General features: G+C 63.4%; 186 protein-coding genes, 2 tRNA genes, 3 rRNA genes, 2 pseudogenes and 2 riboswitches (2 of these 195 only partly in view). Of the genes and pseudogenes, 74 read left to right on the top strand and 119 right to left on the bottom strand.

Annotation, left to right across the window (positions count from 1 at the left end):
- The 6 genes from BXE_RS29565 to BXE_RS29540 all read left to right on the top strand — a co-directional run.
- Positions 1 to 1,152, top strand: the 3' portion of a protein-coding gene (locus BXE_RS29565) for an NAD(P)/FAD-dependent oxidoreductase (protein WP_011491789.1). 18 nt of this gene lie to the left of the window's left edge; only the last 1,152 of its 1,170 coding nucleotides appear in the window; its start codon lies off the left edge, out of view; the stop codon is at positions 1,150 to 1,152.
- Positions 1,149 to 1,496, top strand: a complete 348-nt coding sequence (locus tag BXE_RS29560; protein ID WP_011491788.1) for a helix-turn-helix domain-containing protein — start codon at positions 1,149 to 1,151, stop codon at positions 1,494 to 1,496. Before BXE_RS29565 ends, BXE_RS29560 begins: the two co-directional genes overlap by 4 nt.
- Before the next feature lie 165 nt (positions 1,497 to 1,661).
- Positions 1,662 to 2,720 carry an ABC transporter substrate-binding protein gene (locus BXE_RS29555; protein WP_011491787.1) on the top strand — a complete coding sequence of 353 codons (1,059 nt, stop codon included), beginning with the start codon at positions 1,662 to 1,664 and terminating at the stop codon, positions 2,718 to 2,720.
- Positions 2,721 to 2,859: 139 nt separating this feature from the next.
- Positions 2,860 to 4,557: a GMC family oxidoreductase gene (locus tag BXE_RS29550; RefSeq protein WP_040125354.1), complete on the top strand. Its 1,698-nt coding sequence runs from the start codon at positions 2,860 to 2,862 to the stop codon at positions 4,555 to 4,557.
- 131 nt (positions 4,558 to 4,688) lie between these two features.
- A complete protein-coding gene (locus tag BXE_RS29545; RefSeq protein ID WP_011491785.1) occupies positions 4,689 to 4,952 on the top strand; it encodes a helix-turn-helix domain-containing protein in 264 nt (87 codons plus the stop codon).
- A gap of 2 nt (positions 4,953 to 4,954) precedes the next feature.
- Positions 4,955 to 6,304 (top strand): type II toxin-antitoxin system HipA family toxin, encoded by a 1,350-nt coding sequence (locus tag BXE_RS29540; protein WP_011491784.1) that lies wholly within the window; start codon positions 4,955 to 4,957, stop codon positions 6,302 to 6,304.
- 38 nt (positions 6,305 to 6,342) lie between these two features.
- On the opposite strand, the gene BXE_RS29535 is transcribed toward BXE_RS29540, so the two are convergent.
- The 5 genes from BXE_RS29535 to BXE_RS29515 all read right to left on the bottom strand — a co-directional run bounded on the left by BXE_RS29535 (position 6,343) and on the right by BXE_RS29515 (position 11,254).
- Entirely contained in the window at positions 6,343 to 7,137 is a 795-nt protein-coding gene (locus tag BXE_RS29535) for an ABC transporter permease (protein WP_011491783.1), read from the bottom strand.
- Positions 7,134 to 8,000, bottom strand: a complete 867-nt coding sequence (locus BXE_RS29530; protein ID WP_233518957.1) for an ABC transporter permease — start codon at positions 7,998 to 8,000, stop codon at positions 7,134 to 7,136. The genes BXE_RS29535 and BXE_RS29530 overlap by 4 nt, the downstream gene beginning before the upstream one ends.
- 38 nt (positions 8,001 to 8,038) lie before the next feature.
- Complete coding sequence (locus tag BXE_RS29525; RefSeq protein WP_011491781.1) at positions 8,039 to 9,376, bottom strand: NAD(P)/FAD-dependent oxidoreductase; 1,338 nt, start codon at positions 9,374 to 9,376, stop codon at positions 8,039 to 8,041.
- Between the two features lie 4 nt (positions 9,377 to 9,380).
- Positions 9,381 to 10,094 carry an HAD-IA family hydrolase gene (locus tag BXE_RS29520; protein WP_011491780.1) on the bottom strand — a complete coding sequence of 238 codons (714 nt, stop codon included), beginning with the start codon at positions 10,092 to 10,094 and terminating at the stop codon, positions 9,381 to 9,383.
- 83 nt (positions 10,095 to 10,177) lie between these two features.
- On the bottom strand, positions 10,178 to 11,254 hold the full coding sequence (locus BXE_RS29515; protein WP_011491779.1) for an ABC transporter ATP-binding protein: 1,077 nt from the start codon (positions 11,252 to 11,254) through the stop codon (positions 10,178 to 10,180).
- 101 nt (positions 11,255 to 11,355) lie between these two features.
- Here BXE_RS29515 and BXE_RS29510 point away from each other — a divergent pair, with 101 nt between their 5' ends.
- Positions 11,356 to 12,387 carry a LysR substrate-binding domain-containing protein gene (locus BXE_RS29510; protein WP_011491778.1) on the top strand — a complete coding sequence of 344 codons (1,032 nt, stop codon included), beginning with the start codon at positions 11,356 to 11,358 and terminating at the stop codon, positions 12,385 to 12,387.
- A 214-nt stretch (positions 12,388 to 12,601) separates the two neighbouring features.
- Here BXE_RS29510 and BXE_RS29505 read toward each other — a convergent pair whose 3' ends face one another.
- Positions 12,602 to 15,280, bottom strand: coding sequence for a bifunctional acetate--CoA ligase family protein/GNAT family N-acetyltransferase (locus BXE_RS29505; RefSeq protein ID WP_011491777.1), 2,679 nt, complete (start codon positions 15,278 to 15,280; stop codon positions 12,602 to 12,604).
- A gap of 9 nt (positions 15,281 to 15,289) precedes the next feature.
- Positions 15,290 to 16,219 (bottom strand): histone deacetylase family protein, encoded by a 930-nt coding sequence (locus BXE_RS29500; protein WP_040124728.1) that lies wholly within the window; start codon positions 16,217 to 16,219, stop codon positions 15,290 to 15,292.
- A 461-nt stretch (positions 16,220 to 16,680) separates the two neighbouring features.
- On the opposite strand from BXE_RS29500, the gene BXE_RS29495 reads away from it, so the two are divergent.
- Entirely contained in the window at positions 16,681 to 19,032 is a 2,352-nt protein-coding gene (locus tag BXE_RS29495) for an HAD-IC family P-type ATPase (protein WP_040125357.1), read from the top strand.
- A gap of 81 nt (positions 19,033 to 19,113) precedes the next feature.
- Here the strand turns inward: BXE_RS29495 and BXE_RS29490 are convergent, their stop codons facing one another.
- The 5 genes from BXE_RS29490 to BXE_RS29475 all read right to left on the bottom strand — a co-directional run bounded on the left by BXE_RS29490 (position 19,114) and on the right by BXE_RS29475 (position 32,794).
- A complete protein-coding gene (locus tag BXE_RS29490; RefSeq protein WP_011491774.1) occupies positions 19,114 to 20,847 on the bottom strand; it encodes a Na+/H+ antiporter in 1,734 nt (577 codons plus the stop codon).
- Between the two features lie 187 nt (positions 20,848 to 21,034).
- Positions 21,035 to 29,740, bottom strand: a complete 8,706-nt coding sequence (locus BXE_RS29485) for a GH36-type glycosyl hydrolase domain-containing protein (protein ID WP_011491773.1) — start codon at positions 29,738 to 29,740, stop codon at positions 21,035 to 21,037.
- Between the two features lie 70 nt (positions 29,741 to 29,810).
- A complete protein-coding gene (locus BXE_RS46690; RefSeq protein WP_158340991.1) occupies positions 29,811 to 29,966 on the bottom strand; it encodes a hypothetical protein in 156 nt (51 codons plus the stop codon).
- Between the two features lie 228 nt (positions 29,967 to 30,194).
- Positions 30,195 to 31,853 carry a phosphoglucomutase (alpha-D-glucose-1,6-bisphosphate-dependent) gene (gene pgm, locus BXE_RS29480; RefSeq protein WP_011491772.1) on the bottom strand — a complete coding sequence of 553 codons (1,659 nt, stop codon included), beginning with the start codon at positions 31,851 to 31,853 and terminating at the stop codon, positions 30,195 to 30,197.
- Positions 31,854 to 32,074: 221 nt separating this feature from the next.
- Positions 32,075 to 32,794 (bottom strand): Crp/Fnr family transcriptional regulator, encoded by a 720-nt coding sequence (locus tag BXE_RS29475; protein ID WP_011491771.1) that lies wholly within the window; start codon positions 32,792 to 32,794, stop codon positions 32,075 to 32,077.
- A 261-nt stretch (positions 32,795 to 33,055) separates the two neighbouring features.
- On the opposite strand from BXE_RS29475, the gene BXE_RS29470 reads away from it, so the two are divergent.
- Complete coding sequence (locus tag BXE_RS29470; RefSeq protein WP_040124731.1) at positions 33,056 to 37,090, top strand: chemotaxis protein CheB; 4,035 nt, start codon at positions 33,056 to 33,058, stop codon at positions 37,088 to 37,090.
- Between the two features lie 365 nt (positions 37,091 to 37,455).
- The gene (locus BXE_RS29465; RefSeq protein ID WP_011491769.1) at positions 37,456 to 38,595 is read left to right on the top strand and encodes a sensor histidine kinase; all 1,140 of its coding nucleotides are present in this window, start codon (positions 37,456 to 37,458) and stop codon (positions 38,593 to 38,595) included.
- A gap of 35 nt (positions 38,596 to 38,630) precedes the next feature.
- On the opposite strand, the gene BXE_RS29460 is transcribed toward BXE_RS29465, so the two are convergent.
- The 5 genes from BXE_RS29460 to BXE_RS29440 form a co-directional block, all read right to left on the bottom strand.
- Entirely contained in the window at positions 38,631 to 39,947 is a 1,317-nt protein-coding gene (locus BXE_RS29460; protein ID WP_011491768.1) for an MFS transporter, read from the bottom strand.
- Between the two features lie 90 nt (positions 39,948 to 40,037).
- Complete coding sequence (locus tag BXE_RS29455; RefSeq protein WP_011491767.1) at positions 40,038 to 40,931, bottom strand: NAD(P)-dependent oxidoreductase; 894 nt, start codon at positions 40,929 to 40,931, stop codon at positions 40,038 to 40,040.
- A complete protein-coding gene (ilvD, locus tag BXE_RS29450; protein WP_011491766.1) occupies positions 40,928 to 42,694 on the bottom strand; it encodes a dihydroxy-acid dehydratase in 1,767 nt (588 codons plus the stop codon). The genes BXE_RS29455 and ilvD overlap by 4 nt, the downstream gene beginning before the upstream one ends.
- A 102-nt stretch (positions 42,695 to 42,796) precedes the next feature.
- Positions 42,797 to 43,597 (bottom strand): SDR family NAD(P)-dependent oxidoreductase, encoded by an 801-nt coding sequence (locus BXE_RS29445; RefSeq protein WP_011491765.1) that lies wholly within the window; start codon positions 43,595 to 43,597, stop codon positions 42,797 to 42,799.
- 2 nt (positions 43,598 to 43,599) lie between these two features.
- Positions 43,600 to 44,970 (bottom strand): MFS transporter, encoded by a 1,371-nt coding sequence (locus BXE_RS29440; RefSeq protein ID WP_011491764.1) that lies wholly within the window; start codon positions 44,968 to 44,970, stop codon positions 43,600 to 43,602.
- 189 nt (positions 44,971 to 45,159) lie between these two features.
- On the opposite strand from BXE_RS29440, the gene BXE_RS29435 reads away from it, so the two are divergent.
- The 3 genes from BXE_RS29435 to BXE_RS29425 all read left to right on the top strand — a co-directional run bounded on the left by BXE_RS29435 (position 45,160) and on the right by BXE_RS29425 (position 47,613).
- Positions 45,160 to 46,140 (top strand): LysR family transcriptional regulator, encoded by a 981-nt coding sequence (locus BXE_RS29435; protein WP_011491763.1) that lies wholly within the window; start codon positions 45,160 to 45,162, stop codon positions 46,138 to 46,140.
- 428 nt (positions 46,141 to 46,568) lie between these two features.
- Positions 46,569 to 47,153 carry a hypothetical protein gene (locus tag BXE_RS47385; RefSeq protein WP_233518958.1) on the top strand — a complete coding sequence of 195 codons (585 nt, stop codon included), beginning with the start codon at positions 46,569 to 46,571 and terminating at the stop codon, positions 47,151 to 47,153.
- Between the two features lie 64 nt (positions 47,154 to 47,217).
- Entirely contained in the window at positions 47,218 to 47,613 is a 396-nt protein-coding gene (locus BXE_RS29425; RefSeq protein WP_011491761.1) for an RcnB family protein, read from the top strand.
- Between the two features lie 661 nt (positions 47,614 to 48,274).
- Here the strand turns inward: BXE_RS29425 and BXE_RS29420 are convergent.
- Positions 48,275 to 48,724 (bottom strand): ribonuclease, encoded by a 450-nt coding sequence (locus BXE_RS29420; RefSeq protein ID WP_011491759.1) that lies wholly within the window; start codon positions 48,722 to 48,724, stop codon positions 48,275 to 48,277.
- A 259-nt stretch (positions 48,725 to 48,983) separates the two neighbouring features.
- Between BXE_RS29420 and acnB the strand changes: the two genes are divergently transcribed.
- Positions 48,984 to 51,569 carry a bifunctional aconitate hydratase 2/2-methylisocitrate dehydratase gene (gene acnB / locus BXE_RS29415; RefSeq protein ID WP_011491758.1) on the top strand — a complete coding sequence of 862 codons (2,586 nt, stop codon included), beginning with the start codon at positions 48,984 to 48,986 and terminating at the stop codon, positions 51,567 to 51,569.
- A 209-nt stretch (positions 51,570 to 51,778) separates the two neighbouring features.
- Here the strand turns inward: acnB and BXE_RS29410 are convergent, their stop codons facing one another.
- Complete coding sequence (locus BXE_RS29410; RefSeq protein WP_233518959.1) at positions 51,779 to 52,174, bottom strand: c-type cytochrome; 396 nt, start codon at positions 52,172 to 52,174, stop codon at positions 51,779 to 51,781.
- Positions 52,175 to 52,202: 28 nt separating this feature from the next.
- On the bottom strand, positions 52,203 to 53,795 hold the full coding sequence (locus tag BXE_RS29405) for a flavin monoamine oxidase family protein (protein WP_011491756.1): 1,593 nt from the start codon (positions 53,793 to 53,795) through the stop codon (positions 52,203 to 52,205).
- Positions 53,796 to 54,169: 374 nt separating this feature from the next.
- On the opposite strand from BXE_RS29405, the gene BXE_RS29400 reads away from it, so the two are divergent.
- From BXE_RS29400 to BXE_RS29375, 6 genes are all read left to right on the top strand, one after another.
- Positions 54,170 to 55,249 (top strand): AraC family transcriptional regulator, encoded by a 1,080-nt coding sequence (locus BXE_RS29400; protein ID WP_011491755.1) that lies wholly within the window; start codon positions 54,170 to 54,172, stop codon positions 55,247 to 55,249.
- Between the two features lie 125 nt (positions 55,250 to 55,374).
- Positions 55,375 to 55,944: a carboxymuconolactone decarboxylase family protein gene (locus tag BXE_RS29395; RefSeq protein ID WP_011491754.1), complete on the top strand. Its 570-nt coding sequence runs from the start codon at positions 55,375 to 55,377 to the stop codon at positions 55,942 to 55,944.
- Positions 55,941 to 57,044, top strand: a complete 1,104-nt coding sequence (locus BXE_RS29390; RefSeq protein WP_011491753.1) for an acyl-CoA dehydrogenase family protein — start codon at positions 55,941 to 55,943, stop codon at positions 57,042 to 57,044. The genes BXE_RS29395 and BXE_RS29390 overlap by 4 nt, the downstream gene beginning before the upstream one ends.
- Positions 57,041 to 57,835 (top strand): ABC transporter ATP-binding protein, encoded by a 795-nt coding sequence (locus BXE_RS29385; RefSeq protein ID WP_011491752.1) that lies wholly within the window; start codon positions 57,041 to 57,043, stop codon positions 57,833 to 57,835. The genes BXE_RS29390 and BXE_RS29385 overlap by 4 nt, the downstream gene beginning before the upstream one ends.
- Before the next feature lie 17 nt (positions 57,836 to 57,852).
- The gene (locus BXE_RS29380; protein WP_011491751.1) at positions 57,853 to 59,043 is read left to right on the top strand and encodes an ABC transporter substrate-binding protein; all 1,191 of its coding nucleotides are present in this window, start codon (positions 57,853 to 57,855) and stop codon (positions 59,041 to 59,043) included.
- Positions 59,036 to 59,881, top strand: a complete 846-nt coding sequence (locus BXE_RS29375; protein ID WP_011491750.1) for an ABC transporter permease — start codon at positions 59,036 to 59,038, stop codon at positions 59,879 to 59,881. The genes BXE_RS29380 and BXE_RS29375 overlap by 8 nt, the downstream gene beginning before the upstream one ends.
- A gap of 93 nt (positions 59,882 to 59,974) precedes the next feature.
- On the opposite strand, the gene ssuD is transcribed toward BXE_RS29375, so the two are convergent.
- The 8 genes from ssuD to BXE_RS29335 all read right to left on the bottom strand — a co-directional run bounded on the left by ssuD (position 59,975) and on the right by BXE_RS29335 (position 68,143).
- Positions 59,975 to 61,138, bottom strand: a complete 1,164-nt coding sequence (gene ssuD / locus BXE_RS29370) for an FMNH2-dependent alkanesulfonate monooxygenase (RefSeq protein WP_011491749.1) — start codon at positions 61,136 to 61,138, stop codon at positions 59,975 to 59,977.
- Between the two features lie 49 nt (positions 61,139 to 61,187).
- Positions 61,188 to 62,558 (bottom strand): LLM class flavin-dependent oxidoreductase, encoded by a 1,371-nt coding sequence (locus BXE_RS29365; RefSeq protein WP_011491748.1) that lies wholly within the window; start codon positions 62,556 to 62,558, stop codon positions 61,188 to 61,190.
- Positions 62,558 to 63,820, bottom strand: a complete 1,263-nt coding sequence (locus tag BXE_RS29360; RefSeq protein WP_011491747.1) for an SfnB family sulfur acquisition oxidoreductase — start codon at positions 63,818 to 63,820, stop codon at positions 62,558 to 62,560. Before BXE_RS29360 ends, BXE_RS29365 begins: the two co-directional genes overlap by 1 nt.
- A gap of 3 nt (positions 63,821 to 63,823) precedes the next feature.
- A complete protein-coding gene (locus tag BXE_RS29355) occupies positions 63,824 to 65,074 on the bottom strand; it encodes an SfnB family sulfur acquisition oxidoreductase (protein ID WP_011491746.1) in 1,251 nt (416 codons plus the stop codon).
- Between the two features lie 205 nt (positions 65,075 to 65,279).
- Positions 65,280 to 66,023, bottom strand: a complete 744-nt coding sequence (locus BXE_RS29350; protein WP_011491745.1) for an amino acid ABC transporter permease — start codon at positions 66,021 to 66,023, stop codon at positions 65,280 to 65,282.
- Positions 66,020 to 66,760 (bottom strand): amino acid ABC transporter permease, encoded by a 741-nt coding sequence (locus BXE_RS29345; protein ID WP_011491744.1) that lies wholly within the window; start codon positions 66,758 to 66,760, stop codon positions 66,020 to 66,022. The genes BXE_RS29350 and BXE_RS29345 overlap by 4 nt, the downstream gene beginning before the upstream one ends.
- Positions 66,761 to 66,854: 94 nt before the next feature.
- Positions 66,855 to 67,673: an ABC transporter substrate-binding protein gene (locus BXE_RS29340; RefSeq protein ID WP_011491743.1), complete on the bottom strand. Its 819-nt coding sequence runs from the start codon at positions 67,671 to 67,673 to the stop codon at positions 66,855 to 66,857.
- A gap of 158 nt (positions 67,674 to 67,831) precedes the next feature.
- Positions 67,832 to 68,143 carry a hypothetical protein gene (locus BXE_RS29335; RefSeq protein WP_233518960.1) on the bottom strand — a complete coding sequence of 104 codons (312 nt, stop codon included), beginning with the start codon at positions 68,141 to 68,143 and terminating at the stop codon, positions 67,832 to 67,834.
- Positions 68,144 to 68,495: 352 nt separating this feature from the next.
- Here BXE_RS29335 and BXE_RS29330 point away from each other — a divergent pair, with 352 nt between their 5' ends.
- Positions 68,496 to 69,851 (top strand): LLM class flavin-dependent oxidoreductase, encoded by a 1,356-nt coding sequence (locus tag BXE_RS29330; protein WP_011491741.1) that lies wholly within the window; start codon positions 68,496 to 68,498, stop codon positions 69,849 to 69,851.
- A gap of 170 nt (positions 69,852 to 70,021) precedes the next feature.
- Here the strand turns inward: BXE_RS29330 and BXE_RS29325 are convergent, their stop codons facing one another.
- The 9 genes and pseudogenes from BXE_RS29325 to BXE_RS46045 form a co-directional block, all read right to left on the bottom strand.
- Positions 70,022 to 70,846, bottom strand: a complete 825-nt coding sequence (locus BXE_RS29325) for a MetQ/NlpA family ABC transporter substrate-binding protein (protein WP_011491740.1) — start codon at positions 70,844 to 70,846, stop codon at positions 70,022 to 70,024.
- 215 nt (positions 70,847 to 71,061) lie between these two features.
- Complete coding sequence (locus BXE_RS29320; RefSeq protein ID WP_040124736.1) at positions 71,062 to 73,140, bottom strand: family 2A encapsulin nanocompartment cargo protein cysteine desulfurase; 2,079 nt, start codon at positions 73,138 to 73,140, stop codon at positions 71,062 to 71,064.
- Positions 73,115 to 74,047 carry a family 2A encapsulin nanocompartment shell protein gene (locus tag BXE_RS29315; protein WP_007177136.1) on the bottom strand — a complete coding sequence of 311 codons (933 nt, stop codon included), beginning with the start codon at positions 74,045 to 74,047 and terminating at the stop codon, positions 73,115 to 73,117. Before BXE_RS29315 ends, BXE_RS29320 begins: the two co-directional genes overlap by 26 nt.
- Before the next feature lie 107 nt (positions 74,048 to 74,154).
- Positions 74,155 to 74,430: a helix-turn-helix domain-containing protein gene (locus tag BXE_RS29310; protein WP_011491738.1), complete on the bottom strand. Its 276-nt coding sequence runs from the start codon at positions 74,428 to 74,430 to the stop codon at positions 74,155 to 74,157.
- Positions 74,427 to 75,404, bottom strand: coding sequence for a serine O-acetyltransferase EpsC (epsC, locus tag BXE_RS29305; protein WP_011491737.1), 978 nt, complete (start codon positions 75,402 to 75,404; stop codon positions 74,427 to 74,429). The genes BXE_RS29310 and epsC overlap by 4 nt, the downstream gene beginning before the upstream one ends.
- 42 nt (positions 75,405 to 75,446) lie before the next feature.
- Complete coding sequence (locus BXE_RS29300; RefSeq protein WP_011491736.1) at positions 75,447 to 75,914, bottom strand: rhodanese-like domain-containing protein; 468 nt, start codon at positions 75,912 to 75,914, stop codon at positions 75,447 to 75,449.
- A gap of 231 nt (positions 75,915 to 76,145) precedes the next feature.
- Positions 76,146 to 76,394 carry a hypothetical protein gene (locus BXE_RS29295; protein ID WP_011491735.1) on the bottom strand — a complete coding sequence of 83 codons (249 nt, stop codon included), beginning with the start codon at positions 76,392 to 76,394 and terminating at the stop codon, positions 76,146 to 76,148.
- Positions 76,395 to 76,777: 383 nt separating this feature from the next.
- Positions 76,778 to 76,903: pseudogene (locus tag BXE_RS47375) on the bottom strand (ABC transporter ATP-binding protein); the annotation flags it as partial.
- A 347-nt stretch (positions 76,904 to 77,250) separates the two neighbouring features.
- On the bottom strand, positions 77,251 to 77,430 hold the full coding sequence (locus BXE_RS46045; protein WP_148223025.1) for a hypothetical protein: 180 nt from the start codon (positions 77,428 to 77,430) through the stop codon (positions 77,251 to 77,253).
- 373 nt (positions 77,431 to 77,803) lie between these two features.
- On the opposite strand from BXE_RS46045, the gene BXE_RS29290 reads away from it, so the two are divergent.
- The gene (locus BXE_RS29290; RefSeq protein ID WP_011491731.1) at positions 77,804 to 78,679 is read left to right on the top strand and encodes a MetQ/NlpA family ABC transporter substrate-binding protein; all 876 of its coding nucleotides are present in this window, start codon (positions 77,804 to 77,806) and stop codon (positions 78,677 to 78,679) included.
- Between the two features lie 51 nt (positions 78,680 to 78,730).
- On the opposite strand, the gene BXE_RS29285 is transcribed toward BXE_RS29290, so the two are convergent.
- The 5 genes from BXE_RS29285 to BXE_RS29265 all read right to left on the bottom strand — a co-directional run bounded on the left by BXE_RS29285 (position 78,731) and on the right by BXE_RS29265 (position 85,688).
- Positions 78,731 to 80,446, bottom strand: a complete 1,716-nt coding sequence (locus BXE_RS29285; protein WP_011491730.1) for an ABC transporter ATP-binding protein — start codon at positions 80,444 to 80,446, stop codon at positions 78,731 to 78,733.
- A gap of 60 nt (positions 80,447 to 80,506) precedes the next feature.
- Entirely contained in the window at positions 80,507 to 81,478 is a 972-nt protein-coding gene (locus BXE_RS29280; RefSeq protein WP_011491729.1) for an ABC transporter permease, read from the bottom strand.
- A 41-nt stretch (positions 81,479 to 81,519) separates the two neighbouring features.
- Positions 81,520 to 82,500 carry an ABC transporter permease gene (locus BXE_RS29275; protein ID WP_011491728.1) on the bottom strand — a complete coding sequence of 327 codons (981 nt, stop codon included), beginning with the start codon at positions 82,498 to 82,500 and terminating at the stop codon, positions 81,520 to 81,522.
- A 13-nt stretch (positions 82,501 to 82,513) separates the two neighbouring features.
- Complete coding sequence (locus BXE_RS29270) at positions 82,514 to 84,118, bottom strand: ABC transporter substrate-binding protein (protein WP_011491727.1); 1,605 nt, start codon at positions 84,116 to 84,118, stop codon at positions 82,514 to 82,516.
- A gap of 352 nt (positions 84,119 to 84,470) precedes the next feature.
- Positions 84,471 to 85,688 (bottom strand): acyl-CoA dehydrogenase family protein, encoded by a 1,218-nt coding sequence (locus BXE_RS29265; protein WP_011491725.1) that lies wholly within the window; start codon positions 85,686 to 85,688, stop codon positions 84,471 to 84,473.
- A 290-nt stretch (positions 85,689 to 85,978) separates the two neighbouring features.
- Between BXE_RS29265 and BXE_RS29260 the strand changes: the two genes are divergently transcribed.
- The 3 genes from BXE_RS29260 to BXE_RS29250 all read left to right on the top strand — a co-directional run bounded on the left by BXE_RS29260 (position 85,979) and on the right by BXE_RS29250 (position 88,426).
- The gene (locus tag BXE_RS29260) at positions 85,979 to 86,269 is read left to right on the top strand and encodes a co-chaperone GroES (RefSeq protein WP_011491724.1); all 291 of its coding nucleotides are present in this window, start codon (positions 85,979 to 85,981) and stop codon (positions 86,267 to 86,269) included.
- A gap of 18 nt (positions 86,270 to 86,287) precedes the next feature.
- A complete protein-coding gene (gene groL / locus BXE_RS29255; RefSeq protein ID WP_011491723.1) occupies positions 86,288 to 87,928 on the top strand; it encodes a chaperonin GroEL in 1,641 nt (546 codons plus the stop codon).
- Between the two features lie 261 nt (positions 87,929 to 88,189).
- Entirely contained in the window at positions 88,190 to 88,426 is a 237-nt protein-coding gene (locus BXE_RS29250; RefSeq protein WP_040124737.1) for a hypothetical protein, read from the top strand.
- Between the two features lie 121 nt (positions 88,427 to 88,547).
- On the opposite strand, the gene BXE_RS29245 is transcribed toward BXE_RS29250, so the two are convergent.
- The 3 genes from BXE_RS29245 to betC all read right to left on the bottom strand — a co-directional run bounded on the left by BXE_RS29245 (position 88,548) and on the right by betC (position 92,513).
- Positions 88,548 to 89,696, bottom strand: a complete 1,149-nt coding sequence (locus BXE_RS29245; RefSeq protein ID WP_011491721.1) for a porin — start codon at positions 89,694 to 89,696, stop codon at positions 88,548 to 88,550.
- A 267-nt stretch (positions 89,697 to 89,963) separates the two neighbouring features.
- Positions 89,964 to 90,914, bottom strand: a complete 951-nt coding sequence (locus tag BXE_RS29240) for a choline ABC transporter substrate-binding protein (protein ID WP_011491720.1) — start codon at positions 90,912 to 90,914, stop codon at positions 89,964 to 89,966.
- Between the two features lie 51 nt (positions 90,915 to 90,965).
- The gene (gene betC / locus BXE_RS29235) at positions 90,966 to 92,513 is read right to left on the bottom strand and encodes a choline-sulfatase (protein WP_011491719.1); all 1,548 of its coding nucleotides are present in this window, start codon (positions 92,511 to 92,513) and stop codon (positions 90,966 to 90,968) included.
- A gap of 171 nt (positions 92,514 to 92,684) precedes the next feature.
- Here betC and BXE_RS29230 point away from each other — a divergent pair, with 171 nt between their 5' ends.
- Positions 92,685 to 93,599, top strand: coding sequence for a choline sulfate utilization transcriptional regulator (locus BXE_RS29230; protein WP_011491718.1), 915 nt, complete (start codon positions 92,685 to 92,687; stop codon positions 93,597 to 93,599).
- 138 nt (positions 93,600 to 93,737) lie between these two features.
- Positions 93,738 to 94,613, top strand: coding sequence for a formyltetrahydrofolate deformylase (purU, locus tag BXE_RS29225; RefSeq protein WP_011491717.1), 876 nt, complete (start codon positions 93,738 to 93,740; stop codon positions 94,611 to 94,613).
- Positions 94,614 to 94,696: 83 nt separating this feature from the next.
- On the opposite strand, the gene BXE_RS29220 is transcribed toward purU, so the two are convergent.
- The 10 genes from BXE_RS29220 to BXE_RS29175 form a co-directional block, all read right to left on the bottom strand.
- Positions 94,697 to 95,554 carry a glycine betaine ABC transporter substrate-binding protein gene (locus BXE_RS29220; RefSeq protein WP_011491716.1) on the bottom strand — a complete coding sequence of 286 codons (858 nt, stop codon included), beginning with the start codon at positions 95,552 to 95,554 and terminating at the stop codon, positions 94,697 to 94,699.
- 135 nt (positions 95,555 to 95,689) lie between these two features.
- Positions 95,690 to 96,949: a 2Fe-2S iron-sulfur cluster-binding protein gene (locus BXE_RS29215; protein ID WP_040124738.1), complete on the bottom strand. Its 1,260-nt coding sequence runs from the start codon at positions 96,947 to 96,949 to the stop codon at positions 95,690 to 95,692.
- A gap of 33 nt (positions 96,950 to 96,982) precedes the next feature.
- Positions 96,983 to 98,296 carry an aromatic ring-hydroxylating oxygenase subunit alpha gene (locus BXE_RS29210; protein ID WP_011491714.1) on the bottom strand — a complete coding sequence of 438 codons (1,314 nt, stop codon included), beginning with the start codon at positions 98,294 to 98,296 and terminating at the stop codon, positions 96,983 to 96,985.
- A 73-nt stretch (positions 98,297 to 98,369) separates the two neighbouring features.
- A complete protein-coding gene (locus tag BXE_RS29205; protein ID WP_011491713.1) occupies positions 98,370 to 99,146 on the bottom strand; it encodes a drug:proton antiporter in 777 nt (258 codons plus the stop codon).
- Complete coding sequence (locus tag BXE_RS29200) at positions 99,143 to 100,315, bottom strand: electron transfer flavoprotein subunit alpha/FixB family protein (RefSeq protein ID WP_011491712.1); 1,173 nt, start codon at positions 100,313 to 100,315, stop codon at positions 99,143 to 99,145. Before BXE_RS29200 ends, BXE_RS29205 begins: the two co-directional genes overlap by 4 nt.
- A gap of 4 nt (positions 100,316 to 100,319) precedes the next feature.
- Positions 100,320 to 102,233 (bottom strand): (Fe-S)-binding protein, encoded by a 1,914-nt coding sequence (locus BXE_RS29195; RefSeq protein WP_011491711.1) that lies wholly within the window; start codon positions 102,231 to 102,233, stop codon positions 100,320 to 100,322.
- Positions 102,234 to 102,235: 2 nt separating this feature from the next.
- Positions 102,236 to 104,299 carry an NADH:flavin oxidoreductase gene (locus BXE_RS29190; RefSeq protein WP_011491710.1) on the bottom strand — a complete coding sequence of 688 codons (2,064 nt, stop codon included), beginning with the start codon at positions 104,297 to 104,299 and terminating at the stop codon, positions 102,236 to 102,238.
- A 74-nt stretch (positions 104,300 to 104,373) separates the two neighbouring features.
- Positions 104,374 to 104,910 carry a DUF5943 domain-containing protein gene (locus tag BXE_RS29185; RefSeq protein WP_011491709.1) on the bottom strand — a complete coding sequence of 179 codons (537 nt, stop codon included), beginning with the start codon at positions 104,908 to 104,910 and terminating at the stop codon, positions 104,374 to 104,376.
- Between the two features lie 50 nt (positions 104,911 to 104,960).
- Complete coding sequence (locus tag BXE_RS29180) at positions 104,961 to 105,932, bottom strand: dipeptidase (protein WP_011491708.1); 972 nt, start codon at positions 105,930 to 105,932, stop codon at positions 104,961 to 104,963.
- A gap of 18 nt (positions 105,933 to 105,950) precedes the next feature.
- A complete protein-coding gene (locus BXE_RS29175) occupies positions 105,951 to 107,225 on the bottom strand; it encodes a serine hydroxymethyltransferase (protein ID WP_011491707.1) in 1,275 nt (424 codons plus the stop codon).
- Positions 107,226 to 107,668: 443 nt separating this feature from the next.
- On the opposite strand from BXE_RS29175, the gene BXE_RS29170 reads away from it, so the two are divergent.
- Entirely contained in the window at positions 107,669 to 108,670 is a 1,002-nt protein-coding gene (locus BXE_RS29170) for a GlxA family transcriptional regulator (RefSeq protein ID WP_011491706.1), read from the top strand.
- 98 nt (positions 108,671 to 108,768) lie between these two features.
- Here the strand turns inward: BXE_RS29170 and BXE_RS29165 are convergent, their stop codons facing one another.
- From BXE_RS29165 to fdhA, 3 genes are all read right to left on the bottom strand, one after another.
- On the bottom strand, positions 108,769 to 110,184 hold the full coding sequence (locus tag BXE_RS29165; RefSeq protein ID WP_011491705.1) for a tetratricopeptide repeat protein: 1,416 nt from the start codon (positions 110,182 to 110,184) through the stop codon (positions 108,769 to 108,771).
- Positions 110,181 to 110,894 (bottom strand): DUF5672 family protein, encoded by a 714-nt coding sequence (locus BXE_RS29160; protein WP_148223024.1) that lies wholly within the window; start codon positions 110,892 to 110,894, stop codon positions 110,181 to 110,183. Before BXE_RS29160 ends, BXE_RS29165 begins: the two co-directional genes overlap by 4 nt.
- A gap of 520 nt (positions 110,895 to 111,414) precedes the next feature.
- On the bottom strand, positions 111,415 to 112,614 hold the full coding sequence (gene fdhA / locus BXE_RS29155; protein WP_011491703.1) for a formaldehyde dehydrogenase, glutathione-independent: 1,200 nt from the start codon (positions 112,612 to 112,614) through the stop codon (positions 111,415 to 111,417).
- Between the two features lie 290 nt (positions 112,615 to 112,904).
- Between fdhA and betI the strand changes: the two genes are divergently transcribed.
- The 5 genes from betI to BXE_RS46685 all read left to right on the top strand — a co-directional run bounded on the left by betI (position 112,905) and on the right by BXE_RS46685 (position 118,355).
- Positions 112,905 to 113,492, top strand: coding sequence for a transcriptional regulator BetI (gene betI / locus BXE_RS29150; protein ID WP_011491702.1), 588 nt, complete (start codon positions 112,905 to 112,907; stop codon positions 113,490 to 113,492).
- 63 nt (positions 113,493 to 113,555) lie between these two features.
- The gene (gene betB / locus BXE_RS29145) at positions 113,556 to 115,025 is read left to right on the top strand and encodes a betaine-aldehyde dehydrogenase (protein WP_011491701.1); all 1,470 of its coding nucleotides are present in this window, start codon (positions 113,556 to 113,558) and stop codon (positions 115,023 to 115,025) included.
- A gap of 12 nt (positions 115,026 to 115,037) precedes the next feature.
- Positions 115,038 to 116,723 carry a choline dehydrogenase gene (gene betA / locus BXE_RS29140; protein WP_011491700.1) on the top strand — a complete coding sequence of 562 codons (1,686 nt, stop codon included), beginning with the start codon at positions 115,038 to 115,040 and terminating at the stop codon, positions 116,721 to 116,723.
- Positions 116,724 to 116,844: 121 nt separating this feature from the next.
- A complete protein-coding gene (gene ampC, locus BXE_RS29135; protein WP_011491699.1) occupies positions 116,845 to 118,020 on the top strand; it encodes a class C beta-lactamase in 1,176 nt (391 codons plus the stop codon).
- Positions 118,021 to 118,178: 158 nt separating this feature from the next.
- A complete protein-coding gene (locus tag BXE_RS46685; protein WP_158340992.1) occupies positions 118,179 to 118,355 on the top strand; it encodes a hypothetical protein in 177 nt (58 codons plus the stop codon).
- A 4-nt stretch (positions 118,356 to 118,359) separates the two neighbouring features.
- On the opposite strand, the gene BXE_RS29130 is transcribed toward BXE_RS46685, so the two are convergent.
- The 7 genes from BXE_RS29130 to BXE_RS29100 form a co-directional block, all read right to left on the bottom strand.
- On the bottom strand, positions 118,360 to 119,778 hold the full coding sequence (locus BXE_RS29130; protein ID WP_011491697.1) for an MFS transporter: 1,419 nt from the start codon (positions 119,776 to 119,778) through the stop codon (positions 118,360 to 118,362).
- Between the two features lie 142 nt (positions 119,779 to 119,920).
- A complete protein-coding gene (locus tag BXE_RS29125; protein ID WP_035516607.1) occupies positions 119,921 to 120,184 on the bottom strand; it encodes a hypothetical protein in 264 nt (87 codons plus the stop codon).
- A 61-nt stretch (positions 120,185 to 120,245) separates the two neighbouring features.
- Complete coding sequence (locus BXE_RS29120) at positions 120,246 to 120,902, bottom strand: sarcosine oxidase subunit gamma (protein WP_011491696.1); 657 nt, start codon at positions 120,900 to 120,902, stop codon at positions 120,246 to 120,248.
- Positions 120,892 to 123,894, bottom strand: a complete 3,003-nt coding sequence (locus BXE_RS29115; RefSeq protein ID WP_011491695.1) for a sarcosine oxidase subunit alpha family protein — start codon at positions 123,892 to 123,894, stop codon at positions 120,892 to 120,894. Before BXE_RS29115 ends, BXE_RS29120 begins: the two co-directional genes overlap by 11 nt.
- Complete coding sequence (locus tag BXE_RS29110) at positions 123,891 to 124,253, bottom strand: sarcosine oxidase subunit delta (protein WP_011491694.1); 363 nt, start codon at positions 124,251 to 124,253, stop codon at positions 123,891 to 123,893. The genes BXE_RS29115 and BXE_RS29110 overlap by 4 nt, the downstream gene beginning before the upstream one ends.
- Before the next feature lie 21 nt (positions 124,254 to 124,274).
- Complete coding sequence (locus tag BXE_RS29105; protein ID WP_007177093.1) at positions 124,275 to 125,519, bottom strand: sarcosine oxidase subunit beta family protein; 1,245 nt, start codon at positions 125,517 to 125,519, stop codon at positions 124,275 to 124,277.
- A gap of 43 nt (positions 125,520 to 125,562) precedes the next feature.
- The gene (locus BXE_RS29100) at positions 125,563 to 126,957 is read right to left on the bottom strand and encodes an L-serine ammonia-lyase (protein WP_011491693.1); all 1,395 of its coding nucleotides are present in this window, start codon (positions 126,955 to 126,957) and stop codon (positions 125,563 to 125,565) included.
- Positions 126,958 to 127,249: 292 nt separating this feature from the next.
- Here BXE_RS29100 and BXE_RS29095 point away from each other — a divergent pair, with 292 nt between their 5' ends.
- Together BXE_RS29095 and BXE_RS29090 are read left to right on the top strand one after the other, a co-directional pair.
- Positions 127,250 to 128,332, top strand: a complete 1,083-nt coding sequence (locus tag BXE_RS29095; protein ID WP_011491692.1) for a GlxA family transcriptional regulator — start codon at positions 127,250 to 127,252, stop codon at positions 128,330 to 128,332.
- A gap of 42 nt (positions 128,333 to 128,374) precedes the next feature.
- A complete protein-coding gene (locus tag BXE_RS29090) occupies positions 128,375 to 129,163 on the top strand; it encodes a DUF6402 family protein (RefSeq protein WP_011491691.1) in 789 nt (262 codons plus the stop codon).
- A gap of 81 nt (positions 129,164 to 129,244) precedes the next feature.
- On the opposite strand, the gene cadR is transcribed toward BXE_RS29090, so the two are convergent.
- Entirely contained in the window at positions 129,245 to 129,652 is a 408-nt protein-coding gene (cadR, locus tag BXE_RS29085) for a Cd(II)/Pb(II)-responsive transcriptional regulator (protein WP_011487781.1), read from the bottom strand.
- 95 nt (positions 129,653 to 129,747) lie between these two features.
- Between cadR and BXE_RS29080 the strand changes: the two genes are divergently transcribed.
- From BXE_RS29080 to BXE_RS44625, 5 genes are read left to right on the top strand one after another with little or no spacing between them, the layout of a single operon-like run.
- The gene (locus BXE_RS29080; RefSeq protein WP_004574643.1) at positions 129,748 to 130,644 is read left to right on the top strand and encodes a cation transporter; all 897 of its coding nucleotides are present in this window, start codon (positions 129,748 to 129,750) and stop codon (positions 130,642 to 130,644) included.
- A 3-nt stretch (positions 130,645 to 130,647) separates the two neighbouring features.
- The gene (lspA, locus tag BXE_RS29075) at positions 130,648 to 131,160 is read left to right on the top strand and encodes a signal peptidase II (protein ID WP_004863699.1); all 513 of its coding nucleotides are present in this window, start codon (positions 130,648 to 130,650) and stop codon (positions 131,158 to 131,160) included.
- Between the two features lie 21 nt (positions 131,161 to 131,181).
- A complete protein-coding gene (locus tag BXE_RS29070; RefSeq protein WP_004574636.1) occupies positions 131,182 to 132,471 on the top strand; it encodes an ISL3-like element ISPpu12 family transposase in 1,290 nt (429 codons plus the stop codon).
- A gap of 21 nt (positions 132,472 to 132,492) precedes the next feature.
- Positions 132,493 to 132,951 (top strand): DUF6402 family protein, encoded by a 459-nt coding sequence (locus tag BXE_RS29065; protein WP_193352973.1) that lies wholly within the window; start codon positions 132,493 to 132,495, stop codon positions 132,949 to 132,951.
- A complete protein-coding gene (locus tag BXE_RS44625; protein ID WP_011491689.1) occupies positions 132,948 to 133,478 on the top strand; it encodes a hypothetical protein in 531 nt (176 codons plus the stop codon). The genes BXE_RS29065 and BXE_RS44625 overlap by 4 nt, the downstream gene beginning before the upstream one ends.
- Positions 133,479 to 133,531: 53 nt before the next feature.
- On the opposite strand, the gene BXE_RS29060 is transcribed toward BXE_RS44625, so the two are convergent.
- From BXE_RS29060 to BXE_RS29005, 11 genes are all read right to left on the bottom strand, one after another.
- A complete protein-coding gene (locus BXE_RS29060; RefSeq protein WP_233518961.1) occupies positions 133,532 to 133,978 on the bottom strand; it encodes a hypothetical protein in 447 nt (148 codons plus the stop codon).
- Positions 133,979 to 134,336: 358 nt separating this feature from the next.
- Positions 134,337 to 134,852 carry a hypothetical protein gene (locus BXE_RS29055; RefSeq protein WP_011491687.1) on the bottom strand — a complete coding sequence of 172 codons (516 nt, stop codon included), beginning with the start codon at positions 134,850 to 134,852 and terminating at the stop codon, positions 134,337 to 134,339.
- 635 nt (positions 134,853 to 135,487) lie between these two features.
- Positions 135,488 to 136,423, bottom strand: coding sequence for a choline ABC transporter substrate-binding protein (locus tag BXE_RS29045; protein ID WP_011491685.1), 936 nt, complete (start codon positions 136,421 to 136,423; stop codon positions 135,488 to 135,490).
- A 103-nt stretch (positions 136,424 to 136,526) separates the two neighbouring features.
- Complete coding sequence (locus tag BXE_RS29040; protein WP_011491684.1) at positions 136,527 to 137,525, bottom strand: GlxA family transcriptional regulator; 999 nt, start codon at positions 137,523 to 137,525, stop codon at positions 136,527 to 136,529.
- Between the two features lie 7 nt (positions 137,526 to 137,532).
- On the bottom strand, positions 137,533 to 138,435 hold the full coding sequence (gene choW / locus BXE_RS29035; protein WP_007177083.1) for a choline ABC transporter permease subunit: 903 nt from the start codon (positions 138,433 to 138,435) through the stop codon (positions 137,533 to 137,535).
- Complete coding sequence (locus BXE_RS29030; protein WP_007177082.1) at positions 138,428 to 139,606, bottom strand: quaternary amine ABC transporter ATP-binding protein; 1,179 nt, start codon at positions 139,604 to 139,606, stop codon at positions 138,428 to 138,430. The genes choW and BXE_RS29030 overlap by 8 nt, the downstream gene beginning before the upstream one ends.
- Positions 139,607 to 140,203: 597 nt before the next feature.
- A complete protein-coding gene (locus tag BXE_RS29025; RefSeq protein WP_040124741.1) occupies positions 140,204 to 140,407 on the bottom strand; it encodes a hypothetical protein in 204 nt (67 codons plus the stop codon).
- A 136-nt stretch (positions 140,408 to 140,543) separates the two neighbouring features.
- Positions 140,544 to 141,638 (bottom strand): benzoate/H(+) symporter BenE family transporter, encoded by a 1,095-nt coding sequence (locus BXE_RS29020; protein WP_148223023.1) that lies wholly within the window; start codon positions 141,636 to 141,638, stop codon positions 140,544 to 140,546.
- 332 nt (positions 141,639 to 141,970) lie between these two features.
- Positions 141,971 to 143,101, bottom strand: coding sequence for a VIT1/CCC1 transporter family protein (locus tag BXE_RS29015; RefSeq protein ID WP_011491682.1), 1,131 nt, complete (start codon positions 143,099 to 143,101; stop codon positions 141,971 to 141,973).
- A 142-nt stretch (positions 143,102 to 143,243) separates the two neighbouring features.
- On the bottom strand, positions 143,244 to 144,539 hold the full coding sequence (locus BXE_RS29010) for an MFS transporter (protein WP_011491681.1): 1,296 nt from the start codon (positions 144,537 to 144,539) through the stop codon (positions 143,244 to 143,246).
- A gap of 98 nt (positions 144,540 to 144,637) precedes the next feature.
- Positions 144,638 to 145,744 (bottom strand): tartrate dehydrogenase, encoded by a 1,107-nt coding sequence (locus BXE_RS29005; protein WP_011491680.1) that lies wholly within the window; start codon positions 145,742 to 145,744, stop codon positions 144,638 to 144,640.
- 115 nt (positions 145,745 to 145,859) lie between these two features.
- Between BXE_RS29005 and BXE_RS29000 the strand changes: the two genes are divergently transcribed.
- Positions 145,860 to 146,771: a LysR substrate-binding domain-containing protein gene (locus tag BXE_RS29000; protein ID WP_011491679.1), complete on the top strand. Its 912-nt coding sequence runs from the start codon at positions 145,860 to 145,862 to the stop codon at positions 146,769 to 146,771.
- A 112-nt stretch (positions 146,772 to 146,883) separates the two neighbouring features.
- On the opposite strand, the gene BXE_RS28995 is transcribed toward BXE_RS29000, so the two are convergent.
- A complete protein-coding gene (locus BXE_RS28995; RefSeq protein ID WP_011491678.1) occupies positions 146,884 to 147,195 on the bottom strand; it encodes a hypothetical protein in 312 nt (103 codons plus the stop codon).
- Positions 147,196 to 147,303: 108 nt separating this feature from the next.
- Positions 147,304 to 147,525 (bottom strand): AMP-binding enzyme, encoded by a 222-nt coding sequence (locus BXE_RS28990; RefSeq protein ID WP_322787395.1) that lies wholly within the window; start codon positions 147,523 to 147,525, stop codon positions 147,304 to 147,306.
- Positions 147,526 to 147,786: 261 nt separating this feature from the next.
- Between BXE_RS28990 and BXE_RS28985 the strand changes: the two genes are divergently transcribed.
- Positions 147,787 to 148,146 (top strand): BON domain-containing protein, encoded by a 360-nt coding sequence (locus BXE_RS28985; RefSeq protein WP_011491677.1) that lies wholly within the window; start codon positions 147,787 to 147,789, stop codon positions 148,144 to 148,146.
- A 202-nt stretch (positions 148,147 to 148,348) separates the two neighbouring features.
- Here the strand turns inward: BXE_RS28985 and BXE_RS28980 are convergent, their stop codons facing one another.
- The 6 genes from BXE_RS28980 to BXE_RS28950 all read right to left on the bottom strand — a co-directional run bounded on the left by BXE_RS28980 (position 148,349) and on the right by BXE_RS28950 (position 153,279).
- Positions 148,349 to 149,497 carry a DUF1501 domain-containing protein gene (locus BXE_RS28980; protein ID WP_011491676.1) on the bottom strand — a complete coding sequence of 383 codons (1,149 nt, stop codon included), beginning with the start codon at positions 149,495 to 149,497 and terminating at the stop codon, positions 148,349 to 148,351.
- A gap of 5 nt (positions 149,498 to 149,502) precedes the next feature.
- The gene (locus BXE_RS28975) at positions 149,503 to 151,026 is read right to left on the bottom strand and encodes a DUF1800 domain-containing protein (protein WP_011491675.1); all 1,524 of its coding nucleotides are present in this window, start codon (positions 151,024 to 151,026) and stop codon (positions 149,503 to 149,505) included.
- 82 nt (positions 151,027 to 151,108) lie between these two features.
- Positions 151,109 to 151,627, bottom strand: a complete 519-nt coding sequence (locus BXE_RS28970; protein ID WP_011491674.1) for a periplasmic heavy metal sensor — start codon at positions 151,625 to 151,627, stop codon at positions 151,109 to 151,111.
- Positions 151,624 to 152,049 carry a hypothetical protein gene (locus BXE_RS28965; protein WP_011491673.1) on the bottom strand — a complete coding sequence of 142 codons (426 nt, stop codon included), beginning with the start codon at positions 152,047 to 152,049 and terminating at the stop codon, positions 151,624 to 151,626. The genes BXE_RS28970 and BXE_RS28965 overlap by 4 nt, the downstream gene beginning before the upstream one ends.
- Positions 152,046 to 152,606: an RNA polymerase sigma factor gene (locus BXE_RS28960; RefSeq protein WP_011491672.1), complete on the bottom strand. Its 561-nt coding sequence runs from the start codon at positions 152,604 to 152,606 to the stop codon at positions 152,046 to 152,048. Before BXE_RS28960 ends, BXE_RS28965 begins: the two co-directional genes overlap by 4 nt.
- A gap of 352 nt (positions 152,607 to 152,958) precedes the next feature.
- Positions 152,959 to 153,279, bottom strand: coding sequence for a YXWGXW repeat-containing protein (locus BXE_RS28950; protein ID WP_040125374.1), 321 nt, complete (start codon positions 153,277 to 153,279; stop codon positions 152,959 to 152,961).
- Here BXE_RS28950 and BXE_RS46035 point away from each other — a divergent pair.
- Positions 153,278 to 153,487, top strand: a complete 210-nt coding sequence (locus tag BXE_RS46035) for a hypothetical protein (RefSeq protein ID WP_148223022.1) — start codon at positions 153,278 to 153,280, stop codon at positions 153,485 to 153,487. The genes BXE_RS28950 and BXE_RS46035 overlap by 2 nt on opposite strands.
- A gap of 108 nt (positions 153,488 to 153,595) precedes the next feature.
- Positions 153,596 to 154,288, top strand: a complete 693-nt coding sequence (locus BXE_RS28945; protein ID WP_011491670.1) for an HAD family hydrolase — start codon at positions 153,596 to 153,598, stop codon at positions 154,286 to 154,288.
- Between the two features lie 89 nt (positions 154,289 to 154,377).
- Here BXE_RS28945 and BXE_RS28940 read toward each other — a convergent pair whose 3' ends face one another.
- Positions 154,378 to 154,770, bottom strand: coding sequence for a carboxymuconolactone decarboxylase family protein (locus BXE_RS28940; protein ID WP_011491669.1), 393 nt, complete (start codon positions 154,768 to 154,770; stop codon positions 154,378 to 154,380).
- Positions 154,771 to 155,069: 299 nt separating this feature from the next.
- On the opposite strand from BXE_RS28940, the gene BXE_RS28935 reads away from it, so the two are divergent.
- Positions 155,070 to 155,318, top strand: a complete 249-nt coding sequence (locus tag BXE_RS28935; RefSeq protein ID WP_040124753.1) for a hypothetical protein — start codon at positions 155,070 to 155,072, stop codon at positions 155,316 to 155,318.
- 110 nt (positions 155,319 to 155,428) lie between these two features.
- On the opposite strand, the gene cyoD is transcribed toward BXE_RS28935, so the two are convergent.
- The 5 genes from cyoD to BXE_RS28910 all read right to left on the bottom strand — a co-directional run bounded on the left by cyoD (position 155,429) and on the right by BXE_RS28910 (position 161,179).
- Positions 155,429 to 155,761 carry a cytochrome o ubiquinol oxidase subunit IV gene (gene cyoD, locus BXE_RS28930; protein WP_011491667.1) on the bottom strand — a complete coding sequence of 111 codons (333 nt, stop codon included), beginning with the start codon at positions 155,759 to 155,761 and terminating at the stop codon, positions 155,429 to 155,431.
- Positions 155,762 to 156,367, bottom strand: coding sequence for a cytochrome o ubiquinol oxidase subunit III (gene cyoC / locus BXE_RS28925; RefSeq protein ID WP_011491666.1), 606 nt, complete (start codon positions 156,365 to 156,367; stop codon positions 155,762 to 155,764).
- Positions 156,367 to 158,355, bottom strand: a complete 1,989-nt coding sequence (gene cyoB / locus BXE_RS28920; protein ID WP_007177066.1) for a cytochrome o ubiquinol oxidase subunit I — start codon at positions 158,353 to 158,355, stop codon at positions 156,367 to 156,369. Before cyoB ends, cyoC begins: the two co-directional genes overlap by 1 nt.
- A gap of 3 nt (positions 158,356 to 158,358) precedes the next feature.
- Entirely contained in the window at positions 158,359 to 159,252 is an 894-nt protein-coding gene (cyoA, locus tag BXE_RS28915; protein ID WP_011491665.1) for a ubiquinol oxidase subunit II, read from the bottom strand.
- Between the two features lie 370 nt (positions 159,253 to 159,622).
- Positions 159,623 to 161,179 carry an NADH-quinone oxidoreductase subunit M gene (locus tag BXE_RS28910; RefSeq protein ID WP_011491664.1) on the bottom strand — a complete coding sequence of 519 codons (1,557 nt, stop codon included), beginning with the start codon at positions 161,177 to 161,179 and terminating at the stop codon, positions 159,623 to 159,625.
- Between the two features lie 687 nt (positions 161,180 to 161,866).
- Between BXE_RS28910 and BXE_RS28900 the strand changes: the two genes are divergently transcribed.
- From BXE_RS28900 to BXE_RS28890, 3 genes are all read left to right on the top strand, one after another.
- Complete coding sequence (locus tag BXE_RS28900) at positions 161,867 to 162,604, top strand: ABC transporter ATP-binding protein (RefSeq protein ID WP_011491662.1); 738 nt, start codon at positions 161,867 to 161,869, stop codon at positions 162,602 to 162,604.
- Positions 162,594 to 165,164, top strand: a complete 2,571-nt coding sequence (locus BXE_RS28895; RefSeq protein WP_040124757.1) for an FtsX-like permease family protein — start codon at positions 162,594 to 162,596, stop codon at positions 165,162 to 165,164. Before BXE_RS28900 ends, BXE_RS28895 begins: the two co-directional genes overlap by 11 nt.
- Before the next feature lie 167 nt (positions 165,165 to 165,331).
- Positions 165,332 to 166,501, top strand: a complete 1,170-nt coding sequence (locus BXE_RS28890; RefSeq protein ID WP_011491660.1) for a lipocalin-like domain-containing protein — start codon at positions 165,332 to 165,334, stop codon at positions 166,499 to 166,501.
- A gap of 123 nt (positions 166,502 to 166,624) precedes the next feature.
- Here BXE_RS28890 and rrf read toward each other — a convergent pair.
- The 5 genes from rrf to BXE_RS28865 form a co-directional block, all read right to left on the bottom strand.
- Positions 166,625 to 166,738: ribosomal RNA gene (gene rrf, locus BXE_RS28885) — 5S ribosomal RNA — on the bottom strand.
- A 175-nt stretch (positions 166,739 to 166,913) separates the two neighbouring features.
- Positions 166,914 to 169,795, bottom strand: a 23S ribosomal RNA gene (locus tag BXE_RS28880).
- Positions 169,796 to 170,089: 294 nt separating this feature from the next.
- A tRNA-Ala gene (locus BXE_RS28875) sits at positions 170,090 to 170,165 on the bottom strand.
- 81 nt (positions 170,166 to 170,246) lie between these two features.
- Positions 170,247 to 170,323, bottom strand: a tRNA-Ile gene (locus BXE_RS28870).
- Between the two features lie 78 nt (positions 170,324 to 170,401).
- Positions 170,402 to 171,932 (bottom strand): 16S ribosomal RNA (locus BXE_RS28865).
- The 16S, 23S and 5S rRNA genes sit together here with 2 tRNA genes alongside, the layout of an rRNA operon.
- Positions 171,933 to 172,491: 559 nt before the next feature.
- Between BXE_RS28865 and BXE_RS28860 the strand changes: the two genes are divergently transcribed.
- Positions 172,492 to 173,424, top strand: coding sequence for a flagellar brake protein (locus tag BXE_RS28860; protein WP_011491659.1), 933 nt, complete (start codon positions 172,492 to 172,494; stop codon positions 173,422 to 173,424).
- 39 nt (positions 173,425 to 173,463) lie between these two features.
- On the opposite strand, the gene BXE_RS28855 is transcribed toward BXE_RS28860, so the two are convergent.
- The 4 genes from BXE_RS28855 to cobW all read right to left on the bottom strand — a co-directional run bounded on the left by BXE_RS28855 (position 173,464) and on the right by cobW (position 180,100).
- Complete coding sequence (locus BXE_RS28855; RefSeq protein ID WP_049782281.1) at positions 173,464 to 174,003, bottom strand: vWA domain-containing protein; 540 nt, start codon at positions 174,001 to 174,003, stop codon at positions 173,464 to 173,466.
- A gap of 125 nt (positions 174,004 to 174,128) precedes the next feature.
- Positions 174,129 to 175,202, bottom strand: a complete 1,074-nt coding sequence (locus tag BXE_RS28850; protein ID WP_011491657.1) for an ATP-binding protein — start codon at positions 175,200 to 175,202, stop codon at positions 174,129 to 174,131.
- Entirely contained in the window at positions 175,199 to 179,002 is a 3,804-nt protein-coding gene (gene cobN, locus BXE_RS28845) for a cobaltochelatase subunit CobN (RefSeq protein WP_011491656.1), read from the bottom strand. Before cobN ends, BXE_RS28850 begins: the two co-directional genes overlap by 4 nt.
- A 6-nt stretch (positions 179,003 to 179,008) precedes the next feature.
- Entirely contained in the window at positions 179,009 to 180,100 is a 1,092-nt protein-coding gene (cobW, locus tag BXE_RS28840; protein ID WP_272942397.1) for a cobalamin biosynthesis protein CobW, read from the bottom strand.
- A gap of 193 nt (positions 180,101 to 180,293) precedes the next feature.
- A riboswitch (cobalamin riboswitch) is annotated at positions 180,294 to 180,575 on the bottom strand.
- A gap of 67 nt (positions 180,576 to 180,642) precedes the next feature.
- Positions 180,643 to 180,895, top strand: a riboswitch (cobalamin riboswitch).
- A gap of 235 nt (positions 180,896 to 181,130) precedes the next feature.
- Between cobW and cobA the strand changes: the two genes are divergently transcribed.
- Both cobA and BXE_RS28830 read left to right on the top strand, forming a co-directional pair.
- Positions 181,131 to 181,901 (top strand): uroporphyrinogen-III C-methyltransferase, encoded by a 771-nt coding sequence (gene cobA / locus BXE_RS28835; protein ID WP_040125379.1) that lies wholly within the window; start codon positions 181,131 to 181,133, stop codon positions 181,899 to 181,901.
- A complete protein-coding gene (locus BXE_RS28830) occupies positions 181,898 to 182,344 on the top strand; it encodes a cobalamin biosynthesis protein (RefSeq protein WP_040124761.1) in 447 nt (148 codons plus the stop codon). Before cobA ends, BXE_RS28830 begins: the two co-directional genes overlap by 4 nt.
- Before the next feature lie 229 nt (positions 182,345 to 182,573).
- On the opposite strand, the gene BXE_RS28825 is transcribed toward BXE_RS28830, so the two are convergent.
- Entirely contained in the window at positions 182,574 to 183,380 is an 807-nt protein-coding gene (locus BXE_RS28825) for a 2OG-Fe(II) oxygenase (RefSeq protein WP_011491652.1), read from the bottom strand.
- 549 nt (positions 183,381 to 183,929) lie between these two features.
- Between BXE_RS28825 and BXE_RS28820 the strand changes: the two genes are divergently transcribed.
- The 6 genes from BXE_RS28820 to bluB all read left to right on the top strand — a co-directional run bounded on the left by BXE_RS28820 (position 183,930) and on the right by bluB (position 191,023).
- Positions 183,930 to 185,465, top strand: a complete 1,536-nt coding sequence (locus BXE_RS28820; protein WP_011491651.1) for an O-antigen polymerase — start codon at positions 183,930 to 183,932, stop codon at positions 185,463 to 185,465.
- A 30-nt stretch (positions 185,466 to 185,495) separates the two neighbouring features.
- Entirely contained in the window at positions 185,496 to 186,584 is a 1,089-nt protein-coding gene (locus BXE_RS28815; protein WP_148311806.1) for an acyltransferase family protein, read from the top strand.
- Between the two features lie 120 nt (positions 186,585 to 186,704).
- On the top strand, positions 186,705 to 188,075 hold the full coding sequence (locus BXE_RS28810) for an SGNH/GDSL hydrolase family protein (RefSeq protein ID WP_011491649.1): 1,371 nt from the start codon (positions 186,705 to 186,707) through the stop codon (positions 188,073 to 188,075).
- Between the two features lie 385 nt (positions 188,076 to 188,460).
- On the top strand, positions 188,461 to 189,066 hold the full coding sequence (cobO, locus tag BXE_RS28805; RefSeq protein ID WP_011491648.1) for a cob(I)yrinic acid a,c-diamide adenosyltransferase: 606 nt from the start codon (positions 188,461 to 188,463) through the stop codon (positions 189,064 to 189,066).
- Between the two features lie 3 nt (positions 189,067 to 189,069).
- Entirely contained in the window at positions 189,070 to 190,368 is a 1,299-nt protein-coding gene (locus BXE_RS28800; protein ID WP_011491647.1) for a cobyrinate a,c-diamide synthase, read from the top strand.
- Positions 190,352 to 191,023 (top strand): 5,6-dimethylbenzimidazole synthase, encoded by a 672-nt coding sequence (gene bluB / locus BXE_RS28795; RefSeq protein ID WP_011491646.1) that lies wholly within the window; start codon positions 190,352 to 190,354, stop codon positions 191,021 to 191,023. Before BXE_RS28800 ends, bluB begins: the two co-directional genes overlap by 17 nt.
- 10 nt (positions 191,024 to 191,033) lie before the next feature.
- Here bluB and BXE_RS28790 read toward each other — a convergent pair whose 3' ends face one another.
- The 7 genes from BXE_RS28790 to BXE_RS28760 all read right to left on the bottom strand — a co-directional run bounded on the left by BXE_RS28790 (position 191,034) and on the right by BXE_RS28760 (position 202,872).
- Positions 191,034 to 191,678 (bottom strand): DUF4136 domain-containing protein, encoded by a 645-nt coding sequence (locus tag BXE_RS28790; RefSeq protein ID WP_011491645.1) that lies wholly within the window; start codon positions 191,676 to 191,678, stop codon positions 191,034 to 191,036.
- Positions 191,675 to 194,161 (bottom strand): CHASE2 domain-containing protein, encoded by a 2,487-nt coding sequence (locus tag BXE_RS28785; protein ID WP_011491644.1) that lies wholly within the window; start codon positions 194,159 to 194,161, stop codon positions 191,675 to 191,677. The genes BXE_RS28790 and BXE_RS28785 overlap by 4 nt, the downstream gene beginning before the upstream one ends.
- Positions 194,162 to 194,227: 66 nt before the next feature.
- A complete protein-coding gene (locus BXE_RS28780; protein WP_011491643.1) occupies positions 194,228 to 195,682 on the bottom strand; it encodes a FecR domain-containing protein in 1,455 nt (484 codons plus the stop codon).
- A complete protein-coding gene (locus BXE_RS28775) occupies positions 195,679 to 196,416 on the bottom strand; it encodes a response regulator transcription factor (RefSeq protein WP_011491642.1) in 738 nt (245 codons plus the stop codon). The genes BXE_RS28780 and BXE_RS28775 overlap by 4 nt, the downstream gene beginning before the upstream one ends.
- Before the next feature lie 958 nt (positions 196,417 to 197,374).
- Positions 197,375 to 198,163, bottom strand: coding sequence for a peptidoglycan DD-metalloendopeptidase family protein (locus tag BXE_RS28770; protein ID WP_011491640.1), 789 nt, complete (start codon positions 198,161 to 198,163; stop codon positions 197,375 to 197,377).
- Positions 198,164 to 198,510: 347 nt separating this feature from the next.
- Positions 198,511 to 201,963, bottom strand: a complete 3,453-nt coding sequence (locus tag BXE_RS28765) for a DEAD/DEAH box helicase (RefSeq protein ID WP_011491639.1) — start codon at positions 201,961 to 201,963, stop codon at positions 198,511 to 198,513.
- Between the two features lie 126 nt (positions 201,964 to 202,089).
- Positions 202,090 to 202,872 carry a DeoR/GlpR family DNA-binding transcription regulator gene (locus tag BXE_RS28760; protein WP_011491638.1) on the bottom strand — a complete coding sequence of 261 codons (783 nt, stop codon included), beginning with the start codon at positions 202,870 to 202,872 and terminating at the stop codon, positions 202,090 to 202,092.
- 282 nt (positions 202,873 to 203,154) lie between these two features.
- Between BXE_RS28760 and BXE_RS28755 the strand changes: the two genes are divergently transcribed.
- The gene (locus BXE_RS28755) at positions 203,155 to 205,650 is read left to right on the top strand and encodes a GcvT family protein (RefSeq protein ID WP_011491637.1); all 2,496 of its coding nucleotides are present in this window, start codon (positions 203,155 to 203,157) and stop codon (positions 205,648 to 205,650) included.
- Positions 205,651 to 205,709: 59 nt separating this feature from the next.
- Here the strand turns inward: BXE_RS28755 and BXE_RS28750 are convergent, their stop codons facing one another.
- From BXE_RS28750 to BXE_RS28740, 3 genes are all read right to left on the bottom strand, one after another.
- On the bottom strand, positions 205,710 to 206,249 hold the full coding sequence (locus tag BXE_RS28750; protein ID WP_011491636.1) for a cytochrome b: 540 nt from the start codon (positions 206,247 to 206,249) through the stop codon (positions 205,710 to 205,712).
- Positions 206,246 to 207,337, bottom strand: coding sequence for a catalase family peroxidase (locus BXE_RS28745; RefSeq protein WP_011491635.1), 1,092 nt, complete (start codon positions 207,335 to 207,337; stop codon positions 206,246 to 206,248). The genes BXE_RS28750 and BXE_RS28745 overlap by 4 nt, the downstream gene beginning before the upstream one ends.
- Before the next feature lie 120 nt (positions 207,338 to 207,457).
- A complete protein-coding gene (locus BXE_RS28740) occupies positions 207,458 to 207,727 on the bottom strand; it encodes a DUF4148 domain-containing protein (RefSeq protein ID WP_011491634.1) in 270 nt (89 codons plus the stop codon).
- A 278-nt stretch (positions 207,728 to 208,005) separates the two neighbouring features.
- Between BXE_RS28740 and BXE_RS28735 the strand changes: the two genes are divergently transcribed.
- The 3 genes from BXE_RS28735 (at position 208,006) to BXE_RS28725 (ending at position 210,231) form a co-directional block, all read left to right on the top strand.
- Positions 208,006 to 208,728: an anti-sigma factor family protein gene (locus tag BXE_RS28735; RefSeq protein WP_011491633.1), complete on the top strand. Its 723-nt coding sequence runs from the start codon at positions 208,006 to 208,008 to the stop codon at positions 208,726 to 208,728.
- A 160-nt stretch (positions 208,729 to 208,888) separates the two neighbouring features.
- A complete protein-coding gene (locus tag BXE_RS28730) occupies positions 208,889 to 209,407 on the top strand; it encodes a sigma-70 family RNA polymerase sigma factor (protein WP_007177038.1) in 519 nt (172 codons plus the stop codon).
- Complete coding sequence (locus BXE_RS28725; protein ID WP_011491632.1) at positions 209,404 to 210,231, top strand: anti-sigma factor family protein; 828 nt, start codon at positions 209,404 to 209,406, stop codon at positions 210,229 to 210,231. The genes BXE_RS28730 and BXE_RS28725 overlap by 4 nt, the downstream gene beginning before the upstream one ends.
- A 19-nt stretch (positions 210,232 to 210,250) precedes the next feature.
- Here BXE_RS28725 and BXE_RS28720 read toward each other — a convergent pair whose 3' ends face one another.
- A complete protein-coding gene (locus BXE_RS28720) occupies positions 210,251 to 211,195 on the bottom strand; it encodes a helix-turn-helix domain-containing protein (protein WP_011491631.1) in 945 nt (314 codons plus the stop codon).
- A gap of 206 nt (positions 211,196 to 211,401) precedes the next feature.
- Between BXE_RS28720 and BXE_RS28715 the strand changes: the two genes are divergently transcribed.
- Together BXE_RS28715 and BXE_RS47365 are read left to right on the top strand one after the other, a co-directional pair.
- A complete protein-coding gene (locus BXE_RS28715; RefSeq protein ID WP_011491630.1) occupies positions 211,402 to 212,301 on the top strand; it encodes an NAD(P)H-binding protein in 900 nt (299 codons plus the stop codon).
- 107 nt (positions 212,302 to 212,408) lie between these two features.
- On the top strand, positions 212,409 to 212,552 hold the full coding sequence (locus BXE_RS47365) for a hypothetical protein (protein WP_233518964.1): 144 nt from the start codon (positions 212,409 to 212,411) through the stop codon (positions 212,550 to 212,552).
- Between the two features lie 169 nt (positions 212,553 to 212,721).
- Here the strand turns inward: BXE_RS47365 and ribA are convergent, their stop codons facing one another.
- The gene (gene ribA / locus BXE_RS28705; protein WP_035516591.1) at positions 212,722 to 213,372 is read right to left on the bottom strand and encodes a GTP cyclohydrolase II; all 651 of its coding nucleotides are present in this window, start codon (positions 213,370 to 213,372) and stop codon (positions 212,722 to 212,724) included.
- A 271-nt stretch (positions 213,373 to 213,643) separates the two neighbouring features.
- Between ribA and BXE_RS28700 the strand changes: the two genes are divergently transcribed.
- On the top strand, positions 213,644 to 214,087 hold the full coding sequence (locus tag BXE_RS28700; RefSeq protein ID WP_007177032.1) for a CBS domain-containing protein: 444 nt from the start codon (positions 213,644 to 213,646) through the stop codon (positions 214,085 to 214,087).
- A 400-nt stretch (positions 214,088 to 214,487) separates the two neighbouring features.
- Here BXE_RS28700 and BXE_RS28695 read toward each other — a convergent pair whose 3' ends face one another.
- Positions 214,488 to 214,832 (bottom strand): DUF4148 domain-containing protein, encoded by a 345-nt coding sequence (locus BXE_RS28695; protein WP_011491628.1) that lies wholly within the window; start codon positions 214,830 to 214,832, stop codon positions 214,488 to 214,490.
- Between the two features lie 281 nt (positions 214,833 to 215,113).
- The gene (locus BXE_RS28690) at positions 215,114 to 215,755 is read right to left on the bottom strand and encodes a DNA-3-methyladenine glycosylase (protein ID WP_011491627.1); all 642 of its coding nucleotides are present in this window, start codon (positions 215,753 to 215,755) and stop codon (positions 215,114 to 215,116) included.
- A gap of 416 nt (positions 215,756 to 216,171) precedes the next feature.
- Here BXE_RS28690 and BXE_RS28685 point away from each other — a divergent pair, with 416 nt between their 5' ends.
- Both BXE_RS28685 and BXE_RS28680 read left to right on the top strand, forming a co-directional pair.
- Positions 216,172 to 216,528, top strand: a complete 357-nt coding sequence (locus BXE_RS28685; RefSeq protein ID WP_011491626.1) for a BON domain-containing protein — start codon at positions 216,172 to 216,174, stop codon at positions 216,526 to 216,528.
- 471 nt (positions 216,529 to 216,999) lie between these two features.
- Positions 217,000 to 218,082, top strand: coding sequence for a calcium:proton antiporter (locus tag BXE_RS28680; RefSeq protein WP_011491625.1), 1,083 nt, complete (start codon positions 217,000 to 217,002; stop codon positions 218,080 to 218,082).
- A 9-nt stretch (positions 218,083 to 218,091) separates the two neighbouring features.
- Here the strand turns inward: BXE_RS28680 and BXE_RS28675 are convergent, their stop codons facing one another.
- Positions 218,092 to 218,985, bottom strand: coding sequence for a LysR substrate-binding domain-containing protein (locus tag BXE_RS28675; protein WP_011491624.1), 894 nt, complete (start codon positions 218,983 to 218,985; stop codon positions 218,092 to 218,094).
- Positions 218,986 to 219,510: 525 nt separating this feature from the next.
- Between BXE_RS28675 and BXE_RS28670 the strand changes: the two genes are divergently transcribed.
- The 7 genes from BXE_RS28670 to BXE_RS28640 all read left to right on the top strand — a co-directional run bounded on the left by BXE_RS28670 (position 219,511) and on the right by BXE_RS28640 (position 225,976).
- Entirely contained in the window at positions 219,511 to 220,605 is a 1,095-nt protein-coding gene (locus BXE_RS28670) for an ABC transporter substrate-binding protein (RefSeq protein ID WP_011491623.1), read from the top strand.
- The gene (locus BXE_RS28665; protein WP_011491622.1) at positions 220,602 to 221,573 is read left to right on the top strand and encodes an ABC transporter permease; all 972 of its coding nucleotides are present in this window, start codon (positions 220,602 to 220,604) and stop codon (positions 221,571 to 221,573) included. Before BXE_RS28670 ends, BXE_RS28665 begins: the two co-directional genes overlap by 4 nt.
- A complete protein-coding gene (locus BXE_RS28660; RefSeq protein WP_011491621.1) occupies positions 221,570 to 222,472 on the top strand; it encodes an ABC transporter permease in 903 nt (300 codons plus the stop codon). Before BXE_RS28665 ends, BXE_RS28660 begins: the two co-directional genes overlap by 4 nt.
- Positions 222,473 to 222,527: 55 nt before the next feature.
- Positions 222,528 to 223,601: an ABC transporter ATP-binding protein gene (locus BXE_RS28655; RefSeq protein ID WP_011491620.1), complete on the top strand. Its 1,074-nt coding sequence runs from the start codon at positions 222,528 to 222,530 to the stop codon at positions 223,599 to 223,601.
- A 76-nt stretch (positions 223,602 to 223,677) separates the two neighbouring features.
- Positions 223,678 to 224,502, top strand: a complete 825-nt coding sequence (locus tag BXE_RS28650; RefSeq protein WP_011491619.1) for a transporter substrate-binding domain-containing protein — start codon at positions 223,678 to 223,680, stop codon at positions 224,500 to 224,502.
- Between the two features lie 68 nt (positions 224,503 to 224,570).
- Positions 224,571 to 225,317: an amino acid ABC transporter permease gene (locus BXE_RS28645; protein ID WP_011491618.1), complete on the top strand. Its 747-nt coding sequence runs from the start codon at positions 224,571 to 224,573 to the stop codon at positions 225,315 to 225,317.
- A 2-nt stretch (positions 225,318 to 225,319) separates the two neighbouring features.
- A complete protein-coding gene (locus tag BXE_RS28640; protein WP_007177020.1) occupies positions 225,320 to 225,976 on the top strand; it encodes an amino acid ABC transporter permease in 657 nt (218 codons plus the stop codon).
- Positions 225,977 to 226,075: 99 nt separating this feature from the next.
- Here the strand turns inward: BXE_RS28640 and BXE_RS28635 are convergent, their stop codons facing one another.
- The 3 genes from BXE_RS28635 to BXE_RS28625 are packed head-to-tail and all read right to left on the bottom strand — an operon-like array spanning position 226,076 to position 230,089.
- The gene (locus BXE_RS28635; protein ID WP_011491617.1) at positions 226,076 to 227,368 is read right to left on the bottom strand and encodes a c-type cytochrome; all 1,293 of its coding nucleotides are present in this window, start codon (positions 227,366 to 227,368) and stop codon (positions 226,076 to 226,078) included.
- An 11-nt stretch (positions 227,369 to 227,379) separates the two neighbouring features.
- Positions 227,380 to 229,632, bottom strand: a complete 2,253-nt coding sequence (locus tag BXE_RS28630; protein ID WP_011491616.1) for a xanthine dehydrogenase family protein molybdopterin-binding subunit — start codon at positions 229,630 to 229,632, stop codon at positions 227,380 to 227,382.
- A 1-nt stretch (position 229,633) separates the two neighbouring features.
- Positions 229,634 to 230,089 (bottom strand): (2Fe-2S)-binding protein, encoded by a 456-nt coding sequence (locus tag BXE_RS28625; RefSeq protein WP_011491615.1) that lies wholly within the window; start codon positions 230,087 to 230,089, stop codon positions 229,634 to 229,636.
- Positions 230,090 to 230,493: 404 nt separating this feature from the next.
- Between BXE_RS28625 and BXE_RS28620 the strand changes: the two are divergent.
- Positions 230,494 to 230,686 (top strand): annotated as a pseudogene (locus BXE_RS28620) (hypothetical protein); it runs 207 nt beyond the window's last position.

Here is a 230,686-nt window from a genome sequence, read left to right as displayed (position 1 = left end):
AACGAAGCCGATGTGATCGTGATCGGCGGCGGCATCATGGGAACGACCACGGCGTTCTTTCTGCGTCAGCGCAACCGCTCGGTGATTCTGCTCGAACGCGGACTCACGGGCCAGCAGGCAAGCGGCGTGAACTTCGGCGGCATTCGCCGGCAAGGCCGCGCGCTGCCGCAACTGGCGCTGGCCAACCGAGCGCTGCGCACGTGGCAACGCTCGGCGGAACTGCTCGGCGAGGACGTCGAGTTTCTGCCGTCGGGCCATACGCGCGTGTGCTACCACCCGCAGGACGTCGAGAATTTCGATCAGTACGCGATCGACGCACGCGCTTACGGCCTCGAACTCGAAGTGCTGCACGGTGGCGCGATGTTCTCGCGCTTTCCGTTTCTCGGCCGCGAGGTGCTGGCCGCCTCGATCTCGCCGCTCGACGGCCACGCCAACCCGCGCCTCGCCGCGCCCGCGTTCGGTCGCGCGGCGGCGCGGCTCGGCGCACAGGTGATCGAGAACACCGAGATTGCTCGCGTCGAAAAAGAAGGTGGGCGGTTTCGCGTGGAAAGCGCGCGCGGCGACGTGTATTGGGCGGCGCAACTCGTGATCTGCGCGGGCGCCTGGGCGAGCCGGCTGACCGAACAGTTCGGCGAGACGGCGCCCATCACCGCACGCGGGCCGCAAATGTGCGTGACCGAACCCGTGCCCTACGTGTTCAAAGCGTCGATGGGCGTGTTCACGTCGATCAAGGAAGAGAGCATTTATTTTCGGCAGATTCCGCGCGGCAACATTATCGTGGGCGGCGGTCCCGCGGGTCCCGCCGACACCGTGACGAGCCGCGCCTCGGTGTTGCCGGCCAATACCGTGCGGCAACTGGCGCAGATGCGCCGGCTCGTGCCCGCGTTCGCGCCGCTGCATGTGATTCGCGTGTGGAGCGGCGTGGAAAGCTATCTGCCCGACAGCGAACCGGTGATCGGTCCGAGCGGCCAGGTGGACGGTCTCTTCTACGCGTTCGGCTTCAGCGGCTCGGGTTTTCAGATCGGCCCCGGCGTTGGCGAGACGCTGGCGGAACTCGTCGATACGGGCAGCACGGCCATTCCTCTCGACCCGTTTTCCATCCGGCGTTTCGCGAAACAACCGGCGGCCCGCTCGAGCATCGTGACGTCATGAAACAGTCCATCAGTCTCAATGCCGCGAGAGCCTTCATTGAAGCCCATTTCGACGAACCCGTGACGCTCGCGCAACTCGCCGAGCTATCCGCGCTCAGCGTGTCGCGTTTCGCCACGGTGTTCCGGCAGCAATATGGATCGTCGCCATACCGCTATCTGTGCGGCCTGCGGATTCAGCGCGCGCAGACGCTGCTGCTCGAAGGCGTGCCGGGATCGGTGGTGGCGACCGAGGTGGGTTTCTTCGATCAAAGCCATTTTGGCCGGCATTTCAAGAAGTGCTGCGGGATGACGCCCAGCATGTTCATACAACGCGCGGCGGCGAATGCAGGGCATGCGGCCGAGTAGGGGCGTGGCGCGCTCCCGGCATACCACGCTACACGTTTGCCATAACGTGATGTCATGGACCCCACAACAATTGCGGCGTTGTCGCCAATAAACAGATTCACTATATTGGGCTCACGCGCATGACATCCACGATATTTTTCGCTTAACCGTTTCGAGGACATATTCGTGATCAAGAAGCCAACGTTGCGCCCGCTTGCCGCTGTTCTGATTCTTGGCGTCGCGGGTCTCGTGCCCGCGTGTCTGACGCCTGCATTTGCCGCCGGGAAGATTACCTTTGTCTCTCAAGGCGGCACGTATCAGGAAGCACAGACCAAAGCCATCCTCGATCCGGCTGCGAAGCTGCTGAACATCACCGTGAATCAGGACAGTATTCCGGACGCGTGGCCGCAGATCAAGGCGCAGGCCGCAACCGGCAAGCCGATCTGGGACGTGGTCGATACGCCCACCTCCAACTGCTTGCGCGGCGGCCATGAAGGCCTGCTGGAAAAACTCGATTTTTCCAGAATGCCCAATGCGGCTGCGATGCCCGAGAAATACCGCACGCCGTATTCGGTTGCCTATGAGTTCTATTCGACGGTGATCGGCTACAACAAGAAGACGTTGAAGAAGGTGCCGCAGAGCTGGGCCGATTTCTGGAACGTCAAGGCGTTCCCGGGCACGCGCGCGCTGCGCAACGACCCGCAGACCGTGCTCGAAGCCGCGCTGCTCGCCGACGGTGTGCCGCGCGACAAGCTCTATCCGCTCGACGTCGATCGTGCATTCAGGAAGCTGCAGCAGATCAAGCCGGACGTGACCGTCTGGTGGACTTCGGGCGGCCAGTCTGCGCAACTGCTGCACGACGGCGAAGTCGACATGACGATGATCTGGAACGGCCGCGCGAGCGCCGTGCGCAAGGACAATCCCGATGTCGACTTCACGTTCAACGACGGCATTCTGCAGAACACGCAGCTCTGCGTGCTGAAGAACGCGCCGAACCTGGCCGATGCGATCAGATTCGTCAACGCGGCTGTCTCGCCCGACCTGCAGGCCAACCTGCCGCTTTATATCGACTACGGCCCGGGCAATCCGGCCGCCTTCAAGACCGGCAAGATCGACGCCAAACGAGCGAGCGAGCTGCCGAGCTCGCCGGAGAATGCGTCGAAGCAGGTGCTGATGTCGGAGGAATGGTGGGCCTCGGACGCCGGCGTTCAGGCCAAGGCGCGCTGGCTCAAGTTCATGCAGTAAGCAGCAGCCGTTTCGTTTTTTCCACGCACTCTTCACGCTCTGCACGCGGGTTTCCGGGTAGTTGAACGCGAAACCCGCGCGCGAATCCCAGCGCTTTTTGCGCGTCCCGCGCGGCGCATCGTCTACGCATTCATCGAACGTGATCGACTATCTGATTCTCGGCGGCGGCTCGGCCGGCTGCGTGCTGGCCGCGCGCCTGTCCGAAGACGAAGGCAGCACCGTCTGCCTCGTCGAGGCCGGCCGCAACATCTCGCGAACGGACATGCCCGCTGCGGTGCGCAGCCGCTATCCCGGCCGCGCCTATCTCGACACCGCGAACATCTGGCAGCATCTGAAGGCACGCATGAACACTTCGGCCGCGACACGCCGTTACGAGCAGGCGCGCCTGCTTGGCGGCGGTTCGGCGATCAATGCGCTGATGGCGAACCGCGGCGCGCCGGCCGACTACGACGAATGGCACGCGCGCGGCGCACACGGCTGGAACTGGGCCGCCTGCCTGCCGTACTTCCGCAAGCTCGAAACCGATTGCGACTTCGGCGGCGCGCTGCATGGCGCGAGCGGACCGGTGCGCATCCAGCGCACGCCGTGGGCGCGCATCTCGCCATTCGTACGCGCGGTGCTCGCCACGCTCGACGCGCGCGGCCACACGCGGCGTGACGACCAGAACGGCGAATGGCAGGACGGCACGTTCATCGGCTCGATCGCGGTGAGCGAAGCGGGCGAGCGCATCCCGACCTCGGTCTGCTATCTCGACGACACCGTGCGGGCCCGGCCGAATCTGACCATCCGCACGCAAACGCTCGTCGAACACGTGCTGTTCGACGGCGGGCGCGCGATCGGCGCGCGGGTTGTCGGCGAAAACGGTGCGAGCGAAACATTGCACGCCAGACAGGTGATCGTTTGCGCGGGCGCGATTCACAGCCCGGCGCTTCTGATGCGAAGCGGCATCGGACCGGCGTCCGAACTGGCCGCGCTCGGTATCGAGGTGGTGGCCGATCGCGGCGGCGTGGGCGGCAATCTGATGGAGCATCCGTCGATTGCCGTGTCCGCGGTTCTGCCGCGCGCGGCCCGCGCGTTATATCCCGACGAGCATCACGAACAGGCGATCGTGCGTTTTTCGTCGGGCGTGAGCGGAGCGGTACCTGGCGACATGCACGGCGCGATCCTGTCGCGATCGGGTTGGCATTCGGTGGGCTACCGGCTCGGCACGCTGTTTTTCTGGGTCAACAAGTCGTACTCGCGCGGCCGCGTGAGTCTCACGTCGGCCAGTCCGCACGACGAACCCGCCGTCGACTTCAACATGCTGTCCGACGCGCGCGATCTCGAACGGCTGAAACTCGCGCTGCGCTTCGGCGCCCGAACGCTGGCCGATCCGATGATGGCGCAGCACCGCACCACGCTGCTGCCTTCGAGCTATTCGCCGCGCGTCGCGAGCGTGGCCGTGCCGGGCGTGTGGAACGCGTTGCAGCGCGGCCTGCTGAGCGCGCTGCTCGACATTGCCGGGCCGTTGCGCGGGTGGCTCGTGCGCCGCGTGGTCACGCAAGGCGTGACGCTCGACGAACTGCTCGCCGACGATCACGCGCTGACGCGTTTCGTGACGCGCTCGGCGGGCGGCACCTGGCATCCGTGCGGAACCTGCTGCATGGGTGCCGCCGACGATCCGCTCGCCGTCTGCGACGCGCGCGGCGCGGTCTATGGCGTCAGCGGACTTTATGTAGGCGATGCGTCGTTGATGCCGTCGATCCCTTGCGCGAACACGAATGTGCCGACCATCATGATCGCGGAGCGGATTGCGGATATGTTGCGAGGACGGGCGGACGCTGCGGCGGCTCCTTGAACAAACGCGGACAGGCGCTGCCGTCGTCAAAAGCCGTATAGCGGATAAATAAAAAATATCCGTATATCAGCTAAATTGACTTTATCCGAATAGCGGCTAAAATGGATATAGCCGAATAACGGATATTTCTTATGCCCGCCGCTCTCCCGTCTCAACCGCTCGTGACCGCGCCCCAGCTCGGCCAGTTGCTCGTTGCATCCCGCAAGCGGCGCAAGCTCACGCAGGCGGAAGTGGCGCGGCGCGTCGGCTTGAGTCAGAACCGCATCTCGTACCTGGAAAAGAATCCGGATGAGCTCAGCTTCAAGCAGTTGCTCAGCTGGTGCTCGGCCATCGGGCTTGAGCTGCGCCTGGGCGAGCGGGACGCGGCCGGGCCGAAAAACGTCTCCGAGTGGTAAGCATGGGCCGCCGCTCGCACAGCCAAACCCTTTCCCTTTGGGCCAACGGCGACTTCGTCGGGCGTTGGACCATCAATGCCAATGGGGAATCCGAGCTGCAGTACGACAGGGCCTGGCGCGAATCGGCGCGTGGCCGCCCGATATCCCTGTCGCTGCCATTCAATCTCCACAACGAACCGCTGAAGGGAGACAGTGTCGCCCACTACTTCGAAGGCCTGCTGCCGGATAGCGAGACGATTCGAAAGCGGGTGGCGGCGCGCTTCAGGACGGGCTCCATCGGCGCATTCGACCTGCTGGCCGCGATTGGCCGCGACTGCGTGGGAGCCTTGCAGCTCCTGCCGGACGAGGCTGTGCCGGAGGGGCTGGACAAGGTCGAGGGTATCGTCGTCGACGAAGAGGCCATCGAGCGACATCTGCTGGAAGTCGTCAGTCCGGACCGTTTCGCCGCGGCGAGGGACCCCGACGACGACTTCCGCATCTCGCTGGCCGGCGCGCAGGAGAAAGACGCCTTTCTGAGGTGGAACGGGCAATGGATGAAGCCGCGCGGCACCACGCCGACAACGCACATATTCAAGCTGCCTATCGGCATGGTGGGCGGGCGCAAGGCCGACTTCACCACCTCGGTGGACAACGAGTGGCTGTGCCTGCGGCTGTGCAAGGAATACGGGCTGCCCACGGCAGAGGCGCGCATCGAGACGTTTGGCTCGCAACGGGTGCTCGTCGTCGAGCGTTTCGACCGGGTGCTCTCGCGCAGTGGAAAGCAGCTGTTCCGGCTTATCCAGGAGGATTTCTGCCAGGCAACCGGCACATCGCCGCTAGTCAAATACGAGAACGAGGGGGGGCCGGGCCTTCAGCAGATGTTCACGCTTTTGCAGCAGTCGCAGCAGGCGGTAGAAGACATGCACACGCTCATGGCCTCGCAAATCATTTTCTGGATGATGCGCGCGCCGGACGGTCATGCGAAGAACTTCAGCATCCAGCTGCTTGCAGGCGGCGCGGGACGCTTCAGGCTGAGTCCAATCTACGATGTGATGTCCGCCTATCCGGTCATCGGCGACGGGCCGAGTCAGTGGGCGGACCAGGAAATCAAACTGGCAATGGCCCTGCTCGGCAGGAATAAGCACTACCAGGTGCATAAAATCGAGCGGCGGCACTTCAACAGCACGGCCAGGAAGGTCGGCTATGGCGACAACGCGGAGCCGCTCGTGCAGGAGATTATCGCCCGCACGCCCGAGGTCGTAGAGAAAGTCCGCGGCGAACTGCCCGCGGGGTTCTCCGGGCAGGTGGCGGACAAGGTTCTGGGTGGCATGCTGGCGGCGGCGCGCGTGCTGGAGAACATGCCTCCAGACTGATCATGCATCGAATCCGGAGAAGGGCAATCTGTCAGGTATCAGGCGCGCGCCGCACCGGAACGGCGGCTCACCACGACGATCATCACGAGGCAGAGCGTGAGCGCGGTCAGCATGGTGCTGATCGCCGCGATGGTCGGGTCGATCTCGTCGCGCAGCGTGACGAACATGCGGCGTGTGAGCGTCTGGTTCGAGCCGCCCGACACGAACAGCGCGACCACCGTTTCGTCCAGAGCCTGAATGAACACGAATACCGCGCCGGAGATCACGCTCGCCTTGATCTGCGGCAGCGTCACGGCCATGAAACTGCGAAAGCGATTCATGCCGAGGCTGCGCGCGACCATCTCCTGGGTGCGGTCGAAGGTCCGCAGATCGGCGCCGACCGAGATCAGCACATAGGGCAGGCCGAGCATCGTGTCGGCGAGAATCAGGCCGCCGAGCGTGTTCACGTAGCCGGCCTGCGAGTACACGAAAAACACCCCCACCGCAACGATGATGATCGGCACCATCAGCGGCAACATCAGCAGTGTGCGCAGATAGCGCATGATCCAGTGCGTGCCGTTCTGGATCGCGTAGGCGGCGGCCACGCCGAGCGGCGTGGCGATCAGCGCGGCGCTGATCGAAGCGGTCAGCGTCGTGCGCGCGGCGTCGATCCATGCGGGGTTGTCGAAGAACGAGTGATACCAGCGCAGCGAGTAGGCCGGCGGCGGGAAGGTCATGAAGCGCGTATCGGAGAACGACAGCGGCACGACGATCAGCACCAGCACCATCAGGAACAGCAGGATCAGCACGACGACCGCGCCGAGGACGATCCGTCCGAACGGGAGTTTGCTCATTTCGCGCCCAGGGTCTTTTCGAGTGGCACCACGCGGCTCGCGGCATAGAAGATCGCGAACACGCAGATCAGCAGCACGACGCTCACCGCGCTCGCCGCGCCCCAGCTGTTGTAGATCTCGATGTTGCGGCTCACCACCATCGACACCATGATCGACTTGCCGCCGCCCATCAGTTCGGGCGTGATGTAAAAGCCGAGGCACAGCACGAACACGAGTGTCACGCCGGCGAATACACCGCTCATCGAGAGCGGCAGGAACACGCGAAGAAATACGTGCAGCGGCGAGCCGCCCAGACTCGCGCCGGCTTGCGAAAGATTCGACGGGATTTTCTGCATTGCCGAATAGAGCGGCAGCACCATGAACGGCAGCAGGATGTGAACCATCGCGATCACCGTGCCGAACTGGTTATAGGCGAGTTGTACCGGCCGCTCGATCAGGCCCGAAGCGATCAGCGCCTTGTTGACCAGGCCCGTGCGCTGTAGCAGCACGAGCCACGCGTAGGTGCGCACCAGCACGCTGGTCCAGAACGGCAGAATCACCATGCCGAGCACGAGCGCGCTCAGCCTGGGCGGCAGCGAGGCGGCGAAGTAGGCCACCGGATAGCCGAGCAGCAGCGTGACGACGGTCACAATGATGCTCAGCCTGAACGTCAGCAGAAACGTTTCGAGGTACGCGCCCGTGAACATGCGGCGGTAGTTTTCGAACGTGAAGCCGTCGTGATAGATGGACTGCCACGACAGCCACGCGAGCGGCACGACCAGCAGCACGACGATCACGAGGAGCGCCGGCGTCATCAGCAGAAGCATCGTGCGATCCTCGCGGCGCTGATAGCGTGCGGCGGGATCGGACCCGGTGGCTTGCATCAAGGTGGTTCCCTGGAGCATCCGTTTGGCGGTTGTCATCATGCACCTACGGCGTCGAGAAACTGATACCACGCCGCAACGAGTCTCACACCCGGCGCGCGCAGCGAATGAAAGGGCACGGGCCGCAAGCCGGGTGCGCCGAGCAGCGAAAGCTCGGGTGTTTCGCCGAGCGCGAGCGCGGCGGCATGCTGGCCGAGCAGGCTCGCCATCGCAACGCCTGCTCCGTTATACCCCAGACAAAAGGTCGTGGCGTCATCGCTGCGGCCAACGTGCGGCAACGAGTTGAACGTCATGCCGACATAGCCCGACCAGCGATATTCCACGCGCACGCCCGCGAGATCCGGAAAGAGCGCGACCATCGCGCGCTGCAACGCGTCGAAGCCGCTGGTTTGCCCTTCCTTGCCGAACGCGTCGCGTCCGCCGAACAGCATGCGGCCGTCCACCTTGCGGAACCACTTCATCATGCGCCGCGTTTCGGTGTAGCTGCGGCGCTCGACCATCAGGCGCGCATCGAGTTCGGCGGGAAGGCGTTCGGTGGCGATCATCGCGCTGCGAAACGGCACGAGTTCGCGCTGATACGGCGCGGTTGCCGGCGTGAGACCGGAATACGCATTGGTCGCGACGACGACCTGCTTCGCGCGTACCGTGCCGCCGGGCGTGCGCAGCGTCACGCGCGTCTCGCCGGGTGCGCGATGCATCTGCTGCACCGGCGTCGATTCGTAGATCGGCACGCCGCGCAGCGTAAGGCCGCGCGCGAGTCCGCGCACGTATTCGAGCGGCAGAATGGTGCCGGCGTCCGCGCTCAGCACGCCGCCGACAAAACCCTTCGAACCGGTCTCGTGTTCGACCTCGGCGCGCGATTGCACGGTCATCGTGGTATCGCCCAGCTTCGTGCGAACCCAGTCGGCCTCCGCGCGAATCGCGGCAAACGCGGCTTCCGTGTGCGCGCAGCGCAGGCTGCCGGTCGGTTCGAAGCGGGCGCGCGTGAGCTGGAATTCGTCGACCAGCGTTTCGACCACGCGCACGCCTTCGTGCGCGAGGCGGTGCATGCGTTTCGCGGTATCGAGGCCATGCAGCCTGTCGATGGTGGGAAACGACAGTCTGAACTTGGACGACACCACGCCGCCGTTGCGCCCGCTCGCGCCCCAGCCCACCGGATTGGCATCGAGCACCACGCAGTCCACGCCGCGCTTTTGCAGCGCATACGCGGCGGCGAGGCCCGAGTAGCCCGCGCCGATCACGGCGACCTCGACCTCGAGATCGCGCGCGAGCGGCACGCCGGCGCTGAGCGTCGCACCGGCGCCGGGCGAGGCGGCGAGGAGCGCCCGCCAGAGCGAATCGGGCGGGGGCGTGTGGGGTGTCGGCGGCGCGAGCATCGGCTCAGGCGGCGAGGCGTGCTTCGGCTTCGACGGCGTCCGCGAGCGCGCCGAGCGTCGCAAACCTGAAGGTCGGCGTGGTGACGGCTTCCGGCACGGGAGTACCGCCGAAGCCTTTCACGCCCTGGCGCCGTTCGATCCAGCAGGTCGCATAGCCAAGCCGGGTGGCGACGCCGATGTCGTGATACTGGCTCTGCGCGGTGTGCAGGATTTCGCCGAACTTGTAGCCGAACGCCGCCTGACGGCCGCGGTTGTACGCGAAGAATTGCGGATCGGGCTTGGCGACGCCGGTTTCGTCGCAGCAGACGGTGTCGTCGAACGGGTCGCCGAGCGTGTGCGCGTAGGCCGACAGCGCCACGCGGTCCGCATTGGTCATGGCAACCAGGCGGAAGTGTTTGCGCAGACGCTTGAGCGCCGCGACCGAATCGGCGAACGCCGGCCATTCGAGCACGTCGCGCTGGAAGGCGGCAGCCGATTGCGGGTCGTCGGGCAGACCGAGTTCCTTCGCCAGCGACAGGTAGACGTTCGCCATTTCATGGCTCGAACGGCCGGGGTAGGCCGCACGGCCGCGCAGGTACGGCTCGAAGATCTGGTCGTCGGTCAGGTCTTTCGCGGCCGGGCCGCCCAGGCGGCGCACGGAGCCGAGTACGCCGCGCTCGAAGTCGATGAGCGTGCCGACGACGTCGAACGTCAGGACCTTGAAATCGGTGAGCTTCATGAAATCATCCTTTTGCAGTGGGCTGTGAACAGTGAATAGGGAGAGGGTTTGCCCGGACGTGGGCGGGGACTATCGCAGCGGAATCAGGCGGGCACGACGATCGTGTCCTGCGGATCGAGTACGACGTTCATCGGCGCGCCGGGCTCGGGAATGCGCCGGCGCGCGTCGTGCCCGCCAGGCTGTCTGAGGCTGATGGCGGTGCCGTCGGCGAGGGTCGCGAACACGCGCAGGCTTTCGCCCTGATACAGCACCTCGGTGACCCGGCACGACAGACGGTTCACGCCCGCGCGCGGCTCGCCGCTATCGATCACGAGCTTCTCGGTCTGCACCGCGAGCAGCAGCCTGTCGCCGTGCGGCAGCGGGTGTGCGGTGCGCAGCACCGTATCGCCGAGACGCACCGCGTCGTCGCCGGCGCGCGTCACGGCGAGCAGGGTCGCTTCGCCGATGAAGCTCGCCACGAACGCGTCGCAGGGGCGGTCGTAGAGCCGCTCAGGCGTATCGATCTGCACGAGGCGGCCGTTCTTCAGCACGGCCACGCGGTCGCTCATGGTGAGCGCCTCGCGCTGGTCGTGCGTCACGTAGACGATCGTCGCGCCGAGCCTGCGATGCAGCCGCCGCAGCTCGATCTGCATGGTTTCGCGCAACTGCTTGTCGAGCGCGGAGAGCGGCTCGTCCATCAGGATCAGTTGCGGCTCGAACACCATCGCGCGGGCGAGCGCCACGCGCTGGCGCTGGCCGCCCGACAGCTGGCCGATGCCGCGATTCTCGTAGCCGGGGAGTTCGACCATCGCGAGCGCGTCGGCAACCTTCTTTGCCCACGTCGCTTTCGGCTGACGCCGCGCGCGCAGCGGAAACGCTACGTTCTCGCCCACGTTCATATGCGGAAACAGCGCGTAGTTCTGAAACACGATGCCGATGTCGCGTTTGTGCGGCGGCGCAAATGTAATGTCGCGCTCGCCGACCCACACCGCCCCCGAACTGGGCTGCACGAAACCGCCGAGAATGCCGAGCAGGGTGGTCTTGCCCGATCCCGAAGGGCCGAGCAGCGAGACGAATTCGCCGGGGGCGATGTCGAGCGAAACGTCGTCGAGTGCCACCACGTGGCCATAACGTTTCGCTGCCGATCGGATTGAAACACCTGTTTTCGCTCGTGCGTCCATTGCGTCCTGTCTCGCTGTAGAAGCCTGCGTCAGGGAAAATATAGGCCGAGCCATTTTTGGCGGCAATTCCCAAATTGTTGGATAGGGCATAACATCAGATCATGCCCAACCTTCGCAAAAAACTGCCGAGCGCCAACGCGCTGTTCGTCTTCGAAGCGGCCGCGCGCTGCGGCAATTTCACGCGCGCGGCGCAGGAGTTATATGTCAGCCAGCCCGCGGTGAGCCGCATGCTCTCGCGTATGGAAGACCATCTCGGCGTGCGCCTGTTCGAGCGCGTGCGAGGCGGAATCGAGTTGACCGAGAACGGCAGGATCCTCTACCGGAAAATATCCGAAGGCTTCAACGGCATAGAAAGCGCGATACGCGAGATCGAGGCGCGCGCAACCGGTGTCGAGTCGGTCACGCTGTCGGTGTCCACCGCGTTCACCACGCACTGGCTGATGCCGCGCATGAGCCGTCTGAACCAGGCGTTTCCGAACGTCGACTTGCGGTTTCAGCTGATCTCGGGGCGAATAGGCGGCCCGCTCGTCGACGTGGATCTCGGCATGCGCTTTCTGCGCGAGGACGAGATCGGCGAGAACAGCGTGCTCGTGATGCCGGAGACGCTGCTGCCGGTGTGCAACCGCCGCTATCACGAGGCAGCCGCAACCGAGGCGGGCCGCAAGCACGGCGACACGGTGATCGTGATGGACGACGGCGAGCGCGGCTGGCATGACCGGTTCGCCGCGTTCGCGGCACAGGGGCGGCATGCCGCGAGCATGCTGAATTTCAACGACTACGCCATCGTCGTGCAGGCGGCGTTGCTTGGGCAGGGTGTCGCGCTTGGCTGGCTCAACGTGGTGTCGCATTGGCTTCTCGAGGGCGCGCTACTGCCGGCCGAAGAGGAGCTGATCGTGACGAACCGGCGCTGCTGCCTGGTGTGGCCGGAGAATCGGCCGTTGCGGCCGGTGGCCGCCGACGTGCGCGACTGGATTCTCGACGAGACGCGCGCCGACGTGCGCGCGGTAGACCGGCAATATCCGAAGCTGGGGCTGCGGCGCGTGCTGGCGCAGACGGGCCTCGCGATCGGTCCGGCCCGGGATGAAGCGCGAAGCGATGCGGCGGCCCGCCCGGTCACGCCGCCGGGCGCGTGAACCCAAGCCAAGCCAACCCAAGCCAACCCAAGCCAACCCAAGCCAACCCAAGCCAACCCAAGCCAACCCAAGCCAAGCCAAGCCAACCCAAGCCAAGCCAACCCAAGCCAAGCCAAGCCAAGCCAACCCAAGCCAAGCCAAGCCAACCCAAGCCAAGCCAACCGCTGCGGACGAGTACCGGCCAACCGGCCACGAAGGCCCACGCACGGGTTCACTACAACGTCTTGCTGCAGAGTTTGAAATCAGGATCTTCGGCGTACGTCTGCACCTGGAAGCCGAGGTTTTTCATCAGTTTCAGCATGTTGGCATTCTTGACCAGCACCAGGCCGTCTATTTCACTCAGGCCTTTGTGGCGCGCAACCTCCATGATCGACAGCATCAGACGCGAGCCGAGCCCCTGGCCACTGAAGTCGTCATCCACGACTAGCGAAAACTCGCAACTCGTGAGGTCGGGGTTGGCGATGTAGCGTGAAACGCCGATCATGCGCTCGGTTTCGGTGAACTCGCCGTCGCCGGTTGCGGTACGCTCCTTGTAGACCGCCACGAGCGCCATTTCACGGTCGTAGTCGATCAGCGTGTAACGCGCCAGCATGGGTACCGACAGTTCGCGCAGCGACGACACGAAGCGGTAATAGCGCGACCGGTCCGACAGCCTGCGCACGAAGGCTTGCAGCATTTCGGCGTCGTCCGGCTGGATCGGGCGCAACGTGTATTGGCCGCCGCCACGCATGGGCCACTCCTGCGTGTAGCTGGAAGGGTACGGCAGGATCGACAGATGGTCGTAGCTGTGCAGCAGCGGTTGCGCGTTGTCGATCACCACGCGTGCATCGACCGCCAGCGCGCCGGTTTCGTCCACGATCAACGGATTGATGTCCATCTCGCGCAATTGCGGCAGCGCGCACACCATTTCCGATACGCGCAACAGCACGTGCTCGATCGCCTCGCTGCGAACGGCCGGCGCGCCGCGCCATTCACCCAGCGTTTCTGCCGAACGCACCCGCTGGATCAGGCGTTGCGACAGGAACTGGTTGAGCGGCGGCAATTCGACCGCGCGGTCGTTGATCAGCTCGATCATGGTGCCGCCCGCGCCGAATGTGATAACCGGGCCGAACGGCTGATCCGTGACCACTCCGATATACAGTTCGCGCCCGTGCTTCTTGCCCGACATCTTCTGAATGGTCACGCCGTTGATCCTTGCGTCCGGCCTGAGCCGGCGCACGGTCGCGATCATGTCGTTGTAGATATCGCGCACGCTGGTGGCGTTGAGCACGTTGAGGACGACGCCCTGAACATCGGATTTGTGCGCAATGTCGGGCGAGTCGATTTTCAGCGCGACCGGATAGCCGATCTGGCTGGCGATCAGCATCGCTTCGTTGGCGTTGTGGGCGAGGATGGTTTGCGTGATCGGAATATGGAAAGCCGCCAGCAGCGCTTTCGATTCCATTTCCGTCAGCACTTTGCGCCGTTCGGCCAGCACGCTTTCGATCAGGATGTGTGCGCCCGCCAGATCCGGCTTGGCGAGTTGCGACAGCGGAGGGGGAGTCTGCTGCAGCAGTTGCTGGTTCTGATAGAAGGAGGCGATATTGCTGAAGGCATCGACGGCCGCTTCAGGTGAACGGAAAGTGGCGATACCGGCGCCGTTGATGATTTCGCGCGCCTCGGCGACCTTCTGGTCGCCCATCCAGCAGGTCAGCAGCGGCTTGCCGATGTTGGCGCTCGCGAGCACCAGTTCCTGTGCCACCGCAGTCGGATCGACGCCCAGCTTGGGCGAATAGATAACCAGAATTCCATCCACCTCGCTATCCGCGGCGCAGGCCGCGGCGGCGGCCCGGTAGTGTTGCGGCCCGGCCTCTTCCGACAGATCGAGCAGGTTGGCAATGGTCGCGAGCCGCGGCAATTGCGGCGCGAGTGCCGCGCTCGTGTCGGGCGAGAGCCGCGCGAGAACGAGGCCCAGCTCGGTGAGCCAGTCTACGGCCAGCACGCCGGGGCCGCCGCCATTGGTCACGATCGCCAGCCGCGAACCCACCGGACGATAGCGCGACGCGAGACACTTGGCCGCGGAAAACAACTGCGCGAACGATTTCACGCGCACCGCGCCGGCGCGCCGCAAAGCCGCATCGAAGACCTCGTCGCTGCCGATGATGTTACCTGAATGGGTGAGCGCGGCTTGCGATGCAGCGCTCTTGCGGCCGGCCTTGAGCACCACCACGGGCTTGGTAATGGCCGCCGCGCGCAGGGCGCTGAGAAACCGGCGCGCGTTCGTGATGCCCTCCATGTAGATCACGATGCTGTGGGTGGCCGGGTCGGTTGCGAGGAAATCGAGGGTTTGCGCGAGATCGACGGCGGTATTCGGCCCGAGCGATACCACGGTCGAGAAGCCGACCGCGTTCTTGTCGGCCCAGTCGAGTATCGAAGCGGTCAGCGCGCCCGATTGCGAAACGAGGGCGAGCGGTCCCTGCTGCGCCAGCGGTCCTACGACGCTGACGTTGATGTTCAGCCGTGGGCGCTGATAGCCAAGACAGTTCGGCCCGAGCAGTTGAATACCGTGTTTGCGCGCAATGGCGTGCAGCTCTTTGGCATGCGCCTGATCGACACCCGTCGAAATGATCAGCGCCGCCTGGCATTGAATCCGCCCGGCGACTTCCAGAGCGGACGGCAACTCGTCGTCCGGCAGGGCGATGACCGCCAGATCGGCGCGCGAATGGGCCAGTTCGCCTAGCGTGCCGGTCATGCCCACGTCGAGAAACGTCACGGGTCCGGCGAAGCCGCTCTCCCGTATCAGGGCGCTCACAGCCCGGCCGTAATGGGTTTGACTGTCCGGTTCGTCGGCCTTGCCGACGAACACCACAATCGAGTTGGGGGAGAACAGCGGCGTCAGGTAATGTTTGTCCATGAGATGCAGTCAGCAATCCATACCAATGAGTTCTCTCACATGCGCGGCCACGCCGCGTGCGAGCGACGACAGTTCGTAGCCGCCTTCGAGGCAGGACACGATACGGCCCCCGCTGTGACGCCTGGCGATGTCGACAAGGCGCCCGGTGACCCACGCATAATCCGCTTCGACGAGGCCGAGGTTGCCCATGTCGTCTTCACGGTGACCGTCGAAGCCGGCTGAGATGAAGATCATCTCCGGCCTGAACGCTTCGAGCGCCGGCAGCCATTTCTCCGTAACAGCCGCGCGGAACACGTCGCCGTACGAGCGCGTGGGCAGCGGCACGTTCACCATATTGCTGCCGCGAGGCTCGTTACCGCAGAAAGGGTATAGCTTGTCTTCGAAGATCGAGCACATCAGGACCCGCGCATCGGCATGGAGAATGTCCTCGCTGCCATCGCCGTGATGAACGTCGAAATCGATCAGCGCCACGCGCGTGAGTCCATGCACGTTCAGCGCGTGCCGGATGCCGACCGCGACATTGTTGAAAAAGCAGAACCCGCCCGCCGCCGCGTATTTCGCGTGGTGTCCCGGCGGCCGTATGTTGCAAAAGGCGCAACAGGCTTCGCCGGCAAGCACCAGATCGGTCGCCAGCACGGCTGCACCGGCCGCACGCAAGGCCGCCTGGTATGTATAAGGGTTCATGCTGGTGTCGGGATCGACACGCACGTAGCCCTCCAGTGGAGCCATGCCGGCAATGGAGCGGATATACGGCAGGGAATGCGCCTGCGCGAGCTGCTCTTCCGTTGCCAGTGGCGCCTCGTACGTTTGCATGCAGTCGAGCAGGCCCTTGATCAGCAACATGTCGTGAATCGCGCCGATGCGATCGGGCGACTCGGGATGCATGGGTCCCATTTCGTGTTTGACGCAGTCGCGATGCGATATATAGGCGGGCAGCATTCTGGTTCGACCGTGGTGACACTGGCTGCTGCCAACCGGCACCTGCACAGGCGGCCAGCAGCGTTCTTTCCGCATACTCGCGTCACGCTACTGTAAGGCACCGTCGTGCGAGGGAATAGCTCTATCAGGCGCCGCACATCGCAGTGACGGATTGATGCAAATCAACGAACAAAGGGACCCGACGACGTTGGTTGCAGGCTGGCGCGGTCGTGGATCGCATTTCGCCACGTACGCCGCGTGCCGCGCATGATGAAGCCGATCCGGTGAGCACGCCTGAAAATATTCGCCAGAAGGGACGCGTTGCGGACTGACCTGTATCAACAGGACGCGCCCACGACCTCTTACGATTGTTCTGTCTTTTGGCGCTGAACGGCGCGATGCGGCGCGGTCCGGTACGCAAGCTTCGTTGGCTGGAGGCGAGGGCGGCGGCCTCCTTTTCTACCAACCTCAACTGGTTTGCGATGAGCTCCCTACCCGAAACTTCTGAACACAGTGTCGAAGACCGTCAATCCGGCGGTTTGACAAGCGACGAAGCGCAGCGCCGGCTGCAAGTTTTCGGCCCGAATGGTGTGCCCGACACGGCCACATCGCCGTGGAGCCGCGCGTTGGGCAAGCTGTGGGCGCCGGTGCCGTGGATGCTGGAAGCCGCAATCGTGCTGCAACTCGTGCTGGGCGAGTACGTCGAAGCCGGCGTGATCGCCGCGCTGCTGATCTTCAACGCGGCGTTGGGCTTCTTCCAGGAGAGCCGGGCGCAGGCAACACTCGACGCGCTCAAGTCGCGCCTCGCTCTGATCACGCCGGTCCGGCGCGACGGCGCGTGGAAGACGGTGCCGGTTGGGCAACTGGTGCCGGGCGACATCGTGAAGCTTTCGCTCGGCTGCATTGTGGGCGCCGATGTCCGCCTGATCGAAGGCGAGGTGCTGCTCGATCAATCGACTCTCACGGGCGAGTCTCTGCCTATCGAAGGCGGTCCGGGGTTGCAGACCTACGCCGGTGCGCTCGTGCGGCGCGGCGAAGCGGTTGCGGAAGTCACCGCAACGGGCGCCCACACGAAGTTCGGCCAAACCGCCGAGCTGGTTCGTATCGCCCGCGTCCCCAGTTCGCAGCAGCAGGCCGTGATGCGCGTGGTGCGAAATCTTGCCATGTTCAATGGCGTGATCGTTCTCGTGCAGATCGGCTATGCGTCCTCGCTGCGGATGCCGCTGGTCGAGATCGTGCCGCTCGCACTCACGGCTATCCTGGCGGCGATTCCCGTGGCATTGCCGGCCACCTTCACGCTCGCGACCGCTTTGGGCGCCAGGGTGCTCGCGAAGCTGGGCGTTCTTCCCACCCGCTTGTCCGCGATCGATGAAGCGGCCTCGATGGACGTTCTCTGCGCCGACAAGACGGGCACGCTGACGCGCAACGAACTGGCGGTGACCGCGGTGCACGCAATGCCGGGTTTCGATGAGCCGCATGTGCTCGCGCTTGCCGCGCTGGCCAGCTCCGAGGGCGGCCAGGACCCGGTCGACGCGGCGATCCGCAACGCGTCCCGGCCCGCTTGCGTGGCGGATTTGCCCAGGCTTGTCAGGTTCGTGCCATTTGACCCGGCAGAAAAGATGTCCGAGGCGCTCGCAACGGATAAGGACGATCGCACGGTTCGCATTGTCAAAGGCGCGTTCGCGCGGGTGAGTGCCCTGACGCAATCGTCGCCGGAAGCGGCGGTCGCTGAGCAGGCTCTCGAAGCCAAAGGATTTCGCGTATTGGCGGTTGGCGCCGGCGTTCCGGGTAAGCTCCAGGTGGCCGGCCTGATCGCGTTGAGCGATCCGCCCAGAGACGATTCCGCGAGGCTGATCGCCGACCTGCTCGGAATGGGCGTGCACACCGTGATGGTGACCGGCGACGCCGTGGCGACCGCCGGCGTAGTGGCCCATACGGTCGGGCTCGATGGCGCGGTCTGTCCGCCGGGGCCGCTCCCCGGGCAATTGCGTCCGGAAGAGTTTGCCGTTTTCGCGGGCGTGTTCCCCGACGACAAGTTCCACATCGTCAAGGCGTTCCAGAGCGGTGGCCATATTGTCGGCATGTGCGGCGACGGCGCGAACGATGCCCCGGCGCTGCGTCAGGCGCAAATGGGAATTGCCGTCTCGACCGCCACCGATGTCGCCAAGTCGGCGGCAGGGATCGTGCTGACCGAGCCGGGCCTGGGCGGTGTCGTTGCCGCGGTGCGCGAGGGGCGCGTCACTTTCCAGCGCATCCTCACCTACACGTTGCGATCGGTGACGCGCAAAATCGATCAGATGCTGTTCCTGACGGTCGGCCTGATCATGACCGGCCATGCGGTCCTGACTCCGATGCTGATGGTCGTGCTCATGACAACCGGCGATTTCCTCGCCATGTCGTCGACGACAGACAACGTGCGGCCGTCGACGAGGCCCAATGCCTGGCGGATCAATAACCTGACGATCGCGGGCATTGTGCTGGCGTCCTGCAATCTGCTGTTTTGCAGCTCGATTCTCGCCCTCGGCAAGTTCTGGCTGCACCTGGGCACCGGCCAGTTGCAAACGCTCGCGGCGGTCATTCTGGTGTTCAGCGGCCAGGCGGTCCTGTACGTGGTACGTGAACGCCGGCGGTTGTGGAGTTCCCGGCCGGGACGGTGGCTGATCGTGTCGTCGATCGCGGACGTGTCGATCATCGCAACTCTGGCAACACGGGGAATACTGATGTCGCCGTTGCCGCTGCAGTGGATCGGCGCCATGCTGGGCGCGGCGATCGTCTTCGCGTTCGTCCTGGATTTCGTGAAGGTGGCCGCGTTTGCCCGTCTGAAGATGGTATAGGCCGCGCGATCGCGTTTGCGATGTAGGGCGGCCTCGAGAGTCGACTTCATTCATTGCGCCGGCATCGAAGCGTCGCAGCCCTCACGTGTCCTGCTTAACGGAATCGTGTGCGCCCGTCAGGCCAGCCGCCCGGCGAGCCACATCGAGCCGTTTGCGCAGCGAGGCTTCGGCGAGGTCGAGTTCCGCGACCAGGCTGCGCAGCGATTCGTCGTTGATGCGCTGTTCATGCCTTTCCGCGTAAAGCGCATTACGCTCGACGTGCAGCGACTTCAGGCGCAATTCGAGCTCCACCACATAGCGATGACGGCGCTGGCGAACCACGTCGGGGGCTTCCGCGAGCGCCTCGGGTGTGGCGGGCGGCGCGGGGTCCTCCAGCAGATCGATGCGCTTGCGATACTCCTGGGTCAGGCGCCCAGCCGATTCCTGATACTGCGCGAGCCATTGCGGATCGACGGATTCCGCCTGTTCCTTGCCGAGCACCATGCTGGCGATCGCGGCTTTGCAGGCGGCGACCCGCGCGCGCCGTTCCTCCCGTGCCGACGCCGGCTCGCCACCCGGCGGCATGCGCTTGAGAACCAGCGGCAGACCGATGGTCCCGATCACCAGCGTGAAGAGGATCGTGCCCGTCGCGAGGAAAATCAGCAGGTCGCGGGCCGGAAAAGGTGCGCCGTCGTTGAGCAGCAGTGGCAGCGAGAGAGCGCCGGCGAGCGTCACCGCGCCGCGGATGCCGGCCAGCGTGCTTGCAAGCGTCAGCAGGTACGAGGGCTTCTCGACCAGTTTCCCTTCCGCATGGGCGCGCCACAGGCTGCCCTGCACGCCGAGCGTCAGCCAGATCCAGCGCAGCAACAATAGCGCCGACGAGATGGCGAGCGCGTAACCCGCGAGAATCCACCATTGATGGCCGGCTTCCCGCAACGGTGTCCCGATGATGGACGGTAACTGCAGGCCGAGGAGCAGGAAGATCGCGCCGTTGAAGGCGGATTCGACCATGGTCCACGTGCCTTCCGTCTGCATGCGTTCCGCCACGAACTCGCTGCGATCGAGATCGGCGAAATTCGTCATGACGCCGGCGGCCACGGCCGCCAGAATGCCCGAGACGCCGAGCCGATCGCCCACGATATAGGCTGCGAAAGGCAGCAATACCAGCAATAGCGCCATCTGGGTGGCGGCCACGTCGCCCAGGCGCCGGGTCACCGCGTCGCGTGCCACGGAGAAGCCCCAGCCGATGAGCGCGCCCGCCCCGATTCCGCCGAAGGCGATCCAGATGAAGTCCCGCGCGACATGGGTCCACGAGAACAGGCCGGTGAGCGTGGCCGCAATGGCGAACTTCAAAGCCACGAGGCCCGATGCGTCGTTCAATAGCGACTCGCCTTCCAGCACGCGCATGGTTTGCGAGGGCATGCCGAGATTGCGCGTGATCGCCGAAACGGCCACCGCGTCGGTGGGCGATACCACTGCGGCGAGCGCGAATGCAACTGTCAGCGGCATCTCCGGAATCAGCCAGTGGATGAGATAGCCCAGACCGACCACGGTGAACAGCACGAGGCCGAACGCGAGCTTTAATATGGGCCGGTAAAGCGCGAAAAATTCGCGCTTTGGAATACGCCAGCCATCGGCGAATAGCAGGGGCGGGATGAACAGGAGCAGGAACAGATCCGGGTCGAATACGATGTGCAGACCCTGGCGAGGCCAGGACAGCGCGGCCCCGAGAAGAATCTGGATCAACGGCAGGGGAATGGTGCGGATGTAGCGGGAGGCCACGCCGGTAAGCGCCCCTAACATCAATACCAGGAGTACGGTTTCAACGGTGTGCATCGGCAGACTTTAGCAAGAATGGACTTCGTCTGTTTTCTGGACGCCTTCACTGAGGGTCTTCACTGCGCACCGGGACGTGCTAACGCAATGGGTCAGTCATGATACGGTGAAAACCACTGCGATCCCGATTCGCCGGCTGCTCGCGAGCCTCGTCGAGCATCCGGCGACATCAAATTTGCGGGCCTTGTCAGACCTTGAAAACCGACCCCGTGCGGCCGAGGGTGATGGTGACGGTATGCGCTGCACCGTCGTCGATAAGCCGCACGTCGAAAGTACCAGGTTGCAGCGGAGTGCCGTCCACCTGCACATCAATCACGCCGCGGCTCACCCCGTGCGGGTTTCGCACGGCAATGTCATAGCGGCTCGCGCCGTAATGCAGAACGGCGGTGAAGCCGGGCCATGCTCCCGGCACACACGGCTGGATCGACAATACGTCGCCATGCCTGCGGATTCCCAGAATGCCCTCCATACCCGCGCGATACATCCAGCCGGCCGATCCCGTGTACCAGGTCCATCCGCCGCGTCCCACGTGCGGCGCGACTGAATACACGTCGGCGGCGACCACGTAAGGTTCGACCTTGTAGCGGTTCACGGCACTCCGGGTGCGACCGCGATTGACCGGATTCAGCAGCGCGAATAGCTCCGCCGCCCGGTCGCCGTCGCCCATCTGCGCGAACGCCAGCACCGACCACGTTGCAGCATGAGTATATTGGCCGCCATTCTCACGCACGCCCGGCGGATAACCTTTGATATAGCCGGGGTCCAGCACCGTGCGGTCGAAGGGCGGCGTGAACAGCAGCGCGAGCCCATCGTCGCGGCGGATCAGGCGGCGGTCGAGTTCCGCCATCGCCTGTTCGGCCCGCCCGGGACCGGCCGCGCCCGACAGGACGCTCCACGATTGCGCGATGGCGTCGATCGAGCATTCGTCGTTGCCGCTCGACCCGAGCGGCGTGCCGTCGTCGAAATAGCCGCGCCGATACCACGCGCCGTCCCAGCCCGCGTTTTCCAGCGCGATCTTCAGTTCGGCCGCGCGCCCGGTCCAGCGATCCGCCCGCGCGTCGTCGTTTCGCGCGCGCGCCAGTGGCGCGAAATTCGTCAACGCGGCGATCAGAAACCAGCCGAGCCAGACACTTTCGCCGCGTCCCGCTTCGCCCACGCGGTTCATGCCGTCGTTCCAGTCGCCAGTGCCCATCAACGGCAGGCCGTGGGCGCCGAACAGTTCGAGACTCTGGTCAAGCGCCAGCGCACAGTGCTCGAACAGCGTCGCGCCGAGGTCCGACACCGTCGGCACGAAGTAGGCATCGTATTCGTCCTGACCGAGTGCGCGTCCTTCGAGGAAGGGCACGTCGACATCGAGAATCGCGCGGTCCCCGCTCACGTCCACGTATTGCGCCACCGAGTAGGCCAGCCACGCGCGGTCGTCGGAAATGTGCGTGCGCACGCCGTCGCCGCCCTGCGGCAGCCACCAGTGCTGCACGTCGCCTTCGCGGAATTGCCGTCCCGCCGCTCGCAGCAGATGCTCGCGAGTCAGTTCGGGACGGACGGCGGCGAGCGCCATGCCGTCCTGCAACTGATCGCGAAAGCCATAAGCGCCGCTTGCCTGATAAAAGCCCGCGCGCGCCCAGATGCGACAGGCGAGTGTCTGATACAGCAGCCAGCGGTTGAGCATCAGATCCATTTCGCGGTCGGGTGTTTTCACCTGCACGGTGCCGAGCGTGTCGTTCCAGAATGCCGTTACGGTGGCGAGCACGGCGTCCACATCCGCAGCGCGATAGCGCTCGATCAACTGGCGCGCGGCCTCGGCCGAGTCCGATTCGCCTAGCAGAAACACCACCGACACGGCCTCGCCGGGTTCGAGTTCGATCGTGGTGAGCAGTGCCGCGCAAGGATCGAGGCCCGCGCCGATCCTGCCCGACAGCGTCACATGGCCCGCGCTGCCGGAAAGGGCGGCGGGCTCGCTCAGGTTGCCATTGCGGCCGACGAATTCACGCCGGTCCGCGCTCCACGATGTCTGCACGCCGTTCATATCGGCGAAGGCCACGCGGCCGCGCCAGGTTTGGGACCAGTCGTTGCGCGCGAACAGCGCGCCGGTGGCCGCGTCGATTTCGCTGACGGTATGCGGCGCGGCGATGCTGCGCGACGCCCCCAGCGCCCATTCCACATAGGCCGTCACCGAAAGCCGCCGGGTCCTGCCGGATAGATTGCGCAAGGTCAGCCGGGAGATTTTCAGCGGGTCATCGAGCGGCACGAATTGCAGCAGTTCGAGTGCGATATCGTGAGCGCTGTGCGTGAAGCGGCTATAGCCCTGACCGTGACGGGCGATATACGGCGCCGCGGCGGGCGAGTTGTCGCGCAAAGGGTTCGCAAGCGGGCCGAATAGCGCGCCCGTGTCGTCGTCGCGAACATAGAAGGCTTCCGAAGCCGGGTCGCTGACCGGGTCGTTCGACCACGCCGTCAACTGGTGCTCGCGGCTGTTCGACGCCCATGTATAGCCGCCGCCTTCCGCCGACACAAGAAAGCCGCAGTGAGGATTGGCGATGACGTTGACCCACGGCATTGGCGTGCACTGGCCAGGTCCCAGCACGACGACGTACTCGCGGCCGTCGTCGGCAAAACCGCCCAGACCGTTGAAATAGTCGAGCCCGGCTTCTACGCGAACGGTTTTTTCCGGAATCTGCGTGAGCGTCGGCTCAGGCATGCGTTTCGGTCGCGGCAACGCGCTTACGGGCGGCCTCGCGACACGCTTGAGCTGATCCGCCAGACGGCCGTTGCGCGCCGCCAGCACCGCGCGGGCGACAACCGGAAACAGCGCGCGGGAGTCGGCCGACATCAGGTCTGCGCGCAGTACGAAGATTTCACCGCGCGCGGTGCCGTCGGGTGCGGACCGCAGCCCCGAACGCACCAGCGTTTCCAGGGCGATCTGCAAATCCTGCACGTATGAGGCGGCGCGCTCGTTGATGATGACGAGATCGACCGCGAGCCGTTTCATGCGCCAGTAGGCATGCGCATGCACCAGTTGCTGCACCAGCGCCATGTGCTCGATATCGTCGATACGCACCAGCAGGATCGGCAGATCGCCCGATATGCCATGCTTCCACAGCGGGACGGCGCCCGTACCACCCGCCGCCGACACCTGCGCCGCGCCGCGCAGCAACGCGGCCGAGGCCGGTCGCATCGACGGGTCGCTGTATAGCAGATAGCTGGCCATGCGCTGGAACTGTACGGCCTCGTCCGCCGTCACGCCGTTATGGCGCAGTTGCACCTGCGCCTGAGTCCACGCCAGCATGGTCGCCCGCGCATACGACGCGTCGTCGCGATGCTTGTCGACCAGGTCCAGCAAACGGGCGCGGGAGTCGGCCACGATAGTCCAGAACGCGACACTCGCGGTGGCGCCCGGCGCGATGCTCAGCCGCCGGCGTATCGTGAACGCGGCATCGAGCACGACGCCCGCCGAATTGCTCAATGGCCGGCCTTCCACCATGCCGCGCGGCGAACGAACCTGCCGGCCGCGGCCGACGAAGCGCGCGCGATCGGTCTCGATCTCGACGGCGCCGAGCGCATGCCCGTCGATCACCGCGAGATGAGCGGCCCACACCTCCGGCTCGTCCGGCGCGCGGCGGCGCCGGGTCGCGAGAATGACATTGAGCTCGGGCAGATACTCGGTTTCGACGAACAGTTTGCTGAACGCCGGGTGAGCCTGGTCGGCGGCCTGGGTCGCCAGCACGAGTTCCGCGAACGACGTGAATTCGATCGTGCGCGCATGCACGCCGCCGTTGGCTACCGACACACGGCGCACCTCGGCGTCGTCTTCGGCGGAGACCATCACGTCGAGCGAGGTGGTCAGCGTGCCGTCGAGCCGGACGAACTCGGCGCGGTCTTCGGTGAAGGTCACGTCGTAGCTGTCCGGGCTCATGCCGGCGGGTTGCCATGTGGCCGACCAGAATTTGCCGCTGTCGGTATCACGCAAATAGACGTAGCTGCCCCAGTCGTCGCGGGTGGCGTCTTCGCGCCAGCGCGTGATTGCCAGCTCGCCCCAGCGGCTGTAACCGGATCCGGCGGCGGTCAGCATGACCGCATAGCGGCCGTTGCTCAACAGATGGGTCGCCGGCGTGGGCGTGTCCGCGGATTGCAGATGCCGCGCCACCGCCGGTTCGACGCCGCGCAGACGGCCGGCGCCGTGCTCCTCGTCGACACGCGAATGGGCCACCGCGACCCGGCCCGGCATGCGCTCCTGCAACAGCAGTTCGGTCGCCTGAATGGCCGGTTCGGCATGGAAAAACTGGCGGATGCGGCCCGCCAGCAGCGCATTGGCGATCGACACGATCGACATGCCCTGATGGTGCGCCATGAAAGCGCGCACGATGGCCACCGGCTGTCCTTCCGGTACACGGGCGGGCGTATAGTCCAGTGCCTCGTAAAAGCCGTAGCGGCCGTTCGCGCCCGCGGCGCCCAGCCGCTCGAAATTGCGGGCGGCGGCCGCCGGCGAAACCATCGCGGCCAACGCGGTCGCATACGGCGCGATCACGGCATTGTTGCCGAGACCGCGCTTGAGCCCGAGGTCCGGAATGCCGAAGCTGGAATACTGGTAAGTGAATTCGAGGTCGCGCGCGTTGTACGCCGATTCGGAGATGCCCCACGGCGAGCCCAGCGTCGAGCCATAGGCGATCTGCCGCCGCACCACCAGCGCGTTGGTCCGCGCGATCAGGCTGCTGGCCGGCGCGCACATGACGAGCGACGGCATCAGGTATTCGAACATGGAGCCGGACCACGACACCAGCGCCGCGCCGCCGGCAACCGGCGTGGCCACACGTCCGAGCCGGAACCAGTGGCGCGCGGGAATGTCGCCTTTCGCAATTGCGACGAAGCTCGCGAGCCGCGCCTCCGACGCCAGCAAGTCGTAGCTGCTCGGATCGAGCTTGCCGTCGGCGACCGCGTAACCGATCGACAGCAAATTGCGCAAGGGGTCGAGCAGAAAGCCGAACTCCATTGCGTAGGCCATCTGCAACGTGGCGTCGATCAGTCGCGCGAAGCGCTCGCGCAATGCAAGCGCTCCTTCGGCCGCGCATGCGAGGTCCCGGCAATGACCGCGAAGCGTGCGCTCCAGGGCGTCGGACCAGAACAGCGTGTCCTGGTCGTGGCCGCCCTGGCTGGGTTGACCGGAAACGGCCGGCTGGATCCCGACGAGCGCGCGCGCGGCGTTCGTCACCGTGGCGGCGAGTAGTAGTACGGTCGGCCACGCCGGCTCGGCGCCCAATGTGCCGTTGGCGGGCGCCGCGGTTTTCACGCCGTCGAGTGTCGTTCGCAGCGCTGCCGCCGCCTGCTCGAACTCGCGAAGCGCCGCGGCGCGCTGCGGCCCGGCGCGTTCGCCGCCTACGCTTTCGCTCAGTAGCGCAAGGCAGTCGTCGATGCCGGTGAACGCAACGGCGCTCTGTGCATCCACGGGCTGGGCCGACCACGCACGGCATGCATTGCCCAGTGCGATCAGATGGCCGGCCAGGTTGCCGCTGTCGACGGAGGAAACGTACTTCGGGTCGAGTGGCCGCAAATCCTGGGTGTCGTACCAGTTGTAGAAATGCCCGCGATAACGCGGCATACGCTCCATCGTGGCAAGCGTCGCCTCGAGGCGTTCGACGGCGTCGAGCGTGCCGATCCAGCCGAACTCGCGGGCGCTCACCGTCGCGAGCAGATAGAGCCCGAGGTTGGTGGGCGAGGTTCGATGCGCGATGACCGGTCGCGGGTCTTCCTGGAAATTGTCCGGCGGCAGCATCTGGTCGGCGGCCGTGACGAAGGTTTCGAAATAGCGCCACGTACGGCGGGCATGGCGGCGCAGTTGTTGCGCGTCCGCGGCGCCGACGTCGAGGTCGCTGGCCGGGTGCGGCGCGAGACTCGACCAGTAGGCCAGCAACGGCGAGGCGAGCCACGACAGGACGAAAGGCAGGCCGACCCATGCGCCGAAGTTTCCGCTGTGCCTTGCCGCGAGCAGGATGGCCAGACTGGCCGCGAGGGCGAGCGCAAGCCCGCCGGACATTCGCGCATAGGTACTGGCCGGCGTCAGACGCCCGCGCGCGCTGGCCTCGGCGGCCGTGGTCCATTCCAGCAGATGGCGGCGCGTAACCAGCAGGCGGAACAGCGTGCGGCCGATCGCGTCGCTCATGGACCAGGTTTGCTGCGCGATAAAAGCGATCGACATGGCGCAACGCGCCAATGCAAGCCGCAGGTCCGCCAGCCATACGCCGAGCAGGCTGCGCGCGGTCATTTTCACGTGCGCCCGCTGCCAGCGCGGCACCAGCGCGCTCAGCGTGGGCAGTAGCACGGGCACGGCAATGGTTGCGAGCACGAAGCACGTCCAGCGCAGCGCGTCGGGCAACGGCAGGGTCCAGCCGGCGAGTAAGGCCATGAAGGCCGCCGGCGCTACCAGCGTTCGGCGCAGATTGTCCAGCATCTTCCAGCGGCCGGTCGCCGGCAACGCCCGCGCGGGGCGCCGCCGCACACCGACGAGCCACGGCAGCAACTGCCAGTCGCCGCGCGCCCAGCGATGCTGCCGCGCTTCGGAGACGTCGTAGCGCGCGGGGAATTCTTCCACCACTTCGATATCCGAAGCGAGTCCCGCCCGTGCAAAGATGCCTTCGAACAGATCATGGCTGAGCATGGTGTTCTCCGGCACGCGGCCCGCGAGCGAGAGCTCGAAGGCGTCGATATCGTAGATGCCCTTGCCTGCGTACGACCCTTCGTCGAACAGATCCTGATAGACGTCCGACACTGCCGCGACGTACGGATCGATTCCGCTCGGACTCGACGACACCCGCTGGAACAGCGAGCCTTCCGCGCCGACCGGCAGCGAAGGCGTCACGCGCGGCTGCAGCACGCCATAGCCTTCGACGATGCGCTGACCCGCGGGATCGAATACAGGCCGATTGAGCGGATGAGCCATCTTGCCGATCAGGCGGCGCACCGTGTCGCGCGGCAGGCGCGTGTCGGCATCGAGCGTGATGACATAGCGCACGTTCGGCGGCGTCGCGAGCGTCTGTCCGGGCGGCGCGATGAACGACGTGTCGGGCGCGCCGCGCAGCAGCCGGTTCAACTCGTGCAGCTTGCCGCGTTTGCGCTCCCAACCCATCCACCGGTCCTCTTCGGCGTTCCATAGCCGACGCCGGTGCAGCAGCATGAAACGCTCGTGTCCGCCGGTGCCGGGATGCCGGCGATTAAGCCCGGCGATGCCCGCGGCGGCGGCCGCCAGCAGTGCGTCGTCGCCTTCGGTTTGCGCGTGCGGCGCGTCGGTCCAGTCGGAAAGAAGCACGTAATAAAGCTCGCCGCCCGCGCTTGCCAGGTGATGAATCTCGAGCCGCTCGATCTGCGTCGCCAACGCGTCGGGCGTGGTCAGCAAGGTCGGCACGGCCACCACGGTGCGCAGGCTTGCCGGAATACCTTCGCGCAGCGCGAGCCCCGGCAGGACGATCGCGCCGACATTGCGCATCACGCTGCGATTGACGATTGCCACCGCGAGATCGACGGCGGGCAGCAGGCCGGCGAGCGGGAGCCAGATCCATAGGCCGGGATAGCGCATCGGGCCGTCGAGCCACGTGACCATGCCGGCCAGCAATAGCGCGGCCAGCAACAGGATGCGGCCGAGATAGCCGGCCAGTCCGGCGCGGCGGGTGAAGCGGTGCAGCCACACGGACACGGGCGGCCGGTAGCCGATCGACGCTTCGAGCGCGTCACGTCCGCCCGCCAGCAGGTGGTAGCCCGGATCGGCCTCACGAGGTGGCGCCTCGCTCGCGAGACCAGCCGCATTGCGTGCGGCGCGATCAGCCGCGATCTGGGCGGCCGCAACGGCGCGCCGCGCGATGTCGAGTTCGGTGAAACGCGAGCCGCGCGCCAGCACTTCGATCGACCCGCGATAGAGGTTGCGCGTCGCGAAGTCCATCTGCACGAAGACGGGATGCGTGCGCAATACCTCGTCGACGGGACTGATCCGTTCGAACAGTTCGGTCCAGTCGACATCCGAGATCAGGCGCATGCTCGTGATCACGTTGCGTACGGTCACGCTGGCCGCGCCCTGTTGCTGATGCACGTCGGCCACGATCCGGTCGGGCGTGGTGTGCTGCCCGGCAAGGCGTTCATGCAGCCACACGACGGCCGGCGTCACGTCGGGGTCGTGATCGTGCAGACGCTGGATCAATTGCACCGCAAAGTTATCGCTCAGCGCCGAGCCGCCGAATTGCGCGAACAGTGCCGTCGCCGGGTCCGGCGCACGTCCGCCCACGCCGAGCAGACGATCGGCCATTGCATCGGCATCGAGACGCGCCGTGCGGCCGTGATCGATCTGGTCCGCGAGGCGCCGAAGGTTTTCGATCAGCACGATGCGCAATGTGATCGCCACCGCCCACAGTTCGCCGATCGTCAACGGCTGAACCGTCTGATAGGCGTGCACGAAGCGGCACAACTGGTCGGGATCGAAGCGGCTGTCGGTGTGGGCGACGAACGCCCACGCGAGGCCGAATACGCGCGGGTAGCCCGCGAACGGCCCGCCGCTGAGCTTGGGCAATTGCCGGTAATAGCTCGGCGGCAGATCGTCGCGGATTTTGCCGATCTGTTCGTCGACCAGGTAGTAATTATCGATCAGCCATTCCGCCGCCGGCGTGATGGCTTCGTCGTTGGCCGCGGCGGCGAGCGTCGCCTTGTACGCCTGCATCAGGTAGTGGGCGTTGTCCTTCAGGCGGCTGGTCAGCGAACGGCCGCGCGGTGCGCCCGGCGAAATATTCTGTGCGTCGGCGAGGCTGCGCGCATGTTGGGCGAGCCGTTCCTCGCCGAATAGTTCTTCACGGATCGGTTCGTGACTGTCCCACGGGGAAGGCAGGTCGCGATTCCCTGGGCGGCGTGAAAAAACAGACATCGGGAAGCCTTATTTTGAGCGTGCGGATACGATCGGACCATCGCGTGCCGCTCATCGGACTGCCTTCGGCCTATAAACCGTAGCGCTTGCGCAAGCGGTCCTGTGTCTGCTGCCGGATCGGGCCGCGAGGATGCGCGGCAGGCTGGCGCTGATGAGTGGACCGATAGAACGCAATGCCGAACATCAGCGCCATTGCGATCACGATGCCCCAGATTGCATTTGTCATGGTTCTCTCCCCGTCGAAGTCGGCCGCGACACGCGTGTCACCCGAAGTGTCGTCCGAAGCTCGATGCGAGGTTTCGGCGACGATGCGACGTGAGTGGGGGCGTACGCGGATAGTGCGGTCAAATAGAGGCGGGCGTCTGTACGCTGTCGTACCGCATTCCGGCGCGCCTGCGCTTACCCTCGCAAACGGCGCTGCTGCGGGCCGTGCGAAAAGGCGCTGATCGCCCTGTCAGGCATCGCCGCCGGACGCCGCCAGCGCGTTGTCGACCATGCTCTGCGCTTCGCCGACAATGCGCGCCAGGTGGTCGTCGCCGAGAAAACTCTCGGCATAAATCTTGTAGATATTCTCGGTACCCGAGGGTCGCGCGGCGAACCAGCCGCTCTTCGTACTCACCTTGATGCCGCCCAGCGGCGCCTGATTGGCCGGCGCGCGGTCGAGCACGGAATCGATTTTTTCGCCGGCAAGCTCGGTGTGAGCGAACTGCGCCGGCGACAGTCGCCCGAGCAGCGCGCGTTGGGACGCACTCGCCGCCGCCTGCACGCGACGCTCGCGCGGCTCGCCGAGGCGTTCGGTGAGGGCGCGGTAATGCTCCGCGACATCGCGGCCGGTGCGCGTCGCGATCTCCGCCGACAGCAGCGCGGGCACCATGCCGTCCTTGTCGGTCGTCCACGCGCGGCCGTCGAGCCTCAGACAGGTCGCGCCCGCGCTTTCCTCGCCGGCAAAACCAAGTGACCCGTCGAGCAGGCCGCCCACGAACCATTTGAAGCCCACCGGCACTTCGTAGAGCGCGCGGCCATGCTTTGCCGCCACATGGTCGATCAGCCGGCTGCTGACCATCGTCTTGCCGATCGCGGCATGCGCGGGCCAATCCGGACGATGCGCGCACAGATAGTCGATCATGACGGCGAGGTAGTGATTCGGCGGCAATAGCCCGGCTGTGGGCGTGACGATGCCATGCCGGTCGTGATCGGTATCGCATGCAAACGCGGTATCGAAGCGGTCGGCCTTGCCGATCAACGTCTGCATCGCATACGGCGACGACGGGTCCATGCGTATCTGCCCGTCCCAATCCGCGCTCATGAAGCGGAAAGTCGGATCGACGTCTTCGTCTGTCACCGTGAGGTTCAGCCGATAGCGTTCCGCGATCGCGGCCCAATAGTGCACGCCCGCGCCGCCGAGCGGATCGACGCCAAGGCGGATCGGCGCACCGCGCAGCACGCTCATGTCGATGACGCTGTCGAGATCGGCGACGTAGATTCTGAGGAAGTCGTGATAGTGCGTGGTCGAGGCACGCAGCGCGTTGGCGAGCGGCATGCGCATGACACCGTCGAGCCGGTTCTCGAGCAGGCTGTTCGCCGCGACTTCGATCCAGCCCGTCACCGTTTCGTCCGCGGGTCCGCCGCTGGGCGGGTTGTATTTGAAGCCGCCGTCACCCGGCGGATTGTGCGAAGGCGTGATGACGATGCCGTCCGCGAGGCCCGACGAACGGCCGCGGTTATAGGTGAGGATGGCGTGCGATATGGCCGGGGTGGGCGTGTATTCGCCATCCGGCGCGATCATGACCTCCACGCCATTGGCCGCCAGCACTTCGAGCGCACTGGCCGAGGCCGGCTCCGACAGCGCATGCGTGTCGATGCCGAGAAACAGCGGTCCATCGATTCCCTGTAATTTCCGGTATCGGCAGATAGCCTGCGTGATTGCGAGCACATGCCACTCGTTGAAGCTGCGCTGCAACGAAGATCCGCGATGTCCCGAAGTACCGAATTTGACGCGCTCGGCGGCGAGCGACGGGTCGGGCGTCCCGGTGTAGTAGCTCGCGACGAGGCGCGGCACGTTGACCAGCAGTGCCGGCGGAAGCGGCTTGCCGGCAAGAGAACTGATATTCATCGCGGTGTCACCCTGATCGGCAAGGTCGAGACGTTTCGGAAAAGTTCGGTCCCGCGAAATTGGCGCAATCTGTCGGCGAAGAGCCAGAAAAGTTCGCATGGACAGAACCATCGCATATGCATGACACGTTGCGCGCGGCCGGTACGGAAGTCGGTACGGTGGCGTACCGCGGACGGTCCGCTCCCAGGGGCAGGGCGCTCGCCCACCAGCCTGCGATTCTCCTAGGATGCGGGCATGTCGGGTAACAGCCGGTCGCACTCACGCTTCACGACGCCGTAGCATTCGCACACGCGCTTTTCGAGTCCGGCCCGATCCAGCACCTCGATATGTCCATAGCTGTAGCGGATCAGCCCCGCGTCCTGCAGCTTGACCGCCGCTTCCGTGACGCCGGCCCGGCGTACGCCCAGCATGTTGGCGATCAGTTCCTGCGTCATGTTCAACTCGTTCGACGGCAGACGGTCGAGGCTGAGCAGCAGCCACCGGCACAACTGCTGGTCGATCGAGTGATGCCGGTTGCACACCACGGTCTGCGCCATCTGCGTGATCAATGCCTGGGTGTAGCGCAGCAGCAGTCGCTGCACGGGGCCGGCGCGATGGAATTCCTCTTTCAGGAAGCGGGCCTCCAGCCGGTATGCGCGCCCCGCGCTTTGTACGACCGCCCGGTTCGGCATGGTTTCGCCGCCCATGAAAAGCGCAATGCCGATCAGTCCTTCGTTGCCCACCATCGCAATCTCCGCGGACGCGCCGTCCTTCATCACATAAAGCAGCGAGACGATAGCCGTCGACGGAAAATAAACGTGGTCGAGCCGGTCGCCCGATTCATATACGACCTGCCCCAACGCCAGATCGACCGGCACCAGGTGAGGGGCGAGGCGCGTCCACTCCGCCTGGGGCAATACCGCGAGAAGGCGATTGCCGCTCCGATGGTCTTCCTTCAACATTAAGGCATCCCTTGCGCAGGGCCTCGCGGCCACATCGCTATTTCCGACCCGTTCATGCCGGTAGCCACGGCACAAAGCAGCCGAAGCAAGCAACATGGTGCGTGGCGGAAATGGTGGCGGGCTTGACTTGCGTCAAGCCCGCTTTTTTCATGCGCCGGCCTTGTAAAACCATCCTGGCGCGCCGCCCGCGTGCATGACTTTCTGCCAGCCGTCAGCCGTAACCGGCTACACTGACGCTTCAGCAGTCTAAAGCGACGTGTCATGAATGATGCCAATAATATTTCTCCGACACTTGGAGCTGCTACTGTTCCCCGCATCGTCGCCATCGGTGCATCTGCCGGTGCTCTTCATGCGCTGAGCCTGTTTTTTCGTGCGGCGTCCACCATGCCGCACGATATCGCCTTCGCCATCGTGGTCCACCTGGCGCCCGGCGCCGAAAGCCATCTTCCGGAACTGCTGGCCAAAGACACCTCTCTAGCCGTATCGGCCATCGAGGACGGCGCGACGCTGTGCGCGGGCCACGTCTATGTCATCCCGCCGAAAGTATCCGTCGTGATCGAGCAGGGCGTGTTCAGGCTGCGGCCCGCGGTCGAGCGGCCCACCATTCCGATGCCGATCGACGAGTTCTTCACTTCGCTGGCCGCGGACCAGCACGACCGTGCGATCGGGATCGTGCTCACGGGCGCGAACGCGGACGGTTCAGCAGGCCTGAGAGCCATCAAGGCCGCGGGCGGAATGGTGATGGCGCAGTCGCCCGCCACGGCTGAACACGATTCGATGCCGGCGCATGCGGTCGCGACGGGACTGGTCGACTACGTGCTGCCGATCGAGAAAATGCCCGCCGTGCTGTTCGATTACATTGCGCGCTCCGGCGAGGCAATGTTGCCGGTGTCCGGCAAATCCGGCGCAATGGTGGACCTGGAGCCGGTGCTCCGGGCGCTGGCCGCGGCCGGCTCCGATTTCAGGGGCTACAAACGGGGCACGCTCGAACGCCGGATTGCCCGGCGCATGACGGTCAATCAGGTGGACAGCCTCGACGCGTATTGCGCCGTATTGAGAACCTCCGTCGAGGAAGCCCAGGCGCTGAGTCTCGACATGATGATCGGCGTGACCGAATTCTTTCGCGATCCGGAGGCGTGGCGCGCTCTCGCTGAACGCGTCCTCGGCCCGCTTCTCGACGAGCCGGGCGGCGACCAGCCCCTGCGGGTCTGGGTGCCCGGATGCGCGACGGGGGAGGAGGCCTATTCGATGGCCATGCTGCTCACGGAGGAGATCGGGAAACGCAAGCTCACGCGGTCATTCATGATTCTCGCCTCCGACGTGAACCGGGTCGCCCTCACGCGTGCCCGCCAGGGCATCTATTCACCGGGGGTCGCATTGCCTGTCGGTGAAGAACGGCTCGAGCGCTTTTTCCGCCCGCACGGCAACGATTATCAGATCGACCAGGCGCTGCGCGAAACGATCCTGTTCACACCGCAGAACCTGATTGCCGACCCACCGTTTTCGCGGGTCGATCTGATCAGTTGCCGCAACCTGCTGATCTATCTCGAACCCGAAGCGCAGCAGCGCGTGTTCGAGGTGTTTCATTTCGCGCTCAATCCGAAGCGCTATCTGTTTCTGGGCCGATCGGAAAGTACCGATCCGGACTCCGGCCCGTTTCAGGAAGTCTCCAGGGCCTGGCGCATCTACCAGCGCAGTCCGGTCACCGCCGCGGTCGTGTCCGGCTACCGGTTCTCCGCGCCTGGGGGAAGGCGCGACGAGTTTCCCTCCGCGAGTCGCGGCAGCAACCGCAGCAAGGGCTACGCGGAACTGGTCAACAGCACGCTGCTCGAAGAGCACCACGCGGCGTCGGTGCTGATCAATGCCGCGCACCAGGTGCTCTATACGAGCGGTTCGACCGACGAGTACCTCAGGCAACCCACCGGCGAGCCGACAGGCAACATTCTCGACATGGCGCGCGAAGGGCTGCGTCTGAAGCTGAGGATCGTGTTGCGCCGCGCGAGCCAGGACGAGGCCGCCGGGCCGGTCAGTGAAGTCGTATCGGACGGCGGCGCGCCTGCGGTGAAGATCACGGTGACCCGGCCATTCGACACGGCGCACACGGGCAAGGCCTTGCTCGTCATCTTTGCGCGGGTTCCGGTGGCCGAGCGGCCTGGCTCGCTCGCGCCCACAGGCGTGGACTCCGATCTCTGGCACCTGGAGAGCGAACTTCGCACCACGCAGGTCGAGCTTGGCAGCACGATCGAGGAACTGGAAGAAAGCAATAGCGAATTGCGGGTGTCGAACGAAGAAATCCTTTCAATGAACGAGGAACTGCGTTCGGCCAACGAGGAGCTCGAGACATCGAAAGAAGAATTGCAGGCGCTCAACGAGCAGTTGAATCTGGTCAATTCCCAACTCGGGCAGAAGGTTCACCAGCTTGAGGTGCTCAGCGAAGACGTGGCGAACCTGCTGGCCAGCACCGAAATCGCCACGTTGCTGCTCGACCGGCACGCGGTGATCAAGCGTTTTACTCCGAGTGCGGCGCGCATCTTTGGTCTGGCGTTAGCCGACATTGACCGCCCGATCACGAATGTTCTCGGCAATCCGCTGGGCGACACGCTGCTGGAGGATGTCCAGCGGGTCATGTCGGCGCAGACCGGCCAGGCGGAAAAGGAAATCCAGACGTTGACGGGAGAGTGGTACGTTCGGCGTATCACGCCGTATATCGCGGTTCAGGGGACACCGCCCGCGGGGGTGGTGGTGACGTGGAACGACATTACCCACGTGAAGGCCTCCGACGAACGGTCCCGGCGCCTCGCCGCGGTCGTCCAGGATTCGAACGACGCCATGACGGTGTTCGATCTGAACGGCCGCCTGATTGCCTGGAACCGCGCCGCAACCGCGATTTACGGCTATACGGAGGCCGAAGCTCTATGCATGACGGTGTCCGATATGCTGCCGTCGGGCGCCAGACAGGATCACCTCGATTTCATCCGTTACGCCGAGCACAACGAGGCGCTGCATTCCTATGAAACCCAGCGGGTCACCAAAAGCGGCCGCGTGCTCGACATCTGGATCACCCTGTCGATTCTCTCGGACAATCAGGGGCACGCCGTGGCTGTCGCCACGACCGAGCGCGAACTCACCGATCGCAGTCTGAGTAACACCCAGCTTCGGGAGCGCGCTGAACGTCTGGCGCAGGCCGACCGGCGCAAGAACGAATTCCTGGCCATGCTTGGTCATGAACTGCGCAATCCGCTTGCCGCGCTGTGCTCAGCCGGCGACCTGCTCGCCTCGGAATCCGTCGATGCGCGCCAGAAGGTCTGGGCCGTCGGCGTCATACAGCGGCAAGGCCAGGCAATGACCCAGCTGGTCAACGAGATGCTGGATCTCACGCGTATTGCGAGCGGCAGCATCAAGCTGAATCGTCAGGCGGTGACGCTGGAAACGGTCGTTCAGAGCGCGCTCGAGGTGTGCCGGCCGATTGTCGAAGAACGGCATCACACCTTGTCGGTTGCGCTGCCGGAAGAACCGGTGCTGATGTTTGTCGACCCCACGAGGCTATCGCAGGTCATCGAGAACATCGTGATCAACGCGGCCAAATACACGGAGCCCGGCGGCAAAATCGATCTCAGCGCGACGAGAACCGGCCGCCGGCTTTCGCTTCGAGTCAGGGATAACGGTGCGGGAATCGCCCCTTCGATGCTCAACACGCTTTTCGACATGTTCGTCCAGGGTCCGTTGCCCCACGGTCAGCTTCATAACGGGCTCGGAGTAGGCCTGTCCGTGGTCCGGCGGCTGGTCGAGTTGCATGGCGGAACGGTCGAGGCCGTCAGCGACGGCAAGACAGGCAGCGAGTTCATCGTCGATCTGCCGTTGGGCCTGATCCCGGCCAGCCCGGATCAGGCCGGTTCACCGCAGAACCCGGGCAAGGCGCCCCCCCGCAGGGTCCTCATCATCGACGACAACGCCGACGCCAGCGAGGCGCTGGCGATGATTCTGGCAAGCGAAGGGCATGTGGTGGCGACGCGGCTGGATGGCCAGCAGGGGCTCGAAGCTTCCACGACTTTCAGGCCGGATGTCGTGCTCCTCGATATCGGACTGCCCGGAATGGACGGCTACGAGGTGGCGCAGAAATTACGCGGGTCTGCCGCGACCCGAGACACGCTGCTGGTAGCCGTCACCGGCTACGGGCAGCCGGGCGACCAGCTCAGATCCGCGGCGGCGGGATTCGACCACCACCTGGTCAAGCCGGTGGATATCGAGGCGTTGAAGGGTCTGTTCGCCGCGAAAATGAAACCCCGTGATGCGTAAATAAAGACGGCTCACGCAGCACCTCGCGTTGCGTGCCCTTGCGTGCCCCCTGGTGCGGAAAGTCCGGCTGCCAGCGCCGGAATCGGCGCCCCCGCGCGAAGAAGAGCAGAAGAACGGCCAATCCCGATCATTCCCTTTACCGTACAGACACGGGCATGTCTCCCATGCGACCGTGGCGCTTCAAGCCGTGTGTATGGAAAGCCTGCGCTTACCCATCGCGCACGACGATTCGAAACACGCGTCGCCACGGACCGGTGCTGGGCGTGGCCTCGCCTGCCTGAAGGCGTGCGGGACAGCAGATGAATATCGCGCCCTGAACGAATGGCGGTCGCGACAGTCGCGGGCAAAGAAAGAGGGGTTGGACGATGATGCACGATTTTCTGGCGGGCAACCGTGAAGAACTGATCGAACGCTGCAGGGCAAAGGTGGCGCGCAGACCCGCGCGCGCAGCGACCGCGGCGCAACTTCAGAGCGGGGTGCCGCTGTTCCTTGACCAACTGATCAGGACGCTGCAGATCGAGCAGACGTCGGAGCCACTGGAAAGCCGCAGGATATCCGGTCCGTCGGGCGGCGGCGCACCGTCTCTCTCCGAGATCGGCGAATCGGCTGCCCAGCATGGCCGGGAGTTGCTGGAGCTCGGCTTTACCGTCGACCAGGTCGTTCACGACTATGGCGATCTGTGTCAGGCCATTACGGATCTGGCCTACGAGCGCAACACGCCGTTCGAAATCGACGAGTTCCGCACCCTCAACCGCTGCCTGGACAATGCGATCGCGGACGCTGTCACCGAATTCAGTTATCAGCGCGATTCCCTACTGGCAGGCAAACAGACTGCGGAGATGAACGAACGGCTTGGATTTTTTGCCCATGAACTGCGCAATCTGCTGGGCGCGGCAACGCTCGCGTTCACCGCCGTGAAAGCCGGAAATCTGGGCCTCTCCGGTGCGACAGGATCGGTGCTGGAACGCAGTCTGGTAGGGCTGCGCAGTCTCATCGACCGTTCTCTGGCAGAGGTCCGCATTACCGCCGGCAATCCTGTGCGCCGCCAGATTTTTTCGGTCTCCGGCTTCATTGCCGAGGTCAGACACGCGGCGAACCTCGAGGCTCGGGCGCGTGGCTGCACACTGACGGTTTCCGACGTCGATCCGCGGCTTGCCGTCAATGCAGACCGCGACCTGCTGCTTTCGGCGGTCGGAAACCTGATGCAGAACGCGTTCAAGTTCACGCGTCTTCACACGGAGGTGACGCTGAATGCCTATGCGGTCGCGGATCGCATCCTGATCGACGTGAAGGACAATTGCGGCGGCCTTGCGCCGGGCGACGCACAAAAGATGTTTCTGCCTTTTACCCAGACCGGCGAAGACCGGACCGGCCTGGGGCTGGGGCTTTCAATCGCGAAGCAGAGTGTCGAGTCGAACCACGGCGTTCTCAGTGTCCGCGATGTGCGCGGCACCGGTTGCGTCTTCACTATCAATTTGCCTCGCCATTCCATGACCGACGCGTGAGAGCGCGAACTGCTGCCGGTGTTTGCCCTCAAAGCTCACGCCGCGACTGGCGGTGCCGCAATTTTTCCGCTCAGCGCCTTCAGGCCGAAGGTTGCAACGAACGTCAGCACCGCGCACGCGACCATGAAATAGCCTGGCGCGGCGAGATCCCCCGTGCGTCCAATCAACCATGTGCCGATCAGCGGCGCGGTGCCGCTGAAAATCGTAAAGCTCAGGTTGAACGCGAGCGCGACGCCGCTAAAGCGCACGCGCGTGGGAAACATATCCGCGATGATGCACGCAAAGGTGCCGTTGATCAGCGCCGCGCCCAGTCCGCCGAGCAGCATCAGCACGATCAGATCCATCCGGTGGCTGACCGCGGCGTGATAGAACGGCATTGTCAGCACGATCAGCAGCAGCGAGCCCGCGCGCATCAGATGGCGGCGCGGCATGCTGTCGCCGATCCGCCCGATGATCAGGATACCGATCGATGCGGTGGCGAGCGCGACGTTCTGCCCGAGCGCGACCTCGTGCGGATCGTAGTGCAGCACCTTGTCCAGATACGCCGGCATATGCGCGAACAGCAGACCGTTATAACCGGCTGTCGCGGCTGTCGTCAGAATGCCGAGCAGGACCGGCCGCCAATGCTCCTGCATCAGCTCGGTGAAGGGATGCTTTGACGCGAGATGCTTCATATGCGCGAATTCCGGCGTTTCTTCGAGCTTGCGACGCAGCCAGAAACCGAGCAGCCCGATCACGCCGCCGAAGATAAACGCGAAGCGCCAGCCGTAAGCAGCGACATCGTCCGGTGTCAGCGCGGCGTGCACGCCGAGGTTGACCGCCGCGGCGAGCAGCACGCCCGAGTTCACGCAGAAGAACACGATCCCGCAGACGAACCCCGCGCGACGCGGCACGGTTTCGACCACATAGGTGATCGAGCCGGGCAACTCGCCGCCCAGGCAGAAGCCTTGCACCAGCCGCAGCAGGATCATCGTGAAGGTCGCGGCGAGGCCCCAGCTGGCGTAGGTCGGCACGAGCCCCATGCCGATCGTCGATAGCGATACGACGATCACCGAGACGATGAACACGCGGCGCCGCCCATAGCGATCGCCGAACCAGCTGAGCACCGCGCCGCCGAGCGGCCGGGACAGATAGCCGATTGCAAACACCGCGAACGACAGCACCAGCGACATGATCGGATCGAGCATCGAAAAAAACGCGCGGCCGATGAATTGCGCGAACACGCCGTAGACAACGAAGTCGTAAAACTCCAGCGCACCGCCGAGACTCGCCAGAATGATCAGCCGCCACTGGCTGGGCGTCAGGCTGTCGAACGACGCGTCGCGCGCGTTCGCCGATTCGAGGTTGTGCATCATGTCTCCTGGGGCATGGCTTATCTGTCGATCCGGCGCGTCCGCCATGCAGCGACGGCCGGTGTCCTTGCAAAACGGGGCTACGTCAGGTCATTCGACATTGGCCGTGTGCATTTCGACCGTCACGATCTGCGAGATATCGGCGTCGCCGAGACCCTGCGCGACGGCCTCGCTCAACCAGCGCCGCACCAGCGCCGCGACCGGCATCGCCGCGCCGCTTTCTCGCGCGAGCGACTCGACCGCATCGAGGTCTTTGAGCATCGTGCGAATCGTGCCGGACGCGTGCGCGGGTGGCGCGATCATGCGCGGCGTCAGCGTTTGTAGCAGCACGGAATCCGCCCAGCCGCCTTCGAGCGCCGCGGGAATCCGCGTCGCATCGATCCCCGCGTGGCGCGCCAGCCGCGTCGCTTCGGCGAGCGCGGCAATGGTCGTCATCACGATGGTCTGGTTGGCGAGTTTGGTGGACTGCCCCGCGCCGCTGTCGCCCATGCGCGTGACGCGGGCGGCGTATGCGCGAAGGACCGGCGTCAGCGTGTCGATCAGCGCCGCGTCGCCGCCCGCCATGATCGCCAGCGTGCCCGCCGCCGCGCCCGCCGTGCCGCCCGACACCGGCGCGTCGATCCATCTGCCGCCAGTTCGTTCGTGCCAGCGTTGTGCGAACACCCGGGTTTGCGACGGCGCGAGGGTCGAATGATCGACCAGCGTGGTGCCTGGGCGCGCGAGGCGCGTGAGGCCGTCGGCGCCGAACGCGACTGCTTCGACCGCCGCCGCATCCGCGAGACAGAGCATGATGATTTCGGCGCCGGCAGCGAGGTTCGCCGGCGAATCGCACGCAATGCAATTTTCCGCCGACGCCTGCAGCGCCGTGGCCTTGTCGCCGGAACGATTCCACACCCGCAGCGGATGACCGGCATTGGCGAGACGTTGCGCCATCGGCTCGCCCATCTTGCCGAGTCCGCAAAAGCCGAGAAGGGCGCGCGTCATTCGGCGGCTCCGTCGTCGCCGGGCGTCGGCGCATCGTACGGCCATTCGACGTTGCCCGAGTGCGTGACCGCGCCGAGATGCGCGGGCCGCACCAGCGCCTCGTATTTTTCGAGCACGCCGGCGAGTCGGCGCGGCGGGCGCGCGGGCGCGCTGGCGCGGCGCCGGGCGAGTTCGTCGTCGGACAGATCGACGCGCAGAATGCCTTCGCGCGCGTCGATATGCACGCGGTCGCCGTTGCGCAGCAGGCCGATCGGTCCGCCGGCCGCCGCTTCCGGCCCCACGTAGCCGATGCACATGCCGCGTGTCGCGCCGGAGAAACGGCCATCGGTCAACAGCGCCACTTTTTCGCCCATGCCCTGGCCGTAGATTGCCGCCGTGACGCTCAACATTTCGCGCATGCCGGGACCGCCTTTCGGGCCTTCGTTGCGGATCACCAATACATCGCCTTCGCGATAATCGCGCGCGGCGACCACCGCCATGCAGTCCTCTTCGCACTCGAAAATTCGTACCGCGCCCGTGAACGTCAGCGACTTCAGCCCGGCGATCTTCAGGCATGCGCCGTCCGGTGCGAGATTGCCGCGCAGGATCACGAGGCCGCCGTTCTCGCCGAGCGGTTCGCTGCACGGGCGCACCACCGTGCCGTCCGGTCCGTCGTACGCATTCAGTGCGTCGGCGAGCGTGCCGCCGCCGAGCGCCGGTGCGTCGCCATGCAGAAAGCCGCCTTCCAGCAGCGCATTCAGCACGGCCGGCACGCCGCCGGCATGATGCAGATCCTGGGCGAGATAGCGGCCGCCCGGTTGCAGATCGCCGATCAGCGGAATCTTCGCGAACACGCGCTGCACGTCGTCCAGCGTGAAGCGGATGCCGGCTTCGTTGGCGATTGCCGGAATATGCAGCGCTGCGTTGGTCGAGCCGCCGGTTGCCGCGACCGCCGCGCAGGCGTTTTCGAGGCTTTCCAGCGTGACGAGGTCGCGCGGCAACGGGCCACCCTGTTTGAGGATGCGCATCACCGTTTCGCCCGCGCGGCGCGCAATCGCAATCCGTTCGCTGTAGACGGCCGGCACCATCGCGGAACCGAGCGGCGCGAGGCCCAGCGTTTCCGCGACCATCGCCATCGTATTCGCGGTGAACTGGCCGGGACACGAGCCGGCGGTCGGCGTGCATTGCTTTTCGATGGCGTCGAGTTGCGCGCGGCTGATGTCGCCGCGCTGCGCGGTGCCGACTGCTTCGATCGTGCTGAGAATCGTGGCCTGGCGGCGCAGGCCGTGGCCCGCTCCGCCAGGCAACTGGCCGGGCGCGACGCCGGGCAGCATCGCGCCGCCGAACAGGAACACGCCGGGCACGTTGACGCGCACCATGCCCATCAGGATGCCGGGCAAGGTCTTGTCGCAACCGGCGACGCCGATCAACGCATCGTAGTTGTGCGCGCGCACGAACAGCTCGACGCTATCGGCCACCACTTCGCGCGACACGAGGCTCATCCTCATGCCGGAGTGATTCATCGACGTGCCGTCCGACACCGAGATCGCCGAACCGCGGATCGGCACGCCGCCGCCCGCGGCAATGCCGAGCCGCGCGTTGTCGGAGACCTGGTTGAGCGACATCGAACACGGCGTGTTCTCGCCGAACGTATCGACGATCGCGACGAACGGCTTTTGCATCGATTCGTCGTCGAGACCGGTGGCGCGCAGGAACGCGCGATGCGGCGCCCGCGTGACGCCGTCGGTCACCCTGCGCGAGCGATGTTTGTGCAGATTGGTCATGTGGGAAAGTCCGTTTTCTTTTGAAACTCATGCGGTGCTGCGGGGATGGTTTGGTCCGCCGCGCGCGCCGTTGACTGCCGCTCAACCGCCGCTCGATGTGGCTCAGCCGCCGTTCAGCAGCAAGCCGTTTTCCGTGGCGATCACCTGGCCGGTGATTGCCGGCGCCTGCGTCGCGAGAAACCACGCGAGGTCCGCAATTTCCGCCGGCATCGACACCCGTTTGAGCGGCGCCTGTTCGGTCATTCTGGCGAGCACGCCGTCATAGGCTTGCGGGTCGAGCACGTGCAGCAACAGCCCGTCGTCGACCATGCCCGGCGCGATCGCATTGACGCGCACATACGGCGCGAGACTGCGCGCAAGCGAGAGCGTCAGCGTATTCACCGCGCCTTTCGACGCCGCATACGCAATCGACGACCCGGTACCGTTCAGGCCCGCCAGCGACGAAATATTGACCACGCTGGTGCTGCGTTTCACCGCCGACAGACCGGCCGATTCGCGCAGCAACGGCACGGCTGCGCGCGTCATCTGATACAGACCGATCAGGTTCACGCGGTACACGCGCTCGAATTCGACCGCGTCGATCTCGTCGAAGGCGTTATGCGCAATCACGCGCGTCGTGCCCGCGCAATTGATCAGCGCGTCGGCACGTTGCCAGCGGCTCGCCACGGTATCCATCGCGCGGCGGCAGTGCGCGTCGTTGCCGACATCCGCGTCGAATACCAGCGTGGACGCGCCGGCGTCCCGGCAGGCCGCTTCGACCGCCAGCGCCGCTTCGCGCGTGCTGTCGTCGAAGTTGCCTATCGCCACCGACCAGCCTGCCTGCGCGAAGCGCAGCGCGGTCGCCGCGCCGATACCCGAAGCCGAGCCCGTCACCACGCAGACGGGGCTGCTCGATTGCGTCATGTTCAAGTCCTCTGTGGAATGCTGGAATCAGGCGCGCTCGCCGCAGAAGCGGAAGCGCGCCTGAGCGGCATGCGCAGCACGATCGCCGCGCCGATCAACAGCGCCACGGCGATGGCGAACATTCCCGGCAACAGCTTGCCGCCGCTCAGATCGGACAGCCGCCCGACGATGAACGGACTCACGAAGCCGGCCAGATTGCCGGTGCAGTTGATCACGGCGATGCCCGCCGCCGCGCCCGCGCCGCCGAGCAGGGCGGTCGGAATGCCCCAGAACACCGGCGCGATCGAATTGATGCCGATCGCCGCGACGATCAGCGCCGCGATCGATACCGCGACATTCGACGCAAACAGCACCGACGCCAGCAAACCGAGCGCGCCGATCGCACAGCAGACCGCGACATGCACGCGGCGTTCGTCGTGACGGTCCGCGTGACGCGCGATCAGCACCATCGCGACTGCGCTGATCAGCGACGGCACCGCCGACAGCCAGCCGATGTTGCCCACGCTGGCAACGCCGCTTGCCTTGATGATGGTCGGCACCCAGAACGCGAGACCGTAATTGCCCATTGCGATGCAGAAGTACAGCAGCCCGAGCAGCCACACGCGCTTGCTGGCGAATGCGCCGCGCGCCGAGGTTTCGGTGCGCGTGATCGCGTCGCGGGCGAGATCGGCGGCAAGGCGCGATTTTTCGTCGGCGTTCAGCCAGCGCACATTGTCGATCCTGTCGTGCAGGACGAAGAACGCCGCGATGCCGACCGCCAGCGAGCCGATCCCTTCGACCAGAAACAGCCAGCGCCATCCGGCGAGACCGTAGGTGCCCGCGAAATGCGCCATCAGCCAGCCCGACAACGGGCCGCCGATCGCGCCGGACACCGGAATCGCGGTCATGAAAAGCGCGATGATCTGCGAGCGCCGCGTCGACGGAAACCAGTTGGACAGATACAGCAGAATGCCGGGGAAAAATCCCGCTTCGGCGACGCCGAGCAGAAAGCGCATGATATAGAACGATGTCGGGCCGCTGACGAACATCGTCAAGCCCGACACGATCGCCCACGTGACCATGATCCGCGCGATCCAGCGGCGCGCGCCGACCCGGTTCAGGATCAGGTTGCTCGGCACTTCAAAGAAAAAATAGCCGACGAAGAAAATCCCCGCGCCGGCCCCATACACGGTTTCGCTCAGCGACAGGTCGCTGAGCATCTGCAGTTTTGCGAAGCTGACGTTCACGCGGTCGATATACGCGACGACGAATGCGAGAAACAGAAACGGCACGATGCGCCGCGTGAGCTTGGCGTAGAGCGCGGCGTTGTGAGGATCGGCCGCGCTGCCGGCGGCGGCGGGTCCGGATTCGGGTCCGTATGAAGGGACGCTCATGGTCTGTCTCCAGTGCGCGCCGTCGGCGCGCTGTCTCGTCGTTGGTGTTTGCCCGTGCTGCGGACCGCTGCCTTCTGGCGGCAGTGTCGGAAGGTTAGCCGTGTCGCGGGCGTTGCCGCAAATCACGATTTCGGCGAAAGTTATAACTGAACAGTTATGCCGATCCGTGTTTCCGGGAAAACCCTTGCCATGCAGAACAATGATCCGATTGAGCGTTTTTTTCGCAGCGGCCTCAAGCTGCCGCATCTGCGCATCCTCGTAAGCCTTGCTGAGCTTGGTCAGGTCACGCGCGTCGCGGCTGCGTTCCATGTCACGCAGCCGGCCATTTCGAAACAGATCGCGGAGATCGAAGACGCGCTCGGCGTGCCGGTGGTGAACCGGGTCGGTAATGCGCTGGAGTTGACGGGGATCGGCCAGGTGATCGTTGCATGCGGGCGCGAAGTGTTGCGCCAGATCGAACTCGCGCGGCGTGACGTCAGCGCGCTCGCGTCCGGCACCGGCGGTCACGTGCGGGTCGGCGCGGTGGTGACGATTCCCGAACCGTTGGTCGCGAATTCGGTGCAACTGTTCATACGCCGCGCGCCGTCGGCTTCGCTGTCGTTTGCGGAAGCGACGCTCGACCGCCTGATCAAGATGCTCGATGACGGCGACCTCGATCTCGCCCTTGGCCGCAACCGCATTCCCGCGACGCAGACGACGCTACGGCAGGAGATCGTCCATCGCGAGCCTTTCGTGTTCGTGGTCGGCGCGCATCACCCGCTCGGCGATCCCGACCGCCAGGTGACGTGGGCCGATCTGCGCGCGTCCCGCTGGATCACGCCGATGCATGGCTCCCCCGCGTACGCGACGCTGATCGAGACGCTCGGCGCGAACGATATTGCGGTGGGCGGCGGGGCGGTCGAATCGAGTGCACTGGCGTTGAATATCGCGCTGATACGCAGCGGCGATTTCGTGTCGATCCTGCCGATGTCGATTGCGCGGCCTCACGTGATGCGCGGCGGCATGTGCGTGCTGCCGCTGCCGCCGCTGGAACCGCTGGGCGAGATCGTTGCGTATTGGCGCGGTGATTCGAGTTTGCCTGCCGCGCAGCTGTTCTATGCGTGTTTGCGCGAGGTGGCGGGGGAGTTGATGCATGATCAGACGGGGGCGGCGGGGCTGGATGGCTCCTAGACCTCCGTTAGCCGGCGAGCCAGCGGCGGACCGGCCGGTGCGTGGTGCGTACCGAGGCGGGCATCGCTACCCCGGAAAAGCTTGCGAAACAGAATCCTCGCGCTGTGGTTTGCTCATTGTCTAAAGGCCGCGACTGAGTTGCGCTATCTCCATCGACAAGGGCCAGCCAGTGTTGGTGCTGTGGCTGGTCCACGGAGGGTGTTCCGCCTGGTTACCCCATGCATTCAGGCTCCCGAGCCAATTCCACATGCCGGGAAATTGCTCATATCCGGCTGATGGTGTGCTTTCATCGACCGGACAGCCGAAAGTGTCCTTCAGGATTGCGTGAAGCACATCCGAAGAGCCGCTGCCGTGTCTGAATGTTTGCGACATCTTTCGTCGATGCAGACCTGTTCCGACTGCCGCTGCGCGTCTCGCAATGCCGCTGATTGAGCATTGGCGAGCGGGATAGGGAATATCCGCCATTGGTGACGCTGCGCACGCCGCAACTCGTGGAATGCATAGCGATGCCGCACGTTTACGGCTGTCAGGGCGCTCGATGCATACGCTCGATTGGCGTAATTGAATTTTATCGTTTCTCTCCGATCTGCCCTGCGGATCGAACCATTATTCCAGGAAAGAAACGCGTCGTTTTTATGACCACTGACGCACAAACATTATTTAACACACACCGCCATCGTATTTTGATAGTCTTTGCCGTGGCAGAGGAAGAGCATCCAACGAGAGGGGGGAACTTCGCTATGCTGAGATGGATCGCGAACTGGGCCGTGCACAACGCGCTCACTCCGGAGAAACAGGCCGAAAAAGCACTGCGTGAACTTCGTCTGGCGCTTTTCCAGGCGGAGCAACGAATCCTCGACGCGCAAATGCATGCGGATTACTACCGTGCACGTCTGGCCTTTTGCGAGGAGGTCATAAAAAACGGCATCGAACAGGTAGCGGACCAGCGCAAGGGTCAACAGGAAACGTCACAAGGGTCGCGGCCGGGACTCAAGCTCACGGCCACGCAATAGCAAGCCGGTCAGAAGTACTGCAGGCCGCCAACCAATATCCCGCCGTTCTCTCTGGAATATAGACATGAAGTCGAGAGTCATCGTACCGTTTTTGATCGTTTCACTCTTTGGCACGTCGGCTGCCACTTTCGCACAATCACACCATGACGACCACGGCGGCCAGCCTTCGCACAACAGGCCGAACCCCGGCCACGGGGCGCCGCATGGAAATGGTCACGGGCCGGCTTTCCACGACGCGTCGCGCGGAGGTCCGGGCGGCCCCATTCCTCATAACGACTGGCACAAGGGCGAGCGGCTTCCGGCGGAGTACCGCGATCGTAACTACGTCGTCGACGACTGGCACGGGCATGGACTGCAAGCGCCGCCGCGCGGATATCAGTGGGTGGGCGTGAACGGGGACTATGTACTCGCTGCCATCGCGACGGGCGTTATCGCGAACGTACTGCTTTCCGGGCATTAACTGGCGCGCGGCCGACGGGCATAAGGGAAGGGGAAAGGGAAGGGCCTTCTGATCGTCGGCCTGTGCTTGGGCGGTGATTCGTTTAGCGGGCGTTGTGCGCCGCTTCGCCGCCAACCAACGTGGAGTTCAGGCGATTCAGGCGAATATCCACTTCGGCTTCCGATTGCCCACGGGGCCGGGACTATTTGATTGCCTTACGCCAGAAGAGCAAGTATGCGGATGCGCCGGAAACGGCGAGCAGGATTGCCCACATCGGAGCCAGACTGATCAGGACTGCGCTAACGGGTAACATTTGGATTCCTAACGGTGTGAATAACGGTTTCGAATACACATCCGCTTTACCCGGAATGGACGATCTGACCAGACAGTGCGGTTCCGAGCAACGATGGATTAATGCTACATCGCAACTTCGCGCAAATCTGTGGCGTCCTGTCGCACCCCCGTTGACGCATGTCAAGAATGTGCTAATGCTGAACCGTACCGTGTCGGTCGCTTTCGGACCTGGTTCGGCCAGGTTGCGCCTTTCGGCAAGTTAGATAGTCATTCGACCGGCAGTCCAATAGGCAAAGCGGTCATTGCCAGTAGTGGACACCCGGTGCCTGACTGTGGGAGCACAGCGTATCAACGCAAAGAAGGCCGGGGCGTTTTTTAGCCGCCTCAGTTATTCCGCAATGCGTTTGAAACTGGCGTAGTAATCGTCGGTGTAATAGCAGTTGCCGGTCTGCCTGCGCGGTCCACCACATACGATGCGGCGCTGCCCGCGATCCGCGGAGCCAGGCGTGCGAACTGTATAGGCGTGGTAATAGCCGCGCGGATGCTGCGGCAGCAATGCCGCGCTGTTGCGGAATAGAACACCGTCCTCGCTAAAAGGGAAAGGGCCGCCCGCCTTGATCAGACGCAATGTTTCGGCAGCTTCCGCCGGTAACTGCGCCGTGGTGACGGTGGCCTGCACGCCCGATGCGGCGGGTGTCTCGCTCGCGGCCGGCGCAAGCTGCGCCTGACTCGCGGATGCGCCCGAGTCCTGAGCGGCATTTTGCGATCCGTTCTTGCCGCATCCGCCGAGGATCGCGCTGATGGCGACGATGCAGGAGAAAGCCCACGCTCGCTTCACGAAACGGTTGCCTCCGGGTTGACCAGCATTCGACGATCACAACCGGTTCAAGGGTAGCGCTAATGACAGAGCGAATCAATGTTCGGCCACGTTCAGAGCGGCCATCGACGCTGTTCGTCTTTCGACGACTCTTATATAAGACATAAGACATTTGACCTACGTAGGGTATTGCATCTAAAATCGGGATGAGAGCAGTGCGCGGCACAGTCCTGGCGTGCCTTGCAAGCTGTCCCTGAAACGCAAATATCAGCAGGTCCCCATGCTTGAAAACTATCGTGTTCACGCGGCCGAGCGCGCCGCACTCGGCATTCCTCCCCTGCCGCTGACGGCTCAGCAGACCGCCGAACTGGTGGAGCTCCTGACAAATCCGCCGGCCGGCGAAGAGCAGACCCTGCTCGACCTGATCACCAATCGCGTGCCCGCGGGCGTGGACGAAGCGGCCCGCGTGAAGGCAGGCTTCCTGGCCGCCGTGGCCAAAGGTCAGACCGCCTGCGCGCTGATCTCGCGCGCCCGTGCCACCGAACTGCTCGGCACCATGCTGGGCGGCTACAACATCCATCCGCTGATCGAACTGCTGTCCGACGCCGAAGTGGCCACCGTCGCCGCCGACGCGCTGAAGAAAACCCTGCTGATGTTCGACCAGTTCCACGACGTCAAGGACCTGGCCGACAAGGGCAACGCCAACGCCCGCGCCGTGCTGCAAAGCTGGGCCGACGCCGAATGGTTCACCAGCCGTCCGGAAGTGCCGCAAAGCCTGACCATTACCGTCTTCAAGGTGACGGGCGAAACCAACACCGACGACCTGTCGCCGGCCCCGGATGCCACCACCCGGCCGGACATTCCGCTGCACGCGCTGGCAATGCTGAAAAACGCCCGTCCCGGCATCACGCCGGAAGAGGACGGCAAGCGTGGTCCGGTCAGGTTCATCGAGTCGCTGCGGGAAAAGGGCCACCTGGTCGCGTATGTGGGCGACGTGGTCGGCACCGGCTCCTCGCGCAAGTCGGCCACCAACTCGGTGCTGTGGTTCACGGGTGAAGACATTCCCTTCATTCCGAACAAGCGCTTTGGCGGTGTGTGCCTCGGCGGCAAGATCGCCCCGATCTTCTACAACACGATGGAAGACGCCGGCGCCCTGCCGATCGAACTCGACGTGTCGAAGATGGAAATGGGCGACGTGGTCGAACTGCGCCCATACGAAGGCAAGGCGCTGAAGAACGGCGAAGTGATCGCCGAATTTCAGGTCAAGTCCGACGTGCTGTTCGATGAAGTGCGCGCCGGCGGCCGCATTCCGCTGATCATCGGCCGCGGATTGACTGCCAAGGCACGTGAAGCGCTGGGCCTCGCGCCGTCGACCCTGTTCCGCATGCCTCAGCAGCCGGCCAGCAGCGGCAAAGGTTTTTCGCTCGCCCAGAAGATGGTCGGCCGCGCCTGCGGTCTGCCGGAAGGTCAGGGCGTCCGTCCGGGCGCGTATTGCGAACCGAAAATGACCTCGGTCGGCTCGCAGGACACTACCGGCCCCATGACCCGCGACGAACTCAAGGACCTGGCGTGCCTGGGCTTTTCGGCCGACCTCGTCATGCAGTCGTTCTGCCACACCGCCGCCTATCCGAAGCCGGTCGACGTCAAGACTCACCACACGCTACCGAACTTCATCAGCACCCGTGGCGGCATCGCGCTGCGCCCGGGCGACGGCGTGATCCACTCGTGGCTGAACCGAATGCTGTTGCCCGACACCGTCGGCACGGGCGGCGACTCGCACACGCGCTTCCCGATCGGCATCAGCTTCCCGGCTGGTTCGGGCCTCGTCGCCTTTGCGGCCGCCACCGGCACGATGCCGCTGGACATGCCGGAATCGGTGCTGGTCCGCTTCAAGGGCAAGATGCAGCCCGGCGTGACCCTGCGCGACCTGGTCAACGCGATTCCGCTGTACGCCATCAAGCAAGGCATGCTGACGGTGGCCAAGCAAGGCAAGAAGAACATTTTCTCGGGCCGCATTCTCGAAATCGAAGGCCTGCCCGAACTGAAGGTCGAGCAAGCGTTCGAACTGTCGGATGCTTCCGCCGAGCGCTCGGCCGCCGGTTGCACGGTTCACCTCAACAAGGAGCCGATCATTGAATACCTCAACAGCAACATCACGCTGCTGAAGTGGATGATCGCCGAGGGCTACCAGGACCCGCGCAGCCTGCAGCGCCGCATCAAGGCAATGGAGCAGTGGCTGGCCGACCCGCAACTGCTGTCGCCGGATGCCGACGCCGAGTACGCAGCCGTCATCGAAATCGACCTCGCCGACATCCATGAGCCGATCGTGGCCTGCCCGAATGACCCGGACGACGTGAAGACGCTGTCGGACGTGGCCGGTGCAAAGATCGACGAGGTGTTCATCGGCTCATGCATGACCAACATCGGCCACTTCCGTGCCGCGTCGAAGCTGCTGGAAGGCAAGCGCGACATCCCGGTCAAGCTGTGGGTGGCGCCGCCGACCAAGATGGACCAGAAGCAGTTGACCGAGGAGGGCCACTACGGCGTGTTCGGCACAGCCGGCGCCCGTACCGAAATGCCGGGCTGCTCGCTGTGCATGGGCAACCAGGCACAGGTGCGCGAAGGCGCGACGGTCATGTCGACCTCGACGCGTAACTTCCCGAACCGTCTGGGCAAGAACACGAACGTGTATCTCGGCTCGGCGGAACTGGCCGCAATCTGCTCGCGTCTGGGCAAGATTCCGAGCAAGGAAGAGTACATGGCAGATATGGGCGTGCTTACCGCCAACAGCGACAAGATCTACCAATACATGAACTTCGATCAGATCGAAGACTTCAAGGAAGTGGCGGACACCGTGGAGATGTAAGTCTGTTGTCGGGCTACGGCGTGTCGATCTGGTCGTAGCCGCTACAGAATGGCGCCGCTGGCTGAATGCCGGCGGCGCCATTTTTTTCGACGCCGGAATGGGACCATTGACAGCCTTTCGGAAAGGCACGGGTCAAGACGTAAGCCTCGTGAAGCGATGGAGGAGGGCGCGGAAAAGAGGCCTCGCATGGATAGCCATGCCTCGCGAACTCAGCGCAAACTTCTAACCTGGCTCGGCGTGACACTTCCGGCAAATCGATTGCCGAAATGCGTTCTCGTGTAGTTGACGACGGCTGCGACCTGATCGTCGTTCATCGCGTCGCCAAACGATGGCATCGCCTTTCGGCCGTGCAGTATGTTGACGATGACGTAGGGTGCTGCTTCGACTGCCGGATTGTCAGCGAGCGGCGGGTAGTGACCCGCGCCCTGGGCGCCTTTTCCATCCGGCATATGGCATCCCGCGCAGCTAGCGTTGTAAAGCGCTTCGCCGCTTTGTTCGGTGAAGCGGTAGCCCGGCGAAATCGTGAAGGTGAGTGGTGGGTCCTGTGCCACAGGCTGAGCCGACACCGTCGCGGCTTCCATCAGCAAGGCCAGCAGCAAGGTCATCAGCATCGCGCTCAGAATCAGCGGCGGCCTATCCATTGACGATTCTCCGATGCAACCGCGTGATCGCATCCAGCGACGACAGCACGGCGCCTTCCTGCCATGCCGGAATATGGGACGCGTGCTCGCCGGCCAGGACGATCCGTCCGTCGATCTGACAGAGATCCGTGTAATGCGCTTTTCTCAACGCATCCGTCCATGCGGCGAAGCAGCCGTTCGTGAACGGCGATCGGCTCCAGCTCATCGCGAAGCCGTTCTGGTACTCGCTCGCGTATTGCGGATGAATCTGGCTGCCTTGGCTCAATGCCTCCGCGATCCGTTCGGCAGGGGGCAACGCACCCATCTCATAGCTGGCGGGTCCCCACATGTAGGCGCCTAGCAGCACCGCTGGACCGGTTGCTCCATAACCCGTTGCCGGGTAGCCGATCGTCGAGATCGGCAGGTCGGTATGCGTGATGCCGCCGTAGATCTGCTCGTCTTCTTCCCAGAATCGCCGGCCGAATTGCAACCCGATTTTCACCGATGTCTCGTAGGGCACCGCATCGATCGCGGCGCGCATGGCCGGGCCGACCGCAATGTCGATCTGACTCAGAATCGAGAGCGGGATGGTGCACACCAGCCAATCCGCGTGCGCGGTCCGTTCGGTCCGGGTGGTCGTATCGGTGTAGCGTACGCTGACGCCTTGCTCGTCCTGAGAGATGGCCGTGACCCGTGCGTTGAAAACTACCGCGCTCGCGACCTGCGAATAAATGGCATGGGCAATCCTGTCCATGCCGCCGACGGGCTGAAAAATGGCGCTCTGGAAATCCTGCTCGTTTCCGGACGAGAGCCATTGCCACAAACGCGATGCCAGCAAAGGGTCGCGCGGGAGCAGATTCGACGGCACGGCCCTGGGCATCAGGCCGCCGCCATGCGCGATTGCGAACCCGCGGCGTTCACTGCTTCGCGGTCCCGCCTGATAGCGACCATCCCGACCGAGCGCACCCCATTGGCGCAGGGATTCGAGTAGCAGATGCGCATCTTCGGCTGACAACGCATCGTCGAGCGCGTCCTTGCGGACGGCCTTGGAAAGCAGTTCGGCGATGTAGCCTTGATAGTCGGTCTGCACCGCGCGGAATCGTTGCGGCTTGCCATCGAAGGCTTCCGGCGAATGCAGGTATGCGTTGTAGTTGACCTGGACGAACGGCTCGAGCGACACCTTCAGGCGTTTTGCATAGTCGAGTACGCCCCGGTGGTGATACGGAATGCGCCACGGCCCTGGGTTCAGATAAAGCCCGTCGGCGAAATCGCAGTACTGGGTGGCACCGCCGAGTTCTGTATAACGATCACCGCCCCTGACAGTCCAGGCCCGGCCACCCGCGCGGTCGTTGTATTCGAGCACCTGTACGTGGTAGCCCGCGTTCCTCAACTCAAAGGCCGCGACAAGGCCAGCCATGCCGGCGCCGAGCACCAGAATTCGCGTTGCTTTGGGCGCTCCATCCAGTTTGATCGGTCCGGCGTAGGTCGAGGTAGCGGCGAACCCCAGCGTGCCCATGCCTTGCATCATGGCGGCCGCGCCGAGGTTCTTGCCGATCAGCGTCAGCAGGTGCCGGCGGCTCATCGCATGTGTGGTCATTCTCGACATAGGGACATGGTGGCCCGGCTGGAGAAAACAATGATGAACGGAATCGGATGGCGTCCCGGGTTGCGAAGGCTCGGGTCATCGATCGGGATTTTGTGTGATTGGGGATTGCGTTGGGGCGTATTGCAACGGACTGGGGTTATTTTATGCGATCGCTTGTGGCGTGTCGTGAACCGGGTATCGGAAACACTGGGGGGTGGCGACGATGCGCCATAGCAGGCAGCCCGGAGCAGGAAACCGGACATTTCTAAAAAGGCCTAACAACCAATATGTTGATAATTTATCTTATGTCAAGTCAACCACACATCAGCCCAACCGCCACCCCATAAGCTAAGAACAAAATATTGGTTGCCCTCACGCGCGAGTCGGCTAACGTAATGAGCCATGATGCATCGCCACGCATCCGCCATTACCCTTTGGACGTCATGCTGCAAAACCCCGACAAGCTAGCCGACTGGCTGCTCTCCAGCCTCGAACTGAAGAGCACGGTTTTTCACGTCGGCCAGTATTGCGGAACGTGGCAGGCGTCCACCGCGGGACGTCGGCGCGCGAGCTTCCACGTCGTGCTGCACGGTGAATGTTGGCTTCATCTTCCCGCGAGCGCGGAGCGTGAAGCGCACAGCCTGCGCCTATCCAGCGGCGACGCCGTATTCCTGCTGCGCGACATGCCGCATTGTCTTTCCCCCGACTTCCGTCCACCCGCGAGCGGCCACGAGAGCGCGCGTTTCGGCACCATGTCGCCGCTGACTCCGCCGCCCGCTGCGCCAACAACTTCGCCAACCGCGCCAGCTACCGCGACCACCAGCGTCGGCATCGCATGCGGATTCTTCGAGTTCAACTCGGCGCTCGACGACATGCTGCTCAGCCTGCTGCCCGACCATATCGTCGCGCGTCGCAACAACCCGTCGCTCGACGGCGCGCGCGCCATTTTCGATCTGATCCGCGTCGAAGCGCTGCGCGATGCGCAAACGCCCTCGCCGCTCATCGCGCGTCTCACCGATCTGCTGTTCGTCTACGCACTGCGGGCGTTGGGCGCCGAGGACGAAATCGTCCCGTGTTTCTGGTCGCTGATGCGCCGGGCGGAATTCGCGCCGCTCGTAACCGCGATCATCGAATCACCGGGCGAACGCTGGACGACCGGGACAATGGCGCACTTCGTCCACATGTCGCGGGCGCGTTTCTGCAAGCAGTTCGTCGACATTGCCGGGCAACCGCCCGCGCAATTCGTCACGCTGATCCGGATGAAGCTGGCCGCGGCGATGCTCAGAAGTGGCGCGCGTACGCCGGACGCGGCCGAGCGGGTCGGCTACCAGTCCGAGTCTGCCTTCTCGCAGGCATTCAAGCGCGTGACAGGCGTTCAACCCGGCGCATGGCGGCGTGCCTGCACCACGCACGATTCCATCGAGACGCACGTCTCAGCCGAACCAGCCGGATCCGCCGCGCTACAGCTACATTAAGCGCGACACTCTGCCGCAATCCGTACGTCGGCTAGACAAACTCGCAGAAATCGCAGACAGCGCCGCATTGTTCTGACACAGTTGCGCGGCCACAATAAAGGCCTATCTGTGAGGAATCAATCGACATGAGCCGTCTACCGCTGCACACCCTCGAAAGCGCGCCTGAAGCGAGCCGCCCTTACCTCGAACGCGCACAGGCGGCCAACGGCTTCCTGCCGAATCTCGTCGCCTCGCTGGCGAATGCGCCGACCGCGCTCGAAACATACCTGACCGTCGCCGAAATCAATGGCCGCAGCGGCCTTACGCTCGCTGAACGCGAGACAGTGCAGATCACGGCGGCCGGCATACACGGCTGTGGCTTCTGTGTCGCGGGGCACACGGCTGTCGCATTGAAAAAGGCTCAACTCGATCCGCAACTGGTCGAAGCGATCCGCGAGCAGCAACAACCGCTGCCCGACCCTCGTCTCGATGCAGTCGCAATCTTCACGCGCGCGGTGATCGCCACACGCGGCGCCGTGCCCGACGACGCACTCGCCGCGTTCCGCGCAGCGGGATTCAGCGACGCTAACGCACTCGAAGTCGTGCTCGGCGTGAGTCTTGCCACGCTATGCAATTTCGCCAACAATCTCGCGCAGAACGAACTCAATCCGCAACTGGCCGCTTATCGCTGGGAAGCGGGCGCACACGCCGCATGAAACCACAGCCGCTGACTACCACCGCACCGGAGCTCGCCACATGGCTCGACGCTAACGCCGAGGCTATCGACACAGCGCAAGACCTCGCGCGCGAGATCCTGCCGCGGCTCGGGCGCGCGGATCTTTTCCAGATCGGCGTGCCGGCGCATGAAGGCGGTCTGGACGGCACGGCGGTCGATGCGATCGAAGCCATCGCCGGCGTTGCCGCCCATTCGCTGACGGCGGCATTCGTGTTCTGGGGGCAGCGCACGTTCATCGAATATCTGCTGCAAAGCCCGAACGAGGCGCTGCGGGCACGCTGGCTGCCCGCGCTGTTGCGCGGCGAACTGGCCGGCGCAACGGGCCTCTCGAACGCGATGAAGTATCTGTCGAACATCGAGCCTCTGCAGATGAATGCGACGCCCCGCCTCATCGACGGAGCCGGCGCGGGCTGGACGCTCAACGGCAAGCTGCCGTGGATCACGAACCTGCGCCGCGAGGGTTTTCTTGCCGCCGCCGCGTTCGATCACAGCGACGGCGCGCCGCCTTCGATCTTCGCGATTCCTCACGACGCAGCGGGTGTCGTGCGCAGCGACGATCTCGATCTGATTGCGCTGCGTTCGAGCAACACGGCGGCCCTCACGGTGGAGCGCACCGCGCTCGACGCAAGCTGGCAAATTACCGCCGACGCGCCCGCCTTCCTTGCGCGCGTGCGCCCGGCGTTTCTCGGTTTTCAATGCGGATTGTCGATCGGCCTCGCCCGCCGCGCGCTTGCCGCAATCGATGAAAGCAGCGCACCCGCCCGCGCGGCCGTAGCGGACGAAGTCGCCCCGCTCGCACATGAACTCGACGCGCTGACAAAACGGCTATTCGACGGCGTTCAACACGGTACCTTCGTTTCGGCGCCTGCCGCGCTGTTCGAAGTGCGGATCGGCCTCGCGGCCGCGGTCGATCGCGCCGTGCGCCTCGAAGTCGTGACCGCGGGCGGACGCGGTTATCTGCGCGAAAAGGGCGGCACCGCACGGCGCACGCGTGAAGCGGCCTTCGTGCCGATCGTCACGCCGAGCATCGTGCAGCTGAAAAACCAGCTGGCACAGCATCAACGGACCAGGGCCGCATGAGCGACGCCATCAGCACGAGCGCGGCGCGCGTGGAGGTGCGCGAAGTCGGACTCAGCTACGCAGGGCGCCGCGTGCTGGACGGTATCGATCTCAGCGTGCGCGCCGGAGAACTCGTTTCCGTGCTGGGACCGAGCGGCTGCGGAAAGTCGACGTTGCTGCGTATCGTCGCCGGACTGCAGCAAGCCGAATCCGGCCATGTCGCAGTGGACGGCGTCGCCCTGCGCGGTCCGCGGCCCGACGTCGCGCTCGCGTTTCAGGATCCGTGTCTGCTGCCGTGGCTGTCGGTCGAAAAGAACGTCGCGTTCGGGCTCGGATTTTCACGTCAGCCGGAATTGTCGCGCGGCACGCGGCGCGAGCGCGTCACCACGGCTTTGAATCAGGTCGGGCTTGCCCATGCCCGTCATTACGCGCCGCGCCAGTTGTCGGGTGGCATGGCACAGCGCGCGGCGCTCGCCCGCTGCCTGGCCCGCAAACCGCGCACGCTGCTGCTGGACGAACCATTCGGCGCGCTCGACGAAGTCACGCGTGCCGAGATGCAACAGCTACTCGTCGGCGTGGTACGCGAGACGGATGCCGCGACCCTCCTCGTCACGCACGATATCGACGAGGCGTTGCTCGTTTCCAATCGCATCGTGGTGCTGGGCAATCGGGGCAAGCTGATCCTGCAACTGACAGTAGATGTCCCGTCGCCGCGCGAGATGCACCTCGAAGCGCTCGGCGCGTTGCGCATCCAGATTCTTCAGGCGCTGCGTGATTCGATGTCGCGCGCGGCCCTCACCGCCCCCATATAGAAAGAAGGCAAAAACGCATGTGCCAGCTTCCGATGTCCCGCCGCGAGTGGCTCAAGCTCGCTTCGATGTTCACCGTCGCCGGCGCCGGGCCGTTGCTTGGCGCGCTCAACGCGCGAGCCGCCACGGACCCGAACGCGCCCGTGCGCATCGGCTATCTGCCAATCACCGACGCCACGCCTTTGCTGGTCGCCCATAACAACGGCTATTTCGAAGCGGCGGGCCTCGCCGTCGAGAAACCGACGCTGCTGCGCAGTTGGGCGCAACTGGTCGAAGCGTTTCTGTCGGGTCAGGTCAACGTGGTACACCTGCTCGCGCCGATGACGATCTGGGCACGCTACGGCAGCCAGGCCCCGGCGAAGGTAGTCGCCTGGAATCACGTCAATGGCTCGGCGCTGACCGTGTCGCCCGACATCGGCAAGGTCGCGGACCTCGGCGGAAAAACGGTGGCGGTGCCGTTCTGGTACTCGATCCATAACGTCGTCGTGCAGGACATGTTGCGCACGCAAGGACTCGTGCCGGTTCTGAAGAAAGACGGCGAGCTCAAGCCGAACGAAGTCAGACTCATCGTCATGGCGCCGTCGGACATGCCGCCGGCGCTGGCGTCGAGACAGATCGCCGGGTTCATCGTCGCCGAGCCGTTCAATGCGGCGGCCGAAGGGCTGAAAATCGGCAAGGTGCTGCGCTTTACCGGCGATGTCTGGAAGAACCATGCATGCTGCGTCGTGTTCATGCACGAGCGGGATCTGACCGAACGCGCCGCGTGGTCGCAGAAGGTGGTCGATTCGGTGGTGAAGGCGCAGTTGTGGACGCGCGCTCATCCGCAAGAGGCCGCGCAGCTATTGTCGAAAACCGGCCAGAACCATTACACGCCGCACACAGCCGCCGTATTGACCGAGGTGCTGGCCCCTGCCCCCGGCGATCAGGGCCGCTATCTGGCCGATCGCGCGATCATCCATGCGGACTGGCACGCAAAGCGGATCGATTTCCAGCCTTATCCCTATCCCGCCTATACGGAAGAACTGGTTCGCCGCCTGAAAACGACTCAGCTCGAAGGCAATGCGCCGTTCCTGGGCCAACTCGATCCGGCATTCGTCGCGCGCGACCTGGTGGACGACCGTTTCGTGAAAAACAGCATCAAGTCGGCTGGCGGGATGCAGGCATTTGGCTTGCCGGAAGGTTTTTCGCGCACGGAGACGATCGTTGTCTAGCCTGTCGACGCGCCCTGCTCCCGCGCCTGCCGTCAACCCAGCCGCGCGCGCGAACGGCGCCGCATCGTCGGGCTGGCTGGGTCGCGCCGCACTCGGGCTGGGAGGCCTCGTGGGCATCGTCGCGATATGGTGGCTGGCGGTCGCCGTTTTCGCCGCGCCGGGTACGCTCGCCGCGCAGTTTTCGCCGGCCCGCGCGATCGAAACGCTGCCGGCGCTGATCACCGACGATCGTCTCGCCGTCCACATCGTCACGAGCCTGCGGCGCATCGCGATTGGTCTGCTGTGGGCGCTGGTGGTCGGCGTGCCGCTCGGTTTTCTGATCGGCCGCGTGAAAGCGCTCGATACGGCGTTGTCGCCCACGCTTCAGTTTTTACGCATGATCTCGCCGCTGTCGTGGATGCCGATCGCCGTGATGTCGCTCGGCGTCGGCGACCGCGCGGTGTATTTCCTGCTGGCGTTCGCCGCCGTGTGGCCGCTGATGATGAGCACCGCCGCCGGTGTCGCGCACATCGACAAGCGCTGGTTGCAGCTCGGCGAAAGTCTTGCGGCCACGCGCGGCGAAATGCTCTGGTATGTGTACGTGCCCGGCATCGCCGCGCATGTGCTGACCGGCGTGCGGCTTGCCATCGGCATTCTGTGGATCGTGCTGGTGCCGGCGGAGATGCTCGGCGTGAGCTCAGGCCTCGGCTATCTGATTCTCGATACCCGCGACCGCCTCGCGTATTCCGAGCTGACTGCGGTGATTCTGGTTATCGGTGCGCTCGGGTTTCTGCTCGACTTCGCCGCGCGCTTGGCTTATCGCCGTTTCGGCCTTGGCCGGGTCGAGCAGGAGCGATAGCGCGGGTGCTTCATGCGACCGCTATATGCGGTTGCCGGAATCCCACGCCTTCGCGGGATTCCGGTGAGCTAGCTGGCGCCCTTGCCGGTTGCGTTACACCTGCGCCTTCGACCGGGCTCCGCTCTCGCTACTCGCGCCAGCGTTTGCCCGCACATCGAAGGCGCCGCCCGTCAGGACCTGATCGCGCAACGTGACCGGCTTCTTGCCGGGCAACAGCGGGAACACGAGTTCTGCAAAGCGGATCGACTCCTCGAGATGCGGATAGCCGGACAGCACGAAGCTATCCGCGCCCGCGTCGACGTATTCCTGCAGCCGCGCGGCGACCGTCTGTGCGTCGCCGACCAGAGCCGTGCCCGCCCCGCCGCGCACCAGACCAACGCCGGCCCACAAGTTCGGGCTGATCTCCAGCCTGTCGCGGCGCCCGCCGTGCAATTCCGCCATACGGCGCTGTCCGACCGAATCCATGCGCGCATAGTTCTCCTGCGCACGGCGGATGTCATCGTCGTCGAGCTTGCTGATGAGGCGGTCGGCTTCGGCCCATGCCTCTTCATTGGTCTCGCGCACGATCACATGCAGACGCACGCCGAGTCGCAGCTTGCGGCCGTGGGCGGCCGCGCGCCGCTGCACATCGGCGAATTTTTCGGCTACGGCGGCGGGCGGTTCACCCCACGTCAGATAGGCGTCCACATGCTTGGCCGCCAGCTCATGCGCGGCCGGCGACGACCCGCCGAAATACAGCGCCGGCGCCGGCTGCTGCACAGGCGGATGAAAGTTGCGCGCCTGCTCCACGTGAACGTATTTGCCCTTGAAGTCCACCGTCTCGCCGGCGAGCAGATCGCGCCAGACGGTGAGGAACTCATCGGCCGCCGCATAGCGCTCGTCGTGCGGCAGAAATACGCCGTCGGCGGCAAGTTCGGTGGCGTCGCCGCCGGGCACTACGTTGAGCAGCAGGCGTCCATGCAACGCCTGGTCGAGCGTCGCGGCCTGGCGGGCGGCGGCGGTCGGGCCGCTGACCGAAGTGCGCAACGCGACCAGAAGTTTGATGCGCTGTGTCACCGGCACGAGGCTGGCGGCGGTCACCCACGGATCCTGGCAACTGCTGCCGGTCGGAATCAGCAAACCGTCGTAGCCCAGATTCTCGGCCGTGACCGCGATCTGACGCATATATTCGTTGGTGGGCGGCCGGCCGAAATCGGACTTGCCGAGATAGCGCGTATCGCCCGAGGTCGGCAAAAACCAGAAGATATCGAGACTCATACGTGCTGCTCCTGTGACGAACGTCGGGCCATGCTGATGGTGTGTGTGTTCATACCGCCTCCGCGGTGTGCTGTCTGAAGCTTGCCGCCGCGTGCCGTGCCGGTAACTGATCGCCCTGTCCAAACAGCTTGTGGCGCAGCGTGCCGTCGGCATAAGCGGTCTTGTACAGGCCGCGATTCTGCAATTCCGGCACGACCAGATGGATGAAATCCTCGTAGCTTTCCGGGACCACCGTGCGGCTCAGATTGAAGCCGTCGACGCCCGTTTCGTCGATCCATGCCTGCAGTTCGTCGGCCACCTGAGCCGCGCTGCCGACAATGGCCGGATAGCGGCCGCCGAGTTCGAACATCTCCAGCAGCTTGCGGCGTGTCCAGCCGTGCTGTCTGGCCGTGCGCGTGGCCGATTCGATTGCGTTGCCGGGCGCGTAGTCCACGGGTGCATCGAGATCGTATTGGGAGTAGTCGATGCCCGTGCTGGCCGCGAAGTGCGCGAGGCCCGCTTCACGGCTCGCGTATTGCAGATAGTCCGCGTATTTCTCGCGGGCCTGCTGTTCGGTTGCGCCCGCAACCACCGCTGCGCCGACGAATACCTTGACGTCGTCGGGCCGGCGGCCGGCCTGCACCAGTTGCTCGCGCAACGTGCGCACGGTCTCGCGCGCGACCTGCCGGTTCGGCGGCGAGATAAACACGCACTCGGCGTGACGCGCCCCGAAACGCTGGCCGCGCCCGGAACTGCCGGCCTGGAACAGCACCGGCGTGCGTTGCGGCGACGGCTCGGCGAGGTGATAGCCTTCGACGTTGTAGTACCGGCCCGCGTGCCGCACCTGATGAACCTTAGCCGGGTCCGCATACACGCGCCCCGCCTTGTCGCGCAGCACCGCGCCCTGCTCCCAGCTGCCTTCCCACAGCTTGTAGAGAACCTCCAGGTATTCGTCCGCGCGGTCGTATCGTTCGTCGTGCGGGAGTTGCTCGCTGAGCCCCATTGCGCGTGCCGCGCTGTCGAGGTATCCCGTGACGATGTTCCAGCCCACACGGCCTTGCGTCAGATGATCCAGCGTCGAAAAGCGGCGCGCGAGAAGATATGGCTGCTCGTAGGTGAGATTGACCGTCACGCCGAAACCGAGGTGCCCGGTCACGGCGGCCATTGCCGACACCAGCAGCGTGGGATCGTTGACGGGTAACTGGATCGATTCGCGCAACGTCACATCCACGTTGTGCTGATAGACGTCGTACACGCCGACGATATCGGCGAGAAAAAGCCCGTCGAACAGTCCGCGCTCCAGCGTGCGCGCGAGGTTGGTCCAGTACGGCAGCAGCCGATAGTCGCTCGAACGGTCGCGCGGATGCGTCCACAAGCCGTGGTTGATGTGGCCCACGCAGTTCATGTTGAACGCGTTGAGGAGGATCTGTTTTTTCGCCATCACAAGGCTCCATGCCGCGGCGGCAGCTTGTCGTTGAGGTAGAAGTTGCCCACGGCGTGATACTTCCAGCGCACCGGGTCGTGCAACGTATGAGTGCGGGCGTTGCGCCAGAAGCGGTCGAGGCCGAGACCGTCGAGCGTGGCGGCGGTGCCGGCGAGTTCGAACAGACGCGAGCCGGCATCCAGCGATGCGGTGGTGGTGAGCGCGCGCGCCTCGGCCACGGCAATCGATGCCTGCGCCACCGACTGCTCTGTGAGCTGCGCCTGCGCCGCGTCGACGAAGCGGCCCGCGCGGCGCAGCAACGCTTCCGCCGCACGCAGCCGCACCGAGATGTCGCCGAACTGCGCAAGGGTCAGCGGATCGTCGGCGGCACGTTCCACCTTCGCGTCGATCCACGGGCGCGAGCGTTCCCGCACGAACTTCAGGCCGGCTTCGAACGCGCCACGCGCCTGACCCAGATCGATCGCCGCGTGAATGATCTGCGCAAGCGGTCCGATCGTTGTGGGGCGCTCGAACGACGCCTGAAACGGCACGACCCATTCGGGCTCGACGCGCACGTAATCGAACTGCACCGACCCGCTGCCGGTGACGCGCTGGCCGAAGCCATCCCAGTCGTCCGTTACGGTAACGCCTGGTGTGTCGCGCGGCACGAACGCCAGATAGGTGACGTCGCGGCCCTGCTCTTCGGCCACGACTAGCGTGGGAATCCAGTGGGCGTATAGCGCGCCCGTGCAATAGAACTTGCGGCCGTCGATATGCCAGCCGGCCGCCTCGCGCGTGAGCCGTGTGCGGCGTTTGAAATCCTTGTGGCCGATTTCGGCGAGCGCGTTGCCGAAACGCTCGCCGGCGAGTACGCGTCCGTAGAAAAAGCGCTGCTGTTCGACGCTGCCGCCGACGCGCAACACCTCCAGTGCATAGAAATGGTTTTGCGGGATCTGGCCGAGCGAGCCGTCGGCCGCCGCGATCGTCGCGGTGACTTCCGCGAGCGTGCCGTTGCTCACACCCGCGCCGCCGAATTCGCGCGGCACGGTGATGCCCCACAGGCCGCTCGCCACGAACGCGTCGAGCTCGGCCCACGGAAGCCGCCGTTCGCGATCGCGCAGCGCAGCGTCCGGTGCGAACGCCTCGGCGAGACGCCGTGCGGCGAGAAGCGCCTGCGCGTCGTCTGCGATCAGCTCGGGTGTGGGTAGCGAACGCAGTTCGCGGGGCAGGACGGCCGGCGCGGCGCTGCCGCTAGCCGCGGGAGAAAGATCGATGGTCATGTTTCAGTTCCACGAATGCCGCGCGGGAAGCACCTGATTCAGGTGATAGTTGCCGAGCAGATGCAGTTTCCAGCGCACCGGGTCATGCAGCGTATGGGTGCGGGCGTTGCGCCAATGGCGGTCGAGATTGTGGACGGCGCGAGTCGACGCGGAACCGGCCAGTTCGAACAGCTTTTCGCTTGCATCGAGCGCGATGCGCGTGGTCAGCACCTTCGCCTCGGCAACGGCGACGGAAGCTCGCGCGCTGGCTTCGGCATCGATCGGCTGCGCCGCGATGGCATCCAGCGTGCGGCCGGTTTCCAGCAGCACTTCATGCGCCGCATGCAGATCGATTTCCAGACGGCCGACATCGGCGATGATGTACGGGTCGTCGGTTGCGTGTTCGAGGCCCGAATCGACCCACGGCCGCGCGCGTTCGCGCACGAAGGCAAGCGCGTCGGCGACGGCGGCCTGCGCAATACCCTGATCGATCGCAGCCTGGAGCAGTTGCGAGACCGGGCCGAACAGACCGGGACGCTCGGCCAGTTGCCAGATCGGCAGCACGTCCTGCGGATCGACCGGCACGTTCTCGAAGGTCACGGTGCCGCTCGCCGTGGTGCGCTGGCCGAAAGAGCTCCAGTCGTCGACCACGGTGAGGCCCGGCGCGTCGCGCGGCACCCAGACCTGCACGGCGCGTCCTTCGTCGTCGGTTGCGCGCGTCGGGACGCGGTGCGCGAACAGTGCGCCGGTCGAGTAGAAGCGCTTGCCGTCCAGACGCAAGCCGTCCGGCGTGGTGCGCAGACGTGTCGAACCTTGCAGGATCGTCGCGGCCGCGGCCGAGCGACGTTCCGGGCCGGCATTGCCAAGCCGGTGGCCCGCCAGCACTTCGCCGTACAGGCGCTCTTTCTGCGCCGGGGTGCCGACTTCGCGCAGCACGCCCAGCACGCCGAAATGGTTCTGCGGAATCTGCCCCAGCGCCGGATCGGCCGCGCAGAGGTTCACGAAGACTTCGGCGAGCGTCGCGAACGACACGCCGGCGCCGCCGTATTCACGCGGCACGGTAATCGCGCCGAGACCGCTTTGCGACCATAGATCGAGTTCGGTCCACGGCAATACGCGATGGCGGTCGCGTTCGGCTGCGCCCGACGCGAACACGCCGGCAAGTGTGCGGGAGGCGGCGAGCGCCTGTGCGTCATCGGCGATCCGCGTGACGCGTGCAGGATCGGGACGTGTCGGCAGACGCGACAAGGCGGGGTTGGATGTGGGGCTGGACATGATGGTTCATACAGACAGTGGAGACCCGTCCACTCGCGGCATGTCGGCCTGTTGCCAGGGAGCAGCAGCATGGACCCGACTTGCCACGGAAGGGCTAGTCATCTATTGGACCAGTACCCGCGCGCCACGCCTACTATCGAATTGGAACTTGCTTATGACGCGTTCCGATTTGCCGATCTTGTCCGCCGGATTGCCACGCGGCTTTTCAATCGCTGAATCCGCCGAGCGGCAGTGGTGTCACCTGTTTATCATCCCGTGGCGTCTTCGCGCGAGTGGATGGTGCGCGCAGCAGGACGCGATAAGCGAACCATTGCAACGCCGAACACAAAAGCAGATAGACGATGCCGACGAATACGAAAATCTGCGCGGGGTAAATCATCAGGCGGCTGTTGACCTGATTGGCGAGAAACGTGAATTCCGGCACGCCGACGATATACGCGAGCGACGTATCCTTGACCAGCGACACCCATTGATTGACGAACGACGGCATCATGATGCGCACCGCTTGCGGCAGCACCACATAACGCAACGCCTGCCAGCGCGTCAGCCCGAGCGACAGCGCAGCCTGCTGCTGGCCCGCGCCGACCGAGACGATGCCCGCATGCACGGCATGCGACAGATACGCGCCGCCGATCAGCGACAGCGCGCACACCACCGCCGCCAGACCGGGCACGTCGACATGCAGCAGGATCGGCATCAGGAAGAACGTCCAGAAGATCAGCATCAGCACCGGAATCGCCCTGAAAAACGCGACGATTCCGATCAGCAGCAGACGCGCGCCGCCGCGTGTCAGCGAGAGCGCCACGCCGCCCGCCAGACCCACGGCCGCCGACAGCAACGCCGACACCACCGACAGCACGACAGTCAGCGCCGCGCCGCCCAGCGGTCCATTGGGGAATGCACCGAGCAGCAGATAGCGCAATGTCGGCAACCACTCGGGCACGGTCATGCCTGCCCCCGCTGCAACGCGCGCACACCGGTGTTCTGCCAGATCACCTGCGCGATTTCGATCAACGCGATGGTGCCGATATAAAGCACGGTAGCCGTGCCGAACGCCTGAAAGGTCCGGAAGCTTTCCGTATCGACCTGGCGCGACATATAGGACAGTTCGGCCACGCCGATCGCCATCGTCAGCGACGAATTCTTCACGATATTCATGTATTGCCCGGCAAGCGGCGGCGTGGCGATACGCACCGCTTGCGGCAGGATGACGTGCCGCAAGGTGGTGTAACGCGTCATCCCCAATGCGGCGCCCGCCTGATATTGCGCGATGCCCACACCGCGGATTCCGGCGCGGAACTCTTCCGCGATAAAAGCCGTGCTGTAGCAGGTCAGGCCAAGCCAGCCGGCGAACAGTTCGAAGCTCGGCCAGTGCAGCGCAAAGGGCGCGGCGCCGAGGACATGCGGCGTGTTTAGCCATGTCATCCACGGCTGCGGCAGCAGCGTCGCCGCGCCGAAGTACCAGAACAGCAATTGCACCAGCAGCGGAGAATTGCGGAACACGAGGACATAGAGTCTTGCCGCCGCAGCAACGCTGCGCTGCTGGGCGATCTGGGCCATTGCCAGCCCGAATCCGAGCAGCGTCGCGCATACGCTCACGCACGCCGAAAGGACCAGCGTGATGAGAAAGCCGTGCGCGAGCCAGCCGAGATATCGAGGGTCCAGCCAGAAGTTCACGAGATGCATTCGAAAAAACGCGGTCCTGTATCAGCAGGAAGGCCCGGTCACTCGTTTCGAGCCATGACCGGGCCATATCGAGGCGGCGGTGAAGCGACGCGCGTCAGCTCTTCTGCGGGTCGCCGATCTTGAACAGACGCGGCAGCGGCGCGGCGCTCTTCGGACCGAACCACGTGTCGTAGATCTGGCCTGCGGTGCCTTTGGCTTCAAGATCTTTCAACGTATCGTTGACGACGTTGAGCAGACGCGTTTCGCCCTTCGGCACGCCCACGCCTTCGTAGTCGTTGGAGATCGTGAACGGCGGGATCTCGTAGTTTGCCTTGTCCGGCACTTTCGCCAGCAACGCGACGAGCTTCGGCCCGTCCTGCGTGATCGCCTGCACGTTGCCCGTGCGCAGCGCGGCGAATGCGAACGGCGTGTCGTCGTATGCAATGATCGTGGCGCCCGGGAATTGCGCACGCACCTGCTGCTCGTTGGTCGTGCCTTTGTCCGCGCCGATCCGCAAGCTGTTCAATTGCTGCGGCGAGGTGAGCGTGCCCTTCTTCGCGATGAATTGCGTGCCCGACGCAAAATAAGGAATGCTGAAATCCACTTCCTTCTTGCGATCGTCGGTAATCGTGAAGTTGGCGAACACCAGATCCACCTTGCCCGACTTCAGGAAAGCAATGCGGTTGGCCGGATTGGTCGGCTGGACCTCGAGTTTGACGCCAAGGCGGTTTGCGACCGCGCGCGCATAATCGATGTCGAGCCCGACAATCTGGTTGCTCTTCGGATCGACAAAGCCGAACGGCGGATTGCTGTCGAATGCGGCCACCCGCAGCACGCCTGCTTTCTTGATGTCGTCGAGACGATCCGCATGCGCGGCAGCGGACATGACAAGCAGACTGCCGGCAATCACGGCGCCGAGTACTCTGAGATTCATAGCGGTGGTTCCTGTTGTTTTGATGGGCTGCGCACGTCGTTGAGCGGCGCTTGCCCTGAGCGTGAACCGCCGACTCTACCAACGCTCGCTCACGCCGCAAACCAAGCAATTCTCAGGTGCTAAGCTGCCTTGCTGATAATGCCCGGCGCTGCGAAACGTCAGCGGCGCACCAGCATGGCGAGCGAGCGATGTGCGTCGAGCTGCCTGTCGTAGCCCGCCAGCGCGCCATCCACGCGGCGCGTCAAGGGCGGCGTGGCAACGGTGGTGGCATCCGCCAGCAGCGGCGCAGCGGAGACCGGCGTGGCGCCGGATAAGCAGTAGCCGACATCGCGCCGGGCGTTGATACACGTGCGCACCTTGCCGCTTGCGATCAGCGTGGCGAGCGCGGCTTCGACGGCCTTCTCCGATACGCCGAACAGACGGGCGAAAGTCACAGCCGTGTAGACGCGGTTGTGCCTCATTTTCAGCATCAGACTCTCGATCAGCGGATCCATACTCGATAAAGGTTGGTCACTACGGTGATGAAATTAAACGCCGCGCGGCGAACTCGCGCACGGCCTGAGTGAAAGCATGGCAGCGTTCGCAGAAATTTGGAAAGACCGTGTTCCGATATGGTTATGAATGGCACGGCGCATCCCGAACGGTGGCCACTGTCGGCCAACCTTAGTCTTTGCCGACATATCGATGCCAGAATTCATTAGTGGTCTGGAACGGCCGGTCAATCGACAATTGAAGCGCCGGCCAGATGCTTTTGCCTCTTCGCTTTTGCCCCTTCGTTGCCGGCCCCTCCTGCATTCGAAACTCCTGCATCCGGACAGACCCATGAGAACCGACCCGCCGCGCCAGCTCCATCTGAACGTCAATATCCTTCACTCGGGCTTTGTCCCATCCGCATGGCGCACCGAGGACGCGGATCCCCGCGCTTTCGTCGATATCGCCCACTACGTGCGCGTCGCGAAGATCGCCGAGGCGGCGAAGTTCGACGCGGTGTTTCTCGCCGACAATGCGTCGATCGCCGATCAGATCGACTTCCGGCCGATCACGGCGCTGGAGCCGACCGTGCTGCTCGCGGGCATTGCGTCGGCCACCACGCATATCGGCGTGATCGGCACGGCATCGACGAGTTATAACGAGCCGTATAACATCGCGCGGCGCTTTGCCACGCTCGATCACCTCAGTGCGGGCCGCGCGGGCTGGAACATCGTGACGACCGCCGATCTCGGCTCGGCGCGCAATTTTGGCCGCGAGGCGGTGCCCAATCATGCCGAGCGCTATGAGCGCGCCGCCGAATTCACGGAGGTCGTGAAGGCGCTGTGGGATAGCTGGGAAGACGACGCTTTTATCGGCGACAAGGCGGGCGGGCGTTTCGTCGATCCGGCCAAGGTGCATCGCATCGACCATCGCGGCAAATACTTCAACGTGGACGGCCCGTTCAATCTGCCGCGCAGTGCTCAGGGTCAGCCGGTACTGGTTCAGGCCGGCGGCTCGGCGGACGGGCGCGAACTCGCGTCACGCCACGCGGAAGCGGTATTCTCCGCGTCCCAGTCGTTCGACGAAGCGGCCTCTTATGCTCGCGAACTCAAGTCGCGCGCCGCGGCGTTGGGACGTGGCGACGACGCGATCCGCGTGCTGCCCGGTCTGACTACCATCATCGGTGCAACGGAGGCACAAGCCCTGCGCCGTCGAGATGAACTGGTCGATCTGATTCCGTGGAGTTACAGCCTCACCCGGCTGGCCGGCATATTGGGCGTGAGCGTCGACCGGCTGAAACTCGACGGGCGCTTGCCGGAAGATCTCTCATTGCCCGGCGGCGGCAACGGCAATCACACGTTTTTCCATGCCACACTGGCGCAAGCGCGCACCAATGGATATACGGCGCGGCAGTTGATCCGGGCGCTCGCCGGCGGTGGCGGACACCGGGTGATCGTCGGCACGCCGGAGCAGATCGCGGACGATATCGAACACTGGTTCAAAGGCGGCGCGGCCGATGGTTTCAACCTCATGCCGGATGTGCTGCCGGGCGGCTTGCAGGACTTCGCGGACGGCGTGGTGCCGCTTCTGCAAAAGCGCGGCATTTTCCGCACCGACTACGAAGGTCGCACGCTGCGGGAGCATTTCGGGCTGCAACGGCCGGTGAGCCGCCACCTCGAAACGCGCGAGGCGGCAGCGGCCGTATGAGTGCTCGACTCAACCACCCGTCAGACAGCGCGACGATCCTGCCTGTCTTCACGAAACGAAACGCGGACAAGCAGGCCGATTCGCCATCGACTCGCCTGCCGCTAGGCGAGTCGCGTCGAGTCGATACCCGTGCCCGTGCGCCTCGGAATCACTGAGGCGCACCACCGCATTCAATGCCAGTCCGCCGGTTTGGAGAACCCGGGAAAGCGCTCGTCGATCACACGCCTGAACTCGGCCGACCGATACGCATTGGCAATATCGATCACATACGGCTTGTGCAGATCCGCCGTACGCACCGCGACCAGGTTCAGGTAATAAGGCGGAATCTTTTCCAGCAGCAGTGCGTCGGTCAGCTTAAGCCCCGCAGCCAGCGCAAAGTTGCCGTTGACGAACGCATAGTCGACATCATCCAGCGAGCGCGGCAATTGTGCGGCTTCGAGCGGCAGCAGTTTAAGTTTGTGCGGATTGCCGGCAATATCGCGCTCCGACGATTTCACCGGGTCCACGCCCGGCTTGAGCGTCACCCAGCCGAGTTGCTGCAACAGGATGATCGCGCGGGCCTGATTGGTTGCGTCGTTCGGCAAGGAAACGGTTGCGCCGTCCTTCACTTCGTCGAGGCTCTTGTGCTTGCGGCTGTAAATGCCGATCGGCGCGGTCGGCACCTTGACCAGTTCGGATAGTTTGAGGTTGCGGTCTTCGGCGAATTTGTGCAGATAGACCTCGTGCTGGAAGGCATTCGCGTCGAGCACGCCGTCCGCCAGCGCAAGATTCGGTTGCACATAGTCGGTGAATTCGACAATCGTCACTTTATAGCCCTGCTTTTCCAGCACGGGTTTGATGCCATAGCGGATCTGATCGGAATAAGGACCCGCGGTCGCACCGAAGCGGATTTCCTGTTTATCCGGATCGGCGGCATGAGCCGTTACGCTCGCCGCAAGCAGCGCGCCCAAAGTAACGGCAGCCAACGTGGACCACGCACGGCGGAAAGTTTTCATCTGGTTCTCCTCATCGCCGTTGCCCGTTCTGGTATGGCGGCGGTTTATCGGTTGTAGGCATGGGAGCTTACAAAAACGACAGCGCAAGCCAAACCAAGAAATCAATCTTTGGTTTCTCGGCGGGAGCGAATGCAGGCGGAGGTTGGCCGTGAAGTGGCGTGGAGCGCGTGGCGTAGGTAAAAAGGCGGCGGCCGGTGACCGGCCACCGCCTGTCTTCAGCGGCGTGAAGACAATCGTCGCACTACGGACACCAGCGCGTCGACTTCATCGCAGGTGTTATAGAACGCGAGCGACGGCCTCACGGTCGCTTCGAGACCAAAGCGCCGCAAGATCGGCTGCGCACAGTGATGCCCCGAGCGCACGGCAATGCCCTCTTCGTTGAGCGCCTGACCCACTTCCTCGGTCTCGTAGCCCTCCAGCACGAAGGACAGGACGCTCGCCTTGTCGCGTGCCGTGCCGATCAGACGTACACCGGGCACCGGTTGCAGCACGCTCGTCGCATACGCGAGCAGATCGTGCTCGTAGCGCGCGATATTCTCGATGCCGACGCGTTGGACGTAATCGATGGCCGCGCCAAGACCTACTGCATCGGCGATATTGCCGGTACCGGCTTCGAAACGACTCGGCGGCGGCTGGAAAAGCGTGCGCTCGAAAGTGACGTCCGCGATCATGTTGCCCCCACCCTGCCACGGCGGCATGTCCTCCAGAATCGCGCGCTTGCCGTAGACCACGCCGATGCCGGTTGGACCGAACACCTTGTGACCCGAGAACACGAAGAAGTCCGCGTCGAGCGCTTGAACATCCACCCGCATGTGCGACACCGACTGCGCCCCGTCGACCAGCGCCTTTGCACCCGCGCGATGCGCCAGTTCGACGATCTCCTTGACCGGCACCACCGTCCCGAGCGCGTTCGACACCTGCGTGACGGAGACTATCTTCGTGCGGTCGTTCAGAAGCTTCCGGTATTCGTCGAGCAGCACCTGGCCGCTGTCGTCGACCGGAATCACGCGCAGCTTCGCGCCGGTTTGCGCGGCAAGCTGCTGCCACGGCACGATGTTGGCATGATGTTCGAGGTGCGAGACGATGATCTCGTCGCCCTCGCCCACATGCTTCACGCCCCACGTCTTCGCGATCAGGTTGATCGCTTCGGTGGTGCCGCGCACGAAGATGATTTCCTCCGGCGAGCCCGCGCCGATGAACCGCTGCACTTTGCTGCGCGCGGCTTCGTACGCGTCGGTGGCGCGGCCGGCCAGCGCATGAGCCGCCCGATGGATGTTCGAGTTTTCATGCGCGTAGAAATACGCCAGCCGGTCGATCACCGCCTGCGGTTTCTGCGTGGTCGCGGCATTGTCGAACCACACCAGCTGGCGGCCGTTGACACGCTCCTGCAGAATCGGGAAGTCGCGGCGAATCGCATTCACATCGAACGGCGGATGCGCGGACGGGCCGGCATGCGGCACGCCGTGCGCGTGGCCTGGGGAACGTGACGGCTCGCCCAGATTCAGGAAATAGTGCGAGCCGCCCGTGTGTTCCGCGGGCTTCGACGGCGCCGCCGCATGCGGGGCAGCAGGACGGTCATAGGGGAAACGTTGTTCGGCAAGAGGCTGATCGACACCCGGCAGACCGAACGATTGCGCACTCACCTCGCTCCAGACCGGCACGACGATATCCGGTGACGCGGTTGTCGCGGAGTGAGGCTGGCCCGATTCGCCCAGGAAATAGAACGGCGATGTGGATGCCGATGAGACCGGCGCAGCGGGCGCAAGCGGCGCAGCACCACCGGCGGACGGACGCTGCGCGCCGTGTGCCTCCGGCACACCCAACGCGGCTCCGCCAAAGCGCGGATCGAGTGCGGGCGCGATGGTCACGACGCTATCGGGCAAGCCGTTCTGCGCTGTTGCATGCGGCGCGAGCGCAGGCGCGCGGTTGCCCAGCGCGAGAACATGCATCGGCGACGAAGGCAGCAGGTTGGCACCGGGCACATGCCCTTGCGGCAACGCCGCGCCGGGCACGCCCGTACCCGTGCCGCCAGGGCCCGCGAGCGGCGAACCCGCCGGCGCCGGATTGCTGATCTCGCTGGTCGCCGGCGCCGTGAACGGCAGCGTGCCGGCCAGCCCGGGCGTCGCGCCTGACTGCGGCGCATTGCCCGGCAATGCCGAGAAGAACGCATTCGCCAGCGAAGTTAGCGTTGCGGGATCAGGCAATCCCGCAGGCACGCCGCCAGGCGGAGCGGTCGGCACATCGTGCGGCAGCACGCTTTCCACGGGCTTACTTGTAGGTGTCTGCGTAGTCATGGTACTTGCCGATCTCCACGTCATCGAGGACCGCCAGCGCGTCCGGCGAATGCACGGCGAGCGAGCAATAGAGCGAGATCAGATACGACGCGATCGCATGATTGTTGATGCCCATGAAGCGAACCGACAGCCCCGGGCCCTGCTCGCCGGCCACGCCCGGCTGGAAAAGGCCGACCACGCCCTGGCGCTTGTCGCCCACGCGCAGCAGCAGAATCTTGGTCTTGCCGTCGGCAACCGGCACCTTGTCCGACGGAATCAGCGGAATGCCGCGCCACGTGATGAACTGCGAGCCGAACAGGCTGACGGTCGGCGGCGGTACACCGCGGCGCGTGCATTCGCGGCCGAAGGCGGCGATCGCGAGCGGATGCGTCAGGAAGAACGCCGGCTCTTTCCAGACCTTGGTCAGGAGTTCGTCGAGGTCGTCGGGCGTCGGCGCGCCGGTCAGCGGAAACACGCGCTGCTCTTCCGCCACGTTGGCGAGCAGGCCGTAGTCCGGGTTGTTGATCAGCTGGCTTTCCTGCAATTCCTTGATCGTTTCGATCGTGAGGCGCAACTGTTCCTTGATCTGGTCGTGCGGGCTGCTGTACAGATCCGAGATCCGCGTGTGCACGTCGAGCACCGTGCTGACGGCATTCAGGAAGTACTCGCGCGGCTGTTCTTCGTAAGGCACGAAGGTGCGCGGCAGGATGCTTTCGTCTTCGCGCGCGGTGCAGGCAGCCACCACGGCTTCCGGATTCTTCACCTGGTTCAGACGATAGATGCCTGCCTCGACCGGCAGCCATTGCAGCAGATGCGTGAGCCAGCGCGGCGTGATCGTGGCAAGTTGCGGAACGGTTTTGGTGGCATTGGCTAGTTGCCGTGCTGCGTTATCGCCGAGCGCCGTCAGGCCGCCCACTGTTGCTGTCATCTGAAGCTCCGGGGTTGATAGAAGAAAAACGGGAAAGCTTATGAGCGAAAGTGATTATCAGGAGGCCACCCCGGCCCTTCAACATGCTATAGACGGCAAACGTTGATCTAGCTCGCTGATGGCGGATCGACGAACGCAGCGCGCGCGAGCACGGCAATGCCCGAGGCGTCGGAAGATGGGGTAAGCAGGTGCTCGATCGGCACCTGGAATGCGCGGGCCAGCTTGTCGACCGTGACGATCGACGCGATGGCCGAGCCGCGTTCGACTTCGCCGACATATGAGCGGTTGAGTCCGGCGTACTCGGCCAATTGCTCCTGAGACCACCCGCGTGCTTCGCGAAGGCGCCGCACCGTCGCGCCGAATTCCCTGACGAGTCCGCTCATGTCGCGGCCCCCGCCGCGACAGGGACAGTGTCTGTATGACCGCGCGGCGTGCGCTCGGCGCTCACGGCAGTGCCGGTGCCCTCGCTGCGCGACACGGCCTGCGTGACATGCGAGCCCGGCGCGACGTCCTGCGTCAGCCAGACATTGCCGCCGATCACCGAACCCTGTCCAAGCGTGACGCGCCCGAGAATGGTCGCGCCCGCGTAGATCACCACGTCGTCCTCGACGATCGGATGGCGCGCGTGGCCCTTTTCCAGATGGCCCTGTGCATCGCGTGGAAAGCGTTTAGCGCCCAGCGTGACGGCCTGATAAAGACGTACGCGCTCGCCAATGACCGCTGTTTCGCCGATCACCACGCCCGTGCCGTGATCGATGAAAAATCCCGCACCGATCTTCGCACCCGGATGAATGTCGATACCGGTTTGTGCATGCGCGAGCTCAGCGACAATGCGGGCCAGCAGCGGCAAGCCCAACCCATAAAGCTCGTGTGCCAGCCGGTGATGGATCATCGCCAGCACGCCGGGATAACACAGCAGCACTTCGTCCACGCTGCCGGCTGCGGGATCGCCGTGAAACGCCGCCAGTACGTCGCTGTCGAGCAGGCTGCGAATCGCCGGCAGACGTGCTGCGAACGCACGCACAGCAATGCCCGCCTGAGCCTCGATCGTGGCGGCCGGCGGCGGCTGATGGCGGCTTCGATAATGCAGCTCCAGCCGCGCCTGACTCAACAACGCATGCAGCGCGGCATCGAGCGCGTGCCCGACATAGAAGTTTTCGCTTTCCTGACGCAGATCGGGTGGTCCAAGCCGCATCGGAAAGAGCACGCCCTTGAGCGTATCGACAATCTCCGCGAGCGCCTCGCGCCCCGGCAATTCGCGCCCACCCGGTTCGAGCGAGCGCTTCTGCACTTCGCGCCATTGCTGGCGGACCGTCTGAAGCGCCGCCACGATTTCATCGACATCAAACACAGCCACAGCGGTGACTCCCCTAAAGTGCAGCGCAGACATTCAGGCGCTTCAGTCCTGAATCCACGGCAGCCCGTGAAAGCGCCAACCATTGCTGGCGCCGCGCCGTTGCGCGTCGTCCAGCTCTCCTTCAAAACCTTCCAGCACGTTGAAAACCTGTGTGAAGCCGGCTTTCGCAGCGGCTTCCGCGGCCAGCGCCGAGCGATTGCCGCTGCGGCACAGCAGCAGCACCACGGCGTCTTTGCCGGTCTTCGCTTCCAGTTCGCGCACAAAGCGCGGATTGCGCGTCAGGCTCGTGCCGGTTGCCCATGCGACATGCAGGCTGTCAGGCACGAATCCGACAAATTTGCGTTCTTCGGCGGTACGCACGTCCACGAGGACCGCGTCGCCTGCCTGAACGAGTTCCCATGCATCCTGCGGCGAGACCCCGCCCGCGTAGGACAGTCCGGCTTCTGCCGCGCGGGAGCGGGCGGCTTCGAGCAGCGCGTGGGTGGGTCGTTCTACGAGTTCAAGCGTCATGACGTCTCCTTCGATATCGCGCGCATCCTCACGCGCCGGTTCAAGGCAACGGCGAAATCAACCGCCTATAGCCATCAGGAGACACTATGAAAGATTTGCGGCTGAAGTCGAACCAATTAATTGTGATTTCTAAAGAAGCACCGGTTTGGTCGCTCCCGCTCGAAAACCCCCGCCTTCACGACTGCCTGCGCGTAATGCTTCCGCTTCCGCTCGCCGCCACCGGCCGTGCTGTCATTCAGGCGGCATCTCGATCGGCACGACGAACATGCCGGCGGTGTATTCCGTATGGAAGTAGCCGGAACGTGCGTAAGCCGCAATGCGTTCGAGCCGCTCGGCCGATTGGGCACCATACGCGGGACCAGGCGTCTCGCCGGCGGATTGATCAGACGCAATCGGCGCGCGCCTTGACAGGCGCTTTTTCAGGGCGCGCACAGAATGCAGGAGTCCGACCCGGAAGAATGTCGCTGAAAGCGTGGCCATATGGCCTCCGTCGATTCATTGCCATACGAACGAATCTAGCGGCCTGAAAAAAGAAGCGCAAACAAGGTTTTGTGGATTGGTTTTCGTGGAATGGATCAAACGCTAATCACGCCGGGCGTGTGGAATGGCGGAATAACGTTGCGAGAATAAATCGGTTCAGTCGCGCAGTACCTGCGGATAGATAGAGGCCGGTATCGCGCTTGGCCGTGCGGGCGACAAGGCCTCGCTGCCGGAAGCATTGCAGGCGCGCGAAGTACAGAGCCAGCGCAATCCGCTGTCCGCGATCGCGGCGGAAGGGCGACTCGCGTTCTGACGCGAACGCATCGTCCCTTAACCGACGGCTCAAGCCTGCATGTCCCGCAAGGGACGCTATAGCGTTCCTTTCACGACGCAGTTTCCGCCGCAAGCGATCCGCCGAGATAAGCATCGCGAATCCGCTGATCGCCTAACAGTTCGCTTGCGGTACCGGACAGCACCACGCGGCCGGTCTGCAACACATAACCGCGATGCTTATGACGCTACGATCATTGCTGCCTATGCGTTGCGTGCGGGTGGCCTCGATCGCCGAGGTGTGCGTGATGCGTTGCCGAAACTGCATGATGTGCCGAGCGTCGTGTTTGGGAAGGCGACTTTCGATCCGGTAATGCGGCGGGTGATTGGGGTGAAAAGCGTGAATCTCGTGGTCGAGAATGGACAGTGGGCGCTGCTTGGCAGCAAGGCTGCGGTGGCGGCGAAGTAAGGGGGAGGCGGCGGTCCACGGCGTTCGGGCTCGCAGGCGGTGGGTGACAGGCGCTCAGAGGGAGAAACCCCGCCTGCTGTCGCCCGCTCCTGTTCGTGGACCTGCAAGTCCGTTCGGTCACATTTCAGCATCATCACGCGCTGGCTTTCTGGCAGAGAAATAAGTACGCATCTGGAAGGCGCAATCCTGATTCACGCCGGCATGTGCAATATCTCCGCTATAACAGCACGGCTGCGCAGTATCGGCGCATTTCAATTGAAAAGCAGAATTCGTTGTTTTGCATTCCCAACCTTGCATGATCTACTGCATTGACGCGAGCGTTGGCGTAGTGCACGAATGTTTGCCGCCGTGCATCGCGAGATGCCTGACCGGTCCATTGAATGCGCGCTCTTCACGCCAAACGCCACGGACAATCACTGTGACCCATTCCACTCTCGCGGCTCAACCGCAGGCTTCGGCGCCCTCCTCTGAAGATACGCGGGCGGCCGCGCCGTTCGTTCCGGTTCGTTCACCAGCATCAATCTGGTGTCGCCGCAATACCTGACGGTCTATTCGCGCGCGCGGTGCACAACCATACGACCTCGCCGGACGGCGTCTCGGCCAGTTTCGACGACGTGTGGCTGCAACGCTGAACTTCTTCCGATTCACTCTCCCAAGGAAATCCGCCTACATGGAATACAGACAATCCGGCAGCGTCGGCATCAAGTTTTCGACGCGTCGACGTATCACCGGCACTCTACTGCTGGCCGCCACGCTTGCAGGCTTCACCGCCCCAACCGCTTACGCCACCGATAGCGGCGCCCCTTCACAGGAATTGCGCGTCGGTTTCGTGCCCGGCCCCTACGCCGACGAATTCAAGGCGGGTGTCGAACCGCAACTGCGCAAGAAAGGTTACGCGGTCAGGTACATCGAGTTCAGCACCGGCCTCGAAGCGAACCAGGCCGTGTACCGAGGCGAGATAATCGCCGACGTGATGCAGCACGAGGTCTATCTGAAGTCCTACAACGACCGTAACGGGACCGATCTGGTTGGCGTGGTGCAGGTGCCCACGCCGCCAATGGGACTCTATTCGAGCAAGCACCATTCGCTCGCGGAGGTCAAACCCGGCACCCGCGTCGCGGTGCCGAACGATCCGGTCAATCTCGAACGCGCGCTGAAGATATTGCAGCGTATCGGCTGGATCAGGATCAAACCGAACCCCAATCCCGTGGACGTCACCGAGCGGGACGTGATCGCCAATCCGGCCGGCATCAAGATCGTGCCGCTCGAATCGGCGCAGGCGCCGCGCGCCCTCGAAGATGTCGATTACGCCGCGATTCAGGGCAATTTCGCGATCTTCAGCGGTCACAAGCTGACCGATGCGCTCGCGCTCGAAGAGATGACGCCGCCGTATATCAACCAGGTTGTCGTGAAGGCTTCCAACCGCAACGCACGCGCGACTCAGGACATCGTGCAGGCGTATCAGTCAGCGGACTTCCAGCGCGCGATTCGCAGCAATCGCTTTTACGACGGCTTTCGCTTGCCGGCGTATTTCAGCAACGAGTGAGAAGGTTTGAATAACAAGGGCGGTTAGCGCCGCCCTTGTCAGCCGCGCGGACTATGCCGCCTGCGCGTCGAAAGTGCGGCCCGGAATCGCTTCGAGCAGCGTGCGTGTGTACGGATGTTGCGGCGCACGCCAGATATCCCGATGGTGGCCGCTTTCGACAATACGCCCCGCCTGCATCACGTGCACGCGATCGGCGATATAACGCACCACCGAGAGATCGTGCGAGATGAACAGATACGCGAGCCCGAGATCGCGTTTCAGGTCGACCAGCAGATTGAGAATCTGCGCCTGAATCGACACGTCGAGCGCGGATACCGGTTCATCGCAGATCAGCAGATCTGGTTCGAGCACCAACGCCCGCGCAATCCCGATACGTTGCCGTTGCCCGCCCGAGAACTCATGCGGAAAGCGGCCGAGCGCCGAACCCGGCAAACCCACGCGATCGAGCATGGCGGCGACGCGTGCGCGGCGCTGCTGCGCGTTGCCGATACCGTTCACCACCAGCACCGTATCGAGAATCTCCGCGACCGTGCGGCGCGGATTGAGCGATGCATAAGGGTCCTGAAACACCATCTGCACATGGCGCCGCAACGGCCGCAACTCGCGCTCGCCGAGCGGCACGAGATCGGTGCCGCGCAAACGGATGGCGCCGCTCGCGGTCGGCACGAGCCGCAGGATCGCCTTGGAGAGTGTCGATTTCCCACACCCCGATTCGCCGACGAGTCCAACCGTCTCGCCGCGAGCAATCTGCAGCGAGACGCCGTCCACCGCATGCAGCGTGCTTTTGCCATGCCGCTGCGGGTAGTCGATCCGCAGGTCCTGCAGTTCGAGCAACGGCGCTTCGCCGGCCGACGCACCACGCGCGGCGGGATCTGCATCCGCCACATAGTTTCCGGTGCGCACCGAACGCGGCACCACGGCGAAGCTCGGCTTGCCGTCCTCGTCGATACCGTGGCGGATTTCCGGCAATTTCCAGCCGCGATAGTGCAGATCGTCCGCGAGATTCAGCGAGGCGCCGAGCAGGCCGCGCGTGTACGGATGTTGCGGTTGCGTGAAGAGCCGCGCAACCGGCGCCTCCTCGACCTTCTCCCCCGCCAGCATGACCGCAACGCGGTCCGCATGCTTCGCGACGATGCCGAGGTCGTGCGTGATCAGCAGCAGGGACATCGACAACTCGCGCCGCAAACCATCGAGCAGTTCGAGAATATGCGCCTGAATCGTGACATCCAGCGCCGTGGTCGGCTCGTCCGCGATCAACAGGCGCGGCCGGCAGGCCACCGCCATTGCGATCATCACCCGTTGACGCTGGCCGCCGGAAAGCTCGTGCGGAAAATCGAATATGCGCCGCTGCGGGTCGGGAATCTGCACCAGTTCGAGCAATTCGACCGCGCGCTTCCATGCCGCCGCTTTGGAGAGGCTCTCGTGCTGGCGCAACGTTTCGACGATCTGTGTACCGATCGAAAGCACCGGATTGAGCGACGTCATCGGCTCCTGGAAGATCATCGAGATCTGGCGACCGCGAATGTCGCGGATTTCGCGCGGCGAAAGATCGAGCAGATCGCGGCCGTCGAAACGCAGGCTGCCGGTTACGCGTCCCGGCGTCGGCACGAGCCGCATCAGCGAAAGCGCCGTCGCGGATTTGCCGCAACCCGATTCGCCGACCAGCGCCAGCGTCTCGCCTTGCGCGATATCGAAACTCAGGCCGCGCACGGCGTGGTGCGCGCCGAAACTGACGCGCAGGTCGCGCACTTCAAGCAGGTTTGCCACTGTGCATCCTCGAATAGGTTGTCGGTCGCGCCGTCGGCCCGGTTATCAGCCAGGGTAGGGTCAAACGCGTTCGCGCAGGCGCGGATTGAGTGCGTCGTTCAGGCCGTCGCCGAGCAGGTTCAGCGCAAGCACCGCGAGCACGATCGCCGCGCCGGGAACGGCGGTCAGATACCATGCGGTGCGCAGCGAATCGCGGCCCGCGCCGATCATGCCGCCCCAGCTGACCACATTGGGGTCGCCCATGCCGAGAAACGATAGCGACGACTCGATCAGGATCGCGCTCGCCACCATCACCGAGGCGGTCACGATCACCGGCGGCAACGCGTTCGGCAGAATCTCGCCGAAAATGATGCGGGCGTTGCTGAATCCCTGGCTGCGCGCGGCGAGCACGAAGTCCGACTGGCGCAGCGAGCGGAATTCCGCACGCACGATCCGCGCGACGGTCGGCCATGACGCGATCCCGATCGCGAATGCGATGATCGTCACGCTCGGCCGGCCGATCGCGACAATCACAATCACCAGCAGGAACGACGGCACGGTCTGGAACAGTTCGGTGATACGTACCAGCACGTCATCGATCACACCGCCGAAGAAGCCGCCCGTGGCGCCGACCAGCGTGCCGATCACGAGCCCGACGCCGGCCGATACCGCGCCGATCAGCAGCGACACGCGTGTGCCGTGCGCGATGCCGGCGGCCACGTCGCGTCCGAGCGAATCGGTGCCGAGCCGGTATAGCGGGTCCGTGCCCGGCCATTCGAATGGCGCCGCCACCATATCGAGCGGATCGCCGGGAAACAGATGCCCCGCGCTCAGCGCCAGCGCAATGAATGCCGCGAGCAGCACGAGGCCGGTGAGCGCCGACGGATTGCGCAGCAGTGCGCGCCAGACTCCGCGCCCCGCTGCATCACGGTCAGCCACAACGGGCGTATTGCCGCGGCGCAGGCCGAACAGCGCACCGGCCAACTGGCGGCGCCACGGCGATACCGCAGGTTCGGGCGGCGTGGAAATCAGATTGGAAGAATCGGAAGCCATGTCATCCCTCTGGGAAAAACGGGTGGCGTCAGCGTGATCCGTCACGCGACGCGGGGGTCGAGCCATGCCTGCAGCAGATCGACCAGCACGTTGGCGAGGATCACGAGCAGCGACGACAACAGCAGCACGCCGAGCAGCACGCTGAAATCGCGCGCCATCACGGCGTCGAGCGCGAGCCGCCCGAGGCCGGGCCAGCTGAACACTGTTTCGGTCACCGCGGCGCCGCCCAGCAAGGTGCCGAAATGAATCCCGACGATGGTCGTGAGCGGCAGCAGCGCATTGCGCAAGACATGGCGCAGCGTGACGCGCCACGGGTGCAGGCCCTTGGCCTGCGCGGTGCGCACGAAGTCCTGACGCTGCACTTCCAGCATCGCGGCTCGCGTCAGCCGCGCGTAGATCGCGACGAAAAACGTCGCCAGCGTGGCGGCCGGCAGCAGCACGTGCCGGGCCGCATCGGCGAAATAGGCGAAGCCGTGCAGTTGCACGCCGAGCGTCAGATTGCCGCCGCTCGGCAGCCAGCCAAGGTGCACCGAGAACAGCACGATTGCGAGCAGCCCGATCCAGAAACCCGGCGTCGAATAGAACAGCAAGGCCAGTACCGAGAGCACACGGTCCGGCCACTTGCCGGCCCAATGCGCCATTACCGCGCCGAGCACCACGCCCGTCACGATCGCGAACGATAACGCCACGCCCATCAGCAACAGCGTATTGGGCAAGCGCGAGAGGATCAGCTGCATCACCGGCATGTCGTAGCGCGGCGAATAACCGAGGCTGAAGTGCGACAGATGCGCGAGGTACGACCACAATTGATGCAGCACCGGCTGATCGAGTCCGAACTTTGCGCGCAGCACCTGCATGGTTTCCACGGTCGCCGAACCGGACTCGCCGGCAAGCACATCGGCGGCGTCGCCCGGCATCAGCTTCAGCAGGAAGAAGTTCAGGATCACGATGCCGATCACCGTCGGCAGCGCCTGCCATGCGGTACGCCGGAGAATCGCACCGAAACGCAAACCTCGACTCATCGTGCCGCCCCCGTCATGCGCTCAGATAAACATCCGCGAGATTGCCTTCGAGGCCTTGCGCGGACACCGTGTGGTTGTGAACGCGCCGGTTCGCGAGCGTGACCATGCGCGGCGCGACCAGGTTGAGAATCGGCAGATCGCGGTAGACGATCTGCTGGAACTGCTGGTACAGCACCACGCGCTTGCTCTCGTCGGTTTCGACCGCGGCGCTTTCGAGCAGCCGGTCCACTTCCGGATTGCTGTAATGCGGCGCATTCGAAAACGGCACACCGGGACGGATATTCTTCGACCAGTAGAGACGCTGAACGCCCACGCTCGGATCGAATAGCGTATTGACGCCGATGCTCGTGAAATCGAACTGGCGATCGGCATACACACGCTTCAGGAATGCAGGCAGGTCCTGCGAACGCACCGTGACGTCGATGCCGACGCGACCCAGCGCCGATTTGACATAGTCGGCCTGGCGCCGGTACATGTCGCCGTAGGGCAGAAAGTCGTGCGTCAGACGGAAGCGCACGCCGCCGTCCTTGCGCGGATAGCCCGCGGCGTCGAGCAGTTTCTCCGCTTCGGCGGTATCGAACGCATACGGTGCGAGTTTTGCGTCGTGATAGGGCGAGCCCGGCGTAATCGGCGTGGGCGACAGATCGGCATAGCCATAGGCCACGGTGCGCTGCACGACCTGCGGGTTGACCGCATGCGCAATGGCCTGGCGTACGCGCAGATCCTTGAGGATCGGATGATCGAGATTGAAGTCGATCTCGGAGAGCGGCTCCAGAAAACGGTAGCCGCGCGTTTCGACCGCCAGTTGCGGCAGTTGCGTGAGGCGCGGCAGATCCGTGAGCGGCACCGGGTTCTCGCCGCCCAGATCGAGCGCGCCGGTTTCGAATGCGGCGGAACGGGCGGCCGCATCGGGAATCACTTTGAAAACCAGGCTGTCGATGTACGGCTTGCCGGCGTCCCAGTAGTCCGGGTTGCGCTCATAGACGATATTGGCACCGCGTGTCCACGATTTGAAACGGAACGGCCCGGTGCCGATCGGCGCGTTGTTGTGGGGATTGGACAGCGGATCGCCCTGTGCGTACAGGTGCTTCGGCACGATTGGCGATTCGCCGGCCGAGAGTGCTTTCAACAGATACGGCGCGGGCTTCGACAATTCGATCACCGCGGTGCGCGCGTCGGGCGTGGCGACACCCGTGACATTCGCAAAGGTACTGCGCCCCCGTGGATGCACTGATTTGAGCAGATCGATCGAGAAAGCGACGTCGGCCGACGTGAACGGCTGGCCGTCGTGCCATTTCACGTTTTGCCGCAAGGTGAAGGTGTACTTCAGTCCGTCGGGGCTGACGTTCCATGCGGTGGCCAACTGCGGCTTCGGGCGCAGGTCGAAGTCATAAGCCAGCAAGCCTTCCAGCACCTTGGAACTCGCGACGAGCGCGGGCCCGGTGGTCTGGAAGATCGACACGAGTACGGGCGGCTCCGGATTGATCAGCATGTTCAGCGTGCCGCCCCGTTTCGGTGCGCCGGCCTCGCCCTGGGCAAGCGCCAGTGCCGGCATGCCGGCCGCCGCGAGCGCCGCGCCCGATGAAATAAGAAATTCGCGTCGATTCAACCGTGCCATGTAATCGAGATCCTTTGCCGATGCTGCGGCCTCTGTCGGCCGGAATGAAATGTCGTGGTGCCGGCAATGCTGCTGCCGCAGCGCTCACGATAAAGCCGCAGCGGCGGTAAAAGAACCAATCGTTATGTATATGCAAAGCACGGTGTGGAGGAAAGGCGCGCCGGCGGCTGTCGTCGCCGGGTGGGTGAGAATAAGGATTCCGTCTCCGGGGTCGACAGGTGGCGGTTCCGTCCGGGCAGATAAAGCGCTCGCCCGAATGATCCGGATCGGTGAAGCCCGGTTCCAGCAGTCATAGCCGACGTCGGCTCACGATGCGCAATGCTCGAAAAAGGTGTGAATGGATGGCCGTGCGTTAGAACACACGCCCTTCGGTCAGATGCGTGGTCACGCCGTTCAGCTCGTAATCGCCGATCACGCGCGCCTTGTGCAGCAAAGGGTTATGACTGAAGATCGTGCGCAGATTGCGCCAATGGCGGTCGAAATTGTGCGCGCGGCCAGTGGCCGATGCACCGCCAATCTCGAACAGACGCTCGCCCGCATACAGCGCCAGCTTGCTGACCACGAGTTGCGTCTTGGCGGTGGCTAGCGCCCCTTCCAGCACCAGCTCTTCCGCATTCGCCGCGCCGCTGCGGATCGCATTCGCCGAGCGGTCGAGCGTGCGCGCGTTTGCCGCGATCAGTGCATCGATGGAAAGGCTGTGCGCCGCGAGATCGCCCACCACCTGCTGCACGAAACCGTCCTCGCGTGCCGACGGTGCCGGGCTATGCAGCACAGGCCGGCCATATTGCGTCACGTAGCGCCGGGCGTCGGCAACAATATTCCGCACAATGCCTGCCGCGACCGACACCAGATGCAACTGCCGCAATGCGCTACCGTGCCGGCCGGCGAGCGTCGTATAGCCGCGCGTCGCGATCTCGTGAGACAAGACCTGCACGTTGTCGAGCACGAGGCTGCCGCTTGCCGTCATGCGTTGCCCCATGCCGTCCCAGTCGTCGAGTACCTGTAGCCCTTCGCGCGACACGGGAATCACAATCGACACCTTCTCGTCGTTTTCGTCCTGCACGTTGATCCGCGCGTAGTCGGCAAACGCGGTGCCGGTCGAGTAATACTTTCTGCCCGTCACGCGAAAATGCTCGCCGTCGCGCACCAGCTTCGTGACGATTTCGCCGGGCCGCGCCGTGCCCAACTCGGTAGACGCACCGCCGAAGATCGCCCCTTCCCGTATGCGCTCGATCTGCGTGTCGTTAAAGGCGGAACGCGGCGACAGCAGCAATTGCTCGGTCTGGTCGAAATGAATTCGCAGTGCATGCGCGACATTCGACTCATGCGCGGCCAGCGTGGCGATCACATGAAAGAGGTCTTCCAGCGATCCGCCCAGACCGCCCCACTCGGCTGGAAAGCGGAGTACGCCGAGACCGGATTCACGAAACAACGCGAAGCGGTCGAATGGCAACTCGCGCCGCAATTCACGTTGCGCGGCGTCTTCGCCGATCGCCTGAGCCAGTGCCGGCAACCCTGCGAGTGCCGCTTCAAGCCTGGCGCGCGCCGTGGTGTTCTGTGAGACCTGCATGCCTTGATTCCTTGTAAAAGCCCACGGATCGCGTGCGATCCGACTGTTTGAATTGGGAGAGTGATCCGCCGCCCCGCCAGGACATGCCGATGCAACGGACCAGTATAAGGAGGTGGCTGCCCGCGCAAAACCAGCGAATCGAGCTATGAATATTCGCGATCGTGAAATGCGAATTGCGGATAAGGATCGATGAATCCGTTATTGGAGCAACCCGCGACTCATTTCTATACTCGATCCCGGTCAGCACTCACCAACGACGAGTGCCAGAAATCAACCGTGGAAATCGAATCATGAGCCTACGTCCCTTGCATGACCGCCTGATCGTCAAGCGCCTCGACCAGGAGACCAAAACCGCTTCAGGCATCGTCATTCCCGAAAGCGCCGCGGAAAAGCCCGACCAGGGCGAAGTGATCGCCATCGGTCCGGGCAGGCGCGATAGCGACGGCAAACGCATCGAGCCCGATCTGAAAGTCGGTGAACGCGTGCTGTTCGGCAAATACGCCGGGCAGTCGGTCAAAGTCGACGGCAACGAACTGCTCGTGCTGCGCGAAGAAGATGTGGTCGCGGTCGTCACTCAATAACGAACGGAGCGTCAAATCATGGCAGCAAAAGAAATTATTTTCAGCGATGTCGCCCGCTCGCGGCTGGTTGAAGGCGTCAACATTCTGGCCAATGCGGTGAAGGTCACGCTGGGTCCGAAAGGCCGCAACGTGGTGCTGGAACGCAGCTTCGGCTCGCCCGTCGTCACCAAGGACGGTGTTTCGGTGGCCAAGGAAATCGAGCTGTCGGACCGCGTGCAGAACATCGGCGCGCAACTCGTCAAGGAAGTCGCTTCGCGCACCAGCGACGCCGCGGGCGACGGCACCACGACGGCGACCGTGCTCGCTCAGGCGATTGTGCGTGAAGGTCAGAAATATGTGGCGGCCGGCCTCAATCCGCTGGATCTGAAACGCGGCATCGACAAGGCGGTGATCGCCGCGATCGAAGAACTGAAGAAGATCAGCAAGCCGACCACCACCAGCAAGGAAATCGCCCAGGTCGCGACGATCTCGGCCAACGGCGAGGAGTCGATCGGCCAGCGTATCGCGGAAGCGATCGACCGCGTCGGCAAGGAAGGCGTCATCACGGTGGAAGACGGCAAGTCGCTCGACGACGAACTCGACGTGGTGGAAGGTCTGCAGTTCGACCGCGGCTACCTGTCGCCGTATTTCATCAACGATCAGGATAAACAGGTCGCCGTACTCGATAACCCGTTCGTGCTCCTGCACGACAGGAAGGTGTCGAACATTCGTGATCTGCTGCCGATCCTGGAACAGGTCGCGAAAGCTGGCCGTCCGCTTCTGATCATTGCGGAAGACGTGGAAGGCGAAGCGCTCGCCACGCTGGTGGTGAACAACATTCGCGGCATTCTGAAGACCGTTGCGGTGAAGGCGCCCGGTTTCGGCGATCGTCGCAAGGCGCTGCTCGAAGACATCGCGATCCTGACCGGCGGCCAGGTGATCGCCGAAGAAACCGGCCTGTCGCTCGAAAAAGCGACGCTCGCCGAACTGGGGCAGGCCAAGCGCATCGAAGTCGGCAAGGAAAACACCACCGTGATCGACGGCGCGGGCGACAGTAAAAACATCGAAGCGCGCGTGAAGCAGATCCGCACGCAGATCGAGGAAGCGACCTCCGACTACGACCGCGAAAAGCTGCAGGAACGCGTCGCGAAGCTCGCAGGCGGCGTGGCGGTCATCAAGGTGGGCGGCGCAACCGAAATCGAAGTGAAGGAAAAGAAAGACCGTGTCGACGATGCGCTGCACGCAACGCGCGCCGCAGTCGAAGAAGGCATCGTGCCTGGCGGCGGCGTCGCGCTGATTCGCGTGAAGCAGGCGATCAGCGGGCTCAAGGGCGCGAATGCCGATCAGGACGCCGGCATCAAGATCGTGCTGCGCGCGCTCGAAGAACCGCTGCGCCAGATTGTCACGAACGCCGGCGAGGAAGCGAGCGTAGTGGTCGCGAAGGTGGCGCAAGGCACGGGTAATTTCGGCTACAACGCGCAGACCGGCGAGTACGGCGATCTGGTCCAATCGGGCGTGCTCGATCCGACCAAGGTCACGCGCACCGCGCTGCAGAACGCGTCTTCGGTAGCGGGGTTGCTGCTGACCACCGACGCCACCGTCCATGAGGCACCGAAAGATACACCGGCCGCGGGCCAGCCGGGCGGCCCTGGCGCGGGAGGCCCGGGGCTCGATTTCTGACAACCCTCCTCTCCCGCCAGACACCAGGCGGTTGACGCAGCAACACGGGCCGGCATTCGCTGTAAAAGCGAGCCGGCCCGTGCCGTGGTGCTTTTTCTTACGGGTTTGGCGCGCGCGCACATCCCCGCCGGCTATGGCTCCGCAGACTAATTCAACGTTTCTGCAACAAACTAGATATTGCGGTGCAGCAAAATGCGGCTAAACTCCAATCAGGAGTCTGCAATTTGCACTCACGGTCGTGCTGTGACGGAGGAATGTGCCATGACGACTTATGAGGCTTTACACGCGCCAAACACGGCTGTTCTGCATGTATTCGAGCAGGATGGCGGCTGGCATTGGGGTATCACCACGCCGCGCGCGGCGGGATCCGGATTCAAGCTGGTTGCATTCAGCAAGGAAACCTTCGCGGTCGAGGCGGCGGCCCGTAGCGATGGCGATCGGGCGTTGCGCGGCCTGTCGAGCGCTTCGGGCGCCGAGCTCCGCGAGTCGGCTCACTGACCGCACTAACGCCGCGCGCGTGACGTTGGCCGCACTATCGTTCCTCCCTCAGAGATCCAGTGGCGCGTCCACACCCGGCACCGGCACGCGGACCGGTAGCAACTGCCCCGGCTAATGCCCGTCAGAACGAATGCCGCATGCCGATCCGCACATCGGTCTGCGTATTCGAGGTGGACGGTGTGAAGCTGTAGCCGATCACCGCGTTCACGCCATCTGAAGCTCGCAGATAGTCGCCGGAAATATAGACGTCCGTGCGCTTGGACAGCAGGTAATGCAGCCCGAGCGAACCCTGGTTCCAGTGGTTCCCTTCGAATCGCGTGTGCTGATAACCGCCGTACAGCATCAATGCGGGAGTGAAGGTATAAGAGGCACCCGCTTCATAGACCTGCATATGCGAGGTCTCGCCGAGGCCCTTGATCGTCGTGTAGGTGAAGTCACCGCTCAGCATGACCTTGCCGATCGTGTAGGCCGCGCCCACTGCAAACGCCCCCTGCCTGTCGACCGGGAACGACGACGAGCTATACAGGTCGGTCACCGCGCCGGTTGCCGGATCGACGGAAACGGTCGGCTTGCCGAGGAACGTGCGCGTGCCGATCATCGCGTACGGGTCGAATGCGTAGATGCCGTACGGATTGTTCAACTGCGTATAGGCCGCGCCCATGTTGAACGCGCTGTGCTCGTAACGCGCGCCCACGCTCCAGGCGCTCTTGTTGTGGAAGTCGCCAGCCGTATTGCCGAACGAATACATGCCGCCGAACGAAAAACCGGCATAGTCGTTGGAGAGAAACTTGACTGAATTCGGCAGCCGGTCGCCGTTCATGCGGTCGAAGTCCCCTTGATGGATCGCGTAGCCGCTCGCCCATGCCGAGATGTTATAGAGGTAGACAAACTCTTCGGTCATGTCGAGCTGGTTACCTAGCGAGAGCGTACCCCAGTTGTTCTTCAAGCCGACATACGCCTGGCGGCCGAACTCGGCGCCACCGAATGCATACTGCCCGTTGCCTACGTGAAAACCCGATTCGAGTACGAACACGGCCTGCAAGCCGCCGCCGAGATCTTCCACGCCCTTGAAGCCGATCCGGTTGCCGTACGAAATACCATCGTCGAATTTGAACTGGTGGGCACCACCGGCATTGTTCACGTAGGTGATACCGGCATCCAGAATGCCATACAGTGTGACGCTGCTTTGTGCATGGGCCGCTGTCGGCGCGAATACGGTGCTTGCCGCGATAGCGAGTCCGGAAAGGCTGACGGCATTGCTCTTCTTCATCTAATTCTCCCCTGCTCTTTACCTGCTTATTTCGTTGGATAAAGCGATCCCTGCTGCGCGCTGTAAAACAACGCGCGGCGCTTCTCGCATGACGGGCAGTTCGAAACCGGTTGAGACCGACTAAAACGGATTGAGACTATTCGCGATGCATGCAATGACCAGTCGCCCTACATCGCCGGATCAAGAATACGAGTCCAGATTGACGGGGATTCGACCGGATGCGACATAAATCTGTCGCCCGGCGACCTCATTGTTAGGAATACGCTGTTATTTCACGCCGAGTGCGGTTTGCACGGCTTGCAGGCCATTGGCGCCGCTGGCCGTGGTCACGCCGTCGAGCCAGGACTTCAACAACTCGGGGTGACTTTTGAGTGCTTGCGTCGCGGCTGCATCCACGGCAGTCTTCTTTTCGAGTACTTCGGTAATCACGCCGTTTTCCAGATCGACATTGAAGGTGAGTTGACTGAAGAGCCGCCCGAGATTCGGGCACTGCCCGGCATAGCCGCTACGCGCCACCGTATTGACCGTGGCACCGCCGTAGTTGGGCCCGAAGTACTTGTCGCCGCCGTCCAGATAGGTGAGCTTGAACTTCGTGTTCATCAAATGCGGCTCCCACGCGAGAAAGACAATCCACTTCTTCTCGCGCACCGCGCGCTCCACCTGCGTGAGCATGCCGGTCTCGCTCGACTCGACGAGCTTCCAGTTGCCGAGGCCGAACGCCTTGTCGTCGACCATCTTCCTGATGTTCTGATTAGCCGGCGCGCCAGGCTCGATGCCATAGATCTTGCTGTCGAATCTGTCCGCATTCTTTGCCAGATCCGCGAAAGAATGAATGCCGGCGGCGGCCACATAGTCGGGCACGGCGAGCGTGAACTTGGCGTTGGTCAGATTCGGATGCACCACCTCGATCGACTTTTCCTCTTCGAACGGTTTGACGAGCGGTGCCTGCGCCGGCATCCAGTTGCCGAGAAACACGTCGATCTGGCCTTTCTTCAAACCCTGGTAGGTGATCGGCACGGACAGGTTCGCCACGTTCTGCTTATAGCCGAGCGCTTTCAACAGTACGCCGGTCATCGCATTGGTGGCGTCGATGTCGGTCCATCCGGGCCCCGCCATGTTGACCTGCGAGCATGACTGCGGTTCGGCGGCGTAGGTGAAAGTGGCCGACGCGCAAAGCAGCGCGGCGCCGGTTATCGCCTGTTTGAAGATCTTTTTCATTGTGTCGGCTTCCTGTTCGTGAGGTGGGTTGCATGATTAGCAGTGCGAGGATCAACGCACGACGGCGGGAAAGCGCGCCATCGCTTCGAGCGAATCCAGATCGATGTGATTGCGCATGTAACGCTGGCTCGCATCCACGTGCGGCTGCCAGTCCCATGACGCGACCACGCCCTGCGTCGTGGAGGCAAAATGAAAATGACGGCGCCGCTGGCTTTGCAGCACTTCGTGGTGCAGCGCGGCGAGATCCCAGCGTTGCGCGATCTCCTCACGGAAAGCCGTGACCTGTGACGCGTATTCGCTGCGCGCGGCAAGGTTCTCGCGTTCCAGCGGGTCTGCGGCGACATCGTAGAGTTGATCCGGATCGGCCGGTGTGTGAATGAACTTGAAGCGGCCGCGCCGCAACATCACGATCGGCGCAATGGCCCCTTCGGCCAGATATTCGCCGATCGCTTCGTCATGGCCGCCTTGCCCGCCTTGCCCGCTCATAAGATGCGGAACAAGGCTTTGTCCGTCGAGCGAATCGGGCCACACGGCCGGTTGTTCGCCGCGTGCCAACTCGACCAGCGTGGGCAGCAGATCGAGATGCGAGACGCTCGCCTCTACGCGATGCGCGTCGAATTGCTGCGGTGCGTGCACGATCAGCGGAACGCGGCAACCGCCTTCGAAGAAGGTCATCTTGTACCAGAGCCCGCGCTCGCCGAGCATCTCGCCGTGATCGGAAGTCACCACGATCACAGTGTCTTTCGCGAGGCCGGATTGTTCGAGCGCTTCGAGGATCGCGCCGAACTGATCGTCGACGTAGGAGATCGCGCCGTAATACGCGCGGCGCGCATTGCGGATCTGCTGATCGGTGGGCGGCGTGCGGTCGGTTTCGCAGACATGGCGCAGGCGCTTCGAGTGCGGGTCGGCGTCTTCGAACGAATCGCGAAACGCGGGCATGTCGATCTCTTCGTCGCGATACATGTCCCAATACTTTTGCGGAATCGCGTAGGGATCGTGCGGATGCGTCAGCGAGGCGACCAGGCAGAACGGCCGCGCATCCTTTCCCGCATGACGTTCGCGTGCGATATCGAAGAGTTTCTGGCGAGTCGTGAACGTGACTTCGTCGTCGAAGTCGAGCTGGTTGGTACGCACGCACGGGCCGGCGTCGATCACGGAACTCATGTTGTGATACCACGTGGGGCGTGTTTCAAAATGCTCCCAGTCGGGCGTCCAGCCGAAGTCGGCCGGATAGATGTCCGTGGTGAGCCGCTCCTCGAAACCATGCAACTGATCGGCGCCGCAGAAATGCATCTTGCCGGACAGAATGGTGCGATATCCTTCTGCGCGAAGATAATGTGCGAAGGTCAGCGTTTGCGACGGAAACTCCGCTGCATTGTCATAGGCGCCGATTGCCGAAGGCAACTTGCCCGACAGAAAAGAAAACCGCGAAGGCGCACACAGCGGACTGGCGCAGTAGGCCGATTCGAATACCACGCCTTGTTTCGCGAGGCGATCCAGATTGGGGGTTTTCGTCAGACGGTGTCCGTACGCGGCTAGTGCGAACGGCGTCATCTGGTCTGCCATCAGGATAAGAATATTCTTTTTGGTCTCAAGCATGAGTGCGTGCCTCGAATAGAATCGCAAGTGTCGGTGCAGATGGTGTGATCAGTTATCAGTTGCAACGGCGAACGGGCGGCCAGCATGCCGGGCCCGTCATGCGGACCACTATTGCCGTTCAATTCGCCACTGTGAAGACGGCAATTCGTTATGTGCCTATAAGGGGGTGTTATGTCGAGGCAGGATCGCTTGCCGCCGATGCAGGCGCTGACCATGTTCGAATCCGCAGCGCGGCTGGCCAGCTTCACCGCAGCCGCGCGCGAACTGGGCTCGACACAGCCTGCTGTCAGCCAGCGCGTCGTGCAGCTTGAAGAAGCGCTGGGCACGCCGCTTTTCGAGCGCGGCCATCGCGGCGTCACGCTCACGGAAGACGGCCTGCGTCTGTTCGAAGCGGTCCGCCACGCGCTCGACACGATTCGCCTCGCCACCACCGAAATCCGCGCGCGGCGCACGCCGCAAACCCTCACGCTCTCCACGGATTTCGGCTTTGCCACCTATTGGCTGATGCCGCGCCTGTCGCAGTTCAAGGCGCTGATGCCGGACGTGGACGTGAAGATCATCACGTCGCAAAACGTATTCGATCCCTCGCACGATCAGGCGGACATTGCGATTGCATTCGGCGACGAACACGCGGACTGGAGCGCGCGCGGCGCGCTCAAGCTGTTTCCCGAGCGCGTCACGCCGGTGTGCAGCCCGGCCTTTGTCGCAGCTCGTCCGTCATTGCGCACGCCGTCCGACCTGTTGCAGTTGCCGCTACTGCATCTCGAACCAACCCAGCCGGCGCGCTGGCTCTCGTGGGCCGACTGGTTCGCCGCGCACGCACTGGAGGCGCCCGCCGCGCATCGCGGCATCACGTTCAACAGCTTCACGCTCGTCGCCCATGCGGCGATCATGGGCCAGGGCGTCGCGCTCGGCTGGGCGCCGCTCGTCGACGAACTGCTCGCCACGGGGCAACTCGTGGAACTGTTCGATCCGCCGGTCGTCACGGAACGCGGCTATATGCTCGTCACACAGCGGACGGCAACCCCCGCGGTCAACGCCTTTCGTCAATGGTTGCTGGATGAATGCGGACTCGACGCCGAATGAACGCCGCTCAACGCATCTGACGTTCCCGTTCCAGCGCGACGGCGTTTAGCTTCTATCCGCGCGCTCGCCTGATTTGCTCTACTGCGATCATGCATGCCGCGCCCCGCGGCATTGCCCTATCGTCCAAGTGGAGAGTGCATGTCCGCCGATTCCCGTCCCGATCAACTGGTTCTCACCGTCGCGTGTCCGAGCGCGGCGGGCCAGGTTGCCGCCGTCGTCGGCTTTCTCGACCGGCATCATTGCTATATCGACGAACTGACCGTTTTCGACGATGACCTCAGCGAGCGCTTCTTCGTGCGTTGCGTGTTCCACGGCGTCAACAGTCACGAAACGCTGCACGCCGCGGCGCTCAAGCGCGAATTCGAGCCGATCGCCGAACGTTTTCGCATGACGTGGGCCATGCACGACGTCGACACGCGGCCAAAGGTTCTGATCATGGTGTCGAAACTCGAGCACTGTCTGGCCGATCTGCTGTTCCGCTGGCGCATGGGCGAGCTGAAAATGGATATCGTCGGCATCGGCTCTAATCATCGCGATCTCGAACCGCTGGCGCAGCAGCACGGCCTGCCCTTCCACCATCTGCCGATCACGGCCGATACAAAGCCGCAACAGGAAGCGCGCCTGCTCGATCTGTTCGAGACCTCCGGTGCGGAGTTGATGATTCTCGCGCGCTATATGCAGATTCTGTCGGGCGAAACGAGCCGTGCACTCGCGGCACGCGCAATCAATATCCACCATTCGTTTCTGCCGGGCTTCAAGGGTGCGAAACCGTACCACCAGGCGCACGCGCGCGGCGTCAAGCTGATCGGCGCGACCGCGCACTTCGTGACCGACGATCTCGACGAAGGTCCGATCATCGAACAGGTGGTGGAGCGTGTCGATCATTCGTATAGCCCGGAGCGCCTGCTTGCCACCGGGCGCGACGTGGAATGCATCACCCTAGCGCGCGCGGTCAAAGCGTTTATCGAGCGGCGGGTGTTCATCAATGGCGATCGGACCGTTGTGCTGCAATAAACGAAAACGCCGCTAAAAAGCGGCGTTTTCTCTGGGCGTTGCCGCTTTATCGAAGCGGCAACGCGTTCACAGCAACCACAGAATCATTTCACCCAGCTATCCACGCGATCACCATGCGCGCTGATCCACGCATCGGCGGCGGCGGTCGGCTTCTCACCGTTTTGTGTCGCCAGCATCACGCTGTCGATTTCGCCCGGCTTCCACTGGAATTTCTTGAGAAACGCGACGACCGGCGGCGCCTTCTTCTCCAGTTCGGGGTTCACGACGCTATCCACATGCTCCGCTTCACCGAACACTTTCTTCGGATCGTCGAGGAATTTGAGCTTGTACTTCGCGAACATCCAGTGCGGTTTCCAGCCCGTGACGATAATCGGCTTGCTCGCCGCTTCCGAACGCGCCAGTTCAGCGGTCATCGCGCTGCCCGAACTCGGCATCAGCGTGTAGTCGAGTCCATAGGCCTTGATCGCCTCGCTGGTTTTCTGCATCACGCCAGCACCGGCGTCGATACCGACAATACGGCCGCCGAACTCGGTTTTCTTCGCCTCCAGATCGCCCACGCTCTTCACGTCGGCGTTATCCGGCACGATCAGGCCGATCTTGGCGTCGTTGAAGTTCGGACCGAGGTCGACCACCTTGTCCTTGAAGTTGTTCCAGTACGCGCCGTGCGTAACCGGCAGCCACGCGGACAGCGTCGCGTCGAGGTCGCCGCGCGCCACGCCCTGCCACATCACGCCGGCCGCGACCGGCACGAGTTGCACCTGGTAGCCGAGGCGTTTTTCGATCACGCGCGCCGCCACGTTCGAGGTCGCGACGCTATCGTCCCAACCTTCCACGTAACCGATCTTGATGGTCGGCCTGGTATCAGCCGACACGCTCACGCTGCTTGCCGCCAGCGCCGCGCTCAAAGCGCTCAACACGAATATCTTTCTGATCAGTCTCATCGCCGTTCTCCCGTTTGCCGTCAAAACAACCTAATGAGCATTTAGAATCGCCAGCCAGAATTGCCGGGTAGCGTTGTTTTCCGACACCCAGTTGTCCGCAGGCGACTTCGGCCACTGGGGTCCGTGCGTCTCGTCTTACTTATCCACGACCAGATCGGTCAACGGCTTGCTGCAGCATAGCAGCACCATCCCCTGATCGATCTCGCGCTGGCGAATGCCGCCCGCGTGTTTCATCGCGACTTCGCCCGACACCAGCTTGACCTTGCAGGTGCCGCACATGCCCTGGGTACACGACGCGGGCAGCCGTACGCCCGCTTTCTTCGCCGCGTCGAGCACGTTCTGGCCGGAGCCGCATTCGATCTCGCGATGGCTTTTCGCGAAACTCACCTTGAAGCGGGTTTCGGCTTCGACGTCAGCGGGTGTTGGTGCGGACGCGGGCGTGAAGCCCGCCGCTTCTTCGCGCGCCTCGGTAAAGCTCCCGGCGGTCACCGGCGCGCTCGCGCTCTGCAATGCGTCCGCCACATGCGCGGTGGTCAATTGCGCAGCCACTTCGCTGACCGTCCCGAACGAAAAACTTTCCTCGTGATAGTGGCGGCGATCGAAACCGCCCTCGTCCAGCAGCTTGCGCACCGCCTGCATATACGGCGCGGGTCCGCAGATGAAAATCTCGCGCTCCAGAAAGTCCGGCGCAATGAGCTTGAGCAGCGGCAACGTCAGAAAACCGGTCACGCCAGGCCAGTTCGTGCGTGCGCCGAGGCGTTCGCAAACAAACGCGGTGCGGAAATGCGCCTGATTCGACGCGATCAGATCGAGCTCGCGTGCGAAGATGATGTCGTCCGGCGTGCGAGCGCTGTGCACGAATACGATGTCGCTGTCTTCACCGAGTTCATGATGCGCGCGGCTCATCGACATCAGCGGTGTGATGCCGGAGCCCGCCGACAGGAAGAGAAACTTGCGCGCCGGGTGGCGCGCGCAGGTGAATTCGCCCGCGGGCCCAAGCACACGAACCTCGGCGCCCGCGTGCAAATTGTCGTGCAGCCAGTTAGAAACCTTGCCGCCCGGCACGCGCTTCACCGTAATCGAGATCGTATGCGGACGCGTGGGCGGCGAAGAAATCGTATAGCAGCGATTGATCGGCTCGCCGTCTATCTCCAGCTCCAGCGTGATGAACTGCCCCGGCTCGAACACGAATGCCCGTCCGGACGGTGCGCGAAACAAAAAGCTCTTTACGTCGTGCGTTTCCTGGCGAACCTGGCAGCACACCAGCGTGTCGTCGGTATCGCTGTTCCAGCGTGCCGGCAGCGTCTCCCAGAAACGCGGCTGCGTGACGCGGCTGGCGGCGTGGTCTGGAGCCGGCTCGGGGCTGAGCTGAAGCGTCGCGTGATCGCGCATCATTGTGTTCTCCGACTCCTGGTTGCGGCGTCGCGCTCAGCGCTTGAAGGACACGACTTTTTCGCCGTGCGATGCCGGCGCGGTATCGCCGGCATCATGGGTTTGGGGCGCATTGCTGTATTGCGCCATGCGGCCGATGTACCACTCGCAGAACTTCTCGACGAGGCCTTCCGTGAACGGCGAATACGGCCCCGGCTCGTACGCGCTGCTCGTTGCGCCGCGTTGCGAGTATTCGACGAGCGCGCGGTCCTGGTCGTTCGTTGCGCGCCACACGGCCGTGAGATTGTCCACGTCGTAGTCGATGCCTTCACGCGCGTCCTTGTGAACGAGCCACTTGGTGCGCACCAGCGTCTTGCCGGCGGAGAGCGGAATCACCGAGAAGCTGACAATGTGATCGCTCATGAAGTGGTGCCACGAGTTGGGCTGCGTCCAGAACGAAAGGCCGCCGAGATCGGCCTGCTCGAAGCCGCCGAGCAGTTTTTTCGAGGCCACTTTCGCGTCGAGCGTCTGCGATTCGCCGTCGCGATCGAGCGGCAGGCGTTGCGTGCGGAAACCCGTGACCAGATCGGCGAGCCGTTCGATCTCCGCGGAAGGCAACTGCATGGCTTCCCATTGCGCGGTGCGGCGAGCTACCGTCTCCTCGAAGGCGGCCATGCCTTCTTCGTTGGCCGGCGTGCGCTGGTAGCCGAAGCCGTATTCGTACAGCGAAATGGTCAGCTCGGGATGGTTCGCGACGCAGTGATAGCACTCGCGATTGTTTTCCATCGTGAGTTTCCAGTTGCCCTCTTCGATAATGTCGATCGAAGCCGCGATCTTGCAGCTGGCCAGAGCGTGCGGCAGCATGTACGGCTCCATTGCCGCGCGCACCACGGCGAAGTCGGCAGGCGGATTGTCCGCGAGGCAAATGAAAATGAGGCCCGCGAGATTCTCGACATGCACGGCCTTCAAACTATGCTTGCAGCGGTCGAACTGTTCGCCCATGTGTTCGGCGAACATCAGGTCGCCGTTCAGGTTATACGTCCAGCTGTGGTACGGACAGACGATATTGCCGAGCGAGCCTTTGTCGGTATTGCACAGGCGCGCGCCGCGATGGCGGCACACGTTGTGAAACGCCCTCACCTGCATGTCGTCGTCGCGCACGATCAGGATCGAATCGTTGCCGATATCCACGGTGATGTAGTCGCCTGGTTCCGGCACGTCCGGTTCCACCGCAACCTGAATCCAGTGTTGCCGGAAAATCGCCTCCATGTCGAGCGCGAAAATTTCGTCGCTCGTATAGAAAGGCGCTTCCAGCGAGTAATTTTTCTTACGGCGTTCGATCATTGCGCGAACGTCTGCCGAAACTTTCATTGTGTGCTCCGTTGCATGTCACGTCTGGCGCCGCGCCAGGCCCTCCTGGTCGCATGCTCGCCCGAACCGGAAATCAGTAATCCACGAGTTGATGCTCGCGCAAATACGCGAGAATCACTTGTGCTTTTTCGACGGAACTCCCTTCAATTACGACGCTGCCGCCGCGGCTTTCGGTCGTCGTGGCCGACAGCATGCGGGCGTGGCCGGAACGCTTCTCGGCGGCGGCGAGGCGCACCGGTTTCGCGGATGCCGGCCGCACGCTCCATGCAAGGTCGCCCGGATTGGCGGCGGCGCGCGTGGCGACCGGGCGGATCGTGCCTTCACGCAACCGCGCGTAGGCGTATCTGGGAGCGGCATTGGCCAGCGGATGCACGGCGATCAGCGCGGGCAGTTGCACTTCCACGCGACGGCGCAAACCCTTCGGCATGAATTGCCGGACTTCCGCGCTGCCGTCGCGCAGCGTGATGTCGACGGCTGCGCCGATGAGCGGTACCTCCAGTGCGTTGGCGACGCGATACGGCAGCATGCCGGTGTCGAACGCGCCTTCAGCGCGCGTGCCGGTCACAACGAGGTCGTAGCCGCGCAGGCGGGCCGCCAGAGGAGCGGCAGCGTCGGCCTGCAATTCAGGCGTTACGGCGATTTCAAGCACTTCGACCGAGCGCGCGCCGAGCGCCAGATACTCCTTCAACGCAGGATTGGACGGATCGCCCGCATGCAACACGTCGAGCGTCGCGTTGTGCGTTCCGGCGAGCGCGAGCGCCATTGTCAGCGCGGCGGCATCGTTGCGGCTGTAGCGCGCGGTGCCGCTCACCGGATGACGGCCCACGGAAACGAGTACGGCGATCTTCATGCGAGCGCTCCTTCGGCCACGGCCGTTGAATTCAGCAGCGCAGCACCGGTTCCGCGTGCCGTGCGCGCCGCGGCGGCTGCTTCGTTGAGCGCCGCGATGGTTTCCTGTGCGTCCGCGATTACCGTCAGATTCGCGCGCCTCGCGATCGGCGCGCTGGCGTCGAGGTTCACCGCGATCACATGGCGGCAGTCCTTGATCCCTTGCAGATGCTGCACCGCGCCGGAGATGCCGAACGCGATATAAACGCTCGCTTCGACGGTCTTGCCGGTTGCGCCGATCTGTTTGTCGCGGGTGAACTTGCCGTCGTCCACGGCCACGCGGCTTGCACCGATTGCCGCGCCCAAGGTGGCCGCCAGCCGCTCGAATGCCGGTACATCGCTCACGCCATTGCCCGCCGAAACGATGAAATCGGCTTCTTCTAGCGCCAGTTGCGCGGCGTCGATTTCCTCGATGCCGAGATCGCGTACCGCGCCTTGCGCCGAAGCGGCCGCGCCGTCGAAGCGCCACATGACCCTTTCGCCCGCGCCGACGAACGGCAATTTCGGATCGACCGCGTTGGCTGCGAGCAGCACGACCTCGGGCAACTCACGCACGGCGAACGCTGTATTCGCGTGAACATAGGCGGCTACATGCGCGGCGTCGATCTCGACAACGTGCGTCGCGACGCTTGCATTGGCGGCGGCTGCGTAACGGCGGCCGAGGTCGCCGTCGCCGGTTGCGTTGTCGGGCAGAAAAACATGCACGGGTGCGTAAGCCGCAACGCACGCGGCCAGCGCGTTCAACTCGTCGGTTGGCGCGAAGGTGCGGCGGTCGAACATCGGCAATTCGATCAGCTTGTCGGCGCCGAGCGCGGCGGCGTCGCCGCTGAACTCGCCGAATACCAGCAGCACCACTTCGGTTGTAGCGTCCGCAATCAGAGCGGCGCCGGCCAGCGTCTGGCGTGCGTGATCGTCCAGCGCGCCGCGGTCCGCATGTGCGGCGACCAGCATCACGCGCTGAGGCGTCGCCGTGGTGCGGCGCGGTTTGGGCTGCTCACGATGCGACGCGCCGCCGTGCGTGGCAAACTCAAGTGCGGCCGCCACGCCCGTCACGCCGAGCGTGATGCGCCTGAGCCCTTCTGCCGTGATCGTGAACGGACGGCGCGGATCGATTCGTTTGAGAGTGTTCATCGCGTTACTCCAGCGCCGCTGCAACCAGTTCGGCAACGTCCAGGACTTCCGGACGCGGCCCGACCACGCCTTCGAGCATCGCGGTGCAATTCGGGCAGCCCACCGCGACGATCTCCGCGCCGATTGTTTTCGCGTCGTCGATGCGAATGTCGGGAATGCGCCGCTTGCCCGGAATATCGGTCAACGGCGCACCGCCGCCACCGCCGCAGCAGCGTCCGCGCATGCCGTTGCGCTCCATCTCCACGACCTTGATGCCGATGGTCTTCAGCAAGCGGCGCGGTGCCTCCGTCTCACCGTTATAGCGGCCCAGATAGCACGGGTCGTGATACGTGATCTTGCGATCCGCGAAGGCGGCCACCGCACGCGGCGTCAGCTTGCCGCTCGCGACCAGTTGCTCGATCAGCGCGGTGTGATGCTGCACCTCGTAGAAACCGCCCAGCGCGCGATATTCGTTGCGCAGACTATGCAGCACGTGCGGGTCCGCGGTGACGATCTTGCGGAACGAGTATTGCGAAAGCGTGCCGATCAGTTTGTGCGCGAGTTGCTGGAAAGTTGCTTCGTCGCCGAGACGCCGCGCCGTGTCGCCGGTATCGGTTTCCACGCCGCCCAGCACCGCATAGTCGATACCCGCGCGATTCAGCACCTTGACGAGCGCGCGCAGTGTGCGCTGATAGCGCATGTCGAACGCGCCTTCGCCGGCGATCAGCAACACGTCCACGGGACGCCCCGGCTGCGCGACCTGTACTTGCAGATCCACCGCCCAGTCGTAGCGCGCGCCGATGTCGTAGCCATTCGAGCTACCCGTCTCGCGCAGATTCGCGAGCGTGATCGGCCCTTTGCCCGGCACGCTGCCTTCGACCAGCGTCTGGTTGCGGCGCATATCGACAATCGCGTCCACATGTTCGATCAGCATCGGACACTCCTGCACGCAGGCGCGGCAGGTCGTGCAGGACCACAACGTGTCCGCTTCGATCAGGCTGGAAATCAGCGGCTTGCCCGGCGCGCCGCCATGCTTGCCGACCGGAATGCCCGGTGTGGGACTGCCCGCATATCCGGCGTCGGTGCCGCCCACCATGCCGGTGACCAGGTCCTGAATCAGCTTCTTCGGATTGAGCGGCTGGCCGGCGGCGAACGCGGGACAGGCCGCTTCGCACTTGCCGCACTGCACGCATGCATCGAAACTGAGCAACTGGTTCCAGCGGAATTCGACCGGCTTGCCGACGCCGTATTCCTTCGCGTCGAGCAACGGTGCTTTCAATGCAGTGGGCGGTACCACGTCGTTGTCATGGCGTTCGGCAAAGCGCTCCTGACGCGGATGAAATGCGAGGTGCAACAGACCGGCCAGCGCATGCTTCATCGGACCGCCGCGCGCCGCGCCGAATGTCATCGCAAACGCGCCCGCCGCGATCAGCAGCGCGACGATGACGGCGAGCGCGCCGGACATGGCGGAAGCCGGCAGCGCGATGAACAGCACGAGACCGAGTGCGAACGACCCGAGCAATAGCGGCAGATGATCCCACGGCCCGCGCGAGAGCCGCGCCGGCACGGCTTTCGCGCCGTGGCGGCGGCGCCAGACGAACACCGCGCCGACCAGCATCACGAGCGCGGCGAGAAAGATCAGCCTGTCGAGCCACGGCGAGTAGATCGCCAGACCGTAATTGACGAACACCAGCGCCATCGCGAGAATCGCGCCGCCCGCGGTCGCCACGTGCGTTTTGGCAATGTACGGATCGCGCGCCACCACATGATGCAGATCGACGAAGTAGCGCTTGGGAATCGCCAGCAGATTGGTCCAGCCGTAGGCGCCCGCCGCCGTGGCGCGGCCTTCGCGCCAGTACGCCGAGCGCTTGACGAGCGCGAACGCCAGGCCCGCGACCGACAACCACAGCAGGACGGTGATGACAAACACGGGGCTCATCGTCAGAAATCCTTGCAAAGGCGCAGCGCGTCATAGATCGCGCCGTGAATGTTGTGCATGGAAATGCAGTCGCCGACGCGGAATAGCAGAAAGCGGCCATTGCCGGGTTCTTCGCTCAAAGACGGCTGTGGCTCCGACGCGAACAGCTTGTGCACGTCGACCTGACCGCGATTGACCGATTCAGGCTTGAGCTTCCAGTACAACTCGTCGTTCGGCGTGCTGCCGTTTTCGATCACCACCTGATCCACCGCACGCTCTTCCTGTTCTTCGGTGTACTCGTTGCGAAGCACGGCGATCTTCTTGCCGTCTTCTTCGTAGACCTTGTCGAGCCAGTAGTTCGGCGTGTGGATCACGCCTTGCGCATAGAGCCGGCGATAAAAGATCGGGAACGTCGTGCCGCCTACGTCGTCGGCCACTTTCACGTCCGGCGTCACGATCTCGACATTCGAGCCGCGGCTCGACATGAAATCGGCCACGCCCGCGCCGGCATGCGTGCTGACGCCGTCATACACCAGCACGTTCCTGCCCGGCTCGACCTTGCCCGACAGGACGTCCCACGAACTCACGGCGAGGCCTTCCTCGACGCCCCATGCCGCGACTTGCGACGTGAACGACGAACCGCCCGTGGCGAGCACCACGATATCCGGCTTCTCGGCCATGATGGTTTTCTCGTCGGCGGCGACACCAAGGCGCCGGTCCACGCCGAGGCGCTTCGTCTCCATGTCGAACCAGCGCACGATGCCCGCCATCTGTTCACGCTGCGGCGCTTTCGCGGCCAGCATGATCTGGCCGCCCACGTAGTCGTTCTTCTCGAACAGCACCACGTCATGACCGCGCGACTTCGCCACGCGCGCCGCTTCGAGCCCCGCCGGACCCGCGCCGACCACGACCACCTTGCGCTTCGGTCCGCGCGTTCTGGCGATCACATGCGGCATGGTCGCTTCGCGCGAGGTCGCGGCGTTCTGTACGCACAGCACGTCGAGCCCGTTGTACTGGCGGTCGATGCAATAATTCGCGCCGACGCACTGCTTGATTTCGTCCTCGCGGCCATCGCGGATCTTGATGACCATGTGCGGATCGGCAATCTGCGCGCGCGTCATGCCGACCAGATCGACCATGCCGCTGGCGAGCAGACGCTCGGCCTGGCCCGCGTCGCGAATGCTCTGCGCGTGCATGACCGGCAGCTTCACCACCGACTTGATACCGGCCGCGAGATGCACGAACGGCTCGGGCGGCAGCGCCATCGGCGGCATGCAGTTGGCGAGCGTGTTGTGCGTGTCCGCCCCCGAGCCGATCACGCCGAGGTAATCGATCAGGCCGGTTTCGCTCATGGCCTGAGCGATCTCTTTCAGTTGTTCGTGATCGAGCCCGTCTTCATGGAACTCGTCGCCGCACATGCGCAAGCCCACGCAGAAATCCGCGCCCACCGCTTCGCGCACGGCCTTCAATACTTCCGTGCCGAAACGCAGGCGGTTTTCCAGCGAACCGCCCCATTCGTCGGTACGGAAGTTGGTGCGCGGGCTCCAGAACTGGTCGATCAGATGCTGGTGCGCCGCCGAGATTTCGACACCGTCCATGCCCGCATCTTTCACCCGTTTCGCGGCGGCTGCAAAGTCGCTGATGATGCGGCGAATTTCCTCGACCTCGATGATCTTCGCATTGCCGCGATGCACGGGCTCCCGCACGCCGGAAGGCGACATCAGATGCGGCCAGTGTTCGCCATGAAACGCCGAGCGGCGTCCCATATGCGTGGCCTGAATCATGATCCTCGCGCCATGCGTGTGCATGGCTTCGGCAAGGCGTGCGAGCGGATCGATGATCCTGTCGGTCGCGAGGTTCACCGATTTCCACCAGCCTTGCGGGCTGTCGATCGACACCGGGCTCGAGCCGCCGCACACGGCGAGGCCCACGCCACCCTTGGCCTTCTCCTCGTAGTAACGGATATAGCGGTCGCCGGGCAGGCCGCCCGGTTCCGCGTAGACCTCCGCGTGCGCGGTGCTGACAATGCGGTTGCGCAAGGTCAGCTTGTTCAGCGTGAGAGGCTTGAAAAGGTTCGGGTAACGCATCGCGATCGACCTCGGAATGGATTGCTTGTTGCGCTGTGCCGTGCGCCGTGATGGAAGCCGTTGAACAGGTGCGCTTACGACGCGAGCGGCGTCACTTCGAACACGCAGTGTTCGTGGCCTTCAGCCGCGCATTGCGCTTCTCTCGAATGGGACGGCGGCCCCTTGCGTGAAGCGTCCGGTGCGGTATCGTTGACCCAGTCCATCGCGCCCGCGAACCAGCCGGCGAACATGTAGCAAAGCTTGCCCACCTTGTCCGGCTGCGCCAGCACGAACGACGAGTGATGCAGTTCGATGCGAGCGTGCGAGCTCGACGGATCAGCCTCGGTGATCGTGAAGATGCCCCAGCCCCGTTGCGACAGACGCTTCAGGTAATGCTCGAATACCGCCATGCCCGAAATACCGTGCTGCTTCGCTTCCTTGTCGCACCAGAAATACGCGGACTTGTAGCCGGCCTTGTAGAGAATCTCGGCATACGTATCGAGGCCGAGTGCCTCTTCCACGGCGGTATGGTTGTTCGTGAAGAAGTGACGCGGCACGTACAGCATCGGCAACGCGTCGGTGGTCCAGACGCCGGTGTTCGCATCGACGTCGATAGGCAGTTGGGGTTGCATGTGGAGGTTCCGTTTTTATCTGTGGGATGGTTTTTCGTTTCAGGGAGGCGTCAAACCTTCCACACTTCGCCGAATACCCGCACCCAGTTTTCGCCCATGATCTTTTTGATGCGCGTTTCGCTCCAGCCGGCGCGCTCCATCGCGGCCGTCAGGTTGGGAAACTCGCCGATCGTGCGGATGCCTTCCGGATTCACGACCTTGCCGAAGTTCGTCAACTGGCGATAGCGGCCTTTGTCATGCGTGATCCAGTCGAAGAACTCCGTGCTGTAGCCTTGTGTGAAGTCCGTGCCGATACCAACCTGGTCTTCGCCGATCAGATTCACCACGTACTCGATCGCTTCGATATAGTCTTCGACAGTCGCGTCGGGACCGCGCTTGAGGAACGGCGCGAACATCGTCACACCGACGAATCCGCCTGCGTCCGCGATCTCTTTCAGTTGCTCGTCGCTCTTGTTGCGCGGGTGCTCTTTCAGGGCCGACGGGCAGCAATGCGAGTAGCAAACGGGCTTGTTCGAAGCCGCAATCGCTTCGGAAGAAGTCTTGCCGCCCACGTGCGACAGATCGACCATGATGCCGACGCGGTTCATCTCCTGGATCACTTCGCGGCCATAGCCCGACAGGCCGCCGTCGCGTTCATAGCAGCCGGTGCCCACGAGGTTCTGCGTGTTGTAGCAAAGCTGCACCACGTTCACGCCGAGATCCTTGAACGCCTCGATATAGCCGAGGTTGTCCTCGAAAGCATGCGCGTTCTGGAAACCGAAAATGATGCCCGTCTTGTTCTCTTTCTTTGCGCGGAAAATGTCGTCAGTGGTGCGCACGACCGTGAGAATCTCGCTGTGCTCGCGGATCTGCTGCTTCATCTCGGCAATGTTGTCGACGGTCTTCTGGAAGCTCTCCCAGACCGACACCGTGCAGTTCACCGCGGTCACGCCGCCCTTGCGCATGTCCTCGAACACCGAGTGCTCGAACTTCGAAATGTTCAGACCGTCGATGATGATGCTGTTGTCGTGCAAAGTACTCATCGTTTGCTCCAGGCGTACTCAGTAGATGGGAAAGCGTTCGCACAGCGCGAAAATCTCGCGGCGCACGCGTTGTTCGGTGGCGGCGTGGCCTTCCGGGTGGTCGCGCAGCGCGTCGAGCACCTCGACGATCAGCCGGCCGACTTCGCGGAATTCGCTCATGCCGAAGCCGCGCGTCGTACCCGCGGGTGTGCCGAGGCGAATGCCGGAGGTGATTGTGGGCTTTTCGGTGTCGAATGGAATGCCGTTCTTGTTGCAGGTAATGCCCGCGCGTTCCAGCGCCTGCTCGACCTGATTGCCCTTGAGGCTTTTAGGCCGCAGATCGACCAGCAGCAGATGGTTGTCCGTACCGCCCGTCACCAGATCCACGCCGCCGGCCTTCAGCACCTCGCCGAGCGCTTGCGCATTGGCGAGCACGCTATCGATATAAGTCTTGAAACCGGGTTGCAGCGCCTCGCCGAACGCGACCGCCTTGCCGGCAATCACATGCATCAGCGGGCCGCCCTGCAAGCCGGGAAATACCGCCGAGTTGATCTTCTTCGCGATGTCCTCGTCATTCGTCAGCACGAAGCCGCCGCGCGGGCCGCGCAGCGTCTTGTGCGTGGTCGACGTGACCACATGCGCATGTTCGACCGGATTCTGATGACGCCCCGCCGCGATCACGCCGGCGATATGCGCCATATCCACCATCAGTTTGGCGCCGACGCTGTCGGCAATCGCCCGCAGCCTCGCGAAATCCAGCGCACGCGGATAAGCCGAGAAGCCGGCGATCAGCAGCGCGGGTTTATGCTGCTGCGCGAGTTCCTCGATCTGCTCATAGTCGATCAGCATCGTGTCGCGATTGACGCCGTACTGCACCGCGTTGAACCATTTGCCCGACATGGCCGGCTTCGCGCCGTGCGTGAGGTGGCCGCCCGCGTCGAGCGACATGCCGAGCACCGTGTCGCCCGGCTTGACCAGCGCGAGCATCACGGCGCCATTCGCCTGCGCGCCGGAATGCGGCTGCACGTTGGCAAACTTCGCGTTGAAGAGCTGCTTGATGCGATCGAGCGCCAGCGTTTCGATCACGTCCGCATATTCGCAACCGCCGTAGTAACGCTTGCCCGGATAACCTTCCGCATACTTGTTGGTCAACACCGAGCCCTGCGCTTCGAGCACCGCGCGCGACACGATGTTTTCCGACGCGATCAGTTCGACTTGCGACTGCTGGCGCTCGAGCTCTTTCAAAATAGCGCCGCGCACCGCCGTATCGCGCGTGGCCAGCGATTCTTCGAAGAAAGGATTCGGGTTCGACATGGAAGGTCCGTGGAGTCGTTGACGGAAGGCCGGAAGCCGCGCCCGGGCCTCGCTTCGCCCCTGCCGCCGCCGGTCTGCATTGCGTCTATTCTTGACGCTCGACCCGCGCGTCAATTTATGAATTCAGACGCGTTCTTTGCCTTTTCCGCCATGAGCGTCCTTTTTCCACAAGTCGGCGTTCGCGGTTCTTCACCGATTGCGGAACGGGCGTGGTGCGCCGGCTCGCATGTTGCACTGCACCTGAACGTCGTGCGCAGTTCAGGTGCGTGAATAAATGCCGGCAGCGCCGTTCTGGTGCTGTTTGTTTAGCTATCCGACGGGAACAACGCAGCAACCAGGGGTTTAGCCTGATGGCACGGTAGTTGCCCTAGTCCTCAGAATTACAGTAGTCGCTGCTCCCCACGGCGACGCGACATTACAGATTCGAAGGAATCATTCCTCCCATGTCCACCGATCGCACGGCGTCGTTGTCGCATTTCGCATTCATGCCGGTTCCCAACTTCACCATGATTGCGTTCACCAACGCGATCGAAGTCCTGCGCATGGCGAACTATCTGACGGGCCAGACGCTTTACCGCTGGTCGATCGTGAGTCCCGAGGGCGGACCGGTCGTGGCCAGCAACGGCTTGTCGGTGGATACGGGGCCGGTGGAATGCGTCGGGCAGCCGGATATCGTGTTCGTGGTCGGCGGCATCGACGTGCAGCGCGCGACCACGCCCGCGCACCTTTCCGCACTGCGCCGCTTCGCCCGCATGGGCAGCGTGCTCGGCAGCCTGTGCACCGGCACCTATGCACTGGCGCGCGCCGGTCTGCTGGCCGGTTATGCGTGCGCGATTCACTGGGAGAACATGTCGGCGCTCAAGGAAGAGTTTCCCGACACGCGCTTTCTGAAAGAACTTTTCGTGATCGATCGCGATCGTGTTACGTGCACCGGCGGCGTGGCGCCGCTCGACATGATGCTGAACCTGATCACCCCGCGCGTCGGCACTGCACGCGTCACGCAGATTGCCGAGCAGTTCATCGTCGAGCATGTGCGCGATACCAGCGCACAACAGAAAATGCCGCTCGTGGCGCGGCTCGGCTCCGCGAACAAGTCGCTCTTCGAAGTGATCGCGCTGATGGAGAACAACATCGAGGAGCCGCTCTCACGCGAAGAACTCGCGCGGCTCGCCGGCATGTCGCAACGGCAATTGCAGCGCCTCTTCCGCGAACATCTGGGCATGACGCCCACGCATTACTATCTGACGCTGCGGTTGCGGCGCGCGCGAGAACTGCTGCTGCAAACCGACATGTCGATCATGCACATCACGATGGCGTGCGGCTTCCAGTCGGCCTGCCACTTCTCCAAGAGCTATCGCGACGCGTTCGGCACAGCGCCGACGCGCGAAAGACGCAAGCAGACGCCTTCGCTGGCTGCGGTGCCGGTGCCGGTGCTGGCGGCTTGAGGCTGCCTGGGGCTGCTTGAGACGGCGTGTTCGTCAGCGCGGCGAATTCAGAACGTCTGGCACATCCGTCAAGACATGACGGATCGCACATGGCAAGGTCACAGCGCGGCCAGCCACACCATCGCATCCCGCACGACGGAATTCCAGTCGCCTTCCCACGTTTGCCGCAACACGGTTGCGTTCTCGACCCACGTGGAAGCGCGGCCCGCATGGCCCCAGCGCCAGTCGCCGGACGTGTTGACCGGCACGCAGGTCGGTTTGGCCATCATCGCGGCCAGATTGGCGACCGCTGAATCAACCGCGAACACCGCGTCCAGCTCCCCGATGCACGCGGCGGTGTCATCGAAAAAGTGGATGCCGGGCAGATAGCGCTCGACATTGCGGGCCGGCGCGCCTGCCGCTGCCTCGGCAAGCGGATGATGCAGATTCACGAAACAGATCCGGCCGGCCAGCGCGGGATCCGTCACGATCCGGTTGAGCGCGTCAAGCGGCAGGCTGCGTCGGGCGGCCCAACACCGCACCGTGCTGCCGACGTCGGAGAGGTGGCGCTGCCGACAGTCCCAGAACAGCCCTACCAGCTTTTTCCCCGGATGTTGTGCGCGCAACTGTCGCGCCCACTCTGCCGCGATCCGCTGTTTTGCAACCGGAGCCCGCATATAGGCCCGAAACCGGTAGCCGGCAGTCGCCTGCGCGGCTCTCAACTGCGGCAAATGCAGCAGCGTTGCGTATAAATGCGGCTCGAACGCCTCCACGCCTCGCCGCACCGCTTCGGGCAATGCGTCGTGGTACCGCAACGGACGCGCCGCGCTCACGACTTCGCAGCCGGGCAAGGACGCCTGCATGAGCGCGTGGATCTGCAGGTCACAGGTGATCATCACCTGCGCGCCGGCCGCTTGCCAGTCCGCCACACATGCGGCCAGCAGGAAGTTGTCGCCGAAGCCGAGCTGATGGACGACGAGCACGCGCCGGCCGCACAGATCGGACTCGCCCTGCCACGCCGGGATGCCGAGCGGACGATAGCTGCCGGCATCGCCCGAATCGTTGCGCCTGAGCCAGTGCGTGAAGCCGCGTGGGTCGCCGGCCTTGAGCAGCGCTTCGCCAAGAAACTGTTCGGCTGTTGCGAGGGTGTCAGCGGTGCTCGTTGCCGCCGGCCGCCGCGCCTCATCCAGCAGCCGGATCGCCTGTTCGAGGTGGCCCGCCATCATCAGGCTGTAGCCGAGTCGCAGTTGGGCGAGCGCGGGTTGGTCCGGAATCGACGGGTCATACATTCTCGTCTCGATCGCCTCGGCGTGCCGCCCGAGCAGATCCAGCGCGAACGCGCGCATGGCAAAAAAATCAGGGCTTTGCGCACCGAGTGCCAGCGCCCGGTCCACCCAGGCAACGAGTTCGTCCTCGCGCTTGAGCGAGATCAGCACGTCGCAGATCTCACGCAGGATCGTCAGGTCGTGAGGCGCATGCTCATGACGCATATATGCGGCCCGCAATTGCTCCTGCAGATGAATGGCCGCCGTCACTTGCCGAGTCCCTCGAAAGCATTTTTCAGCAGGCTTTCGCACATCTCGACGTACCGCAGCGCGGTCTCACCGGCCACGCCGGTCATCATCATGTTGTGCACGATCTCCTGTGCGCTCCACAGGTGCCGGTAGCGTTCATACATCACCTTCATGCAGTCGAATTTGCGCTGGTCGCAGTAAGTCGTCAACAGCATCAGGACTTCGTTGGAACTGTAGGTGCGCAGGTCCAGCGCGCGCACCTTTTCCATCAACGTCGCGTCGTCGACGTGCCGCCACATGTTGAACGCGGCGTGAAAACCAAAGGTTGGCCTGTCAGGGGGGACATGCTCATAAGCAAAACGGGCCGCGGCTGCCGCGGGCGCAAACCGGATGCCATAGCCGGTTTCGAGCAATGGCCTGTATACCCGGCAGATCAGATCGTCCTCATTCACGCCGGGAAGCAATGCGAACCGTTCATCGGCAAGCGCCTGCAACAGCTTTGTCGAGCGCAGCGAAAACCCACCGTTGCCCACGTTCATGCCGTCCCGGTGGAACGGCCAATAAGCCCCGATGTAGTCGTAGTCGAAAAACGTCTCGCTCCACGCTGCGGGGTCGAGCACATAACCGTCCCACTGAACGACCAGCACCCACGGCGTGGTGACATGGCCGAGGAGATGCTTGACCATGAACGCGGAATAATCTTCCTTGGACCGAAGGCGGGGAATCAGCACCGTACGTACGGAGGTAGGCACGGCCTCGTGAGTGAAAAGAATCGCGTCGGCAAAGTTGCACCGGGCCGCTGACGTTTCCAGCGCACGCGCGGCGAATGCGGGATTGATCGAATCGGCCGCGCATAGCGTCACGTTGCCGAGATCGACGGTAGAGAAATTACTGCTCATCAGTACTGCCTGGCCAGTCGGTGTCTAACGGTTTGCGCAATGCGCAATGCGCAACGAGGCTTGCCCGCCCCTCTTCCGCCAGATCGAGGCGGAAACGCCGGCTTGCGCGTCGATCTGGCGCACGACGCGGGCCGGTGGCAGGCAATACGCGGTGCGGATCAGCGAAGCTGATTGGGCGCCGCGCCGACGCTACCGGTCGCGCCGGCCATCGGGCCGCATGATACCGAGGCCTTCAACTGCACCAATTGCTCGCAGTTGCCCGAGGACTGGGCACGCTTTATCGCCAATAGCGAGATCCTATACAAAGCTCGCGCAAACCGAGGGATGACACGATGTCGCTGGCGAGACCCGCTTATGCCGCCTTCAGCAATCCGTGCGGGTCGATCACGAATTTCTTCGGCGCACCGCCATCGAACTGGCGATAACCATCAGGCGCCTGATCGAGCGACACCACCGTCACGTTGACGATATCCGCAATCGGCAAGCGGTCCCACAAGATCGCCTGCATCAGGTTCTGGTTGTATTTCATCACCGGCGTCTGTCCGGTATGGAACGAGTGCGACTTCGCCCAGCCGAGACCAAAACGGATGCTCAGGCTACCTTTGCGCGCGGCGGCATCGGCGGCGCCGGGGTCGTCCGTCACGTAAAGGCCCGGAATGCCGATCGCGCCCGCGGCGCGCGTGATTTCCATCAGCGAATTGAGGACAATGGCCGGCGCTTCCTCGTGCGAACCGCTGCTGCCGTGGCCGTGCGCTTCGAAGCCGACGCAGTCCACCGCGCAATCCACTTCCGGCTTGCCGAGAATCTGTTCGATCTGCTCGCCGAGCGTAGCATCCTTCGACAGGTCCACGGTCTGGAAGCCCATCTTGCGGGCGTGCGCGAGACGCTCCTCGTTCATATCGCCGACGATCGTGCAAGCCGCGCCCAGCAGGCGCGCCGACGCGGCGGCGGCCATGCCCACCGGCCCGGCGCCCGCGATATACACGGTCGCGCCCGGCTTCACGCCGGCCATGACCGCGCCGTGATAGCCGGTCGGCAGAATGTCCGACAGGCACGTGAGATCGCGGATTTTCGACAGTGCCTGCGCGCGGTCGGGGAACTTCAGCAGATTGAAGTCGGCGTACGGCACCATCACGTACTCGGCCTGACCGCCGATCCAGCCGCCCATGTCCACGTAGCCATAAGCGCCGCCGGCACGCGACGGATTCACGTTCAGGCACACGCCGGTATGCTGCGCCTTGCAGGTCGGGCAGCGCCCGCAGGCCACGTTGAACGGCACCGAGACGAGATCGCCGATCTTCAGCGTTTCCACGTCGCGACCTATCTCGATCACCTCGCCGGTAATTTCATGACCGAGCACGAGGCCGACCTCGGCGGTCGTGCGGCCACGCACCATGTGCTGATCGGAGCCGCAAATATTGGTGCTTACCACCTTCAGGATCACGCCGTGACCGATCGAACGGCCACGCGGATCGACCATCTTCGGATAGTCGATCGACTGCACTTCCACCTTGCCCTGCCCCAGATACACGACGCCGCGATTGCTGCTCATTTGTCTGTCTCCATGTCTTGTGAGCGGCGCGCCCAACTCGCTGAGTTGCTGCAGCACGCCGTTCAACGAGCGTAGCGCCCGCTGGATGAAGCGCATGGTCCGAACGCGACATGAGTTTGGCCGGAACCGACACGTGCGGCGCCACGCGTGTTCGAGCCGTGGCAAGCCGGTTTTTATTGATTGACCGTTCAATATAAAAAACCTACTATGGCCACTCGAATCCACCCGGGCGGATTGTTTTCGTCTTGCGCAAGCCGCCCGGCTCTCACGCCAGCCACCGCGCCAGCACCATGCCCAAACTCGGAATGCGCGAAATCCGCCGCGCGCAACTGATCGACGCCACGCTTCTCACGATCGACCAGACCGGTCTCGCGGGGACCACGCTGGCTTCGGTCGCGCAGCGCGCGAGCATTTCCACCGGCATTGTCAGCCACTATTTCGGCGACAAGGACGGTTTGCTCGAAGCCACCATGCGTCACGTGCTGCGCGATCTGTGGCAGGCCACCTCGCGCCGGCGCCGGGCGGCCAGGGCGGACCCGCGTTCGAAATTGCGCGCGGTGGTCGCCGCGAATTTCGACGCCGAGCAGACCAGCGGCCCGGTCATGAAAACCTGGCTGGCGTTCTGGTCCGAGAGCATGCACAAGCCGCAATTGCGGCGGCTGCAACACGTGAACACGCGCCGGCTGTATTCGAACCTGTGCGCGGATTTTTCCAAAGCCTTGCCGCGTGCGGCGGCGCGCCGTGCGGCAAGCGGCCTTGCGGCGCTGATCGACGGGCTGTGGTTGCGCGGTGCGCTGTCGGGCGAACCGTTCGACACCAAAGCGGCGCTGCGCACGGCCAACGACTATATCGACCTGGTGCTCGCATCGCGCGAGTAAGGCCACGGGCACGATCAGGCACGACTCAGGCAGAACGGCGGCATCTTCAGAAAGGAGCAGGTCATGGCGGTATTCGCAATACAACGCCTCTACATCGGCGGCGCGTATGTCGACGCAACCAGCGGCGAAACCTTCGATACGCTCGACCCCGCCACCGGCGAGACGCTCGCGAGCGTGCAGCAGGCTTCGGCGGCGGACGTCGAGCGCGCGGTGCAATCCGCGCGGGAAGGCCAACGCGAATGGGCCGCGCTCACGGCCATGCAGCGTTCGCGCGTTCTGCGCCGCGCCGTCGAGATTCTGCGCGAGCGCAACGACGAACTCGCCGCGCTCGAAACGCGCGACACCGGCAAGCCGATTGCGGAAACGCTCGCGGTGGATATCGCCACCGGCGCGGACGTGATCGAGTACTACGCGGGACTCGCCACTGCCATTGAAGGGCAACAGATTCCCTTGCGGCCCACCTCGTTCGTTTATACGCGGCGCGAGCCGCTTGGCGTTTGCGCGGGCATCGGCGCATGGAACTATCCGATCCAGATCGCGTGCTGGAAGTCGGCGCCCGCGCTCGCGGCCGGCAACGCGATGATCTTCAAGCCGAGTGAAATCACGCCGCTATCGGCGTTGAAGCTCGCCGAGATCTATACCGAAGCCGGCGTGCCCGCGGGCGTGTTCAATGTCGTGCAAGGCGACGGACGCGTCGGTGCAATGCTGGCCGCGCATCCGGACATCGAGAAAATCTCGTTTACCGGCGGCGTGGAAACGGGCAAGAAGGTGATGTCACTGGCGGGCGCATCGTCACTGAAAGAAGTGACGATGGAACTCGGCGGCAAGTCCCCCCTGCTCGTATTCGACGACGCCGATCTCGAACGCGCCGCCGACATTGCGATGAGCGCCAACTTCTTCAGCTCCGGCCAGGTGTGCACCAACGGCACGCGCGTGTTCGTGCAACGCGGCGTATTGGAACGCTTCGAGGCGTTAGTGCTGGAACGCGTCAAGCGCATTCGCGTGGGCGCGCCAACCAACGCCGCCACCAACTTCGGTCCGCTCGCGAGCGCCGCGCAATTGCAGAAGGTGCTGGGGTACATCGAAAGCGGCAAGCAGGAAGGCGCGCGGCTCATGGCGGGCGGCAAGCGTCTCACCGAAGGTCACTTCGGCAACGGCCAGTACGTCGAGCCGACCGTATTCACCGGCTGCCATGACGACATGCGCATCGTGCGCGAGGAGATCTTCGGCCCGGTCATGAGCATTCTCGTGTTCGACGACGAAGACGAAGCCATCGCGCGCGCGAACCGCACCGCTTATGGTCTCGCCGCGGGCGTCGTGACCGGGAATCTGGCGCGCGCGCATCGCGTGATTCATCGTCTGGAAGCGGGCATCTGCTGGATCAACACGTGGGGCGAGTCGCCGGCGGAAATGCCGGTGGGCGGCTACAAGCAATCGGGCGTGGGCCGCGAAAACGGCCTCACCACGCTCGAGCACTACACGCGCATCAAGTCCGTGCAGGTCGAACTCGGCCCGTATCAACCGGTGTTCTAAGGAGGCAGGGCGATGGCTGCGAACGAATACGACTACATCATCGTGGGCGCGGGTTCGGCGGGCAATGTGCTCGCCTCGCGCCTCGCCGAAGACGCGGACGTGACCGTGCTGCTGCTCGAAGCGGGCGGCCCCGACTACCGCTTCGACTTCCGCACGCAGATGCCGGCCGCGCTCGCCTATCCGCTGCAAGGACGCCGCTACAACTGGGCGTACGAAACGGACCCCGAGCCGCACATGAACAACCGGCGCATGGAATGCGGGCGCGGCAAGGGGCTCGGTGGCTCGTCGCTGATCAACGGCATGTGCTATATCCGTGGCAATGCGCTCGATTACGACGGCTGGGCCGCGCACGCGGGCCTCGAAAACTGGACCTATCTGGATTGCCTGCCGTATTTCCGCAAGGCCGAGACGCGCGATATCGGTGCGAACGCGTATCACGGCGGAGACGGTCCGGTGCACGTCACCACCAGCAAGCCCGGCAACAACCCGCTCTTTGCCGCAATGGTCGAAGCCGGTGTGCAGGCAGGCTTTCCGCGTACCGACGATCTGAACGGCTATCAGCAGGAAGGCTTCGGCCCGATGGATCGCACGGTGACGGCAAACGGCCGGCGCGCCAGCACGGCGCGCGGCTATCTGGATCGCGCGAAAGCGCGGCCGAATCTGACCATCGTCACGCATGCCGTGACGGATCGCGTGCTGTTCTCGGGCAAGCGCGCAGTCGGCGTCTCGTATCTGCATCATGGCAATGTGCTGAATGCGCAGGCTCGCCGCGAGGTGCTGGTGTGCAGCGGCGCGATTGCTTCGCCGCAACTGCTGCAGCGCTCGGGCGTGGGCCGCTCCACGTGGCTGCGCGAACTGGACGTGCCGCTCGTTCACGATCTGCCGGGTGTGGGCGAGAACCTGCAAGACCATCTGGAGATGTATATCCAGTACGAGTGCAAGGAGCCGGTTTCGCTTTATCCGGCTTTGCAGTGGTGGAATCAACCGGCCATCGGGCTCGAATGGATGCTGAACGGAACCGGCATCGGCGCGAGCAACCAGTTCGAAGCAGGCGGCTTTATCCGCACGCGCGACGACGATCCGTGGCCGAACATCCAGTATCACTTCCTGCCGGTCGCGATCAATTACAACGGTTCGAACGCGATCAGGATGCACGGTTTTCAGGCGCACGTCGGTTCGATGCGCTCGCCGAGCCGTGGCCGCGTGAAGCTCACCTCGCGCGATCCGAACGCGCATCCGGGCATCCTGTTCAACTATATGGCCGATCCGCTCGACTGGCGCGAGTTCCGCGACGGCATTCGCATCACACGCGAGATCATGCGGCAACCGGCGCTCGACCGTTATCGCGGCCGCGAACTGAACCCCGGCGCCGAACTGACTACCGACGAACAGCTCGATAGTTTCGTGCGCATGCGAGCGGAGACGGCGTTTCATCCATCCTGTTCCTGCAAGATGGGCTACGACGACATGGCCGTAGTCGACAACGAGGGCCGCGTGCACGGCATGCAAGGACTGCGTGTGGTGGATGCGTCGATCATGCCGCGCATCACCACCGGCAATCTGAACGCGCCGACCATCATGCTGGCGGAGAAGATCGCCGACCGTATTCGCGGACGCGAGGCGCTGGCGCGGGTGGATACGCCCTATTTCGTGGCGAATGGCGTGGCTTCGCGCAAACGGGAGAGCGCGACGGTGTGACGCTGGTCCGTGTGTACAAGATTTTCTTTACCCTCGCGCAACTTATCCTCGATTGTCAGCGCCGCGCGAAAGCTGGATAGTGCGGCTCATTCGTAGACAGACAATCAAGGAAACGCGAGAGATGAAGTTCAAAGCCCAGAGCCTTACGGCGACCGTCGTCTTTGCCTTGTGCGCGACCGCATCGATGAGTCGCGCAGCCGACGCCACGCAAGACGGCATCCAACGCACGGTCGATGCGGCGATCCGCCCGCTCATGGCGAAAGACGGTATTCACGGCATGGCGGTCGGCATCGTCGCCGGGGGCAAGGCTTATGTGTACAACTACGGCGTGGCATCGGCGGAAACCGGCAAGCCCGTGACACGCGACACGCTTTTCGAGCTCGGCTCGATCAGCAAGACTTTCACAGCGACGCTGGCTTCGTATGCGCAGGTGAGCGGCAATCTCTCGCTGTCGGATACGACTGGCAAGTATCTGCCTGTGCTTCAGGGCAGCCAGTTCGGCAACGTGAAGCTGATCAATCTGGGCACGCACACGCCGGGCGGTCTGCCGTTGCAGGTGCCCGACGAGATCCACGACAACGACGAACTCATGCAGTATTTCAAGGCATGGCGGCCCAGTTGCGTGCCGGGCGCGTGCCGGACTTATACCAATCCCGGCATCGGCACGCTCGGTCTGATCACGGCAAAAAGCATGGGCGAGGATTTCACGCCGTTGATGGAACAGCGCATGTTTCCCGCGCTGGGATTGAAGAACAGCTATATCGACGTTCCAGAAGCGCGGATACCGGATTACGCGCAAGGCTACAAGAAGGACGGTGCGCCGATCCGCATGGCGCCCGGTGTGCTATCCGCCGAAGCCTACGGCGTGAAGTCCACCGCCGCCGACATGACGCGCTTCATGCAGGCCAACATGAATCTGCTCCCGCTCGACGCGAAGTTGCAGCGCGCGATCATGCAGACGCACACCGGTTACTTCAAGGCAGGCGTGTTGACCCAGGATCTGATCTGGGAGCAATACGCGTATCCGGTAGCGTTGAAGACGTTGCTGGCGGGCAATTCGTCGGCGATGGCCTTGAAGGCGACGCCCGCGGTCGAGATCAAGCCGCCGCTCGCCCCTCGGCAGGATGTGTGGATCAACAAGACCGGTTCGACCAATGGGTTCGGCGCGTATGTGGCTTTCGTTCCGGAGAAGCAGTTGGGCATTGTCATGCTCGCAAACAAGAACTTCCCGAACGATGAGCGCGTGAGCGTGGCTTATAAAATTCTGACGGCGCTCGCCGGCGCGGGCGTTCAATAGGATTGGGCATGAGCCCAGGTTTCGGGGGTGCCATTCGCGTACAACTCGTGAAGGCATTTGTGTACCGGACGATGACTAACTTATTGATTGCCTTGAGCAGATCTGGGACTCGTAAATCGCCGCATGCACGAGTCCGCTGCTTTCCGGTAGCCCGACCAATGAGCATCCGCCGGTTGAGCGCGACCGTTGCATTCATCTATCCACCGGATGTCGGCTTGCCCGCGCGCACCACGTTGCTCGACAGCGCGAACTGTACGGCCGTTTTCCGCCTGGCCGACAACCGCGTCGCGTTCGGGTGGAACGGCGTGATGGTGCGCGCTATCCGCAAGCCGTGAACCTTCAATCCCGCATCGGACTCAACACCCCACGCGCATCGGTCTCAACCGCCTCCGATACCAGTGTTTCCAGCGCCAACCCACGCGTCTCGATACCGAGTATCCACACCGCCGCCGCAGCGATCACGAAACACATCGCACCGAGCGAGAACACGCCGCCCTGCCCGAACACCGGCAGCACCACGCCCACCACGTAAGGTCCGATCAACGAACCCACGCGGCCAATCGCCGACGCGAAACCCGAACCCGTTGCCCGCGCACCCGTCCCGTACAACTCCGGCGTGTAGGTGTACAACACCGCCCACATCGCAAACAGGAAGAACTGCATCGCGAGCCCGGCACAGATCAGCAAGGTCGGCGTCTGCGCGTGCAGCGCGGTTTGTCCATATACGTAAGCCATCACCGCACTGCCCGCAAGCGACGCAATGCAGGTCGGCTTACGTCCCCAGCGTTCCACCAGCCAGGCCGCACAGATAAACCCCGGAATGCCGCCGAGCGAAATCAGTACCGTGTACAGCACCGACTTCGTCACCGCGAAGCCTGCCTGCTGCATCAACGCGCCAAGCCACGACGTCAGTCCATAGAAACCGAGCAGCGCGAAGAACCACAGCGTCCACACCATGATCGTCCGACGCCGGTACGCTATGCTCCATATCTCGCGAAACGCGCCCGTGCCCTGCGCGGCCGGCGGCTCGGCGAGCATCGCGGGCGGGCGCAACTGGCTCAGCCCGGCCGCTTTCATCACCTTCACTTCGACTTCCGCGAGAATCTTGTCCGCTTCGCCGAAACGTCCACGATGTTCGAGCCAGCGCGGCGATTCCGGCACCATGCGGCGCACGATCAGCACGAACACCGCGGGAATCGCGAGCAGCGCGAACTCCGTGCGCCAGCCGAACGTCGGCAGCACGAAGTACGACACCACGCCCGCCGCAATGAAGCCGAGCGGCCAGAAGCCGTCCATCAGCGCAATCAGACGGCCGCGCGACGCTGCCGGCACGAACTCCGACAGCAGCGTCTGCGCAATCGGAAACTCCATGCCCATGCCGAAACCGAGCAGCACGCGATAAAAGATCAACGCTTCGACGCTCTGCGCCGTCGAACACAAATACGACGCGAGCCCCCACAACACCATGCTCCACTGAAACACCGGCCGGCGTCCGAAGCGATCCGCCAGCAAGCCGGCAATCGCCGCGCCGATCACCATGCCGAAGAAGCTCGCGCTGGCCACCAGTCCCGCCGTCGCGCTCGACAAGCCGAACTCCGTTCTGATCGAGCCGAGCACGAAGGTCATCGTGCCGAGATCGACGGAATCGAAAAAGAACGCGATCGCAATGATGATGAAAATGGTCCGGTGGTAACCGGAGAACGGCAGTCGTTCGAGTCGGGCGGCTGCGCTCGCGCGAGGCTGATAAGCAGTAGACATGTCATCCCCTGGTGGGTGCGGCGGGTGCCGCGTGGGTACTCCGACGAGTTTTCAGTAGACGCCGACATAAATCGGCCACATAGAAGAAATACGTCATCGGGATGGAACGGGGGCGTCGTTCCGCACGCGCGCGTTTCGTGAGTTACGTCCGCAGACGTGCGCGCGCCGCGCCGGCAATGCGCGCGAGCGTATCCGCACTCAACCGCGCGGCGATTTTTTCGACGTATTCATGGTGCCGCGCCTGCAGCGGCGCACCGAGTTGTTGCGCGAGCAGATAGCGGATCAGCGCGATGCGCCGGTGCCGCAGCACGATGCTCTGGTCGAGCAGCGCCAGCGCGGCATGGGCATCGCCTTCGTGGCACGCGCGCTCGGTGAGGCGCGCGGTGGCTAGACGTGTCGACGTCATGTCGGTCATTCAGCGCGAAGGGCGCGAGCGGTCCGGTTTGGCAACCGCCGCTCGCCGCGCCTTACGACAGCAGCGGCTCGGCTGCGTCGAGCATGATCTTCACGAAGTAGTCCGCAAAGCTGCGGCGCACGACCAAGTCGAAACTGCTCGGGCCGGTGGGCAGCAACGTGATCGATGCCTTGAAATAGTGGCTCTGCGCGCACTGCCCCTCGCCGAACAGTTTGGGGTGCAGATCGAGCGGACAGCCGCGCGACAGCACTTCGCGCGTGCGCGTGCCGCTGATTTCCAGCACCGTATAGCCGCTGCCGATATCCACCGCCGACGCGAACACGCCCGCGAACGCGGCGCCGAGTTTCGCCTGCAACGGAGCGGTACGGGTCGCATCGTGCGCGACGGCCGAGCGCGCCAGCCACTCGTCCGGGCCGAGCCACAGCACGTCGTAGCCGTTGCCGCGCGCCACCGTGTTCGCCTTCTCAGGCGGACGGCAGCCGATCACGCTCTCGAAGGCGCGCACGAACGCCGCATCACGCGTATCGCCGCGTACGTTCACCAGTTCGAGAAACGGCCGCTCGCCCAGCCTGAACGCCGCGGATGCCGTCGCCTGATGCTTCTTCAGCAGTGCGTCCGCGCCCACCAGCGGCGACTCCTGCCACACGCCGGTCTGTTTGCCGACAGCGCGACCCACGACCGACGCCGTCCCTCTCGTTTCATTCCACATGTTGACGTGCTCCTTCGCTGTCGTAGAACACCGAACTGGTGACCTTCGCTGCAATCTGTTTGCCGCTCGCAAGCGGAATCGTGACCGTCTCGCCGATCTTGTCGAGACCGCCCTTCACGACCGCCATCGCGATCGAGCGCTTCAGGATCGGGCTGTAGTAGCTCGACGTGACGTGGCCGAGCATCGGCGCCGTGTCGCCCTGGAACGGACCCGCGACGATCTGCGAGCCTTCGGGTATCACGAACGACGGGTCGTCCGAAAGCAGGCCGACCAGTTGCTTGCGTCCTGCCTTCGCCGTGTCCGAGCGGGTCAGCGAACGCTTGCCGAGAAAGTCCTTGGACTTGGCAACCAGCCCGCCCATGCCGAGGTCGTACGGCGTCATCGAACCGTCCGTATCCTGGCCGACGATGATGTAGCCCTTCTCCGCGCGCAGCACGTGCATGGTTTCGGTGCCGTACGGCGTGATGTCGAATTCCGCGCCCGCGGCCATCAGCGCTTCCCACACCGCGCGTCCGACGTTCGCCGGCACGTTCACCTCATAGGCGAGCTCGCCCGAGAAGCTGATGCGCATCACACGCGACGCGGCGCCCGCGACCGTGCCTTCGCGATAGCTCATGAACGGGAACGCCGCGTTGGCGAAGTCGATGTCCTGGCAAACCTTCTGCAGCACCTTGCGGCTGTTCGGACCGACCACGGCGAAGGTCGCCCAATGGTCCGTGACCGACGCGAGCCGCACGCGCATGTCCGGCCATTCGGTTTGCAGCCAGCGTTCGAGCCACGTCAGCACGCGCGCCGCGCCGCCGGTGGTGGTGGTCATCATGTAGTGCTGGTCGGCGAGGCGTACGGTCACGCCGTCGTCGAAAATCATGCCGTTTTCGTCGAGCATCAGACCATAGCGGCACTTGCCGACTTCCAGCTTGCTCCACGGATTCGTATAGACCCAGTTCAGCAGTTTCGCCGAATCGGGACCCTGAATGTCGATCTTGCCGAGCGTGGAGGCGTCGAGAATGCCGACGCTCGTGCGCACCGCGAGCGATTCGCGCGCCACTGCCGCGTGCAGATCTTCGCCGGCTTTCGGGTAGTACCACGGGCGCTTCCAGTTGCCCACGTCCTCGAAGGCCGCGCCGTTTTCCACGTGCCATTCGTGCACCGCCGTCTTGCGCACCGGGTCGAGAAACTCGCCCAGCTCGCGGCCGGCAAACGTGCCGAAGCTGACCGGCGTGTAGTTCGGCCGGAACGTGGTCGTGCCGGTTTCGGGAATCGTCTTGCCGAGCGCCTGCGCGAGAATCGCCATGCCGTTGATGTTGCCGAGCTTGCCCTGGTCGGTGCCAAAACCCATTGCCGTATAGCGTTTCACGTGTTCGACCGATTCGAACCCTTCGCGCGCCGCGAGGAAAATATCCGCGGCCGACACGTCGTTCTGGAAGTCGACGAACTGCTTCGGCCCGCGCGTGGCCAGTTCGCGGCCGCCGACCAGCCACAGCGGCAGCATCGTCGCTTCCGTGATCTCGGCCACCTGCACCGGATTCGGCCGTGCCACGATGAAGCCCGCCGCGCGCGCCGCCTCGACGCCCGCATCCACCGCAAAGCGGATGCCCTGGCCGAGCGTGAAGTCGCCGGCGCAGGCGCCGACGCTCGTTTCCGCCTGCATCGCCTTGCCCGGCACGAAGCAGGCCTTCCCGTCATGCCAGTGCGCCTTGCCGCCCGATTGCGCGAACAGGTGCAGCACCGGACTCCAGCCGCCGGACATGGCGAGCAGATCGCACGACAGCTCGCCCTGCTTCGCACCGACCTGTCCGTTCGAATACGACGCCAGTTCGACCGAAGCCACGCGCAGTTTGCCGTGCGCCGCAGTGATCACCGTGCCGCTCATCACCTTGACGCCATAGCGCCTTGCGAGCGCCGGCAGCGTGCCCTTCGATTCGCCCGCGCGCGGATCGACCACCGTCACCTGGGCGCCGGCCGCTTTCAGATCGAGCGCGCACTGGTAGCCGTCGTCGTTGTTCGTGAAGACCACCGCGTTGCGGCCCGGCAGCACCGCATAGCGATGCAGATAGGTCGACACGGCCGACGCCAGCATCACGCCCGGCAGATCGTTGTTGCCGAACACGATGGGCCGTTCATGCGCGCCGGTCGCGAGAATCACCCGTTTCGCGCGGATCTTCCACATCAGTTCGCGCGTGCCCTTGCGCTGCGATACCGGCAGATGCTCGGTGAGCCGCTGCGTGACCGTCACGAGGTTGTGGTCCTGATAGCCGAACGCCGTGCTGCGGCACAGGATTTTCACGTCGGGCATTTGCCGCAGTTCGTCTTCGATCTTGTGCACCCAGTTCAGCGCGGGCTTGCCGTCGATCTCCGCGCGGCACGACAGCAGCGAGCCGCCGAGTTCCGGCTGATCGTCGACCAGCGTCACGCGCGCGCCGGACAACGCGGCTGCGTGCGCGGTCGCAAGGCCGGTCGGGCCGCCGCCCACCACCAGCACGTCGCAATGCGCAAAGCACTTGTCGTAGCGGTCCGCGTCGGTGTGTTCCGGCGCCTTGCCGAGACCGGCCGCGTCGCGGATCACTTCTTCGTACTTCGGCCAGAATTTGCGCGGCCACATGAAGGTCTTGTAATAGAAGCCCGCCGGAATGAAGCGCGCGATCTTCTGGTTGACCGCCATGCGGTCTTTTTCGATGCTCGGCTTCGCGTTCACACTGGTGGCGACGAGCCCCTGGTACAACTCGACTTCGGTGGCGCGCGCATTCGGCACCGTGTAGGCGCCGGTTTCGAGTTGCACCACGGCATTCGGCTCTTCCACGCCTGCCGTGACGATGCCGCGCGGCCGGTGATACTTCCAGCTACGCGCCACGAAATGCTCGCCGTTCGCGAGCAGCGCCGAAGCCAGCGTGTCACCCTGATAGCCCTGGTACTGGCGGCCGTTGAACGTGAACGTCAGCGGCATCGCGCGATTGATGCGCCCGCCGTTGGGGAGTCGGTCTTTCTGGCTCATGGTGCGCTGCCCTCTTGTGCCTGGTTCGGTGCCTGGTTCGGTGCCTTGTTTTGTGGCCTGTCTTGTTCGTTAGGCTCGTTGCCGTCCATTGCGAGCAGCGGACGTTCGAACGTCTCGTAGCCCTGGATCTCGTAGCTCACCGTGTCGCGCTGCGCCTTGAACCAGCGGCGGCAGCCTTGCGTGTGCAGCCATTGTTCGCGATGCACGCCGCGCGGGTTCTTGCGCATGAACAGGTAGTCGCCCCATTCCTTGTCGCTGAGTTTGTCGGAGTCGAGCGGACGGGCAATGTCCGCTTCGCCGCCGCAGGAAAATTCGGTTTCGGCGCGTGGCCCGCACCAGGGGCATTCGATCAACAGCATTGGGTTCTCCAGTGCGTGGCGTTAATGGGCGACGGCGGCGGCGCCGTGCTCGTCGATCAGGTGGCCGGTATAGAAACGGTCCAGCGAGAACGGCGCGTTCAGCGGATGCGGCTCGTCCTTCGCGATGGTGTGCGCGTAGGCCCATCCCGAACCCGGCGTTGCCTTGAAGCCGCCCGTGCCCCAGCCGCAATTGAAATACAGTCCCTTCACGTCGGTCTTGCTGATGATTGGGCAAGCATCCGGCGACACATCCACGATGCCGCCCCACTGCCGGTTCATCCGCACCCGCGAGAACACCGGGAACATTTCGACGATCGCTTCGAGCGTGCCTTCGATAATCTGGAAACTGCCGCGCTGACCAAAACCCGTGTACTGGTCCACGCCCGCGCCGATCACCAGATCGCCCTTGTCGGACTGGCTGATATACGCATGCACCGCGTTCGACATCACCACCGTATTGACCACCGGCTTGATCGGCTCCGACACCAGCGCCTGCAACGGGTGACTCTCCAGCGGCAGCCGCACGCCGGCCATGTCGGCAAGCGTTGACGTATTGCCCGCCGCCACCACCGCGACTTTCTTCGCCTTGATGAAACCCTTCGTGGTGTCCACGCCCACCACCTGGCTGCCGTTGCGGCGAATGCCCGTGACCTGGCAGTTCTGCACGATATCGACACCCGCCTGATCCGCGCCGCGCGCGAAACCCCAGGCCACCGCATCGTGACGCGCCACGCCGCCGCGCCGCTGGATCGACGCGCCGAGCACCGGGTAGCGGCTGTTCAGATTGATGGTCGGCTCGATTTCCTTGATCTGTTCGGGCGTGAGGAATTCGGCGTCCACGCCGTTCAGCCGGTTCGCATTCACGCGGCGCTCGGTGTCGCGCACGTCCTGCAACGTGTGCGCGAGATTCATCACGCCGCGCTGGCTGAACATGACGTTGTAGTTCAAGTCTTGCGAGAGCCCTTCCCACAACTGCATGGCTTTTTCGTAAAGTGCGGCCGACTCGTCCCACAGGTAGTTCGAGCGCACGATGGTCGTATTGCGCGCCGTATTGCCGCCGCCGATCCAGCCCTTCTCCAGCACGGCGACATTGCGCACGCCGTGCTCTTTCGCCAGGTAATACGCGGTGGCGAGACCATGCCCGCCGCCGCCGACGATCACGACGTCGTATTCACGTTTGGGCTCGGGGCTCTTCCACTGTCGCTCCCAGTTCTCGTGATACGACATCCCGTTGCGCAACAGGCTGAATATCGAATAGCGGCTCATCGTCGGTCCTTGTGGGTACTCGTGCTTGATGCTTCGTTACTGTTCAACACTCGATGACGTTCACGGCCAACCCGCCGCGCGACGTCTCCTTGTATTTCGTCTTCATATCGGCGCCGGTTTCGCGCATCGTCTTGATCACGTTGTCGAGCGACACGTAGTGCTGGCCGTCGCCTTTCATCGCCATGCGTGCGGCGTTCAGCGCCTTGATCGCGCCCATTGCATTGCGTTCGATGCACGGAATCTGCACGAGCCCGCCAACCGGGTCGCAGGTCATGCCGAGGTTGTGTTCCATGCCGATTTCGGCGGCGTTTTCGACTTGCGTCGGCGTGCCGCCCATTACTGCGGCGAGTGCCGCGGCGGCCATCGAGCACGCCACGCCCACTTCGCCCTGGCAGCCCACTTCGGCGCCGGAGATCGACGCCGTTTCCTTGTAGATGATGCCGATCGCCGCAGCCGTCAGCAGGAAGTCGACGACACCTTCGTCGTTCGATGCATGCATGAACTTCACGTAGTAGTGCAGCACGGCGGGAATCACGCCGGCCGCGCCGTTGGTCGGCGCAGTGACGACGCGGCCGCCCGCCGCGTTTTCCTCGTTGACGGCCATTGCGTACAGGTTGACCCAGTCGAGCATGGAAAGCGGGTCACGCAGCGATTCTTCCGAACGCGAACGCAGTTGCGCACACAGATCGGCGGCGCGACGCTTCACATGCATGGGGCCCGGCAATTCGCCGCGCACCTTGCAGCCGCGTTCGACGCAGGCCGACATGACGCGCCAGATCGCCAGCAAGCCGTCGCGCACGTCCTGTTCGGGACGCGCTGCGCACTCGTTGCGCAGCGTGATCTGTGCGATCGACAGGCCGGTTTCGCGGCAGATGCGCATCAGATCGTCGCCGGTACGAAACGGGTACGGCACCTGGGCGCCGGCGCGCACGCCGTTCACGCGATCGCCTTCGCGATTCACCACGAAGCCGCCGCCGATCGAGTAATACTCCTTCTCCACCAGCAGCTGGCCGTTTTCGTCGAAGGCCTGAAAGCGCATGCCGTTCGGATGCACGATGCCCGAGCCCGGTGCGCCCGGCATCAGCTTGCGGAAAAAGCCGAGATGCTCGCGTTCGTCGAATTTCACCGGATGTTTGCCGAGCAGCACCAGTTGCTTCATGGCGCGGATCGCCGCGAGGCGCGGCTCGATCACGTCCGGGTCGATCGAATCAGGCAGATTGCCTTCGAGTCCGAGCAGCACCGCCTTGTCCGTGCCGTGCCCTTTGCCGGTCGCGCCGAGCGAGCCGAACAGTTCGGCCTTCACGCTGCGCACGAAGCCGAGCAGATTGGCGTCTTCGATATGCGAAGCGAAGCGGCAAGCAGCGATCATCGGCCCGACCGTGTGCGAGCTTGAAGGACCGATGCCGATCTTGAACAGATCGAAGACGCTGACGTTCATGGCGTGCCTCGTGCGTTGCGATGCCTTGGGTGGAATTGCCCCTATTGCACCGCACGTCAATTTGAACCGATAGAATAAAAACGGCATGACCGTGGGATAGTGGCGTCAAACCGGCCGCCGGCAAAGGGCCGCGACGTATTTGCGAAGACTTCTGACGCATTTGCGACAGGCGCCGGACTTGCGGCTGGCGATGCTGGCAGAACGGCGCCGCGCAGGCCGCCCGGCACGCGCGCGGCGCCCGCCATTCCCGGTGCTATGCTTGGTCCAACCCTTTCCCTCGCTGGCTGCGTGCATGAATTCCGCTGAACCGCTTCCCCTTCAATCGATCGACGGCACGTCGAAGCAGCGCATCCGCTTCGGCATCATCCTGTTGCCGAATTTCACGCTGACGGCGTTCTCGGGTTTCGTCGACCTGCTGCGCCTGTCCGCGGACGAAGGCGACTTCAGCAAGCCCGTGCGCTGTTCGTGGAGCGTGATAGGGGAAACCCTCGCTCCGGTGCGCGCGAGCTGCGGCATTCAGATCACGCCGTGGGAAACGTTCGACACCGCCGAGCCGTTCGATTACGTGGTAGTGGTAGGCGGCCTGCTGCATTCCGGGCCCGCCGCGAATGACGCGACGCTTGCCTTCATCCGCCGCGCCGCCGCCACGAATGCGACGCTCGTCGGCATGTGCACGGGCGTGTTTTCGTTGATGCGCGCGGGCGTGCTGGAGGGACACCGCATCTGCGTGAGCTGGTTTCACTACTGGGATTTCATCGAACGCTTTCCGTCGGTCAACGAGGAGGCGCTGGTCGCCGACCGCCTGTTCGTGATCGACCGCCGACGTATTACGTGTTCAGGCGGACGCGCGTCGATCGACGTCGCCGCCGCGATTTTGTTGCGGCATTTCGAAACCGCCACGGTACAGAAGGCGCTGCGTATTCTGCTTGTGGACGACATGCAGAAAGGTAACGCGCCGCAGCCGCATCCACCGGGACTCGCGCCGGCCGCGCATCCGAAGGTGAAGCGCGCGATTCTGCTGATGGAACAGCATGTGGGCCGTTCTTTATCGCTCGATGAACTGGCGCGTAAGCTTGATCTCTCGCCGCGTCAGTTGGAGCGGCTCTTCAAGGCGCAAACGGGAAAGGCGCCGCAGGCTTACGCGAAGCAGGTGCGTTTGCGCACCGCGGCATGGTTACTGACGAGTTCGGATAAGACGGTGGCGGATATTGCTTCGAGTTGCGGCTTTTCGGATGCGTCGCATTTGGGCCGTGAATTCCGCAAGCAATTCGGTTTGCCGCCGATGATGTACCGCGAGCAGCGCGGCACCGCGGCGGAGGCGGAAGATAGCGGGGATTATGATGAGACGTTTCCGGGGCGGGCGCGGGCGATTTGAGTCGACAAGGGTACAAGCGCTAAATTAAAGGGACAAAGATTAGTGAACCTGCCGTATTACAAAATCAACAAGCTGTTATGGCGCTGGAACAAAGAAGAAGGTGCCCGGATCGTACGCAATATTTCTCTATCTTTGGATGGTCCGCCACCCGCGCGTGAGGAAGCCAAACCATCGCCCGCAGCAGCCCCCAAAAAGCCACGGCCTCAGGTCGGCGATGGCTTGTTGAAGATGATGGAGTTACACTCGCGCTTGAAAACCTGGCTGGAGACGCCCGACCCGTCGAGGCCGCCAAAGCCAATCAAGCCTGTCAAACTGGAAAAAACGGTACCGCTATTCGATATACAGGAAATCCCTGCCGCCATGCGAAAAACTTACCTGCCGAAATCTGCTGCTCTCATGGAGCGGTGGTTCGCAGGAAAGATCAACTATTCTCCAACAGATGCCGACGAATCTGCGGAGATCAATCAGGACGGCGAGTCTTACCCGCCTGATTTCTACGACACAACCACGATAACGCTCGACTGGGTACTCCAATTCGCGCGGGCAAAAGCCAAATACGACTATCTAGTCAAGGAAGCCATTCGCTCGCCGAAAGCAATCGAGGCTCTTCACGACATCCTCGCCCCCTATCAGGGCCAGACGACTGATATTTTTCCCTCGGACATTTGCGAGGGCAATCCGATTTCTCTACACCGCCACTTTCAATTTCAACGTGCCCGGGTCGATGGCACATTGGGACAAAAGATAAACCTGTTGCTGAGCGACGATTTATTACGCGGCGGCGCACCCGATGATCTCACGGGCGCGCTCGGTTCATTCAATTTCGGGTAAGCGGATTAAATGGTTGATCTTACCTTTGCATGAGAGTGAGACAGACCGGCATCTCATCGGATTATCTGGTTGATGCTTCACCTACTGCTGGTGCATGTTTCCTTCGCTAATTCCAGCAAGAACCCCACACGCCTCAACTTCCCGGTCATCGTTGCAACTCGCTCTCAGTGAAACGAGTTGTTTCTCAAGCGCTTGCAGAGCGGTTATCTGCGACCGCACATGAGAGATGTGATCATCGAGCAAGGCGTTGACGGCGGCACAAGGCTGATGAGGGTCGTCCTGATAGCTCTGTAGTTCGTGAATCTCAGCCAGTGACAGGCCCAGGATTCTGCAGCGACGGATGAAGGCCAGCCCCTCACCATGCTTCTCGGTATAGACACGGTAACCGTTGTCCTGCCGATCAGGCGGCGGCAACAAGCCCTGCTGTTCATAGAAGCGGATCGTCTGTGTTTCGACCCCTACCAACTGCGCCAACTGACCAATGCGCATCAGCCTCCTCCCCAACGGATTCTTTACTCTATTGACCTTATAGTAGCTTTATAGTTTTAAATGGTACCACAACATTGTTCAAGTGGAGTCGTATCATGAGCAAATCCTGTGGTGGCGCCTGTGGCGGTGATGCAACGTCCGCAGCGGATACCGATATACAGGCCTCCTCCGAGGCGCCAGGGAGATGGGTCAGTGTTTATGCCGTGCCGAAGATGGACTGTCCATCAGAAGAACGAATGATTCGCCTAGCCCTGAACGGCTTTGAGGAGATTCGGGCGCTGTCCTTCGACTTGTCGAACCGCCGGCTGAAGGTCGTGCATGACGGCGAGGTCGAGCCCGTCACCTCGAAACTGAAGACCTTGGGGCTAGGCGCCTCGCTTCAGGAAACCGTCGCTGCAAATCCGGAGACCATCAAGGCCGCCGAGTTTTCGGCAGCTTCTGCTAAGCAAGAATCCGGGACCCTGCGCTGGTTGCTCGGCATCAATGCACTTCTGTTCGTGGTGGAAATGACTGCCGGTCTGATCGCCCAGTCCACCGGCCTGATTGGAGAATCCCTGGACAATTTTGCCGATGCGGCGGTGTACGGGCTTGCCCTTTATGCGGTTGGACATAGCGTGAAAATGCAGGTACGTGCCGCGCATCTTGCTGGTGTACTGCAACTGATCTTGGCTGTGGGCGTGCTCGTAGAGGTGGTGAGACGCTTTGTATTCGGTAGTGAGCCTGAATCGCTGGTGATGATGGCTATCGCATTCGTCGCATTGATTGCCAATACCAGTTGTCTGCTGCTCATATCCAAACATCGGGAAGGCGGGGCGCACATGAAGGCAAGCTGGATATTCTCGGCCAACGACGTGGTGATCAACCTGGGGGTCATCACCGCCGGCGCCCTGGTCGCGTGGACCGGTTCCAATTATCCGGATCTGATTATCGGCACCATCGCGGGGGGCATTGTACTTAACGGTGCCAGACGCATTTTGGCGTTGAAGGGTTAAATAATGCTCATTATTGGCAAAAAGCTCTCGCCGTATGCCCTATTGTCCATATCGGGCCTGCTGGCAGCGTCTGATCAGGCTGTAAAGTGGCTGGTGCAGCAATCAATGGCCTATGGCGAGTATGTTTCGGTGACCCCGTTCTTTAACTGGGTGCACCTATGGAACACCGGTGCCGCATTCAGTCTTTTTGCGAATGGTGGAGGCTGGCAGCGCTACTTTTTTATCGGAATCGCGGTAGTGGTCTCGATTTTTCTGATCAAGCTGATCCTTGAAAATCGTCATAAAGGAGAAGCCATCGCTTACAGTCTTATCCTCGGTGGCGCCATGGGCAACCTGATTGACCGGGTCTTTCGCGGCTATGTTGTGGATTCCTTTGATTTCTATTGGCGAGACTGGCATTGGCCGGCCTTCAACCTGGCTGATATTGCAATTGTCCTCGGTGCCTTACTTTTCGTTTCCAGCAGCTTGTTGGGTAAAAAAGCAAACACCAATGCCGAGCCGGATGGATCTGACTGACACCTACGCCTATACAACACCATGACCGAACTTCCCGACAACATCCTTCACCTGCCGCAATACCAAGTACTGGGCTGCAAATCAACCGACGACGAAATGCACTTCCAGGTGGACGTGCCCGATCCCATCGCCTGCGAGGAATGCGGCGTGCAGGGTGAGTTCGTACGGTTCGGCAAGCGTGACGTTCCCTATCGTGATCTGCCCATCCACGGCAAGCGGGTCACTCTCTGGGTGGTCCGCCGCCGATACACCTGCCGGGCCTGCAAGACAACATTCAGGCCCCAGCTACCGGAGATGGTGGACGGATTCCGTATGACACTGCGGCTGCATGAGTACGTGGAGAAGGAATCCTTCAACCACCCCTACACCTTTGTGGCGGCACAGACCGGCCTGGACGAGAAGACGGTGCGCGACATCTTCAACGCCCGCGCCGAGTTCCTGGGGCGCTGGCACCGCTTCGAGACGCCCCGCATCCTGGGCATTGACGAGCTATACCTGAACAAGCGCTACCGCTGCATTCTGACCAACATTGAGGAGCGAACCCTGCTCGACCTGCTGGCCACCCGCCGCCAGGACGTGGTGACCAACTACCTGATGAAGCTGAAAGACCGGCAGAAGGTCGAGATCGTCAGCATGGACATGTGGAACCCCTACCGGGCAGCGGTCAAGGCTGTGCTGCCCCAGGCCCGTATCGTGGTCGATAAGTTCCATGTGGTGCGCATGGCCAACGATGCCCTAGAGAGAGTGCGCAAGGGCCTCAGAAAGGAGCTGAAACCGTCCCAGAGCCGGACTCTCAAGGGAGACCGGAAAATCCTGCTGAAACGCGCTCACGAAGTCTCAGACCGGGAGCGCCTCATCATGGAGACCTGGACAGGCGCGTTCCCGCAACTGCTGGCCGCCTACGAGCACAAGGAGCGCTTCTACGGCATCTGGGACGCCACCACACGGCTCCAGGCAGAAGCCGCCCTGGACGAGTGGATAGCCACCATCCCGAAGGGCCAAAAGGAAGTCTGGAGCGATCTGGTCAGGGCAGTGGGAAACTGGCGCGAAGAGACCATGACCTACTTCGAGACGGACATGCCCGTCACCAACGCTTACACGGAGTCCATCAACCGACTGGCCAAGGACAAGAACCGTGAAGGGCGCGGTTACTCCTTCGAGGTGATGCGGGCACGAATGCTCTACACCACGAAGCACAAGAAGAAGGCACCGACTGCGAAGGTCTCTCCTTTCTACAAGAAAACCATCGGTTACGGACTGCCGGACTTCGCAGAGGAACTCAACTACGGAGTCGATCTATCAACCATCTGAGGGTGGTATCAGATTGATGGGGTGAAGGTGCCCCATCAACCATTAAATCCGTATACCCTCAATTTCTATGCGGCCATTGGACATGCGCGCCTCTCCTGGGACGTGAATCTGCGGAAAACAACAGCCAAAGTGACCGGTATCTGGGTGTACGTGAAAGACAACTACACATTCACCGACAAGCAAGGCGATCGCTCACAGTATCTGGGCCATTGGAGCAACGATGGCGTTATCGTTGTCCCTCTCGACGCTGTCGCCGCAGTTTCTCCTTATATCCCCTACGTCGAATCCTCCCTCACCCTCCCCTATATCGACGAATCCGTCGCCCTCGGCAATCCAGTTATCAAGGGCAATGTCTACTACCCCATACACAACAGCGACTTCCGACGATGGGCGATCAAGCATCAGCGGGGCGGCGACTTTGTGGTTTACTCTGATCGCCGTTTTATTCCGGTCGCTCCACCGGTCAAGGTGTACCTATGACGCCTGACTACGGTGCGGCGGCTGGTGCGCTCATTGGCGCACTCGCCGCTCTTGTCGTGGTCGTTGCCGTGACAGTCCGGTGGGCCACTTCAGAACGCGAGTCACGCACGAGGATCGTGAAGTTCGCCAGGCTGGCGGCAATGGCCGCCATCATCGCCATGCTTTATTTCGGCCTTTTCGACCATACACCGCGCGGCACCGAATGCCAGAAATCAACGTCTCCAAACGGTTTCTACAAGGCTGAACGTTGCCTATTGGATTGGATTCCAGGCGGAAGCTCCAGATACGTCGGCAGGGTCTTCGATGCAAAGAACGGAAAGTTGCTTGCGCAGCACACCTTCAGTACGCCGGTCCCTGATTTGTCCTGGTCTTCCGGCGTGCTTTATTCCCTCGATCCTGATGGACCGCTTCGCTATTTCGGTGCGACCGTTGGATTTTCGAAAGGAGATGGCGGCGACGACTCTACGTATATCTCGCTGCCCCCCTCCAGATGGGAACGATTATTGGCGGCGCGCCCGCGCTTGTGAGTAGATGCATCGACGGCGCTAGCGGTCCCTGGACCATCCCGTCAGTCAATTGACTACAGCCCTATTCTGAAGCGCTCTGGCGGACCCAGGAAAAAAGGATAGAAATTCCTCGCGCATTCCATGATATCGGCTGGGCCATACAAGACGCCCACGTCCCATGATCTATCGCCAAAAGCGATCCAGTCTCCCTCGACTGGCATGATGGCATAGTGCTGATGATTCACACCAAGTGCATCCGCGGGACTTCCGCCCGGATCCTCCATCATCAAGTGAAAGAACTCGTCATCCGAGTTCTCACTGCGATGAACGAAGCCCGGATACTTTCCAAAATGATGGTGGAAGTAGTCGAACGGGTCAGGATTCAAAATCAGCGTCACAAATTCGGTCTTACTCTGGAAAGCGAGCAACTCCTGGATAAGATCAAAGAACTTTTGGGTCGGGATATCGATCGGATCGAAGTAGAGCAACTCTTCGCGTGGGACGTCCGCGAGAAAGAGCACGCCCTCTCTCGCGCGCTGCCAGAAAGTCGTGAACTCCGTCAAATCATGGATGTACTCTAATCTACTCATCGGCTACCAGTTGGAGGTATCAAAGCGGACTGTGGCGTGAACGTCTCACGATCAATGATGTAATCAATGTTGCTCATTAGCTGCCCAAGCGGATCTTGACAGTTGCGCCTTTCGAACCCCCAGGAAAATAGTCCGCCGTAGGCTGACCCTGGTTCGACTGATTACGAACGCCATAGCGGTTCCCATCCTTGGTGAAAACATCTTGCGCAGGCTCGGGCGCAGGCATGGCATGCGGACGATGCAAATGTGTACGTCGTTTCCGTACTGGCTTACCCCGGATGAACGTATGCTATTCAACGATTCTGAACCCTTCGCCAGGCTGGAGAAAAAACGGATAAAAGCTACGGGCAAAGGCAATGATATTAGGCGGCCCTGTCAAGACGCCCATTTCCCATTTTCTATCCGCGTACATGAACCATGTTCCGGGTGTCGGCAGAACCGCATACCGTTCAGAATTTGCCCATAGACAGTCTGCCGGGCTGTCGCCCGGATCCTTTTGCCAGGATTCAAAAAAATCGTCGTCAGATTGCTCCGCACGATGCACGAAGCCGGGGTACTTGTGAAAGTGAAAATTAAAATAGCTGACAGGGTCCGGCTTCAGTACCAAGGTGGCAAAATCGCTCGCACCTTCGAAGGTCAACAACGCTCGCACAAGTTCGAAAAACCTCTGTGTCGATATATCAACAGAATCAAAATAGAGCAGTTCGGCTAGCGAGGCTGAAGCCAACTCTTGCACGCGCGACTTCGCACGTTCCCACAGTGGATTAAAGATCGCCGAATCGGTGATGAAGTCTGGTTTAGTCATAGTGGAGCGGAAAACGCGGCTGGATCAGCCACATGCCAACCAACTTATCGCTTCGCTTTTTTTTTCGGCGCAGTCATGACGAGTCCCTCGGGCGCGAGATCAGGATACGTTCGCCACAGTGGCTCAAGCAAGAGGTAGAGACCGCCGACCATTTGGCCAGCCTCGGCGCGAAAGCCGTCGAACTCATTTTTCGAGCACTTTTCCTGAATTACGCTGGTCGAATTTTCGACTAACAGGTAAGCGTCGACTAGTTGTTTGCTCACTTCCGCCGGATACACAGGATGAGCAATCGGACATGAGTCGTCTGCTTTTTCTTATCATCGTCGTCCCTATTGGTTGTACTTGGATCCAGCCCAAGCACCCTATAAGAACTGCAACAAACGAAAAATCCGACAACTCCTAAAAATACGGCATTCCTTCCCCGAATCTGGCGAGAGTCGACAAACACCGACAAACCCCGTAGGAACACTGAACCCGAAACCGCCAGACGACATGGAACCGCAACGCGGAAATGACTGATCCGCCAGCAACCCACGAAACCGCCGGCCGAGGCCTGAGTGGACAGCGGAGAAAAAAGGGCGACGTAAAAAGCATCCCAACGAATGCCCATCCGTCGCCCCATCCTCAACCCAACCTCATTTCCCCGCTACATAAGCCTTAACAGCCGGCAACCCATCCTTCCCGTCATAAGTCTTCACTCCCGCCAGCCACTTGTCGAGCACCGCAGGATTCGCCTTCAACCATTCACGCGCGGCCTTGTTCGGATCGGTCTTGTTCATGATAGGCAGCATCACGTGATTCTCGATATCGGTCGTGAACTGCAGATTCGACACCAGCTTCGCAACATTCGGACAGCGTGCCGAATAGTCGCTCGGCGTGACCGTCAGCACTTTGGCTTCGCCATAATTCGGCCCGAACACGTCGTCACCGCCGGACAGATAGTCGATCTTCATCTGCACGTTCATCGGATGCGGCTCCCAGCCCAGAAACACAATCGGTTTCTTCGCGCGAATCGCGCGGTTCACCTCGACCAGCATGCCCGCCTCGCTCGACTCCACCAGCTTGAATTTACCGAGGCCGTACTGATTGGTGTCGATCATCTTCTTGATCAACGCATTGCCGTCGTTGCCCGGCTCGATCCCATAGATCTTGCCGTCGAGCTTGTCGTAGTTTTTAGCGATGTCGGAAAACGTCTTGATGCCGGACTGATACGCGTAATCCGGCACCGCCAGCGTGTATTTGGCGCCGGTCAGATTCGGCGTGGGCAGTACCGTGAGCTGGCCGGACTTCCTGAACGGATCGATCATCGGGTCCATCGTCGGCGACCAGTAGCCGAGGAACACGTCGATCTGCTTGCTCTTCACGCCCGCAAAGGTGATCGGCACCGAGGCGATCGTCTTGGTCGGCTTGTAGCCGAGCCCTTCGAGCACGGTCGACGCAAGCCCGGTGGTCGCCGCGATATCGGTCCAGCCCACATCGGCGAAGCGGACGTCGCGGCAGGCGGCAGGTTCCGCAGCGAAGACAGACGACACAGACAGCGCGCACAACGACGCAGCCCACAAACGTTTCATGGCGTTCCCTCAGGGTGATTGATGCTTGACTGGTTTTGATGAAGCGGCTTGTTTTACGCCGCCCGGTTCGGGCGGCTTTTTATGCATTGCATGACACAGCGCATTACGCGGACAAACGCCGCTCGACACTCGGCGCGTGACCGAACTGCGCGCGATAAGCCTTGCTGAAATGACACGGCGAATGAAAACCGCACACCGCCGTCACCCGCGCAATCGACGCATCCGTATTGCGCAGCAGTTCGCGCGCGCGCCGCAAACGCAGCGTCAGGTAATAGTGCGTCGGCGACACGTTGAGGAACATCTTGAACATGCGCTGCAAATGACGCTGCGACAGACGCACGAGCCGCGCGAGTTCATCGAGCGATAAAGGCTCCTCGATATTCGCTTCCATCAGCCGCACTACTTCGATCAACTCCGCGCGCGAGAAACCGACCCGCGCGTCGACGGGAATGTGCTGATAGTCAGTCGAACTACGAATCCGCTCGACGATAAACTGCTCCGACACCTGCGCTGCAACCGCATGGCCGAGCCGCATGGCGACCAGGTTCAGCGTCAGATCGAGCGGCGCGGTGCCGCCCGTGCAGGTCATGCGATCGCGGTCGATCACGAACAGTTCATCGGCAAAACGCACATGCGGGTAGGTCTTGTGCAACGGCGACATGTCTTCCCAGTGCACGGTGCAGCGATATCCGTCGAGCAATCCGGCGGCCAGCAGCGCGTACGGTCCCGTGCAGATGCCGCCGAGCGGAATACCTTTTGCGGCGACGTCGCGCAGCAATGCAATCACCGTGTCGTCCACGTAATCGCGCACATGCCAGCCGGCGCAGACAATCAGCACGTCCGGCATGCCGGCCTCGGCCAGCGTCGTGGTGGGTTTCACCGTGATGCCGTTGCTCGCTCGCGCCGGCTCGCCGTCCGGCGTGATCACCGACCACCTGTAGTGCTGCGCGCGGCCCACGTAGTTGGCCATGCGCAGAACCTCGACCGCGCTGGTGAATGCGATCATCGAAAAATTCGGCAGCGTGAGGAAGCCGAAGTGCGCGAGCCCGGACAGCGGCGAATCGGCTTGGGGCTCGACCGGCGTGATCGCGTCGCGCTTCATAGGCGGCTCAGCCGTGTTGCGCCGCCGGCTCGCGGCGCACTTTCATGAGGCTGCGCAAGCCCGACAGCAGCGGCGCGCGCGCCATGCCCGGCGAGCGGCCGAAGCTCTCCGTGATGCGGTCCAGAATGATCGCGAGCATCACCACCGAAAGGCCGCTCTCGAAGCCCAGGCCAATATCGAGCCGCTGAATACTCGCCAGCACGTCGTTGCCGAGACCGCCCGCGCCCACCATCGAGGCGATGATCACCATCGACAAAGCCATCATGATGGTCTGGTTGACGCCCGTCATGATCGACGGCAGCGCGTTGGGAAACTGCACTTTGTAGAGCAACTGCCACGGCGTGCAGCCGAATGCCTGCCCCGCTTCGACGATTTCGCGGTTCACGTGCTTGATACCGAGCGACGTGAGACGCACCGCCGGCGGCATGGCGAAAATCACCGTGGAGAGAATCCCCGGCACGCGGCCCAGACCGAACAGCATCGCGGCCGGAATCAGGTAGACGAACGCCGGCATGGTCTGCATCAGGTCGAGCACGGGACGCACGATCATCTCGATGGTGCGGCTCTTCGCGGTCCAGATGCCGAGCGGCACGCCGAGCAGCAGGCTGATCAGCGTGGACGACAACGTGAGTCCGAGTGTGATCACCATCTGATCCCAGAACCCGGTGCCGTAAATCAGCAGCATGGCGAGCAGCGTGAAAAGCGCGAAGCGCCAACCCACCCGCCACAGGCCGATGCCGACGAAAAACGCCATCAGCGCCCACATCGGCACAGCCTGCAAGCCGTGTTCGATCACCGCGGCAAAGCTCTCGATGACCTTACCGATGGAATCGAAAGTTTTTGCGTCGTGGTCGAGCAGGTAATGAACGCCGTGATCGACCCAGGCGCCAAGTGGAATGACTTCAGACATGGGAACTCCGATGGCGCGTAAGAACGTTCAGCACGTTCGTCTTGTTGACCGAACCGCAGTAGGAGCCGTCGGCTTCGACCACCGGCAGCGGCGCGCGGCTCGCCACCACGCGTTCGACCACATCGTCGAGCGGCGTGGTGCGGCGGATGCATTCGATCTGATTGAGCTGCGGCGAAGCGCTGCCCATTGCGTCGCGGCACACGAAGCCGCGAATCCTGCGTTCGCTGTCGAGCACGAACGCGTAGTCGGCGCTGCCGTTGAGCGTGGCGGCCACGCTCGACGCGTCGATCTGCGGCGAATGCTGCATGAGGGGCACGGCATCGGTCTGCATCAGATCGCCGGCGGTCAGATAGCGGCTCGTGTCGATGCCTTCGAAGAACGCGCGCACATAATCGTCGGCGGGATTGGTGATGATCTGCTGCGGCGTGCCGACCTGCACGACCCGGCCGCCTTCCATGATCGCGATGCGGGTGCCGATGCGCATCGCCTCCTCCAGATCGTGCGATACGAACAGGATGGTGCGCTGCTGTTCGCGCTGCAGATCGAGCAGCACGTTCTGCATTTCCTTGCGCTTGAGCGGATCGAGCGCGGAGAACGCCTCGTCCATGATCATCAGCGACGGGTTGACCGCCAGCGCCCGCGCGAGACCCACGCGCTGCTGCATCCCACCGGAGAGTTGCGCGGGCAGCTTCTCCGCGAACGGCGCGAGGCCGACCTGTTCGAGCACGGTCATCGCGCGCTTTTCGCGCTCCTTGCGGCCCACGCCCGCCACCTCGAGGCCGAACGCCGCGTTGGACAGCACGGTTCGCTGCGGCATCAGCGCGAAGGACTGGAACACCATGCTCATGTCCTTGCGGCGCAGCGCCGTCAGTTCCGAGCGCGGCACGCTGGCCACGTCGCGGCCGTCGATCAGCACCTTGCCGGCGCTCGGCTCGACCAACCGGTTGATCAGGCGGATCAGCGTCGACTTGCCGGAGCCGGACAGGCCCATCAGCACGAAGATCTCGCCTTCCCTGACTTCGAACGATACGTTGTGAACACCGACGATCTGACCCGTACGCGCGAACACTTCCTCTTTCGTTGCGCCGCCAGCCAGCATGCCGATCGCCTGTTTCGGGTTGGTGCCGAACACCTTGCACAACCCTTCGACTACGACCTTGGGGGAATTCATTGAATGCTCTCCTATGTCGACCGGAGTTAGCGCTTGGCGTGGAAGCGGAGTCGCGCACCAACGCGTGAACTCCCGGCCGACAGCTAAAAGCGCTAACTCAGGTCCCATGCAAGATGGTTTCTGGCGCGGCAGACGTCCGTCCGCGCTGTGCATACATAGTTGCCAGAAAAAAGTACGGGTAGCCGACTATTTGCGACAAGCACATGAGGAAATACGACACCCGTCTCGGGCGTGCGCTGGGCGGCTGCGGTCGGATCCTTGCTGGGCAAGGGTTTGAAGGGTGTTCGGGGGTGGATTGACGCGTGTCGCGCCAGAGCAAGTGGACGCGGCGCGGGGCGAAAAAAGTGTTCAGCGAGGCCGGCGATCGGAGTTGTGGCGGCGCAGCAGACGCCGGCACCTCAACCGGCTAGCGTAAACCCCGAATCCGCACGATGGTCGGAAGGATAGTACGCCGCCCTTCCTTGGAGGACCAGGTGTAACCGCCTGTGCGGAGCTAGTCGCCGTAGGGCACTGACCGGCGCTGTTCCCACCGCGACGATCTCGCGATGCTGAGTAACCAGTCAAGCGCCGCGTAGCCGCGTTCCGTAACGGAGACGGTTAGCGAGGCGCCCCCCACGCATTGAACACATGGTCGGCGGACAGTATGTTGCCGGCGCTCACATTGAATGAGTTCACGACGTAGCAACTCGGAAAATACTCCGGGCTGAAATGACACATCCATTCGGACAGCACTTTCAGATCCTTCTTGAGCAAAGCATTGTCGAACTTGATGCGGCCCACAAGGCGGGTTTTTGTCACCATGCCTACAGCTCCTTTCGTAAAGTTCCAACACAATGTTCGTGTGATGTAGCCGTTCCGTGATGCATTGATCACTTCGGCGGATTCGCCTCGCGTTGATAGTCTGGAAGACGCGTTCAGCAGATGTGCCGAAACCGGCTCAACTGGTTTTCGGCTCGTTGGCATCGGCCCGCTTCGCAGGCCTCCAGAGTGGCTTCTTCGACAAGACGAGCGAAAAAACGACACCGGCGACGAGTCCCCACAAGGCCGACCCCAAGCCGAAGAACGACATGCCGGAAACGGTGGCCACGAACGTAATGACAGAGGATTCGCGATCGGCCTCGGCAGCGACCGACGATGAGAGACTTGTGACGAGTGTTCCGAGCAGCGCCAGACCCGCCAGGGTACTGGTGAGCCCCGCGGGCAGCCGCGCGAAGAGCGCGATGACGGAAGCGCCAAACGTGCCGACGCAGAGGTAACCGACGCCACAGACCACGCCGGAGATATATCTGCGCTGGGGATTCTCGTGGCATTCCGGGCTCGCGCACATGGCCCCGACGATTGCCGCAGGGTTGATGCCGGAGTTGCCGAACAAGGCGAGAGGAATCGACATGAGTCCGCTGGCGCCAACGACCGATTTGGGCGATATGTCATAACCCGCGTTACGAAGAATATGGATCGAGGTTGCGTATTGGGTCAGGGCGAGCAGAAGCAACGGCAGGCCGAGTCCGACGAGTGCCTCGACAGAAAAGCTCGGGAGGGTGAGTTCGGGCTTGACGATGGTCAGGTCGAGCCCTTGGGCGGTGAAGTTCGTGCCCGGCAGAGCCAGGATGACGCCGGTCAGCAGCGCAAGCGCGACGGCGTAACGCGGGATGAAGCGCCGACAGGCGACGTACGCGACTATCACCGGCAGCACAACGGCGGGCGTGGATTGGAGCGAGCGGAAGATCCCCGCGCAAAACTCGAAGAGCACGCCAGCAATCATGGCAGACAGAAGATGTGCGGGCAGATGCTGGATCAGTCTGCCGAACAGACTCGACAAGCCAAGAATTGCGATGATGACTGTCACTACCAGATAACAGCCGATCACGTCGCCGAATGGATAGTGAGCAAGTCCGGTAATCAGCAATGCCACGCCGGGTGTCGACCACGCGCCGATGACCGGCATTCTGTGCCGCAGGCTAAGCCAGAGACCTGATAGGCCGGCACCGATGGAAACCGCCCAGATCCAGGTTGATAGCAGACTGCGAGAGATGCCCGGCCTGCGCCGCTTGCACGACGATCAACACCGGCCCGCTGTATGTTGCTACGAGCGCGATACCCCTGCGATGGCGGCGGACGCGGAGAAATCCGCGCGCATTCTGGAAAACATCGTGTGTATCACCGATGGACCGGGAGAACTCGGTCGGCTAGGTCGCAAGATCAGCGTGTTCGAGACGCTGAGAACACGTCTTGGACGCATGCTATTCGCCCGGCCAACGGAAGGAATTGGGATTGGTCTACTTATGCAGGAGGAAACTTCCGATGCGCGAACGTGGCGAACGGATGGCGGCTTCCGGTTAGAACGCCCGAAGCAGCGTTCGGCCGTCACGAAACCGACACCCCAAAAAGCCGCCCCACGCCGAACGTAAACGCCGCCGCGATCAGCCCGATCACAATCTGCCTCAACGCCGAAAATCCGGCGCTACGTCCGTTGAAGAGCGACGTGAACACACCGATCGACGCCAGCGCCAGCATGCTGAGCACCACGCATTGCACGATCGCGTTGTAGTCGCGAGTCCACAGAAACGGCATCACCGGAAAAATCGCGCCCAGCGAAAAGAGGCAGAACGACACGCCCGCGGCAGACCAGGGATTGCCGCCCAACTCCGCGGGATCGAGTCCGAGTTCTTCGCGCGTCAGGGTATCGAGCGCTTTATCCGGATCGCGCATCATTTGCGAGGCGACCCGTTTGGCCTCGTTCGCGTCGAGCCCCTTGGCGCGATAGATCAGCGTGAGTTCGTGCTCTTCGGCCTCCGGCGTCTCTTTGATCTCCTGCGCTTCTTTCGCGATCTGCGTGCGGGCCAGTTCGCGGGCATTGGTCACCGAGAGCCATTCGCCCAGCGCCATCGAACATGCGCCTGCAATGAGCCCTGCGAGGCCCGTCAGCAGAATCGCCTTGTTGCCGGTTCCCGCGCCGGCCACGCCCATGATCAGACAGAAGTTCGAGACGAGGCCGTCGTTGGCGCCGAGCACGGCGGCGCGCAGATCGTTGCCCGCCCCCACGCCCTTGTGCCACTGCTCGGCGGCGGCAATGCGCGCGCCTTGCGACAGGTCGGTATCGCCGCCGCCGTGCGCCAGCGTGCGGACGATGGCGGCGTGATGCTGCTCGTCCGCCGACATGCGGCCCGCGTCCGGCTGCCCCTCGTATTTGTTGCGATCGGCGTATTCCGCCGCGGCGAGCGTGGGCAGCACGAAACTCGCGCCGAACAGGCGGACCAGCGCCTTCATGAGGCGTGTTTTTACGGCGTGACCGGCGCCCTTCGGCTCGAGCCCGTTGGCCCGCAGCTTGTCGGCCCAGACCTGCGCATGATCGCGCTCGGACCTGGCGAGGTCGCCGTACACCTGCTTGCGCGTGTCGTCCTTCTCGGCATCGGCGAGGGTTTCGTATAACGCGGCGCTGTGCAGTTCATCGGAGAGATTGGCTTTATATCGTTTTATTTCCTGTCGGGATGCCATGATCGTGTGCCTGGGTTTCGAGTCGCTGGCGAAAGCGTAATCGATTCAGGCACGAAAAACATCAAAGCCCTAAAGCCTGTCTTGAGCGAGAACAGCAACGCTTCTCATCAACATTCGAGCATCAACGTTCGAGCATGCCGGATCATTGCGCCGCGGGCGCGGTCCGATACCCCCGCCGCCCCACGGCCAGCGCCAGCACCGCCGAAACCGCGAGGCTCGCCGCCACCACATAGAGCCCGGCGGCGTAGCCGCCGGTCACGCTCTTCAGCCAGCCGATCGCAAACGGGCCGACGAAGCCGCCCAGATTGCCGATCGAATTGATCATGGCAATGCCGGCGGCGGCCCCCGCGCCCGACAGAAACGTGCTCGGCATCGCCCACAACGGCGCCTTGGCCGCGCTGATGCCGACGTTCACCACGACCAGCGCCAGCACGACGCCGACCGCCGTGTCCGCGACGCCGGCCCAGCCGAGCCCGAGTGCCGCCGCCACGCACGGAATCACCACATGCCAGGTGCGCTCGCCGCGACGGTCCGAATGACGCGCCCACACCACCATGCCGATCACTGCCAGCACGCTCGGAATCGCGTTCAACGCGCCGGTGCCGAGCGCGCTGAAGCCATACTGGCGAATGATGAGCGGCGCCCACAAGCCAAGCGTGTAGAGTCCCGCGGACGTGCCGAAATAGATCATCGACATGATCCAGATACGCGGGTCGCGCAACGCGGCGAGCGCGCCGGCGGCATGGCCCGCGTGCGCTTCGCGGCCCATCCGTTCATCGCGCAAGGTGGCGATGAGCCAGGCCTTTTCATCGGCGGCGAGCCAGTTGGCTTTGTCCGGGGAATCGGTCAGCGCCTTCAGTACCGCAAAGCCGAGCAGGACGGCGGGAATCGCCTCGACGATGAAAAGCCACTGCCAGTCCTTCAAGCCGAACTGGGCGGGCATCTGCATGATCGCGCCGGAAATGGGCGAGCCGATCGCCGTCGACAAAGGCGCGGCCGCCATGAACGCGGCGGCCGCGACGGCGCGCTGGCGGGCGGGAAACCACTGGCTCAGGTAAAGGATGATGCCGGGGAAGAACCCGGCTTCGGCCACGCCGAGCAGAAAGCGCAGCGTGTAGAACGAGGTCGGCCCGGCAACGAATGCCGAGGCCGCCGACACCAGGCCCCAGGTCACCATCACGCGGGCAATCCAGATGCGCGCGCCGACCTTGTTGAGAATCAGATTCGACGGCACCTCGAACAGAAAATAACCGAGGAAGAAAATGCCGCCGCCGAGCCCGAACATGGTCGGCGTGAGGCCGAGGTCCTTGTTCATGGTGATGGCCGCGAAGCCGACGTTCACGCGGTCGAGAAAGCTGACGAAGTAAAGCAGCATCACAAAAGGCAAAATGCGCCAGGTCAGCTTGCGAACCACTCGGGCCTGCAATTCATCGTTCATACCTGTCTCCACTCGATCTCTGCAAGATGCAGTGAGATCGCCCGTGACGTGCCGGTCCGGGCGTTATGTTTATGTTTCTGTGCGATGCAGGGGCCGCCTCAGGCGGCCTTGACGCTGGCTGCCGGCACGGCCGGCGAGCCGGCCGCGAGGATCGCGCAAACGGCGTCCGTCACCTGCGCGGTCGTCGCCGTGCCGCCCAGGTCGCCCGTATGCAGCGACGGGTCCGCCGTGACGCGCTCGATGGCCGCCATCAGTTGCCGCGCGGCGGCGTGCTCGCCAAGGTGATCCAGCATCATCACCACCGACCAGAAGGTGCCGACCGGATTCGCGAGGCCCTTGCCCATGATGTCGAACGCGGAGCCGTGAATCGGCTCGAACATGGACGGATAGCGGCGCTCGGGGTCGAGATTCGCGGTCGGCGCAATGCCGAGACTGCCGGCCAGCGCAGCGGCCAGATCGCTGAGAATATCGGCGTGCAGGTTGGTTGCGACGATCGTGTCGAGCGTGGCGGGCCGGTTGACCATGCGCGCGGTGGCGGCGTCGACCAGTTCCTTGTCCCAGCGCACGTCCGGAAACTCCTTCGACACCTGCACCGCGATCTCGTCCCACATGACCATCGCGTGGCGCTGCGCGTTGCTCTTGGTGATCACGGTCAGCAGTTTGCGCGGCCGCGACTGCGCAAGCCGGAACGCAAAACGCAGAATGCGCTCCACACCGGCGCGCGTCATCATCGAGACGTCGGTGGCGACTTCGATCGGATGGCCCTGGTGAACGCGGCCGCCCACGCCGGCATATTCGCCCTCCGAGTTTTCGCGCACGATCACCCAGTCGAGATCCTGCGGCCCGCAGCGCTTCAACGGCGCGTCGATACCGGGCAGGATGCGCGTGGGCCGCACGTTCGCGTACTGATCGAAACCCTGGCAGATTTTCAGGCGCAGTCCCCACAGCGTGACGTGATCGGGAATATGCGGGTCGCCCGCCGAGCCGAACAGGATCGCGTCCTGATGGCGAATCGCGTCCAGTCCGTCGGCCGGCATCATCACGCCGTGCTCGCGGTAGTAGTCGCCGCCCCAATCGAAATTCTCGAACTCGAAGCCGAAGGCGTCGCTGCGCGCGGCGATGGCTTCCAGCACGCGCCGGCCTGCGGGCACGACTTCCTTGCCGATGCCGTCGCCGGGAATGGTTGCGATGCGATAGGTCTTCATTGAGCGTCTCCATGATGTTGTGAAAGCATGGATCGCATCGTAGAACGGCCACGGGGCGCCAGGACGCTGCTAGACTCAAAGCATCCTTAACTCAAGGTTAACAATAGGCCGCTTCATGACCGCGTCGATACATCCGGATGACCTCGCTTTCTTCTCCACGCTCGCCGCGAGCGCCAGTCTGACGGCGGCTGCGCGCGAACTCGGGCTGAGCACGGCTGCCGTCAGCAAGCATCTCGCGCAGATGGAATCGCGCGCCGGCGTCTCGCTCGTGAACCGCACCACGCGGCGCATGAGCCTCACGCCCGAAGGCGAGCTGTATCTGACGCGCGCGCGGCGCATCCTGAACGACATGGACGACCTCGCCCAGTTGCTCGGCGGCTCGCAGGCGGCACCCAAAGGCCTGCTGCGCGTCAACGCGACGCTCGGTTTCGGGCGCAGCCATGTGGCGCCGCTGATCTCGACATTCGTGCGGCGCTTTCCCGAGGTGGACGTGCAGTTGCAGCTTTCGGTCGACCCGCCGCCGTTCAGCGACGACGCCTTCGACGTGTGCGTGCGTTTCGGCGAGCCGCCGGATGCCCGCGTGATTGCGCGCCGGGTCGCGTCGAACCGGCGCCTGCTGTGCGCGTCGCCGCGCTATCTCGCGCAACGGCGCACGCCGCGCAGCCCGGCTGAGTTGGCGCAACACAACTGCATCGGCATTCGCCAGGGCGGCGACGGTTACGGCCTGTGGCGTCTGACCAGCGGACGCGGCGCGGCGGAAAAAACCGAGACCGTGCGCGTGCGTGGCAACCTGACCACCAACGACGGCGAAATCGCGGTGAAATGGGCGCTGGACGGCCACGGCATTCTGATGCGCGCCGAATGGGATATCGCGGACTATCTCGCCGATGGCCGGCTCGTCCATATCCTGCCCGACTACCGCACGCCGGGTGCGGATATCTATGCAGTGTACCCGCAGCAGTTACAGATGACGGCGCGCGTCAAGGCGTTCGTCGACATGTTGATCGAGACGCTTGGCGGGCGTTGAGAGTATCTGGCTGAGCCGCGTTGTGGCGTTCACGGCCGCGAGCTTGCGCGGCACGGTGATGCATACCGGCAGCCGCGCGAAGCTCGATCACGCCGCGCGGCGTCCCTCACGATTACTGGCTCGCGCCTGCTCCGACGCCGGCCTTCTTCTCCGCTTTCTGCAATTTGTCCGGATAGTTCGGGTCGTTCTGGGCCGGCTGGTAGCCTGCGTCTTCGAGCTTCTTCAGCTCGGCATTCTTTTTGGCGCGCGCCTGCTTGCGTGCCGCTTTGCGCTCGGCTTTGGTGGGCTTTGCACCGCTCGTTGCGGCGGGCGCCGCCGTAGCGGCGTCGCTGGCATCCTGAGCCGCGGCGAGCGGAATGCTGCCGGCCACCAGGGCGGTGGCGGCAAGTCCGAGCATGATCTGTTTAATGGCAAAGCGCTTCATTTTCAAAATCCCCTCTCGAAAGTTGGCGATGGCGTCGAAGCCTGTCTGCAAGCCTTTGTTCACGACCGCGAGTGCGCACAGTATTCAGTCCGGACTCGCGGGTAGAGCTTACAGGCAAACTATTAAAAGAGTATTTTCAGCGCCCCCGGCGGGTGTGACGTCGCCGAGCAGACGAACCTCACGAACCGGCCGTGCGCGCCACGTCCTCTCCTGCAATTGCCGCCACCAAATCTTGCCGCTGCCCGACTTCGGCAGCGACTCGACAAACTCGACGATGCGCGGTGTCTCGTACGACGCCATCTGCTCATGCGCCCAGTCGACGATCTCCATCGCAGTAATCGTGCCCGCATGCGCCGCGGCGCGCATCACGATTCCAACGCCGCAACGATTGCCAGAGCCGCTGCCAGTGCGGCGCTCCAGCCAGTTTTTCCAGCATGAGCCCGTGCGCTGGAGTATTGTTTAAGCGCGCCGGGAGCGTCGCGGTACGACTCTTCTACAAGACAGGGTGCTCCTCGTGGGCGGAAAGTGCTCGCAAGCGCGTAGTTTTTGCATGCAACGAAGCGACATTAACTTTTCGAGGATGGAGAAAACGTGAAAACAGTCAATCTTTTAAAGGCGCTCGGCATCGCATTGTGTGTAGCTACCGCTTCCAGCGTCTATGCCCAGTCGAGCGACGCGACCACGTCTGGCGACATGTCGGCGCCCAGTGCCAAAACAGTAAAAAAAACGGACCGTTCGCTGGGTTTGCAAGTGCGCAAGGCTCTGTCGAAAGCGCAGGGTTTTGACGTGTCGAACGTGTTCGTGCGCGCCCGCGGCGGCGTGGTGACGCTGAGTGGATCGGTGCCCGACGGCGCACAGATTCCCCAGGCCGAGGAAGTGGCCAGGAATGTGAACGGCGTGAAGTCGGTAAACAACAAACTGACGATTGGAACGCAAGGCGGTGGAGGTTAAGCGCCGCCGCTCTCACCCGCTGCTATCACCCGCTAATCGAGCGGGTGACGACAGGTGGCGCTGCCCGTCGCTCAACGGAAGCATGAGGCGCCGCCTGTCGTCCTGGTATCTGAGCTCACCGCGCCGTGCACCTCACCCCGCCCGGGCCGGCCGAATCCGGTCCACTCCACTCGCGGCATCTGCCCGCTCTCCGTTCATACCTTTATGCATGCACGATCCCGGCCAACGGCCGCGCCGTTGCCGACCGGCCGAACAGCGCGGCCGCCGTGCGCTGCGAATCGAGCCCGAGGCTTTCGCTCGCGGTGCCGGCGATCAGCGCATCCAGTGAAGTGGTCGGTTTGAGGTCGCGTGCTTCATAAAGGTCGTGAGGCGCGAGTCCCGGCCAGTCGGCGATCACCCGGCCGCCCCGCACCGAGCCGCCCAGCACCATCGCTACCGAGCCCGTGCCATGATCGGTGCCGCCCGTTCCATTGGCCGCGGCGGTTCTGCCGAACTCCGTCGCGACCAGCACGGTAGTCTTGTTCCACAACGGGCCCATGCCGTCGCGCAACGCCGCGAGCATCGTGTCGAGCGCCTTCAACTGATTGGCGAGGCGCGTGTTCTGCGCGCTGTGTGTGTCCCAGCCGCCGGTTTCGATCATGGCGATGCGCGGACCGCTCTCGCGCGACAGGAAGCCGGCGGCGAGCTTGCCGAGGCTCGCCGGATCCTGACGCGCGCCGGGCTCGCCTGCGAGGCCACGGGCGGTCATTGCCGACTCCCATAACGGGCGCAACTGCGCGTCCTCGTCATAGAGTTGCGAGACCCTTGTGAGCAGATCATCCGGAGCTTGCGGCAATGCGGAGGGCGCGTACGAGGTCACCGCCGCCGAGCCGCGCAACGCCATCGGCACGGTCGGCGCGAACGCAATCGCGTTCTCGCGCGTGGCCGGCAACTGCGCGACGAGCCGGTTCAGCCAGCCGTCTTTCATCTGATAGGGCGAGGTGCCGCCAGTCTCCAGCACGTTCTGCCCGTCGAAGTGCGACCGGTCGCGATACGGCGACGCCACCGCGTGCACGAACAGCGCCTGCTGGTTCGCATACATCGCAGCGGTCTGCGCCAGGGCGGGATGCAGTGCGAAGGTGCCGTCAAGACGTGGTGCGTTCGAAGTGTCGATGGCGAGCGCGCCGCGTAACGCTGCGTAGGCGGGTTCGGCGTACGGCACGACGATGTTCAGGCCGTCGGCGGCGCCGCGCTGGATCACGAACACGAAACGGCGGTCCGTGGCGACACTCGCCAACGCCATTTGCGGCGACACGAGAAACGCGCCCGCACCTGCGGTGGCGACGCTCAGAAACTTGCGGCGTGACAGCATGGCATTCATCTCCGTTGAAAATCCGGCGAAACCAGCAACAGCGCAATCGCCGTGGACGCGCTTTCGGCACGCGATACCGCAGTGGCCGTCGGCGCGCTGAGCGAGCCGGCGAGCAAGGTCTGGCCGAGGGCGCGTGCATCGAGCCGGTCACCGACGCGCGAGGCGAAGCGCTGCGCCACTTCGACCCGGCGCACGAGCGCGTCGGGCGCGGCCCAGCTTGCGGCAATGTCGTCGTAACCGGCCGGCGAGCCCGGCCGCCATACCGGCTGCCCGAGTTGGGTGAGAATCAGCGCCGCCTGCAGATTGCCGAGGTCCCGCCAGCCGAGCCCGCGCATCGAGGAAATGGTCCACTCCCACGGCGTCTTGAACTTCACGGCAGTGCTCGACCACGCTTGCGGCATCTCGACCAGTTCGCGGTACACGGCCGGCAGATCGCCGCCGCTGCGCTCGAACACGGCGGCGAGACGCTCGCTGACGCCGGGTGGCGGATTGTCGGCGACGAAATGACGGGCCAGCTTGCCGCCAATGTGCTGCGCGGTTGCCGGCGCGTTCACGAGATCATGCAGGATCGCGAGCGCCTGCTGTTCACCGGGCTCATCGTAGCGGCGACCCATGATGGTTCGCGAACCCGGCTCGTGCAGCGCGGCGCGAAACACGAAAGTGCCCGGCGCGGCGATCCGTTGCGCAGCCTGGCGGCCGGCGTTGCCGACACTGGCGGGATTGCCCGCGATACTCCAGCCGGTCAGCGCGCGGGCAAATTCGGTCACGTCGTCCTGGCTGTAGCCGCTGCGTACGCCGAGCGTGTGCAGTTCCATGATTTCGCGCGCGAGGTTTTCATTCAGGCCGCGTTTGCGATCCGGATTACGCTGCGCGGCGCGCACCGCCGCGACGCTGTCCGGTCCCACCGAACGCGTCTGGTCGAGGAACAGTTGCATGGCCGGATGACGTTCGACCGCCACCAGCATGTCTTCGAAACGGCCTAGCACATGTGGACGAATCGCTTCGGCTTCGAACGAGCCCGCGAGCGCCGCGACGCCGGGCTTTTCGGTGGATACCGCAAAGTGATTGGCCCAGAAATGCACCAGCCGCTCGACGAACGGTGTCTGCGTCGTCAACGCGCTCGTCACGCGCGCGTTCACCGAGGCGCGATACAGGTCGAGTATTTCGCCGCGAAGCGCTTTTCGTTCGGTTTGCCTGGCAATTTGCGCGTCGGTTCGTGGCGCGCTTTGAGCGTTGGTTTGAGCGTTGGTTTGCGCTGCATTGCGTGCATTCGCGGGCTGGCTGGCCACGCCCTCTCCCGCATTCTGGCGAACCTGCTGCTCGAACTGCATCCGCTGCTGCAGCAACGTGTCCGAAAGCGCCGCTGAGTCAGGCTGGCTCGCCCACGCGGCCGGGCGCGCCTGATACTGCTCGAACTGGGCGAGCAGCCAGGCTTTCGGGTCGGCGGGCGGCGTATCGTCGGCGCGCGCCCCCAGGCCGAAGCGGTTCAGCGCAATCGCTGCGGCGTTCAGGTTCGGTGAGTTGGCCATACCATCCTCGTGGCGTCCGGATAGTCTTTAAACGGCAGCCTTCGGCGAATCCGTCGCGGCCGCCTCGCTTTTTTACGGCGCTTCAATCTCCCGACGGCTCGCTCGACGCCTGCCTGGCAGCCCTGTTCGCATTCGCCGGCGGCTCGGGTTCACGCCACTGCCCACGCAGTTTCAGACTGTCCGCGAACTGGACCCGCTCCTCGGGCGACAAGGTCGCCGCGAAATCCGCCACACCGCCCTCCACTTGCGCGCGCAGGTGGCTGTCGGCTTCGCGCGTTCGGGCGAGCGCGGCGTCCAGCGCCGCGCGATCGAATTGCGGCGCCGCCAGCAGACGCAGCACTTCACGGCGACCTTCACGACCTTCGCGGGCGTATTGCCGAGCCTCGCGACGGGCGTTTTTCAGGCTGTCGAGAAACGCTTTCTGCCGCCCGGCAGGCAGCGTCTGCGCCGCGAAGCGCAGCGCGCGCTGTTGTGCCAGTACGGGTGCCGCCGCGCCATGCGCGGCAAACCATTGATAAGCACCCCCGACGATCGCGCCCACCAGAAACACATTCAGCACCAGCGAGACCACCAGCACGATTTTCAACGACCGGCCGTTCATTCGTCGCTCCAATCGGCGGACGAACCACCGAAACCCGAAGTTAAATAAGACGACTCATGCGCCGGCGGCGCCTGCTGCGCCGTGCTCGCCAGAACGAAGAACGAGACGGCAAACGCGCCGGTCACACCGCCGAGCAAGCCCACACCCGCCATCGCCGCGCCCGACCACCACCAGCGCCGCCGCGGCACAGCCTGTTGCGCCGGCGCGCTGTCGAGCACGCGCGCGAGCAGAGCCGCGCCCGGCGGCTCGACCTGGTCGACCGCGAGCCATGCATCGACGCCGGCCGCCTCCGCCAGCAGCGCATCGGCTTGCGCGCGATGCGCCTGCGCCCACGCCTGCGCCGCCGCGCGCTCCGGTTGCGGCCAGCGGCGCGGCTCGGCGCCGTAAGCCTCGACGATCTGATGGAATCTTTCGGGCGTCATGACTTGTCCTTGCTAAGGCCGCTGCCGGCCAGTTGAGCACGCAGGTTGCGGCGTGCGCGGGCCAGCAGACTTTCCAGCGCATCGACGGTGATACCCATGAGGGCTGCGGCGTCGATGTTCGACATCTCCTGGTAGTAGTTGAGCACCAGCGCCTCGCGCTGCCGTGCCGGCAACGCCGCGAGGGCGTCACGGACCCGCTGATGCCGGTCCCGCGCTTCGAGACTGGCCTCGGGGAGCGCGGCGGGATCGATCTCGTCGGGCATTTCGTCGCGCGGCTCTTCACGCCGGCCGCGCAGCCGGTCATAACAGAGATTGAGCGCGACGCGATGCACCCATGTGTCGAACTTCGCCTCGCCTTCCCGCCAGCGCGACGCCTGTTTCCAGATGCGCACGAACACTTCCTGCGCCACGTCCTCCGCTTCCATGCGGTCGCCCAGCATGCGGGTGGCGAGCGCGAGCAGACGGGGGAGCTTGCGCGAAACGAGCGAGCGCACGGCGGCCGGATCCTGGCGGCCGACCTGTTCGAGCAGTTCCGCATCGGGATCGCGTTCGCTCAAGGCACGGCGCTCCCCGGCGCAAGTGAATGGCGCCGCGCGGCCCACGTCACGGGACGAGCCGCGTTCACCGGACGCCTCCGGTTCCGATGCATCTCACGCTCGCGTCACCTCATATGGATCGTTGCGCATCTGTTCGAGCGGCAAGTGCGAGCCGCGACTACGGCATGCCGCGCGGCGCGCGGCTGCCGTCAATATACGACGACCGCCGGCCGATAGTAGGCCGGCCGTGCCGGATACACCACACAGCCGGCGAGCGTAGCCACCAGCAGCACTATTACGAGCGTTTTCATGGCGATCTGCCTCGGTGGGGAACGCGACGCGTGGAGGGACTTCGGGCGCGATGGTGCCCGGCTCAGGCCCAGTGGCCTTCGATCCAACGCCAGTTAGGTCCGCGCTGCACCCAGTGCCCAGGCACCCAGTGATACCCGGCGCGCACCGGCCTCCAGTGGCCGCCTACCCAGACATAGCGGCCTTGCTCCCAGCGCCAGCGGCCTTGATCCCATACGTAGCCGGCACGCGGCGCCGGAACGACCTCGACGCGCGGCGGCGGCGGTGCCATCGGCGCGACGATCACGGCCTGCGCGAAAGCCGGCGCGGCGAAGGTCGCGGCGGCGCACGTGAGCGCAACGGCCAGCGTGGAAGTGAGAAGGCGAACTGGTCTGGTGAATGTCATGCTGGTTGCTCCCATCAAAAGCCGAAGCCAGAAGCGGCTTCGTTTCTTCTTGAACGCAGCGGCGGGAAAAACCCGTCGCTGCGCGTTGTTGAAATTTCGAAAAGGGGAGAAGGATGCGCGAAAAAGCGCGCTGGGACGCGAGACGCAGGGTCGCAGCCGTTCGCGTGCCGCCGTGCGGCGTCAGCGGAATGAAGGGCATGAGGGCTGAGATTACGGCCTTGGCGCAAGGGGCGCTCACACTACCCGTGAGCAGCAGCGTACGGGCCGGTGAGGTATCCTTGCCGGTTTCCCCGATCTCTATCCGCACCCTGCCCCGATGGCCGATTTCCCCTTCGACGCCGTACTCTTCGACTGCGACGGCGTGCTCGTCGACTCCGAACCCATCACCAACCGCGTGCTCACTGAAATGCTCGGCGAACTCGGCTGGCAGTTGAGCGTGGCCGAGACAATGCGTATTTTCGTCGGCAAGGCGGTCAGGGACGAAGCCGCGCTGATCGAAGCGCGCACCGGTTTCGCGATCACGACGGATTGGCTCATGCAGTTTCGCGCGCGCCGCAATGCGGCGCTGGATCTCGAGCTGAGAGCGATTTCCGGCGCGCCGTCGGCGGTGCGCGAGTTGCATGCCGCGCTCGACGGACGCATTGCGGTCGCATCCGGCGCCGACCGCATCAAGGTCGAATTACAGCTCGTGAAAGCCGGGATTCTGGACTGCTTCGAAGGACGGATCTTCAGCGGCCACGAAATGCCCCGCAGCAAGCCCTATCCCGATGTCTATCTCGCCGCGGCGGCGGGTCTTGGTGTGGACCCGACACGCTGTGCCGTGGTCGAGGATACCGTCACGGGCGCAACGGCGGGCGTTGCCGCGGGCGCCACGGTGTTCGGCTATTGCCCGGTCGAGCTCGGCCACAGCAGCGCGACCGCATTGCACGGCGCGGGCGCCGCGCATGTGTTCAGGGACATGGCCGAGCTGCCCGCCCTGCTCGCGGGATGGCGCGGTGGATCGCGCTAGCCGCGCGCGCTGCCTCTGCATGAGCTGACTGCATGAGCTAACCGCAGCACGCTGCCCGCCAAGCTAATCACGCCAGCCAGCCGCGGCGGCTACTCGAAAGCCGGATCGATCGGCACGCGGTAGCCGACCGCGAGCCGGTTTGTTTCGTTGGCCATGCCCACTACCGCGAGCAATTCGCCGAACATCTCGTCGGTCATGCCGGCGCGGCGTGCTGCCGCCGTATGGCTGGCCACACAGTACCCGCAGTTGTTCGTCACGCTTACCGCGACGTAGAGCAGCTCCTTGACGAGCGGATCGAGCGCGCCAGGCGCCATCACATCTTTCAGACTGTCCCACGTGCGCGCAAGTGTGGGCGGATGCTGGGCAATGTACTTCCAGAAGTTGTTGACGTCGTCGACCTGACGGGTCTGCCTGATATCGTCGTACACGGCTTTGACTTCCGGCGACGCCGCGGAATACTCGACGGCTTTGAGCTGACTCATGGGTTCTCCTTACCTTGCAGACGGGAATCGGCGAACTGTGCGCACGGTTCATGGTTGCGGTCTATTGTGCCGTGATTTTCAACGCGCTTCACGCCTGCATGACGGGTAGACGAATGTCTGCGATTTGCCGACACCGGCCCGCGGCCAGTTGGCCGGCCTCCATCACACATGTCCGCGAAAACCCCGGAGAAACATGCGCCGCGCTGCTTTACGGCTGGTGGCATGGTGTGTGCAATCGAGTGGCTCGAGTGCGGCGATCTCCGCACTCCTTGATCCACTCACTCCGCTGGAGACCCACCATGAAAACGCTCGTCCTCAAAGACCTGGCCCGCATCGACGAACTCGACCGTGCGGCGTCGCTATCCATTCGCGGCGGCATTGCCTGCCTGACACGTGAAGCGCCTTCCGCCTGCCCTGGCGCACTGGAACCCGTGCTCGTGCGGCGCGGCTGGAATCCTTGTCCACCGGTTCATTCCGGCTGCGGACCGGTCTACTTCCCGTTCGGCAAGCTGCCGTTGCACGCGGAGCCGACCGTGGTGCCGCTGTAATGCGCAATCACGGCCAGCAGGAAAGCAAGAAAGCAAGAAAGCAAGAAAGCAAAAAACCCCGCAAGACTTTCGCCTTGCGGGGCTCCGTTATGACCGCTCAGGTTGCCGGTCTAGCGGGACATCATGTGCATGCTGACGTTGTGCATGACCCACAACGTGCCGCCGATCACGATGATCGCGGTCAGCAGCGTGAAGGCAAACGCCATCACATTCCAGCGCTGCTCGGACGACGTATTCATGTGCAGGAAGAAAACCAGGTGCACGACGATCTGTACGAACGCGAGGCCCGCGATCGCGAACAACGCGTGCTCGCCCGTCAACTTCCCTGTCATGACGAGGCCGAAAGCCGCGACGGTCAGAATCACGGAGAGAACGAAGCCCGCCGTATAGCTGCCGATGCTGCCGTGACTTTCGCCTGCGTGGGCGTTATGGCTATGGTCCATTTAGATCACGCTCGCAAGATAGACAAAGGTGAAGACGCCGATCCACACGACGTCCAGAAAGTGCCAGAAAAGGCTCAGACACGTCAGGCGGATCATGTCGCGTTCGGTCAGGTCGCGATGACGCATCACCTGGACGGCGAGCACCACCATCCAGATCAGGCCGCACGTAACGTGCAAACCGTGCGTGCCGACCAGCGTGAAGAACGACGACAGGAACGCGCTACGGCCAGGGCCGGCACCTTCGGCGATAAGGTGCGAGAACTCGCGCATTTCCAGCGTCAGGAACGCGAGGCCCAGCAGGAACGTCACGGCGAGCCAGAACAGCAGCACACCCTTCCTGTTCCTGTGCGCGCCCAGCATCGCGAAGCCGTACGTGATGCTGCTCAGCAGCAGCATCGTCGTTTCGAGCGCGACGCCGGGAATCTCGAAGAGATCCTTACCGCTCGGGCCGCCGGCGAACTGGTGGCCCATCACCGCGAACACGGCGAACAGCGCCGCGAAGATGACGCAGTCGGTCATCAGATACAGCCAGAAACCGAATACCGAATGCGACGGCACGTGATCCGGCGCGAGATGCGGCTGGACCGCAATAGTCTTCTGTAACATCAGTCCACCTCCAACGCGACCTGGGCACCCGTGCCGCTGTGCTTCTCTTCAATCAGCGCAACCGTGTCGGCCGGGATGTAATAGCCCTCGTTTTTCATGAAGCTATAAACGATCACCGTGCCGATCGCACCGACGAGACCGACGATGGCCAGCCACCAGATGTGCCAGACACCGGCAAAGCCGAGCACCAGCGAGAACAGACCCACCAGCAGACCCGCCGACGTGTTCGACGGCATGTGAATGTCGCGATACACCGGTTGTGCCGGCTTATCCTTGCGCGACTTCATATCGCCGAACGCGTCCAGCTTGCGCACCGTCGGGATGATCGCGAAGTTGTACACCGGCGGCGGCGAACTCGTTGCCCATTCCAGCGTATTAGCATTCCACGGGTCGCCCGTGAGGTCGCGATTCTGCGGCAGATTGCGGTCGCGGATACTCACGTACAACTGCGCCAGCTGGCACGCAATACCGATAGCGATCAGGACCGCGCCGACCGCGGCGAAGACCAGCCACGGATGCCATGCCGGATTGTCGTAGTGATTCAGACGGCGCGTCATGCCCATGAAGCCGAGCACGTACAGCGGCACGAACGCGACGTAGAAGCCGATCTGCCAGAACCAGAACGCGGCCTTGCCGAGCTTTTCGTTCAGCTTGAAACCGAACACCTTCGGGAACCAGTAGTTGAAGCCCGCCAGATAGCCGAACAGCACGCCACCAATGATCACATTGTGGAAGTGGGCGATCAGGAACAGGCTGTTGTGCAGCACGAAGTCCGCGCCCGGAATCGCCATCATCACGCCGGTCATGCCGCCGATCGTGAAGGTGATCATGAAACCGATCGTCCACAGGATCGGCGTGGTGAATTCCAGACGGCCCTTGTAGATCGTAAACAGCCAGTTGAACACCTTCACGCCGGTCGGAATCGCAATCACCATCGTCGCAATGCCGAAGAACGCATTCACATCCGCGCCCGACCCCATCGTGAAGAAGTGATGCAGCCAGACGAGGAACGACAGCACCATGATCGCGCAGGTCGCCCACACCATCGTCTTGTAGCCGAACAGCGGCTTTTTGGCGAAGGTCGCCACGACTTCCGAGAAGATACCGAACGCCGGCAGGATCAGGATGTACACCTCGGGGTGACCCCATGCCCAGATCAGGTTCAGGTACAGCATGGCGTTGCCGCCGGCGTCGTTGGTGAAGAAGTGCATGCCCAGATAGCGGTCCAGGCCCAGCAGCGCGAGCGTGACGGTCAGGATCGGGAACGACGCCATGATCAGCACGTTGGTGCACAGCGTGGTCCACGTGAACACCGGCATCTTCATGAACGTCATGCCCGGCGCGCGCATCTTCACGATCGTCACGAAGAAGTTCACGCCCGTCAGCAAGGTGCCGATACCGGAGAGTTGCAGACTCCACAGGTAATAGTCGACCCCGACGCCCGGACTGAACTGCAACTCGGAGAGCGGCGGATAAGCCAGCCAGCCGGTTTGCGCGAATTCACCGATCACCAGTGAGACGTTGATCAGGATCGCGCTGACCGCGGTCATCCAGAAGCTCAACGAGTTGATGAACGGGAACGCCACGTCACGTGCGCCGATCTGCAGCGGCACGATGATGTTCATCAGGCCGATCATGAAGGTCATCGCCATGAAGAAAATCATGATGACGCCATGTGCCGTAAACACCTGATCGTAGTGATGCGGCGGCAGATAGCCCGGGTTGATGTAGGCCAGCGCCAGTTGCAGGCGCATCATGATCGCATCGGAGAAGCCGCGCAGCAGCATGATCAGCGCCACGATGATGTACATGATGCCGAGCCGCTTGTGGTCGACGGAAGTCAGCCACTCCGTCCACAGATAGCGCCATTTGCCGAGATAGGTGACCGTGCCGAGCACGGCCAGCCCGACGAGCGCCATGAAAATGCCCGCGCCCACGATGATTGGCTCGTGATACGGAATCGCATCGAGCGTAAGTTTTCCGAACATGCGTTACCCCTTAGGCCCACAGTTGGCGTCCTTCATGTTGTCGAGGACGTTACCGTTGTTATATCGGGCAATGATGTTGTGAAAGAGCTTCGGATCGACCGTCGAGAAGTAGCGCACCGGCTCCTTCTCGGTCGGCGCGGATACCGTGTGGTAACGGTCCATGCTGAGGTTGTCCGACGAAGCGCGCACTTTCGCAACCCACGCGTTGAACTCCGCCGGCGAAGTGGCGAGCGCGCGGAACTTCATGTCCGAGAAACCCTTGCCGCTGAAATTCGCCGCGGTGCCCGCGTAGTCGCCGGCTTCGTCCGCGATCAGATGCAGACGCGTCTGCATGCCTGCCATCGCGTAGATCTGGCCGCCGAGTTGCGGGATGAAGAACGAGTTCATCACCGTGTCCGACGTGATCACGAAGTTCACCGGCGTGCCGACCGGGAACGCCAGCTGGTTCACGGATGCAATGCCGAGGTCCGGATAGATGAAGAGCCACTTCCAGTCGAGCGCGACAACTTCGACGTTGATCGGCTTCACCTGCGACTCGAGCGGCTTGTACGGATCGAGCTCGTGCGTGGTTTTCCACGTCAGCACGGCAAGGAACAGAATGATCAGCGTCGGAATCGTCCAGATGGCGATTTCGATACCGGTCGAATGCACCCAGCCCGGACGGTACTCCGCGCTTTTGTTCGACGCACGGTAACGCCATGCGAACAGCAGCGTGAGTGCGATCACCGGAACGACCACGATCAGCATGGCCCAGGTGGACGTGGCAATCAGCTCACGTTCCGCCAGACCCACACTCCCCTTCGGATTCAGAATATCGAGGTTGCCGCAACCCGAGAGCAGCAACGCGAGGCTGGCGGAAAGGAAACTTGTCGACCCTCGCAGAGTCTTTCCTTTCATAACCGTTGCCTCTCTTTTACGACTTCAACAAACGTCATTCGACCGGTCTCCCAATAGTAAGCGCTCGCATAATAGTGGGACGATTTGCCGCGATAAACCCTCGTTTCTGCAACGATCTATTGCGCCGCAATACAGTGCGACACGTTGCCGCACGCCTGCGCGCGGGTGCGCGCCTCTCATGCTCCATTGCGGAGCATCGGGGGAATCTGAAAATCACAAAGTCCCTTCAAACAGGCACTAAAACGCGGCGCGAGGTGAGTGATCGCGCCGCGTAGGTGCATGCGAAGAGACTGGGATGCGGAAGAAAAAAGCGGGTTGGCGAAGCAGCATTCGTGAGGCAAATGCTGCAACTGCGCAGTAGTTCGTTCGATCAGCCCGGCGAGCGGGTTCTCGCGGCCACGAGCGCGGGCGCCGCGGCTTGCAGATGTTCGCCGCCTTCGGCCGGCGCAGTGTCCGAGGGATGAACCGGGCGCTCCGATTGAGCCAGCAGCGTGCCGACCGACGGATCGATCGCATCGGTGAACGGCTTCGGATCGATGCCGATGGCGAGCACCAGCAACGCCATCGCGCCGAGCAGCACGAACTCGCGCTTGCCGAGGTCCTTGAGGTTCGCCACGCGCGCGTTCGCAATCGCGCCGAAGATCACGCGCTTGTACATCCACAACGTGTAGGCCGCGCTCAGAATCAGCGTGGAAGCGGCGATTGAGCCGATCCAGAAATTGAAGCGGATCGTGCCCATCAGCACCATGAATTCGCCGACAAAACCCGAGGTGCCAGGCAGGCCGATGTTGGCCATGGAGAACAGCATCACGAACGCGGCGAAACGCGGCATGGTGTTGGCAACACCGCCGTATTCGGCGATCGACGCGGTCTTCGTGCGGTCGTAGAGCATGCCCGTGCACAGCAGCATGGCGCCGGACACCACGCCGTACGACAGCATCTGCACGATCGCGCCGGCCTGGCCGATACGGTTGAAGACGAACAGGCCGAGCGTCACGAGACCCATGTGCGCGACCGTCGAATACGCGAGCAGGCGGCGCATGTCGGTCTGCACGAGGGCCAGCAGGCTCGCGTAGATCACCGCGACCAGCGAGAGCGTGATCATCATCGGCGCGAAGAAGTGGCTCGCCTGCGGCGCGATCGGCAACGCGAAACGCAGCAGACCGTAGCCGCCCAGCTTCAGCATGCCGATCATCACGGCAGCACCGGTCGGGCCGTCGAGGTGAACGTCCGGCAGCCACGTGTGCAGCGGCCACATCGGCACCTTCACGCCGAAGGCCGCGAGGAAACCGAGAAAGATCAGAACCTGCGGCCAGGTGCCGAGGTGCGTCTCACGCCACAGCGCGAGGTCGAAGCTGTGCGTCTGGCTGTACAGGTACAGCATGGACATCAGCATCATCAGCGAGCCGAGGAACGACACGAAGAAGAACTTCACCGCGGCATACGTGCGGTTCGATTGCCCCCAGGTGCCGATCAACAGATAGAGCGGAATCAGCGTCGCTTCGAACGAGATGAAGAACAGCATGCCGTCGAGCGACGCGAAAACGCCCTGCATGAAACCCGACAGCATCAGGAACGCGCCGAAGTACTGCGCGGTCCGCTCCGTGATCGACTCCCACGAGGCCACCACGATGATGATCGTGGTGAGCGCGGTCAGCGCGACGAGCCATAGTGAGATCCCATCCACGCCCACATGCCAGGCGATATCGAACGTGGGCGACCACCTGACGTTCTCGACGAACTGCATCGACGTGACGTCGTTGCGGAAATTCGACACCAGCGGAATCACCGGCAGGAAACCCGCAACCGCGCCGGCCAGCGCGAGCCACCGGGTGCGACTACGTGCCGCGTCGGATCCGGCGCGCAAAACAATCAGGCCCGCGACAATGGGAATCCAGATAAGAAGGCTGAGAAGAGGCAATGGCATGTGCTCTGTCTAAAACTTGAAGTACAAAACGCCGCATCAACGCCTTCAGAATGCAAGGCATTGAAATGGATATGTAGGCTTGGTTTCGCTGAAATGGACGTCGAAGCGGTGGTGTCCGCTACACGTTTACCCGCAGTCGAATGACCGAGGGTGGGAGATTACCAAGATAAGAATACTTTTGCAGCGCAACACTGCCGAAACGCCATTGACAACGCAGTATTGCCGCGCGCGGCCTTGCGAAACGAATAAAAATGTGCAGATGCACAAAGCCATCCGCGCGGATGGCCGACGGCGAATTTGCGCGAAAAAGCCTGCAATTGAAATGCTGTTGTTGAATTTTGCGTGAGCACTTCAGAACGCGTTTGAAGTCCGAGTACAAAATGCCGAAACGCGGCACGTCGAGGGTATGAATTTCGGGGGGCGGCGAAAATTTTTACCCGTTCGCGGACAAAAAAAATTTTTGACCGATCGCTCCGATTTGACTCCTGCGCACGGCGTCCGGGAAGACCGGGATCAATCGGCCGCGCGCATTGCAAGCCGGTTGCGGCCGTGCGCCGAGCTTCTGCGAGCCTTACAGAAGCCGCATATACTTCGGCGATTCAAGCCAATGTTCGTGCACGCGCGCGTCGCATCATCCGCCCGTCTGAACGCCCCGCCCGCTTGTCCGCCACACTTTTCGGAAACCGCATGCTGCTTCGTGAGGAAAGCGTCGTTCCCGCGCTCGAGTGCCGTGGATTGAGCAAGACGTACGGCGCAGGCCGCATCGTGCTGGCGCACCTCGATTTCACACTCGCGCCGGGCGAGTTCGTCGCGATCATGGGCGATTCCGGCGTCGGCAAATCGACGCTGCTCAATCTGGTAGCCGGCCTCGACAGCGCGGATAGCGGCGACGTGATCATCGACGGCAGCGTCGTCTCGCGTCTGGACGACAACGCGGCCACCCGCTTGCGCCGGCAGAAACTCGGCTTCGTCTTTCAGGCGTTTCACGTGCTGCCTCACCTGACGCTCGCGCAGAACGTGGCGCTGCCCCTGTTGTTGAACGATCTGCCTACTGCTGCCGCGCTCGACATGCTCGCGGCCGTCGGTCTCAGCGGACGCGGTGACGACTTTCCACGCCAACTCTCGGGCGGCGAACTACAGCGTGTCGCGATCGCGCGGGCCCTCGTGCATCGCCCGAAACTGATTCTCGCCGACGAACCCACGGGCAACCTCGACCCCGACACCGCCCACGACGTGCTCGCCCTGTTCCGCGCGCAAAGCAAGGCGACCGGCGCGGCCACGATCATGGTCACGCACTCGGAGGCCGCCGCGGCCGTTGCCGACCGCATCCTGATCCTGAGCGACGGCGGTCTGCACGCTTCGTCCCGCACCTCCGCGCCTTTCGGTTCGCGCTCCCCCGCAGCTTCCGCCGACGATGTCCACTGATTCACGCGCGCGGCCACGTGTGCAAGGGCATCGCGTTCTCGCGCGCTGGCTGCTGGGCGCCGAGTGGCGCAGTCACCGCGGACGCGCGCTGGTTGCGATAGCAACGATCGCGCTCGGCGTCGCGCTCGGTTACGCCGTGCAACTGATCAATAGCACGGCCTTCAACGAATTCTCCGCAGCGGCGCGCAGCCTGTCGGGCGAGGCCGATCTGCAGGTGCGCGGCGCCCAACCTCTGGCCGACGAAGCCATCTATCCGCAACTCGCGAACGCGCCCGGTGTCGCGCTGGCCAGCCCCGTGCTCGCGCTCGACGTGACCGTGCCCGAGCGGAGCACGGCACTGCCGGTGCTCGGCATCGACGTGTTCAAGGCAAGCCGTATCGCACCCGACCTGACCGGCGTGCCCGCGCCGGACCGGCCGCTCGATACGCTCGCAGCGGACACCGTGTTTCTCTCGCCGGCAGCCCAGCAATGGCTCGACGTGAAAGTCGGCGACGACGTGGCGCTGCGAAGCGGCACCTCGATCGTGCATTTGCGCGTGGCCGGCGGCATTGTCAGAACGCGGCCAGGCCAGCGGCTCGCGGTCATGGATATCGCCGCGGCGCAGTGGAAGTTCGGCAGGACCGGCAAGTTGTCGCGCGTCGATGTGCAACTCGAACGCGGTGTCGACAGGGAACGCTTCAGGCGCGATCTGCAAGCGCGGCTCGGCAGCCAGTGGGTCGTCTCCGAAACCCGCGATGCCGAAAGCCGCACCGATCGCCTCTCCCGCGCCTACCGGATCAATATGAATGTTCTCGCGCTGGTGGCGTTATTCACCGGTGCGTTTCTGGTGTTTTCGACGCAGGCGCTAAGCGTCGTGCGACGCCGCGCGCAGTTCGCCATGCTGCGCGTGCTCGGATTGACGCGCGGCCAGCTGCTGCGTCAGATTCTGCTGGAAGGCGCATTGTTGGGCCTGCTCGGTTCACTCGCGGGGCTCGCGCTCGGCTATGCGATGGCGAGCGGCGCGCTGCATTTTTTTGGCAGCGACCTGGGTGGCGGCTATTTTCCGGGCGTGCAGCCGCAAGTGGGCTTCGAACCGCTGGCGAGCGCGTTGTTCCTGATACTCGGACTCGCCGTTTCGATATTGGGCAGTCTTGCTCCCGCGCTGGAAGCCGTACGTGCCCGGCCCGCCGCGGCGCTCAAAGCAGGCGCCGAAGAAGGCGCGTTGGCGCGGCTCGCTACACCGTGGCCGGCGCTGCTATGCCTGCTGGCCGCCGCCATTCTCACGCAGTTGCCGCCGCTGTTCGATGCGCCGATTGGCGGCTACGTGGCGGTTGCGTTGCTGCTGGTCGGTGGGATCGCGCTGATGCCGCGCGTGACCGCGCTCATCTTCGGCGCGGCGAGCCGTGCGGTTGCAACGCGGCGCCGCCCCGGCGCGGTCGGCACGCTGGCGCTCGCGCGCCTTGCGAACGCGCCGGGGCATGCTTCGATCGCAATGGGCGGCGTGCTGTCGAGCTTCGCGCTGATCGTTGCGATGGCAATCATGGTGGCCAGTTTCAGGGTTTCCGTCGAAGACTGGCTGGTGCATCTGCTCTCCGCCGATCTCTATGTGCGCGTCGCGCCAAACGGCGATACCGGCGGTCTGCGGCGCGACGAACAATCCCGGCTGGCCGCCGTGCCCGGCATCAGGACAGCCGCATTTACGCGTATCTCGCGTCTCGCGCTCGACCCCGCGCGGCCCGACATCGCGTTGCTCGCGCGTGAAATCGACGCCGCCGATCCGGGCGCGAATCTGCAGATGACCGGACCGGCGCTGCCCCCTTCCGGACTTCGCGCGGATGAAACACCTGTTTGGGTATCCGAAGCAATGGTCGATCTGTATGGATACAGGCCGGGCCAACGTGTGCAATTGCCGCTTGGCGAGCGCGGTCACGTATTCGTGGTGGCCGGCGTATGGCGTGACTATGCGCGGCAGACCGGCGCGATCCAGATACGGCTCGCGGATTACCGGCGCTTGACCGGCGACAGAAGCGCGACGGATGTGGCCGTCACCGTTGAACCGGGGATTAGCGTCGAGCGGGTTATCGCGGGGCTGCGCGCGCTGCCCTTCGGGGCATCGCTGGATCTGTCGCTGCCGGGCGAGATTCGTGCGCGCACGCTGGTGATCTTCGATCGCAGTTTTGCGGTCACCTATCTGCTCGAGGCGGTCGCTATTGTGATCGGCCTGTTCGGCGTGGCCGCGACGTTCTCCGCGCAAACGCTCGCGCGAGCCCGTGAGTTCGGCATGCTGCGGCACGTCGGCGTGACGCGCTCGCAAGTGCTCGCCATCCTGGCGCTCGAAGGCGGCATGCTCACCGCGTGCGGGATTGCAATGGGCTTCGTGCTCGGCTTCGCGATCAGCCTGATCCTGGTGTTCGTCGTCAATCCGCAGTCGTTTCACTGGAGCATGTCGCTGCACGTGCCGTGGACGGCGTTAGGCAGCGTTGCGTTGGTGATGCTGGCGTCGTCGTGTTCGACGGCGGTGATAGCGGGACGCGGCGCCGTGTCGGTGGATGCAGTGCGCGCGGTGAAGGAGGATTGGTGATGCGGGCGCTCTCGCATGAGTTGGCACGGCGGATTGTGCGTGTGGCGGCAGCGCGTGTTGATCTGGCCAGCGGTGGATCTCAGCTTGCCTTGCGGCGGTGCGCGCTTCCGGTGGCGCTCCTGGTTTCGGGTGGGACCGCGTCGGCCGGCATGTCGATCGCGCGCGAGATGTCATGCCGGATGCCTGGTGAGATGCCACTTGTTGAGTCCACGCGTACGGTCCGTCCGCGCATACGTCGGCGGATTCGCGGCTGGCTGTCTATCGGAATGCTGACTGCGTCGACAGCATTCGCCGCTTCCCCCGAATTCGCCGCGGTCACACCCGGCCATGCAATCGCGCTCCCACAAGACAGCGGCGCGCACGCGGCCTTTCGCACCGAATGGTGGTATGCGACGGGTTGGCTCACTACGCCCGACAATCGGCCGCTCGGTTTTCAGATCACCTTCTTTCGTTCCGCAACCGGGCATGACACTGCGGACCCGAGTGCGTTCGCTCCTTCGCAATTGATCATCGCCCATGCCGCGTTGAGCGATCCCGCGCTCGGCCATCTTGCGCACGATCAGCGCATTGCCCGCCAGGGTTTCGGCCTCGCCTATGCGAAGCCAGCGAATACCGATGTCAAACTCGATGCATGGAAAATGATCCAGACCGCTGACGGTCGCTACAACGTCACTGTCGACGCGGACGGCTTCTCCTTGCAGCTCACGTTGACGCCGACTCAAGCACCTTTGATTCAGGGCGAACGTGGCTATTCACGCAAAGGTCCGCGACCCGAGCAGGCGAGCTATTACTACAGCGAACCGCAACTGCGCGTGACTGGCAGCGTGGTTCGACCGGTGGCGGCGGGCGGTCCGTCGCATGGCGAGACTGCGGTGACGGGTATGGCGTGGCTCGATCACGAGTGGTCGAGCACATTGCTCGACGCCGATGCCGTTGGATGGGATTGGCTGGGCGCCAATCTCGACGACGGTTCTGCACTGATGGCATTCAAGGTTCGTGGTCGCGATGGACACGCTGTCTGGACACACGCGGCATTTCGCCAACGCGACGGCGAAGTCTCGACGTTCGGCGCCGATCAGGTTGACTTTACGCCACGGCGCATATGGCGCTCGCCGCGCACGAACACATCCTATCCGGTGTCGATGACGGTCAAAACCGGCGCGCTGACATGGCAACTCGATCCGCTGATGGACGATCAGGAGCTCGATTCGAGGCAATCGACGGGCGCGGTGTACTGGGAAGGTGCGGTGCGGGTGAAACGCGAAGGCGTGGAGGTGGGGCAGGCGTATCTGGAACTGACGGGCTACGCGGAGGCGGTGCGGCTGGGGAAGGAGTGAAGGCGGGTTTTGCGCGGCGGTTTTGCGCGGCGGTTTTGCGCGCTGCTTCTGTTCTGGATGGTGTGGGCGGTAAACGCAGAAACCCCACCTGTGTTGGGGTGGGGTTTCTGATGCTGCTTGGGAGCCTGACGATGACCTACTTTCACACGGGTAATCCGCACTATCATCGGCGTGGAGTCGTTTCACGGTCCTGTTCGGGATGGGAAGGGGTGGGACCGACTCGCTATGATCATCAGGCATGACTTGTTGCCGCGCTGGATCTGGGGCCAGCGAGGCCAATCGGGAAGAAGTAGTTTCTGGTGATGCTCACCAGGGGTGGAGCGTGGGGTTGTGTTGTTTCTGCTGGCACAACACGGATCACTCAACCGTGCGTGTCCTGTTTCCCCCTGTGGGGGCAAGACACACCTGTTATAGGATCAAGCCTTACGGGCAATTAGTATCAGTTAGCTTAACGCATTACTGCGCTTCCACACCTGACCTATCAACGTCCTGGTCTTGAACGACCCTTCAAGGGGCTCGAAGCCCCGGGGATATCTCATCTTAAGGCGAGTTTCCCGCTTAGATGCTTTCAGCGGTTATCTCTTCCGAACATAGCTACCCGGCGATGCCACTGGCGTGACAACCGGTACACCAGAGGTTCGTCCACTCCGGTCCTCTCGTACTAGGAGCAGCCCCCTTCAAATATCCAGCGCCCACGGCAGATAGGGACCAAACTGTCTCACGACGTTTTAAACCCAGCTCACGTACCTCTTTAAATGGCGAACAGCCATACCCTTGGGACCGGCTACAGCCCCAGGATGAGATGAGCCGACATCGAGGTGCCAAACACCGCCGTCGATATGAACTCTTGGGCGGTATCAGCCTGTTATCCCCAGAGTACCTTTTATCCGTTGAGCGATGGCCCTTCCATACAGAACCACCGGATCACTATGACCTGCTTTCGCACCTGCTCGACTTGTCGGTCTCGCAGTTAAGCACGCTTATGCCATTGCACTATCAGCACGATTTCCGACCGTACCTAGCGTACCTTCGTACTCCTCCGTTACACTTTGGGAGGAGACCGCCCCAGTCAAACTGCCTACCATGCACTGTCCCCGGTCCGGATAACGGACCAAGGTTAGAACCTCAAACAGACCAGGGTGGTATTTCAAGGTCGGCTCCACGCAGACTGGCGTCCACGCTTCAAAGCCTCCCACCTATCCTACACAGACCGGTTCAAAGTCCAATGCAAAGCTACAGTAAAGGTTCATGGGGTCTTTCCGTCTAGCCGCGGGGAGATTGCATCATCACAAACACTTCAACTTCGCTGAGTCTCGGGAGGAGACAGTGTGGCCATCGTTACGCCATTCGTGCAGGTCGGAACTTACCCGACAAGGAATTTCGCTACCTTAGGACCGTTATAGTTACGGCCGCCGTTTACCGGGACTTCAATCAGGAGCTTGCACCCCATCATTTAATCTTCCGGCACCGGGCAGGCGTCACACCCTATACGTCCACTTTCGTGTTTGCAGAGTGCTGTGTTTTTATTAAACAGTCGCAGCCACCAGTTTATTGCAACCCCTTCACCCTTCTGGCGCAGGCCAGTCAGGCTACAGGGGCGTACCTTATCCCGAAGTTACGGTACCAATTTGCCGAGTTCCTTCTCCCGAGTTCTCTCAAGCGCCTTAGAATACTCATCTCGCCCACCTGTGTCGGTTTGCGGTACGGTCTTGTTAAACTGAAGCTTAGAGGCTTTTCCTGGAACCACTTCCGATTGCTTCTTCACCGAAGTGAATGGCCTCGCACCCTTGAATCCTGCGCCCGGATTTGCCAAAGCGCCTTCTCCAATGCAAGGACCGGGACTTCCAACACCCGGACAACCTTCCGCGATCCGTCCCCCCATCGCATTTAACAATGGTGCAGGAATATTAACCTGCTTCCCATCAGCTACGCATTTCTGCCTCGCCTTAGGGGCCGACTCACCCTACGCCGATGAACGTTGCGTAGGAAACCTTGGGCTTACGGCGAGGGGGCCTTTCACCCCCTTTATCGCTACTCATGTCAGCATTCGCACTTCCGATACCTCCAGCACACTTTTCAATGCACCTTCGCAGGCTTACGGAACGCTCTCCTACCATGCATATAAATATGCATCCGCAGCTTCGGTATATTGCTTAGCCCCGTTACATCTTCCGCGCAGGACGACTCGATCAGTGAGCTATTACGCTTTCTTTAAAGGATGGCTGCTTCTAAGCCAACCTCCTGACTGTTTTAGCCTTCCCACTTCGTTTCCCACTTAGCAATATTTGGGGACCTTAGCTGGCGGTCTGGGTTGTTTCCCTCTTGACACCGGACGTTAGCACCCGATGTCTGTCTCCCGTGATTGCACTCTTCGGTATTCGGAGTTTGCTATGGCGTAGTAATCCGCAATGGACCCCACAACCATGACAGTGCTCTACCCCCGAAGGTGATACACGAGGCACTACCTAAATAGTTTTCGGAGAGAACCAGCTATTTCCAGGTTTGTTTAGCCTTTCACCCCTATCCACAGCTCATCCCCTAACTTTTCAACGTTAGTGGGTTCGGACCTCCAGTACGTGTTACCGCACCTTCATCCTGGCCATGGATAGATCACCTGGTTTCGGGTCTACACCCAGCGACTGAATCGCCCTGTTCGGACTCGCTTTCGCTACGCCTGCCCTAATCGGTTAAGCTTGCCACTGAATGTAAGTCGCTGACCCATTATACAAAAGGTACGCCGTCACCCTCTTTCAAAGGCTCCGACTGTTTGTATGCATGCGGTTTCAGGATCTGTTTCACTCCCCTCCCGGGGTTCTTTTCGCCTTTCCCTCACGGTACTGGTTCACTATCGGTCGATCACGAGTATTTAGCCTTGGAGGATGGTCCCCCCATCTTCAGACAGGATTTCACGTGTCCCGCCCTACTTCTCGCATACCTAGTTCTTCCATGATGTTTTCGTCTACAGGGCTATCACCTGCTATGGCAGCACTTTCCAGAGCTTTCGACTAACACTACGGATAAAGAATGCAGGCTGGTCCCATTTCGCTCGCCACTACTCTGGGAATCTCGGTTGATTTCTTTTCCTGCGGTTACTTAGATGTTTCAGTTCACCGCGTTCGCTTCACGCAGCCTATGGATTCAGCTACGGATGACCCATACGGGCCGGGTTTCCCCATTCGGATATCGGAGGATCAAAGCTCGTTTGCCAGCTCCCCTCCGCTTTTCGCAGGCTACCGCGTCCTTCATCGCCTGTGATCGCCAAGGCATCCACCACATGCACTTGTTCGCTTGACCCTATAACGGGTGTGTCTCTCGATACACACGCTACAGGTTGAGTATTCGTGTTGCGCCGTATTCCAAAGCAATCTTTCGATCACCTTTTCATACATTGATACAATCACAACCCTGATTCACCTACTCGCACACCCATCTCTAAGTATGCTTTCGTGAATCTCCTTACTACTTCTTCCTGATTGTTAAAGAACGACAGCCGATATCACGGTTGCTATAACCATGTATCACTCTGACTGGCTCAATCGCCAATGCACAACGCTCTGCTTCTCTCGCAGAACGCTACGCATTGAGGATTGGTGGAGGATGACGGGATCGAACCGACGACCCCCTGCTTGCAAAGCAGGTGCTCTCCCAGCTGAGCTAATCCCCCAGTCATGCACACACCAGATCCGCCCTGCCCCCTTCGGGGGTGGGATGCCCGTAAGCGCTAAAGCGCCAACGGTCATCGACATGGTGGGTCTGGATGGATTCGAACCATCGACCCCCGCCTTATCAAGACGGTGCTCTAACCGGCTGAGCTACAGACCCCTGAGTCTGTCTGCGTTTCTGTCTTCAATTTCACAGCCGATAAGCGTGAGCGCTCAACGCTTGACACGTTAGCTCGGGAAAGGAGGTGATCCAGCCGCACCTTCCGATACGGCTACCTTGTTACGACTTCACCCCAGTCATGAATCCTACCGTGGTGACCGTCCTCCTTGCGGTTAGACTAGCCACTTCTGGTAAAACCCACTCCCATGGTGTGACGGGCGGTGTGTACAAGACCCGGGAACGTATTCACCGCGGCATGCTGATCCGCGATTACTAGCGATTCCAGCTTCACGCACCCGAGTTGCAGAGTGCGATCCGGACTACGATCGGTTTTCTGGGATTGGCTCCCCCTCGCGGGTTGGCGACCCTCTGTTCCGACCATTGTATGACGTGTGAAGCCCTACCCATAAGGGCCATGAGGACTTGACGTCATCCCCACCTTCCTCCGGTTTGTCACCGGCAGTCTCCCTGGAGTGCTCTTGCGTAGCAACTAGGGACAAGGGTTGCGCTCGTTGCGGGACTTAACCCAACATCTCACGACACGAGCTGACGACAGCCATGCAGCACCTGTGTTATGGCTCCCTTTCGGGCACATCCACCTCTCAGCAGACTTCCATACATGTCAAGGGTAGGTAAGGTTTTTCGCGTTGCATCGAATTAATCCACATCATCCACCGCTTGTGCGGGTCCCCGTCAATTCCTTTGAGTTTTAATCTTGCGACCGTACTCCCCAGGCGGTCAACTTCACGCGTTAGCTACGTTACCAAGTCAATGAAGACCCGACAACTAGTTGACATCGTTTAGGGCGTGGACTACCAGGGTATCTAATCCTGTTTGCTCCCCACGCTTTCGTGCATGAGCGTCAGTATTGGCCCAGGGGGCTGCCTTCGCCATCGGTATTCCTCCACATCTCTACGCATTTCACTGCTACACGTGGAATTCTACCCCCCTCTGCCATACTCTAGCCCGCCAGTCACAAATGCAGTTCCCAGGTTAAGCCCGGGGATTTCACATCTGTCTTAGCGAACCGCCTGCGCACGCTTTACGCCCAGTAATTCCGATTAACGCTTGCACCCTACGTATTACCGCGGCTGCTGGCACGTAGTTAGCCGGTGCTTATTCTTCCGGTACCGTCATCCCCCCACCGTATTAGGGCAGAGGTTTTCTTTCCGGACAAAAGTGCTTTACAACCCGAAGGCCTTCTTCACACACGCGGCATTGCTGGATCAGGCTTGCGCCCATTGTCCAAAATTCCCCACTGCTGCCTCCCGTAGGAGTCTGGGCCGTGTCTCAGTCCCAGTGTGGCTGGTCGTCCTCTCAGACCAGCTACAGATCGTCGCCTTGGTAGGCCTTTACCCCACCAACCAGCTAATCTGCCATCGGCCGCCCCTGTAGCGCGAGGTCCGAAGATCCCCCGCTTTCCTCCGCAGAGCGTATGCGGTATTAATCCGGCTTTCGCCGGGCTATCCCCCACTACAGGACACGTTCCGATGTATTACTCACCCGTTCGCCACTCGCCACCAGGGTTGCCCCCGTGCTGCCGTTCGACTTGCATGTGTAAGGCATGCCGCCAGCGTTCAATCTGAGCCAGGATCAAACTCTTCAGTTCAAACCTGTTACTGTTTTTCGGGCTCTTCCGAGCCCGGTCGCTCACTCAACGTACTGACGAATGATCCAACCATCTTGCGACAGTCAAACCTTCCTTTCATTACTGTGTGAGACCTGATACTTCTGCTTTACGGCAGATCCCGGAAGATCCACCCCGCATCGCGCATCAAGCGCCCACACTTATCGGCTGTTAATTTTTAAAGATCGGGTCCGCATTCACCACCAAACCGCCACCGGAAAACCTCAACAACTCACACCACCCGGCACCGCTTCGTTCTGCGTCGCTGCATCAGCAGCAGAGAAACGAGATTATGGAGAGCGGGTGACATGTCGTCAACCCCCTTCGCGGAATATTTTTCAGAAAGTGGAGAGTAACGAAATGAGCCGTCACCCCTACACCGTCAAATTAGTTAGCTATCCGATTGAATTGCGATCCAGCGGGGCACTACTCACCAAAAAGAAGCGCCGAAAGAAACGAAAGCCGGATCCCGTTGAAAACTAAAGTTTTTCTTCTGACAGCCGTCAACCGGGATATCCCGCCACTCAAATAGTCGCTGACCATGGACAATCCAGTCGAGGAACACTCACCCACCGCGCAAACACCAGTTCTGAATCTCGACAACGTTCCGGTAGGCGTCCCCCTCGAATGGCCGATCGTCGACGCCGACGGCACACTCCTGTTCGCCACTGGCACCATCCTCGCGACTACGGACGAGCGCAACTTCCTGTTCGGCCACTTCCACCCGCAACGCGGCGACTTACTGGACGCGGCCACGCAACCGGCGCCCGAATCAGACGCCCACGCGGACCCCGGCAGTCCACTGACGCTCAAAGACATGCATCTGGAAATCGGTGCCTTGATCGGTGTGCGCCCGCAGGTCGGCAGCGGCGCGCCGATGCATCCATGCCGCATCATCGGCTTCGCACCGAACCATGCGCTCTTCGTCACGCCGCCGATGCACGACGGCCGCATGCTCCCAATGGGTCTCGGCGAAAACATTGAAATCGTCGCGATAGCCAGCCATGCCGTGTTCCGTTTCGTCTGCACGATCGAAGCGATCTGCCGCTCGCCGTTCGACTACGTCGTGTTATCGAAGCCCGGCGTGATCCGTCGCCTGCGCGAACGCAAGTCGATCCGCGTCCGCACGCATCTCGCGGTGCGTTTCGGCATCGGTCAAAGCGGCGAGTCGTATGAAGGCCTCGGACTCGCGAAAGGCGTCAGCGCGCTCGGCATGTCGCTGGCCGCCTCGTGGACTCTGGGCGCTGTCGGCGACCGGTTGCGCCTCGCATTCCGTCTGAAATCGAAAGATCTCGATACGGAGATCGAAACCACGGCCGTGATCCGCAATGTGCAGCAAGGCAGCGGGCCGGGCACGCCTTCGACTCATGGACTCGAACTCGATCAACTCGACGCGACCCAGCAGATGGCGATGAAAGTCTTCGTGTTCGACCGCCAGGACGACGTGGTGTACTGGTCGAGCGGTTTGAAATGAATCCGCGCAAGACAATGAGCGGCATAGCGCCCCCGTCGCTCAGCTCATCAATTCTTCCGGCGTAAAACGCCGCGCGCCCCACGCATCGGCGAGCAATTCGCAACGGCCGAGCCGTATCGCCTCACGTTCGAAATCGACGAACACGACTTCGTCCGCATCGAGTGGGCGCGCGGGCGTGTCGCGCGTGCGGCCATCGGTCAGAATCCATAGCCAGCGTTGCTGCGCGGGCTTGCGGCGCGCGCTGCGCTCCAGCAGTTGTCCCGCTTGCCGAACGCCGGCCGTGAGAGGCGTGCCGCCACCACCTCCCACAGGCCTCAGCCATCGCTCGTTCCACCAGCGCGGCACTGCGGGACCGAATCGCACATCCGCTCCCGCGCCGCCGAAACAGACCAGGGCGGCCTCGGCACGCGCGGCGCTCGCGTGGTCGAACAGGGCGATCAGCAATCCCTTGGCGAGCGCGAGGCGCTGTCCGGCCAGCATGGAGCCTGAGCAATCGAGTACGAAACAATGAAGCACGCCGCCGCGCGGCGCCTCGCGCATGAAGCGCAAATGCTCGGCGCGTAACACGTCCTGCCCCATCGCGGCGAGTGTCCGGGGCCAGGCGATGCGCTTGCCCGGCGCCGCACCCAGGCGGCTGCGCGCACCCGCGCCTTGCTGCCATCGAAAACCGCTGCGCGAGTCAGCGGCGGCGCCTTTCCGATGGCTCAGCGTTTTTTTACGTTGAGCGGTATGACGCCTTTGACGTGCGTGTGCGTGGTCGCGCTCGGCTCGGGCGCCAGGTAGCCCCAATCGCTATCGCCGGCAGCGTCGGCCGACTGCGCATCGCCTCGAGCGGATGAAGATGAAGACTCAGACGACCGCTCCACAGCACCAGCGGAAGCGTCATCCTCACGCGCATCATGATCCGCTTGCGACTCACGGGAATGCCGCCGATGAACCAACACCGCCTCCGCAACCCGATCGACATGCTCCGCCGTCACCGTGGCTGCCTGCTCGAACGCCGCCAGCGCACGCGCCGCGCGCAGCATCACGAGATCGGCGCGCAAGCCGTCTACGGCCGCCTCGATACACAACGCGCTGACCCGTGCATGTACGGCTTCATCGAATGCGAGTTGCGACAGTGCGGCGCGCGCCGCATGAATCTGCTCAACATAAGCCGCCTGCTGTTGCGCGTAACCGGCCCTGAAACCCTGCGGATCGAGATCGAACGCGAGGCGTGCCTTCACGATCGCCTGCCGCACGCTCGGCTCGAAACAGTTCTGCAACTCGACCATCAAGCCGAAACGGTCGATCAATTGCGGCCGCAATTCACCCTCTTCCGGATTCATCGTGCCGATCAGCACGAAGCTCGCGTCGTGGCTATGCGACACGCCATCGCGTTCGACGGTATTCACGCCACTCGACGCCGCATCGAGCAAGGCATCGACCAGCGCGTCGGGCAGCAGGTTGACCTCATCCACATACAGCACGCCACGATGCGCCTTCGCGAGCAGACCGGGCGAGAAACGCACCGAACCATCGCGCAGCACGGTTTCGATATCGAGCGTGCCGATCAGACGATCTTCGCTCGCGCCGAGCGGCAGATTCACCAGTTGCCCTTCCGGCAACAACTCGGCCAGCGCCCGCGCGGCGGTCGACTTGGCCGTGCCGCGCGGCCCCGTGACCAGCACGCCGCCCAGCGCCGGATCGATGGCGGCCAGCAGCAGCGCCTGCTGCAAAGGCGCCTGACCGATCAGCGCGGCAAATGGAAAAACGGGCCGCTGGGCTGCTGAATTCATGGTTGCATTCCTTCAATCTGCTGCTCGCTCGCGAGCAGATGCTGTTCGACCTGCGCGCGATAGTCGCCGGGCGCCTGCCACAATCCGCGCTGCATGGCTTCGAGCAGACGCTCGCAAATCGAATGCAACGCATGTGGGTTGTGTCGCTGCAAAAACTCGCGGGTGTCGGCGTCGTTCAGATACGCATCGGTCACGAGCGCATATTGATGATCCGCGATCACGCGCGCGGTCGCATCGTAACCGTACAGATAATCGACGGTCGCCGCGATCTCGGCCGCGCCCTTATAACCGTGGCGCTTCACCCCATCGAGCCATTTCGGATTGACCACGCGCGAGCGGATCACGCGTGCGATCTCCTCGTGTAGCGTGCGCACGCGCGGCGCGGCGGGATTGCTGTGATCGGCGTGATACACGCTCGGCTGATTGCCGGCCAGATGCCGCACCGCGGCGACCATGCCGCCCTGGAACTGGTAATAGTCGTTCGAATCGAGCAGGTCGTGCTCGCGGTTGTCCTGGTTCTGCAGCACCACGTCCAGTGCGGCGAGGCGCGCGCCGAACGCGTGGCGCGCTTCTTCGCCCGCGCTCTTTTGCGTGTACGCGTAGCCGCCCCATGCCTGATAGGCGTTCGCCAGATCCGCGTCGGTCTGCCATTGCTGCGAGTCGATCATGTCCTGCAGACCCGCGCCGTAAGCGCCGGGCCGCGCGCTGAACACACGCCAGCCGGCGCGCTTGCGCGCTTCGGCGGCGTCCATGCCGCGCGCGATGAGCGCGTCGCGCTCACGCAGCACGCGCGCGCGAATCGGGTTCAGGTCTTCGGGCTCGTCGAGTTCCGCCACTGCCTGCACGGCGGCGTCGAACAGATGCATGACGTTGGCGAACGCATCGCGGAAGAAACCGGAAACACGCAAGGTGACATCGATACGCGGCCGGTCGAACACCTCGATCGGCATGATTTCGAAATCGGTCACGCGGTGACTGCCGGGCGCCCACTTCGGCCGCACGCCGAGTAGCGCGAGCGCCTGGGCGATATCGTCGCCGCCCGTGCGCATGGTCGCGGTGCCCCACACGGAGAGGCCGATGGCGCGCGGATAATCGCCCTTCTCCTGCAAATGCCGTTCGATCAGTTGCTGCGCGGATTTCAGTCCGAGCGACCAGGCGGCTTGCGTGGGAATGGCGCGCGTGTCGACCGAATAGAAGTTGCGGCCGGTGGGCAGCACGTCGGGCCGTCCACGCGAGGGCGAACCGCTCGGCCCAGGCGGCACGAAACGCCCTTCGAGGCCACGCTTGAGCTGAAGCATTTCCTGCGGGCCGCAGGCATCGAGCCGCGGCAGCACGTCGGCACGCAATCGCCCGATTACGCGCTCCGTTTGCGGCAAGCCGTCGGCAACCGGCATTGCCGACGCATCCGGTCGATCACCGCACACACCGCGCAACAGCGACGCCGCCAGCAACTCCAGCCGTTCACGCGTATCGCCGCAGTGCCGCCACGGCGCATCGCTCACGCGCTCCAATACATCGGGACGCGGGCCGTCCCACACCGCCGACCAATCCACCGACAACGGATCGAACAGATGATCCATCCGCAGATCGCGCGCCAGCGCATCGATCAAGCCGGCCTTGCCGCCTTGCCCGTCGCCGACAGGAAAACGCCCCAACGCCAGCAGCGTATCGCGCCGTTGCACACCGCCAGGCGATTGGCCGAACGTATGCAAACCATCGCGAATCTGCGCTTCCTTCAACTCGCACAGCCATGCATCGACACGCGTGAGCAGCGCGTCCTCAGCGTCCTGGCCGTCCGGTTCCGCGAGACTCAGTTCCTCATGCAACCGGTGTTCGACGATGGTCGCCAGAATCGTGCGCCGCAACAGCTTCGAGCGGCGCGGGTCGACCATCAGCGCTTCATAGTATTCGTCGACCTGACGCTCCAGGTCCTGCAGCGGCCCATAACTTTCGGCGCGCGTGAGCGGCGGCATCAGGTGATCGATGATGACCGCCTGTGCGCGGCGTTTCGCCTGGCTGCCCTCGCCCGGATCGTTGACGATGAACGGATACAGATGCGGCATCGGCCCGAGTATCAGATCGGGCCAGCACGCGTTGCTCAACGCGACACTCTTGCCGGGCAGCCATTCGAGATTGCCGTGCTTGCCGACATGCACGATTGCGTCGATACCGAACTGGTGGCGCAGCCAGAAATAGAACGCCAGATACGCATGCGGCGGCACGAGTTCGGCGTCGTGATAGCTGGCGTAATCGCCCTGCTCGCGCGAACGCGACGGTTGAATGCCGACGAACACCTGCCCGCAACGCCAACCCGCAATCATGAAGCGGCCGCGCCGCAGCGTAGGATCCTGTTCGGGCGTGCCCCAACGCGCGTTCAATGCCTGCCGCGCCTCAGCGGGTAAAGCGTTGAAATGCGCGAGATAATCGTCGAGCGCGAGGCTTTGCAGGGCGGGACGCAGATCACGCACTACCGGATCGTTGGTCACGCCTTCGGTGAGCTTTTGCAGCAGCGCGTCGCCGTTCGCGGGCAAGTCAGCGAGACGATAGCCTTCGTCGCGCAGCATCGACAGAATGCCGACTACCGAAGCCGGCGTATCGAGTCCCACACCATTGCCAATGCGCCCTTCGCTCATCGGATAGTTGGCGAGAATCAGCGCGAGCTTTTTGTCCGCGTTATCCAGTGAACGCAGACGGCACCAGCGCCGGCTCAGTTCGGCAAGAAACCCCACCCGTTCGGCGTCCGGCTGATAACGCACCACGTCGACCTGAGTGTGCGGACAACGGTATGCGAGCCCCTTGAAACTGATCGCGCGCGTAATGATGCGGCCGTCCACTTCCGGCAGCGCGATATGCATGGCGATATCGCGCGAATTGAGGCCCTGATTGTCCTTGATCCAATCCTCGCGATTACCGCCGCTCAGGATCACCTGGAACACGGGCGCGTCGCCGGCGAGCGCGAGCGGCTCGGGGTCGTCGATCGCGGACGCGGCGAACGCGGTCGTGTTCAGCACCAGCGAGACATCGTGCTCAGCGCACAGCGATTGCACCACTTCGCGGCTCAGCGCATCTTTGAGCGAGGTGATCGCGATCGGCAGCGGATTCAGACCTTGCGACTCCAGTGCGTCGATCAACGCGTCGAACACCGCTGTATTGGCCGCCTGCAGATGCGCCTTGTAGAACAGGATCGCCGCAACCGGCGCGTTCTGTTGCCAGCGCGTCTGCCAGTCGGCGATAGTCGGCGTGTCGCGACCGGGATGATAGAGCGTCGCGGCAGGCAACGCGCGCGGCGGCGCAGGCTCGCGCCCCCAGCCGAATGCGCGATGCGCGATACAGCGCAGGAACGCTTCGGCATTCTGCGGACCGCCTTCGCGCAGATAGCGCCAGAGCTGGTGACACAGATCGGCGCCGGCGGTGCTGCGCGCGAGCAGGTTCGGATCTTCCTGCAGATCGCCCGAGAACATCGCGAGCATCTGCTGTTTGCGCCCGGCGAGCGCCACCACCTGCTCGATGCCGTAAGGCCAATACGCTTCGCCGCCGAGATGATCGACCACCACCACGCGCGCATGCTGCAAAACGTCTTCGACGTAGAAATCGACCGAGGCCGGTTGCCGCAGATACGTGACGTTCGCGAGCCGCACGCTCGGAAAACCCTCTCCCAGACGCGGAAAAACGCTCGCCAGCAGCGACAGCGTGGTATCGGCGGAACTGAGCACCACGATATCGGCGGGCTGCTGATCGATGCGGATCACGCCTTGCGTATCGTCGACAAAACCGCCCGGCGTGGTGCGCAACAGATGCATGAGCGCTTACGCCTGTTGCGTTTCGACGCCCGACGGCACGCCGAGCGCCGCGTCGAACGCGCGCTGCAACGCGGCGTGATCGAGATCCTCGCCGATCAGCACGAAGCGGCTCGGGCCGCTTTCGCCGGCCTGCCAGCGGCGATCGAAATAGCTGTCGAAGCGGCGGCCCACGCCCTGAATCACCAGACGCATCGCCGCGCCCGGCAGCGCCGCGAAACCTTTGACGCGGTAGATCGTGTTCGTTTCGACGAGCCCTTGCAGCGCGGCGATCACCGCCTCGCGCGACGGCGCATGCGCGTGCACGACCACTGAATCGAATTCGTCGTGATGGTGGTCGGCGTCCTCCGCGGAACCGTGGTGATCGTGGCGCAGGTGGATCGTGTCTTCCGAGGCCGCTTCGAGGCCCAGCAACGTGTGCAGATCGAGCTGGCCCATCTGCGCGCGCACGATCTTCACTTGCGGCGGAATTTCTTCGCGGATCGAAAGTTCGACCGCGCCTTGCTGCGCGTCGTCGAGCAAATCCGTTTTGTTCAGAATCACCAGATCGGCGGCGGACAACTGATCTTCGAACAACTCGTGCAACGGCGACTCGTGATCGAGATTCGGATCGGCCTTGCGTTGCGCATCCACGGCAAGCGGATTGTCGGCGAACTGGCCGCTTGCCGCAGCCGGTCCGTCCACCACGGTGACCACGGCGTCCACGGTGAAACTGTTCTTGATCTGCGGCCAGTTGAACGCCTGCACCAGCGGCTTCGGCAACGCGAGACCCGACGTTTCGATCAGCACGTGATCGATCTGATCGCGGCGCTCGACCAGTTTCTCCATCACCGGAAAAAACTCTTCCTGCACGGTGCAGCACAGACACCCGTTCGCCAGTTCATACAGTTGGCCTTCGGTTTCCACACCGTTTTCATCGCAACCGATTCCGCAACCCTTGAGGATTTCCCCGTCGATGCCCAGTTCGCCGAACTCGTTGACGATCACCGCAATGCGCTTGCCGCCCGCATGCTGAAGAATATGCCGCAGCAGCGTGGTCTTGCCGCTGCCGAGAAAGCCTGTGACGATGGTGACGGGGATCTTGCGCATTTGAGTTTGCATCGTGAGGTCCATCCGTAGGAGTTGCACGTGCACGCCGGCGCGTTTGTGTGTCTGTCTGCATGAGCCGGATAAACGGCGCGTAAGTCCAGCGAGCCAGGACGACAACACAACATGGGGACGAACGACGGGGTGCCGCGACAACGGAAACAGAAAGCGTGAATGAGGTCATGAACGCGCCACCGCATCCCCGCGGTGTTCATTCTTCGTATCTGGCCGGTATCCGGGCTGGCGAAAGCGCCGCTTCCCCTTCCCGGGCGAGTGATTTCTCGCCCAGTGGTGACATGCCCGCGCGGCCTTGCGCGTGGACATCGAAGCCGGCTCCGCGGCGCTAAAGAACTGACCTTAGCACCACATTTCGCTTACCGTTGCGGGGGCAGCACAGGTTGACCCGATCCATGACAGGCGGGCACCCTGTTTCCCGTTTAACTGCATGCGCACGAGCGGGCACGCGAGCACCAAAGTGCGTGCGAGTGTAGGCCCGCAGCCCGCGGCAGTCAAGGAAACGCCGGTCTCGAGCGCTTATCGGACGGGACGCCATGTGCTATCGTAGGCGCGCGTTTGGTGCCCGCACATGCATTCGCGTGTGCAGTTAAACGGGAAACAGGCCGCGCTTCACGCGCTCAACCTGTGCTGTCCCCGCAACGGTAAGCGACCTGCGGAGCAATGTTGAGTTGTCTTGCGCCGCGCATGCGTTTTTTCGATGCCACTGTCCTGCGCATTCCAGCGAATGCGGACGGGAAGGCAAAGCGCATGAGGCCGCCAGCCCGGATATCGGCCAGACGCGGAGGCGGCGCACCTCAGTGCAACATCGCGCCGCCGGCCGCCAGAATCCGCGAGGGACGGATGTGAAGGCGCTGAAGCACGACGTGGTGCGTCCGTATGCGGGTTCCCGGAGGAACCGTTACGAGCCGCGCATTGCGCCGTGCCTGAATCCATAGCAGTGCATGCTCCAAAAGTCCGCGCCCCGGCGCTCGTTCGCGCCTGCCTCTCATCCGCTCGTCACGACATGGCGCCCGCCATGCACGTCGCGATGACCCGCGCCTGGCTGATCGGCGCCGGTCCCGGCGACGTCGAACTCATGACGCTCAAGGCCACCCGTGCATTGGCGCAAGCCGACGTAGTGCTGGTCGACGATCTGGTGAATCCCGACGTACTCCAGTTCGCGCGCGCCGACGCGCGCATCGTCCATGTCGGCAAACGCGGCGGACATCCGTCCACGCCGCAGGAAGGCATCGTCGCGCAATTGCTCGAGCACGTGCGGGCCGGGCGCAGCGTCGCGCGCCTGAAAGGCGGCGATCCGTTCGTGTTCGGCCGTGGCGGCGAAGAACAGCAGGCGCTGCATGCGGCGGGCATCGAGGTGGAAGTCATCAACGGCATTACGGCGGGAATCGCGGCGCCCGCGGCAATCGGCATTCCGGTCACGCATCGCGATCACGCGCAAGGCGTGGTGTTCGTCACCGGGCACGGCGCGGGCAGCGCCGAGCCGGCTTGGGCCGCGCTGGTGGCCACGCGCATGACACTCGTGATCTACATGGGCATGCGGCGGCTGGGCGATATAGTCGACGCGTTGCTCGCGGCCGGCATGAGCGCCGAAACGCCGTGCGCGGCGATCGAATCGGCGACCCGTCCCGGGCAACGCCACGTACTCGCGCGGCTCGGTGAGTTTGCCGGGAGCGTCTCGCGTGCGGGACTCGGCTCGCCGGCGATCGTGGTAATCGGCGGTGTGGCGTCGCTCGCATTGGCGCGCGACGCTGCGTATGCCGACGCCGCAACGTTGCCGGCAAACGGAGACGTAGCATGAAAACGCTGAGCGTAGGCATTGGTTGCCGCTTGCACAGCGCGCCTGAGCAGATCGAAACAGCGGTGCGCGCGGCGCTCGGCCCGCATTCATTCGAAGAAATCGCCACCGTGGCCTCGATCGATACCAAAGCTCACGAAACCGGCCTGCTCGAATTCTGCGCCCGCCATGCGCTGCCGCTGGCATTCTTCAGCCGGGAACAGATCGCGGCGATGCCCGTAGCGGAGCCCTCAGCTGCAGTGCGCGGGCATCTCGGCGTGGACGGCATCTGCGAGCCGTGCGCGTTGCTTGCGGCAACGACGACCGGACGCGGCGAATCCGCCGCTTTCCATGCGCATCGAGCACGGCTTCTGGTGCGCAAAACTGTTCATGCCGGCGTTACCGTGGCGATAGCATCGAGCGCCGCTCTCGCTGAACGCGACCACCCGAACAACGACACCCGGTAACAGAATCTGCAACGAAGACCGATCCCGAATCTGCTAAATATCGCGACCAGCAAGGGATAGCATGGACTGACTTCAGATCTATAAACGCTGAGTCAATGGCGATTCTGGTCTGATCGCAGAGTTCGTCCCTGTCGATCATTGTCAAAGGCAGTTCGATGAACTGCACCTCCGAGCATCTGACCGGAAAGCTTGCGTCGACCCGAGTCGCGTCGGTACAGGGCCAGCTCGATCATACCCGGCCAAGCAAGCGTTTCGCCGCGACACGAAAATACGGTGGCGTCATACCTAGCATCACGTCTTTTGCCGTGATGCGACGGCGCTCACCCGGACGAAGCCGGAACTTTGTCGAGTGCTCTGTTCCAACCACCGACTTGGGCGCGCCGTTCGTGTAGTAGTAGAGCGCAACCGAACGTCTATTTGTTCCTTGCGGAGACGCCAGCGGATCGGGATGTCCATGCCACGAATGCTCGTCGGTGTTGAAGATCGCGAGACGATTGCCGAGCGGCGCAATATTCTGGACGCAGTGCTTCATATCTTTGCTCCAAAGCTGCAAATGACCGTTCCACTCTTCCTGCCATGTGTCGTTCAGGTAGTACAGCACATTGAGTCTACGGTAGAGCTTTGATTCCGGATGGTAGTTGTAGTCGACATGCACTCCCAGGTGCCCGCCCGGCAATGTTTGATGAAGCCCACCTCCATGTAGATGCGGATCCGGCTGCAGGCCCTCGATTCCGGACACTCGCTCAAGAAAGCGCAGGAACGGCGCCGAATTGAATTCCATGATCAACGTACGCAACGCCGGCGGAATGGCAGTGAAGTCCGCACTTTGCAGCTTCAGGTTTTCAGATGCTCGCTCATACGCGGTCCAGATCGACTCGTCTGGGCCTGGGAAAGTCGCGCTTAACTGGTGATAAGTGCTTTCGTCCAGGAAATCGTCAATGGCGATATACGGAAACGGGTGCGCCTGCTGGTACTGGTCAGCCAGTTCACGCGAAAGCCAGTCGATCTTCGCGACGTCGATCATATCGTTGTGCATAGGGGATCCCAATGGGCAGTTTGCCGCTGCAAAGGCTGACGGTCCCGCCCAGAGCGTGGCCGATAAGCCGGGCTCTACGCGATACCGCGAACTGGCAATGCAGTCTCCTTACCGCAATTATTTCTGCATCGATACTACGCGCCTCGAATTGCAAGGCAAGTGTGAGGATTTGTAATTTTCAGACATAACCTTCTCTTGAACCGCCGTGCATCCGGCTTATCTGCGGAAAAGACGAGTACCGCTGCCAATGGCCCGGTTATTGGCTCTGTGAGGTCGTTAGCGAAGCGGGCGGTCCGTCGCGGCCAGGTACGCATTGGAGCGCGTCAGAATTCCCAGCAGCCAGCCTGCAATGCTTCGGGGACGGTATGGGCGTAGTCGATGACCCGGGCGAAAGCAGTCAGCACGCCGATCACCCGGCCCACCGGTGTCAAAAGAAGAAGTCGCCGCCCGCGCTGATCCGAGCGCTGAAATCTGGCAGGCGAATGGGCCAAACCGCCATCATGTTGGCATTTTCCGTCAGTTGCACGAGGTCCGGTTCACGGCATATGTATGATGCACCGCAACTTCTCCTCCCTTGCTGTTGCTCTTTTTCTGCCGCAGCGGTTTCCGCGTGAAAAGGGACACTTATGCGCGAAGCCTGGAGCCGCGACCGGACTGGCACATGACCTCACAATTCAACTTCGGCGCGTCGGGCGACGGGCAACGATGACAGCTCCTGGAACATATAGGGCACCGCGAACGGTGCTCCCGCTGAATTTTCTGCTTGGGCTGAGCGCGCTCTTCGCCGCACTGGGCGCTCAGATCTACCCCGTCCTGGGAATCGTGTCATTAGCGATCATTGTGTGTTCGTTGTTACAGGCGACGAAGAAGAACCTGGCAGGACCGCCATTCGTCATGCTCATCGTGTTCGCTCTCTACGTTCTCCCCCGGGCGGCAATGGTGATATTGGGATTAATCGATACATTTTCGGGATTCAATCTTGGCAACGACAATCAATGGATCATTGGAACGGTTCTCTTCGTCTATGCTTTTTTGTTGGGGATAGATTTAAGCGGCACCAACAAGGTGCCCCTCGCAGCCCCGGCCACGGGGTCAAAATTCGCGGTAATGGTAGGTCTGTTTTTGATTTGCTGCTCCATGCTGTTCTTCCTGAGCTATTTGAATTCGGTTGGCGGCGTAGGAGGTCTGATCGAAAACTACAACGCAGAAACCTATTTCGCAACCGTTCAGGACGAAGTTGCATCCGCCAGCAAGAACGGATCGATCTATACCTTGATTGCGGGATTTACCATCATCAGCGCCGCATCTTTTTCAATTAAAAAATCACCAAAACTGGCATTTTTTTATCTCATCCTGTGCGGAATTGCGTTGGTAATGGCTATTGGCTTCATCAAGCGCGAATACGCGTTCGAAGTCCTGATGGCCATTATCGTTGCTCTGGTTGCAAAGAAGTCGCTGGTCAAGCTGAAAAAACTCGCCGCCATAAGTCTCGGGGCCGCCGCGGGGCTCTTCATGCTGTTCCTCGTCAGATCGGGATTTCAGCTCGACAATCTGGCCGAGGTCCCGTTGCTTTTGCTCGATACCGCGGAATTCTGGGTGCTGGATCAAATCATTAACGTGTATCAGAATGGCGTCGCTTTAACGGGCTACGATTACGGATGGCTTCATGTCATGGCCCTGGTTTCGCCGTTCGTACCCTATAGCTCATATATGCCTCTGGATCACATACTCATTGAGCGTTCAATGGGCATCACAGGCTGGGGAATTCCTCCGACGATATTCGGATACGCATTTCTCGTTTTCGGCTGGATCGGGCTGATCCCGTACGGCATCGCCCTTGGATTCGTCATTGGGCGCGTGGATCGCTGGCTTAAACAACGAACACAAAAAGCGTGGTTCTTCTTGAGCGCCTATATGATTTTCATCATGTATTGCTGGTTTTTGTTTAGAAATGGAGATCCCGCTTTAGCCGGCTTCTCTACCAATCGATTTTTACTTGTCGTAATTTTCGTCGCGATAATTGAACATATATTTGATCGGGGCGTGAGAAAAATGGACATTCAGAAGAGAGTACGCGTGGCGTGAAATTTCATTGCAGCATGAAACCGATGACACGTGAAATCCCTGGAGCGGTCCTCCGGAACATCGAATACTTCCGGGAATTTACAAAAACGGTATGAAGCACGGGGGTTCTTGATGCTCATTTCAGTTCAATATCTGCGAGGTCTGGCGGCGGTTCTCGTCCTCATTCATCATGCGATCCACAAACAGGGGCAGCTGTCGGGATCAGGCGGAGAGTGGCAATTCGGCGTGTCGGGAGTCGATCTCTTCTTCATTATTTCGGGTTTCATCATGTGCCACATCACGGCGCGTCGGGAAACTACCGCACGGGATTTCCTTTGGGCACGCTTCAAACGCATCATACCTCTGTACTGGACACTGACCTTGGCGGCGCTCGCCGTTTATATCGTCAGTCCAGATATGGTGAACAGCAGCGGCGGGACAACGACAATAATCAATTCCTTTACGCTGATTCCAACCGGCGACGTGTTTTTGATCCAGAACGGCTGGACGCTGAGCTATGAGTTTCTGTTCTATCTTGTCTTCGCGATGTCACTGTGGATCGGGCGTGACTGGCGACTCAGCGCAGTCGCGGCGGCGCTTGTTGCCATGGTAGCGCTCGGCGCCCTGCTCAAACCAGGTGATCCGACGTTGCAGGCCTTGACCGGGCAGTTGCTTCTCGAATTCGTCATGGGTATTGGTGCATATCGGTACATCAATCAGTTGCAGCACTCGCGGGCACTCGACGTTGGGCTGTTCATAACAGGCATTGCGACGCTTGTTATCGGTCTGTTTATCAATCACGTTGGTAACCGGGTATTGTGGTACGGCCTTCCGTACGCACTGCTCTTCGCGGGCTTTGTTAGCCTGGACGCGGTGGTGGCGAGAGCCGGAGTCGGACTGATCTCGCGCGTGCTGAAAAAGATCGGCGATGCTTCCTACTCCATTTACCTCTCCCACCCTTTCGTGTTTTCTGGCATGGGCGTTGTGATCAGGAAATCGCACCTGCACATGGCGCCTTCGCTATCGATCGCTGTCATGGCCGTTACAGCGGTTTGCGCGGGCTACGCGTGCCATGAAATGCTGGAACTGAAACTCGAGCGTTGGATAAGGTCTCTGTTCAGCTCGCCGACATTGGCATAGCTTAAGCGAGCGGTGTGAAGAACAGGAAGCGACAGCGCGAGTGCTCAGCCCTCCCGGCCCGGCCGTGAAAAAGCCGCGCACCGGCTTCGCGCAGCAAATGCGAACCTGACGAATCAATCTATGGCAATTACTGCGCGTATGAAGGCTCTGGCAGCCATTGGCATCCTTTGTCCTGGCCTCGCTATAACTTCAGATTGCCGGGCCGTTGACCCCGTTTTATCGCTTATCGAAAGTGACCAGCGCGCCCTGTTGGATCTACCCGCGGTTACACAGCGGATAGTCACCGGTTCGAGGATTGCCGGGGCGTCATCCGCTTTCAACGTAGTAGAAAAGCTGCAGAAACGGAATAGCAGTGTGTGCATTCTTTTCGACAGCGACTCGACCGGCGCCGGCTTCGGACGTTGGCCTCAAAAACTCGGGGTGTGGCTTTCCCGCCAGTATTCGCAATTCAAAGTCGCGTATCACGTCTGGGACGACGCCGACAAGGTATATCGCACGCAAGTCATTGCTCCGGGCGTGAACGGATATACGATAGACCTCTACAATGCCGGCGTTCCGGGAAGTCAACCACAAGATCTTTTTGGTCGCGACTTCGAGCGGGCCTACGGCCAATGCAATGCCGATCTGATCTTCATCAATCATGGGCACAACAACGACCAGCATGCGCCCATTGAAGTACATCGCGGCATGCTACTGGCTGTCGCGAACAGTCTCGCAATACGGCATCCGGCTGCGGGCATCGTCATCGTCGCACAACACCCCCTGCGTGACAGCGATGGCGGTACTGCAAGAAGCCTGGGTGCGATCAGCGCAGCGCTGGCGATGAACTATGGGCTAGTCGACGAATACGACCTGTTTGAAATGAACGGCAAGCCACCTGAGTGGTATCACGACAACGTGCACCAGAGCGAACAGGGCGAACTGCAAATTTTCAGTCTCGTTAAACAATTATTCGATGAGCCTCGCGAGCAGATGCTTGCACGCCGCCCAACGTTAGCCGAAAGATCGGACAACCTCCTGAAAAACGGCTCATTCACGGAAGGTCCGCGCGGTGCGGAGGGATGGGAGACTGAAAACGCCATTCTCAGTCGGGCGCCCCTGCCTGACGGGACCGGTGAGCCAGCACTCTCGATTATCTCGACCGGCGCAGGCGCCGGCGCGGCAATCTCGCAGCGCATCCCCGAATCACGCCTTCGTTATTTAAGAGGAAAGTGGATCACCCTGGCGGTGAGAGAATGGATAAGCCCCGATAACGACGACCAGAATGCAGGTGCAATTGCACTCGTAGGCAGAACCAGTACGCGCAGTTATGGAATACGCCGCGGGGGGCGCGGGGGCTATAGGTGGCTTGCGATCAGTCGATACATCAAACCCGACGCGCCGACATTGAAAGTTCAGATTTACTCGACGCTGGGCATCGAGCCAGGGGTTCAGGCGTTTGTCGACCGAGCGGTTCTGGTTCCGGGAGATCTCCCCTATGACATGCGCTGAGCTCGACCTACCCGAGGCTTAGGTCGATTGCCCGCGGGCGCGAATCATCGGCAACGCGTGCGGAACACGAAATCGACAACGCCACCAGCGCCGGCGAAATAGCGGAAAGCGGAGCAAGTGTGACGTCCACGCTTGACGCGGATTTGCACGGTGTACACTACCCCGCTTTTCGTGGTGCGCTGCGTGGCGGCCGCCATTTGGGCGCGCTCCCGGTGCTTGCCTTACAAACCTGAGCACTGAATTCAGCACCTCGCGGAAAAATGAGCACCCATATAATCGTGCATACATATAGTCACGTAATCACGACAGTGATTCACCCGGAGGCGCTTTATCAAAAAGGAAATCCGGCCGAAAACGCTAGTCAGTCAGACGGACCACTAGAGAAATGGTAAAAACCGATCCCGAATCGCACCAACGCATGACCGAGCGCCGCCGCGAGGGCCATGAGAAAAAACAGGCCAACGCCACGGTCGAAAAAGGTCTGCTGATCGTCAACACCGGTACGGGCAAGGGCAAAACCACCGCCGCGTTCGGCATGGCCGTGCGCGTGCTGGGCCACGGCATGCGGCTCGGCGTCGTGCAGTTCATCAAGGGCGCGCTGCACACGTCCGAGCGCGACTTTCTCGGTGCGATCGCCAACTGCGATTTCGTCACGATGGGCGACGGCTACACCTGGAACACGCAGAACCGCGACGCCGACATCGCGACCGCGCGCAAAGGCTGGAACGAAGCGCGCCGCATGATCGAAAGCGGCGAGTACCAGATGGTGATTCTCGACGAACTGAACACGGTGCTCAAGTACGAATACCTGCCGCTAGACGAGGTCCTGTCGGTGCTCACCACGCGCGCGCCGATGCTGCATGTGGTGGTGACCGGCCGTCACGCGCCGGACGCGCTGATCGAAGCCGCCGATCTCGTCACCGAAATGCGCATCGTCAAGCATCCGTACCGCGAGCAGGGCGTGAAAGCGCAGCGCGGCGTGGAGTTCTGACGCATGTCCGCCTGCCCCGCCCTGTTCATCAGCGCGCCTGCTTCGGGTCAAGGCAAGACCACGATCACGGCGGGTCTGGCGCGCTACCATCGGCGGTTGGGGCGACGAGTGCGCGTCTTCAAGACCGGACCGGACTTTCTCGATCCCATGATCCTGGCGCGCGCGAGCGGCGCGCCTGTCCTCTCGCTGGATCTGTGGATGGTGGGCGAAGCCGCCTGCCGCGCACTGCTCGCGCAAGCGGCGGCGCAAGCCGATCTGATCCTGATCGAAGGCGTAATGGGTCTGTTCGACGGTACGCCGAGCAGCGCCGATCTCGCGACCACGTTCGGCGTGCCGGTGCTCGCGGTGATTTCGGCGAAGGCAATGGCGCAGACCTTCGGCGCGGTCGCCTTCGGCCTCGCGCATTTCCGGCCGCGGGTGCCGTTTTACGGCGTGCTCGCCAATCGCGTCGGCTCCGCGCGGCACGCGCAGATGCTTGAAGAAGCGTTACCGCCAGGACTGCGCTGGTGCGGGCAGATTGCCGCCAGCGACGAAATCGCGTTGCCCGACCGTCACCTCGGCTTGCACCAGGCGGACGAGATCGACGATCTCGACGCGCGCCTCGATCACGCCGCCGACACGCTCGGCCACACCGCGCTCCGCGAACTGCCGCCGCCGGTCGAATTCAGCGCGCCCGCGCCGCAAGTCATGCCGCGCCTGCTTGAAGGCAAGACGATCGCGATCGCGCGCGACGCTGCGTTCTCGTTCATCTATCCGGCCAACGTCGCGCTGCTCGAAGCCTTGGGCGCGCGGATCGGCTACTTCTCGCCGCTCGCCGACGAAGCCCCGCCCGAACACGCCGACGCACTGTATCTGCCAGGCGGCTATCCGGAACTGCACGCCGCAGCGCTCGCGGCCAACGCCCGCAGCGCCGCCGGCATTCGTGCGCACGCGAACGCCCGCAAGCCGCTCGTCGCCGAATGCGGCGGCATGCTCTATCTGCTCGACCGGCTCACTGACACGCACGGCGTGAGCACGCCGATGCTCGGCCTGCTGCCCGGCCACGCGACCATGCAAACGCGCTTCACCGCGCTCGGCATGCAGCAGATCGACAGCCGGCACGGGCCGATGACCGGCCACACGTTTCACTACTCGAAGCTGAACACCCCGCTCACGCCGCTCCGTTCCGCCACCCGGCCGCACAGCGACGCACCCGGCGAGGCCGTCTACCGTGCCGGCCCGATCGTGGCGAGCTATATGCACGCTTACTGGCCCTCCAACCCGGCCTTCGCGGCCGCCCTGTTTCATGGCGAAGCCTTTTGACGAATCGGAGCGCGACGCCGTCTACCGCGCGATTTACGAACGCCGCGACATGCGTCATTTCGTGCGCGCTCCGGTCGATCCCGCCGTGCTGCAGCGCCTGCTCGGCGCGGCGCATCACGCGCCGAGCGTCGGCTTCATGCAGCCGTGGCGAATCGCGCGAATCACCGATCCGGCCTTGCGAACGGCCTTGCACGACACGGTGGAAACCGAACGCCTCGCCACCGCCGACGCGCTCGGCAAACGCCGCGAAGAGTTCATGAAGCTGAAAGTGGAAGGCATGCTGGACTGCGGCGAGCTGCTGGTCATGGCGCTGATGGACGGGCGCGAGCGCCACATCTTCGGCCGCCGGACCTTGCCGGAGATGGACCTCGCGTCGGTGGCGTGCGCGATCCAGAACATGTGGCTCGCGGCTCGCGCGGAAGGTCTGGGTATGGGCTGGGTATCGCTATTCGACGTCGACGCGGTGCGCCGCTTGCTGCGCATGCCCGACGGCGCGCGGCCCGTGGCGATTCTGTGTCTGGGCCACGTCGACCGGTTCTATAGCGAACCGATGCTGGAAACCGAGCGCTGGGCGAGCCGTTTGCCGCTCGCCGACTGCGTATTCGAAAACCGCTGGCCGGAACCGGACGACGAGCCGCGCAACGAAGCCGGATAATTCGCCTGCATCAAGGCTGAAGCGGCTTCACCGACACGACCTTCGGCACGCCACTCGTCTCGTCGGTGCGCAGTTTCACGCGCCAGTCGGGCGGTGCGTCGAAGGGAAACCTGGCCAGCGCGCTTTTGACGAGCGCCGGCATCGCATGTTGGGGATCCGCGTCGCGGTCGCTGCTCGACGCACTGACTTTATAAATCTCCCGCCCGCTCGCGCGCTCGAAAAACCGCAACGTGAGCGCATGCCGGTAGGCCGGGCCGCCGAACAGCGAGAACGGCGCGTCGGGCGCGCGCTCGCAGTCGCTCGCCGTGCAGCCTTTTTCGCCGACGCCGATCGTCGCCGGGCGCGTGTCGTAAGCAATCGAGAGCAGATAACGCGCGGACTGCCCCGTCGTTGCGACAAAGCCCTGCTTTGCAAGCTCATCCGCCAGCAGGCTTTCGAATCGCGGATGATCCGCGCTGGCCTCTTGCGACGGCATGCGCGTGATCGCATAGGTGCGTTCGCCTTGCAGCGCGGCGGCGGCATGGGTGGCGCCGGCGCTATGCACGTCGGCGCTCAGGCCCGCGCAACCGGTGAGACTCGCCGCGGCCAGCGCGGCACAGATCAGGATCGCTTTCACCATCTTCTCGCTTCGATAAGGGATGTGTTCATGCGTCATGTCCGCCCGGTGACGGAAGCGCCCGATTGCGCGTCTTCGAGCACCGGCAGGCGGATCGTAAACACCGTGCCCCGGCCGGGTTCGCTGGCCACCTCGACATCGCCGCCGTGGCGCGTGACGACCGTCTTGACGAAGGCCATGCCGAGCCCCGCGCCGCCCACTTCCGGCCGCTCGGTTTCGTGAAAACGCCGGAAGCGCTCGAACAGGCCCGCCTGCTGATCCTTCGGAATGCCGTAGCCCTGATCGCGAATCGTGCACGACACACGCCGCGCCGCGCCCGGCACGGCTTTCGGCGTCAGGCTCGCAAGGCTGCAGACGATCCGCGTATCCGGCGGACTGTACTTCACCGCGTTGTTCAGGATGTTGACGAGCGCGCGTGTCATCAGCGAACGGTCGGCGCAGATCCAGTGGCCGTCGTCGGCAGCGTCGGCGGGTGCGGTCTGCGTGTGCAGCGTGATGCGCTTGGCGTGCGCCTGCGGCCAGACTTCGTCGCTGGCGTCGATCAGCAATTCGGTCAGGCTCACCGGTTCCAGCACATACGTTTGCGATTCGGCGCGCGCCAGTTGCACGAAGTCGTCGGCCAGCGTGAGCGCGCGCTGCGCGTAGCGTTCGATGCGCTCCAGCAACGCGCGCGCGAGCACCGGCTCGCCGCGGGCGCGCTCGATCTCCACCAGCGCCAGAATCGACGCCTGCGGCGAGCGCATGTCGTGCGACAGGAGCCGCAGCGCATCTTCCCGCTGACGCTCGGCCGCATGCAGGGCCGACACGTCGACGAGGCCCGCGATCCAGCCGGTGGTCTCGCCCTGCTCATTGGTGCAGTTCGCGTAGCGCAGCAAGTGGTCGCGCTCGCGGGCGTCGCGCACTTCGACGCCGTGCGCCATCAACGCGGCGAATTCGTGGCGCGCCGGATCGAGCGGCGCCGGCCAGTGCGCGCGGGCGAGCAGATTGTTTTCCGCGTCCGGGGCCGCGTCGCTGTCGATCGTCTTCACCAGCGTCAGGCCGCCCAGCACGGCCTGCATCGGGCGGCCTTCGAGCGGCGCGCCGAGGTGCGCGAAATGGGCCTTGGCGGCGTGATTCGCGATCAGCACGACGCCGCGCACGTCGCTCACGAGGATCGGCTCGGGCATGCTGTCCAGGCTGTCCCACACGAAACGCTTCATGTCCTGCACGCGCTGCGCGGCCTGCGCCATCAGCGCCATGTGCTGCTCCAGCACATCGCCGCCGAACTCGCGGCGGCGCTGCGGCGTTTCCGGCAGCAGATGGGGTTCGTCCGCGAGACGTTGCAGTTCTTCGCGCAGATACGCCATCGTCATTTCCAGGCGGCGCCAGTTCCAGATCGGATAGACCGCCACCACGCCGACGATCGCCGGCACCGGCGACATCCAGAGCCGCGCACCGTAGAGCAAGGCGGCGCTGACGGACGCCGCGAGCAGGCACAGCGCGCCGGTCAGCAGCAGCGAACGGCGCGGCGACAACACCAGGAATCCGGCCAGCAGCGCGGCAAGCGGCACCAGCGACACCGCGAACAATGCCCACCGCGCGGCCGGTTCGATCTCGCGGCCGGTAAGCAGCGTATCGAGCACGTTGGCGTGGATATACACGCCGGGCAGCGGCCCGAGTTCGCCGGACACCGGCGTCGCAAAGCGGTCGTACAAACCGGACGCGGTCACGCCGATCAGCACGATGCGGCCGCGCAACTGGTCCGGCGTCACCTCGCCAGCGAGCACGCTGGCGAAGCTCAGCTTGGGGTAGCTCTGCGCGTTCCGGCCGAACGGGATCAGGAAGCGGCCTTCTCCGCCGTCGTCGGGCGCTGCAACGGCCTCGGTCGAAGCATGGCCGGGCTGCCCGCCATTCAGATGCAGCGCGCCATGCTCGAACGCCTGGGCGACCGGCACCATCAATTGCGGCCAGCGTGAACCGGCGTCGCCCTCGTATTGCGCGACGCTGCGCACAATGCCGTCGCTGTCGACTTCGAGATTGATATGGCCCAGCCCCGCCGCCGCTCGCGCGAGCGGCGCCACCGGCTCGACCACGGCGCGGCTCCCGCCGCTGTCCGGCGCGGTGAGCAGCACCGGCAGGTAGGTCGGACTCAGCGCGATAGCGCGGGCCAGCTCGGCGTCCTGCGGATTGGCTTCGGTGAACAGCACGTCGTAGATCACCGCGGCGGGCTTCGCCTTTGCGATCTGTTCGAGCAGCTTCGCATGGACACTGCGCGGCCACGGCCAGCGGCCAAGTTGCGCGATGCTCGCGTTGTCGATTTCGAGCACGACGATATCGCGCAGCAACGGCTGTGCGTGCAGGCTCAGAAAGCGGTCATAGACCAGATGATCGACGCTCGCGCTCAGGCGGCCGAGCGAACAGAGCAGAATCACCACGATGCCCAGACAGCCGATGCCCAGCCATTCGATCAGGAAGCGGCGGCCGGCGCGCCGTCCGAGACGGGCGCGCGGATCGAGGCTCAGGCGCGTAGATGAAGTCGGCAAGGCTTTGCTTGGTTCGGGGCCAGGAAGCGGGCTGATGAATCGCTCAGCCCCGTGAATCTACCAGCGTCAGCGCGCCAGCGTAAACGAACGCACCGTGCTGCTCTTCTCGTACAAGCGGCCGTTCTCGAACTGCTCGGCGACGATCGTCCAGTAGTAGACGCCGGCCGGCAGATCGCTCACGACCAGTTGGCCGCCCGAAAGATCGGTGCGGTCCACGAGCGGATGGCGCAAATCGTCGGTCGTCGCCAGCACGAAACGGAAGCGTGTCTCGACCGTGGCGCGGCTGACGAACCAGCGGAACTCATAGTCGCGGCTGCCGGCGCGCTGGCTGGCCGACGCGGCCAGCCCGAACTGGCGGCGTTCGAACGCATACACCTGCGGCAATCCTTCGAGCCCGTTGCCGTCGATCGCGGCGATCCGCACGAAATAGGTGCCGTCGGCCAGGTCGCCGAAATCGGCATGCGGCGCGCTCACGCGCAGATCGCGGATCAGGTCGAGCTGGTCGGCGTCGCGCGCGATCTGCACGCGGTAGGCCACGGCGTGTCCGGACGGAACGAGCCCGAACGCGACCGTCTTGCCGTCCTGCACCCTGGCCGGCTGCGTCAGCGAGGGCGCGGGCAGCAACTCGACCGGGCCGCCAATCGCTCCGCCCGCCCGCGTCACGCTGCCGAAGCGCGCCGGCACGAGCTGAGCGGAGGCCTGTAGCGGCGCGCCGGGCGGCGGCGCGGACGCGTGCCCGGCGCGCGCGGCCGGGTCGACGCCGACCGCGCCGTCCAGCACTTCTATTGCGGTGGTTCGCGCGTTGTCGTCGTAGGCGACCTTGAAGCGCGTTCCGCGCACGCCCGCCACAACCGACGGCGAGCGGATCTGGAAGCGGTCGTCCTTTTTCGTGGCATGCGTGACCTGGCTCTCGACTTCGCCGCCGCGCAGTTCGAGCAGGCGATCGCCGGCGCCAGTCAGCGTGGTACGCCGCAGCGTGCCGATGTCGAGCAGGCCGTTCTGCGCCACTGTGACGTGCGAGCCGTCGGGCAATTCCAGCGTCACAAAACCGTTTTCCCCGGTGCGGATGCGATCGCCCTCGCCGAGCGTCGTGCCTTGCGCGAGCGGCACGTAAGGGTTCGTGCCGAACGCGTGCTCGACCGGGCCGCTCGTCGCGATCACACGGGCCGATTCCTGTTCCTGTTTGAGCCTGTCGGCGGGCAGGCGCAGGACGATGCCAGCCGGCATGCGGCGTGGCGCGGGCACGTGATTCAGGCGGCTTAGCGCGGCCCAGTCGCCCGGGTCGCGCATGTAGTTGCCGGCGATGTCGTACAGCGTGTCGCCTTCGCGGGTCACGTACGAGACATAGACCGGCGCCGCGGCTTTGGTGCGCGCCTTGAGCGCGCGCGACGATTGCGCATGCGCGGACACCGGCGCAAAGCAGGCCATTGCGAGCAGGCCGGCGGCAGCAAGCAACACGCCGCCGCGGCGGCCCGGCGAACCCGCGCTGCCGCGCGGCGCCACACCGGCGGAAAACGTCACGCCTCCCCCGCTTCAGGGCGCTGGTCGAGCACGGCCGGCGGCGTGGCGGATTCGATCCGCTCCAGCCGGTAGCCATAGCCGTAAATTGGCGTCAGCCGGTAGCCGTGCTCCGGGCGCAGACCGAGCTTGCTGCGCAGCATCGACACGTGCGTGTCCATCGTGCGCGACGGAATGTCGGTCGCCTGTTTCCAGATCACATCGAGAATATGCGCGCGCGACAGCGGCCGGCTCAGATGCTGGAACAGCAACAGCGCGAGTTCGAATTCCTTCTGTGTGACGGCAACCGTCGTGCCGCGCACCACCACGTGCTTGGCGCCCAGGTCGAATTCGAATTCGCCGAAGACTTCCTTCACCGCGGCTGGCTTGAGGTGATAGGCGCGGCGCAGCAGCGAACCGACACGCGCCAGCAGGACCGCGCCGGAAACCGGCTTGACGACGTAGTCGTCCGCACCCGTGTTGAGAATCGACGTGATGTCGGTTTCACGGCCTCGGCTCGTCATGAACAGCACCGGCAGGCGCTCGGAAAGACTCTCCCGCACCCAGCGCAGCACCTCTTCACCCGACATGTCGGGCACGTTCCAGTCGAGCACCAGCAGATCGAAGGTCTGGCGGCGCAACTGCCTCACCAGTTCACGGCCCGCACCATATGCGTGACAGATATGGCCCGCAGCCGATAGCGTTTGGCAAACCAGATCGGCCTGAGCCGAATCGTCATCCAGGACAGCAATTCTCATAAAACCCCGCAACGCGACATCGTCGTTGGTAACTGATGGCCGGCTGGCCGGCAGACAACCGGGATGACGGCGCTCGCACCGACGATCCGGCTTCCCATTTCATCTTCGGCGGCACATTTTTCGACTAGTGGTCCTTTGCCTTGCGCCCTGCTCAGTTCCGCCCCGTCTCAAAATTAGCGCGCATTGTTGGCTTTATCGCGCCGGGTATCGAGGGGCAGGTCATCATAATCGAAAAAACGGCCGTTCTTTTCCCGGATGCGATCAGCCGGCTACCCGGTGCGGCTATGTGATTCTCCAGCCGTTTGCGGCATTTTCAGCCGGGCAGTTATCGGCCCGGCCGGTTATGTGCATCGACCGCAAGGGTCGTCGTTTTAGCGGCTGGTCTCGCTCGCGCGGTAATTGGCCCCGTTCGCCGTTGTCATTTTCAGGCTGTGTCCCGCATTCGGGAAACGGCGATTTGACAATTTGCGAGTCAGTATAGAAACAGTCTCAAAATAAATCGTTTAAAAATTGTTAAGTCAAAGGCACTAAGGGGTATGCAGCAGTACGGAACGGGCAAAAAAATGCGGCGCCTCCCCCGTCCGGAGGCCGGCGCCGCTCAAAACACTACACGCTCGCGGGGGTCTAGCCGCACGAGTGACATCAAATTAGCCGCTCCGAAATTCCAGCTCAAGACGAAAGAACTGCCTTTGTAACTGGAAGTCCGGTAGTTATTACGTCGGCGGTAACGCGTCATGGATAGAACCGTTGTGTCTTCTGGCGTCGAAAATGGTATGAATTGAAGCGGCACCAACGGGTGATTTACAGACGCAGAAGGTTTGTTACAGATCGATCGGCGCGCCGGAATATCGGAGCCACGTCTGATCAATCATGCGATGGCGGGATGTCGCGCTTCTTTTGCCCGTGCCTCATCGGCCGTTATGTGGGCGTGAACGGCGAGGCCCGCCAACGCGCTGCATCACTGGCGCTTGGGGAGGTACCTGAGCGGATCGACCGGTTTGCCGTCCACTCGCACTTCGAAGCGCAACGACGCCTCGCCTTTGTCGTCCGTGCCCATTTCAGCGATCGGATCGCCCGCCTTGACGGACGTGCCTTCCTTGACGAGCAGCGCGCGGTTGTTGCCGTATGCCGTCAACAGATGCGCGTCGTGCTTGATGATGACCAGCTTGCCGTACGCCGCGATCCGGCCGCCCGAGTACACGACTCGACCGCCCGCCGCCGCCCTCACGGTTTCGCCGGCGTGGCCGCCCATCACGATCCCCTTCGTGCTGCCCGACACGAATCGCTCGCTGACGGCACCGCCGGCCGGCCACGCCAGTCGCGCCTTTGCGGGCGGAGGGTCGTTCAGGCTATCGGCGAAGATCGCGCGCGCTTGCGCAAGCGAGTCCGATGGCGTGTTCGACGCCGATGAGCCGCCGTCGACGATTGGCGGTGCGACGCGCAGCACCTGGCCGATGTGCAGGCCGTCGTCAGCCGACAGGTGGTTCCACTGCGCAATCGCCGCAGGCTCGCGACCGAACGCCCTGGCAACACCGGTCTGCGTGTCGCCTGGATTGACGCGGTAGAAGCCGGCGGGCACCGTCGGTGCAGGTTCGGACGCGGATGTCGGCGTGCCGGCGACATTGGTCGAAGCAACCGGCGCCATGCCCGGCCTGAACTGCGCGCAGCCAGCCAGCGACCCGGCCAGCGACACCGCAAACAGCGCGGAAAAGCCCGACCTGAGGTGTCGGGACAAACAGGATTTCATCGAGAGGAGTTCGGTAAAGTGCGCGAGTAAATCGCGCGGGTGGCTTGGCGCGGTTGTCGCGACAGCCGCTAATCCGAAGCAGTGTCGAAACGGATTGCCATTGACGTGCGGCAATTCATCCGGCTGCGCGTGCGGCGGCAACGGCAACCATCTGCTTCTTCATGAGCGGCGTGTCCTTAACGTACTGCGTTGAATGACCGCTTCACGGTCGCGTGTTCAACGAGTGTCAGGAGAAAGCGTTGACGGCGCCGCCGGGAGCGCGGCGCGCGTTGACCATTTGTCACGCTTTTGGGCCATGCAGCGGCAAAACTGCGGATATTTGAACGACGCCGCGGCCATGCCGCGCATCATCTGCCGCTTTCAATTTCCGGCATGGGTGCGAACAGCGCGTCGAGATCGTCGTCCGAGAACTTGGCGGCGCCGGCGGCATCTTCGGAAAGAATGCTGTCGGCGAGTCCCGCCTTCTGCTCCTGCAATTCCACGATCTTTTCCTCGATGCTGCCCGCCGCGATCAGCTTGTACACGAACACGGGCTTGTCCTGTCCCAGCCGATGCGCGCGGTCCGTCGCCTGATTCTCGGCAGCCGGGTTCCACCACGGGTCGTAGTGGATCACCGTGTCGGCGGCGGTCAGGTTCAGGCCCACGCCGCCCGCCTTCAGGCTGATCAGGAAGAGCGGCACCTCGCCTTGCTGGAAACGCTCGACCGGCGTGACGCGATCCGCCGTGTCGCCGGTGAGAATGACATAGGGAATCGCGGCTTCTTCGAGCGCTTCGGCAATCAGCGACAACATGCCGGTGAACTGCGAGAACAACAGCACGCGGCGTCCTTCCTCGATCAGCTCCGGCAACATCGACAGAAGCAGGTCGAGCTTGGCTGAACGCATGGCGCGCGCGCCCTTCTCGACCCTGTCCGTCCTGTCGTGCGTCTCATGCGCATCGCCCGCCGCCTTGAGCATGCGGACCAAGCGCGGATCGCAGCACACCTGGCGCAGCTTCAGCAGAGCATCGAGCACGATGATATGGCTGCGCGCGAGCCCTTGCGCGCTGACCGCGGCGCGCACTTTCTCCTGCATCGCCGTGCGCACGGTTTCGTACAGATCGCGCTGCGCTCCTTCCAGGTCCACGGAGCACAGGATCGTCGTCTTGGCCGGCAACTCCCTGGCGACCTCGTCCTTGCGACGGCGCAGCATGAATGGCCGGATGCGGCGCGCCAGCAACGCGCGGCGCACGCCGTCGCCGTTCTTCTCGATCGGATTGCGCCAGCGTTTGGTGAAGTCTTTCTGGCTGCCGAGAAACCCCGGCAACAGAAAATCGAACTGCGACCACAGCTCGCCGAGATGATTCTCCAGCGGCGTGCCCGTCAGACACAGCCGATGCCGCGCGCGCAGCCCGCGTATCGCCTGGGCGGCTTTGGTGGTGGCGTTCTTTACGTACTGCGCCTCGTCGAGGATCAGCAGGTGATAGTCATGCTCGGCGAGCACTTTCTGATCGCGCCACAGCAGCGCGTACGTGGTCAGGATCAGCTCGTGTTGGCCGATCTGCTCGAAGCGCTCCTTGCGCTGCGGGCCGTTCAGCACCAGCACTCTCAGTTCGGGTGCGAAGCGGCGCGCTTCCTCGCGCCAGTTGTGCACGAGCGTGGTCGGCACGACGATCAGCGCGGGCCGGTCGAGACGCCCCGCTTCTTTCTCCGCGAGGATATGCGCGAGCGTCTGCACGGTCTTGCCCAGACCCATGTCGTCGGCGAGCACGCCAGCCAGATCCTGTTCGCGCAGAAACTGCATCCAGTTCAGGCCTTGCTGCTGATAGGTCCGCAATTCGGCCTTCAGGCCGCGCGGCACCGGCACCTCGCGCAGGCCCGGACCGGCTTGCAGACGCTGCGCCAGTTGGCGGATCGAATCTTCGCCGCGAAACTGCCAGCGGCCGGTGCCGTTCAGCGCTTCGAGCCGGCCCGCGTCGACGGATGCCACGCGCAGCGGCGCGCCCTCGGCAAGCGAGCCGCCGAGCGCGTCGAACAGATCGACGAGCACGCGCACCACCGGTTTCAGGCGGTCGGCGCGCAGGCGCAGGCGCTTGTTCTCCTCGGTCTTCAGCTCGATCGGCTCGTCGTCGCGGATGGATTCGAGCGCGCCGCTCAGCCAGCGCCGGTCGCGCCTGAACAGGTCGGCGAGCAGCGGTTCGAGCCGCACATTGCGCTCGCCGATGCGAATGCCCATCTCCAGATCGAACCAGCCGTCGCCGGCCTGATGCGCCGTGCCTTCGATCGCATCGATCTCGATCACGTTGTAGCGGAACTCGGGCGCCATCGTGACGCGCCAGCCTTTGCTCACGAGTTCGGGCACCGAGTCGTTGACGAACGCGGACCACGCCTCCGCATCGGGCAGGCCGAGCATGGTGTCGGGCAGCAGGCGCGATGCATGGACCCGGCTGGTCGGCACCTTCTGCAAACCGGTCTTGCGCAGTTCGAGCAGACGCTTTTTCTCGGCCTCGTAGCGGCGGCGGATATGAATGACGTCGCCGCCCGGCATCGGCACGAGCGTCACGCTGCTGTCCACGTTGATGCTCACGCCGTCGTAATCGAAACTGACGCCGGCCAGTTCGACCGCCGCGGCTTGCCGCAAACCCGCCTTGCTCGCCGCCGACGGCAACGCGTGACTGTTGAGCGTGAGCACCGGCACGGGATCGACGTCGATCACGCGAATCGCGGACGCGTCGTGCGTGGGCGGCAACGGCAACTCGGGCGCGATCTCGCGCAGCACGGAAGCAACCAGCGGCGCTTCGGCGAGCGAGATGGGCGGCATGGCGAGGTAATCGGGCAACTGCTGGAACGGCAGCGAAGACTGGACGATGCCCGCTTCATTCGCAATGCCGTCCACATACCAGACCGGCTCGGTCGGCAACACCATGCTGGCGCGCGGCTCGGTGCGCAGCACCGGCCGCAGGCGCTCGTCGGCGAGCGGCTCCCATTCGATCCGGCCAGCCCGGTCGGCGCCGCGGGAGAGCGGGATCGGCCCGTCGTGGCCGGAGCCAGGCGTGAAATCGACGAACAGCCGGCCCGTCGCGATGAGTTTCTGCAGCATCTCCGCGCCGCTCGTGCCACGCAGGATGAACTGCCCGAAGTCCTCGCGGGAGCGGCCGAGCCACAGACCGCGCAGGATCGAGAGGTCTTCGTCGGAGACGAATTTGGGCTGTTTGAGGAGTGCGGCTTCCACATTGCCCCAAGGCTCGGCCACGTCGACGATCGCGCCGTCCGGATTGCAGCGCGCGCGGTACAGCACGACCTCGTGGCGCATGTGGAATCTGGACCAGGTCAGCCGGTAGGCGAGCGTCTGGGTGCGTGGGGCGCTCGCCTTCTGGGCGTCGGCATCCGCAGCTTCGGCGCGGGCGCGAAAACGCTCGAGCCAGCTAACCAGTTCGGGCCGCACGCCAGCGGGCGACCCGGGGTTCGCCATCGGCTCGCGCGCCAGGCCGCGCGCGGTCTCGCCCTCGTCGTCCAGGCGGACGTGGGTGACGTGGTCCATTTCGTCGTGATAGTCGAGCTCGGCGAACAGCAGCGCGGCAACGTGCTTGCAGTTGCGGCCGACCGGACAGCTGCATTCGCCCTGCGCCCAAGGCGAACCGCCGTCGGTACGAAACCGCACGCGCGTCTTGTACGGAAGCGGCTGCGTGCCCTGCACCTCGCCGCTGAGCGTGGAGCCGTGCCATTGCACATGAGTGACGGGGCCGACCGAGCGCGCCTTGGCGACGGTGTGTTCGCCGAGCCACTCTGCAATGCGATCCCGATCGAAGAAAACTGACGACATCGGCGTCCATTCCTATTCAAGCCGGCAAAGGCAGGCGCGCGCGGACAGAATCAGCCCAGCGGCGCGCGGGTGGCGCCGGCCGGCGAGCTTGCGCGCGGCATCGATTGCCTGTGGTAACCGGCCATTTTACGCGTTGGACGAACCTTGCTGTGTGGCGACCTCCACGTCCAGCCCGGCCGCCGCGAACACCTGAGCCAGTGCGGGCGCGGGCGCTTCGTCCGTCACCAGCAGATTGACGGCGTGAGCGCCGAAAGCGTGCACCAGCGCGCTATGGCCGAATTTCGCGTGATCCGCCGCCACCACCCGTCGCTCGGCCTGAGCGAAGGCGGCCAGCGAAAACGCCACGTCGGCGGGCAGCGCGTCCATGAAACGCCCCTGCATATCGATCGCGGTGACCGAGACGATCGCGTAGCGCACGTGGAACTGGCGCAGGAAAGCCTGCGCGCTGTCTCCCACCGCGGCGCAGTCGTCGGGGCGCAACTCGCCGCCCGCGATGAACACGCGGTTGCCGTTGCGCGGCGCGAGCACGCGGGCGACTTCGATGGAATTGGTCACGACCGTGAGCCGCGAGCGGGCCGCAAGCGCCTGCGCAATGTGCAGGCAGGTGGTGCCGCCCTCGAGAATCAGCGAATCGCCGTCCCGCACCAGTTCGCCGATGCGCGCGCCGATCGCCCGCTTGCCCTCGGCGCTCACCGCCATGCGCCGCTGGAACGGCGGTTCGTCCAGACGCTCGGGCAGCATGATGCCGCCGTGGACCTTGATCAGCAGGCCGTCGGCGATCAATGGCTTGATATTGCGGCGGATGGTTTCGTCGGACACGTCGAAACGGCCGGCAAGATCGGTGATCGTGCAGGTGCGCTGCTCGCGGACGAGTCGGAGGATTTCGGCTTGGCGCTGGTTGGAGAACATGGGTATTGGGCGGTGGGTGTCTGCTGGAGTCTAGCAAAAGTCACGCTTTGGCGGGATTGATGGCCACGCATCTCCAAACAAAACCACACTCCAGCGACGGCTGGCCGCGCGCTTGGTGCGAGTTGCGGTGGCCGTGCGCCAACCTCGCCTCGCGTTGCCGATGGCGACTCGATAGCACGACCGGCGTACGAGACGGCAGGTTTCCAGCCGGCGCCGAATGTTCGTTGCATTTCGTGTCATTTTGCGGCAATCTATGCGCACTTCCTCAGCATACTCCCACACATGTCCACATCCATTCCTGCCCACGCTCGCGTCGTCATCATCGGCGGCGGGATCATCGGCTGTTCGGTCGCCTACCACCTGACCCGGTTGGGCTGGACCGATGTGGTATTGCTCGAACAGGGCCAGCTGTCGTGCGGCACGACGTGGCATGCAGCCGGACTCGTCGGCCAGTTGCGCGCGCAGGAGAGCATGACCCGGCTGATCCGCTACTCGACCGCGCTCTACGCCGAACTCGAAGCCGACACCGGCCTCGCCACCGGCTGGAAGCAATGCGGCTCGCTCTCGGTGGCTCGCACGGCCGAGCGGATGACGCAACTCAAACGTACCGCGGCCGTCGCGCGCGCCTATGGCGTGGCCTGCGAGGTGATCGGCCCGCAGGAAGCCGGCGACCTGTGGCCGGTCATGCGCACCGACGACCTGCTCGGCGCCGTCTGGCTGCCCGGCGACGGCAAGGCGAATCCGTCCGACCTGACCCAGGCCTTGGCCCGCGGCGCCCGGATGCGCGGCGCGCGCATCGTCGAAAACACCCGCGTCACGGCGGTTCACACGCGCACCGCGCAAGACGGCAAGGCAAGCGGCGCACGCGAAGTCAGCGGCCTCGCGTGGCGCAACAAGGACGGCGAAACCGGCACGATCGGCGCGGACATCGTCGTGAATTGCGCGGGGCAATGGGCCAAGGCGGTCGGCCGGCTGTGCGGCGTGACCGTGCCGCTGCATTCGGCCGAGCACTACTACATCGTCACGGAGCGCATTGCCGGCGTGCATCCGGACTTGCCGGTCATGCGCGATCCGGACGGCTTCATCTACTTCAAGGAGGAAGTGGGCGGCCTCGTGATGGGCGGCTTCGAGCCGGACGCGAAACCGTGGGGCATGAACGGCATTCCCGAGAATTTCGAATTCCAGCTGCTGCCGGACGATTGGGATCAGTTCGAAATCCTGATGAAAAACGCGCTGCAGCGCGTGCCCGCCCTCGAAACGGCCCAGGTGCGGCAGTTCTATAACGGCCCCGAATCGTTCACGCCGGACAACAACTTCATGCTGGGTGAAGCGCCGGAACTGCGGCGCTTTTTCGTCGGCGCGGGTTTCAATTCGATGGGAATCGCCTCGGCGGGCGGCGCGGGCATGGCGCTCGCGGAATGGATCGTGGCGGGCGAACCGACCATGGATTTGTGGCCCGTGGATATTCGCCGCTTCGCGCGCTTCAACGGCAACGACACGTGGCTTCACGATCGCGTGAAGGAAACGCTCGGCCTGCACTACGCGATGCCGTGGCCGAATCGCGAACTCGACAGCGCGCGGCCGTTTCGCCGCTCGCCGCTGTATTCGCTGCTGCGTGACGAGGGCGCGTGTTTCGGCAGCAAGATGGGCTGGGAACGGGCCAACTTTTTCGCGCCCTCACCCGCTGAAGCGAAAATCGACTACGCGTTCGGCCAGCAGAACTGGCTGCCCTGGAGCGGCGCCGAACACCGCGCGTGCCGCGAAGGCGTCGCGCTGTTCGACATGACGTCGTTCTCCAAATTTCTGGTCAAGGGCCGCGACGCGCAAAGCGTGCTGCAAGGCATCGTCGCCAACGACGTGGACGTGCCGGCCGGCACCACGGTCTACACCGGCATGCTCAACGAGCGCGGCGGCTACGAATCGGACTTCACGCTCACGCGCCTCACCGACGACCAATACCTGCTCGTCACCGGCAGCGCGCAAACCACGCGCGACTTCGACGCCATCGAGCGGGCGATTCCGCACGATAAACACTGCACACTCGTCGACGTCACCGGACAGTACGCGGTGCTCGCCGTGATGGGTCCGCGCTCGCGCGAGTTGCTGCAAAGCGTGTCCAAAGCTGACTGGAGCAATGAAGCATTCGCCTTCGGCCAAAGCCGCGAGGTGGACCTCGGCTACGCGACGGTGCGCGCCACGCGCCTCACCTATGTCGGCGAACTCGGCTGGGAGCTGTATGTGCCGGTCGAATTCGCCGTGGGCGTGTACGAAACGTTGCACGCGGCGGGCAAAGCGTTCGGTCTCGTCAACGCGGGTTACTACGCGATCGACTCGTTGCGCATCGAGAAAGGCTATCGCGCGTGGGGCCGTGAACTCACGCCGGACACCAATCCGTTCGAAGCGGGTCTCTCGTTCGCGTGCAAGCTCGACAAAGACATTGCGTTTCGCGGCCGCGACGCGCTGCTGAAACTGCGCGCCCAGCCGCTGCGCCGCCGCATGGTCGTGTTGACCGCCGACGGCGCCGCGCAACGCATGCTATGGGGCGGCGAAGCGATCCTGCGCGACGGCAAGCCGGTCGGCTTCGTCAGTTCGGCGGCATTCGGGCACACGCTCGGCTGTCCGGTCGCGATGGGCTATGTGAACAACCCCGACGGCGCAGCGGATGCCGCGTATCTGAACAGCGGCCGCTATGCAATCGACGTCGCCGGCGAACTACTGCCGGCCACCGTGCATCTGAAAGCGCCTTACGATCCGCGTTCAGAACGCGTGAAGAACTGAAGCATTAACAGCGCATTGACAACGCATCAGCAACGCATCAACAACGCATCAACAACGCACTAACGCTCGCCGCGCGCCATACTCGAAAACACACCGTCGTGGCGGATCAGCCCATGCAGCAACGCCGCCGCGAGATGCAGCAGCACCGTGGCGAACAACGCAAATGCGAGCCACGTGTGTAACGCGCGCAGCAACGCGAACAGCTCGACGTTATGCGGCGCGATCGGCGGCAGATGCAGCGGACCATATAGCGTGACCGGATAGCCCGCCGCCGACAGCATCGCCCAGCCAATCAACGGCATGGCCGCCATCAGCACATACAGCACGAGGTGCGAGGCCTTCGCCGCGAAGCGCTGCAGCGCAGGCATAGCGTCGGGCAATGGCGGGCTGCCGCGCGTGAGGCGCACGCCCACGCGCAGCACCACCAGCAGCAGCAACGCAATGCCGAGCGGCTTGTGGATTGCAATCAGCGTGTCGTGCGCGCGCGAGACGGTGGCGACCATGCCCACGCCGATGAACAGCATCGCGATGATCAACGGCGCCATCGTCCAGTGCAATAGCCGCGCGAGCGGGCTGAAATGGGTGCGCGTCGGCCTCATGAGTGCTCTCCGTTTGTCTGGGCTTGATGAACCGCCGGATGCAGCGCTTCCTCGCGAGTGCGGCGCTTGAACGACAGCGCATACGCGGCCGAGCGCGCGGCAAGCAAGGGGTCGTCCGACGGCTCGATGCCGGCCGGCAGGATCGTCGGATCGAAGTTGACGTCGCGGCATGCGCCGTTTTCCTGCGATGTCGTGTGATCGACCACCAGCGTGCCCGCGTCGATGTGCTGACGATCGTCGGGCCATTGCAACGTGGCGTCGTCGGTGGGGTCGCCGGGTTTGGCGACGGTCAGGATCAGATGCCAGCGCAAGGGGCCGTTTTCCAGGCGCTGATCGAGGTCGGCTTCGAGAAAATTCTTTTCGGCTTTTTCCGCGTCGGTGATCGGCGCATACGGCGTTTCGGGCACCATCGCCCAGCGCACGGCGCGCGTATTGCCGGCGCTGTCGGTGAAACGGAATGCGTTGATGCTGTAGTACGCGGCATTCGCCAGGCTCGACGAAGGCGGATGCGCCTTCACCCACGCCTGAAACGGCTGCGTCTCGGGATTGGCGGCGTAAAACGCCTTCAGTCTTGCGGGGTCCGGTTTGCCGGTCGCCGGATCGGGTTTCGCGGCGACCAGTTGCTGATAGAACTGCTCCGGCGTGTGCACGGCGAAAACCGGCGTCGAATTCATTCCCGTGCGCCACTGCTCGCCGTTCTGCAACAGGAACTGCAACGCGAGGCTGCGCACGGGCGAACTGGTGTCGGGCGCGGACGGGTTGCCGCCGGGCACCGCGAAGCGGCCCGTCACCGGCGTGCGGCCGGGCGCGAATACGGCGGCGCGGGACAGCACCGCGCCGTCGCCGTTGCTATCGAAATAACCCTCTATGCACAGACCTTTCGCATGATTGCGCCGGTAGCCGGGATGCGGCTGGCCGGCCACCGTTTCGAAGGTGTTGATGAGACGCGGCGCGGTGAGACGCGAAGGCGTCAGCCAGCCCGCCGTGTAGGCAAAGCCGCCGGCGAGAGCCAGCACGGCCGCGCCGATCACGGCCAGTCTGCAAGGCACGCAGACAGGCCCGGAGTTGGGAACGGATGGTTTTGCCACAGACACTCCTTTTGGATAGATGCGCTTACCGGGCTAACACGCGATACCGCGATCTATTCCAGTCGATGCCAATCGATATCCGGCGCGTCCGTTCCATTCGCGCGCCGGGTATCGACAGCTTCAATTCACGCTGCCCGTCTGCGCGCTTTGACTCGCGGCATGGGTGGCGGCCGCCGCTTGCGCGGCGAGCGCTTCCTTGTGTTGTGCGACCTGCTGCGCGAACACGGGGCTAACGTCGGGATACGATGTATCGGTGACGTAATTCAGGCCGTTCTGCTGTGCTTCGATCAATTCCTGGTACACCTCAGCACGTGTCTTGCCTTGCGCAAAAGCGCTCGACGAAGCGGCGAGAACGGCAACGGACAAGGCGGCAAAAGCGAGCTTCTTCATGATGGACTCCAATGAGTTTTGTGCGGGTTCGCATCAGGGAGAACCACGGGTTCGCGGCTTTTATTCCTGCATCGAAGCCTCGGCAAAAACATATCCTGAAGCGGGAATAAAGCGGCGCGCGATCGGGTTAGCACGTCACGCGGCGGCGCGCCGAACGTCGCCGGCGAACGCGGTCGCGGCCGCCCCGCGGCGTCGAAACTGGCGTGCGGACATATGGAATAAACTTGGCGGTGTGGGTGTTCGCCCTCTATAGCTGAACTCCAACGCACGCCGACACCATGACCACTGACGCCCCTTCCGGTTCGCCGCTTTCCGAAGCGGACATTCAGGCCTACGCCGACGGCACGCTGACGCCCGAGCGCGCCGCGTTTCTGCGGGACTATCTGGGCAAGGATCCAGCGGAGGCGCGCCGGGTGGCGTTTTACGGCAGGCTGAACACGCAGATCCAGCAGGCCTTTCAAACAACCGACGAACCCGTGGCGGGCCGCGCAACAGGATGGCGCCGTGCATTCAGGCGCATCAATGCGTCAAAACGCGCGCGCAGGATAGTCAACACGCTGGCGGCGCTCGCGCTGACGCTGGCGGTGGCGAGCGGCTGGCTCGCCGCCACCCAGGTGTCCGCTCAGGCGCTGAACAATGCCGCGGTCATGGCGCTGGCCGAAAGCGCCGCCGGGCAGTTTTCCGCCGCGTCGCCGACTCGCGCCGATCCGTCCGCGCCGAACCTCTCGGCGATCGGTTTGCGGCTCGTGGACCAAAGGGTGATCGCGCTGGGCCCGCTTCAGCGGGTCAGCGAATTCATCTATCTGAACGGCGACAATCAGCCGGTGGTGCTGCTCTCGGCATTGGCGCTGCTCGCGCCGGCGCAGCCACAATGGTCCGCGCGGCGTATCGGCGATATCCGGCTGTTGCTCTGGACCGCTCAGCGGCAGCGTTTCGTGGTCGCCGGCAATGCGCGCACCCACGGCCTGATGCGCGCCGCCGACGCGATGACCATGCGATAACCATGCGATAACCATGCGATAACCGCCGGCCGCAATCCGCGATCTCATGGAAAACAGGGGAATAAAGTGCACGCACGTGTGTTCGCACCTCGAATGCGTCTTTTCGCGCGACTGCAGGATGCCTCCCGGCCCGCGAAAAAACCCACGATTGGGATAGAAAATGGATGTCCGTGACGAGCTGATGGAGCATGTGCCGCGTTTGCGGCGCTATGCACGAGCGCTGATCAACAACCGCGACCTCGCCGACGATCTGGTGCAGGACACGCTGGAGCGCGCGCTCGGCCGCACCGGCATGTTCCAGCCGGGCACCGACCTGCGCGCGTGGCTGTTTACGATCATGCACAACGTGTTCGCCAACCAGGCACGCAAGGCTTCGGCGCGCGCCGTCCACGTGGCGGTGGACGACGAAAGCGTGTCGGAAAGCGAATTCGCCGTGCCCTCCGAGCAGACCCGCTCGCTGGAAATGCGCGACCTCGACTACGCGTTGCAGCGCCTGCCGATGGAGCAGCGCGAAGTCGTGCTGCTAGTGGGCCTCGAAGAAATGAGCTATGCCGACGTCGCGCTCGCGTTGAACATTCCGATCGGCACGGTGATGTCGCGGCTCTCGCGCGGACGCGAACGGTTACGGGCATTGATGGCGGGCGCGCAGCCCGGGGCGAAATTACAGGTGGTGCGATGAGCGACCAGACTATGCCGATCGGCGAAGAAGACCTGCACGCGTACGTGGACGGCACGCTGTCCGACGAACGCCGTGCCGACGTGGAGCGCGCGCTCGAACAGAACCCCGAGCTGGCCGCGCGTGTCAGCGATTATTTCTCCCTGAACAGCATGTTCCACGAGCGCTATGACCGCGTGCTGAACGAGCCGGTGCCGAAGCGCCTGCAGGCGCCCGCGCCGCGCCGCTGGAGGATCGCCGCCAACTGGCCGCAATTCGCCGGCATGGCGGCGGCGCTGGTGTTGGGCGTGGGCATCGGCGTGGGCACGCATATGGGGCAGGACGTCATCGCGCCAGTGGCCGGCGGTCACGCCGACACGCGCCCTGTCAGCGCGGACAGCTCGGAAATGTTCGCGCGGCAAGCGGCGGTGGCGCACGTGGTCTACATGCCCGCCGTCGACCGGCCGACCGAGATGAGCACCGACGCTCACGAACAGGATTTCGTGCAGTGGCTCGCCAACCGGCTCGGCACCAACGTGCATCCGCCGATTCTCTCGAAGAGCGGCTTCAATCTTTCGGGTGGGCGCCTGTTGCCCGGCGCCGATGGACCGACCGCGCAGTTCATGTATCGCGGGCCGAACGGCGAGCGCGTCACGCTGTGCATTTCGCGCCGCCAGCAGAATTCGAACACGACCGCGTTCAAGCTGTATCAGGACGGCCCGGTGAACGTGTTCTACTGGATCGACGGCGACTTCGGCTATGCGGTGTCAGGCGGAATCGACCGCAAGCAGTTGCTGCAACTGTCGCATGACGTCTATGCGCAGTTGACGGGCGCGGCGCCGGGCTGAACGCGGCGCTGCCGCGTTTTTATCGCGGCGTTGCAATGCGGCGGCCCTCTTGCGGATCGAACGCAATCAGGCTGCCCGCATTCGCGACTGACCTGAGCAGCTCGCGCGGCGTTACGCCCAGCAGCCGGCCCATCCAGTGCGCCATATGGCTCTGATGCGCGAAGCCGGTATCGAGCGCGATCTGACTCGCGTTGAGTTTGCCTTGCAGCAGCAGCGTTCGCGCGCGCTCCACGCGCCGCTGCACCACGTACCGATGCACCGGCATGCCGAGCGTCTCGCGAAACAGCACCTTGAAATGCGGCACGCTCAAGCCGGCGAGCGCGGCCAGTTCGCTCAGCGTGAGACGCTGGTCCAGATGCGCTTCGATAAATTCGATCACGCGTGCGGCCGTTCTCGGCGCGAGCGTGCGCCGCTGCCTGTTTCCTCCGGGCGCCGGCGCGGCGCCGATCAGTCGCACCACCATTGCCGTGCACAGGCTTTCGGCGTACAGCGGATCGGATGCCTCGTCGGCTTCCAGTTCGGCGCGTAAGGCCCAGGCGAGATACTGGAAGCGCGGATCGCGCAGCTGGAATTGCGGGCGCAGTTGCGCGTCGGCCGATTTCAACGATAGTTGCTCGACGGTGCGCCGCGCGAACGCTTCGCCGATCCACACGCTGAAAATCGTGCAGGCGGCTTCGTCGCTCCATTGCCCTTCGAGTCCCGCGGGAATCACGTCGGCGTCGCCATGCGCCTGGATTCGCGAGTGGCGGCGCTCGTTGCACATGCAGCGCGCCCTGACCGGCGCGCCGACATGCACGCCCACCCGGTGATATCTGAACGCGGGCATGCGGTGCAGGCCGGCCGAGACGTTGACCAGCTCCGCGCCGAAGTCCTGCCAGCCGAGCAGCCTGCTCGAGCGCAGCACGACGCGGGAACCGCTGTGCGGTTGCGGTTGCGTTATCGGTGTCGCTGTCACTGCATTCATCGCTTCCCTCGTGAATGACGGCTCATGTGTCTGCATTGTGCGGCGTTTTTTGCGGCTTCGCTCGACTCTACGTGATTCAACGTTCCTGCTGCCGCGCCGTGGATAAAACCGTCATCCGAATCTGCGCAAAGCCATCCTCGCCCGCGCGTTTCCCGAGCGCCGCGCTCCTAAGATGAAGCCAACACCGGGTCAACAGGGAGCGCAACGTGTTCGTGATTTTTGGAGCCGCCGGCAATGTCGGCACAGTGAGCGCGGCGGCATTGCGCCGTGCGGGCCGCAATGTGCGTGCGGTGATTCGCGACGAAGCGCAGGGCGAATTGCTCGCGAAGATCGGTTGCGAGATCGTGCTCGCCGATCTGCTGGACACCGCGACCGTGGCCCGCGCGATTAAAGGCGCGCACGCCGTGCAACTGCTGTGTCCGGTGCCGCATGCACACACCGATCCCGCGCGGGCGATGCGGCGCATGATCGACGCGAGCGTCGCGGCATTGCGTGCCGATCCGCCGCCACGTCTTCTCGCGCTTTCCGACTATGGCGCGCAACATCCGGCCGGCACGGGCATCACCACGCTGTTTCACGAGCTTGAAACGCAACTGCGAACCGTCGATTCGCAATTGACGTTTCTGCGCGCCGCCGAACACATGCACAACTGGGCTCGCGTACTGCCGGTCGCCCTCGCGAGAGGTGTGCTGCCGAGTCTGCATCATCCGCTGAGCAAGCGTTTTCCGAGCGTCGCCGCACAGGACGTGGGCACACTGGCCGCTGAACTGCTGCTCGACGATCGCGCGCAGCCGGTCTCGCCGCGGATCGTGAGCATAGAAAGCCATGAGCGTGTCAGCGCGTTGGACGTGGCGCGCACGATCGGCGAACTGGCGGGCCGCGCGGTGGCGGCGCGCGAAGTGCCGCGCGGCGAATGGGACGCAATGCTCCAGGGCGCGGGACTCGGTGAACGCCACGCGCGTCTGATTACCGATCTCTACGACGCGCACAACGCCGGTCGTATCGATGTCGAAGCGGATATCAGCGAGCGGCGCTTCGGCGCGACGACGCTCGCGGAAGTGTTGGCGGCGATTGTGCCGGGTGTGGCCGCGGCGACCGTTCGTTGAACGGCGCCCGGATCAGGAGAGAGAACATGCGCACCTGCCCGTGGTTATCCGCCTCTATGGAAGCGCGGAAGGTCACGACGCCCTGTCGTCGAACGCCCGCGACGTGCATGGGCACGAACGCGGACACCAGCGCCGACACGCACCGCCGGCCGGCGATTGCAGCAACGCTTGCTGGCTGGTTCGGCTGGCGCGCGCTGCGGGACCTGCTCAACGCGATTCCCGACAGCAACGACGACTTCGGCATGTTCTGATCCGCGGCGCTTCGACGCAACGAAGACCCACAGCAAAGTGGAAACGCAAAGCAAAGCGGCCGGGAATCCGGCCGCATGATATTGACGAACCCACTGCTACAGCGCCGGCCGCCGTTCACTGTTCACGTTCACTGTTCACGAACGGCGGCAGCCGGTGCTTGCGCATCGCTCATTCGTTTTCGTCGAAGTAATGCCCGAATTTGACCTGCTTCGTGCGGATATACCGCTCGTTTTCCTCGCGCATCGGGATCGCCAGCGCGACCCGCTCGCACACCGGAATGCCGTGCTTGGACAGCGTGTCGAACTTCTCCGGATTGTTGCTCATGAGCCGCACCGACGTGACCTTCAGCGTGCGCAGAATGCCCGCGGCCGAATCATATTCGCGCGAGTCGTCCGGCAAGCCGAGGTCGAGATTCGCCTCGACGGTGTCGCGCCCCTGCTCCTGCAGCGCATACGCGCGGATCTTGTTCGACAGGCCGATGCCGCGCCCTTCGTGGCCGCGCAGATACAGCAGCACGCCGCAGCCTTCCGCCGCGATGTAGCGCAGCGCGAGGTCGAGCTGCTCGCCGCAGTCGCAGCGGTACGAGCCGAGCACGTCGCCGGTGAGGCACTCCGAATGCAGGCGCGTCAACACGGACGATTTGTTGGCGACGTCGCCCATCACGAGCGCGAGATGTTCGGCGCCGCTCTCGCACACGCGAAACACGTAGGAAGTGAATGTGCCGTAACGCGTGGGAAGCGTGGCGGTGGCGTCGAGAACGACGCATTCGCCGTTGAGTGCGCCGTCTGCTGCGGGCGACGGATCGTGAGACGTGAGCATGGCGTTAGACAGTGGTGCTGACATGAACCCGATCAAACCGGGGATAAGGTACGGACTGGGGAGTTTACCGCTAATCGGCGTCCCGCACCCGTATGCCCTTGCGCGCGGCACAAAACCGTCGCCGCCGCGCAGCGCTACCCGAGTTGAACGTTGCGCGCGCCACAGTTATTCCCTGGGTACTGCAGCGGCGCGTCGCGCCTATACTGGAATGGCCTGTCCCTCACGACAGCGCGCCGCGCCGGCGTGCTGCACTGCGAAACGGAGCCGCTCCATGACAAGCGTTGCACAGCTTCTTAAAACGAAACCGAACAACACCACGGTTTTCACCGTCGGGGCCGACGATTCCGTCTACGACGCGATCAAGCTGATGGCCGAAAAAGGCATCGGCGCGCTGGTCGTCACGGACGGCGACAGCATCGCGGGAATCGTCACGGAGCGCGATTATGCGCGCAAGGTCGTATTGCTGGACCGTTCGTCGAAGGCCACGCCGGTGCGCGACATCATGAGCAAGGCCGTGCGCTTCGTACGCCCCGACCAGACCACCGACGACTGTATGGCCCTCATGACCGAGCGGCGCATGCGCCACTTGCCGGTGATCGAGAATGACCGGCTGGTCGGCATGGTATCGATCGGCGATCTGGTGAAGAACATCATTGCCGAACAGCAGTTCACCATTCAGCAGCTCGAGTTCTACATTCACGGCGAGCGGCCCTGACCTCGACGCATGCCGTGGCACGGGGTGCGCGAAAAAAGCCCAATCCGTGAAACGGTTGGGCGAAGCTACCTTGCGGCAGCGGAGGTTTCTTGAATTGTGGGCCACGCGATTTACGCGGCGCAGCGGCACTGGGACGCGCGCGGCGCTGCCGGGACACGTCGCGCTCACCTTGGACCTGCTGTCTGAATCCGGGCGTGCCGCGCCGTTCGGCGCGCACGCAACTTACTGCTTCACTTCACACGACTTAAGGCTCTGACTCCGAGCGGCTGCGAGGCGCGCTTCTATCAATCCGTGCCCGTGCGCCTCGCCGCGATCAGCGGGCCTGTCAAGCAAGCACCCCGCTCGGGCCCGCGAGGTGCCTGAACGAGCCGGCCTTGAAAACCCGGCTTGGCTTACTGGCTTAGTTACCGAAATACACCGAGCGCGGGCCCGACATCGGCTGAACCACGCCACCGGCTTGCGACGAACCGCTCCTCGCGCCACCGTAACCGCTGGTGTCGGCAACCGGTTCCTGGGTTTGCGCGACGGCCGGGTTCTGCGCCTGCACGCGACTTTCAGCGGCCTGAATATCGGCCGGATACGTCGGGTCGTTGGAGGTCGCCGGGTTATAGCCGGCATGTTCCAACTGGATCAGATCCTGGCGAACTTCCGCGCGGGTAACGGGTTGTTGGCTCGACTGAGCAAAAGAAGCGATAGGAGCGGCGAGAACGGCTGCAATAGCAACTGCTTTAATGAGCGATTTCATGATGACTTACCTCCATAATGGTTTTATTTGCTTCGCTTATCACACCGTGTGAGAAGCGAGTGATTTCAGTCTAGTCACCAGATCGCCAAGGGAAAACCCTTGATTTCGAGATAGATAATTGTCGTAATCGCAAGAATGGTCCGTAAATTACCTCAGGAACTTATTCAAGTAGCATTGTTGGCGTAATAATTGTCGGGATCGTAACGCTTTGTGTCTAACGTTTCAAAAACTCGTCCGGGTGGGGTCCTTTTTGCCGCGGCGCGCCCCGCCGCGGGTCAAATTTACGCCCGCGTTCGCGCACCCGGTTGGGGCGTCAGCAGAAGCTTTCTCGGCCCGCTGACAAACGCGCTGCCGGGCTCGAAAAACCGCAGCGGCCGGTGCATCTCGCGCGACAGACCAATGCGTGTCGTGACGCCCACCAGCGTTTCGCCCCGCTCCAGAACGCCGATCCACAAATCGCGCCCCGCGCACAGGTCGAGGCCGTCGAACGCCTGGCCGATGCCGAGCGCCGTGGTGAGCCGGCCGGGTCCTCGAGCGAGGTCTCGCAGCGGCACGCCGGGCCGCCGCGCTTCCATCAGCGGCAAGCCTTCGAGCGGCTCGATCGCGCGAAACAGGATGCCGGCGCCGACATCCTCCGCCTCGGCCGACATGTTGAGCATGTACGAGAGCCCGTAAGTCAGCCGCACATACGCATGACCGCGAGCAAGAAACAATGAACCGTTATACGGACGCCGGCCGATAAATGCATGGCTCGTCGAATCGCCGACGGGATACGCCTCGGTTTCCACGATCCGCCCGCTCATGCGCCCTTCCGGTAAATCGCGGACGAGGTATTTGCCGATCATGAAACGCGCGAGTTCGACGGTATCGAGCGGTAATTCGTCACGAAGCAATGGCACGATAGGGAGTTGCTGATTCCGCATGCGGCAGGCCTTATCTTTAAAGCATATGGAGCAGGAATTGAAAAGCCGGTAAGCGGGATGCAATACGTCCGGCCCTCCGGTAGAACCGTCTTACCCGCGAATAAAGCAATGCGCGCCTGATATCAAGCGATACGACGCCATCAGCCTGTTTTCATCGGCCCATTCGTTGTACCAAAACCTCACTTGCGCCGTACTGCCATCACCATGGCACTAATTGGAGTATCGTGTGTTTCCGGCCTGCAGCACAGCCTTTGCCGGCTCGCGTGTGTTTCGGCCCGCCCGAATCAGCGTATGGATTGAAAGCATTCGCACGATCCGCAGCACCGTTCCATTCAGATTTGATCCCGATGTACCTGCTGGTGTAGCGCAACGCCCCATTCCGGGGGTGTGTACCCATGACAATAGGAGAGAGTTGAATGAAAGCATTTCCGGCAATCAAGATGATCGGCGGCGCGCTGATCGTTCTCGCGTCCCTCAATGCTTATGCACAAAGCAGCGACGCCGCGGCCCCGGCCGCCGCATCGGCTACGCCGTCGGCCAAACAGACCAAGGCGGCCAACCGCGCGCTGGGACGCAAAGTCCGCAGCGCACTGTCGAAGACCAAGGGTCTGAGCGTGTCGAACATCACCGTGCGTGCGCGTGGCGGCGCAGTGACGCTGGCCGGCACCGTGCCCGAACAGGGGCAGGTCGATCTGGCCACCCAGGCGGCGCAAGGCGTGGCCGGCGTGACCTCGGTCAAGAACGCCCTGACCATTCGTCCGGTCGGCCAGTAAGCGGGTGAACCGGGTGTAACGACATAACCGGGCGCCAGTGGTCCCGTCAGGGGACGCTGGCGCCTTCGTCCGCTCCCGGCGTTCACCGGTCGGCGCGCACCGCAGGTAGCCCGCCACATCAAGGTGATGTGCCCAGCCAGTCCCACGTCGGGCCAAAGAATTCCCACACACCTCAATCGCCGTACATTAGCGACGCGCGAGTCGCTTGCCAGCCACCGCAATTCTGCGTGATCCGATCCATCGCACAAGCTGTCGCCATTTGCGTTACAGGATGCCGGACGCTCCGGCTTATCTTCATCAAGCTTCCAGAATCGACAACATACCATCCGTCAATTACCCTTATAATTTAATGCGTTAAAGCGCATTCCTTATAAGTTACCTGAACATTCAGCCGTGCATCAGACCGGAACGGATGTCGTCCGGGCCTGCCGTACCATCCAATACAAGCACAAGCATCAGAAGGAAGCCCGAATGACCACGCCCGCGACCGTTCTGCCCCGCTGGACCATTGCCGTGCCGTTCGTCGCGTGGATCGTGCTCGGCATCGCGTATGCCATGCCGGGCCACGGCCTGCTGCTCGCGCTGGTCGGCGTGGCGCTGTGCGCCGCCGTCTTCACGGCGGTGCACCACGCGGAGGTGGTCGCGCATCGCGTCGGCGAGCCGTTCGGCACGCTGGTGCTGGCGGTGGCGGTCACCGTGATCGAGGTGGCGCTGATCGTCTCGGTCATGCTCACGTCCGGCCCGGAGAAAGCCGGTCTGGCGCGCGACACGGTGTTCGCCGCGGTAATGATCGTCTGCAACGGGATTGTGGGCCTTTGCCTGCTGGTGGGCGGCATCCGGCATCGCGAGCAGGATTTTCAGAGCCGTGGCGCTTCGGCGGCGCTGGCTGTGCTCGCCTCCCTGTCCATCCTGACGCTCGTCATGCCGAACTACACGACGACCAGTGTGGGTCCGGTCCTGTCGTCTTCGCAGTTGGCGTTCGCCGGGATGTCGTCGCTGGTGCTGTATGGCGTATTCGTGTTCGTGCAGACCGTGCGCCATCGCGATTACTTCCTCGCCGCCACGCCGGATGAAAGCGTCCACGCCGCACCGCCGACCGCCGGCGAGGCGCTGGCGGCCGCCGGCTTGCTGCTGGTGTGCCTCGTCGCGGTGGTGCTGCTCGCCAAGGTGCTCTCGCCGGTGGTCGAAACCGCGGTCCGGAATGCGGGCGCGCCGGCGGCCGTGGTCGGCATCGTGATCGCCGCACTGGTGCTGCTGCCCGAAGGGCTTGCCGCCGTGCGCGCGGCGCGTGCCGATCGCTTGCAGAACAGCCTGAATCTCGCGCTCGGCTCGGCGCTTGCCAGTATCGGCCTGACTATTCCGACGGTCGCCGGGGTGTTTCTGTACACCGGTCAGCCGCTCGTGCTCGGGATCGACGGCAAGGAAACCGTGCTCCTCGTTCTCACGCTGATAGTCGGCACGCTCACGCTCAGCAGCGGCCGCACGACAATTCTGCAAGGCGCCGTGCATCTGTCGCTGTTCGCGGCGTACCTGTTTCTCTCGTTCGCGCCCTGAGTCGGCGGACTACTCCTCCCAGTGCGCCGCGATCCAGTCGCGAAACAGATTCAGCTTCTGCTGATGCGCGACCGAGTCCGGATAGACGAAGTAATAGCGCCAGCCGGTCTTGAGCACCGTATCGAACGGTCGCACGAGGCGCTTGGCGGCCACGTCCTCGTCGATCAACGCAAGGTCGCTGATCGCGACGCCGAAGCCCTGCAGCGCGGCGTTGGTCGCCATATCGAGCGTGTCGAAGCTCGGGCCGTGTTCGGCGTCGATGACCGGCGCGTTCGCGGCGCCCATCTCGGTCACCCTGGCCAGCCACATTTTCCAGTCGCGATGGTCGCGTGTGGGGTGCAGCAGCGTATGGCGCGCGAGGTCGGCCAGTTCGGCCAACGGCTTGTCCTTCAGCAGATCGGGCGCGCACACGGGCGTCAGACGCTCCTCGAACAACGGCACGGCCTGCACGTCCGCGCCAGGCGAGGAGCCGTAGATGATCGCGGCGTCGAACGGTTCGAGCTGGAAATCCACATCGTGCTGCCACGTGGTCGTGATCTGCACATGCAACTCGGGATACTCGGCCTGGAAGCGCATGATCTTGGGCAGCATCCAGCGCATCACGCAGGTCGGCACTTTCAGCGCGAGATCGGTTCGCTGCCGTGTCAGGCGCAGCGAAATTTCCTCGATGCGCGCGAAGCTCTCCTTCACGGCCGGCAGCAGCAATTCCCCTTCGGCGGTGAGCGTCAGGCCTTTCGCATGGCGTTTGAAGAGCGGAAACTTGTAGTAGTCCTCGAGCGCGATGATTTGCCGGCTCACCGCGCCTTGCGTGAGGCACAAGTGGTCGGCGGCGCGCGTGAAACTGCGATGTCGCGCCACCGTTTCGAAAATCTGCAGCGCATTGAGCGGCGGTAGGCGTCGCATCGGTCTATCCGGGATCAGAAAAAATCATTGGTGGACGTGATGGCATGGATGGTCGTAAACCGCCGAAATGCCGCCAGAGCCCACAGGATACGCGATCACAAATTGACTGACGACAAGGCAGCGGCTAAGCGCTCATGCATTCGGCTCATGCCGCTGCCGGGACTCGAAACCTGCGAAGCCGCTATGCACCGATACAGGGCAAAACATGTCCGAAGCCGCACCAGAACCGAGCTTTCCTCATACCTCCGCATGACTGCGAGGCTTCGGTAAAAGATGGACGTTAACCCGCATGCGCTACTGCCTCGGCGCTCCCGCCGCCTGAACGGCGTGCGCCATCCCGGTCGCGCGACGGCATACGCATGAGCTTACGTCATGCGCTCCATGCGCATATTTCGTTTGTTGAGGGATTTTGACAAACCTAGAGTGCATCCACACGCAGCGCAAGCAGGCAACGCAATCACGCGATGCAACGGCAGCGGTCACACGATTCCATCAGGCAACAGGCGTTCAACACAGGAGACCGCCATGCAAGAGATCAAACGGGGTAGAAGGCAGGCCATCAAGACGATCGGCGCTGCACTCGCGGCATCCACCTTGCCGATGCCGTTCATCAACCTGCGCGCGCAGGAACACAATTTCAGCGGCAAGACGCTGCGTCTGCTGACCTGGTCGGACGACACGGGCGCCGCCGCGTTGCGCAACATCGCCGCCACGTTCACGGCGAAAACCGGCGCCAAAGTGATCGCCGACCGCGCCGACGGCACCTCCGGCATGGTCGCCAAGGTGAAGGCCGCGGGCGACCGCCCCACCTACGACGTCATCACGTTAGCCGGCGTCGGCGCGTCCGGTCTCGGCGACGCCGGCCTGCTGATGAAGCCCGACCTGGACAAACTGCCGAACCTGAAGGACGTCGCGCCGCAGTACCGCACGGGCGCGAACGGCTTCGGCGTCGGCTATCTGCTGTGGTCGGACGGGCTGATCTACAACACGTCGACGGTCAAGACCGCGCCGGCGTCCTACGAAGCGCTGTGGGATCCCAAGTACGCCGGCCGGCTGTTCCTGCCGCCGCCCGAATGGGCCGAAGCGGTCGACCTCGCGATCATCGCCGCGAAGATGAACGGCGGCTCGCAGCAGAACATCGAGCCGGGCTTCAAGAAGCTGATGCAACTGAAAGACCGCGTGATGACGCTCGGCGAGAACCCGAACCAGGTGGCCGATCTGTTCCGCACCGGCTCGCTCGATATCGGCGGCATCTATTCGCCGGCGTTCTTCCCCGACCAGATCCGCAAGCCCGAGTACAAGATGGGCGTGACCTACGGCATGAAAGAAGGCTTCGCCACGCAACTGATGTTCACGGTGATCCCCAAGTCGCATCCGGGCGACAGCGATCTGATCCACGCCTTCATCAACCATTCGCTCGACGCGGGCGTGCAAGGCCGCATGGCCGCCGACGTGCTGAACGGCCCGGTCAATTCGAAAGCGGTGATTCCCGCCGAGAGCCGCGCGTTCGTGCCGAGCCCGCGGCAGATCGCCGAGAAAGCCGTGTTGCATGACGACAAGGCGCTCGCCGTCGTGCAGCCTGCGTGGATCAAGCGTTACACCGAAATCTTCGCGGCATGACAGCGATGCTCGCGCGCTTTTCGCGGCGTGCCTCATCGGCGTCCGGCACAGTGCCGGACGCCGGGTCCTCTGACGTCCCCAACGTACCTCACGTGCCCGACGCGCCTGCCGCCACCGCGATGGAAAAAGCGCGCCCGTGGCTGCTGCTCGCGCCGATCCTGCTGTTTCTCGCCATTCTCGGTGCGGCCGCGCTGATCGTGCTGCGCATGAGCTTCGGCACGCAAGGCAACGAGTGGCGCGGCTTCACGCTGCAAAACTACGCGGACCTGCTCGACGGCTACTTCATGAAGTCGTTGTGGCTGACATTGAAGCTCGCATTTCAAAGCATGATCTGCGCGGTGCTGCTGGCGATTCCCGTCGCCCTGGCGATGGCGCGCACGAAGTCGCGGCTCGCCCGGCGCCTCCTGCTGGCCGGTGTGCTGCTGCCGCTGCTCGTCAATCTGCTGCTGCAAGGCTATGGCTGGCTGATCATTCTCGGGCCGGCCGGGCTGCTCAATCACGCGCTGCTCGGCAGCGGCCTCGTGCAACGTCCGTTGATGTGGCTGTACCGCGAAAACGGCGTGCTGCTCGGCCTGATCCAGACCGCGTTTCCGCTCGCCGTGCTGCCGCTTTCGAGCGCGATGCGCGCGGTCTCGAGCACTTACGAAGAAGCCGCCGCCACGCTCGGCGCGACGCGCTGGCAAACGCTGCGCCACGTGCTGCTGCCGCTCGCCATGCCCGGCCTCGTGTCCGGCGCGCTGCTGGTGTTCGCGTATAACGCGAGCGCGTTCGCCGTGCCGCTGCTGCTCGGCGGACGACGCGTGCCGATGCTCGCCGTGCTGGTTCACGATCAGGTCGCGCCGCTGCTGAACTGGCCGGCGGCCTCCGCCTCGGGCGTGGTGCTGATGGTCGCCACGCTGACCGTGATGGCGCTGTCGCAGCGCCTCGTGCGCCGCACGCAACGTCTTGCCGAGGAGCCGCACACATGAGCACGCCGATTCAAACCGCGCAAACGGCGCAAGCCGCGCGCTTGCAGCAGCGCCCGCCCCGCGCGCCGCGTCTGCCGGCCACCATGCCCGGCCAGCTCGGCAAGGCCACCGCCCTGCTCGCGGCGATTGTTCTGTTTCTCGCCGCGCTGCCGATCCTCACGATGATCACCATGTCGTTCAGCGCGGCCGACACCCTCGAATTCCCGCCGCACGCGTACGGCCTGCACTGGTATCGCGCCGCGTGGCACAGCTTCGTCTCGCCGGACGCGAGCGACTCGTTGTCGATGGGCGCCGCGTTGACCACGAGCCTGATCGTCGCGCTCTCGACGATGGTGATCGCCACGCTCGTCTCGGTGCCCGCCGCTTACGCGTTGAGCCGCTACCGTTTTCGCGGCAAGCCCGCGGTGGAACAGCTGGTCGCGCTGCCGCTCGTCTACCCGCTCGTGATGCTCGGCCTGTCGCTGCTGCTGGTGTTCAACGTGCTGCCCATCGAGCTCGGCGTGTTCCGCCTGATCATCGCGCACGTGATTCTGGCGCTGCCGTTTACCGTGAAGAATTGCGCGGCGTCGGTCGCCGCCATCGGCCCGGAGTTCGAAGAGGCCGCCTGCGTGATGGGCGCGAGTCCCGGCCGCGCGCTCGTCGACGTGATCCTGCCGCTGATGCGCCCCGGCATTCTCGCCGGCATGCTGTTCGCGTTCATCATCTCCTTCAACGAATTCACGGTGACGTTCTTCCTCTACGGCATCGACACGATGACGCTGCCGGTGTGGCTCTACAGCCGCACGGTGTCGTCGCTCGATCCGACCGTGTTCTGTTTCGCCGTGTTCATCGTCGCGATCGACTTCGCGCTGATCTGGCTGCTCGAAAAGCTGATCGGCGACGAAGGCGTCGCGCTGTGACCGTATTGCGTGAACCCGCGCGCTCATGAATGACGCCCCCTTGCTGGAGCCTCCGATGACCCATTTAACGTTGCAGGCCGTGACCCGGCGCTTCGGCGCGGCCCATGCCGTGGACAGCGTCGATCTGAGCGTGCCCGACGGCAAGCTGGTGTGCTTTCTCGGCCCGTCCGGCTGCGGCAAGACCACGCTGCTGCGGATGATCGCCGGCCTCGAAACGCCGACCTCGGGCAGCATCCATTTCGCCGGACGCGACATCACGCGGTTGCCCGCGAATCAGCGCGACTTCGGCATGGTGTTCCAGTCTCTCGCGCTGTTTCCGCACATGACGGTCGCGCAAAACGTCGCTTATCCGCTGAAGCTGCGCAAGACCACGAAGGAGCAGCAGACGCGGCGCGTAGCCGAACTGCTGGAACTGATCCAGTTGCCGCACATGGCCAACCGCCCGGTCACGCAACTCTCCGGCGGCCAGCGCCAGCGCGTGGCGATTGCGCGCGCGATCGCGTCGCAGCCGAAACTGCTGCTGCTCGACGAACCGCTTTCCGCGCTCGACGCCAAGCTACGCGAAGCGATGCAGGTGGAGATCCGCCTGCTGCAACAGCGTCTGGGCATCACGACGATCATGGTCACGCACGATCAGCGCGAAGCCATGACGATGGCCGACGAGATCGTCGTGATGGAGAAAGGCCGCATCGCCCAGGTCGGCAAGCCGCTCGACATCTACCGCGATCCGGTCAGCGAATTCGTCGCCGACTTCATCGGTCTGGGCAATATCCTGCCGGTCACGTACGATGGCGCGGGCGGCGTGAGCCTGCCCGGCGGCCGGCGTATCAGCGTCGCGCAGCCGGCGCGCGTGCCGGCCTCCAGCAGCGACATCCGTCTGCTGATCCGCCCGGAAGACGTGTGCGTGAAAGCCGCGTCCGACGCGGCGGGCCCGAACCGGCTGGCAGGCACCGTCACGTTCATCCGCGACGTGGGCGCCTCGCTCGAAGCGACCATCGACTGTGCCGGCTTCACGCTGACCGCGGCCACCACGCCGCGCGAAACGCCTGGGCTCGCGCTCGGCATGCCGGTGCTCGCGGAACTGCCGCCGCATGCGTGCAAGCTGATCGCCGCGCGCGCCGCACCTTGAATCGAGGCACTGAAGCATCGCTACATCAATCAGATTTGCCCATTCCAATACCGACATTTTCGACAGAGGACACACCATGAACCAGCGCCCCACTGCCCAATCCCGCACCCGCCGGGTGTTCGCCACGCTCGCCGCGACGCTGGCCTTTACCGGCCTCGGCGCGCTGTGCGCGCTGCCGTCGGCCGCGCATGCGGACGCGCTCGACACCATCGCCAAGTCGGGCACGGTGCGCATCGGCGTATTCGAGGACTATCCGCCGTTCGGCTCGATCGGCCCGGACATGAAGCCGATGGGCTACGACATCGACGTCGCCAATCTGATCGGCAAGGCGCTCAACGCCAAGGTCGAACTCGTGCCGGTGACGGGCGACAACCGCATGGCCTACCTCGCTGATCACAAGGCGGACATGCTGCTGTCGGTCGGGCAGACCCCCGAGCGTGAAAAGGTGATCGATTTCTCGCAACCTTATGCGCCCTACTACCTCGCGGTGTTCGGCCCGAAAGCGTTGCCCGTGAAGAACGCCGCCGACCTCGCCGGCAAGTCGATTTCGGTCGCGCGCGGCACGCTGGAAGACCTGAGCGTAACGAAGATCGCGCCGCCCACCGCGAACATCAAACGCTTCGACGATCCTAACGGCGCAATTTCGGCGTTTCTTTCTGGTCAGGTACAGTTGATGGTAGTCGGCAACGACGTCGGCGCCACGATTCTCGCGCGTCATCCGGCCAATGATCCCGAGCAGAAGTTCTCGCTGTTCAGCTCGCCCGATCACGTCGGTTTGAACAAGAACGAGCCGCGTCTGAAGCAGAAGGTCGACGAAACGATTGCCAGGGCCCGCAAGGACGGCACCATGAACGCGATTTCGCAGAAGTGGCTGCGTGCGCCGCTGCCGGCCGATCTCTGAACCTTTTTTTGCGCGGACCGCGAGGCGTGGTCCGCGGCGGAGTCTGACCTCACGATGAGCGCCACGCCATGACCTATGCGTTCGATTTCAGCGGCTTCGGCCTCTATGCGGGGATGCTCGCGCGCGGCGTCGCCGTCACCCTGGGCCTGACGGCCGTTTCCACCGTGCTCGGCGCGATTGTCGGCATTGCCGGTGCGAGCGTGGCGGTGGCCGGACCGAAATGGGCGCGCTGGCTGGTGGCGGGTTATGTGGAACTGATCCGCAACACGCCGTTCATCGTGCAGTTGTTCTTCGTGTTCTTCGGCTTGCCGAGCCTCGGTATCCATATCGACGAAGTGCAGGCCGCGATTCTGGCCATGACCGTCAATCTCGGCGCTTACGCGATCGAGATCGTGCGCGCCGGCATCGATTCGATTTCGCGCGGCCAGGTGCAGGCGGCGCAGGCGCTCGGTCTGCATGGGCGGCAGGTGTTCCGCTATGTCGTGCTGCCGCAGGCCATCGCCAATGTGTTTCCCGCGCTGCTGAGCCAGGTGCTGATCGTGATGCTGGGCTCGGCGGTGGTCTCGCAAATCTCCGTGCCCGATCTCACGTACGCGGCCAACTTTATCCAGTCGCGCAACTTCCGTTCGTTCGAAAGTTACCTGATCATCACCGCGACGTATCTGGTGCTGTCCATCGTATTGCGGCAAATCCTCAACCGGCTCGGCCGCGGTCTGTTCGCGGGCCGGGCGGCGCGCGGCAACGAAAGCGCGCCGCGTAACTGGCGCAACCGCCTGATGTGGCGCGGCGCCCGCACTCTGCCCACGGAGCGTTGATCATGGTCGAATTCACGCTGTGGGACATTGCCCGCAATCTGTTGCTCGCCGCCCGCTGGACCGTGCTGCTCTCGCTGATCGCGTTCGTGGGCGGCGGCATCGTCGGGTTGATTCTGCTCGCCATGCGCGTGTCGCCGATCGCCTGGCTGCGCCGTATCGTCGTGGTGTACGTGGAAGTGTTTCAGGGCACACCGCTGCTGATGCAGCTCTTCCTGGCGTTTTTCGGTTTGCCGCTGCTCGGTGTCGATGTGTCGCCGTGGGTCGCGGCCACCGTCACCCTGACGCTCTATACCAGCGCGTATCTGGTCGACATCTGGCGCGGCTGCGTCGAAGCCGTGCCGCGCGGCCAGTGGGCCGCGGGCGCGAGTCTCGGCATGACGTTCGGCCAGCAGTTGCGCTATATCGTGTGGCCGCAGGCGCTGAAAATCGCAGTGGCGCCGACGGTCGGCTTTCTCGTGCAGGTGGTGAAAAGCACGGCGCTCGCATCGATCATCGGTTTCACGGAATTGACCAAGACAGGCACCATGATCACCAACGCCGCGTTCCGCCCGTTCCCGATCTACGGCATGGTCGCGATGATCTACTTCGCGATGTGCTTCCCGCTCACGTGGTACGCGCGCGTGCTGGAGAAACGGCAGAAGGTCGGCCAGCATCGCTGAGATTCGCTGCGGCGATTGAATGAGAAAAGCGGCAACCGTTGTGCACGGTTGCCGCTTTTCTTTGCATGCCGCCTGACAGACCTGGCAGAACTGGCGGATCTAGCGCGCCGCGTGCGTGGACTTGCGCAACTTCGCGACGTCCTCCGCCGTGACCGCCGGCGCGCCGTTGTTCCACCCGGCCCGCACGAAGGTCAGCACGTCGGCGATCTGCTGGTCGTTGAGCACCGGCGCGTACTTCGGCATCGGATACGGCGCGGGAATGCCGCCGATCACGAGGTCTTCGGTACCGTTGAGCGTCACGTTGATCAGCGACGACGGATCCTTCTCCAGCACGTTCGGATTGCCGGACAACGGCGCCAGCATCGGCGCGAAGCCGCGCCCGTCCACGCCGTGACAGTGCATGCAATACGCCGTGTAGACGCGCGCGCCTTCATTGTCCGCCGGCCGGTTGAGCGACACCTTCGTCGCCTGCGGATCGTACTTGTAAGGCGCCGCACCGCTGCCGCCTGCCGGCGGGAGCGACTTCAGGTACGTCGACATGGCCGCGATGTCCGTGTCGTTCATGCCCTGCGTGCTGTTGTTGATCACGCTGGTCATCGAACCGAACGCGGACGCATGGCGATTCGCGCCGGTCTTCAGGAACGCCTGCAGGTCCTGATCGTTCCAGCGGCCCAGACCCACGTTGTGCTCGCCGGTCAGGTTCGCCGCGAACCAGCCGTCGAGCAGGCCGCCGGTCAGGAACGCGCTGCCGCTTTCATCCAGCGCCTTCTCCTGGAACGCGATGCCGCGCGGCGTATGGCACGAGCCGCAGTGCCCGAGCCCCTGAATCAGATACGCGCCGCGATTCCATGCCACGTCTTTGCCCGGCTTGTCCTGATAGACGCCCTTTTCGAGGAACACCATGTTCCAGAACTTCAGCGGCCAGCGCATGTTCAGCGGCCACTTGATATCCGGCTCGCGGTTCGCCTGCTGCACCGGCGCCACGCCGCTCATGAAATACGCGTACAGCGCCTTCATGTCGTCGTCGTTGACCTTGGCGTACGACGGGTACGGCATGGCCGGATAAAGATTGTGGCCGTCTTTGGCAACGCCTTCGCGCATGGCCCGTGCAAAGTCCTCTTCGGTATAACCGCCGATGCCGGTCTGCTGGTCGGGCGTGATGTTGGTGGTGTAGATCTGGCCCATTGGCGTGGCCATCGGCAGGCCGCCCGCGAACGGCTTGCCCTTCGGCGCCGTATGACAGGCGACGCAATCGCCGACCTTGGCCAGATAGGCGCCGCGTTGCACCAGCGCCGGATCGGCTGACTGCGCGGCCGCCTGCGCCGGCGTCTGCGCAAGCAACGGCAGCGTCACGCACAACGCCGCGCCGAAACCCTTCAGTGTGTTTTTCATGTCGGGCTCCGTTAAGCGGTCTGCAACTGGCTGCCGACCGGCAATTGCCGCAGCCGCTTGCCGGTGGCCGCGAAAATCGCATTGGTCAGCGCGGGCGCGAGCGCCGCCGTGCCGGGTTCGCCGATACCGCCGGGCGCCTCGCTGCTCTTCACGATATGCACCTCGATAGGCGGCGTCTGATCGATCCGCAGCATCCGGTAGTCGGTGAAATTGTTCTGCTCAACGCGGCCGTCCTTGATCGTGATCTCGCTATAGAGCGCCGCCGTGATGCCGAAGATGATGCCGCCCTGCACCTGCGCCTCGACCGTGTTCGGATTGACCACCATGCCGCAATCGACCGCGCACACCACCCGCTTGACCGCCACCTCGCCCTGATCCACCGCGACATCGACGACGATCCCGAAGAAGCTGCCGAACGCATGCATGACCGACACGCCGCGCCCTTGCCCCTTCGGCACCGCGCTGCCCCAGTTCGCTGCCTGGGTGGCGACGTTGAGCACGTTCAGCGCGCGCGGCGTCTTGCCGAGCAGATCCTGACGGTATTTGACGGGATCGACTTTGGCCTGCGCCGCGAGTTCGTCGATGAAACTCTCCACCACGAAAGTGCTGCGTGTCGGTCCCACGCCGCGCCAGAATGCGGTGGGCACCGCATGCGGCTCCTGGCGAACGTAGTCGACCAACTGGTTAGGCAAGTCATACGGCAGGTCCGAAGCGACTTCGACCGCGTCGGGATCGACGCCGTTCCTGAACGCGGGCGGCGCGAACCGCGCGATCACCGACGAACCGACTATGCGGTGCTGCCACGCAACCGGCTTGCTGTTCGCGTCCAGTCCCGCGGAGATCCTGTCGTAGTAGTACGGCCGGTACATGTCGTGCTGAATGTCTTCTTCGCGCGTCCAGACCACCTTCACCGGCGTGGACACCTGCTTGCCGACCTTGACGGCCTGCGTGACCATGTCGAATTCCAGCCGCCGCCCGAAGCCGCCGCCGATCAGATGGTTGTGCACGACAATCTTGTCGGCGGGCAAGCCGGTGACTGCCACGGCGGCGTCCACCACCCGGGTCGGCACTTGCGAGCCGAGCCAGACATCGCAGCCGTCGGGGCGCACATGCACCGTGCAGTTGATCGGCTCCATCGTGGCGTGCGCGAGGAACGGCTGCTGATACACCGCGTCGACGCGCGTCTTGGCATTGCTGAACGCATTGGCGACGTCGCCCTCTTTACGTGCCACCGCGCCGTTGCGCTGCGAGGCGTTGGCGAGATCGTCGACGATCTGCTTCATCGACAGATTCGCGCCCGCGCCTTCGTTCCATTTGATGACGAGTGCCTGCACGCCGCGCTTGGCCGCCCACGTGTGGTCGCCGATCACCGCGACCGCGTTGTCGATCTTGATGACCTGGCGCACGCCCGGAATCTTTTTCGCATTGGTGTCGTCGACGCTGGCGAGCGTGCCGCCGAACACCGGACAGTTCGCGATCGCCGCATAGACCATGTCGGGCACGCGCACGTCGAGCCCGAACAGCGCGGTGCCGTCCACTTTCTCCGGCGAATCGAGACGCTTGACCGCCGTGCCGATCAGCTTGAAGTCTTTCGGGTCCTTGAGCTTGACGTTCTGCGGCGCGGGCAGACTGGCGGCCGCGGTCACCAGCTGGCCATAGCCGATGCTGCGGTTGCTGGCCGCGTGAATCACCTGCCCGGCCTGCGCATGGCAGCTGGCCGGATCCACCTGCCATTGCTGTGCGGCCGCGCTGATCAGGACAGTGCGCGCGGTGGCGCCGGCTTTACGCATCGGCTCCCAGGCATAACGGATCGAGGTCGACCCGCCGGTGAGCTGGCCGCCGAGCAGCGGGTCCATGAAGAGTTTTTCGTTCGGCGGTGCGTGGTCGACGGTAACCGTGTCGAGCGGCACTTCGAGTTCTTCGGCGATCAGCATCGGGATCGACGTATAGACGCCCTGGCCCATCTCCACCTTCGGAATCACCAGCGTGACCTTGCCCGCGGTATCGATCTGGATGAATGCGTTCGGCGCGAATACGCCGCTTTGTGGGGTTTCCACACCGTCGCCGCCGATCACCGATTTGCCGGCCTTCTGATCCTGGCTGGCGGCCGGCATGCTGAAGCCGAGCAGCAGGCCGCCGCCCGCCGCCGCGCCGACTGTCACGCCGAATTTCAGAAAAGTGCGGCGCGACAATCCACCTGCGGCGCGCGCGCCGGCTTTCGACGGCTCTGCGCCGTTCTGTGCATCGAGCAATCCCTGGGACATGTCAGGCCCCCTTCGCGGCTTGCTTGATCGCCGCGCGGATGCGGTTATACGTTCCGCAGCGGCAGATATTGCCGGCCATCGCGGCGTCGATGTCCGCATCGGTAGGATTGGGGTTGCTCGTAAGCAGCGAAGCCGCCGACATCACCTGCCCCGACTGGCAGTAGCCGCATTGCACCACGTCGAGCTGACGCCATGCCTGCTGCACTTTCTGGCCGGCCGGCGTGCTGCCCACCGCTTCGATGGTGGTGATCTTGCGATCGCCGACCGCCGCGGCCGGCAATACGCACGAGCGCACCGCCACGCCGTCGAGGTGCACGGTGCACGCGCCGCATTGAGCTATACCGCAACCGAACTTCGTGCCGGTCAGACCGACCAGATCGCGCAAGACCCACAGAAGGGGCATGTCGGGCGGCGCGTCGACGGTGTGCGTCTGGCCGTTGATATTGAGCGTTGTCATGGGGCGGCTCCGAGTGGGGCTTATTGTTTATCGGGCTGTTTAGAGAGAGACGTCGAACCAAACTGCAAAGACCCGCCGTCTTTATTCGACAAGCCGGACTAATACGCAATGCGGCTTTGCGTTGACTAAAAACGGCAGTTAATGCGCGGCGTGAACCCGCCGGGACTGACCGGCAAATTGTAGCCGCGCATTGAGAAGTGCGTCGCCTCGCCGCACGCCGTCTGCCGGCCGAAACCGTCTCACCGCGCATATTGCATCGCTGAAAACAGATGCGAATCAACGCGTTACCCTTCGCGCACAGGCCCAGGAAGAAAGTGTTCGCGTGATCCGTTAATCTTGTTCAATCAATGCCGTGCGATTTTGTTAGCATGGATCCGGTCTGACTATCGGAAGGAGCAGCCCACATGAACGACTCGCAATGCACCCAATTCCTTTCGGAGATTCGCCGGCCGCTATTGGCGCTGCACAAAGCCATTCTCGATCACGAGCGCGTGGCTTACGAAAAGGAATTCGGCCCCGTCACGCCCGCGGCGTTCCTGCAGGTGCTGATCAACGGTTCGGGTTTTCGCTGGCTCACGCCGCTCTCGACGGTGATTG

The sequence above is a fragment of the Paraburkholderia xenovorans LB400 genome (assembly GCF_000013645.1).
In the GTDB taxonomy this organism is placed as follows: Bacteria; Pseudomonadota; Gammaproteobacteria; order Burkholderiales; family Burkholderiaceae; genus Paraburkholderia; species Paraburkholderia xenovorans.
The sequence above is the reverse complement of the archived record's forward strand: the minus strand, read 5'-3'. Positions and strand labels throughout refer to the sequence as shown.

What these genes read in the sequence shown, in the direction of transcription:
- BXE_RS29495 (WP_040125357.1), top strand. Translation starts at nt 16,681, where the DNA reads ATGAGCTCCCTACCCGAAACTTCTGAACACAGTGTCGAAGACCGTCAA.
- groL (WP_011491723.1), top strand. Translation starts at nt 86,288, where the DNA reads ATGGCAGCAAAAGAAATTATTTTCAGCGATGTCGCCCGCTCGCGGCTG.
- BXE_RS28685 (WP_011491626.1), top strand. Translation starts at nt 216,172, where the DNA reads ATGAAAGCATTTCCGGCAATCAAGATGATCGGCGGCGCGCTGATCGTT.
- cyoD (WP_011491667.1), bottom strand. Translation starts at nt 155,761, where the DNA reads ATGGACCATAGCCATAACGCCCACGCAGGCGAAAGTCACGGCAGCATC.
- BXE_RS29400 (WP_011491755.1), top strand. Translation starts at nt 54,170, where the DNA reads ATGAGCCATGATGCATCGCCACGCATCCGCCATTACCCTTTGGACGTC.
- BXE_RS29365 (WP_011491748.1), bottom strand. Translation starts at nt 62,558, where the DNA reads ATGGCGAAAAAACAGATCCTCCTCAACGCGTTCAACATGAACTGCGTG.
- BXE_RS28740 (WP_011491634.1), bottom strand. Translation starts at nt 207,727, where the DNA reads ATGAAGAAGCTCGCTTTTGCCGCCTTGTCCGTTGCCGTTCTCGCCGCT.
- cobW (WP_272942397.1), bottom strand. Translation starts at nt 180,100, where the DNA reads ATGCAAACTCAAATGCGCAAGATCCCCGTCACCATCGTCACAGGCTTT.
- BXE_RS29270 (WP_011491727.1), bottom strand. Translation starts at nt 84,118, where the DNA reads ATGGCACGGTTGAATCGACGCGAATTTCTTATTTCATCGGGCGCGGCG.
- BXE_RS44625 (WP_011491689.1), top strand. Translation starts at nt 132,948, where the DNA reads ATGACGCCTGACTACGGTGCGGCGGCTGGTGCGCTCATTGGCGCACTC.
- BXE_RS28700 (WP_007177032.1), top strand. Translation starts at nt 213,644, where the DNA reads ATGACAAGCGTTGCACAGCTTCTTAAAACGAAACCGAACAACACCACG.
- cyoA (WP_011491665.1), bottom strand. Translation starts at nt 159,252, where the DNA reads ATGAAAGGAAAGACTCTGCGAGGGTCGACAAGTTTCCTTTCCGCCAGC.
- BXE_RS29525 (WP_011491781.1), bottom strand. Translation starts at nt 9,376, where the DNA reads ATGCTCGCGCCGCCGACACCCCACACGCCCCCGCCCGATTCGCTCTGG.
- BXE_RS29345 (WP_011491744.1), bottom strand. Translation starts at nt 66,760, where the DNA reads ATGCATCTCGTGAACTTCTGGCTGGACCCTCGATATCTCGGCTGGCTC.
- BXE_RS29405 (WP_011491756.1), bottom strand. Translation starts at nt 53,795, where the DNA reads ATGTCGAGAATGACCACACATGCGATGAGCCGCCGGCACCTGCTGACG.
- BXE_RS29115 (WP_011491695.1), bottom strand. Translation starts at nt 123,894, where the DNA reads ATGAGCCAGAAAGACCGACTCCCCAACGGCGGGCGCATCAATCGCGCG.
- BXE_RS29295 (WP_011491735.1), bottom strand. Translation starts at nt 76,394, where the DNA reads ATGGCCACGCTTTCAGCGACATTCTTCCGGGTCGGACTCCTGCATTCT.
- BXE_RS29435 (WP_011491763.1), top strand. Translation starts at nt 45,160, where the DNA reads ATGCAGAACAATGATCCGATTGAGCGTTTTTTTCGCAGCGGCCTCAAG.
- BXE_RS29350 (WP_011491745.1), bottom strand. Translation starts at nt 66,023, where the DNA reads ATGACCGTGCCCGAGTGGTTGCCGACATTGCGCTATCTGCTGCTCGGT.
- BXE_RS29360 (WP_011491747.1), bottom strand. Translation starts at nt 63,820, where the DNA reads ATGACCATCGATCTTTCTCCCGCGGCTAGCGGCAGCGCCGCGCCGGCC.
- BXE_RS29335 (WP_233518960.1), bottom strand. Translation starts at nt 68,143, where the DNA reads ATGCTGAAAATGAGGCACAACCGCGTCTACACGGCTGTGACTTTCGCC.
- BXE_RS28675 (WP_011491624.1), bottom strand. Translation starts at nt 218,985, where the DNA reads ATGCGACGCCTACCGCCGCTCAATGCGCTGCAGATTTTCGAAACGGTG.
- BXE_RS29220 (WP_011491716.1), bottom strand. Translation starts at nt 95,554, where the DNA reads ATGAGACTGATCAGAAAGATATTCGTGTTGAGCGCTTTGAGCGCGGCG.
- cobA (WP_040125379.1), top strand. Translation starts at nt 181,131, where the DNA reads ATGACCCGCGCCTGGCTGATCGGCGCCGGTCCCGGCGACGTCGAACTC.
- BXE_RS29250 (WP_040124737.1), top strand. Translation starts at nt 88,190, where the DNA reads ATGACGACTTATGAGGCTTTACACGCGCCAAACACGGCTGTTCTGCAT.
- acnB (WP_011491758.1), top strand. Translation starts at nt 48,984, where the DNA reads ATGCTTGAAAACTATCGTGTTCACGCGGCCGAGCGCGCCGCACTCGGC.
- BXE_RS29440 (WP_011491764.1), bottom strand. Translation starts at nt 44,970, where the DNA reads ATGAGCGTCCCTTCATACGGACCCGAATCCGGACCCGCCGCCGCCGGC.
- ilvD (WP_011491766.1), bottom strand. Translation starts at nt 42,694, where the DNA reads ATGACCAATCTGCACAAACATCGCTCGCGCAGGGTGACCGACGGCGTC.
- BXE_RS29510 (WP_011491778.1), top strand. Translation starts at nt 11,356, where the DNA reads ATGCCCAACCTTCGCAAAAAACTGCCGAGCGCCAACGCGCTGTTCGTC.
- BXE_RS29175 (WP_011491707.1), bottom strand. Translation starts at nt 107,225, where the DNA reads ATGTCGAACCCGAATCCTTTCTTCGAAGAATCGCTGGCCACGCGCGAT.
- BXE_RS29005 (WP_011491680.1), bottom strand. Translation starts at nt 145,744, where the DNA reads ATGAAGACCTATCGCATCGCAACCATTCCCGGCGACGGCATCGGCAAG.
- BXE_RS29490 (WP_011491774.1), bottom strand. Translation starts at nt 20,847, where the DNA reads ATGCACACCGTTGAAACCGTACTCCTGGTATTGATGTTAGGGGCGCTT.
- BXE_RS29170 (WP_011491706.1), top strand. Translation starts at nt 107,669, where the DNA reads ATGTCCACCGATCGCACGGCGTCGTTGTCGCATTTCGCATTCATGCCG.
- betI (WP_011491702.1), top strand. Translation starts at nt 112,905, where the DNA reads ATGCCCAAACTCGGAATGCGCGAAATCCGCCGCGCGCAACTGATCGAC.
- BXE_RS29290 (WP_011491731.1), top strand. Translation starts at nt 77,804, where the DNA reads ATGGAATACAGACAATCCGGCAGCGTCGGCATCAAGTTTTCGACGCGT.
- BXE_RS46035 (WP_148223022.1), top strand. Translation starts at nt 153,278, where the DNA reads ATGCTGGTTGCTCCCATCAAAAGCCGAAGCCAGAAGCGGCTTCGTTTC.
- BXE_RS28695 (WP_011491628.1), bottom strand. Translation starts at nt 214,832, where the DNA reads ATGAAATCGCTCATTAAAGCAGTTGCTATTGCAGCCGTTCTCGCCGCT.
- BXE_RS29015 (WP_011491682.1), bottom strand. Translation starts at nt 143,101, where the DNA reads ATGGCATCCCGACAGGAAATAAAACGATATAAAGCCAATCTCTCCGAT.
- BXE_RS28855 (WP_049782281.1), bottom strand. Translation starts at nt 174,003, where the DNA reads ATGGGGCAGGACGTGTTACGCGCCGAGCATTTGCGCTTCATGCGCGAG.
- choW (WP_007177083.1), bottom strand. Translation starts at nt 138,435, where the DNA reads ATGTCTGAAGTCATTCCACTTGGCGCCTGGGTCGATCACGGCGTTCAT.
- BXE_RS29300 (WP_011491736.1), bottom strand. Translation starts at nt 75,914, where the DNA reads ATGACGCTTGAACTCGTAGAACGACCCACCCACGCGCTGCTCGAAGCC.
- BXE_RS47365 (WP_233518964.1), top strand. Translation starts at nt 212,409, where the DNA reads ATGGGCACGAACGCGGACACCAGCGCCGACACGCACCGCCGGCCGGCG.
- BXE_RS29185 (WP_011491709.1), bottom strand. Translation starts at nt 104,910, where the DNA reads ATGCAACCCCAACTGCCTATCGACGTCGATGCGAACACCGGCGTCTGG.
- BXE_RS28770 (WP_011491640.1), bottom strand. Translation starts at nt 198,163, where the DNA reads ATGAAATCCTGTTTGTCCCGACACCTCAGGTCGGGCTTTTCCGCGCTG.
- BXE_RS28755 (WP_011491637.1), top strand. Translation starts at nt 203,155, where the DNA reads ATGTCCACATCCATTCCTGCCCACGCTCGCGTCGTCATCATCGGCGGC.
- BXE_RS29310 (WP_011491738.1), bottom strand. Translation starts at nt 74,430, where the DNA reads ATGAGCGGACTCGTCAGGGAATTCGGCGCGACGGTGCGGCGCCTTCGC.
- BXE_RS29130 (WP_011491697.1), bottom strand. Translation starts at nt 119,778, where the DNA reads ATGTCTACTGCTTATCAGCCTCGCGCGAGCGCAGCCGCCCGACTCGAA.
- BXE_RS29180 (WP_011491708.1), bottom strand. Translation starts at nt 105,932, where the DNA reads ATGAGTACTTTGCACGACAACAGCATCATCATCGACGGTCTGAACATT.
- BXE_RS29240 (WP_011491720.1), bottom strand. Translation starts at nt 90,914, where the DNA reads ATGAAAAAGATCTTCAAACAGGCGATAACCGGCGCCGCGCTGCTTTGC.
- BXE_RS29515 (WP_011491779.1), bottom strand. Translation starts at nt 11,254, where the DNA reads ATGGACGCACGAGCGAAAACAGGTGTTTCAATCCGATCGGCAGCGAAA.
- BXE_RS29460 (WP_011491768.1), bottom strand. Translation starts at nt 39,947, where the DNA reads ATGCACAACCTCGAATCGGCGAACGCGCGCGACGCGTCGTTCGACAGC.
- BXE_RS46045 (WP_148223025.1), bottom strand. Translation starts at nt 77,430, where the DNA reads ATGCAAGGTTGGGAATGCAAAACAACGAATTCTGCTTTTCAATTGAAA.
- BXE_RS29055 (WP_011491687.1), bottom strand. Translation starts at nt 134,852, where the DNA reads ATGACTAAACCAGACTTCATCACCGATTCGGCGATCTTTAATCCACTG.
- BXE_RS28820 (WP_011491651.1), top strand. Translation starts at nt 183,930, where the DNA reads ATGATGCACCGCAACTTCTCCTCCCTTGCTGTTGCTCTTTTTCTGCCG.
- BXE_RS29470 (WP_040124731.1), top strand. Translation starts at nt 33,056, where the DNA reads ATGAATGATGCCAATAATATTTCTCCGACACTTGGAGCTGCTACTGTT.
- betB (WP_011491701.1), top strand. Translation starts at nt 113,556, where the DNA reads ATGGCGGTATTCGCAATACAACGCCTCTACATCGGCGGCGCGTATGTC.
- BXE_RS29265 (WP_011491725.1), bottom strand. Translation starts at nt 85,688, where the DNA reads ATGCAGGTCTCACAGAACACCACGGCGCGCGCCAGGCTTGAAGCGGCA.
- BXE_RS29105 (WP_007177093.1), bottom strand. Translation starts at nt 125,519, where the DNA reads ATGAGCCGCTATTCGATATTCAGCCTGTTGCGCAACGGGATGTCGTAT.
- BXE_RS29260 (WP_011491724.1), top strand. Translation starts at nt 85,979, where the DNA reads ATGAGCCTACGTCCCTTGCATGACCGCCTGATCGTCAAGCGCCTCGAC.
- ampC (WP_011491699.1), top strand. Translation starts at nt 116,845, where the DNA reads ATGAAGTTCAAAGCCCAGAGCCTTACGGCGACCGTCGTCTTTGCCTTG.
- BXE_RS28860 (WP_011491659.1), top strand. Translation starts at nt 172,492, where the DNA reads ATGGACAATCCAGTCGAGGAACACTCACCCACCGCGCAAACACCAGTT.
- cyoB (WP_007177066.1), bottom strand. Translation starts at nt 158,355, where the DNA reads ATGTTCGGAAAACTTACGCTCGATGCGATTCCGTATCACGAGCCAATC.
- BXE_RS29465 (WP_011491769.1), top strand. Translation starts at nt 37,456, where the DNA reads ATGATGCACGATTTTCTGGCGGGCAACCGTGAAGAACTGATCGAACGC.
- BXE_RS29455 (WP_011491767.1), bottom strand. Translation starts at nt 40,931, where the DNA reads ATGACGCGCGCCCTTCTCGGCTTTTGCGGACTCGGCAAGATGGGCGAG.
- BXE_RS28730 (WP_007177038.1), top strand. Translation starts at nt 208,889, where the DNA reads ATGGATGTCCGTGACGAGCTGATGGAGCATGTGCCGCGTTTGCGGCGC.
- BXE_RS29125 (WP_035516607.1), bottom strand. Translation starts at nt 120,184, where the DNA reads ATGACGTCGACACGTCTAGCCACCGCGCGCCTCACCGAGCGCGCGTGC.
- BXE_RS29425 (WP_011491761.1), top strand. Translation starts at nt 47,218, where the DNA reads ATGAAGTCGAGAGTCATCGTACCGTTTTTGATCGTTTCACTCTTTGGC.
- BXE_RS28660 (WP_011491621.1), top strand. Translation starts at nt 221,570, where the DNA reads ATGAGCACGCCGATTCAAACCGCGCAAACGGCGCAAGCCGCGCGCTTG.
- BXE_RS29215 (WP_040124738.1), bottom strand. Translation starts at nt 96,949, where the DNA reads ATGATGCGCGATCACGCGACGCTTCAGCTCAGCCCCGAGCCGGCTCCA.
- BXE_RS29385 (WP_011491752.1), top strand. Translation starts at nt 57,041, where the DNA reads ATGAGCGACGCCATCAGCACGAGCGCGGCGCGCGTGGAGGTGCGCGAA.
- BXE_RS28750 (WP_011491636.1), bottom strand. Translation starts at nt 206,249, where the DNA reads ATGAGGCCGACGCGCACCCATTTCAGCCCGCTCGCGCGGCTATTGCAC.
- BXE_RS28725 (WP_011491632.1), top strand. Translation starts at nt 209,404, where the DNA reads ATGAGCGACCAGACTATGCCGATCGGCGAAGAAGACCTGCACGCGTAC.
- lspA (WP_004863699.1), top strand. Translation starts at nt 130,648, where the DNA reads ATGCTCATTATTGGCAAAAAGCTCTCGCCGTATGCCCTATTGTCCATA.
- cyoC (WP_011491666.1), bottom strand. Translation starts at nt 156,367, where the DNA reads ATGTTACAGAAGACTATTGCGGTCCAGCCGCATCTCGCGCCGGATCAC.
- BXE_RS29030 (WP_007177082.1), bottom strand. Translation starts at nt 139,606, where the DNA reads ATGAATTCCCCCAAGGTCGTAGTCGAAGGGTTGTGCAAGGTGTTCGGC.
- BXE_RS28790 (WP_011491645.1), bottom strand. Translation starts at nt 191,678, where the DNA reads ATGACGCATGAACACATCCCTTATCGAAGCGAGAAGATGGTGAAAGCG.
- BXE_RS29010 (WP_011491681.1), bottom strand. Translation starts at nt 144,539, where the DNA reads ATGAACGATGAATTGCAGGCCCGAGTGGTTCGCAAGCTGACCTGGCGC.
- BXE_RS29390 (WP_011491753.1), top strand. Translation starts at nt 55,941, where the DNA reads ATGAAACCACAGCCGCTGACTACCACCGCACCGGAGCTCGCCACATGG.
- BXE_RS29040 (WP_011491684.1), bottom strand. Translation starts at nt 137,525, where the DNA reads ATGAAGCGCGACGCGATCACGCCGGTCGAGCCCCAAGCCGATTCGCCG.
- BXE_RS29210 (WP_011491714.1), bottom strand. Translation starts at nt 98,296, where the DNA reads ATGAAAGTTTCGGCAGACGTTCGCGCAATGATCGAACGCCGTAAGAAA.
- BXE_RS28910 (WP_011491664.1), bottom strand. Translation starts at nt 161,179, where the DNA reads ATGCCATTGCCTCTTCTCAGCCTTCTTATCTGGATTCCCATTGTCGCG.
- BXE_RS29315 (WP_007177136.1), bottom strand. Translation starts at nt 74,047, where the DNA reads ATGACAGCAACAGTGGGCGGCCTGACGGCGCTCGGCGATAACGCAGCA.
- BXE_RS28945 (WP_011491670.1), top strand. Translation starts at nt 153,596, where the DNA reads ATGGCCGATTTCCCCTTCGACGCCGTACTCTTCGACTGCGACGGCGTG.
- BXE_RS29100 (WP_011491693.1), bottom strand. Translation starts at nt 126,957, where the DNA reads ATGAACGTCAGCGTCTTCGATCTGTTCAAGATCGGCATCGGTCCTTCA.
- BXE_RS28900 (WP_011491662.1), top strand. Translation starts at nt 161,867, where the DNA reads ATGCTGCTTCGTGAGGAAAGCGTCGTTCCCGCGCTCGAGTGCCGTGGA.
- BXE_RS29485 (WP_011491773.1), bottom strand. Translation starts at nt 29,740, where the DNA reads ATGTCTGTTTTTTCACGCCGCCCAGGGAATCGCGACCTGCCTTCCCCG.
- BXE_RS28680 (WP_011491625.1), top strand. Translation starts at nt 217,000, where the DNA reads ATGACCACGCCCGCGACCGTTCTGCCCCGCTGGACCATTGCCGTGCCG.
- BXE_RS29380 (WP_011491751.1), top strand. Translation starts at nt 57,853, where the DNA reads ATGTGCCAGCTTCCGATGTCCCGCCGCGAGTGGCTCAAGCTCGCTTCG.
- fdhA (WP_011491703.1), bottom strand. Translation starts at nt 112,614, where the DNA reads ATGAGCAGCAATCGCGGCGTCGTGTATCTGGGGCAGGGCAAGGTGGAA.
- BXE_RS29500 (WP_040124728.1), bottom strand. Translation starts at nt 16,219, where the DNA reads ATGCTGCCCGCCTATATATCGCATCGCGACTGCGTCAAACACGAAATG.
- BXE_RS29000 (WP_011491679.1), top strand. Translation starts at nt 145,860, where the DNA reads ATGACCGCGTCGATACATCCGGATGACCTCGCTTTCTTCTCCACGCTC.
- bluB (WP_011491646.1), top strand. Translation starts at nt 190,352, where the DNA reads ATGGCGAAGCCTTTTGACGAATCGGAGCGCGACGCCGTCTACCGCGCG.
- BXE_RS29445 (WP_011491765.1), bottom strand. Translation starts at nt 43,597, where the DNA reads ATGACGCAATCGAGCAGCCCCGTCTGCGTGGTGACGGGCTCGGCTTCG.
- BXE_RS29560 (WP_011491788.1), top strand. Translation starts at nt 1,149, where the DNA reads ATGAAACAGTCCATCAGTCTCAATGCCGCGAGAGCCTTCATTGAAGCC.
- BXE_RS29395 (WP_011491754.1), top strand. Translation starts at nt 55,375, where the DNA reads ATGAGCCGTCTACCGCTGCACACCCTCGAAAGCGCGCCTGAAGCGAGC.
- BXE_RS28995 (WP_011491678.1), bottom strand. Translation starts at nt 147,195, where the DNA reads ATGAAGCGCTTTGCCATTAAACAGATCATGCTCGGACTTGCCGCCACC.
- pgm (WP_011491772.1), bottom strand. Translation starts at nt 31,853, where the DNA reads ATGAATATCAGTTCTCTTGCCGGCAAGCCGCTTCCGCCGGCACTGCTG.
- BXE_RS28635 (WP_011491617.1), bottom strand. Translation starts at nt 227,368, where the DNA reads ATGAAAAACACACTGAAGGGTTTCGGCGCGGCGTTGTGCGTGACGCTG.
- BXE_RS28765 (WP_011491639.1), bottom strand. Translation starts at nt 201,963, where the DNA reads ATGTCGTCAGTTTTCTTCGATCGGGATCGCATTGCAGAGTGGCTCGGC.
- BXE_RS28975 (WP_011491675.1), bottom strand. Translation starts at nt 151,026, where the DNA reads ATGGCCAACTCACCGAACCTGAACGCCGCAGCGATTGCGCTGAACCGC.
- ribA (WP_035516591.1), bottom strand. Translation starts at nt 213,372, where the DNA reads ATGCTCACGTCTCACGATCCGTCGCCCGCAGCAGACGGCGCACTCAAC.
- BXE_RS29330 (WP_011491741.1), top strand. Translation starts at nt 68,496, where the DNA reads ATGAGAACCGACCCGCCGCGCCAGCTCCATCTGAACGTCAATATCCTT.
- BXE_RS28625 (WP_011491615.1), bottom strand. Translation starts at nt 230,089, where the DNA reads ATGACAACGCTCAATATCAACGGCCAGACGCACACCGTCGACGCGCCG.
- BXE_RS28720 (WP_011491631.1), bottom strand. Translation starts at nt 211,195, where the DNA reads ATGAATGCAGTGACAGCGACACCGATAACGCAACCGCAACCGCACAGC.
- BXE_RS29205 (WP_011491713.1), bottom strand. Translation starts at nt 99,146, where the DNA reads ATGAAGATCGCCGTACTCGTTTCCGTGGGCCGTCATCCGGTGAGCGGC.
- BXE_RS29355 (WP_011491746.1), bottom strand. Translation starts at nt 65,074, where the DNA reads ATGTCCAGCCCCACATCCAACCCCGCCTTGTCGCGTCTGCCGACACGT.
- BXE_RS29545 (WP_011491785.1), top strand. Translation starts at nt 4,689, where the DNA reads ATGCCCGCCGCTCTCCCGTCTCAACCGCTCGTGACCGCGCCCCAGCTC.
- cadR (WP_011487781.1), bottom strand. Translation starts at nt 129,652, where the DNA reads ATGCGCATTGGTCAGTTGGCGCAGTTGGTAGGGGTCGAAACACAGACG.
- BXE_RS28970 (WP_011491674.1), bottom strand. Translation starts at nt 151,627, where the DNA reads ATGAACGGCCGGTCGTTGAAAATCGTGCTGGTGGTCTCGCTGGTGCTG.
- BXE_RS29540 (WP_011491784.1), top strand. Translation starts at nt 4,955, where the DNA reads ATGGGCCGCCGCTCGCACAGCCAAACCCTTTCCCTTTGGGCCAACGGC.
- BXE_RS29530 (WP_233518957.1), bottom strand. Translation starts at nt 8,000, where the DNA reads ATGCAAGCCACCGGGTCCGATCCCGCCGCACGCTATCAGCGCCGCGAG.
- BXE_RS28640 (WP_007177020.1), top strand. Translation starts at nt 225,320, where the DNA reads ATGGTCGAATTCACGCTGTGGGACATTGCCCGCAATCTGTTGCTCGCC.
- BXE_RS29520 (WP_011491780.1), bottom strand. Translation starts at nt 10,094, where the DNA reads ATGAAGCTCACCGATTTCAAGGTCCTGACGTTCGACGTCGTCGGCACG.
- BXE_RS29325 (WP_011491740.1), bottom strand. Translation starts at nt 70,846, where the DNA reads ATGAAAACTTTCCGCCGTGCGTGGTCCACGTTGGCTGCCGTTACTTTG.
- BXE_RS29070 (WP_004574636.1), top strand. Translation starts at nt 131,182, where the DNA reads ATGACCGAACTTCCCGACAACATCCTTCACCTGCCGCAATACCAAGTA.
- BXE_RS28665 (WP_011491622.1), top strand. Translation starts at nt 220,602, where the DNA reads ATGACAGCGATGCTCGCGCGCTTTTCGCGGCGTGCCTCATCGGCGTCC.
- BXE_RS29195 (WP_011491711.1), bottom strand. Translation starts at nt 102,233, where the DNA reads ATGAGCCCCGTGTTTGTCATCACCGTCCTGCTGTGGTTGTCGGTCGCG.
- BXE_RS28895 (WP_040124757.1), top strand. Translation starts at nt 162,594, where the DNA reads ATGTCCACTGATTCACGCGCGCGGCCACGTGTGCAAGGGCATCGCGTT.
- BXE_RS29340 (WP_011491743.1), bottom strand. Translation starts at nt 67,673, where the DNA reads ATGAATCTCAGAGTACTCGGCGCCGTGATTGCCGGCAGTCTGCTTGTC.
- BXE_RS28965 (WP_011491673.1), bottom strand. Translation starts at nt 152,049, where the DNA reads ATGACGCCCGAAAGATTCCATCAGATCGTCGAGGCTTACGGCGCCGAG.
- BXE_RS29410 (WP_233518959.1), bottom strand. Translation starts at nt 52,174, where the DNA reads ATGACCTTGCTGCTGGCCTTGCTGATGGAAGCCGCGACGGTGTCGGCT.
- BXE_RS28645 (WP_011491618.1), top strand. Translation starts at nt 224,571, where the DNA reads ATGACCTATGCGTTCGATTTCAGCGGCTTCGGCCTCTATGCGGGGATG.
- BXE_RS29190 (WP_011491710.1), bottom strand. Translation starts at nt 104,299, where the DNA reads ATGCGTTACCCGAACCTTTTCAAGCCTCTCACGCTGAACAAGCTGACC.
- BXE_RS29475 (WP_011491771.1), bottom strand. Translation starts at nt 32,794, where the DNA reads ATGTTGAAGGAAGACCATCGGAGCGGCAATCGCCTTCTCGCGGTATTG.
- BXE_RS28990 (WP_322787395.1), bottom strand. Translation starts at nt 147,525, where the DNA reads ATGGAGATCGTCGACTGGGCGCATGAGCAGATGGCGTCGTACGAGACA.
- BXE_RS29245 (WP_011491721.1), bottom strand. Translation starts at nt 89,696, where the DNA reads ATGAAGAAGAGCAATGCCGTCAGCCTTTCCGGACTCGCTATCGCGGCA.
- BXE_RS29120 (WP_011491696.1), bottom strand. Translation starts at nt 120,902, where the DNA reads ATGTGGAATGAAACGAGAGGGACGGCGTCGGTCGTGGGTCGCGCTGTC.
- BXE_RS28825 (WP_011491652.1), bottom strand. Translation starts at nt 183,380, where the DNA reads ATGCACAACGATATGATCGACGTCGCGAAGATCGACTGGCTTTCGCGT.
- BXE_RS28830 (WP_040124761.1), top strand. Translation starts at nt 181,898, where the DNA reads ATGAAAACGCTGAGCGTAGGCATTGGTTGCCGCTTGCACAGCGCGCCT.
- BXE_RS29275 (WP_011491728.1), bottom strand. Translation starts at nt 82,500, where the DNA reads ATGAGTCGAGGTTTGCGTTTCGGTGCGATTCTCCGGCGTACCGCATGG.
- betA (WP_011491700.1), top strand. Translation starts at nt 115,038, where the DNA reads ATGGCTGCGAACGAATACGACTACATCATCGTGGGCGCGGGTTCGGCG.
- BXE_RS28850 (WP_011491657.1), bottom strand. Translation starts at nt 175,202, where the DNA reads ATGAATTCAGCAGCCCAGCGGCCCGTTTTTCCATTTGCCGCGCTGATC.
- BXE_RS28735 (WP_011491633.1), top strand. Translation starts at nt 208,006, where the DNA reads ATGACCACTGACGCCCCTTCCGGTTCGCCGCTTTCCGAAGCGGACATT.
- BXE_RS28935 (WP_040124753.1), top strand. Translation starts at nt 155,070, where the DNA reads ATGAAAACGCTCGTCCTCAAAGACCTGGCCCGCATCGACGAACTCGAC.
- purU (WP_011491717.1), top strand. Translation starts at nt 93,738, where the DNA reads ATGTCCGCCGATTCCCGTCCCGATCAACTGGTTCTCACCGTCGCGTGT.
- ssuD (WP_011491749.1), bottom strand. Translation starts at nt 61,138, where the DNA reads ATGAGTCTCGATATCTTCTGGTTTTTGCCGACCTCGGGCGATACGCGC.
- BXE_RS29025 (WP_040124741.1), bottom strand. Translation starts at nt 140,407, where the DNA reads ATGGTGACAAAAACCCGCCTTGTGGGCCGCATCAAGTTCGACAATGCT.
- BXE_RS46685 (WP_158340992.1), top strand. Translation starts at nt 118,179, where the DNA reads ATGAGCATCCGCCGGTTGAGCGCGACCGTTGCATTCATCTATCCACCG.
- BXE_RS29045 (WP_011491685.1), bottom strand. Translation starts at nt 136,423, where the DNA reads ATGAAACGTTTGTGGGCTGCGTCGTTGTGCGCGCTGTCTGTGTCGTCT.
- BXE_RS28890 (WP_011491660.1), top strand. Translation starts at nt 165,332, where the DNA reads ATGTCATGCCGGATGCCTGGTGAGATGCCACTTGTTGAGTCCACGCGT.
- BXE_RS29095 (WP_011491692.1), top strand. Translation starts at nt 127,250, where the DNA reads ATGAATTCCGCTGAACCGCTTCCCCTTCAATCGATCGACGGCACGTCG.
- BXE_RS29535 (WP_011491783.1), bottom strand. Translation starts at nt 7,137, where the DNA reads ATGAGCAAACTCCCGTTCGGACGGATCGTCCTCGGCGCGGTCGTCGTG.
- BXE_RS29110 (WP_011491694.1), bottom strand. Translation starts at nt 124,253, where the DNA reads ATGCTGTTGATCGAATGCCCCTGGTGCGGGCCACGCGCCGAAACCGAA.
- BXE_RS29280 (WP_011491729.1), bottom strand. Translation starts at nt 81,478, where the DNA reads ATGGCTTCCGATTCTTCCAATCTGATTTCCACGCCGCCCGAACCTGCG.
- BXE_RS28775 (WP_011491642.1), bottom strand. Translation starts at nt 196,416, where the DNA reads ATGAGAATTGCTGTCCTGGATGACGATTCGGCTCAGGCCGATCTGGTT.
- BXE_RS28655 (WP_011491620.1), top strand. Translation starts at nt 222,528, where the DNA reads ATGACCCATTTAACGTTGCAGGCCGTGACCCGGCGCTTCGGCGCGGCC.
- BXE_RS46690 (WP_158340991.1), bottom strand. Translation starts at nt 29,966, where the DNA reads ATGACAAATGCAATCTGGGGCATCGTGATCGCAATGGCGCTGATGTTC.
- cobO (WP_011491648.1), top strand. Translation starts at nt 188,461, where the DNA reads ATGGTAAAAACCGATCCCGAATCGCACCAACGCATGACCGAGCGCCGC.
- BXE_RS28950 (WP_040125374.1), bottom strand. Translation starts at nt 153,279, where the DNA reads ATGACATTCACCAGACCAGTTCGCCTTCTCACTTCCACGCTGGCCGTT.
- BXE_RS29320 (WP_040124736.1), bottom strand. Translation starts at nt 73,140, where the DNA reads ATGACTACGCAGACACCTACAAGTAAGCCCGTGGAAAGCGTGCTGCCG.
- BXE_RS28980 (WP_011491676.1), bottom strand. Translation starts at nt 149,497, where the DNA reads ATGCTGTCACGCCGCAAGTTTCTGAGCGTCGCCACCGCAGGTGCGGGC.
- BXE_RS28650 (WP_011491619.1), top strand. Translation starts at nt 223,678, where the DNA reads ATGAACCAGCGCCCCACTGCCCAATCCCGCACCCGCCGGGTGTTCGCC.
- BXE_RS28760 (WP_011491638.1), bottom strand. Translation starts at nt 202,872, where the DNA reads ATGTTCTCCAACCAGCGCCAAGCCGAAATCCTCCGACTCGTCCGCGAG.
- betC (WP_011491719.1), bottom strand. Translation starts at nt 92,513, where the DNA reads ATGCTTGAGACCAAAAAGAATATTCTTATCCTGATGGCAGACCAGATG.
- BXE_RS28690 (WP_011491627.1), bottom strand. Translation starts at nt 215,755, where the DNA reads ATGCGGAATCAGCAACTCCCTATCGTGCCATTGCTTCGTGACGAATTA.
- BXE_RS28630 (WP_011491616.1), bottom strand. Translation starts at nt 229,632, where the DNA reads ATGTCCCAGGGATTGCTCGATGCACAGAACGGCGCAGAGCCGTCGAAA.
- BXE_RS29080 (WP_004574643.1), top strand. Translation starts at nt 129,748, where the DNA reads ATGAGCAAATCCTGTGGTGGCGCCTGTGGCGGTGATGCAACGTCCGCA.
- BXE_RS28810 (WP_011491649.1), top strand. Translation starts at nt 186,705, where the DNA reads ATGGCAATTACTGCGCGTATGAAGGCTCTGGCAGCCATTGGCATCCTT.
- BXE_RS28670 (WP_011491623.1), top strand. Translation starts at nt 219,511, where the DNA reads ATGCAAGAGATCAAACGGGGTAGAAGGCAGGCCATCAAGACGATCGGC.
- BXE_RS29230 (WP_011491718.1), top strand. Translation starts at nt 92,685, where the DNA reads ATGTCGAGGCAGGATCGCTTGCCGCCGATGCAGGCGCTGACCATGTTC.
- cobN (WP_011491656.1), bottom strand. Translation starts at nt 179,002, where the DNA reads ATGCATCTGTTGCGCACCACGCCGGGCGGTTTTGTCGACGATACGCAA.
- BXE_RS28940 (WP_011491669.1), bottom strand. Translation starts at nt 154,770, where the DNA reads ATGAGTCAGCTCAAAGCCGTCGAGTATTCCGCGGCGTCGCCGGAAGTC.
- BXE_RS29200 (WP_011491712.1), bottom strand. Translation starts at nt 100,315, where the DNA reads ATGAACACTCTCAAACGAATCGATCCGCGCCGTCCGTTCACGATCACG.
- BXE_RS29505 (WP_011491777.1), bottom strand. Translation starts at nt 15,280, where the DNA reads ATGGACAAACATTACCTGACGCCGCTGTTCTCCCCCAACTCGATTGTG.
- BXE_RS28800 (WP_011491647.1), top strand. Translation starts at nt 189,070, where the DNA reads ATGTCCGCCTGCCCCGCCCTGTTCATCAGCGCGCCTGCTTCGGGTCAA.